The organism is Hymenobacter jejuensis (assembly GCF_006337165.1).
GTDB lineage: Bacteria > Bacteroidota > Bacteroidia > Cytophagales > Hymenobacteraceae > Hymenobacter > Hymenobacter jejuensis.
Map to the genome: position 1 here is coordinate 1,267,639 of NZ_CP040896.1, position 230,686 is coordinate 1,498,324.

Genomic DNA, 230,686 nt, shown 5'->3' on the forward strand with positions numbered 1-230,686 from the left:
TTTGGCCGGCAGGCTTCACGTACTTGAGCAACGTATAGCGGCCACGCTGCAGGAAGTTTTCCTTCACGTTGTAGAAATAAAGTTTCAACGTAGCCTTGGTCGAAGGAAGATCCGTGACGACCACATTTACTGCTGAGGTTGCTACGGGTAGGGTCGCTGTGTGCGGCGTTGCCAAAGGCCCCAGTAAGCTGGCACCAACGGATAAGAAAGCTACTTGAAGAGAAATCATAGACAAAAAGCCAAGTGGTGATTACAAGCTAAGCATAAACCAAGACCTTCGCAAGAAAGCCCCCCTTACGCTAGCTGTCCAACGTGCTGTTGGTCTTCCGCCTAGACGCAACCATTTGCTGTTTAGTTTCCGGCCGCTGCAATTGCCTCACAATAGTTGCAGCCTAGCGTTTGTTTTCAAGCCTGCTTTTCATTGAGCAAAGATTTCCTCCGCGCCTCAGCATAAGTAAGTTAGGCCAAGCCTATTTCGGCATGTAGGTAATAAAGCAGCCGATATTCTCGATTCTAGACAACTCTCTCGTTTTCGGACAATTAGCTGCCTCCTTCAGCGAGTGATTCTGTGCGTTTAGCTGCAAAAAAGGCGCATTAAACGAATAGTACAAGTTGAGGGTGATAAAAAATCTATGTTTGTCAAGGGAAGATGTTTGCCAAGACATGTCTTGATTTTAGACAAAAATATTGCAAGAGCAGGGAAAATAGTTAACGCTGTTAAATGCTCAAGATTTGTACAGTAGCAATCAAGAAATAATATAAATAATCTCATAAAATTTTAAACTTTATATTTATGAATTATATAGTAAGCCTTACTTATTTAATCAAATATGTTACCAAGGGTCATGGATTGCGCCAAAAAATTTTGATTGCCCAATCAGCTTATTATCAACATATTATACATAATATTGCTATGGCAAAAAGAAATGCAGGCCTACGATCTGTAGAAGTCCTAACAGATTAGTTTAAAACATTTCTTCACAAAGTTTCTTGTACTTAAAACCGATGTGCTTCTCTACTTCGTAAGCATGCGGCAACACAGAAGAAATTCCTATAGATTTTTACTCTGCTCGGTATAGTCATATTGTTTGATAATTTGTTTTCTGTTCCTTTTCCATTCCAGGTATTGTTTCTCTGCACTTCACCATCACTGGGTCATATGAAAAAAATCTACTTATTACTTTATCTGTCTGACGAACCTTCTCATCAGCCTATTCAGCAGACTGACCTGGAGCATATCTACCTGCATTAAATTACTGTGAATCAGCACGATAAGCCTTCACTCAGTTTAATACTCGGGTGATCGTGCTTTGCTAAGTTATCGCGGCGTTTGCCTCCCAATACTTCCGTAGCCACAAGGCGTTGCAGATCGCTGCTAGCGCTTTCGAACTACTGTTTTGCCCCTACCGTCCAGTCGGCTCACCTAGCCGATCTCCTTTTGCAACCTTGTTTTACCAGTTTTATGCGTCGGTTTTCATTTCTCTTTCTAGCTCTATTAGCGGGTTGTACGTACGAAAATGCCGAGGAATTGGCGCCTAAAATCCCCTGTACTACGCCCGACGTGGTGTCGTACTCGCTGTCGATTTCGCCGCTGCTCGACCGCAATTGCCGCACCTGCCACAATCCAACGCTGCTCACGGGCGGCGTGAACCTAGAAGATTTTGCGGAGCTTAAGCGCCGGGCCGGTACCGGCCAGCTCATTGGCGTGGTCAGTCACGCGCCCGGATTTGCCCAAATGCCCAAAGACGGCGCCAAGCTTTCGGAGTGTGATATTGAGTTGTTGAGAAAGTGGGTAGATGCTGGAGCGCTTAATAACTAAGTGTGGCCTCTTGCTCTAACCCCATGAAAAACAGCTATTGGTGGTTTTTGCTCATGCTTTTGCTCTGCACCATTTCGGAGGCCGAAGCGCAAAAATACCTCACCCGCAACGGCGTAGTTACCTTCTACTCCACGAGCATCATCGAAGACATTGAGGCGCGCTCCGACCAGATGGCGGCGCTGGTGGATTTGCAGGGCAGTCAACTGGCTTTCACGCTGCCCATCAAGTCGTTTCAGTTCAAGCGCACGCTGATGCAGGAGCACTTCAACGAAAACTACATGGAATCGGGGAAGTACCCGAAATCCTCGTTTTCGGGCCGCATCACCGATCTGGATGCCAACGCCCTGTTTAAGGGTGGCTCACAACGCGTTACGGTAGAAGGCGACCTCACCATTCACGGCGTTACCAAGCACATATCGGTGCCTGGATCGCTCGAAATGCAGCACGGTGCCTTATTGGTACACGCTTATTTCAGCGTCGCGCCGGCCGATTACAACATCGAGATTCCGCTGCTCGTGCGCGAAAACATTGCCAAAGTGGTGGGCATTCGGGTGGCCCTGTCGTGCGACCCGGTTTCGCAGCTCACCCTATCCAAATAACTCCTCATTTCCTCTACCTATGCATCGTTACCTCTACCCATCTTGGGCCCGTTTGGCCTTGCTGTTATTGCTTGCCGGCTTGGGCTGGGCTACTCCAGCGCTCGCCCAAGACGACTTATTAAATCAGCTTGAAAATCAAGAAGCAAAGACAACCACCACGGAGTATGTCGATGCGACTTTCAAGAGCACGCGCCTGATCAGCGGCCACACGGTGCAGACGCCGGGCCAGGGCACCATGGTGTTTTTGATCTCGCACCGCTTCGGCACGCTCAACAGCGGCGCCTACAACTTCTTCGGCCTCGACCAGGCTACGCTGCGCTTAGGCTTTGAATATGGCCTCACCGATCGCCTCACCATGGGCGTGGGACGCAGCTCGCTGGAAAAAACCTTCGACGGATTTCTCAAATACAAAGCCATCCGCCAGAGCACGGGCCTACACGCAATGCCGGTTTCGGTGACGCTGTTTGCGAGCTCGGCCCTGAATTCGCTGAAGTACAACGACGCCTTCGATCACACCTTGCCGCGCCGCATGGCCTACACGTACCAAGCCCTGATTGCCCGCAAGTTCAGCGCCGATCTGTCGCTGCAATTCATGCCGACCTTGGTTCACAGCAACTTAGTAGCCACCACCCAAGACCACAACGATGTGTATGCACTGGGCTTTGGCGGCCGCCAAAAGCTGACGAAGCGCACGTCGATCAATGCCGAATACTACTACCTGCTGCCCGACAGCAAACCCAACGGCGTACGCAACGCCTTAGCGCTGGGCTTCGACATCGAGACTGGTGGCCACGTGTTTCAGCTACACGTGACCAATTCGCAGGGCATGATTGAGAAGTTTTTTGTGGCCAACACGCGGGGCAACTTCTTCAAAGGCGACCTCTACTTCGGCTTCAACGTGAACCGCAACTTCACGATTCGGCCCAAAGGCGAATTCCGCAAGTAAGCATTACCATTCATCTCAAATACAACACATTAATTACCAACAACTTACAAAAAACATGTTTAAAAAGTTTACTTCTGCTGCAGTACTCATCGTCGGCTTAGCTGCTTTCACCGCTTGCGACAAAGACAACAACACTACGCCTGCCAACGACACCGTGCAGCTAACGGCTTCCCTAACCGGTGCGCAGGAGGTACCCGCCAACGCCTCTGCTGGCACGGGCTCGTTTACGGGTTCTTATAACAAGAGCACCCACGTTCTCACGTACACGGTTACATATCAAGGCATTACACCTACCATGGGCCACATCCATGCGGGAGTTGCCGGGCAGAATGGCGATGCCTTCGTGCCCTTCTCAAATGTAGCTTCGTCGCCCATAACGGGCACGGCTACTTTGTCGGATGCTAGCGCCAACAGCCTGCTGTCGGGCGCTTACGTTAACTTCCACTCCTCCGCTTATGCCGGCGGCGAAATCCGGGGCAACATTACAACGAAGTAATCTCCGCAGCCGCGGAGTCTAATCCGGCCTTCTTTTATGCAGCGAAGTTGATTTCAGGCCGAATGTCTGAAACTGGCTTCGCTGTATTTTTAAATCCAACCCTGTCATTTTCTGATGCTTACTTTCACCAGAGGCAAAAGCCTGCTTGTGGTTGTTGTGCTGATTTTGCTCACTTGGGCGAGTTGGGAAGATCCGAGCCTGCATGATTATGTGGAGCCGGTCAGTATCCTTCAACTTCAGATCGATGGCCTCCGAACGCCGCCGCAAGCGGTGCATCTGCAACAGCAAATGGCTGCGGTGCCGGGCGTCGCGGCCTGCTCCATCAATGCGCGCACGCAACTGGCGACTCTGCTGTATCACGCAGGCACCGTTTCGGAAGCCGAGCTGCTGCGCGTAGTATCGGTGGGCGGCGTTTTCGCGGTCGCGAAGCTAGAACCAGCACCCCGAACTGACGAACGCCGCCAGTGCCCCGTGCCGCCCGGCTACACGACCGCGCTGGAGCGCATCCGGTTTGCCCTGAACTTACGTCGGCTATTCGTGCGCATTTAAAGCAACTCATTGTTTACTTCTCTTTCCATCAATAATTTAATGCAACAACTTCGACTATCGCTGGCGCTGCTGGCTGTCACGCTGTTTCTCTTCTCCTGTGGCCATGAAGCCACCCCCGCGCCCGCCACGCTCTATAACCGCATTGGCCAAGCCGATGGCATTGCCAAAATCGTCGACCAACTTATCGCCAACGTCGGGGCGGAAACGCAGCAAACTAATACGGTGATGCTACGCACGCACAAACCAATGCTGGATGCGGTCAGCTCCGGCGCCGACCCTACGCGCTTGCAGCGCCTGCGCAACCATTTCATCGATCAGCTGGGCGAGGCCACCGGCGGACCGCTGAAATACACGGGCATGAACATGCTGGCCGCCCACAAGGGCATGATGATCACGGAAAATGAGTTTGCCGTATGGCGCCAAGCCGCGGTTTCTTCGTTGGCTACCAACCAGCTTCCGACCAAAGAAAAAGCCGAACTGCTGGCCATTCTGGACGCTATGAAAGCCGATGTGGTAGGTCACTAAACCCGGAATAATAACACTTGTCCGGCTGGCTTTGGCCAGCACAAAAAAGGGAGCACGTAATCGTGCTCCCTTTTTTAATTTCGCAACTTATTAATTATTAGCCATTTACAATTAATTTGTTTTCGCCTCCCGAAGGATGCGGGAGGTGACCAGCAGTTGGCCCAGATGGCGGGTCGTGTGCTCGGCGGCGTGCACCAGCAGCCCCAGTACGGTAGAGGGAAGCTGCGCCCGGCCTACGCCGCGTGCTTCGAGCAGGGTGTCCGGGTCGGTTTGGCGGAGCTGCGCGAGCATGCGCTCTACTTGCTCGTCGAAAGCCTGAACCAAGTCGAAGACGTGGCAGGGCGGCTCCGGACAATGGCCTTCGCCAGACAACGCTTGCAACTGATTGTCGCTCAGGGCGTGGCCTTGGGCATAGGTACCGAGGCGGTCGAGTACGCCGGTGAGGTGCTGCAGGTGAAAGCCCACGGACGCGACGCCAGCAGGACGCGCCCAGAGTTGGTCCTCCGGAAAATCGAGGAGGGCAGCATCCAGTTCTTCGCGGGCCTGCAGCAGGGCGTGTGCCACGGGTTGCAGCAGCGGCGGCACGTTGGGCAGCGGCCCGCGCAACCATACTTCGCGGGGGTTGGTAGAGGTCATGAAAGCATAACGGCAAGGTGCCCGAGTTGTTGGAATTCCTGGGTCAGCGTGCCCGAAACGCACCTTATTTTTTTGGAGCTCGACTGTGATGCCGCCCTTTAAAACCCATCTCGCAGCATGTTAAATTGAAAGATTATCAAAAATCTTCTATTGATAATCAGATAGTTACCAAAAAATGCGGAGATTCATGGTTCGCGCTCCTACCACCTGCCTCTATTCCTTCAACCTCACTTACCCTAATCTATGAGAAAAAACTGCTCTATTGACCTGACCTCTACTCGCTTTTTCACTCCCCGAAGCCAAGCTGTGGTTTTTCTGCTGTGCTTGGCCAGCCTGTTCACGGCTTCTACCGCGGCGTTCGCGCAGGTGCGCATTATGCCTTTGGGCAATTCCATCACGCAAGCCGACCACAACCACGATAGCTACCGGCGGCCGTTGTGGTTTAAGCTCAAAGACGGCGGCTACAACGTCGATTTTGTAGGCAGCCAAAATAGCAGCTTTAATGCTCCGTCGCCCCACCCCGATTTCGATCTCAACCACGAAGGGCACTGGGGCTGGCGGGCCGACCAAATCTTGGGCTCGGTGCAAGATTGGGCCACGGCCAACACCCCGGATATCGTGCTGATGCACGTGGGAACCAACGACATGCTGCAAGGCCAAAGCGTGGAAAGCACGCTTGACGAAATTTCGCAAATCGTTGATCGACTGAGGGTTGCAAACCCCAGCGTCAAGATTCTGATGGCCCAGCTCATTCCTACTACGCAAAGCGGGCCCAACGCCAACCTGAACATCCTCAACAGCTTAATCCCGGGTTTGGCCAGCCAAAAAACCACGAGCCAATCGCCCATCATCGTAGTAGATCAGAACTCGGGCTTTGACGCCTCCACGCTCACGTACGATGGCATTCATCCTCGCGAAGGCGGCGAAGAACTCATGGCCAGCCGCTGGTATCAGGCGCTACAAGCGGTGCTTGCCACCGGAGTGCCTGCCCCAGCTCCACCAGCACCTTCACCGCCCGCGCCAGCTCCTGACCCTGCCCCCATTGTGTTACGCGAAGCCGACAACCCCAGCAATGTGGTCAACGGCTTGGCCTACCGCTACTACGAAGGCAGCTGGAGCGCTCTGCCCGATTTCAACAGCCAAGCGACTGTAAAGCAAGGCACCACGAATGCTTTCGACCTGAATGTAGGCGGCCGCGCCGACAACTTTGGCTTCCGCTACACGGGCTACATCGAGGTACCCACCGATGGCGAGTACACCTTCTACACCTCCTCCGACGACGGCAGCCAGCTCTTCATCGGCAGCCAGTTGGTAGTTGACAACAATGGTATTCACGCTGCCCAAGAGCGCAGCGGCGTCATCGGCCTGAAAGCCGGCAAGCACGCCCTGACCGTGACCTTCTTCGAGCGCGACGGCGGCGAAACCCTGGCCGTGAGCTATCAGGGGCCCGGCGTGGGCAAACAACCGGTGCCGGCTTCGGCCTTATTTCGGGAGAATACGACGGCAGCGCCTTTGCCGGGAGCGTTCTACCGCGCCATCAATATCGACGGGCCGGCACTTACCATCGACGGGCATAGCTGGCTTGCGTCGGATGGCAACATTGACGTGAGCGGCCAAAACGGAGCATTTTCCGACTTCAGCATTGCCCTGAACCCCGGCACCGATGCCGAGCGCGCCACCATGCTTCGCTCTTCGGTGTGGGGCGGCAACACGACGCTCAACGTCCTCAACGTCGACAACGGCACCTACGACGTATTTTTGTATGTGTGGGAAGACAATTCGCCGGCGACTTTCGGCATCCACCTCGAAAACAAGCTTGTGGTAGCGGAGCACAATTCGGGCGAAGCAGGCCAGTGGAGTAAGCTTGGTCCCTTCCGCGCTGAGGTCAGCGATGGCAACCTGACGGTCAGAACCACCGGGGGTGACGCCAATCTTTCCGGCATTGAGCTATGGCAGGCGGCCCCGTCTTCCCTGCAAGCCGCGGCGGGCGTAGCTTCGCTGAAAGGCCCAGCCGGTTCGGGCAAAGGCCTGCAAGTATATCCGCAGCCGCTGCGCCGGGGTCAGGAGGCGCTGAATCTGGAGTTTGCGGAGCTTCAGGGCCCAGCGCAAATTACCATCTACGACCGCACCGGCCGCCAAGTGTACCAAGCCAAAGCCATCGGCCAGCACCGGGTGCCAAGCCAAGCGCTCCCCGCCGGCCTCTACCTGATTTCGGTCAACGACGGGCATAAAACCCTTACTTCCAAGCTGGTCATAAACTAGCTCTGGTCGAGCTTGGTCTTCAAAAAGGGCAGCCGGTCGGCTGCCCTTTTTTCGTGCTTCAGAAGCGGCTTTATATGCGGAGTTAATGCCTATTTTTAGCTTTTACCCAAAAACATCTTACATGCATAAATTATTGATTATAAGTAATTTACAAAATAACGCAACCCAAGTTGCAGTCTAGCAACCGAGTTCGGCGAAAGCGTGAGGGCAAGCCCCTGCGCAGTGCTAACGTTTATCGGCTCAGCGGGGGCTGGTACTTGCGCAAAAAAGGCTTAAAACCAACTACTAACGTAAACTGTCGCCGCTTTCTCCATGTTGTTAGCCAGCCAAAGTTGTACAACAAACGTCAGAGAGCCCCAAACCTCCGCCTCATGTCCATCACCTCTCAAGTAGACTTAGCCGGCCTTCAGCGCATCAGCGAAGCCGTCGGTATTACCCTTAAACAAATGCGCGAGTACGCCCAGCCGGGGATGACGACCAAAGAGGTAGACGAATACGGCGGACGCATTCTGGCTGCCTTGGGGGCCAAATCGGCTCCGCGGCTTACCTATGGTTTTCCGGGCTGGACGTGCATCAGCGTGAACAACGAAGTGGCGCACGGCATTCCTTCGACCCGCAAAGTGCTGCAACACGGCGACTTGGTGAACATCGACGTATCGGCGGAGATGGGCGGCTATTGGGCCGATAACGGCGGCTCATTTGTGCTGGGAGCCGATGTGCACAACCACCAGCCGCTGGTCGATGCCTCCCGGCAGATCTTGCGCAAGGCGCTCAACCAAATCAAAGGCGGGGTGCGCATCGCCGAGATCGGGCGCCTGATCGAAAGCGAAGCCCGCCAGGCGGGCTACAAGGTCATCAAGAACTTGGTCGGGCACGGCGTCGGGCGCAGCCTGCACGAAGAGCCCAAGGAAATACCCTGCTACTACGACCGCTACAACCTGAAGCGCTTCAAGAAGAACTCAGTGGTGGCAGTGGAGACGTTTATTTCCACCCGCGCTACGCTGGCCCATCAGCTCAGCGACGGCTGGACGCTGGCCACCAAAGACGGCAGCTTCGTGGCTCAGCACGAGCATACCATCGTGATTACCGATGACAAGCCCCTTATCCTCACGGAGGCGAACAGCATTTGGGAGTAAGTAACCCCGGTTGCGGCTGCTTTTCAGATAAGCCGGCCAGGACCTACGACGGCCAGCCCGCAGGCAATCATGGCGTTGTGCGCGCAAAATCGGTGGCCGGGCCTTACCTTTGCGGCATGTTGGAAGTCTCTCTTCGCGGTGCTACAATGCCCGTTTCTCCTTTTCGGAAGCTGATGCCGCACGCGGAGGCGGCCCGGCAGCGGGGCCTCACGGTGTATCCGCTCAACATTGGCCAGCCCGATATTGAGACGCCCCCGGCGATGCTAGCCGCCGTGCAGCAGGCCGATATCCGGGTGCTGGAGTACAGCCCCAGTGCGGGCAACGAAAGCTACCGGCGCAAGCTGGCCGCGTATTATCAGCGCGCGGGCATTCCGGTTACGGCCGAGGATATTCTGATTACAACGGGGGGCAGCGAAGCCATTTTCTTCGCTTTGATGAGCTGCCTCAACCCTGGCGACGAGCTGATCATTCCGGAGCCGTTTTATGCTTCTTACAACGCCTTTGCCGTGGCGACGGGCGTGCACATTGTGCCGGTTACCTCGCACATTGCCGATGGCTTTGCGCTGCCGGCCATTGCGGAGTTTGAGAAGGTGATCACGCCTCGCACCAAGGCCGTGCTGCTTTGCAACCCCAACAACCCCACGGGCTACGTGTACAGCCGCGCGGAGCTAGAGCAACTTCGCGACATCTGCCTGCGCCACCATTTGTATCTGTTTTCCGACGAGGCATACCGCGAGTTTTGCTACGACAGCACCTACGTGAGCGCTATGCACCTAAGCGGCGCCGACGAACACGTGGTGCTGCTCGACACGATTTCGAAGCGTTACAGCGCCTGCGGCGCGCGCATGGGTGCTTTCGTGACCAAGAACAAGTCTTTGATTGCGGCTGCCCTCAAGTTTGCGCAGATGCGCGTAAGCCCGCCGGGCCTGGCGCAGCTGCTGGGCGAAGCCGCTACCGACTTGCCCGAAACCTATTTTCACCATACCAAAGCCGAATACGTCAAGCGCCGCGACCTGATGGTGAGCCGGCTCAACGCCATGCCGGGCGTGTTTTGCCCCTCGCCGGGCGGCGCCTTTTACGTCATTGCGCGCCTGCCCATCGACGACAGCGAAGCGTTTGCAATCTGGCTGCTGGAAACTTTCTCTCACCACAACCAAACGCTGATTGTGGCCCCGGCTACTGGTTTTTACAGCACGCCGGGCTTGGGCAAAAACGAAGTTCGGCTGGCCTACGTGCTCAACCGCGATACGATGAACAAGGCCCTCGACTGCCTCGAAAAAGCCTTGGAAGTGTATCCGGGCCGCATTGGGTAAGTAGCAGGCCGCGTTAATTTGTAGAAGGCGGAAGCCCCCGTAAATTACGGAGGCTTCCGCCTTCTCATTTTCACGCCCTTACTATGGATAATCCTGATTTTGAAGTAGTTACGACACTCACAGTGGTACGGCGAGGAATCTGGATGCCCGATTATGAGCTTCAGAATGGCGAAATCGTAGTCGGGACGTTGAAGCGGCAAAGCATCTGGCAGCCACTGACCGAAGCCAGCACCCCCGCCCAAAGCTGGACGTTCAAGCGCATCGGCTGTTTTCATCGGAAAATTACAGTGCGGCCGGCTGGGGCACCTACCAATAGTGCGCTCGTCAGTAGGCAGTGGAACGGCCAGGCCGAGATTGTTTTCGCCAACGGCAAGCAGTTTTACTTCCGCAAAAAGAGCTTCTGGAGCACAACATGGCAGTGGCGCACTGAGACAGGCGAAGTGCTGGCCGAATTGCGCCGCACCTTTACTCTCACGCCGCAAGTAGGACTCACGCGGCTCTCGGCCTTGGGCACTACGTTGCCCGAAGCCCCTTTGCTCTGCTTGTTGGGCTGGCATCTCATCCGCATAGCCGCCGGCCACCGCAGGCAATAGATTGACTATCAAATAATTATATTAATCATTTCTTTTTGCGATAGTTGCCCTGCACGAAACCGGCACGAGCATTGGTGCCGCGGCCATGTCGAACAACCCCCGTTTAAACTTGAAGGGTAACTCGTAGTCCAACGGGCCGTGAACGTGGTGCCTATTGTGCTTCACAAGTAATATATTACGCCTTTCATCAACTTTTCTTCTCGCATCTTATGCCCGTTCAGCAAGCTTCCTCGGCGGCCGTCGCTCAGAAAAAATACTCCCTGGCCATGCGCATCTGGCACTGGAGCAACACGTTTGTCGTTTCGTCCCTCCTGACCACCATTTTCTTTCTGTTTGTGGTGCTCAAGATGAAGACGGTCGGCCCGGCATTTCAGGAAGCGCTGCAAAAAACCGGTGTCACCGTCACCCTCGACCAAGCCCGCTCCCTGACGCGCATCGTCAGCCACCGCATCTGGGACTGGCATATTTATTTGGGCCTCACGCTGGCGGTGCTGTTGCTGTTTCGCACGCTGATGGAATTTATGCAGCCCGCGGCGCAACGCTTCTCGCGGCGCTTGCAGGAGGCCAAGCAGCACTACCGCGAACGCGGCGCCGACGTAAAAGACGCGCGCCACTCGTTGCTGGTAAAGTACTCGTATGTAGTGTTTTACATCATGTTGGCCGTCATGGTAATCACCGGCTTGCTCCTGGTGTACGCCGACGATGTAGAGGCCTTGCACAAAATAGAGCACACCGTTAAGGAGGTGCATAATTTCAACATGTACCTGATTATCGCGTTTGTGGCCGTGCACATTGTGGGCGTGGTATGGGCCGAAGTAACCAAAAACAAAGGCATCGTATCGGGCATGATCAACGGCGACGACTGATCGGGTTTTTGCGTTCAGAATTATCCGCAACCGCGTTGGGCTTTGGCTTGGCGCGGTTGTTTTTTATTGCCGTTGAGGTGCCCGGTGGTGCGGGCCTTCGTGTACCTTTATTGGAGCGTTTTATTTCACCCGTCAGTCTCCTTGTTTCTATGCGCAAGCATTTAGCGGGCCTTGCCCTCACCCTTACAACTATTTGTTTATCAATTAGTTGCCCACACACCGTTGAAGCCCAAACCCCGGGTCCCAACCGCTTCGTAACCGACAGCCTCGACAGCTACATTCAGCGCGGCTTGCGGCAGTGGCAGATTCCGGGGCTGGCCATCGTAATTGTCAAAAATGGCCAAGTGGTAGTGGCCAAGGGCTACGGCACGCGGGCCGTGGGCAAAAACGAGCCCGTGGATGCCAACACGCTGTTTATGATCGCCTCCAACAGCAAGCTGTTTACGGGCACGGCACTGGCCAAGCTGGAAGACGAGAAAAAGCTGTCGCTCAACGATCACGCGGTGAAATACTTGCCTGGTTTCCGGCTTTACGACTCGACGGCCTCCCGGCTCGTAACCGTGCGCGATCTGATGGGCCACCACTTCGGCACCAAGACGTTTCAGGGCGATTTTACTTTCTGGGACTCCAACCTCAGCCGCGAGGAAATCATTAAGCGGATGCGGTTGCTGAAGCCCAATGGTGAGTTCCGGAAGGATTACGGCTACTGCAATGCGGGCTTCGTGGCTGCCGGCCAAGTGATTCCGGCCGCAACGGGCGGCACCACTTGGGAAGCCTATGTGCAGCAGAATTTTCTGCTGCCTCTGGGCATGACCAATACCTACACGGGCACAGCCGGCCTCGCGCAGCGGCCGAACGTGGCCATCCCCTACTCCAATACCTACGGTCCGCTCGCACCCGTGCCCTTCGACGAGATCGACAACTTAGGGCCTGCCGGTGGCATCGTTTCCAACGTCGCGGACTTGGGCAAGTGGCTGAAAATGCAGCTCGATAGCGGCCGTTACGAAGGCAAGCAAGTGGTAAGCTGGGCAGCAGTGCGCAAAACCCGTGACCCCAATACGCTCCTGTCCACTCGCAAGTCGACGGCGTTTCCGATGCACTACATCACCTATGGCTTGGGCGTGTTTTCGGGCGACTACAACGGCAAGCAAATCTACTGGCATACGGGCGGCGCCACAGGGTTTGTAAGCAACACCTGCTTCGTACCCGAAGAGCAGATCGGCATCGCCATCCTGACCAACAACGACAACCAGAGCTTTTTCGAGGCCCTACGTTATCAACTGCTAGACAGCTATTTGGGTGTGCCGTACACCAACCGCAGCGCCCAACTCCTGAAAGGTGCCCGCGAAGAGGAAAAAGCCCTTAAAGCAACCGTAGCCCGCCTGAATACGCGCGTGAAAAAGAATAAGCCCGCCCTGGCCCTCAGCGCCTACGCCGGCAATTACACGCACCCCTTATTCGGCCCCATCACCATCGAGCAAAAAGGCAAGCAGCTGCTCGTACGTTTTGCAACGCACCCCGGCCTCACCGCCACGCTCGACTACATGGACGGTCAGGAATTTCGCACCACGTATTCCAACCTGACCTTCGGTATTTATCCGGCCGTGTTTAAGGTCGAAGGAAATAAAATCTCGGGGGTGGAATTAAAGGTGAATGACTTTCTGGAATACGATCCTTACTTTTTCACGAAAGGGTAAAAGCTTCATTTCATAAGCATAAAAAAGCCGCTTCTCATTAATGAGAAGCGGCTTTTTTATGCTTGCATGCTGCTTACAGCGTCGCCAAATCAATTACGAAACGGTACTTCACGTCGCTTTTAATCATGCGTTCATAGGCTTCGTTGATGTAATCGATGTTGATGACTTCCACGTCGGAAACGATGTTGTGCTCGGCGCAGAAATCCAGCATTTCCTGGGTTTCCTTGATGCCGCCGATGTGCGAACCGGCCAAACGCCGGCGCTGCCCCACCAGTGGGAAAATGCCAATTTGCGGAGCTTCGGGCGGCAAGCCTACCATCACCATCGTGCCGTCGAGGCGCAACAGCATCAGGTAGGCATTGAAGTCGATGTTGGCACCTACTGTGTTGATAATCAGATCGAAATAGTTCTGCGTGGCTTTGAGTTGCTCGGCGTCTTTGGTCACCACGAACTTATGAGCGCCCAAGGCTTTGGCATCGGCCTCTTTACTGGACGATGTGCTAAGTACAGTTACCTCGGCACCCATGGCCGCGGCGAGTTTTACGGCCATGTGGCCCAGGCCACCCAAACCGACCACACCCACGCGCTTGCCCGGACCAGCATTCCACTGGCGCAAGGGCGAATACGTGGTGATACCGGCGCAGAGCAGCGGCGCAACGCCCGCCAGATCCAACTTGTCAGATACATGCAGCACGTAGTTTTCGTCCACCACAATCTGGTTAGAATAGCCGCCGTACGTGCGCGTTTGGCGGTCTTGCAGGGTGCTGTTGTAGGTGAAGGAAATATGCGTTTCGCAGTATTGCTCCAGCCCTTGCTCGCAGTTGGAGCAGGTGCGGCAGGTATCAACCATGCAGCCTACGCCGGCCAAGTCACCCGCTTTAAAATTCTTGACGTGGTCGCCTACTTGGGTAATGCGACCTACAATTTCGTGGCCCGGCACCATCGGAAACGTAGAGCCGCCCCACTCGTCGCGGACTTGGTGCACGTCGGAGTGGCACACGCCACAAAACAGAATTTCGATCAGGACATCGTGCGGCCCTACTTCGCGGCGCTCAAGTTGGAAAGGCGCTAATGGAGCCGTTGCCGCGTCGGCGGCATATGCTTTTGTTTGAATCATGGGTCTGGGTTTTGGAAGTCTTTTAACCCGCTTCCGGTGTAAAGGTTGGCGGGCCGCGTACAAAAGCCGAAATAATGGCTTCGCGATGGCGTAAACAACAGCCGCTAGCTTTGCGCGTTCTGACGTCGGGGCAGTGCTGGTTGAGGTTTGTACCAGCATGAGCAGCCGCTCCTTGCCGCTTCGTCCGTCATCCAGAGCGCATCAAATCATCACAGATGAAAAATAAAACCCTGATCTGGCTTCCGATACTAATCGTCTGCCTGCTTGCCTTGGGCAGCCGCGCCGTAGCTGGGCCTACCGCCAAACAAGTCCCCGATTTCAAGGTGCGCGTGCGCGTGACGAGTATAAACGGCCAGCGCCCGACCGCCGAGCAGGGCTTCACCCTTGCCTTGGCAGGCACGCCGCAGGGCGCTACGTTCAAAGGCGTGGCGTGGAGCGCCTGGGTGGCTTCTACGCGGGCCGGAATCGAGCAGGCGGTGGCAACTTACAACAACGCCAACAACAGCAACTGGCAGGTAGTGACCGGGTTAACCCTCAATCCGGCGGCGGCTAGTCCGGCGTTTCCCAGTATCAAGCTGCAAGTGGAAAGCGCCTTGGTCGGTGGCGAAACCAGCGTTACGGAGGCCGAGCTGTTTGGGCCAAGCGTTGGTCTCATTCTGTGGAAAGGCCCCGATGCCAAAATTCACATCGACACCTTCACGGGGCACGGGCGGCGTTACTACGACAAGGCCATGAAAGATGCCTTTTTGCCCGCCAACGAACGCCCCAAGAAGATCCTGTTCGGCGATCGCTACATCGGCGGCGACAACGACAACCTGAGCTGGAAAGAAGGCATTCGGCGGCTGTGCGGGCTGGGTTTCAATGCATTGCATCCGGTGCCCGCCAACCTAACGGCCACCGTGCGCGAAGCGGGCATCCAGAAGTTATGGGGCGCCGTGTACAACCCGCCCGGCTACGCCTTCAATTTCAGCTCCAACCGGCACGCCGAGTTCGTCAAGTTTGCGCAGGATCAGATCAACCCTTCGCTGGCGGCGGGCTGGAAGAAAGAAGACATCGGCTTCTGGGTCACCAGCGACGAGCCCGGCTGGTACTACCCCAACACCTACAACGACTTCAACAAAGATCCGAATGCGCTGGCCGATTTTCACAAGTACTTACAAGACAATAAGTTATCCCCACAAGATTTGGGCAAATCTTCGTGGGAAGAAGTGCAGCTAATCGGGCGAAAACAGTACACGGATTTGCCTTCGCGGCGGTTGTTTTACTGGTCCAACCGGTTTGTGCCGTGGGCTTCGTCGCAGTTTTTCGCGGAAGTAGCCAAGGCCTACGAAGAAGTTATCCGGCCGGATGTGCCCATTCTTGTCAATTTTAACAACTTCATGGGCGTGGCGTATCAGCCCGGCCCGGTGGGCAACAACCCCACGAAAACCGACCCCAACGCCGCCATGGGCCAGCACGATTGGCTGGAATTCGGCCGGGCGCGCGGTACCACGTCTATTTCTACGGAAGACTGGTTTGGCGACGACGTGGCCTACCAATGGTCGTTTTATGCCTCGCGGTTGCGGGCTGCAGCGGAGTTGGGGAAAGTTGATTTCGGCTCGCTGGTGATTCCGCGCGTGTCGGGGCAGCGACCGGGCGGCATGGCCCAGAAGCTGCTTGCGCTGGTGGGCAACGGCGCCAAAACCATCGATTTCTTCACCTACGGCCCCGAATACGCGTTTCCCGGCAATTGTTACTCCGAAAATCTGGCGGTGATGAAGCCGTTGTCCAAAGGTATGCAGCTGGTGGCCAAGGCCGAAGATTTGCTGTATCCCGGCCTGATGCGCCCATCGGAAATCGCCATTCTGACGCCGCAAAGCTCCCCGCTCTGGGACTTAGAAGATCAGCAACTGGCTCAGGGTCTGATGGATGTGACCAACGCCGATATGTACAGCGGCCGAATGGGCTACCAATCGGAGCTGTACTCACTGTTTCTGGCTTTGCAGCACAGCGCCGTGCCCGTCCGCTTCGTGGATGAGCAGAAACTGACGGAGCCCGATTTCAAAACGGTTAAAGTGCTGTATCTCACGGCTCCCGATTTGCCCGCCGAATCGGCCACAGCGCTGCTGCAATGGGTGCGCGACGGTGGCACGCTGGTAACCGTAGCCGGGGCCGCCGAATTTGATCGGTATCACCAGCCCATGCCCATGTTGCTACAGGCTGCCTGCGTGGCCCCAGCTACGGCTGTCCGGATGCCGCTGTTCAAATACGACGATGCCAAGGCCAACGGCACGCTCACGCAGGCCAGCAAACAGGTAGCCGTGTTTGGCGAGCGTGAGAAGCTGACAATCAGCGCCAACCAAGCCAATGAGGTGCAGATAAAGGCCACTTTCAACGATGGCACACCGGCCCTTACGGAGCGCCCGCTTGGCAAGGGCCGCATCCTGCGCTATGCTTGCTATCCGGGTCTCTCGTACCGCAAATCGGCGAAGGGCACCACGGGCGGCTTAGCTAGCGGCTTTTCCGAGGCGTGGCGCAATCTCATCGTGCAACCCGTGCAGGCGAGTGGGGCCACTTTGCCTGTTAAAGTCAACAAAGCGCTTATTGAAGCGCCAGCGCTGTATAGCCAAGCGGGCGTGGCCGTAACGCTGCTCAACTGGAACGGCACGCCGCAAACCGTGGAAGTCACCGTGGCGACCGATAAAAAAGTGCGGCGCGTCGCGTCGGCTGAGAAAGGGCCTTTGCGCTTTCAGCAGTCGCCAAACGGCATCACCGTTAGCTTGCCACTTGGCGACGTGGACGTGCTCCAGGTATATTATTAAGCGCTTTTCGCGAGGGCGGCATCTACCTGGGCGCGCATTCTTTTCATCGACTCGTGCGCAAACCGGCGCTGGAGCATCCGGCCAAACAGCTTGAAGCCGAGCCAATAAAACGGATTGCTAATGCGGCCGACCTGCGAGAAAGCGTGGATGCGAAAATCTACTTTGCCGGTGGCAAATTGCTTGTGCACCGTAAAATCAATCTGGCCGCGCTCGAAATGGCCTTCGAGCGTGCGGTAATTGTAGCCCCACACCTGCTCCTGCCCATTGGGCGTGGTACGGACTTCGTCGGTCAGGCCGCTGATGCGCACGCCAAACCAGAAGGTAAAAATCAAAAACTGGCCTCGCAGAACCATGGTGCGGTTGTCGAGCGGCGAATCGGGCGGAAAGATGCCGGTAATCAGGTCGGGCGGCGGAAACGTATAGTTGCGCAAGACCTCGCGGGCGGCTTCCCACGAGCCGCCCGGCACGGGCGGGCCAGGCGCTTCGGCCGGCAGATCGGTTTCGTAATCATCTATGCGCCAGCCATTTGCCGCAGTGTATTCGTGACTGCGCTCCGGGTCGAAATTATAGCCCGCCTTACCATACGACTCCAACTGCAAGCGGTGCTGTTGCCACAGCGGCATCGACTCAGCCATGTTTTTTCTCAACGGTATCGTGGTCGTGGTCAATGGTTTCGATGTGCACGGGCTCCAGCACCTTGCCCCCGCTGGCCTCGGCCACGCGTTCGCAGAACGTGCACCAGGTTTTCTCCTGCACCCGCCGCCCAATGCCGAGCGTGTCGTAGGCAAACGAGACTAAGCCATCGCGCGAACGCGCCCAGGAGTGAATCTCAAAACGCAGGGTATCAGGCTGATTGGGCAGATGCCGGAGCGAGAAACGAATGCGCCCCGCTTCGGGGTGCCCTTCCAAAGTCACGAATTCGAAGCCCATGTTTTCCACCTTATCCACGCGCACCAAACCGTTCCAGGGGCCCAGTATTTTGATGGAAAACTCATCGCCTTCCTTGATGAGATGCGCTTCGCCCTTCACCTTTTTGAAATCGGCCAGCAAGTCGGGCGAAAAGTGCTCGACATCGCATTTGATGGCCTCTATTAAGGCGTCAGCCGATTGCATGGGGTGCTCGATATCGACGTAATAGCGGCGTTCAAAAAGAGCGCCGGAGCCTTCGTGAGCAGGTTGTTCGGGTTTAGCCATGGCGGAAAGGAGGCACAACAAGTCGGCAGAAGCCGTTGCGGCGCTCTTCCATACGCATCGGGGCAAATGCGGTTTAGCAATTCTTCCCTTGGCTTTAGGCAGAAAACACATTCGCCATAACTATCTTATTGTCAAATACTTACAAACAATGAATATATTCTTGGAAACCTTCCTGCCTTCATGTACAAGAGTTGCGAAAGGCAAAAAATCGCCCTGCGCATCGCAAAACGGCGTTTTGCCGTAGGCAAAAAACCACCTTCCTCAAGCTATGTATCGCCCCTACCACCCACCCGCCGACCCTATCGTTGTTCGTGAGCTGACGCGCCAGCAAGAGGAAATGCGTACCCGCGTGCGCCTCGAACCGTTGGTTGCCGAACCTACCCTTATTGCGGGCTGCGACTCCTCGTTCCCGACGCCCGATACCATTCTTTCGGTGTTCGTGGTTCTTTCATTTCCGAAGCTGGAATTGTTGGAGAAAGTCTACCACCACGATGTGGTGGATTTGCCATACGTGCCGGGTTTTCTGGCCTTTCGCGAAGCCCCCAACCTGCTGAGAACCTACGAGAAGCTCCAGCACAAACCCGATCTGATCATGGTCGATGGGCACGGAATTGCGCATCCGCGGCGCATGGGCATCGCCTCGCATTTGGGCGTATTGCTGGACATGCCCACGCTCGGGATTGCCAAACAGCGCCTCACGGGCCGCTACGATGAACCCGCCGAAACCGCCGGCAGCCACACGCCCCTCTTGGATAAGGGCGAACTCATTGGGGAAGTACTGCGCACCAAAGACCGCGTACAGCCGGTCTTCGTTAGCCCCGGCCACCGCTGCGATCAGGTTTCGGCGATGCGCCTGGCTTGGGCCTGCACCAAAGGCTATAAGCTTCCGGAGCCTACGCGCCTTGCCGATAAATGGACGCAGGAATTTAAGAAAGAGCTGAAATAGCGTGCAGCATACCTGATTCTTCGAACGCGGCGCGTAAGCTTTGCAACGACTCGGCTGTGCTTGGCGGCAGCCCCAGCAAGCGGGCTACCGCTTCGTATACCGGCCGCGGCGACGTGGCTTCGCCCATAATGCCCCGATCCAGAGGGCGCTGCTGCGACTTCGAAAGCTTCTGCCCATCGGGGCCAGGCAGCAAGGGATGGTGCACAAAGTGAGTAGCCCCGAACGCGGCTGTTTCGGGCAGTTGCGCAGCAAGCCAAAGCTGTGCAGCCGTGCTGGGCAGCAGATCGTTGCCGCGCACGATGAGCGTGGTACCCAGCCGCACATCGTCCACTATTGAGCCGATCTGGTAAGCGGCTTCCCCGTCTTTTTTGCGCACCACAAAATCGCCGAGCGCCTGAGCCAACTGCACTTGCAGCGGGCCTTGCCACAGATCCTCAAACTCGACTACCAATTGTTCCGGCACATGGGCGCGCCACGCCGTGTTGGGCGCGTCAAAATCGGTGTGCGCCAAGCGACAGGTGCCAGCGTAGCGCCCATCGGCGGCGCGCGCCAGAATTTCGGTGCGCGAACAACCGCAAGCGTATAGCAGGCCGGGCACCCTGCGCAACTTGGCCAGCACTGTTTGGTATTCGCCCAAGCGATGGACCTGCGAGTACTGGCGCTCAAAATCAGCTGGGCCGCCGGGTCCGGCATCGTAGTCTAGGCCCAACCACTTGATGGTCTGGAAGATATTTTCCAGATACGCCGACCGCAGACGTACTCGATCCAGGTCGTCGATGCGCAGGTGCAAGGTGCCGTGGGCGCGGCGGACGAGCAGCCACGTCAACACGAAATTAACGGCGTTGCCGAGGTGTAAATAGCCGCTGGGCGTGGGCGCAAGCCGCGATACAACTGGCTTATTACCAACCATATACGAATAAATATTATTCTACCGTTTCCGCCACCCTAGCCTGATTCAGGATGTCGCGGTTGCGAACGCCCCACTCCTGAATGGCCTGCACCACCGGCTCCAGCGACAAGCCGCACTCGGTAAGGGTATATTCCACGGTGGGCGGCACAGTGGCGTAGGCTTTCCGGCTGACGATGCCGTGGCTTTCCAAATCCTTAAGCTCCTTGATGAGCATGCGCGGCGTAATGCCCGCCACATCGCGCTCCAGCACCTTAAAGCGCATGGTGCCGTGCGCAAGCAAACTATGGATGATGGCGAACTTCCATTTGCCCTCCAGCACATCCAATGTCTGTCGGAAAGGACAATCTCTGATAATTTCTATTTTTTTATTTTTCATAACTGCCTGATTACGAGCAAAGGTTACACAGAGTATATTGATATACATTCGTGTAACCACTTGCAAAAGTATAGTATTGGGCGCGAACTTTGAATATACCTGCCAGCAAGTCGGGCTCAAAAGCCCGGCTGCTTACTTCGAAAATTCAACGTTTTATGGCTCAGACTATCTTGCACCCGGCCGCAACCCGGGGCCACGCCAACCATGGTTGGCTGAATTCTTATCACACGTTTAGCTTCGCTAATTATCACAACCCGGCCCGCATGCACTTTGGCGCATTGCGCGTGCTCAACGACGACACAGTGGCCGGCGGCAAGGGCTTTGGGGCGCACCCGCACAACAACATGGAAATCATCTCCATCCCGCTTTCCGGCGATTTGGAGCACCAAGACAACATGGGCAACAAAGCCGTGATTCGGCAGAACGACGTGCAGGTAATGAGCGCCGGTACGGGCGTGGCGCACAGCGAAAAAAACCACAGCAGCACCGAGCAGGTTAAGTTTCTGCAAATCTGGCTGTTCCCGAACGAGGAAAATGTAAAACCCCGCTACGACCAGCAGACTTTCCGGCCCGAAGACCGCCACAACCGGCTGCAACAAGTGCTTTCGCCTTCGCCCGACGATGCAGGCGTCTGGATTCAGCAGGATGCGTGGTTTCACCTCGGCTCGCTCGACGCGGGTTTTGCTACCGAATACCAACTGAAGCGCCCCGGCAACGGCGTGTATGCTTTTGTGCTGGAAGGCGACGTCACCATCGACGGCCAAACCTTGCACCGCCGCGACGGGTTTGGCATTTGGGAAACCGATAAGCTCCAGATCACGGCCGACAGCAACGCCGAATTGTTGTTGATGGAAGTGCCCATGGAGCTGTAGGCCAACCCTACGCGCCGATATACGGTAGACTTGTAGTTCTTTATTTTTCAGCTTCACTGACTTCGGCGCGGCCAGCAGTTCCGTCATGGGATGCAGGCCGCGCCGGAGCACTTTGCACATGAAACACACCCCTGTTGTTTATCCTATTCACGAGCTCATTCGCAACCGCTGGAGCCCGCGTTCTTTTGCCAGCTATCCCGTAGCGCCCGAAACCCTAAATCAGGTATTCGAAGCTGCTTCTTGGGCCGCCAGCGCCATGAACGAGCAGCCTTGGCGCTACATCTACGCCCACCATGCCAACACCGAAGCCTTCGGCAAAATGGTGGAATGCCTGATGCCCGGCAATCGCCCTTGGGCCAAAGATGCGGCCGTGCTGATACTGGCGCTGGCCAAAACCCATTATGACAACGGCACGCCCAACGGCGCAGCCCTACACGATTTGGGCCTTGCCAACGGCAACTTGATTTTGGAAGCGACGGCCTTGGGCCTGCACGGCCACTTTATGGGCGGCTTCGACCGGGCCAAAGCCATTGAACTTTTCCACCTGCCTGATAATCTGCAACCAGCAGTAATGATTGCTTTGGGCTATCAGGGTGAGATCGACCAACTGGACGAGCCTTTCCGAAGCCGGGAAAAGGCCGAGCGCCAACGCAAACCCCTTTCTGAATTCGTCTTTCACCAGCAATTGCCCACCGAATGAACCACCGCATCACCCGAGCCAACGAACGGGGCCTCAAGGACATCGGCTGGCTCCAGAGCAACTTCACGTTTAGCTTCAGCAGTTACGCCAACCCCGAACGCAACGGCTTTGGGTTGTTGCGGGTGTTCAACGACGACTTTGTGAAGCCCGGCAACGGCTTTGGCTTGCACGCGCATGCCAACATGGAAATCATTTCCGTGATGCTGGGCGGCCGGATGAACCACATCGACAGCCTCGGCTACAAGGAAGAAGTGACCACCGACGGCGTGCAAATTATGAGTGCGGGCAGCGGCCTGCGTCACGAGGAGCACAACATCGGCGACGACGAGGTCAATTTCCTCCAAATCTGGATTGAGCCCAAGTTGCAGAACGTTACGCCGCGCTACCAACGTCGCAGCTTCCCAGAGGCCAAGCGCAAAAACCAGCTTACGACCATCGTCAGCAACGAAGAGGGCACGGCGCATTGCTGGATTAACCAGAATGCCCGGCTTTCCCTGGGTTATTTCGATGCCGGGCAGACGCTCACGTACGGTTTTAGCCCCTTGAACAAGCTTGTGTTTGTGTTTGTGATTACGGGCGAGCTGCTTGTAAACGGGCAAGCACTGGCCAAGCGCGACAGCATTGGCATCTGGGAAACTGACACCATTAACATCGAGTGCCCGTCGGAAGCTCGCTTTATTCTGATCGAAGCGCCTATTAATCACTAGCCCCATGCCCACAATCACGGCGCACAGTGGTGCCGAGCATTTCCGTACTGAGATAAGCTCTGACAGCGGCCACCAGCTGCTAGCCGATGAACCGACCGACAACGGCGGCCAAAACGCGGGCATGGCGCCGGCCGAGCTACTGGCTTCGTCGCTGGGCGCTTGCACGTGCATCACGGTGCGCATGTACGCCGCCCGTAAGCAATGGCCCCTGCGCGGAATTGATACAACGGTGAGTTTCGAGCGCAATGCGCAGCACGTGGTTACACACCTTACCCGCCACCTGCGCCTCGACGGCGACCTGTCCGAAGAGCAGCGCCAACGGCTGCTGCAAGTCGCGAATGCCTGCCCCGTACATAAAGCGCTCACGGCGTCAGTAGCCATCGATACAGAGCTTGTATAGCCGCTCTGCTATTCCCTTATTTCCACAAAAAGGCCTTCCGAAGAGAAGGCCTTTTTGTGGAAATAGCTTTTGAAGCTGTCTTATTTTCCAATCAGCGCCTTAGGCTTCCTAAAGAGCCTCTTCAAAACTGGCTTTTATATTTCAAGCCACACATCCCCGTTTATTGGGTATCCTACGCACGTCAAGGCCAGCTTCTTGGCAAGGTCTTTTTCGGTTAGCACTTCGTTGTAGGACATCCAAACCTGGCCAGCCGTACACCGGGCTACGCAACTACCGCAGCGGCCGGTTTCGCAGCTATAAGGCAGATTAATTCCGTGCTTTTTGGCCGCTTGCAGAATCGTATTCGGGTACTGCACCTGAAATTCAAGCTTCTGTTTGCGCAGATGCACAGTTACTGTATGTACCTCTGTATCTGGAGGTTGTATTTTAGGAATTACGAGCGTATCCGTACTAAAATTCTCGCGCTTAATATTTTCAAAAGGCACGCCGGCTTCCCGCAGGCCGTACACGCACATGCGCATATATTCCGTGGGACCGCACAGATAGGCCAGCGTTTTTTCGCGTGGAGCAACGCCGAGTTTTGCAATAAATGATTTCAGCAAATCTTTGTACAAACGCGCCTGCGCCAACACGGCGTTATTGCTGTACAAATATTCGATGCGCAGCCGTTGCGGAAATTTGGACGCTAATTGGTCAAGCTCCGCGTGAAAAATGGTTTCCTCGCGTGAGCGGTTGCTGTAAATAAGTACCGCACGCAACGTTGGATGCGCGTATAGCACCGTTTTGAGCAACGAAAATACCGGCGTAATGCCGCTACCTGCCGCCAGAAAAAATACCTGCTGATAAGCATCAATGTCAGGCGGCAAGGTGAAAAACCCGGCGGCGCCGATGGTCAGCAATTGGTCTCCGGGTTGAGCTTGGTCAATTAAGTAGCGCGAAAATGCTCCGTTAGGAATTCTTTTCACCCCGATGGCCAGAGGCTCGCCCAAAACGGGAGCCGAAATAATGGAATACGACCGCCGAATTTCCTGCGTAGCAGTTTGCAACACAAACGTCAGGTACTGTCCCGGCTCATAGTATATCTGTTGTGCATCCGGTTCCTCGAAATAAAAGGTTTTTACATCCGCCAGTTCGCGTTTAATCTTGCTTATCGTTAGCTTATTATATAAATCATTCATTATCAATGCATTATATAGCAAGCTATTTTATGAAAACTACGCTGCTAGTGTAACGCCAACTGGCCGAGGCAATATTCCTGCATTTGCCGGGCATTGCCAATGGCTGAGGCGTCTATATCGTTGTTAAAATAAATATAGGCTTGCTGCACATCAGGAGCGCCGTTTATTTCGTCGGCAATTCGCACCAATTCTTCCTCCGAATAAGGCGATTTGTAGAGCTGCGGCACGCCGTGCAAGCGGTAATACAGCACCGAGGTATTGTGAATTATATTCGTGGGCAGATCGGGGTGGCTCATGCCACAGAAAGTGATTTTATGCTGTGCGAATGTGTTGTACACTACTTCGTTCCACCAACTAACGTGGCGAAATTCCAGCACGTTCTGATAGGCTGGATCTAAATTATCAATAATCTTTTGCAGGCGTTCTTCGGTGAATGTGGTTTTGGGTGGCAACTGAAATAATATACACCCGAGTTTTTCCTGCAAGCCCTCGGCAATGGTGCCATAAAAATCAGCAAGCAGCTGCCTAGATTCGTTGAATTGTTTGTAATGCGTAATCAGGCGCGGCGCTTTTACCGAAAAGCAGAAATCGGATGGGCTTTTTTGGTACCAATTTTCCAGAAAAGAAAGCTGCGGAAACCGATAAAAAGTAACATTAAGCTCAAGCGTTTTAAAGTGCTCGCTGTAGTAATCGAACCACTTGCGCTGTGGCAAGCCCTTGGGATAGAACGTTTCTTTCCAATGGCGATAATGAAAACCGGAACACCCAATAAACCAGGATTTCATACAGCTAAGAGACGTTTGCGAGCTTACCTCTATACGGGTATTTCTTGGCAGCCGGCTATTTAATTCAGAAGCAGATGAGCAGGATATGGCGCAACAGATCTTACATAAGCAATTGATTATTAATCAAATATAAATACCTGCCCATTTAACATGCCGTGGCTTTCCAGCGTAGATAATCTTTTCGCCTGCCAGTTTTCGTTTTCTGTTTTACGCTTCGTCGTATAAGGAGCAGATGCAGCCAGCGCGGGTGCATTCCGCCACCCCAAAGCCACAAAAAATGACATCCATAAAGAAATTCACTGTGGGCGACAGCGTCGTGCTGAAGCAGCAAGAAGACGCTGTATTTGAAGTAGTTGCTACCAAATCGCAGGCGCACACAAGCCCCGAGGGCGACGCTGTTTCCGTACCGCCGGGCTATGATTATGTGCTGCGCCCTTTCGATCCGGCAGCGCATTCGGCGCCGTACGCGTATGCCAAAGCCGACGAAATTGATGTGGCCATGTAGCGCCAGCTTACAGCCGCGCCGTATTTTCTTTTGCGTAAACTTAATGACGCGCTAGCCGCCGCGTACCAGCCGAATATTCTCTCCGAATTCAATTCACTCAATGGAAAATCCGCGCATTTTTACAGCCAACAGCGAAGCCGAAATATGGCAGCAAGTAACCGCCGACATGGCCCTGCAAGGCGAGATTTATGAGTACTCTGCGCAGCTAAACCAGGGAAAGCAACAGATTCTGCTGGATATCGACATTGATTTGGGCGGCGGCTTCGAGAGCGGGTTTGAAAGCACCACGCTTACGGCGCGCGTGTCGGATGACGTAGCGCTGCGATTTGCCATTCACGAGCAGGATTGGGTGAGTGAGTTGGGCAAATTGCTGGGGCTGGAAGACATTGAAATCGGTTACCCGGATTTCGACGAAGCTTTTATCATCAAAACCAACGAGCCCGCAACGCTACACACGCTGTTTGCCGATGGCAACCTGCGCGCTATTCTGCTGAATCACAAAGGCTTTGAGCTGACGCTGGCGCCCGAGACGCATCACTCGGAAACGGATATTGTCCTGCGCTTCAGCAAAGACGAAGGCATAGTCGAAGCCGCCGATTTACAGCAACTCTATCACCTGATGTACGCCTTGCTGGAACGGCTTAATCCATAACGGATCTACGATTTTCTCTTGACCGTTAGTAATTGTTGCATCGTCCGGGCATTGTTGACGGCCGCGCCGCCGATGCCGTTATTGAAGTATAAATACACTTCTTTCACGTGTGGCGCGGACTGAATTTCGTCGGCAATTCGTTGCAAAAACTCAGCGCTGTAGGGCGTTGTGTACAACTCCGGCACGCCGTGGAAGCGATAATACAGCACGTCGGTATTAGCAATTACTTCGTCGGGAAGGGGCTGCGGGTGGCTCTGCCCCACAAAGGCAACGCGGTGGCGGGCCAATTCGCGGTATACCTCGCCTTCCCACCAAGTGGGGTGCCGAAATTCCAGTACATTATTAAATGCGGGATCAAAGCTGTCGAGAATGCGTTGGAGCAGTTCTTCGGTGTAAGCCGCTTTGGGCGGTAGCTGAAACAGCACCGGGCCCAGTTTTTCGCGTAGCCCTTCCTGCACCGTGCCGTAAAAATCGGCTAGAACAGCCTGGGCTTCCGCATTGAATTTCTTGTAGTGCGTCACGAGGCGCGGTGCTTTCACCGCAAAGCGGTACTCGGCCGGACTTTTCGTGTACCAGCCCTCAAAAGTCGCCAGTTCCGGCATTCGGTAGAAGGTCACGTTCAGTTCCAACGTGTTGAACTGCTGCGTGTAATACTCAAACCATTTGCGCGGCGGCAACCCCTCCGGATACAATACGCCCTTCCAATCGCGGTAAGAAAAGCCGGAGCAGCCAATGTAGGTAACAGGCATAAAAGCGGGTTCAGTAAACAAACTACAAGCTTCTACGAAAGTACCCCCACCACGGACAGGCTCTGGAATGGTGCTCTGATCTCGGGCTGTTCGTTACAAAGGCTGCTTTACCTCAAACGTAAATCGGCGGCTGCCCACCAAGCCATTATCCGCAAGTCCCTGAATCACAACCAGATATTTTCCGGCATGATCGGAGGTATAAAACTCCAGGCTTTTTTTGCCATCTGCTGAAGTGGCTACGTTGGGGTTCCAGTAGAGCAGGGTGCGCGCGTCGGGCAGGCGGCTTTGCTTTTCCGCCGCCGTTTCGTAGCGCGGCGCATAGAATTCGCGCTGCCATTGCATGCCCTCGTATTCCTGCACCAACGCATGCGGATTAAGCTCAAAACCAGCCAGATCGCCCTTGTAAGTAGTGTAGCTCACCAAGCCATCGTAAATCATAGAACCCTGAAAATACCGGCTGGTAATTACATCCAGCTTCTGAATTTTCAGCGGGTCCATGGCCATGATCTTGTTGACGTCGAATACCGGCACCCCGTCCAGCAATACCATCGGGTTTTCGTTCAGAATGACGTGCCGAATGTTGTCAAGTACCATAAAATGAAAGCCGTCGTTGCGCAGTCGCACCTGCACGCCGGGCACGTATTCGCGCATTACTTCTTCCAGCACTTTAAAACGAGTGTAGTCGTCGAGTTTATAGGTTTCGTCGGGCTTGCCGTAGAAGGCGGTGCTGTCGGCGGCGGGGAGCCGGTGCATCGTCAGCTGCTTGCGGAAATACGCATTCTGGACCTGCATCTGAAGACTGCGCTTGCCAAGCTCGGTGCGAAAAGATTCCGAAAAAACCAGCGGTGGCACGGCCGAGGCCGTGTATTTTACGGAAAATGGGTTGATGATTTCAACACGGTAGAGGCTGTCGCGCTGGGTATTGGTTTGCAGCACCAATTCTTTAGAGCCGAAGAAATCGCGTGTTTCAAACCGGACTCGGCCATTCTGATCGCTCGTCGCGTTGTACATCCGAATAAGCCGGCTTGGGCTAGCCAAATAAGCGCCGACTTTCGGCGCAGGCGCACCGGTATGGCCGTTCACCACCCGGCCTTCAACAACGTGGCCATTTATTTCGGGGGCAAATTCGAAGTGCGGCGCTTTATTCGAGAATACATCCGTCCAAAGGAATCGGCTCCAGCCATGCGTAAGCATCAGATTATCTGACGCTTCTATTATTTCAGGGCTAGTGCTTGTAAAATAATAATTAGGGTTTTCAACCGTGCCTTTCAGGTTGGAAGTCAGCCATAGAAAGCTGTTTACATCGAGGCCGGGAACGGTTGTTAAAGAGTCCAGTCGATACACCGCCAACGACATGTCGGCGGGCGTGGCTTTCTCAGTGAAAGAGGTCGTTGACAGCTGCAATACTACTTTTTCGCGGATACCGTACTGCTGCTTATCGGCAGTGGCAGCAATGAGCAGTTGGGGCTTTGGGCGCTGAAAATACAGGCGCTCGCTCAGCGGCTGTTTGCGACTGTTGAAAATGGTGAAATGCGAAATTCCGTCCGCCAGGTTTTTTTTCTCAACCACAAATTCGCCGCGCCCGCCCGCAAGGCGAGTAGCAGCCGATACGGAAATCTGTTGGCCCGAGTGCCCCACCAAAAACACGTCTTCCGCCGACTTTTCAGCAATATTCGACGCGACAGTTAGCCGGAGCTGGCCTGGACTGATGTCTTCCAGATGCAGTGTGTAGCCGTATTCATGCGCGGCGGGCAGCTTTCGGGTAACTACTTGCCCACCCAGTAATTTGATTGAGGCTGTGTAAGCTACTCCTTCCTGGTCCGGCGTGAAAGTGAAATTCCCGATGCCGAATTTCAGCGTTTTAAACTGGCTTACCACCACGCCCTGCGGGTTGCGCACCGTGCCTTCGGTCGCTACGCCTTTGCCGGCTCTGTTGGTGATTTTGAAGGCGACTTTGCTCGCCATTCCCTTTACCAGATTACCACCTTCGGGGAAAAACTGTACGTCTACTGCCGCCGAATCCTTGCTTGCTTTTTGAGCCAGATTGCGGCGCGTATTAATAATGGTTACGGGAATGGACGAATAAAAATCGGGGCTAAAGTTTTTCATCCAATTGGTGTAGGCCCGCAACACATAATTGCCGGAAACCAAAGAAGCCGGCAGTTGCCACGAGCCATTGCCGGCGGCATGTTGCAAATTGATTTTCGCCTGCAATACCGGATTGTGTTCTTTATCAAGGAGTTCCACGTAGGCTACTTTGCTCATTGCCAAAGGCTTGTGATGCGTGCCATCGACGGCATTTAGCTTAAACCACAGGATCTCACCGCTCACGTAAAAAGGCCGGTCGGTGTGCACGTAGAGCTTTTCTTGGAGCGTCTGCTGGCTGTAGGCATCAAATCGCTTGCGTAAGCTGGCCAGCGAATCCGTTGCCTGCCCGTACGTACTTCCCAAGCTCAGTACCCAAGCCAAACCGAAAAACAAAAGCGCCCTGTATGTCTTCATTTGAAAGTAGCGGGAGGAAGAAAAGAAATGCCTGCAGACGCTTGTCACGCTTTTGCAACTTACTGTAGTTCAGATAATTATCTATTTCCAAAAATCCGGCTGCTTGTTGGTGCCGCGCTTGCGGCAGTCTACGCACTCGGCGGTGGAGTAGGAATAGGCAGGTTTGGTACGCGAATCAATAAATTCAATGGGCGCAAAAGGATTGTCCTTGAAATAGCTAATATACCGTGGGTCCTGCGGGCCGGTGGGGTTCCGGACGAGGATAGTATCCACGCGGACGCAGCTTTCGTAGCCAGTAACAGGGAGCCAAGCATTGGTGTGCGGCAGGTCGCGGTTGCGATCGATAAAGAGGCGTTGCTCCGTCACCGACTGCACGCCCACAAAGCCGATGACCGTTTCGCTGGCATCCGAGAGGGCGTGCACGTTGCCCACCAGCTGGCTGGGCAAAGGGTCGAACAGGGTGCCCAGGCTTTCCGTGTTTTTTTGCAGCAGCTCCCAGTAGGCAAACTCCGCCGCCGTCAGCGCGTACTGCCGCACCAACAGGCTGTATTTCACTTGCAGCTTCGTGGAGTTGCTGGGCAGTAAGGTCAGCGGGTAGTGCGTTACGACGTCCTGCGTAAGTTTTATGGTGCTGCTCAGCTTGATGGACGGCGCGCGGGCCGTGGCCCAGCAGTGATTAATGTCTTCGGTAAGCAGCTGAAGGCGGTTGTTGCGTAATTCTATCTGGGCGCGAAAAGCAGAATTAAAATCCCAGGTTTCTTCGTAGTCCCAGCGGTAATAGCGGGTGTTGTTGGCATCGTCGTGGGCATTCACATAAAATTGCAGCCCTTTGTCGCTGATCTGCCACGTTACCGAGTCGATGGCCGGCGTGATTTTGGCCTGCACAAAGTCCGAGGCGTACTCCCGCTGCCCGCTGCTGCGCACAAACAGGCGATACCGCTTGTCGGGAGAAAGCGTCAGCACGGCCGATGTATAAGTACCGGGGGCAGTTTCGGCTAAGGGGTAGCGCGTTCCTGCTTCCTGCTCGATGAACACATTGGCTTTGATTTCCGCTGGCGGCGCCGTTTTGTTGCCGAGGTTTTGCGTGCGCGAGAGACGAATTGTACTCACCCCGGCTGCGTTGATCGCACCGTCTATTACTAAATACCCAACTGATTTCTGGGCAACTTTTGGCTCGAAGCGGTCAATGCAACTCGCCAGCAACAACACCGGCAGCAAGGCCCGCCGACGCCATACCCCACGTAGTAAGTCGATCAATGAATTTGCGTGCATTTATATAAGTAATTAATTATCGAGTATTTATAAATAGGCTTATTGCCAAAAAGCCGGTCGCTTGTTGGTGCCGCGCTTGCGGCAGTCCACGCACTCGGCCGATGAGTAGAGGTAATACTTAGTGGGGTCCGTCCCGATCTGTATTTCTTCAATTGGGAGGAAGACGCCGCTCTTGAAAAACTCGATTACGAGCGGCAGCGGCGGCTTTTTGAGGTCATGCGGGCCGGGGATGGTGTCGGGCGGAACGCACTTTTCGTAGCCGGTCTGAAAAACCCAGGTACGGGGCAATTGGCCATAATCGACGAAAATGCGCTTTTCGGTGACCGACTGCACGCCCACAAAGCCGATGACCGTTTCGCTGGCATCCGAGAGGGCGTGCACGTTGCCCACCAGCTGGCTGGGCAAGGGGTCGAACAGGGTGCCCAGGCTTTCCGTGTTCTTTTGCAGCAGCTCCCAGTAGGCAAACTCCGCCGCCGTCAGCGCGTACTGCCGCACCAACAGGCTGTATTTTTGCCCCAATTTTTCTGAAGTAGGCGGCAAAAGCGTGAGCGGTTGGTGAGCAATCACATCTTGCCCGAGCTTCGCGGTGCTGCCCAATTTAATGGCCGTCGATTTCTCCGTCCGCCAGCAGTGAAAAATGTCCTCGCCGGTGCGGGAAGTAAGCTGGCCGTTGCGGTACTCAACTCCGGAAACGTAGGCGGAAGTAAATTCCCAGGTTTCCTCAAAGTCCCAGCGGTAATAGCGGGTGTTGTTGGCAGCGTCGTGGGCATCCACATAAAATTGCAAGCCTTGCGCTCCGGCCTGCCACGTCACCGAATCGATGGCCGGTGTAGTTTTGGCCTCTACAAAATCGGAGGCAAAATCCTGCTGCTTCTGAGTCCGAAAAAAGAGACGATAACGCTTACCCGGAACCAGGTTTAGCGCTTGGGAAGCGTACACCCCCGGCGCCGTTTCGAGCAGCGGAAAGCGCAGGCCGCCCTCTTGCTCAATAAATACGCTGGCTTTGGTTTCGGCCGGCGGGGCGTCTTTGCTACTCAGATTCTGCGTGCGCGAGAGCCGAACAGTGCTTACTCCATTGAGGTTAATGCTCCCATCTACGACCAAATAGCCAACGGAAGCGTTGAGTACGGTCGGCTCGAAGCGGTCGATGCAACTTGCCAGCGCCAATAAAAGCAACGCCCACCAAAGACTAGCCGGGCGCAGCAGAAGCGAAAAGTAGCCCATCTAGAATTTGAAGTTGTAGGTGATAGTAGGAATTGGCCGCCCAAAAATGGAGAGCTTATAGCCTTTGATCTGGCCATTTTCCGATTTGAAATAAATTGAATACGGATTCTTGCGGCCCGTCAGATTGTAGACAGACAGCGTCCAGGAGCCGTGCGCCAGCTTCTTCACTTTGTGGTTGCCCTCGAAATTCAGCGCAAAGTCGGCGCGGTAATAATCGGGCACGCGGTACTCATTGCGATCGGAATACAGCACTCGCGTCGAGTTGGCCGTGACGTATTTGGCCAGCGGCAGCGTAATGGGCCGACCCGTGCTGTAATTAAAATTAAGCGAAGTGCTAAAGCGCCGACTGAAGCGGTAATTACCAATCAGCGTGACGTCGTGGGGCTTGTCGAAATTGCTCGGGTAAAACCGGCCGCCGTTGATCATGTCGCTGGTGGTAGCCACGTTGACTTGCACCAGCGAGCGCGAATAAGTATAGCTCACCCAGCCGTTGATTTTGCCCGTCAGCTTTTTCACCATTACTTCTACGCCGTACGCCTTGCCTTCCGCGTTAATTACATCGGTTTCGATGTGGTGATTCAGGAGCAACGTCGCGCCGCCTTTGTAATCCAGGAAGTCGTGCATCACCTTGTAGTAGGTTTCCACGGACGTTTCGATGGTGTTGCTTTTGAAATTGCGGTAATACCCCACCGAAATCTGGTCGCCAACCTGCGGCCGAATGTTGGCATCGCTCAATTTCCAGCTATCCGTCGGCGACATCGAGGCCGTATTCGATAGCATGTGAATGTATTGGCGCAGCCGGTTGAAGCTCACCTTCATCGAGGAGTTGTCGGAAAGCGAATACTTGGCCGATAAGCGGTATTCCGGGCCATGGTACGTGGCGAGCGCTTTGCCTTTCTGGTAGTGCAGCGTGTCGGTGATGGTATTCACCGATTTAGACACGCCTCCTAGGTATTGGTATACATCTCTGGGTCCCAAGGCATTAAAGAGCGAGTAACGCAGCCCGATGGAAACGGCCAAGCGGGGCGTAACCGTAATGAGATCGGAAGCATACACGGCACTTTCGACCGCTTTTTCGCGGGCCAACGCGTCGGGAACAATCAGCGATTCGTCGCTGGAGGGCGCAAACGTGCCGGGCGAGACGTTGTACAGAATGGAGCTTACGCCAAAGTCGATGCTGTGCTTGGCGCTGGGCAGGTAGCTAAAATCGGCCTGCGCATTCACCTGCCGGATGTCGTACTTAAGTCGCGCGTTGGTGATTGGGTTATCCTGACTGGAAATGTTGTAGCTGTATTGGCTGAAAGCGCCGGTCAGGACCCCGTAAAGGCGGTTGTTGAAATTGTGCTTCCACTTCGCGCTGGCGTTGGTGTTCTCGTATTGGTACACGCTATCGCTGGCCAGCTTAAACCTATCGCGGCTCCGGTACCCGGTAAGGTACACGGAGTTCTTATCATCTATCTCATTGCTAATGTGCGCGTTAAGATCATAGAAAGCGGCGGCGCTTTGCTTCAGCTTGCTATTCGACAGCAGGTGCAGCAACCAGTCGGAGTAGCTGGTCCGCCCACTGATGATAAAAGAGCTTTTGTCCTTCACGATCGGGCCCTCAAGTGCTAATCGACTGGTTAGCAATCCGATACCGCCCGAGCCAGCGAACTGCTTTTTGTTGCCGTCGCGCGTGGCAATGTCCAGCACCGACGACAAGCGCCCGCCGTAGCGCGCTGGAATTGTTCCTTTGTATAGCTCGACGGTTTTGAGGATGTCGGGGTTAAAGGCCGAGAAAAAGCCGAACAAGTGCGAGGGGTTGTAGACGGTCGCATCATTAAACAGGATCAGGTTTTGGTCCGTGCCCCCGCCGCGCACGTTCATCCCGGTACTGCCCTCGCCTACCGACTTGACGCCGGGCAAGGTCAGCACCACGCGCAAAATGTCCGTTTCGCCGAAGGCGGTGGGCACCTGCTTCATGGTTTTGATGTCGAGCCGCTCCAGCCCCATTTGCAGGCCCGCCACGTTTTTGTCTTTCTCGGCCTCAATCACCACTTCCTTCAGCGTAGTGATGTCTTCTTCGACCTCTACGTCCAGCTTTCCGTCGGTGCGCAACACCACTTGGCGCCGTGTATTTTTGATGCCCACACCCCTAATTTTCAGTTCGTGCCGGCCCACGGGCAACGTCAGCGAGTAGTACCCAAACTGATCGGTGGCCGTGCCGATGGATGGCGACTCGATGTACACCGAAGCGCCGATCACGGCCTCGCCCGATTTCAGCTCCCGAACGTGCCCGACCAGCGTGACGTTGCCGTTGGCCGTAGCCCCACGGCCACCACTGATTTCGTATACTTTCAGTTGCAGCGCCGCCGCAGAGCGCGATTTGCGGTTGGCCGCGTCGTCGTTGGCATTGTCAACGACAGCAACTTTTTCCTCATCGCCCGGCCGGAAATAGTCAGCCGGCAACTCCGATTCCAACCGGAGGCCCGAGGTGATGTACACGCGCCCTTCGCCATCGATAGCGTAATGCAGCTTCGTGCCCTTGAATACCAAATCCAGCACTTCCGGCAATGGCCGCTCCCGCACTTCCGTCGTGATGGATAAGCTGTCAACGGCCGCCGGATTAAAGTAAAAGCGATACTTCGACTTCGACTCTATGGCTTTGGCAAAATGCTCAAAAGTGGCCCTCTCAAATATTCCGCTGATTACCGGCGGCGTGGCGTTTTGCGCATAACCGGAAGATACAGCACATAACATCAAGAATATCAGAAGTATACGTATAAATCTTTTCATCTAAATCAGTTGCTGCTATGTCAATCGGCCGGCGCTTTCTTACTCGTTACTTGCTTTGTGAAAGCTGGCCTTGCACTGAATTATAATAGGTAACCAACTCCGCCAACGACGTTTCCCTGCTGGCTTTGTTAAATTTTAATTTGTGCTGCCGCGCGTACGCCTCCAGCTCCGATTTTTTATCGCTTAATAATTTTGCCACGCCATTTTTGGAGCTAACCGGATAAAAGCGATTTTCTTGTTGCAGAAAATACGTAACGGCTTCCGGAAAGGAGCCTTCTATGCCGTTGGGGCCGGCCTTTGTATGGAGCACTTTTACTCTTTTTGCCAAGAGCCTAGCCCTACCGTCGACTAGCAAGTCGTAGAAACCCGTCGGCACGGAATTATCGGCTACGCTGCCGGTTACAATGCGCGTAAAGGTGTGTTCGCCGAACGCGAAGTAGGTTATTTTTTCGCTTACCAAGCGCACTTTCAGCGGGCTGGCGACCACCTGCGACACCACCTGATCCAGCTTGATGTCGTACCACAACGGCACGTCTTTGTACAGGACTCCGTCGAAATAAACCGCGCCGATCTGCTGGCTGCCGTCTCCGAAAAACTGGTGGCCTTTCATGTAAGGCAACTTGTAATCGATGTATTCCGGCCCGTTGGTCAGGAGCGTGTTAGGCCCCATAGCCTGCGCATACTGCTTGCTTGCGGTCGTAACAGCGGCAGTCAGCGAGGCGCTATCCTGTGGGCTGGCTTGTCCGAAAACGGGAATAGTGGGCAATGCCCCTGCAATAAAGCAGTAAAGCCAAAACACCCTTGCATTCATAAGTACCTTATAATCAATCACTTATATTGCCAACCAATTTATTGCCAACAGCTCCACAGGATCGACAATTTTTTGCATTAAATATATAAGTTATTTCACATTAGCTTCTTATATCCACTTTTGTCTCTTGCAGTTCTTTCTCAAACACACATCAGCTTGGCCATGAATCGCATCGTAACCCTTACTCTCAACCCGGCCATCGACAAAAGCACCTCGGTGGATAAGCTTGTGCCGGAGCACAAAATGCGGTGCGTAGCGCCCAAGCTTGAGCCCGGCGGCGGCGGCATCAACGTGTCGCGGGGGCTAAAGCGGCTCGGTCTGGAGTCGCTCGCGCTGTTTCCGGCCGGCGGACCAGCGGGGCTGCTTTTGCAGGAACTACTTGAGCGCGAGCATATTGCACAACACGCTATTGCCGCGGCCAACTGGACGCGCGAGAACTTTATCGTCGTCGACTCTGCTACCAATCAGCAGTATCGGTTCGGGATGCCGGGCACGCTGCTTTTGCCTGACGAACAAGCGCAGGTGTTGCGCGTGCTTCAGGAGCTTACGCCCGCTCCCGAATTTCTGGTTATCAGCGGCAGTATGCCCCCCGGCGTTGCCCCGGATTTTTTGGTAGAAGTAGTGCGGCGGGCGCACGCGGCGGGCACCAAAGTAATAGCCGATACTTCGGGGCCGGCACTCGAACGCATTGTCGAGGAGGGCGTGTACCTCATCAAGCCCAACGTGGGAGAGCTAGCCCGCATGGCCGGCGTCGATGAGCTGGACAGCGCCGCTGTGGGCAAAGCCGCCAAAGCCCTGATCGCCAAAGGCAAATGCGAGATTATCGTTGTGTCGTTGGGGCCGCAGGGCGCCTGCGTCGTGACCCAGGACATGGAAGACCACGTGCCGGCGCCCGCCGTAAAAAAGCGCAGCACTGTAGGAGCCGGCGACAGCATGGTAGCCGGAATGCTTTACGCGCTATCAACGGGCAAATCGGTGCGCCAGATGGTGCGGCTGGGCGTGGCTTGCGGTACGGCGGCCACGATGAACTCGGGTACCGAACTGTTCAAGCCTAGTGATGCCGAAAAGCTGTATCAATGGCTGCTCCGAACCATGTCAGAGCATGTATTGGACTAAACAGGCCACACCTGCCAGCCATTAACTAATTGACTATATGATACTTATGATTAAATCACAATTTTAAGCTTACAGTTGCTTGCGCTAACTGGTACTTGAACTCCCGAACAGTGGATCGCTGGCCCAGACCGATATGGTTTAACCCAGCCATGTAACGCAGGTCCAGGCTTAGGTGGTTTGACAGCGAAAGTTCAATGCCGGCGCTGGCCCCAACGTTACGCTCTTCCGTGTCGTGCGTTACGTTGAAAGTGCCGTTTGCGGCTTGTTGCTTGGCCTTAATCAGCAAGTCAAATTGGGGCCCAACCATGAGCACTACTCGCGGGCTGATGGCATATTCCAGCATAACGGGCAGCGATAAATATTGCAGCCGGTACTTCAGGCCGGCATCCTTGTCCTCACCGGCCCTTTGCGAAATCAGGTAGTCTTGTTGCAGAGATAATTTGCCAAACAAAGGCACTTGCAGCGTGAATCCGCCGGTAAACCCAGGCGCCCAAATGGTTTTGAACGGCGGGCTGGGCTTGGGCGATACTTGATTAAAATTCATCGCCGACAGATTGCCTCCTAATTTAATCCCGAACCTCGCCCGTCTTTTTTCCGGCGCTTGCTGTTGAACAGCTTTTTCCTCTGGCTGGGGGTGGAGGTATGGAGCAGCAGGCGCTTCGCAATGCACTGTATGCAGCACCGCTTGCCGATGCGCTGAGTTATGCGCTTGAGCAACCTGTATGAAACAAACCCAAATTCCTGGAGCAAGTAACGCGTGCTGCATTGCGAAATGGCATAACCTCTCCCAATGTATCACTCTTGTTAGTAAGCATTTAGCTAACGCAACAAATAAACCAAGTAGGCTCTGATTTGCTTGTTTGCAACGAACAAACTAAAATCCACCCAAACATTAATTTGCTGGCGAACGCGCACCCGTACCCGTGTTTTCTGCTACATAATGCGTGCAACCACCCACGCTTTGCTCAGACTTTATACTTAGTCATAACTTCTCCAAAGCTCATGAAACAACGCTTCCTCGCTCTTGTGGCTCTACTACTCAGTAGCCACGCCTACGCGCAGTACACCAAAACCGCCATCAAAACGCTGCCCTATCCCCAAACCAAGAAGGTAGACACCGTTACTACCTACTTCGGGACCAAAGTGCCGGACCCCTACCGGTGGCTCGAAAACGACCAAGCGGCCGAAACAAAGGCTTGGGTGCAGGAGGAAAACAAAGTGACCCAGAATTACTTGGCCCAGATTCCGTACCGGGAAGCCATTCACAAACGGCTCGAAACGCTGTGGAATTACGAGAAATACGAGGCGCCTTTTAAGGAAGGCAAGTACACGTATTTCTCAAAAAATACGGGCTTGCAGAATCAGTCGGCGCTGTACCGCCAGGTGGGCAACGGCGCGCCGGAGCTTTTTCTGGACCCCAACACTTTCTCGAAAGACGGCACTACATCGCTGGCCGGCATCAATTTCACCAAGGACGGCAGCATGGCGGCCTACCTGATTTCGGAGGGCGGCTCCGACTGGCGCAAAGTCATTGTGTTGAAGACTGCCGATAAGTCCATCATCGGCGATACGCTCACGGACGTAAAGTTTTCGGGCATCGCCTGGAAAGGCAACGACGGCTTTTATTACAGCAGCTACGACAAGCCCAAAGTTGGCAGTCAGCTGGCGGGCCTCACGCAGTACCACAAGCTGTATTATCACAAGTTGGGCACGCTGCAAAGCACTGATAAACTGGTGTTTGGCGGCGACAAAACCCCGCGCCGCTACATCAACGCACATCTTACTGAAGATCAACGCTTTCTGGTGATATCGGCTGCCAATACTACTACCGGCAACGAGCTTTATGTGCAGGACTTGAGCAAGCCCAGCAGCGGCATTGTGCAGGTAGTCGATAATTTCGACAACGAGCACCAAGTTGTCGACAATGTGGGCAGCAAGCTCTACGTATTTACCAACCTAAACGCGCCGAACTTCCGGGTGGTGACCGTGGATGCCGCCAATCCCAAACCGGCCAACTGGAAAGACCTGATTCCAGAGACGAAAAACGTGCTCGACGTTTCGACTGTCGGCGGGAAAATATTTGCCCAGTATTTGAAAGACGCCACCTCCCTGGTGGAGCAGTACGACATGAACGGTAAAAAGGAGCGCTCGGTAGAATTGCCTTCTATTGGCTCGGCTAGCGGCTTTAATGGCAAGAAGGAAGAGAAGGAAACCTACTACACGTTCACCTCATACATCTATCCGCCCACGATTTTCAAGTACGACATCGCCACGGGCAAATCGACGGTGTACAAAAAGCCGAACGTGCAGTTCGATCCAACGAAATTCGAGTCGAAACAGGTGTTTTATAACTCCAAAGACGGCACCCGGATTCCGATGATTATCACCTACAAAAAAGGCTTGGTGATGAACGGCAAGAACCCCACGCTGCTGTACGCTTACGGCGGGTTTGGCATTAGCATGACGCCGAGCTTTAGCACCTCCAACATCGTGTTGCTAGAAAACGGTGGCATTTACGCAGTTCCTAATTTGCGCGGGGGCGGCGAATACGGCGAAACCTGGCACTTGGCCGGCACCAAAATGAAAAAGCAGAACGTGTTCGACGATTTCATTGCCGCCGCCGAGTACCTGGTGAAAAACAACTACACCTCGAAGGATTTCCTCGCGATTTCGGGCGGATCTAACGGCGGCCTATTGGTAGGCGCTGCCATGACGCAGCATCCGGAGCTGTTTAAAGTAGCTTTCCCGGCCGTGGGCGTGATGGATATGTTGCGCTACAATAAGTTTACGGCCGGCGCGGGCTGGGCCTACGACTACGGCACGGCCGAGGACTCAAAGGAAATGTTTGAGTACATCTATAAGTACTCGCCCTACCACGCCCTGAAGCCCGCCGAATACCCTGCTACGCTCATCACGACCGCCGATCACGACGACCGCGTGGTGCCGGCGCACTCGTTTAAGTTTGCGTCGCGCATTCAGGAAAACCAGAAGGGTACGTCACCCGTCCTGATCCGCATCGAAACCAAAGCCGGTCACGGCGCGGGCCGCTCGACGGCGCAGGTAATCAGCGAGCAGACCGACAAATGGGCCTTCATGTTCCACAACATGGGCGTGCAATACCCGTCTGCGAAAAATTAGGTTTGGACTAACTGGCCTTGAAAAAACTTGCCGGCTCAGTAGGGCCGGCAAGTTTTTTTATGGCCTGCCGTGACGCAAACGGCGGTAATCTAGCTTTATACCAAGTACTTGATTATCTTACTATTACAAGCCACCTTTTGCAACCAAACCTGTCTTTTTATGCGCTAAGTAGGAATCCGATTTTTCACCTAAACTTTTCGGCCATGAACGACCAAACTGCCTTGATTACCGGTGCCTCCAACGGCATTGGTTTCGAACTGGCCCGCTGCTTCGCCCGCGACGATTACCGCGTCGTGCTCGTTGCCCGCCACCTCGACGAGTTGAAGGAAGCCGCCCGCCTGCTGCACCAGGAGTTCGGCGGCGTCGACATTGTGCTGTTGCCCTTCGACCTGAGCCGCCCCGAAACGCCCGAGCAGATTTATGCCGAGACAACCAAACGGGGTTTTCAAATAGACGCGCTGGTCAATGACGCGGGTTTTGGTGAAACGGGCTATTTCACCGATACCGACATGCAGACCGAGCTAGACATTATTCAGGTAAACGCGACCTCGCTCGTGCACCTGACCAAGCTCTACCTGCGCGACATGGTAGCCCGCAACGAAGGCCGGATTCTGCAGCTCGGTTCCGTGGCCTCTTTCACGCCCAGTCCGTGCCAAGCCGTGTACGCCGCGACTAAGGCTTTTGTGCTCAGCTTCGCCGAAGCCGTGCAGCATGAGCTAAAGCAGAAAAAATCGGCCGTGACCATGACTATTCTCTGTCCGCCGCCCACCGCCACCAACTTCTTCCACGTTGCCCACGCCGAAGATACCTGGGCCGCCAACCACGCTGCCTCGCCCCGCGAAGTAGCACAACAAGGCTACGACGCGCTGATGGACGGCGCGGCCCGCTCCCTGCCGACAATCAGCGCCAAAGTCAATTTCTTCTCCAGCCTGCTCCTCCCCGATTCGGTGCTGGCCACGCTGATGAATACGCAGCTACATCCGACGAATAAGTAAGCCATTTGTAAACGAGCTTGTCCGTATTCTTCAAGGATGAAAGAATACGGACAAGCACTTGTGTAAGTACCTTATAATGTGATAGATACAAATTACTAAACTAGCTCAATTCATAATCACCTTTTGCGCTGTTTTCGCTGGGTCAGGGCATTTTTAATGGGCGTATCGCTCGTTCTGCTGAGGGGCATTAAGTGAGAATTTTTAATTTTGCCTTTACCAACAGAAAAACCGGTTTATGTGATAGCTGACTTCTTTCAAAAATCGAGTAGCCAACCCACCTCGTGGGTTGCTCTAGCCAATTGCTTTTTGAGAAAGAAATCATGCTATTCCTACAAAACCTCGGGTATGCACACCCCAATAAAGATGTGCTATTTGACAGCCTGAATCTGGCAGTCAACGCCCACCAGAAAATCGCGCTAATCGGCAACAACGGAGCCGGAAAATCGACGCTACTGCAACTTATTGCCGGCGTGTTGTCGCCGAACGGCGGGACTGTGAGCACTAGCGCTGCGCCGTATTACGTGCCGCAGCATTTCGGGCAGTTCGACGAGCTTACCGTGGCCCAGGCGCTGCACATCGAAGGCAAAATTGCCGCCTTGCAGGAAATCCTGGACGGCAAAGCGACAGATGCCAATCTGGCCGTGCTGGACGACGACTGGACCATCGAGGAAAGAAGCCAGGAAGCCCTGCTGCATTGGGGCTTGGCCGAGGTGAGTCTAACACAACCAATGGCAAACCTCAGCGGCGGCCAGAAAACCAAGGTTTTCCTGGCGGGCATTGCCATTCATCAGCCCGAACTCGTGTTGCTCGACGAGCCCAGCAATCACCTGGATACCGCCGGGCGGCAACTGCTCTACAATTTCATCAAGACCACTCCGAGTACTTTGCTGGTGGTAAGCCACGACCGCAAACTACTCAATTTGCTCGATTCGGTGTGTGAGTTGAGCAAGCGGGGGCTTACGCTGTATGGCGGCAACTACGATTTCTACGCCGAGCAAAAGCAGGTGGAAAGCAATGCCTTGAACCAAGACGTAAAGAGTCGGGAAAGAGCCCTTCGCAAAGCCAAAGAAACCGAGCGCGAAGCTCTGGAACGCAAGCAAAAGCTGGATGCCCGCGGCAAGAAAAACCAGGACAAGGCCGGCCTGCCCACCATCGTGCTCAACATGATGCGCAACAACGCCGAAAAGAGCACCTCCCGCCTCAAAGGCATTCACGCAGAGAAAGTCGGCGCGATTTCACAAGAGTTGAGCGAGTTACGGAAGGAACTGCCCGACACCGACAAAATGAAACTTGGCTTCGACAATTCGGCCCTGCACAAAGGCAAAATATTGGTCGCCGCCACAAACGTGAACTACGCCTATGGCGCGCGTCTGCTGTGGCGCGAAGCCCTGAATTTTCAGATCCTAAGTGGCGAACGGTTGGCGCTACGCGGGCTGAACGGTTCCGGCAAAACGACGCTTATCAAGCTCCTGTTGGGTGAGCTGGAACCTACGCAGGGCACAATAGCGCGGGCCGGGGATAAAGCAGTATTTATTGATCAGGATTATTCCCTCCTCCACGACCAGCTCTCGGTGTTCGAGCAGGCGCAGCACTTCAATGCGTCGGGGTTACAGGAACACGAAGTGAAGATTCGCCTGACCCGGTTTCTGTTTACGAAAGACTATTGGGACAAACCGTGCAGTACCCTTAGCGGCGGCGAGAAAATGCGGCTCTCGCTGTGCTGCCTCATGATTAGCAACCAAGCGCCCGACCTCATCATTCTGGATGAACCCACTAATAACCTCGACATCCAGAACCTGGAAATCCTAACGGCTGCCATTAGCGACTACCACGGAACACTGATTGTGGTATCGCACGACGAGTATTTCCTGGAGCAGCTGCACATAGAACGGACCATCTTGTTGGGGTAAGCCCCGAGCAACTCGATAAACAAAAAGATAAAATTTATCAGGATTCGCTTGCTAACTTTGAAAAACAAAGTACTTTTGAAAGCGTAATAAAACACGTAGAAAAGCACGCAGAGTATCCTTCTAGAATCTGCGCTACAGGTTGTGTAAGCAGCAGAAGCAACAGCCTACCTTCTCAGAACCACTGGGTATCCACCGGCGACAAAAGAAACTTCTTCCCCTCTCGAATTTAAAACCATGACTGCTATGACCCTTTCCAAAAGCATCCTTCGCATTATACTTGCTACGGCGTTTCTGCTACTCATTCCCTTGGTGGCGATGCAATTCACCCACGAAGTAGTCTGGACCCTCTCGGATTTTGTGGTTGCGGGCGCCCTCCTCTTCGGCACAGGCCTTACGTACATCCTGGTGGCCCGGAAATGGAACAATACCACGTATCGCATGGGGGTCGGGGTGGCGGTAGCGGCAGGGCTTCTGCTCGTCTGGGCGAATCTGGCAGTGGGGCTCGTTGGGAGCGAAGACAACCCCGTCAACCTGCTCTATGGGCTGGTGCTTGCCGTGGGCATCATCGGCGCCGTTGTCGCCCGCTTCCGGCCGCTGGGCATGTCCAACGCCATGTTTGCGGCATCGCTTACATATGTGATAGTTACCGTAATAGCGCTATTTGTCTGGACGCCCTCGGGTGCTGTCGCCGAACCCTCTGTGGGCCTCGCGAATGTGATAGGCGCTAATGCAGCCTTCGCCGCTATATGGGCCGCTTCGGGTCTGTTGTTTCGCCGCGCCAGCGCTGCGGGCTCGAATATGGGGCAACGCCTAGCCTAGAGACGCACAGTATCAAACTGTATTATTCCCTGCCCTCATTCTTGTTCATATGAGCGTATCCCAATTTGTAATTGTTGGCATCCTGCTACTTGTCACAGGGTTGCTGTATCTGCTGGTAGCAAGCAGAGCACGCAGTGGTACGTATAAATTGGCCGCAGGCGTGGCGGTGGCGGCATCCCTCCTGCTCGTGTGGGGCAACCTGGCCGTCGGGTTCATTGGCAGCGAGGACAACCCGGCCAACCTGCTGTACGCCGGGGTGCTGGCCGTTGGGTTAATTGGGGCCATTGTGGCGAAGCTCCAGCCGCTGGGCATGTCAAAAGCAATGTTTGCCGCCGCGCTAACTCAGTTTGCATTTCCTTTTGTAGCCATGTCGATCTGGCGTCCCGAACTTAACATGGGTGTAGTGTTAGTAATTGTGCTAAACACTATCTTCTCCGGCCTGTGGGTGGCATCGGCGCTGCTGTTTCGCCACGCCAGCGTTACCGGCGCAGTTGCAAACCAGCAACTGGCGTAATAAATGATAAATACAGACCGAATTAGTACTGTAACATGCTGGATTTGCTAATGCCTAACCTACGTACAAGTAATTGATATACAGAATCTTATAAATTCATATAAACATCTAAAAAGCAGCATCCCGTAGCCGAAATGGTTATGGAATGCTGCTTTTTATTGCTGAAAAAGGATGCAACTAGCAGCAGTTTCCCGCTTTGCCACAAGCGTGTTCTTATTTAGTTTAGCTCAAAGCCAACAGTCGGTGAACACTGGTTCAACACATAATTTCTTATTGCAAATAATGACAAGGAAAGAATTTGAAGAAGCTCTTGTAGCGAAGAACCTGGCTCACCATTTAGATAGCTTTGAGTCAGTAGTGCGTAATTGTATTAGGCTTCTTTTGACCTCTGAAGAGGAAGATTTAATGCCTTGTGGTAGTTCTAAAATAGGAGGTCAGCCGGATCTCCCTCCCTTTATTACTTGGCCTACAGAAGCAAATGGAAATCCCTTATCGTTTATTGCACAACTCAACTTTTCTGAGCTCTCAAGATTAGACAAGGACCAGTTGTTGCCTAAAAGAGGAACGTTATACTTCTTTTATTCTGCAGAGCAGGAGGCGTGGGGGTTCGATATAAAAGATAAAGACAAGTTTAAAGTGATTTTCTATGACGGCGATACGGCGCAATTAAGCAGGGTAGAATATCCTGATGCGTTAGATAAATACAGTAAGTATACACCCTGTTTTGTAACTCCACAGCAGGAAATCAGCATTTTACCATACTCCTATTTTGAGGAGCGAATGAAATTCTTATCTCGCGAAGAGGGCGATATCTATTGGGATATTATGAATGAAGGAGAGGTTAATAAAATATTGGGTTACGCTGACCCAATACAAAATGACATGGAACTGGAATGTGAGTTAGTAATCAATGGGCTGTACTGTGGTGACTCTTCAGGCTATGATGACCCAAGGGCTAAAGGGCTTGAGCCAAATGCCATCAATTGGCGCCTTCTGCTGCAAGTAGACAGCAACGAAGACTGCGAAATGATGTGGGGAGACTCAGGGCGACTTTATTTTTGGATTAGAGAAGAGGATTTAAGAGCACGCAACTTTGATAAAAGTTGGTTTATTCTTCAGAGCTACTGATTTTAGTCACGGGCACCAACAGACTTTTTGACACTCTAATTTGTGCGAATACCAATAAATTAGGCCAAAACGTCAGGGAAAGCTCTTCTGCACCCCGTTTGCTATATACCGCGTAGAACTTCTTACCCGAAGCCCTTACTCAGACTATAGTAACCATGAACTTTAACAACTATACCATCAAGGCGCAGGAGGCGGTGCAAAAGGCCACCGAAATAGCCGGCGCCAACCAGCAGCAGGCCATTGAAACGGGCCACTTGCTAAAGGGAATTCTGCAATCGGATGAGAACGTGGTTAGCTTTCTGACCAAGAAGCTAGGTGCGAATCAGAACCTGCTCAACACCCGCCTGGATGCCATTGTAACGGGCTACCCCAAGGTGAGCGGCGGGTCGCCCTACCTGTCGAACGAGGCTAACTCGGCTTTGCAGCGGGCGACGAACTACCTGAAAGAATTTGAAGACGAATACGTGTCGGTGGAACATCTGCTGTTGGGGCTGCTCAGTGGCAAAGACAGCACCGCCACGCTGATGAAGGATGCCGGCTTCTCGGAGAAAGAGCTGAAAGCCGCCATTAAGGAACTGCGCGGCGGCCGAAAGGTCACCAGCCCCACCGCGGAAGATCAATACCAAAGCCTGAACCGCTACGCCCGTAACCTCAACGAGCAGGTGAAAACCGGCAAAATGGACCCGGTAATCGGCCGCGACGAAGAGATCCGGCGGGTGCTACAAATCTTGTCGCGCCGCACCAAGAACAACCCCGTGTTGCTGGGCGAGCCCGGCGTGGGCAAGACCGCCATCGTGGAAGGTTTGGCCCAGCGTATTGTGGCAGGGGATATCCCTGAGAATCTGAAAGATAAGATCATCATGTCCCTGGACATGGGCTTGCTCATTGCGGGCGCCAAGTACAAGGGCGAATTTGAGGAACGCCTCAAGGCCGTAATCAAGGAAGTGACCGACTCAGAAGGGCAGATCATTCTGTTCATCGACGAAATGCACACCCTGATCGGGGCTGGTGGCGGTGGCGAAGGCGCCATGGACGCCGCCAACCTACTCAAGCCAGCGCTGGCCCGCGGCGAGCTGCACTCGATTGGGGCAACCACGCTCAAGGAATACCAGAAGTACATCGAGAAGGACAAGGCGCTGGAACGTCGTTTCCAAGCCGTAATGGTTGATGAGCCGAGCATTGAAGATGCCATCAGCATCATGCGCGGCATCAAGGAGAAATACGAGCTGCACCACGGCGTACGCATCACCGACGATGCCGTGATTTCGGCCGTAGAGCTTTCTTCGCGCTACATCACCGACCGCTTCCTGCCCGACAAAGCCATTGACTTGATGGACGAAGCCGCCGCCAAGCTCCGCATTGAGCTCGACTCGATGCCCGTGGAGCTCGACGAAGTGCAGCGCCGCATCATGCAGCTGGAAATTGAGCGTGAAGCCATCCGCCGCGAAGACAACCGCGACCGCGAAGCGACGCTGAGCAAGGAAATTGCCGACCTCAGCGAACAGCGGGACAGCCTGAAAGCTCGTTGGGAAGGCGAAAAGCAAATCCTGACCAGCATCCAGACCGAGAAGGAGAACATCGAGCGCTACAAGCTGGAAGCCGAGCAAGCCGAACGCCAGGGCGACTACGGCCGCGTGGCTGAGTTGCGCTACGGCAAGATTCAGGAGGCCGAGAAGAAGCTGAAAGAGCTGCAAGACCAAGCCAACGCCAACAAAGACGGCGGCTCGATGCTTCAGGAAGTCGTTACTAGTGAGGACATTGCAGAAGTAGTGGCCAAATGGACCGGCATCCCCGTGAGCAAGATGCTCCAGAGCGACCGTGAGAAGCTGCTGCACTTAGAGCAAGAGTTAGGCAAACGCGTTGCCGGTCAGGCGGAAGCCATTCAGGCGATTTCGGATGCCGTGCGTCGTTCGCGGGCGGGTCTGCAAGACCCGAAGCGGCCGATTGGCTCGTTCATCTTCCTGGGCACGACTGGGGTAGGTAAAACCGAGCTGGCGAAGGCCTTGGCCGAGTACTTGTTCAACGACGAGAACGCCATGGTGCGCATCGACATGAGTGAGTACCAGGAGCGCCATGCCGTGTCGCGCCTCATTGGGGCACCTCCCGGATACGTGGGTTACGACGAAGGCGGCCAATTGACGGAAGCCGTGCGCCGCAAGCCGTACTCGGTGATCTTGCTGGACGAGATCGAGAAAGCACACCCCGATGTGTTCAACATCTTATTGCAAGTACTTGACGATGGGCGCCTTACCGACAACAAAGGTCGGATGGCCAACTTCAAGAACACGATCATCATCATGACCTCCAACACGGGCGCCGACATCATTCAGAAGAATTTCAAAGAGCTGAATGAGTACAACCACGACGAGGTTGTGGACCGCACCCGCGAGGAAGTAATCGAGCGCCTGAAGCAGCACATGCGCCCCGAGTTCCTGAACCGGATCGACGAGATCATCATGTTCCAGCCGCTCAAGCGCAAGGAGATCCGCAAGATTGTCGACATCCAGTTCCGCCAGATTCAGCACCGTTTGGAAGAAGCTGGCATCCGCTTGGAAGCTACCGACGAGGTGCTCGACTACCTCGGCGAGCAGGGCTTCGACCCGCAGTTCGGTGCTCGTCCCTTGAAGCGCGTGCTGCAACGCGCGATCCTGAACGAGTTGTCGAAAGACATCCTCTCGGGCAAGGTCAGCAAGGATGCCGTAGTGGAAGCCGTGCTGGATAATGGCCATATTCGCTTCGAAAACGTGCACGTCGATATTCCCGGCGTCGAATAAGAATTGCTTGATTTAGCATGTAAAAGCCCCGTTGGCAATCAGTATGCCGACGGGGCTTTTTTGTAAACCTGACTTATGCATATGCCGCATCCTCCCGTCCAGACCACAGCCGAAATTATTGCCCATCTTCAGGAGCAGTAAGCCCAAGGCCGGTCAGTGAAGGTGTTGACTCCCGCTAGTTTATCGCGCCTTGTCGAGCCACACATTCTACGCGAAGTCGCCTATTTCCCGCTTGAAGTTTCGCTCTCCTGATTACAATCTATGCCAAGTCGAAAGCGAAAGTACTTTGGCTTCAAATCGCCGCTGCATTGCTGGTGGTAGCAGCGCGCCGGCTGGATATTAGTTGATAGTGTCGACACCTAACATCAGAGGCACAAGCCGCCAGGAAAACGCCGGTTTTTATTATAATAATGCTAATCTCTTCTGACCTAGAGGGTTTTAAAACCGGGGCTTAGCCGAGAATAGCTTATACTGAAGCTTTCGACTAATACAAGGTCCATATTTAGCTATGTATTCGCGTAAAAATTCTACTATATCGGCTTATATTCAGTATATTATAGTAGTTTTTTGCCTACCGAAAAGCGTGTTTATTTCTCAGTATCATTGCTTGTCTTCCATTCCTTTTGTGGCCTTTTGAGCGTTTAGTGTGTAAGTAAATTTGCAGGTTGTCTCTGATTTTTTATCTCTTGATAATACAATTGTGGCACTCATCAAATATCTCCGCACTTCTGAGGACAGGAAAGCGCAGACACGGGGGTCCGCGTTTAAGTGGATTTTGTTAGTAACGCTGTTCCTCGGTACCGTTGCCCTGCTTGCTGCCGTGGCATATGAAATGCAGGTTTCTAAGTTCCAGGCGCAGCAAATTTCGCGCTATGCGGCTATGCTGAGCTATAGCCTAAAGGCTGGCCCGAGCGATGCGGTCGTTTATCCGAGGGGCGGCCCCTTCGACAAACGCCTAGGCTACTCACAGCTGCCGCAGCTGCTGAACCGGCTCCGGGCACGCGGTATGAAGATTGAATCCCAGACGCGCTTCTCCCCTTCCTTGGTTGAATACGCGTCCCGCGGCTTCTTTACGCCGTACCGCGAGAAGCTACAGGCCGGGCTGAAGATTGCCGACTGCCAGGGCGAATCTGTCTATCAGTTTCCCTATCCCAAACGCGTCTATGCCAGTTTTGACACGGTACCGCCCCTCATTGTTCAGTCCCTGCTGTTTGTAGAAAACCGGAAGTTGCTGGATCCGGCCAAGCCCTACATGAACCCGGCCGTCGATTGGGTGCGTTTTGCCCGGGCTGTCCTGCACGAGGCTGCTAAATCCGTTGGTCTGAGTTACCAGCGGATGGGTGGCAGCACTTTGGCCACCCAGATTGAGAAGTATCGTCATTCGCCACGGGGCTTTACCACTAACCGGGGCGAGAAGCTGCGGCAAATGGTTTCGGCCAGCGTGCGTGCCTATCAGGGTGGGCCGAAAACGCTCCCGGCACGGCGGCAACTGGTGCTTACGTACCTCAACTCCGTGCCCCTGGGTGCAGCCGCGGGGTACGGAGAAGTACATGGCATTGGCGACGGGTTGTGGGTTTGGTTTGGGGAGGATATTAACCATGTGAACCAACTGTTGCGCCTACCTAAAGCCAAGGGTGATACGCTATCGGCACAGGGCCTTGCGCTACGCCAAGTGGTATCCCTTATGATTGCCCAGCGCCGACCGTATTATTATCTGAGGCCTGAAGGGAGGGCCCAACTGAGTGCGCTGACGGGAAGCTACCTGCGCCTGATGGCGCAAAGCGGCTACATCAGTGCTGCGCTGCGCGATGCGAGCCTTTCCCGCGAGGTGACCTTCCGTGACTTCAGCAAGAACCCGCCCGTGATTCCAAAGGAGATAGATAAGGGCATTCTCATGGTCCGCACGCATCTTTCGGAGTTGCTGGATGTACCGTTGTACGACCTAGACCGGTTTGATCTTGCCGTTACCACTACCCTGCAAAAAGACCTGCAGAAGCAGGTTAGCGCTTATCTGGATCGGCTGAGCGATCCCGAATTCGCTGGCACCACCGGCCTCTTTGGGGAGCACCTGTTAACCCCCAATCATACCCGGCAGATGCGCTACAGTTTTATCCTGTACGAAAGCACACCGCAGGGGAATATGGTACGCGTTCAGGCGGACAACACGGATCAGCCTTTCGATATTAACGAAGGAAGCAAGCTGGAATTGGGTTCTACGGCCAAGCTGCGGGTGTTTGTCCAATATCTGGAAGTGATCGCTGAAATTCATAAACGCTACGTCAATCAGCCTCCAAGTGCTTTGCTCAAGGCCCTGAGCAAGCCGCAGGATAACCTGAGCCGCTGGGTGCTGGAGTACATGATCAGAGAGAAAGACACTAGTCTGCCGGCACTTCTGCAGGCAGCCACGGAGCGTCGTTACTCAGCCAGCCCGTGGGAGGTCTTCTTCACGGGCGGCGGTATGCACACTTTCCACAACTTCCAAAGCCAAGACAACCGCAGCAATCCTACGGTGCGTGAAGCTTTGCTCAGATCTATCAACCTGCCATTTATTCGTCTGATGCGGGATTTGGTACGCTACAGCACCTACCAGACGGCCGGCAGCACGGTGGAGCTCTTTGCAAACGACCGCGACCCGCGCCGTCGGGTATACCTGGCTCGGTTTGCTGACCGCGAAGGAAGAATGTACTTACGGCGCTTCTGGCACAAGTACGACCATAAGTCCCCGGATGAGCGCCTGAACATACTCCTCCGTGGCCTGCGGCAAAATCCGGTAAGGCTAGCGGCCGTGCACCGCTACCTGTACCCCGAAACGGATTCTGTCAGTTTCGCGAAGTTGCTGCATGAGCGCTTGCCCTATGCCCGACTCACGGACCACAGAATTATGGAACTGTACCATAGATATGGTCCCGAGGCCTATACCCTATCGGATCAGGGTTACATCGCCGGCGTCCATCCGCTCGAGCTATGGCTCTTAGACTATCTGCGGAAGCACCCTGAAGCGCGCTGGACCGAAGTGGTGGAAGCCAGCCAAAACCAACGCCAGCAAGTATATGCCTGGCTCTTGCGCACGCAGTATAAGCACGCCCGCGATTCCCGTATTCGAACCATGCTGGAGTTGGATGCTTTCGAAGACATCCAGCAAAGGTGGAAAAGGCTTGGCTATCCCTTCAATCACTTAGTGCCTTCTTATGCTACCGCTCTGGGCTCCTCCGGCGATCGCCCGGCGGCGCTGGCAGAACTGATGGGGATTATCATCAACAAAGGGGTGCGTCAGCAAAAGGTTCGTATCGAACAACTGCACTTCGCTGCCAATACTCCCTACGAAACCATCGTCAAGCTGTCGCCCGTGGCAGGACAGCAGGTGATGATTCCGGAAGTAGCTGCCGCCGTGCAGGAGGCGTTGTCAGGGGTAGTGGAAACCGGAACGGCGCGCCGCCTGAAGGGGAGCTTCAGCGACGTCAATGGTGATACGCTGCCAATGGGAGGCAAGACCGGTACCGGGGATAACCGCTTAGTTACGGTGAACGCCGGCGGGCAACGCTTAACCTCCCGCGCTGTCAACCGCACGGCCACCTTTGTGTTCTTCCTCGGCGAGAACCACTTCGGTACCCTGACTGCCTTTGTGCCTGGGCGCGATGCGGCCGACTACAGCTTCACCTCTGCTCTGCCCATCCAAGTGCTGCTGGGCATGGCCCCGATCCTGCAGCCATATTTGGTATCAGGCAGCGAGACCCTGGAGCATGATAAGGAAGTTGTTCGTTCGGTGCAGGCGGATGCAGAGCAACCGCAGTCTGCAGCTGTAGCACCACGATAAGCCCTGCCGACGCAATGCCGACGGAGCTTTATGGTTATTCAAATTTTTGCTTACTCAAAATCTGGCCGTTTTGTGCTTCTAATGTCGTTGATTCTGTTTTGCAGGCTGGAGTAATGATCTGTGCTTAGACTGCTACATGTGAGCTTGTTAGCGCTGCTGTGCTGATTAACATTTTGTGAACAAAGGACATAACCGTGAGTTGTCATTTCAGATACTATGCTACTCGTCGCGACGCTTAATGCAGCACGGCATCTACCCTGTATAATGTCTGATCGAGAAGCGTCCGCTTTAGCTAAAATTTTACACCTGATCCCAAGGGAATAATTGGGGCGATGCTCAATCTCTTCGGAGCGCAGGTGCGTATAGCTATACCATTGATTATTTGTCACTTAAAGTCTATTGCGTATGCTCCACTTACTTACCTCCCGCCCAACAGGCTTGGCGGCCTTATCTCGTGTTGTTCGATTAGCTCCCTTGGCATTCGGGTTGCTGTTCTGGCTTTCCGGATGCTCCGAAGATGGTACCATACCCAACCCGTTTTCGCCCACCAAAATCACCGTTGCGCAGGCCGGCATATCGCCCGAAGGCGTGCAGTACGACGAGCTGAACCGCCAGTTTTTGGTAAGCTCTCGCACCAAAGGGCAAATCGGAGCCGTGGAAGACGATGGCACGTACACAGTATTTGCCGACGATTCGCGGCTGGTTTCGACGATTGGGCTGAACCTCGATGTTGCCCGGCACCGCCTGCTGGCGGCCGTGTCGGATATTGGCGTTAACCCCACGCGCACGAGCCCGGCCACAGCGCGTAAACTGGCCGCCGTCGCTATTTTCAACTCCGACAACGGCAACTTAGTCAACTACATTGATCTTGGCGCTCTGCGGCCCAGCCTTGCTCACTTTGCCAACGATATTGCCGTGGATGCCGACGGCAATGCCTACATAACCGATAGCCTTTCCCCCATCATCTATAAAGTTGACAAACAGGGCAAAGCCTCTGTTTTCCTGGAAAATGCGCAACTGAGCGGTGGCGCAGGCTTTGGCCTGAACGGCATTGTGTACCACCCAGGGGGCTACCTGCTGACGGCCAAAAGCAGCGACGGCACGCTGTACAAAGTACCCCTTAACAATCCCGAAAGCTTCACGACCGTGGCTACCAGCCAAAGCTTAGTAGGTGCTGATGGCTTGCTGCTACAAAACGCTCAAACACTGTTGGTTGTGTCTGGAAGCCAAAGCACGGTGTTTCGCCTCAACAGCAGCGATTCCTGGGCCTCTACTCAGGTCACGGGCACCTTCGCTACGGGCGCAACCAGCCCGACTACCATTACCCGGCGCCTCCTGACGGATGCGTATGTGCTCTATCCTTACCAGGCCACGGCCCCGCAATTCGAAATCGCGAAGGTGCGTTTTTAAGACATTACTGGAAGTGCTGGAGCAATGAGGCACCTTTGTAGCCATTGTCCTAGCTGTTTCATAACACATTCATTATCAATACAATAGCCCCGGAAACCATGCTGTTACCGGGGCTATTGTATTGATAATCATTAGCTTAATTGAGGTTTCGAATTCAGAATAGAAGTCTATTAGGTCTTGCTTAGACGCAATTCCGACCTAGTTTCGCACTCTTGGCTAGATTTGCCGCATGTCCGCTTTCCAGACTTACCTCAAGCTCGGCTTCTTCCACATTTTCAACCTGCAGGCCTACGATCACCTCGTATTTCTGCTGGCGTTGTGCGCGCCGTACGTGCTGGCCGATTGGCGGCGGGTAGTGGCGCTGGTGACCAGCTTCACCGTGGGCCATTCCATCACGCTGGCGCTGGCTACGCTGGGCTTTGTACAGTACAGCCCCAAGCTGATTGAAATTCTGATTCCGATTACCATTCTGCTGACTTGCTTGGTGAACTTGCTGCAAGCCGGGTCGGGGCAGGGCCGCAGTCAGATTCCCCGCCGCAAACCGCTTCCCCTCGTCCTGACGGTGCCCAACGTGCTGGCGGCCGTTTTCGGGTTGGTGCACGGGCTGGGCTTCTCGAGTTACCTGCGCGAATTGCTGGGCCGCAACAGCCGCCCGGTGACAGAGTTGCTGGCTTTTAACCTCGGAGTGGAACTTGGTCAGCTACTGATTGTTAGCCTGATTCTGGCGCTGGGCTTTGTGGTGCTGCGCGGATTTCGGACCAACCGCCGCGACTGGATCTTGGTTACGAGTGGAGCGGCTGCGGGCATTGCGACGGTGCTGCTGCTCCAAAACAGCAGCAGTTAAGCCCGACACTTGTCTTTTTGCCACGGGTTAGCGGCATACTTTGTTTAGATTTGCTTTATCTACTTCTGCTTCACGTTTCGCTGTTTTCATGCTAAAACACTACCTGCTGGCTGCCGGCTTTGCGCTGTCGGTCACTGCCCCAGGAGTCGCTCAGACGACCAATTCCGGCACCGACAAATTCAAGCAGCTCGAAACCGAGCTTCCCACTCCCAACACCTACCGGACGGCTTCCGGCGCACCGGGCCACGATTATTGGCAGCAGCGCGCCGACTACAACATCCGCGTCAAGCTCGACGACGACAAGCAAGCCATCACGGGTTCGGAGGACATTACCTACACCAATCTTTCGCCCGACGTGCTCACCTACTTGTGGGTGCAGCTCGACCAGAACATTCTGGACAAAAACTCCATCACGACCGCTACGCAAGTGGGCCAGGTGCAGGAAAAAATGACTTTTCCGGCGATGGAGTACCTGATGAACTCCGATTTTGACGGCGGCTTCAAGATTGAGTCGGTGAAGATGAAAGGCGGCAAAGACCTGCCCCACGTCATCAACCACACCATGATGCGCATTGACCTGCCGACGCCTCTGCGGCCCAAGCAGAACGTAACGTTCAGTATATCATGGCGTTACAACATCAACGATCAGCTTAAGATCAACGAGCGCTCGGGCTACGAATTTTTCCCGGAGGATAAGAATTACCTCTACGAAATCGCGCAGTTTTACCCGCGCATGGCCGTGTACAGCGATTTCCAGGGATGGCAGCACAAGCAATTCTTGGGCAACGGTGAATTCGCGCTGCCTTTCGGCGATTACAAAGTCAGCATCACTGCCCCCGCCGACCACGTGGTAGGCGCTACCGGCACGCTGCAAAACCCCGATCAGGTGCTTTCGGCTGCTCAGCGCAAGCGTTTGGCCTCGGCCGAAAATGCTTCTAAACCTGTGCTCATCGTGACCCAGCAGGAAGCCGAGCGCGCCGAGCAAGGCAGCAAAGCCAAGAGCACCAAAACCTGGATGTTCGCCGCTAAAAACGTGCGCGACTTCGCGTGGTGCAGCTCGCGCAAATTCATATGGGATGCCATGCAGATCAAGGAGCAGGGCAAGCCGGTGATGTGCATGTCGTACTACCCGAAAGAGGGCAACCCGCTGTGGGGCAAGTACTCAACGGAAGTAGTAGCGCACACCATCAAGACGTATTCGAAATTCACCATCCCCTATCAATACCCCGTGGCCATTTCGGTGCACGGGCCGGTGGGCGGCATGGAGTACCCGATGATCTGCTTCAACGGCGGTCGTCCGGAGAAAGACGGCACCTACACCGCCGACCGCAAATACGGCATGATCTCGGTGATCATTCACGAAGTGGGCCACAACTTCTTCCCCATGATCGTGAACTCCGACGAGCGCCAGTGGACGTGGATGGACGAAGGCCTGAACACCTTTGTGCAGTACCTCACGGAGCAGGAGTGGGAGCGCGATTACCCCTCGCGTCGCGGTGAGCCCAAGAACATTGTGGACTACATGCGTACCGACAAGAGCCTGCAAACGCCGATCATGACCAACTCGGAATCGGTGCTGCAATTCGGCAACAACGCGTACGCCAAGCCGGCTACAGCCCTCAACATTCTGCGCGAGACCGTAATGGGCCGTCAGCTGTTCGATTATGCCTTTAAGGAGTACGCTACGCGTTGGGCGTACAAGCACCCCACGCCAGCCGACTTTTTCCGCACGATGGAAGACGCTTCGGGCGTCGACCTCGACTGGTTCTGGCGCGGCTGGTTCTACACCACCGACCACACCGACCTGAGCATCGAAGGCGTGAAGTGGTACACCGTCGATTCGAAGAACCCCGAAGTCGAGAACGCCAAGAAGCGCGAGCTAATCAACGCCGCGCCCAAGACGATTTCGCAACAGCGTAATCTCCAAGACATTAAGAAAACGCTGGTGGATGTGAAGCCCGACCTCAAAGACTTCTACAACAACTACGACCCCACGGCTACCACCGACGCCGACCGGGCTCGTTACCAGAAATACTACAGCGGCCTCACGCCAGCGCAACAGCAGCGCCTGAACGCCGGCGTGCATTTCTACGAAGTAGAGTTGAAGAACAACGGTGGCCTCGTAATGCCCGTGATCGTGCAGATGACCTACGAAGACGGCAAGCAGGAAGTAGTAAACATTCCGGCCGAAATCTGGCGCAAAAACAACGAGCACGTAACCAAGGTGTTCGTGACTGAGAAGCCTGTTGTGGCCTTCTCTCTCGACCCGTACCTGCAAACTGCCGACACGGACCTCTCCAACAACAGCTATCCGCAGAAGGCGGCGCCGTCGCGCTTCGAGCTGTTTCAGCAACAGCAACAAGCTCCGCTCAACCCCATGCAGCAGCAAAGCGCCTTGCAGCAGAAAGAGCAGAAGCCGCTTAACAATACAACGGGCGGCGGATCTAACTAGCTAACCATCAAACACATACAAAAAAGCCAGACAACGCTACTTGTCTGGCTTTTTTGTTGAAAACAATCTAGTATTCGGTCCTTCTAAGAGACTACCGGCAAAGCATCTAATCTTCCACCTGCGTGGCAAATCGTTCGATTTCTCTTTCTGCATCGGTAGGATGAAACTGGAGAATGTGCCGAATGGCGGCCCGTTTCCAGTCTTCCAACACGAGTGCATCGACGCGGCGCTCGGTTACGCGGTCGGGGTTGTCAGCCAGCCATTGTTCGACGAATGCCCGTAGCTTTTGTTCTTGGTGATCCATAGGTAAGGGTCAGGTAAGAGTGAGAAACGTCGGCACGTAGCGCCGTACCAATGCGCTGAATTTACGAGGATAGTCGATGCGCTGTTGCTCCTCCGTAGGCGCCCAACCTCATTTTTGAGTAAGTTAAGGCCATCTTCCACCTGTTTGCTTTTGCTTGACACCCATGGGACTACTCGACGGCCTTCTCGGCAACGCTTCTGAAAGCGACGCCCAATCCATCCAACAGGAGCTAGCGCAACTGCTCAGCTCCGGCGAACAGGTACAGAAAGCCTACGCCATCATCCGCGACCTGATTATTTTCACCAACAAGCGCCTGATTCTGGCTGATAAGCAAGGGGTTACGGGCAAGAAAGTCGAGTACCTGAGCGTGCCTTATCGCAGCATCGAACGCTTTTCGATGGAAACTACCGGGCATTTCGACATCGAATCGGAGCTTAAAATCTGGATTCGCGGACAAGCCGAACCGCTCTCCAAAACCTTCCGCGACGACAAAAGCATCCACGACGTGTACCGCGCCTTGGGTGAGTACGCGCTGTAGAGCCTAATTGCCCCTTTACGCTAACTGCTTGTCATCCTGGGCTTTGTGAAGGATGACAAGCAGTTAGAGAAGAGCAGAAAAACAGACCCGGAAGATTCTGTACCGGACAGAATTATTGGCCATAGCTCACGCGCCGCACAATGCGCTGCTCGCCGTGCGTGATTGCAAGCAAATACAGGCCGGGGCTTACGTTGCGGGCCACTGGCTGGGTAAAGACTTGTTTGCCAGCGGTTTGCCGCGTAGCAGGCAAAAGAGTAGCTACAAATTGCCCCGTAATGGTATACAGGGAAATCTCAACGGTTTCGGGCTTTTCGAGCTGATACTCAACGGATAACTGGTCGCGAACGGGGTTGGGAAACACGTTGGTAGTCGTACGGGCTTGGGCGCTCTTCGAGCCCGTGACGGTGGCTTGCAGGCCAAATTCGATGTCGTCGATGCTGCAATAGTTGCCGGCGTTGCCCTCCGACAGCAGTCCGATTTCGCATTGCCCGTTGGTTACTTGGATGCCCGTAATCTGAATTTGGGTCCAAGTGGCAGTGACGGGCAGGGCTACGGCTTTCTCGGCGCCGCCAAAGTCACTGGCGTAGAGCTGGCACGTCTTCTGGCCGCCGCCATTTTGCACCCAGGCTTTCAGGGTGTAAGTGCCGTTGGCAAGCCCAGTGCGTAACTGATAAGTACTTACCTGATAAGCAGTTGCCTTATAGTGTGTGAGACGATAGGTACCGGTATGCCCGCCGCCTTCGGTTTTATCAGCATCCGAATCGGTAGTGGCACGCGTGGCCCAGCCGGTGGGCGTTTGCAAAGCGATGCCGTCGTATTCGAAGCCCGGATTAGTAGCCAAGTTGGGATCGGGCGTAGTACTCGGCGGGTTTTCCAGGAAAGCATCCAAGGCGATGGTAGGACGGCCATTGGTATTCCAAGCGCCCAGGCTGTAATTCTGCCAATTGTAAGCCTCTGGCTCCCAATAAAATACACCTAATCCTTTCGCATTCGAAACAGCCCGCGTCTTCTTGAGCAAGTCAGTTAGCATGTCCTGCGTAGCCTGCGGCGCGGAATATTGCATGCCCACTTCGCAGATCAGCACTTCCTTGCCGTAGCGCGTCACCATGTCGTTGAGGTTGGCCGCGATTTGGCTGTTGAGCGTGGGCCAGTTGGCCGCCGTGGGATAGTGCGACATGCCGATCACGTCGTACTTGGCATTGTTATTCTTCAGACCATCGAACATATACCGAAACAGCCCGTTGTCGAACCCGTTGGAAATGTGCACGATAACTTTAGTTGTGCTGCTGACGGCCTTCACCGCATCGTAGCCGCTGCTCACCAGGGCCGCAAAATTGGCCATGTTGGTCGAAGCGCGGCCTTCGGGCCAGAGCATACCGTCGTTGGTTTCGTTGCCGACCTGCACCCAGTCCGGCGTGATGCCGTTGGTTTTCAGCGCTGTAAGCACATCCGCCGTGTGATCGTACACAGCGGTTTTCAACTGCGCAAAAGTGAAATTCTGCCAGGCGGCCGGTTTGGTCTGCTTGCCAGGATCGGCCCACGAATCGCTGTAATGAAAGTCGATCATGAGTCGGAAGCCAAGATTTTTGGCCCGAATAGCTTTAGCCACCACATCGTTTTTGCTACACCAGCCGTCGGCGGGATTTACCCACACCCGCAACCGTATCGCGTTGATGCCGTGGTCTTTCAGAATTTGAAAGCAATCCTGCTGCACGCCGTTGGCGTCGTAGAACTTGTAGCCGGCGGCTTCCATCTGCGTGATCCAGCTTACATCGGCGCCCTTGGCAAAGACGGGCGCGACCTGTGCCGAAGCTGCGAACGCCCAATTCAGCGACAGCATAAGCATCATCAGCAAGCGGGGCAGACATTTTACTGGCATTTTCATAGAAATGAAGCGGTAAACGGGCCACAAAGTTATTGGCTTTCCGGTGCTGTACGGGCTTATTTACACGGGCAAAACACATTTTGCTGACCTCAACTTGCCGCCCAAAGAAAGAGCCCGACGATCAGGTCGGGCTCTTTCAATTTGCTAGCAACGTGGGTTATTGCCCGCCGGCCGTAGCCGCACCTTTCGGCATCAGGTACTTGTTATACCAAGCCAAATACCGTTGGTAGCGGTCTTTCACGTAGCTGGGCTTGCTGATGCCGTGAAACTGTCCCGGATAGATAATCAGCTCTGTATCAATATTTAAGCTTTTCAGCGCCTGATACATCTGCTCGGTGTTGAGCAGCGGCACGTTGAAATCCTTTTCACCACACAGAAACAGCGTGGGCGTGCTGATCTGGCCGGCGTGGAAGAACGGGTACGACACGCGCATCCAGACGTCGGGCTTCTCCCAAGGGCGGCCCAGTTCGGTTTCGTAGTCGCGCACGTACTGGTCGGTGCCGTAGCCGGCGAACACATTGCCAATGCCCGCACCGCTGCACGCTGCTTTGAAGCGCTTGTCGCGGGAGATAACCTGGTCCGTCATGATGCCGCCGTAGCTCCAACCGCCCACACCTAGCTTGTCGGGGTCGGCAATGCCTTGCTGCACCGCGTAATCGACTACGGAGAGCACGTCTTCGGTGTCTTTGTTGCCCCAATCAGCGAAAATGGCTTTCGTGTAGTCGCCGCCGCGGCCCGAGCTGCCGCGCGGGTTCGACACAACTACCGCGTATCCATTGGCGGCAAAGTACTGCCACTCGTAAGCGAAGCCATACCCGAACTGCGACACCGGCCCGCCGTGAATCCGCAGGATGGTCGGGTATTTTTTACCCTTCTGATAATCAACGGGTTTGATAATGAAACCGCTGACCAACGTCCCATCTTTGCTTTTGCCCTGAATGGGTTCTACCGCGCCGAATTTCACCTGACCCAGCCAAGCGTCATTCTGCTTCGACAGTGGCCGCAGCGTAGCTTTCTTTTCCAAGGCAAACACTTCGTCGGGCTGTTGGGGCTCGCTGTTGACCACCACGATTTTGCCTTTAGGGCCCATTTCGTACTCCGAAATTTCGCGCGGACCGGCCACAACGCGCTCCACTTTGCCACCCGAGGCAGAAACCTTGGCCAGATGCTGGGCCCGGTCGTCTTCTAAGAGAAAGTAAAGGCTTTTGCCATCAGCCGACCACTGCGGATCGGAAGTGTTGCGGTCGAGGCTGGCTATCAGCTGCTTAGGCGTTCCGCCACTTACGGGCATCACCACCAGCTGGTGCACCGAATACCACATCAATTCTCTGGGTCCGCCCTGCTCGAAAGCAATGGACTTGCCGTCGGGGCTCCAGGCCGGGCGGCTGCGGTAGCTGGGGTCGCTATCGGGCAGCTCGCTGGTAGTAAGCTGGCGGGCTTTGGCGCCGGATTGGGCGTCGATCAGGTAGAGGTCGTAGTTATAATGCCGGTCGGGGTCGTCGCCACGCTTGCTGCTGAATACCAGCTGCTTGCTATCGGGCGACCACGAAGGCAGATGCTCGTCGTAGTTGCCGGGTGTGAGGTTGGTCAGCTTACGCGAAGCCACGTCGAACACGTACAGGTGCTGACGCTGCTTGTTGAGGTAGCCATCGACATCCTGCTTGAATTGGAAGCGGTTGATGACGATGGGCGGCGCGGTTTTTTTCTTCGCTTTCTGGGCCTGCGTCAGCGAATCGGGGTCGGCATCGCGGATGATCATGGCGATGCGCTTGCCGTCGGGCGCCCACACGTAGTCCGAAATGCTGCCTTTGAGTTTGGTTACTTTTTCGGCTTCACCGCCGGCCCGGTTTAGGAGCCAGAGCTGCGCCTGTCCGTCTTCGGCGCTTTCGCCCCGGCTCGACACAAAGCTCAGGTACTTGCCATCGGGACTAAAGCGCGGCTTCGATTCGCTGTCTTTGCTGGTGGTAATGCGCAGATTCTGAGAACCATCCCATTTTGCCATCCAGATGTCGGCGTTGCGCTTATCGGCCGCCGTATCGGCCATCGCGACGGTGTAGGCCACCCAATTGCCATCGGGCGAAATCTGAGCGTCGCTCACGTCGCGCATCTGCGCCAGATCGCTTAGCTGCAAGGGGCGCTTCGCCGGAGCTTGAGCCAGTGCGGCGGGCGCCAGCAATGCCAGCCCAGCCACCAGGGTAATCGTTTTTTTCATGAAATCACATTTGCAAGTCAATCAGCCTCTTACACAGCAGCTATCCAGTAGCTGGGCCTCAAATTAGCGCCTTTTGTACAAATAAGCCCCACAATATTTCTATTGTGGGGCTTGCTCGGCTTATCCTTTGGCAGTCGACTCTAAGCGCCGAAGCCACAACTCAGCGCTCTACCGCGGCCTCCTGAATGGCCGGGGGCGTAGGAATATACTCGGCAGTTGCCGTTTTGTGTTCGGCGGCTTTTTTGCCTTTGTCGTCCTTCACATCCTTGCGGCTAAACGGCCTGATAATCAGGCGCAAGGCTTGATCGGAGCTGAAGTAGCTGAAGGCCCAATCGACGAAGGCCACCACTTTATTGCGGAAGCCGACCAACGTCATCAGGTGCACAAATAGCCACGTAAACCAGCCGAAAATCCCGTTGAAATGCACGTCTTTGGGCAAATCCACTACGGCCTTGTTACGGCTCACAATGGCCATTACGCCCTTGTTTTTGTATTTGAAGGGAACCGGCGCCTGGCCTTGCAGAATGCGTTGCAGATTTTCGGCCAGCAAATCGGCCTGCTGCTGAGCCACAGGGGCCAGCATGGGCAGGCCTTTGGGCATGTCTTCGGTTACCATGTTGGCCACGTCGCCGATGGCAAAGACGTTGTCGAAGCCTTGCACTTGGCTCCACAGATTCACGTTGATGCGCTTGTTGCGCGTCACGGCCTGCTCCGGTATACCTTCAACGGCGGCCCCGTTTACACCTGCGGCCCACACCAGGTTTTCCGTCGGAATGTATTCTGTATCAGAAAAATAGGCCCGGCAGTCTTCAAACTTCTTGATGGAAGTATTCAGCCGTACCCGCACGCCCAGCTCGTCGAGGTAGCGCTTGGCATCGTCCTGCGATTTCTTCGACATGGGGCCCAGCAGCGCCGGGCCGGCTTCTACCAAGAAGATCTGCATGTTCTGCATATCTAATTCGGGGTAGTCTTTGGGCAGTACGTGCTTACGCATTTCGGCCAACGAGCCGCTGATTTCCACGCCCGTAGGCCCGCCCCCAACCACTACGATGTTGAGCAGCGCCTGGCGCTCCTGCGGGTTTTCGGTGAGCAGCGCTTTTTCGAAATTCTGGAAGATGAAGCTCCTCAGGTTCAAGGCGTTCGGGATGCTCTTGATCTGCATGCCGTTCTTCTCGATGCTCTCGATACCGAAGAAATTGGTCAGCGAGCCCGTAGCCAGCACCAGATAATCGTAGCGAATATCGCCCACACTGGTCACGACTGTATTACGCTGTGTATCAACGCGTTGCACATCGCCCATGCGGTAGAAGAAATTCTCCTGCCCCGCAAAGATTTTGCGAATGGGATAGGCGATGCTGTCGGCTTCCAGTGCGCCGGTAGCTACTTGATAGAGAAGGGGTTGAAAGTTATGATAGTTGTTGCGGTCGATGACCACCACTTGCACGGGCGCGTTGCGCAGCTCTTTGGCCAGGCGCAGTCCACCGAAGCCACACCCCACAATCACGACGCGCGGGTGCGCTGAAACCGGTAAGTTCGTATCCATAGAAAGTCAGAAACAGGTCGTTGTACCTGTGCCTTTACAGTAAAACCGGTTTCGCGGTTGTCTGTTCAGATGTCGGCTGCTTTTTATAAGGCCTTAGTGTTCAGGTGAGAAGCCGCACTTGCGGTAGCAGCCGCAAAGCCCAAAGCAACGTCAGCATCACGGAGCCCAAGATCATGATAAACAGCCCATGACGACGGCTTTCGTGCGAATACTGCGGCACCCGCCGGCCGTCGGGCAAAAGCACGGTAGAGGCACGCAGCCCCCACCCGATCCCGATTCCGATAACCCCACCCAACAACGCCAGCGCATACCCCAGCGCCAAGTGCTTCGACGACGCATCGTGCGGGCGGGCGAGCTGCTGGGTGCGGTGTGCGCGCATGATTTCGGTTTCGCGCGCCGGCACGCCGCGCCCCCGCGTGCGGAGCAGCCGTCGTGCCCACACGTAGTCGTTGGGGCTCCATTCGTCGGGCCGCGCCAAAATGTCGAGCAACTCCTGATCTGTGAAGGTGTAGAGGTAATAGTCGGCCGGTGGGTCGGCGAGCGTAGCCTCGGCGTGCTCTTCCAGCAAAGCCCGAACGTGTGCCAAATCGGCGCGCCGCACCTGCACGCGCACTTCTTCCACTATCTCGCGCTGCATCAGCACGTTAGCAGGTACTAAGCGCGTGTTGTCGAGATGAAAAGGAATTCCGTACTCGGCGAGCACGGTCGTGATGTCCGCCGTTTGCTCCAGAGTTGGGAACGACTGAATTGTTACTAATTCGTCCATAAGGCTGAAAAGCAACAATCGCCTGCTATCCTTTGCAAAGCACTGGACAACCGACGATTGTGAAGTTATATCAGAAAACAGCTTACTCGCCTTCCTTCTTTTTGAGGTCGCCGTTTTTGATCTGGTTGATCAGTTGCAGCCAGCTGAAGGGGTTCAGGAGCGGGTTGTTGGAGTATTGCGACGGACCGAGGCCCATGCGGCGGTTTTGCTCGTTTTGCTGAGTTTGCATGGTCTGGCGGTAATTGCCCATGCTCGTGACCGGCGTGTTGTTGAAGATGCGCCGCATAATCTGCTCGTTGAGGTTTTCGGCCGCCCGGGAGCCGCGCTCGGTAGGCAGGCGCAACGCCAGAAAGGCTTCTTTAAAGGCTTTTTCGGTAGCGTAGGGGAAAATGCGCACTTCGGGCAGCACCGTAGCATCTTCTTTGAGCTGCACAATTACGGAGTAGCTCTGGCGCGGGTAGTCGGGCGGGATTACCACCCACTGGTTGCGGTAGCCCAACGACCGAATCACGATGCTGTCGCCGGCCAAGACGGGTAAGGAAAAGTAGCCGTATGCGTTGGTGGCGGTACCGCGGCCCGCATTGGGTACAAACACGCCCGCGCCGGGTACGCCCAACAAGCTATCGCCAGTGGCCACGATGCCGGTAAACTGCACGACGCGCCGCTGGCCCTGTGCCCGCGCCGTGGTGGGGGCCAGCGTAAGCAGCGTCGTTACCGCAAAAAGCAGCGCCGCCAGAAAGAAACGAAATGGAACAATACCAGACATATAGGGCATTATAGACTACAAGTATACGGCGCTTTCGGAGGTCGCTGCCCGCTTTCAGCTAAATTTGTTCCGACCGTGGCCAGACTTCTTTTACCCTCATCAGACAAAAGATGCGCCTAAAACACTTCAACGTTGCATTCGGGACGCAACTCTTTAAGGCGCTCGGCGACGAAAGCCGCGTGCGCATCCTGCATTTGATCTGGCGCAACCAAGAAATGTGCATCTCCGACCTCGAGCAGGTGCTGGACTTCACCCAGACCAAAACGTCGCGGCAATTATTGGTGCTGAAAAATGCGGGTTTGGTGAATTTCCGGCGTCTCGACAATTGGATCTTCTACTACCTAAAGGATGAAGTCTTGGACTTGGTTCAGCAACAGCTCGCCTTCCTAGAGCGCGACCCGCAGCTACTCCACGATCAGGAGGTGTACCAAACGCTCTGGTCGAATCGCGAGTTGGCAGCGTATAAGCTCCAAACCCGCCGTTGGACGGGCGAATAGCAATTCTATAACTATTTTATTATCAATGGTTTACAACCATCATATTTTTGTCTGCACCAATCAGAAAGACGAGATTGGAAAGGCCGTTGCCAAAGCCCTCAAAATCGAAGTCAAAAAGCACGGCCTCAAAAGCTTGCTGATCGGCGGGACGAAGCACAAAAACCGCGTGCAAACCTGCAACTGCCTCGACGCGTGTAAGCAGTGCAAAAAAGGGCCCGGCGCGGCGGTGGTCATTTATCCCGAAGGCGTTTTTTACGGCAACGTCAGACCCAAAGACGCCGCCGACATTGTGCGCGAACACCTGGCCGCGGGCCGTGTTATTACCAGACTTCTGATTGATTAAGCTTTTTCCTGTGTCTATTTCTCGCCCTGCCAAGCTGTACCGCCACCTCTTTTTCGACCTCGACCACACGCTCTGGGATTTCGAGAAAAACGCCGATGAGACCCTGCGTACGCTGTTTGAGCACCACAACTTGGCCCGCTACGGCACCTTCACCGTCGATCAATTTATCGCGGTGTACAGCGACATAAACCACGCGCTGTGGCGGCTTTATCAAAACAATAAAATCACGCAGCAGCAGCTCCGCAGCACCCGCTTCGTCCGGACGCTCACCAAGTTGGGCTTGGCGGAAGCCGACGTGCCCGCCGATATTTCGGAGCAGTTCACCGACATTTTGCCGCAGAAATCGGCGGTGTTTCCGTTCACGTACGATGTGCTTGATTACCTGAAAGATAAGTACACACTGCACTTGATCACGAACGGCTTTAGGGATATGCAATCCATCAAATTGGCCTCGTCGCAGCTCACCGAATATTTTCAGGAAGTGGTCACATCGGAATGCAGTGGGTTTCTGAAACCCGATGCGCGCATGTTTCAGCACGCGCTGGAACGCACCGGCGCCACCGCTGCCGAGAGCCTGATGATCGGTGATAACTTAGAATGCGACGTGTTGGGCGCTTATAATGCCGGCATCGATCAGGTGTATTTCAACCCCGAAAAGCGCCGTCACTTTAACGAAGTAACCTACGAAATCAGCTGTTTGAGCGAGCTGAAGGAGATTTTGTAGGGTTTTGGGCGTGGCTAAGATTCCCTTGAAGGTCTGGAACCGCATTGTTATGCTGCATGAACCCATTGCGGCTGAGGTACCCCTCGAAGACCTACGCTATCGGCGTTGGATAGCTATTCTTGCTTATCGTGAATGCACTAAGTATTGCATTTGGGATGCTACTTATGATGCCAATCTCTTACAAATACACGAAGCGTTTGGCGATGAAGATTATGCCCTAGTGAAAGAGTCTAGATGCAATGTTCATAGTGAAGATGAGCTTTATGAACGACTAGCTGGGATGGGGATTGATCCTACTCTCTTCAATGCCCCGTGGCATGTGGATCACCCTGCTCTCTGAGGTTGACCATGCGTTTTCGTCCAAACGCCTACCCGCCTATTCTTTTACCTTTGCTTCCCCTTCTGTTGACACCCAATCACTGTAATTATAAACGAAGCTATGTCCAACGGCTTTTTCAACGTTCCCACCCCGATCAACGAGCCCGTTAAAAGTTACGCACCTGGCTCGAAAGAGCGCGACGAGTTGCAGCAGATGCTCAGAGAGCTAAAGCAGCAGCAAGTCGACGTGCCGATGTATATCGGCGGCCAGGAAGTGCGTACCGGTAACACCCAAACCATTTCACCGCCCCACGACCACCAGTATGTGCTGGGCCATTTTCACGAAGGCGACGCTTCGCATGTCACGCAAGCCATTGAGGCGGCACTTGCCGCCCGCGAGCAGTGGGCTTCGTTGCCCTGGCAACAACGCGCTTCTATTTTCCTGAAAGCCGCCGAGTTGCTGGCTGGCCCTTACCGCGCCCGTCTGAATGCGGCCACCATGCTGGGCCAGAGCAAAAACGCTTACCAAGCCGAAATCGACGCGGCGTGCGAGCTGATTGACTTCTTCCGCTTCAACGTTCACTACATGCAGGAGCTCTACAAGCAGCAGCCGCAGTCGGCGCCGGGCATGTGGAACTACTTGGAGCACAGACCTTTAGAAGGATTTGTATTTGCACTTACACCCTTCAACTTTACGTCCATCGCCGGCAACCTGCCCACGTCGGTAGCCATGATGGGCAATGTGGTAGTGTGGAAACCAGCTTACGCCCAGATCTACTCGGCCCATGTCCTGATGGAGCTGTTTCAGGAAGCCGGCGTGCCGGATGGCGTTATTAACCTCGTGTATGCCGATGGCCCCGTGGCGGGCGAGGTGATTTTCAATCACCGCGACTTTGCCGGCATTCATTTCACGGGCTCTACGGGCGTGTTCCAGAACATCTGGAAAACCATTGGCCAGAACATCCACAAGTACAAGTCGTACCCGCGCATCGTAGGCGAAACGGGCGGCAAAGACTTCATCATCGCCCACTCTTCAGCCAACGCCAAGCAAGTAGCCACGGCCATCACGCGCGGCGCTTTCGAATACCAAGGCCAGAAATGCTCGGCGGCTTCGCGCGTGTACATTCCTTCTAACCTATATGAAGAAGTAAAAGGCTACGTGCAGGAGGATTTGAAGTCCTTTAAAATGGGCGACGTGGAAGATTTCAGCAACTTCATCAACGCTGTCATCACGGAAACGTCCTTCGATAAGCTGGCCAAATACATTGATGGCGCAAAGGCTGATCCGGACGCAGAAATCATTGCGGGCGGCAACTACGACAAGTCAAAAGGCTATTTCATCGAGCCGACCGTTATCGTTGCCAAAGACCCGAAGTACGTGACCATGTGCGAGGAACTGTTTGGCCCCGTCCTGACCATGCACGTGTACGAAGCCGACCAGTTTGAAGAAACGCTGGCACTGGTCGATTCGACTTCGCCTTATGCCCTCACCGGCGCTGTATTCTCCCGCGATCGTTATGCCATTGATTTGGCTGCCAAGCGCTTAACGAATGCCGCTGGCAACTTCTACATCAACGACAAGCCAACCGGTGCCGTAGTTGGCCAGCAGCCATTCGGCGGTGCCCGCGCCAGCGGCACCAACGACAAAGCCGGCTCGTTGCTAAACCTACTCCGCTGGGTGTCGCCGCGCGCTATCAAGGAAACCTTCGTACCGCCCGTTGACTACCGCTATCCTTTCATGGGCGTAGAAACCGGCGAAGACCTCAACGCTACTGGTCAAGGCGGATTTTAAGCCCTAACTAGCCCAGCAACAAAAAGCCGCTTCAGAAGTCTGAAGCGGCTTTTTGTTGGTATTGCGAATAGACAGGGTAAAGAAGAATGCTGCTCCTCAAATACTAAAAAGTCGTGAAGCTTACCGACGAAATAGCCACGAATTCAGTTATTGGATCAGGTTAGTCTGACCTTTGTTCCCAACTCCCTAGACCCTACCTTTGCCCTCTGTGTCATTTTCTGTCGACATCTAACCGCTGAAAATCATGTTCCTTGCTGTAACGACCAATTACCAGCCGGTTGATTATCTGCCCATTCTGGTGCAATTCGGCCTGGCCATAGCTTTTGTGGCGTTTTCCATGATTACTTCTCACCTCATTGGGCCGAAGCGTTCGAGCAAGGTGAAAGACGAATCCTTTGAGTGCGGCATCGAATCGGTGGGCAACGCCCGGACGCCGATTTCGGTGAAATATTTCCTCACCGCCATCCTGTTTGTACTCTTCGACGTGGAGGTAATCTTTATGTATCCGTGGGCCGTCAATTTCCGCCAACTGGGCACCGAAGGCTTCATCCAGATGATCATCTTCATGGCTTTGCTGATGGCAGGCTTTTTCTACGTCATCAAAAAGGGCATTTTGAAATGGACTGGCACGCACGCCTAACCCAATTAGCGGCAAACTTTTAAGCCCAAGCTGGTGTTCGATTGAAGGGGTTTCCCCGCTTCAAACAGACTTTTCTCATGAGCGATATTCGTGTTCCTGAAATAAAAATGGTGGAGGCGCCGGAAGGCGTTGAAGGCGCTGGCTTCTTCGCCACTTCCATGGAGAAAGTAGTGGGCATGGCCCGCGCTAACTCGCTGTGGCCCTTGCCTTTCGCTACTTCGTGCTGTGGTATTGAATTTATGGCGACTATGGGCTCGCACTACGACATTTCGCGCTTCGGCTCGGAGCGCCCGTCGTTCTCGCCCCGCCAAGCCGACTTGTTGATGGTAATGGGCACCATTGCCAAGAAAATGGCCCCCATCGTGAAGCAAGTATATGAGCAAATGGCAGAGCCCCGCTGGGTATTGGCTATGGGCGCTTGCGCTTGTTCGGGTGGCATTTTCGACTCGTATTCGGTGCTACAAGGCATCGACCGCATCATTCCGGTTGATGTGTACGTGCCCGGCTGCCCGCCCCGCCCCGAGCAGGTGCTCGATGGCCTGATGCGCGTGCAGGACTTGGCCCGCAACGAGTCTATCCGCCGGCGCAACCAACCTGAGTATCAGGCGTTACTGGCTTCTTATAATATCAAATAACAGCTAACTCATAAGCACTTAGTAATCAAGTGCTTATGAGTTTTCATTTTGCTAACAGCTTATCCAATGGCTGAAAACACCGAAGAATCTGCTGCGCAACAAGCCGCTTTGCCCGTCGAAGACCCGAACAAGTTGACCAATGCCCGGGTGCTGGCCAACTTGCGTCGCATGTTTGGCGAGGACGCGTTCACTGATGTGGACGAGCCCTACGGCTTGCTAACGGCTACTACGACGCGCGAACGGATTCACGAGATCATTCAGAAGCTGCACCAAGACGAGGAAATGCTGTTTCAGTTCCTGACTACGATGTGCGGAATTCACTATCCCGACCACGAAGGCAAGGAACTGGGCATGATTTACCAGTTGCACAGCTTGGTGCACAACGTACGGTTGCGGTTGAAGATTTTCTTTCCGATTGCCGACCCGGTAGTGCCTACACTCACGGATGTATATGCCACTGCTAACTGGATGGAGCGCGAAGCCTATGATTTCTACGGTGTTATCTTCCAGGGCCATCCTAACCTCATCCGCATCCTGAATGTTGAGGATATGGACTACCACCCCATGCGCAAAGAATACGCGCTGGAGGACGGCACCCGCGAAGACAAAACGGATTTGTTCTTCGGACGCTAATTCTTACTAGTCGGCGCGCTTATTCATAACGCGCACATTGACAAGCACTTATGCCTGACGCTCTAGAAGGAACGCATAAAATCATAAAAGAAGCGCGTGAGCAGCAGCACAACCAGCTGGTGCCCACCGTCAACGACTTTAATCAGGAGTTGACCACGCTGAACTTAGGTCCGACTCACCCTGCTACGCACGGCATTTTCCAGAACATCTTGCAGATGGATGGGGAACGCATTGTGTCGGGTGTGCCGACCATTGGCTATATCCACCGGGCTTTTGAGAAGATCGCCGAACGCCGGCCGTTCTATCAGATTACGCCCCTCACCGACCGCATGAACTACTGTTCGTCGCCCATCAACAACATGGGCTGGCACATGACGGTAGAAAAGCTGCTCGGCATCACGGTTCCGAAGCGCGCGCAGTACATGCGCGTGATCATGATGGAGCTGGCCCGCATCACCGACCACCTGATCTGTAACTCGATTTTGGGCGTGGATACGGGTGCCTTCACCGGCTTCCTGTACGTGTTTCAGGAGCGCGAAAAGGTCTACGAGATTTACGAAGAGGTTTGCGGTGCTCGCCTCACCACCAATATGGGCCGTGTGGGTGGCATGGAGCGTGATTTCACGCCCGTAGCCCTAGAAAAACTGCGCAAATGGCTGAAGGAGTTTCCGGCCGTGATGCGCGAGTTTGAATCGATGTTCACGCGCAACCGCATCTTCATGGACCGCACGGTTAACGTGGGTCCGATTACGGCGGAGAAAGCCTTGAACTACGGCTTCACTGGCCCGAATCTGCGCGCTGCCGGCGTCGATTACGACGTGCGGGTCATGAACCCTTATTCGTCTTACGAAGACTTTGACTTTGAAATTCCGGTAGGCACCAACGGCGACACTTACGACCGCTTCCTGGTACGCAACGAGGAGATTTGGCAGAGCTTGCGCATTATCCATCAAGCACTTGATAACCTGCCCGAAGGCCCGTTCCATGCCGATGCGCCGCACTACTACCTGCCACCCAAGCAGGCCGTGTACAAAAACATGGAGGCCTTGATCTATCACTTCAAGATCATCATGGGTGAGATTGAAGCCCCTGTTGGTGAAGTGTATCACTCCGTGGAAGGAGGCAACGGGGAGTTGGGTTTCTACCTGGTTTCGGATGGCGGCCGCACGCCGTATCGCCTGCACTTCCGCCGTCCTTGCTTCATTTACTACCAGGCTTACCCCGAAATGGTCGTTGGTTCGTCGCTTTCCGATGCTATCGTGACGCTCAGCTCGATGAACGTAATTGCGGGCGAGCTCGACGCGTAGTTTTTTGCTGAATTTGATTGATATGGAATCTACGACTGCGCCCACAAAGCTTGCCTTCTCTGCTGCTGCTCGGGCCGAAATTGCGCGTTTGCTCACGCACTATCCCGAAGACCGTAAAAAATCGGCTTTGTTGCCGATTCTACACATCGCACAAGCGGAGTTTGGCGGCTGGGTAAGCCCAGAAGTACAGGACTTAGTGGCCGAAGTACTTGATATTAAGCCGATTGAGGTATACGAGGTGTCGACGTTCTACACCATGTTCAATCTCAAGCCGGTAGGCAAGCACGTACTGGAAATCTGCCGTACGGGTCCTTGCATGCTGCGCGGCTCCGATGAGCTGACCCAGCACCTGGAGCGTATTACGGGAGCGAAAGTGGGTGGCGGGCCTTCCGAAGATGGCTTATTTACCTTGAAAGAAGTAGAATGCCTCGCGGCCTGCGGCTTTGCCCCAATCGTGCAGGTACGCGAGAAATATTACGAGCAGCTAGACACGCCTGAAAACGTGGAAGCGATGCTCAACGAGCTGCGCAACATGATTCACCGTCCGCTGTTGCCTTGGGAGCAAACGGGCCTGAAGCACAGCCAGCAATAATCTGAAGCCAATACTGTCATGGGCCGCAAACTACTGACCGAACATATTAACGTTGAAGGCATTGACACCTTTGAGGTATACCGCAAACACGGCGGGTACCGCTCGGTGGAGAAAGCCCTGAAGACGATGACGCCCGACGAGGTGGTGGAAGAAGTGAAAAAGTCGGGCCTCCGTGGCCGCGGCGGCGCTGGTTTCCCTACGGGCATGAAATGGAGCTTTCTGGCTAAGCCGGAAGGCGTGCCGCGCTACCTGGTGTGCAATGCCGACGAATCGGAGCCCGGTACCTTCAAAGACCGCCAGCTCATGTCGAAGCTGCCGCACCTGCTCATCGAGGGCATGATTACGAGCTCGTATGCGCTGGGCGCCAAGACCTCGTATATCTACATTCGCGGCGAGTTGTTGTACGTACTGCGGATTCTGGAAAAGGCTATTGCTGAGGCATATGCAGCCGGCTTTCTGGGCAAAAATATCCTCGGCTCGGGCTACGACCTGGATCTGCACGTGCACCCTGGTGGTGGTGCTTATATCTGCGGTGAAGAAACTGCGCTTTTGGAATCGCTGGAAGGCAAGCGCGGTAACCCACGTAACAAGCCGCCATTTCCGGCTGTGCAAGGCCTCTACGCCCGTCCTACGGTAGTTAACAACGTAGAATCGATTGCTGCTGTGCCCGTTATCGTGAATGACGGTGGCGACGAGTACGCGAAGATTGGCGTGGGCCGCAGCACCGGCACCAAGCTGATTTCGGCCTGTGGTCACCTGAACAAGCCGGGCATCTATGAAATCGAGTTGGGTGTGCCCGTTGAGGAATTCATCTACTCCGATGAGTACTGCGGTGGCATCTGGAAAGGCCGCGACCTGAAGGCAGTTGTAGCCGGTGGTTCTTCCGTACCGATTCTGCCCAAAGAGCTGATTTTAAAAACGGCGGCTGGCGAGCCACGCCTGATGACATACGAGTCGTTATCGGATGGCGGATTCGTAACGGGTACGATGCTAGGTTCGGGTGGCTTTATCGCCATGGATGAAACTACCTGCATCGTGCGCAACACCTGGAATTTCAGCCGCTTCTACCACCACGAGTCGTGCGGACAGTGCTCGCCGTGCCGTGAAGGAACGGGCTGGCTAGAAAAGGTCTTGCACCGCTTAGAATTCGGTCACGGCCACATGCAGGACATCGATCTGCTGGTAAGCGTAGCCAAGCAAATCGAAGGCAATACCATCTGCCCACTTGGTGAGGCGGCCGCGTGGCCGGTAGCCGCCGCTGTTCGTCACTTCCGTGATGAGTTTGAGTGGCATGTGACCAATCCGCAGGAAGCTACGCGCCCCGGCGCCGTATTTCCCGGCAAAGCGGTGTTAGCATAATTAATTGATTAACAGACACTTATCTTTCTTTCCATAGAGAAAGGCTCTGATAATGGCGAAAATAACTTTTGATGGCATTGAGGTGGAAGTACCAGATGGTACCACCATTCTGAATGCAGCCCGCCAGATCGGCGGCGGCATTGTGCCCCCGGCCATGTGCTACTACACGCCCTTGAAGGGCTCGGGCGGCAAGTGCCGCGCTTGCTTGGTGCGCGTAGCCGCCGGTTCGGCCAAGGATCCGCGTCCGATGCCCAAGCTGGTGGCTTCCTGCGTAACGCCCGTACAAGACGGCATGATAGTGGAAAACACTATCTCTGAGCAGGTTATGAACGTGCGCAAAGGCATCGTGGAGATGTTGCTCATCAACCACCCGCTGGACTGCCCAGTGTGCGACCAGGCCGGCGAGTGCGATCTGCAAAACTTCGCGTTTGAGCACGGTGTATCCACGACGCGTTACGAGGAAGATCGCCGTACTTTCGAGAAAATCGACATCGGCCCGCTGATTCAGCTGCACATGACGCGCTGCATTCTGTGCTACCGTTGCGTGTACACCGCTGACCAGATTGCTGAAGGTGACCGCGTACACGGTGTACTAGGCCGCGGCGACGCTGCTGAAATCGGTACGTACATCGAGAACATCATCGACAACGACTTCTCCGGCAATGTCATCGACGTGTGCCCGGTAGGCGCCCTGACTGACAAAACATTTCGTTTTAAGCAACGCGTGTGGTTTACCAAACCCGTAGATGCTCATCGCGAATGCGAAAATCCCAAGTGCTGCGGCCGTGTGGTCTTGTGGTACAAAGGCAAAGATGTATTGCGCGTAACGGCTCGCAAAAACGTGTATGGCGAGGTAAAAGAGTGGATCTGTAACACCTGCCGCTTCGAGAAAAAGGAAACTGCTGATTGGGTATTGGAAGGACCCGCGCACATCGACCGCTCGTCGGTGATTTCAGCCAACCATTACGAACTGCCCGTAGTGAATCCGCAGGTCATTGCCGACCTGCCGGAAAGCACCATGCGCGATCTGGAACAAAACCCGCCTCTCAAATTAGGCTCATCCTAACCTGCTGATGGAAATTCCTGTACTGGGCTGGCAAGCCATTGTAATCTTGGTAGTGTTCGGCGTTTCGCTGCTGATTGCTACGTATTCGACTTATGCTGAGCGCGTTGTAGCGGCCTTTCTGCAAGACCGTGTGGGCCCAGACCGCGCTGGCCCTTACGGGTTGCTGCAGCCACTAGCCGATGCCGTGAAGATGTTCACCAAGGAAGAGTTCTTCCCTGGTGGCGCTAACCGCGCGCTATTCGTATTTGGGCCTTGTTTGGCGATGACTACGGCCTTGATGTCGTCGGCGGTAATTCCGTTTGGTAACATTCTGCAGTTTGGCTCCAATGTCTTCTTTCTGCAAGGGATTGAAGTGAATATCGGAATGCTATGGGTGTTCGGCGTGGTTTCGCTGGGCGTATACGGCATCATGATTGGCGGTTGGGCTTCCAACAACAAGTTCTCGCTGCTGGGCGCCATCCGCGCGGCTTCGCAAAACATCAGCTACGAACTGGCCATGGGCCTGTCGCTCATCGCCGTACTGATGATTAGCGGCACATTGTCGCTGCGCGAAATCACGCTGCAACAATCTGTGGCGGGCGAATGGCACTTCTGGAACATCGTGAAACAGCCGCTCGGCTTCATCATCTTCCTGGTTTGCGCTTTCGCCGAGACTAACCGCACGCCTTTCGACTTGCCGGAATGCGAAACGGAGTTGGTAGGTGGTTATCACACCGAATATAGCTCGATGAAGCTAGGCTTGTTCCTGTTTGCCGAGTACGTAAACATCTTCGTGGCCTCGGCCGTGATGAGCGTGATTTACTTCGGCGGCTTCAACTTCCCGTTTCAATACGAGTTGCGCGACTGGTTGGTAGCCCACCAGGACTGGAGCTTGCTCGCCGCTCAGAACCTGATTACTATCTTGGGCACGCTACTGCTGTTTGGCAAAATCTTCTTCTTCATTTTCTTCTTCATGTGGGTGCGCTGGACGCTACCCCGCTTCCGCTACGACCAACTGATGCGCCTGGGCTGGACCATTCTGATCCCGCTGTCCATGGTCAATATTCTCATCACCGGCGGCCTTATTCTGGCTGGCGTTATTAAATAACCCAATAACTGCTTAAAGCCACTTGCCTATCTTTGGCAAGTGAGTTAAGTGGTTGTGGTACAAGTAGTTCTTCTTTAAGACAGAACCATGCAATCTCTGAGCAATAGAGCTAAGAAAATGGAAAAGAAGCCGATGACGCTCGCTGAACGCGCGTATCTGCCGGCTATTTTTCAGGGCCTTAGCATTACCATGCGTCACTTCTTCATGAAGAAGGCGACCATCCGTTACCCCGAAGAAACCCGTCCCTTCTCCCCTATCTTCCGTGGCTTGCACGTACTCAAGCGCGACGAGCAAGGCCGGGAGCGCTGCACGGCTTGCGGGCTTTGCGCCGTAGCCTGCCCCGCCGAAGCCATCACGATGGTAGCCGGCGAGCGCAAGAAAGGCGAGGAAGGCCTGTACCGCGAAGAGAAATACGCGGTGAGCTACGAGATTAACATGCTGCGCTGCATCTTCTGCGGCCTGTGTGAAGAGGCTTGCCCCAAAGCGGCCGTCTACCTGCAGCCCGATAAGATGGCGCCGCCACGCTTCGAGCGCGATGAGTTCATCTACGGTAAGGACCGCCTTGTGGAGCCCGTTGACCCGGATGCCCGCTCGGGCCGCGGCATTCAGCTCACGCCGGAACAAGCCGAAGCGCTTCGCAATAAGATGAACCAGCAGCCGGTAGCGGCCCGCTAATTACTTCCTGTTCTTCATCAGCCCCACGGAATGTCCCCTCTCTTTTTCTTCCTGTCGTTTGTAGCGTTGCTCAGTGCGCTGGGTGTGGTATTGGCTAAGAACCCCGTACACAGTGTACTCTTTCTGATTCTCACATTCTTCTCATTATCAGGCCATTACCTAATTTTGAACGCGCAATTCCTGGCGGCAGTAAACATCATTGTGTACGCAGGTGCCATCATGGTCTTGTTCCTGTTCGTGATCATGTTCCTGAACCTGAACGCCGATACCGAGCCGCACAAATCGGCACTGTCGAAAGTAGCGGCTGCGGTGGCCGGAGGCTTGCTGCTGCTGGTGATGGTTGCGGCCATGCGCGACATTCAACCTACCGGCTACGATGCTGCCACTTTCAATTCGCAGATCGGCATGGTGGACAAGCTGGGCTTGGTGCTTTACCAGAAGTACTTGCTGCCCTTTGAGTTAGCCTCGGTGCTATTCCTGGCGGCTATGGTAGGCGCTGTGATGTTAGGCAAGCGGGAAATTGGCGAGCGCAATTTCTAAGACATCCCTTCTTTCTCAGGCTTTGAAAAGCGGCGACTAGTAGCAGTCGCCGCTTTTTTGTTTTTAACCGTTTTGCTCGTTTTTATTAAAGCGGCCCATCCTTGCCCAGATTCGGTTTCATACGCACAACATTGCAAATCCTCGCCAGCGCCTACGGCTCATCCTGAGCATTCTTACCAACGCCCACCGCGACAGCGCTACCACGCCCGAGCTCGACGAAGCTGCTTTGTACCGAGTGGTAGTGGCCGAGGCTTTCAAAACTTACCTTACCCACAAGGTCGATCAGGTAAACCACGAAGGGTTTTATCGCGAGTACAAGGGCTTGTGCGCCGACATAGCGACTGTGGTTCAGGAAATAGATCCTGCCTACGCTTTCCCGCACGCTTTGGTGAGTACGCTGCTGGAAGCAGCGCGCAAACAGCTGTTTTTCTCTCAGCACCTGCCCTCCCTTACCGACGTCCCAACACCCGAATCGGCGGGCAAATACATCCTTGGGTTCTTGGAAAGCATTGCTTTTCCGGTTGTAGGCAACTAATCTAAGTTATCTACTGACTACAACCTTCTGCGGACAGGTCAACCATTTCGCTCAGAGGGTGCTATGCTGTGGAACGGGAGCTATTTTTCCAACAACTACAAGCTCGGCCTAAGCTTTCAGTACCCGTTGCTTCTGCGCCAGGAACGCAGCAAGCTCCAGCTCAACCAGCTCAAGCGCCGCGAAGCCGAGTATGGTCTGCAGCAGGATACCCGCGACGTGCAAACAGCCGTTCGCAGCATCGCAAACGAATGGGAAGCTCTGCACGGGCAGCTTAGGGTGCAAGAACAGGTAGTGCGCAACGCCCAAACCCTGCGCAACGGCGAGCAAATCCGCTTCGAGAACGGCGAAAGCTCGGTGTTCTTGATCAATGCGCGGGAAGCTTCGCTGGTGAGCGCTCAAGTGAAGCTGGCGGAGCTGCAAGCCAAATACGCCCAGACGCAAGCGACACTGCGCTGGGCAGCAGGCGGTAGTATCGAGTGAGATTAAGTTAAAACCTCACTCACTCGAACGTCATGCTGAGGTTGGCGAAGCATCTTGCGGGCCACGCTAACTCATTGATTACTGCGGCGGGCGAGATCCTTCGCGTTGCTCAGGCTGACAAACGTGAAAAGCGGAACCTGACTGCTTCGGGTGCCGCTTTCTGTATTATTGAGTAATATGCCCAAGCTATCGATGCATGGGAAACGCCTAACATGCAACGGCCCCATAAACCCTAAGCGCATGCGTAAGAAAGCCTATTTTAGATTGAAAAGCCTGTTAGTAGCAGCGTTCACGATCGTTTCTTTTTCGGTTGAAGCGCAGCAAAAAGCAGTAGAACGCGACACTTCTTTTACGGTGCATAGCGCTTACGTAAAAGCCAAAAAACAATATCCTGCTGTCAGCATTGCCACGCCTAAAATACCGGCTGGCGTTGCTTCGAAAAGGGATCTCACGTATTGCACCGTCGGCGACCGAAACTTGAAGCTCGATATCTTCTATCCCACAGCTAAGCGGAAAGCTAAGTACCCAGCTGTGCTGCTTATTCACGGTGGTGGCTGGCGCTCCGGCGACCGCTCCCACCACATTCCGATGGCGCAGCAGTTGGCTGGGAAAGGCTACGTGACCGTTACGGCAGAATACCGACTTTCCACGGAAGCCATTTACCCAGCGGCCGTCAATGACCTGAAGGCTGCCGTTCGTTGGATGCGCGCGAATGCGAACGCGTATGCTATTGACACGACTAAAATCGCGGTCTGGGGATTTTCGGCTGGCGGGCAACTGGCCGCACTTATGGGCTCCACCAACGGCGACAAGCGCTACGAAGTAAATACCTGTAACAGAGGCGTTTCTAGCAATGTTCAGGCGGTAGTGGATGTAGATGGCATTTTGGCTTTCATCCATCCAGAGTCGGGCGAAGGCGACGACAGCAAATCGACTTCGGCCGCGACATACTGGTTCGGGGCTCCTAAAAGTCAGAAGCCGGAGTTGTGGCAAGAAGCTTCAGCACTAAATCACGTCAGCGGGAAAATGCCGCCTATCCTGTTCATCAATAGCTCCGTGGACAGAATGCACGCGGGAAGAACAGACTTTATCAACAAGCTCAACGAATTAAAAATTTACAACGAGGTCCACGCCATCCCGGATACGCCGCACACTTTCCCGCTTTTTAATCCCTGGTTTGAGCCTACCCTCAACTACACGGCTGCTTTTTTGAGCAAGGTTTTAAACGGTAAATAAATAGACAGAATGAACGTGTACCCATACCACTGGGTAATGACGCAAAACAGGCCGCAGATATATCCGCGGCCTGTTTTGCGTCGACTCAATTACTAAACGTCTTCAGCCACCTTCTTACTGCGTAGCCTTTCCACAACCACAAGCCCGTTAGCACCACCAGCGGCAGCAGGACAAACTTAGTGGCAAAAGCGGCTTCCGGCTTCGAGGCTACTGGCCCGTAGATGTAGCCCACAATCGGGATACTGGCCAGCACATGAAACCAGCGAATGACTTTCCTTTCGGTGGCAGGCTTCATGATTTAAGTACAAGTCATTGATTAACAAAAAATTACACAGCTTGATTCACAGAAGGCTCTTCGGTGGACGCCTGCCGGCGCATCCAGGGCGGGCCACAGCTGGCGCGCATCTTCTGCCGGAATTTCTCCTGTTCTTCGGGCGTCATGGCCGCCATGCGAGTTTCCATCTTCTGGCGCCATTCGCGTTGGTGTTGGTTCCAGCGAGCCCGGCCCCAGCGATGCTGCCCGGGTCCGCCGCGAAAACCACCCAGCAACAGGCGCGAAAGAGCCAGCAGCCCAATGGCTTGGGCAAAATTAAGCACCGGTCCGTGGAAGATGTTGGGAACGAGCCAGTTCCAGAGGTACATGGTGATAAAGCCCGCAGCAGTGATAAACAAGGCTGCAAAAAGCAAAAAGCGCAGGCCGCGAAGCAGCCAAAATTTGCGGTTCATATGGGTGGGGAGATTAATCAGTGAATAAATCCGTGTAAAGCGCATGGAGCCGTTGGCGCAGGTGCTGCACCGCGTAATGCTTGCGCGAAATCAAGGTTTTAAGCGGCACGCCGGTTTCTTCGGCCAGCTCCTTAAAACTTTTGCCCTCCAGCTCGTGCCACACAAACACGTCGCGCTGGTTTTTGGGCAGCTCCTCCAAGGCATCGGCGAGGGCCTCCATCAACGTCTCGCGCAGCAGTCGGTTTTCGGGAGCGTCGTCTTGGGCGGGCAGCACATCGGCGAGCAGCAAAGCGCCTTCCTCGTTGTCGTTGTAGTTGAAGGCTTCGGCTTCGAGCGAAGTAGTTTTCTTGCGGCGGTAGAGGTCGGTGATGCGGTTGCGGGCCACGCGGAAAAGCCAGGAGGCCACTTTTTCCACGGGCTTGAGCAGGCGGTAACTTTCCACCAGCTCTCCAAATACATCCTGCAGAATGTCTTCGGCGTCGGCTTCGTCGGGCACGCGGCGGCGGATAAACGCCAGCAAGCGACCGCGTTGCTCGCGCACGGCCTCCTGTATCTGACGGTCTTGTCCAGTCATGTTGGCCGCGGCTAATCCGGTTAAGGCTATAGGTTCCATCTGGTTAAGCAGACGAACTTCGTTTCAAAATACTTTATGCCGCCCAGATATTTATCAACGCCTCGTCTGTAGCGCCTCCGTGCGCTGAAAAGCGGCTTGCTTCCGCGGCATCGTTGCTACATTTCCCTGTGCGGTTTCCGATTTTCAGGATACCTTTGCCAGCTAATTCACCCCAGCCGAGCTTCGGTTGGCTCTTTGCTTTGTCTGCTGACCCAACTACATGGAACAGACCATCCCGGAAGTTATCCGCACCGTCCCGCTGCAGTATTACGTATTCTTCGCTACGACGCTGTTTTGCATCGGCGTAGTCGGGGTACTGACCCGGCGCAACGCCATCATCATTTTCATGTGCATCGAGCTGATGCTCAACGCCGTGAACGTACTGCTGACGGCTTTCTCGGCCTACCGCGCCGACCCGAACGGGCAAATCTTTGTGTTCTTCATCATGGCCGTAGCCGCCGCCGAAGTATCAGTAGGCCTGGGCATTATCGTGATGATCTACCGCAACTTCCAGAATACCGACGTCAATCTTTTGAATAGGCTTAAATGGTAAGCTAACGACTTGTGTTATCAACGGTTATTTTTTATAATCATTTGATAATCAATGACTTACGTTTATCCGTTTAACAATTCAACTTATGCAAGAAACTGTTATTCCCGCAGCCAGCGCACCGTATTCTACGCTGCTGTACGTTCTGATCCCGCTGCTGCCTTTTTTAGGCTTTCTGCTCAACGGCTTGCTCAACCGCCGCCTGTCGGGCACTGTAGCTGGGTTCTTGGGTAGCGCGACGGTGCTGGGCTCGTTCGCGATTTCGGTCTTTCTGTTTGCCAATTTCCAGTACCAGTACACGGTCACGCTGTTCGACTGGATTTCGGTCGGCTCCTTCCAGATTCCGTTTTCTTACCAGATCGACCAGCTTAGCCTCATCATGTTGCTGCTCGTCACGGGAGTTGGCTTCCTGATTCACGTGTACAGCATCGGCTACATGCACCACGACGAGAACGTCGGGAAGTTTTTCTCGTTTCTCAACCTGTTTATATTCAGCATGTTGGTGCTGGTTATGGGCGCCAACTTCGTGATTTTGTTTATCGGTTGGGAAGGCGTAGGGCTCTGCTCCTACCTGCTGATCGGCTTCTGGAACAAGAACACCGACTACAATAACGCCGCCAAGAAAGCCTTCATTATCAACCGCATCGGTGACTTAGGCTTTCTGCTGGGCATCTTCCTGATCTATCTCACCTTCGACTCGGTGCAGTACGCCGAGGTGTTCCAGAAAGCTTCACAGCTTCAGGTTGGAACCGGTGTCGTGACCGCTATTACGCTGTTGCTCTTTGTGGGTGCCATGGGCAAATCGGCGCAGCTGCCGCTTTATACCTGGCTCCCCGACGCCATGGCTGGCCCGACGCCCGTTTCGGCGCTTATCCACGCGGCTACGATGGTGACGGCCGGTATTTATATGGTGTTGCGCGCCAATGTGCTGTTTACCCTCGCCCCTACGACGCTCGAAGTTGTGGGCATCATTGGCTTGGCCACGGCGCTCTTCGCCGCTACCATCGGTCTCGCGCAAAATGACATCAAGAAGGTACTGGCTTACTCTACCGTTTCGCAGCTCGGCTACATGTTCCTGGCCTTGGGCGTAATGGGCTATAGCTCGTCGCTGTTCCACGTCCTGACGCATGCCTTCTTCAAGGCGCTGATGTTCCTGGGGGCTGGCTCCGTGATTCACGCCATGAGCAACGAGCAGGATATCCGCAAAATGGGTGGCCTGCGCAAAGCCTTACCCATCACGTTCCTAACCTTCCTGATTGGCTGCCTGGCTATCTCCGGTATTCCGCCGTTCTCGGGATTCTTCTCGAAAGACGAGATCCTGAGCCATGTATATGAGCACAATAAGCTCATGTGGGCCATCGGTTTGTTCACGTCGTTCCTGACAGCTTTTTACATGTTCCGCCTGCTATTCCTGACGTTCTTCGGCGAGTTCCGCGGTACTGAAGAGCAGAAGCATCACCTGCACGAGTCGCCCGCTTCCATGACGCTGCCGTTGATCATTCTGGCTGTGCTGGCAGCCGTTGGTGGTTTCATGGGCGCCCCGATGATCTTAGGCAAGCATTACCTGGCCGATTATCTGGCACCAATATTCACGTATTCGCAACGCCTTAATCCTGAGGCGTTTGCAGCAGAACTCGATCACAATACCGAGCTAATGCTGATTGGCCTGTCGGTAGCAGCTGGTTTGCTCGGCATCATCCTGGCCTACGTGCAATACGTGAGCCGCGGCGTACGCCCAGTTGCAGATGAATCGCAACGCTCTGCTCCTGAGAGCTTAGTGTATCACAAGTACTATGTCGATGAGCTGTACGATGCGCTGTTTGTGCGTCCGTCGATGGCACTGTCGAAAGGCTTGTATCGGTTTGTCGAGCAAGGAGTTATCGACCCAATTGTAAACGGCTTTGGTCGTCTTACCCTAGGCGGCGGGCAACTGCTGCGCTATGTGCAAACTGGTACCATCGGCTTGTATCTGATGCTGATGGTAATCGGGATTGTAGTGATTCTGGCGCTGAACTTCTTCCGGCTATAAATCAAAAGAGGTATGAGCACAGCAGAGTTCCTCTTGAAGAATTTGACCTTCGTAGATTTTCTGTGGCGCCTTCCTATTCTCTTCCTCTACTTTTTGCCCTCCCTGATTGGGCGTAAGAAGCCTGACTTTAAGACTCTGTTCGTGATCAATTTACTCGCAGGATGGTCTATAATTGGTTGGGTTTTTTCTCTTTACCTCGCGTTGCGCAGTGATTCTATTACTTCAGCTATTTCTTCGGGAGCTAATGCTACTTCGAAGGCTTCAGTAGCCGATGAGATAATTAAGCTGCGCAACTTGTGTGATCAAGGCGTGCTCACACAGACAGAATTTGAGCGCCAAAAGAACAACCTGCTTAGCTAATGCTGACTGTCCTCTTACTTCTCTTTCCCGTGGCGGCCGCGCTGTTGCTGCACTTTGCCAAAGGCCAAGCGGCACGCGTGATGGCTTTTGGCGCGTCACTGGTCGAATTCGCACTGGCAATTTTCATTGCGGTTACGTCCCAGCACACTGCCCGCGCGCAGTTTGAAGTGAACGTGCCGTGGATTGCCTCAGCAGGCATCAATTTTCACGTGGGCATCGACGGGCTCAGCTTGCTGCTGGTGCTGCTCACCACCTTTCTGGTGCCGCTGATTATTCTGGCTTCTTTTCGCCACGATTACCCCAATGCTTCGGCTTTTTACGCGCTCATCCTGTTTATGCAAACGGGGCTGATTGGCGTGTTCATCTCGCTGGACGCCTTCCTGTTCTACTTCTTCTGGGAAGTAGCCCTTATTCCGATCTATTTCCTGGCAGGCATTTGGGGCAGTGAGCGCCGGATTCAGGTTACGTTTAAGTTCTTTCTGTACACCATTATCGGCTCGCTGTTTATGCTGGCCGCCTTCGTATATCTCTATTTCCAGACGGGAGTCAACGGAGCGATGCGCTCGTCGGATATCATTGCGTTCTACAACCTGAACCTGAGTGCGGCCCAGCAGGCTTGGCTCTTCTGGCTGATTTTCATAGCGTTTGCCGTGAAGATGCCGATTTTTCCCTTCCACACGTGGCAGCCTGATACCTACACCGAAAGCCCCGCTCCTGCTACCATGCTCTTGTCGGGCATCATGCTGAAAATGGGCATTTACGGTTGCCTGCGCTGGCTGCTGCCGATTGTGCCCAAAGGCGTAAGCCAGTGGGATAAGGTCGTGATGATTTTGGCCGTTATCGGCATCATTTACGGCGCCATCATCGCCATTCGCCAACGCGATATGAAGCGGTTGATCGCGTATTCGTCGCTCTCTCACGTGGGCCTGATGGCGGCAGGCGTGTTTTCGATTACCCTGATGGGCATGCAAGGCGCCGTGGTTCAGATGCTGGCGCACGGCATCAACGTGGTGGGCATGTTCTTTATCGCCGACATCATCCAGCGCCGCACCAACACCCGCCAGATTCCCGAGCTCGGCGGCCTGACCCGCAGTACGCCCTTGCTTTCCGTAACCTTCCTCGTGATTTTGCTTGGTACGGTTGCCCTGCCGCTGACCAATGGTTTTGTAGGCGAGTTTCTGCTGCTGGGCGGTGTATATCAATACAATAACTGGCTAGGCGCCGTGGCTGGCCTGACCATCATCTTTGCGGCCGTATACCTGCTGCGTATGTTCCAACGCGTGATGCTTGGCCCCGATTCTTCTTTTTCGGCCGCTATCCGCGATTTGAGCGGCAGCGAATTGGCTGTCCTTATTCCCTTGATTATCATGGTGTTCTGGATCGGCCTGTTTCCGAATGTGTTCCTGCGCATTTCCGAGCCTGCTATCCTGCAGATTATCACCATGATAAACCGCTAAGCTCCTGATCCCGACGACATGACTTCTATTATTCTGCTCTCCGTTCTCGGCATCGTCAACCTTTTCCTAGGGTTCCTGCGCTCCAACCGGATGCTGCTTCCGGTGGCCATGATCATTCTGGTGGTGGTATTCGGAGCCAACGCGTACGATTGGAATTCGGCTTCGCAGTCGTATTTCAACAACATGCTCACCATCGACCGCTACTCGGTTGCCTTTACCGGCATTGTGGTCCTGACGACGGTGTTGCTGCTGCCCTTCTCGCAGAAATACGTGCGCGACGACGAAGCCAACCTCGCCGAATACTATTCGCTGCTGCTGTTTTCACTCGTGGGCGCCATCATGATGGTGAGCTACGAAAACCTGCTGATGCTGTTTGTCGGCATTGAGATCCTGAGCATTTCGATGTACGTGCTGGCCGGCTCCGACAAGCGCAACGTGCGCTCGAACGAAGCCGCCCTGAAATACTTCCTGATGGGTTCGTTTGCCACCGGCATTCTGCTGTTCGGCATTGCGCTGGTATATGGCGCAACGGGTGCCTTCTACGTGTCGCAGATTGGCGAAGCAGTAGCCAACCCGGCCAACGCTTCGATGCAGCCTATGCTCTACATCGGTTTGCTGATGATGCTGATCGGGGTAGGCTTCAAGGTATCGGCGGCACCTTTCCATTTCTGGACGCCCGACGTGTACGAAGGCACGCCCACGTTCTTTGCCGCTTTCATGAGCACCGTGGTAAAAGCCGCCGGCTTTGCCGCTTTCCTCAAGTTGTTGGTGCAGGCTTTCCCAGCCGCTCAGAATTTCTGGATCCCGACCATCATCGCGATGTGCGTGCTGACTTTGCTTATTGGCAACGTGGGCGCCGTGGCCCAAAACAGCGTGAAGCGCATGTTGGCCTATTCGAGCATTTCGCATGCGGGCTATCTGATGATTGGCTTGGTGGCCTTTAATGGCGCACTTAGCGGTCTGTCAGCTAACGGCATTTTCTTCTACTCGCTGGCATATTCCATCGCTACTGTGGCGGCTTTCGGGGTGTTGAAGCTCGTTTCTGATCAACGTCAGCGCGAAGATTACACGGCGCTCAATGGCTTGGCCCGCACCAATCCGCTGTTGGCGTTTGTGATGACCGTAGCCATGCTTTCGCTCGCGGGCATTCCGCTGACCGGAGGTTTTTTCGGCAAGTTTTTCCTGTTCGGCGCTGCCATCGACAAAGGATACATTGGCCTCGTGGTATTCGCCGTGGTGATGTCGATGGTAGGCATTTACTATTACCTACGCCCCGTTATCGCCATGTACATGCGCCCGGCTGAGGCCGACGCAACTGAGCCCATTGCGGTGGGCACGTTTCAGGCGGTGGTGTTGGTGGTACTGGCTTTGCTTACCGTCCTCCTTGGAATCCTGCCCGGTATTTTCACTGGGGTTTTGTAGCAGGTACAGCCTGTGTTGCTTTACAAAAAAGGCGCCTCATGAAGGGCGCCTTTTTTATACCCAGACAGCAGAGTGCTGTGCCGAGCTAAGCAGTTACACAAACACTGCCACAATCAGTACAAGATGACGGGCTACCTCGCAAAAGAGCCTTTACACGAACAACTATAAGTAATTAATTATCAACTACATACAAAAGGGGCTCCTGCTTTGCAGGAGCCCCTTTTGTATGTAGTTATATCGAAATCGAACGCTATTTCTGCGTCACGCGGATGCTGATGCGGCGGTTGAGGGCGCGGCCGTCGTCGGTGTCGTTGCTGGCGATGGGTATTTTCTGGCCGTACCCTTTGGCTACGATGCGCGTGGCATCAATGCCCAAATCCACCAATTCGGCCATGGCGGCGGTAGCACGAGCTTCGCTCAGTTTCAGGTTCAGCTTGAACTCGCCGTGATTGTCGGTGTAGCCCCCGATTTTCACTTTGGCATTCGGGAAGCTCTTCAGAATACGGGCGATGTTCTGTAGCTGCTGCTGCGATTCGCCGGTGATCTTGGAGGAGTTCGGCTCGAAATACACTCGGTCGAAGCTGATCCAGCCTTTCGTGCGATTGACCGAATCGACTTGTATGTTGTCATCCGCAAGGAACTGGTAGAGGCGGCTTTCCGTCGAGTTGGTGCCGGCCATCAGGCGGGAGCCGTCGGCTAGTTTCAGTAGCGTCGGCGCTCCCGTATCATAAATGAAGTTGCCCGAAGCCTTATCATAACGGCCCGCCAACGGCGCAGCTACGGCGGAGTTTCCGCCCTTATCAGTAGCGCTAGTAGCGCTGGCGGTATCGCCGCCGAGCCCGTTGGCATCTACTCCCCCACGCCGTTGGCCCAGGAAAAAGCCGACTTCCACCAACGCGGCAATCGCGACAAGCAGCAGGCCCAGCAGAATCCAGCGCATCGGGCCTTTGCCCTGCGCTACCGTTTCCTGGTGGGCGTAGAGGTGCCCGCCGGAATGGGACGGGCGGGCGTCCAACTCGTAGCCATTGAGCGGCACGGCCTCCGAAGGGCCACCAATTTTTGTCCACGGCGCTATACTTCCGCCTCCTACTTCCGGCTTCATCGCACCTACTACGGTGTTTTTTTGCGTTTGTAGCCACCGCGCTAGGTCGCCCGCGTCGAAGCCGTGCTCGGCGGAATATTGCCCCAATACGCCCAATGTCACGGGAGCGGCCATGCCGAACAGGCTACTCACTGCCGTGGCGTGAGCGCCCGAAGTGCGCGAAATCGACTCGACGGTAGTCGTATAGCGCTCATCCAGCAAGGACTTGGTTAGCTCAACGCCGCGGTTGAGCCAGCCTCCGCCAGAGCTTACTGAGCGGGTAAGGTTGGTAAGAATGCCCGATTCGCTTGCTTCGCGCGTCATGCCCCACAGCACCTCGGTGCCACCGGGCTGGTCAGCTAGCTCAATAAAGCTATCCAGCACGATCGGAATAACCCGCGTGAGGACTTTGCTGACGGCTGCTTCGTTTTCCCCCACTGCCACACTGACTTGGCTCACGGTTTCGCCGGCAAAGTGGGTTTTGATTTTGTCGAGTAGGTTCTGGGACATAACAGCAGAAGTTTTAGGTGGGAGGGCCAGTTGGGAGAAAGCAGGGAAATCAACCAGCCTTGTATCAGGTATCAAGTTTTTGAAAATCAGTCAATATGCAAGCAGCGCCACCAATATGTTTCATTTGACTGGGTGCGTGCACGGACATACTGCAGCGTTACTCCGTTTGGTTTTGTAGCGCTGCTTCCGTTGCGTTTTCGAGCCACGGAACAGGCGGTTGATGCGCGAACCAACCGAGCGCAGAAAACCAGCAGCTTTTTTAGTGCGGCGGACCGGCGTACGCGTCGTCCGGCGTTTGGCCGAGCTACTCACCGCTGTGTTGGTATTGGTTTCGCTACTGAGCTTGGGGATAGCCGCGCGTTCCGGGTTGGGGGCAGTAGTGCTGGGCGAATTTGTGCTGGAGGCCGACAGTGCCGGATCGGAGCCCGCAGCTTCTTCCGCGGGCAGTTCTTTGTACACGTAATCACTGGCGAGCTTGTCGTAGCGGTTTTGCGCCGCCACGCTGGGCGGCATTTGGGCGTCGCTCACGCTCGTTGCAGGGGTTGCCGACAAGCTGCTGTCCGGAGCCGCTGAAGAACTGTTGTGCCCCAGCAAGTAGCCACCAATGGCTACAGCAATTGCCACCAAAGCCAGCCACACCGAACGGGTATTGCGCCCCCGCAGCAAGAACTTCTGCGGGTCGAAACCGGCCAGCGGATTGGATTTGCCGTGTTGGTTGTCGGCACCGAGATCACCGCTTGCGCTGATGATTGTCCAAGGCGCGCCGCTGCTCATGCTTACAGGCGTAGCCGCATCGGTGAGGCGCTGGCTGCGCAGCAGTTTGCCCAAACCAATGGCATCTAGGCGTTGCTCTGCGGCTTGCTGGCCCATCGCTCCCAGCGTGATGGGCGCCGCGATGCTCAGCAGGTTTTCCACTGCCGAAGCAGGGAGCGCGCAGCCTTGGGCAATTGCCTCGACCTGGCCTGTATATTCTTCGTCCAGCATCGACCGCATCAGCTCTTTGCCACGCTCGTGCCAAACGCCAGTGGGGGCTATTACCTGTTCGACGTTGCTGACCAAGCCCGCGGCGTGAGCATCGCGCGTCATGTTCCGGAGAATATCCGTGCCGCCTGGCCGGTTAGACAAATCCTGAAAGGCTTTCATTACCAGCGGAATAGCTTTATTGAAAGCTTTCGCCACCGAGGCCTCGTCTTCTCCCAATGCCGTGCTAGCTAGTCGCACGGCGTCACCAGCGAGGTAGCTTTTAACCTTTTCTAATAAGGCGACTGACATGGATAGATTACGTGAGGCAAGCTACTACTAAGTAATATACAATAAATTATAGTCTTATTTACAATAACCATACCCGTAATTCATCGCTTGGATAGTGATTTAGTTATATTATTTCATAAATATTTATAAATATATTCATCCATAAAACGACAACTGTCACCAATACGAGCCGCGTCTGGCAAAAGTTGGCAAGGGGCAGCGCAGCCTTTCTTTCTAACTTAGGATTCTAAAAAAGCCCCGCCTCTTTCCTTAATTCGGAAAGGGCGGGACCTCAACTTCTGCACCCGATGCAAAGAGATTACGGTATTTTACCACCCAAAGGCATCAATATAAATACTTTGTAATCAACCATTTACAGTTTTCGCATCACTGCATTCCATTCGTCGGCATACACAACAGCTTCGTCGGAAAAGGGCTCTTCGCCGCGGAAGCGCTGAAGCAAGCGGGCCGTGGTGATAATGTCTTTCTGGCAATACTTCACGATGCGCGGCAGGTCTTGCTCGTTGTAGTACACGCGCGCCACATCCGACCCGTTGATATCGTCTTTGGGCGTCGGGATATTGAACATGGCCGCCAGCAACGGCAAGGAAGTAAAGGACTTACGGTCGCCAAACTTCCACAGCTCCATGGTGTCGAGGTGCGGAATCTCCCACGGCTTCTTGCCGGCGATGTCGAGCTGGGGCGGCAGCGTAAGACCGTTGATGAGCATACGCCGCGACAGATACGGAAAATCGAACTCCTTGCCGTTGTGAGCGCACAGTATGTGCTGCGGTTTGCGGTCCAGTACGTGCGCAAACTCGCTGAGCATCTGCTTCTCGTCGTGGTCGGCGAAGGATTTTACCCGGAAGCGCATCTGCTCTTCCTGCCGGTCGAAGTAGAAGCAACCCAGCGAAATACAGATGACTTTGCCGAACTCAGCATAAATGCCGGCCTGCTCAAACAGCGTCGCCGCATGCAGAAAATCCGGCAGCGGCTCGACGTCGAGGCGGCTCGAATTCCAACCTTTTTCGCGACGCAGGGCATGGCATTTGTGCTCCCAGAGCAGTCGCAGCATTTCATTTAGCTCGTCGTGGCAACCTACGCACGGCACGGTTTCGATGTCGAGAACGAAAATCTGCTCGAACGGAACTTTGCGAAGTACTTGCATAGGTGGCTCACTGACGGGGTTCTGACTCCGAAGATAGCCGATTCGGGCACAGAAGCTACACTGCCTGCCTGATACTACTAAACAGCATTTTTCAAGCTAAAAAGCCAAACCTTTGAGTATCTATCAGATACCGGACCTGCACGATCGCAAAAAAGCCTGCTTGATAGCCTCGGGGCAATCAAGCAGGCGCGGTCTAGGGATGCCCAGACGATCTGGGGCGGGCATGGCCGATAACGATCAGGCTAGTGCGGGACGACCAGTGAGCCAGAGGCCCACCATCATTATGATTACTTGACGGCGTGGTTTGGGCATAACGATAGACGGCTAAGAATACACCAGACGGTTCCGCATCGCTTCGTCACGAAACGAATTTTCCGGAGTCGTTGGTCAGCAGGAAGATACAGGCGAGGCCTGCCCTTGTCAATCACATGATGATGTGAGTGGCTTACCCGTTGGCACTTGCTTTAGGTAAGCCCTTGGCGCAAGGCCTTCGAAACGGCCTCGGTCATGGAGCGGACGTGCAGCTTTTCGTAGATTTTCTTGATGTGCGAGCGCACCGTGTCGAGGCTGATGCCGCGGTCGGCGGCAATCATTTTGTAGCTGTAGCCTTCCACTAGCAAGCTCAGAATTTCCTGTTCGCGGGCGCTGAGGTTGGCCGTGACGGCATCTTCCGCGACCACTTTGGGCGGCGCTTTCGGAAACAAACGCAGCACTTGCCGGGCGATGGCGGGCGTCATCGGGGCGCCCCCGGCCCGCACTTCTCCGATGGCATCGAGGAGCTTGGCTGGAGGCGTTTTCTTGAGCAAATAGCCATCGGCCCCAGCACAGATTGCATCGAAAACGCGGTCGTTTTCCTCAAACACCGTGAGCATCACCACATTAACTTTCGGCGCTACCGCCTTGATGCGGCGCAGGCCTTCGATGCCGCTGATACCGGGCATGTCGATGTCCATCAGCACCACGTCGGGCGAGAGGCGCGCGATGTCGGTTTCGGCCTGCATGCAGTTGCCGAGGGCACCCGCCAGCTCCAGCCCCGGGTAACCGGACAGGAGTTGGCTAAGGCTGGTGCGCAGGTCGGCATTGTCTTCGTAAATAAGTACGCGAGTGGGCGCTTCCATGAGAATCAGGCAGAATATTAACCCTACCAAGATACATCCTTACGCCCCAAAACAAGACCACATAATCATGTGAGCGCCTTCTCAGAAAGCAACTAACTCTTGAGAAGGCCAATACTCAAGCATTATATAAATATTTGACAATCATGCATTTATATAATAACCTTTTTAGGTTACCCATTCACGGGGATGGTCAGGGTGAGGGTGGTGCCGCGGCCGGGGGCGGTGCACAGGGCCAGCTGGCCGCCCAGGGCCCGGGCCCGGGCCCGCATGTTGGCCAGCCCGTGGCCCCCGCCCTGGGCCGGGGCCTGCGGGTCGAAGCCCACCCCGTCGTCCTGCACGGTCAAGACCAGGCGGTGGGCGGCGGGCCGGGCCAGCGTGACGGTGGCCTGCCGGCAGCGGGCGTACTTGGCCAGGTTGTGGACGGCTTCTTTGAACAAAAGAAAAAACTCGCGCCGCGCCGGCATGGCCAGGGCCAGGCCCCGCACCTCGGGGGCCACGCGGAAGGCCAGGGCGATGCCGCGCGCCTCCAGGGCCTCGGAGGCGAAGGCCCGCATGCGGGCCGTGACGTCCTCCACCGCGTCGTGGGCCGGGTTGATGGCCCAGACGATGTCGTCCATGGCGTCGAGCATGCGCCGCGAGCTCTCCCCGATCTGCTCCAAGACGGCCGCCGCCTGCTGAGGGCGCTGCTGCTGCTGGTGGGTGCGCGCCACCTGGCTCAAAATGGAGATGCTGCTCAAGGTCGAGCCCATGTCGTCGTGCAGGTCGCGGGCGATGCCGTGGCGCACCTGCTCCAGGGCCAAGAGCTGGCGCACGCGCAGGCGGTAGAGGCCGAACAAGAGGGCGAAGGCCGCCCAGCTGGCGGCCAGGCGCAGCCACCAGGTCTGGTACCAGGCCGGGGCCACGACCACCGTCAGGGCCGCCCCGCGCCGGTTCCACAGGCCGTCGTTGTTGGCCGCCCGCACCCGCAGCGTGTAGGTGCCCGGCGGCAGGTTCGTGTACGTGGCCTCGTGCCGGCCCCCCGCCTGCACCCACGCCGGATCAAAGTTTTCCAGTTTGTAGACGTAGCGGTTTTTGTCGGGCAGCCGAAAGTTGAGCGCCGCGAATTCGACCGTGAAGAAATAGTCCTCGGGCGCTAATCGGAGGACGCGGCGCTCGGTGATGCTGGTATCCAGCTCCACGGCTTGGTTGAACTTGCGCAAGTTCGTGAACACTACCGGCGGCGGGGTCGGGTTGGTGCGCACCTGCTCAGGACGAAATACGACCAAGCCGTTTACACCCCCAAAATACAGGCGACCGCTGTTGCGGCCCAGATGCGAAGCGCCCGCATTGAATTCGTCCTGAATCAGGCCGTCGCGGGTGTCGAAGGTATGGATTTGGCCGTTGCGGGGGGTAAAGCGCGCAATGCCTTTGTTAGTGGACAGCCACAGGTTGTTTTCTTTATCTTCTAACACGCTGTATACCACATCGTTAGGCAACCCCATTGATTGCCTGAACGATCTGAAATAGCCTTTCTCCGGATCTTCGAGCATACAGAATCCGCCGCCTTCCGTCCCGATCCATAAAGTACCGGTGTGATCCTCTAAGATGGCGCGCACGAAGTTGCTGCTGAGACTTTTGCGGTCCTGCGGATTGGAACGGTAGGTACGAAAACGCGCCGTTTGGGGGTCGTAGCGACACAGGCCACCCCCACCCGTCCCCACCCAGATCATCCCGCGTCGGTCTTGCAGCACTACCCGTACAAAGTTGTTGCTCAGACCATTAGGATTAGCAGCGTTGGCCCGAAAAACGATAAATCGCTTGGAAGTTGGATCAAACAGGTTGAGGCCGCCTTCCGTGCCAATCCACAGCCGGCCCTGCGGGTCTTCGTACACCGACCGAATGAAGTCGTCGCTTAGGCTGTTGAGCTGACCCGGCTGGTGGCGGTAATGCACAAATCGGCGGGCGCCCGGCTCCAAGCAGTTGAGCCCCTGGCTTTGGGTACCTACCCACAAGCGGCCGCGCCGGTCGAAGCACAACGCCCGCACAAAATCCTGACTGAGGCTGCCCGGGTCCTGCGGATCGTGACGAAACCCCGTCCGGCGCTTCGTAAGGGGGTTGTAGCACACCAGTCCTTCGGTTTCGGTACCGACCCAGACCCGGCTAGCTGCGTCTTCGCTCACGGCCCACACGGCGCCTGGGTTGGTGCTGATGGGGTACGTAATGAAAGCCGGCGGCTCGGCCTCGAAGTTGCTGACGCCGCCTTCCGTGCCTGCCCAGAGCAGGCCCGAACGGTCTTGATACAGGCTTTGCACCGCGTCGTCGGGCAGGCTTTGTGGCACCGCCTGCTGGTGCTGATACGTGCTAAAAGAGCCCGTACTAGGCTGATAGCGGCTAAGCCCGGCTCCCGTGCCCACCCACAGCGTTTGTGCTTTGTCGAGCAAAAGGGTGTGCACCGCATTTGCGGGCAGGGCGCCCGGCTCAGCCGAGTGGCGAAAAATGCGAATCGGGCTACCGTCGGCGGGCAAATACCGCAGTCCTTCGTTTTCGGTACCGACCCAAAGTCCGCCTTTTTGGTCGGCCATCAGAGCCGTAACGGGGCCTGCCGCCACCCAATGCGGGTGCGGCACTAGGCGGCCGCTGGCCAGATCGGCGCGGCTGATGCGGCCTTCGCCCGTACCGACCCACAATGTGCCGTCGGGGGTTTGGGCAATGGCCCGAATGGAGTTGCGCCGGACGTTGGCAACTTCTCTGGCATCGTGGCGAAAACGGTGAAAACGCCCTTTGTCAGCGTCAAACAGGTGTAAGCCGCCCTCGGTGCCAGCCCAGACTTGGCCGGTTGCATCGCAAAACACGGCCCGCACAAAATCGTCGGCAAGGCTGGTGCTGCTGGCTGGGTCATATTGGAATGCCTGAAACGTATCCGTCAGCGGGTTGTAGCGGTTGAGGCCGCCTCCGCCCGTCCCGACCCAAATAGCGCCTTTGTGGTCTTGACAAAGCGACAGAATAAAGTTGCTGCTCAGGCTGCCTGGTCGTTGCGGATCGTTGCGAAACACGCGAAAATCGGTGCCGTCGTAGCGGCTCAGGCCGTCTTGCGTGCCCATCCACAGAAACCCGCGCCGGTCTTGCACCATGGCATAGACGCTATTTTCGGAAAGACCATTGGCCGACGTAAGCGTGCGGAAAGTGAGCGGCGGCGCTTGCCCAGCCGCCTGGACCGGAATTAGCAGCCCACACGCCCAAAACATAACTATCAGATATACAATACGTTGCATACACAGCAGATAATCGATCCGGTGGGGCACTTCTCAACCGATTAAAGCTATCAAAAATCGGCGGGCGGGCCTACGGCCAGTTTCGGAGGCAAAGGAGCAGGCCCCAAAAGACGAAAGGCTACTTCTGATTAGACGCAAAGCGCTCAAGCCATTGCCTCAGTTCGTTTTCACTTATTGTTAAGTGCGACACGTATTCGAAGAAACGAGGCGTGGCATCGTTCGGACGGTGGATCTCTAATGTAGCTGTAAATGCTCGCTGAGTTCGGTCCAATTCCACTACCATCTTATTCCATGGTTGCCACCCAAACTCCTTTGTCCATATGGCTTCAGGCGTCAGCCGTAGTAGCACATCGTTCTCCCTGAGGCGCAGGCGCCCAACATGCATGAGCAAGGCACCAAATACAAAAACTGCTATACCTAAAATAATGCGCTCAAAGTCTGAGCATAAATAGGCTCCGACGAAGGAAATGGAAGCGCCAAAAGCCACGAATACCATTGCCTTCCAACGGATGTATTTTACTTCTTTCACTCGGGTAAAATAAGGAAGCCCCTCCGCAAGCTCAAAAGCTGACGAAGGGGCTTCCCTCTTTTTTTATGTTAGCCTACTTACTTCTGCACCACGGCCGTCTTAATACTCAGCTCCTTTAGCTGCACTTCCGAAATCGGCGAGGGCGAATCGATCATGACATCGCGGCCGGAGTTGTTTTTCGGGAAGGCAATGAAGTCGCGGATGGAATCGGCGCCGCCGAAGAGCGAGCAGAGGCGGTCGAAGCCGAAAGCGATGCCGCCGTGGGGCGGGGCGCCGTATTCGAAGGCATCGAGCAGGAAGCCGAACTGCGCCTTGGCTTCTTCGTCGGAGAAGCCAAGCAGCTCAAACATGCGCGCCTGCACGCCGCGGTCGTGGATACGGATGGAGCCGCCGCCCACTTCTACCCCATTGATTACCATGTCGTAAGCATTGGCGCGCACTTCCCCGATCGTGTCGGGCGAGTCGAGTAGCGGCACGTCTTCGGGCTTGGGCGACGTGAACGGGTGATGCATGGCAAAGTAGCGGCCCTCCTCTTCGTTGTATTCGAGGAGCGGAAAATCAACCACCCACAGCGTCGAAAACGAATCTTTGTCGCGCAGACCGAGGCGCTGCCCCATTTCTAACCGCAATTCGCTCAGCGCTTTACGGGTTTTATTGGGTTCGCCAGCTAAAATCAGCAGCAAGTCGCCGGGGTTGGCATTGAAAGCGGCTTTCCACTTTTGCAGCTCTTCCTGCGAGTAAAACTTATCAACCGACGACTTCACGTTGCCGTCGGCTTCGACGCGGGCATACACGAGCCCGGTCGCGCCGATTTGGGGGCGTTTTACAAACTCGGTCAGTTCGTCGAGTTGCTTGCGCGTGTACACGGCGCAGTTGATGGCGTTGATGCCGGCCACCAAACCTGCGTTGTCGAACACGGGGAAGTTCTGGCCCTTTACGATGTCGTTGAGCTCCACAAACTCCATGGCAAAGCGCGTGTCGGGCTTGTCATTGCCGTAGCGGCGCATGGCGTCGGCGTAGGTCATGCGCGGAAAGTCTTGCAGCTCAATGCCTTTCACTTCCTTAAATAGGTAGCGCACCAACTCCTCGAAGGTGTTCAGGATGTCTTCCTGCTCCACAAACGACATTTCGCAGTCGATTTGGGTGAACTCGGGCTGGCGGTCGGCACGCAGGTCCTCGTCGCGGAAACACTTGACAATCTGGAAGTAACGGTCGAAGCCCGACACCATCAGCAGCTGCTTGAAGGTTTGGGGCGACTGCGGCAGAGCGTAGAATTCGCCAGGGTTCATGCGCGAAGGCACCACAAAGTCGCGGGCACCTTCCGGCGTACTTTTGATGAGCACTGGCGTTTCCACTTCGATAAACTGCTGGCCGTCGAGGAAGCGGCGCGTGGCCTGGGCTACACGGTGGCGCAGCATCAGGTTGTTGCGCACGGTGTTGCGGCGCAGGTCGAGGTAGCGGTATTTCATCCGCAGGTCGTCGCCCCCGTCGGTTTCGTCTTCGATGAGGAAAGGCGGCAATTTCGCCGGATTCAGCACCTCCAGCTTCTCGACCCGAATTTCGATGTCGCCGGTGGGCATTTTGTCGTTTTTGGAATAGCGTTCGGCTACGTTACCCGTCACCTGCACCACGTATTCGCGGCCCAGCGTGCGGACTAATTCGCGTTGCGCTTCGGCCTCCACGCCTTCTTCGAGCGTGAGCTGCGTGATGCCGTAACGGTCGCGCAGATCCACCCAGAAGATGCCGCCTTTGTCGCGGGTGCGCTGGACCCAGCCGGTGAGCGTGACGGTTTGACCAACATTTTCTTGGCGGAGTTCGCCGCAAGTGTGCGTACGGAGCATAGCAACTAGGATTCGGAAGATTATCGGAACCGCGAAGGTAGGAAGAAAGGCTTTTGAACCGGTTCCATAAAAATGCGTCGGCCACTTTTCCCGGTGGCTGTAATGAAATACAGTCGCCCGCGATTTATCTGTAAACCTGTAATGCCACGAAGCGGCTTGGCCGGGCCTGCTACGCGCAGCCGAATCGTAACTATTCCGCACAATTACGGCTCACACGGCGGCTTTTTACGCTGCACAGCGCAACCAGCACGGCATTTCTCTATCTTTTCAACGCCATTCAACTAACTCCCTCTTACCCAATTCGATTTGCCCGCATGGAACTCGTTATTGAAAATCTATCCAAAACCTATCCCAACGGCGTGCAGGCCCTGCGCGACGTGTCACTAACGATTCCGACGGGTATGTTTGGCTTGTTGGGGCCCAACGGCGCCGGCAAGTCGTCGCTGATGCGCACCATTGCCACGCTACAAGAAGCCGACAGCGGTTCCATTCGGCTCGGCGACATCGACGTGCTACGCGATAAAGACGCCGTGCGCCGCGTGTTGGGCTATTTGCCGCAGGAGTTTGGCGTTTATCCTAAAGTTTCGGCCGAGGCCCTGCTCGATCATTTTGCCGTGCTCAAAGGCCTTTCCAACACCAAAGAACGCCAAGAAGTGGTGACTGCCTTGCTGCAACGCACCAACCTCTACGACGTGCGCAAAAAGAATTTGGGCGGCTTTTCGGGCGGCATGAAGCAACGCTTTGGCATTGCCCAGGCCCTGCTAGGCAATCCGCGCCTGATCATCGTCGACGAGCCCACTGCCGGCCTCGACCCCGGCGAGCGCAACCGCTTTCACAACTTGCTCAGCGAGATCGGCGAGAACATCATCGTGATTCTGAGCACGCACATTGTGTCGGACGTGAGCGATTTGTGCCGCAACATGGCCATCATCAACAAAGGCCAGGTGCTGCTTACCGGCGACCCGTTGCAGGTGATGCAGGAGCTGCGCGGGCAAGTGTGGCGCCGTGCCGTGGCAAAAGAAGAATTGGCGGCGTTGCAGCAAGCGCAACGGGTAATTTCCTCGCGCCTGTTTGCGGGCCAAACCATCGTGCACGTCCTCGCCGACGCCCAGCCCGGTTCCGAATACACGCCCGTCGAGCCTAGCTTGGAAGACGTGTACTTCGCTCGCATTGCCGAAGCCGAGCGCGGCGTCACGCTCAACCCGGACAAAGTAGCGGTAAGCTAAACGCCTACATCAATCCTGGCACTTATTATATAAGTATTTGATTATCAAGTATTTATATAACTACTCAATCCTCTCTTATAGGCATTTCCTCTACTAGGCTTCATGTTCTGGCAAATTTTTACGTTTGAATTGTGGTACCGGCTTCGTCGGCCGGCCACGTACATCTATTTCGGCATTCTGCTGCTGCTGGCGCTGTTGCTGGCGCTAGCGCAGGGCGGCGTTTTCGAGAGTTTGTCGGGGGTGTTTGGCACCGGACCGGTAAAACTCAACTCGCCGTTTACGGTCAACAGCATGACCACCGCCCTGACGCTGCTGCCGGGCGTGCTGCTGATTTCGGCCATGTTCGGCCCGGCCGTGCTGCGCGACTTTGAAACCCGCATGCACCCGCTGCTTTACACCACGCCCATCAGCAAAGCCGGCTATCTGGGCGGACGCTTCTTTGGCACGCTCGTGATTACCATGCTGGTACTCAGCGGCATCGGGCTGGGGTTATGGATCGGCACGCTGTTTCCGGGCATTCAGCCCGAGCGCTTGGGCCCGTCGAGCATCAGTGCTTACCTCACGCCCTACCTGACGTTCGTGCTGCCCAACGTCCTGCTGACGGGGGCCATTTTCTTTGTGCTGGCCACCCTCACGCGCCAAGCGCTGAGTACCTACGTGGGCAGCATTGTGTTTTTGGTGCTGTACGTGATTGCCCGCAGCCAGCTCCGCGACCTCGACAACCAAACGCTGGCGGCCCTGCTCGACCCCATGGGCAATGGCGCGTTGTCGCTGCTCACCAAATACTGGACGGCCTCCGAAAAAAACACCCTCACGGTGCTTCCGGTTGGCCTGCTGGGCCTCAACCGCCTGATCTGGCTGGGCGTTGGCCTGCTGCTGATTGGGTTCTGCTACCTGCGTTTTCGCTTCGTGCAAGGCTCCACCGAAGGCGGCCGGCGCACGCGGCCCGAACCGCTGGGCCAAGCGGTAGTGGCTTCTGCCAATCAGGTGCTATTGCCGCAGGTGGCGCAGCATTTTGGCTTTGCCCAATACCTGCGCCAGTGGCTGCGCCTGACGGGGCTGGAGTTGAGTGCCATTGTAAAAAGCCCCTATTTCATCGCGATTGTAGTTGCCGGCATGGCATTTATGCTAGCGGCGGCTTTTGGCATTGGCAAAATATATGGCACTAATACTTACCCCGTTACGGGACAGGTAGTGCCGGCGCTCTCGGGTTCGTTTGCGCTGTTTGTGCTGGCCATTGTTACGTTTTACGCCGGCGAATTGGTGTGGCGCGAGCGCGACGCCCGCCTCAACCAGATGTACGATGCGCTGCCCATTCCAAACTGGGTGCCGTTTGCCTCTAAGCTGGCGGCGCTGCTGATCATCCCGGTATTGTTGCAAGTACTGGTGCTCGTGTTTGGACTGCTCACCCAGATTTTCTACGGCTATTTCAATTTTGAAATTGGGCTGTACCTGAAGTGGCTTTTCGCGCTGAACCTGCCCAGCTACTGGCTGCTGGTAGTGCTCGCCATCGTGATACACGTGGTGGTCAACCACAAGTATTTAGGCCACTTCGTGATGGTACTGTACTACCTCTTTACGGGGTTTGCCGGCCAACTCGGACTGGAGCAGAACCTGCTCATCTACGGCTCCGATTCGGGCCTACGCTACTCGGCGCTCAACGGGTTTGGGCACTTCATTGGGCCGTATCTGTGGTTTATGCTCTATTGGAGCCTGCTGGCGGTGGCGATGGCCGTGGCGACCAATCTGCTGTGGGTGCGCGGCACCGAAACCTCTTGGAACATGCGCCAGCACTTGGCGGCGCGGCGCTTTACGGGTTCGGCGCGGCTGGCCCTGGGGCTGGCGCTGGTGTTGTTTGTGGCCGTGGGCGGCTGGATTTTTTATAACACCAACGTTCTCAACGACTTCCGCAGCAACAAATCGCAGCAGGAAGAGACCGTTCAGTACGAGAAGAAATACCGCCACTTCCTGCGCACGCCCCAGCCGCGCATCGTGGCCGTTGATGTGCAGGTTGACCTGTTTCCGGAGCGCCAGGAAGCGCGCCTACGCGGGCAATATTGGCTGCGCAATAAAACCAACCGTCCTATTGATTCGGTGGTGCTGAACTTGGTTAACAACGTGCGCATCCGGAAGCTAGCCTTGGGCAACGGCGCCCGCACCGTACTCGCTGATTCGGCATTGGCGTTTTTTGTGCAGCGCTTGCCCCAGCCGTTGGCGCCTGGCGATTCTTTGCCGCTGTCGTTTGACCTGTACTATGACGCGCCCGGTTTCGAAAACAATACTCGCCGCACCAGCATCGTCTACAACGGCACGTTTATCAACAGCCAGCTCATGCCCCACCTCGGCTACGACGAAAGCGGCGAGCTAAGTGAGGAAAGCGCCCGCAAAAAGTACGGCCTCAAGCCCAAGCCGCGCATGGCTGCGCTCAACGATACGGCCGCCCGCCGCAATACGTACATCGCCAAAGATGCCGATTGGGTGCGGTTTGCAGCTACCGTGAGCACGTCCCCCGACCAGATTGCGCTAGCGCCTGGCTATTTGCAGCGTGAGTGGCGCGAAGGCGGCCGGCGCTATTTCCGCTACGCCATGGACGCTCCCATTCTGGATTTTTACTCCTTCCAGTCGGCGCGCTACGCGCAGCACCGCGCCAAATGGAACGACGTGGACATCGTGATTTACTACCAACCCGGTCACGAATACAACTTGGCGCGCATGACCAAGGGCGTGCAGGACGCCCTGACGTATTACACCAAAAATTACGGTCCTTACCAGCACCGGCAGGTACGGGTGGTTGAGTTTCCGGGCTATGCCAGTTTTGCGCAGTCGTTTCCCAACACCATTCCCTTTTCCGAAAGCGTAGGTTTCATTGCCCAAGTCGATTCGACCAACCCGAAAGACGTTGATTACCCGTACTTTATCACAGCGCACGAAGTAGCGCACCAGTGGTGGGCGCACCAAGTGATCGGGGCCGACGTGCAGGGCTCCACGCTCATGTCGGAGGCGTTGTCGGAATACTCGGCCCTGATGGTAATGAAGCAACGCTACGGCGAGGCCATGATGCGCAAGTTCCTTAAGTACGAGATGGACGATTATCTGCGCGGCCGGGCTTCCGAGAACATCAAAGAGCTACCCTTGTATAAGGTTGAAAATCAACAATATATACACTACCGAAAAGGTTCGGTGGTGCTGTATGCGTTGGCCAACTACATCGGCGAAGACAAAGTAAACCGGGCCTTATCCGATTATTTGCAGGAAGTAAAGTTTCAGGAGCCGCCCTACACGACGTCGCTCGACTTGCTGAAGCATTTTCAGCAGCAAACCCCTGATTCGTTGCAATACCTGCTCACCGATATGTTCCGGCGCATCACACTCTACGAAAACAAAGCGGATTCTGTAACCGCCCACAAGCTCCCCAACGGGCATTACCGCGTCGATATGGTGTTGAGTGCCAAGAAGATGTACGCCGACAGCACGGGCAACGAAACCCCCGCCAAGCTGATGAACGATTGGATTGACGTAGGCGTGTTGGCCCGTAAAAAAGTAAACGGCCAGTGGCAGGACGTGACCCTGTACCGGCAGAAACGCCGTTTCCGCCCCGGCACTACCCGCCTAAGCGTGGAGGTGGCTGCAAAACCCGAGACGGCCGGTATCGACCCCTACAACCTGCTCATCGACCGCACCCCCGACGACAATACCAAACCCGTGGTGGTGAAATAGCCGCTGATCATAAGTTGCATATTAGCAATGTTTTATAGTTCTAAAGCCTTTCCTAGCCGCCTGCAACTCCGCAACCGCGGCCAAAATTGGCCCCAAATGTGCAAAGAGCCGGAAAACGCTTCGCTTTCCGGCTCTTTCTATTTCTTCCGCTATGACACGCTCCTTTTTGTTAGCCGCTGCTGCTCTGCTTGCCTTCACCACGGCGCAGGCCCAAACCACCGGCACCAAGATCAAAACAAAAACCAAGTCGGACGCTGCCGGTGCCGTGGTTAAGTCCAAAACCGAAGGCGAACCCGTGGTGCTCGACGGCCCCATCAAGCGCGTTGAAACCCTATCGGGCATCGACGTGTATCCCGACCCCAACAAAGGCACCATCTTCTTGAGCTTCACCCAGCAATTTACCAAGCCTGGTACGCTGGTGATGACGAATTACAAAAAACAGGAGGTTTATTCGACGCCTCTCGATCCGCTGAACAATACTGGTGCGCCCGTCGATTTGGGTCGCATTCCGGCGGGCACCTATTTGGTGGAAGCCAAAACGGGTAACTACGTGTACTGGAAAAAAGTCAATATTAAATATCCTTCGTCGGCCGTTGTGTCGAGCAAGAAAAAGAAGAAATTGCGCTACTAATCTCCCTGCTCTCTCCACCGTTCACCCCCCGAAAGCCTCCGCTGCCAATCTGGTGGCGGGGGCTTTTTTTTCGGGCTTCTTCTGCTCCGTGAAATTCTGTTCGCCACTGCGGCGTTACTTTGCTGAAGTCTTATGAAAACACTCCGCCTTTTCCCCTTTCTGACAGCGTTGGTGCTGGCCTTGTTCGCATTTACAGCGGCAGGTCCGAAGCTCAAGAAAACGACGCTCACCAATAAGCTTACGGTCGGCATACCGGATGGCTTCGTGCCCCTGCCCGACGACGGAATCGCGGCCAAATATCCGTCGCCGCGCAAGCCGCTGGCGGTGTTTACCAATCCCAGCGGGCGCGTCGATTTTAGCGTGGCCCAAAAGCCAACGACCTTTTCGAGCCGCGATTACGCGCTGCTGCTCAAAATCTACAAGGCCAGCATCCAGAACATGTACACCAAGGTGGATTTTCTCAGCGAAGACATTCGCACCGTCAACAAGCGCGATTATGTAGCCCTGGAGTTTGTGTCCAGCGTCACTGACAACCGCCGCGGCAGCAACCTGCCGCCCGTGCGCCGCTACCAATTTGTGCAGTACACGATCCAGGGCAATCAATTGATGGTTTTTACCTTCAACAGCCCCGCCGAAGAGCAACCCCAGTGGCAACCCATTGCCCAAGCAGTTATGCAGAGCATTGCCCTGAAAGACTGATCGTTAAAGAGTACTGCTTTCTTCCTTTAGAACGTCATCCAGAGCGCAGCGAAGGATCTCTACCGCTTCGCTGAAGTTATTATTCGTGTAGAGATCCTTCGCTGCGCTCTGGATGACGGGAGAAGCTTTTGCTTATTTTACAAATATCTGATAATAAGCCAATTATAAATCAACCAAAAAGCCACCTCAGTTGAGGTGGCTTTTTGGTTGCTGCGCTCGAATTGCGTTACGCTTGCTTAGCGAACTGCACGTTGATGCTGAGCTTTATATCTTCGCCGACCACGATGCTACCGGCTTCGGTAATGCCGTCCCAGGTTAGGCCAAATTCTTTGCGGTTGATTTTGCCGGTTACTTCAAAGCCCGCTTTGGTATTGCCGTAGAAATCAACGGCCGAGCCGCCGTATTCCACGTCCAGCGTTACGGGCTTGGTTACGTCTTTGATGGTGAGGTTGCCCTCCAATTTATAATCGCTGCTGCCCACCTTGCGGAAAGCCGTCGACTCAAATTTAATTTCGGGGAAGCTGGCGGCGTTGAAGAAATCTTCGCTCTTCAAGTGCGCATCGCGCTGCTCTTGGTTGGTATCCACGCTGTTAACGTCGAGCGTGAAGTTGATTTTTGCGTTTTCAAAGTCGTCGCCTTCTGTCTCGGCTTCGCCTTGAAATTGCTTGAACGTGCCGGTTACCGTAGAGATAACCAAGTGTTTTACTTTAAACTGCACTTCGGAGTGCGTAGGATCAAGCGTCCATTTGGTGGCTACTGCTTCCATGGGAATATGAGGTTGAAGGTTGGGGATGAAAGTTGAAGTTCCTAGCTGATTGATGTAGGTACAACAAATGTACGTACATCAATTGTTCCTTGCAATAGCTTTTCGCGTATTTATTTTTATTTCGAATGACGCTTTCTCTTTTCAGCGATGAGCATTACATGCGGGAAGCCCTGAAACAGGCCCGCTACGCCCTCGAGGAGGACGAAATCCCGATTGGGGCGGTGGTCGTGCTGGAGCGGCAAATCATCGCCCGCGCCCACAACCAGACCGAGCAGCTGCGCGACGTAACCGCCCACGCCGAAATGCTGGCCCTGACGGCCGCGGCCAACCACGTCGGCAATAAGTACCTCGCCGACTGCACGTTGTACGTCACTATTGAGCCGTGCGTGATGTGCGCCGGGGCCAGCTTCTGGGCGCAGGTGCGGCGCGTGGTGTACGGCGCCGCAGAAGAAAAACGCGGGTTTCGGCGCTACGGCAACTTGCTGCATCCGCGCACGGAGCTGGTAAGCGGCATCTTAGGAGCCGAATGCGGCGCCCTGATGAGCGAGTTTTTTGCCCGCAAGCGTAAATAACTACTTTTGATCGCGGGCCCGGAAGTTCTCGTAACCCCACTAGGCCCTTCGTTGTTAAGAACACTGACCAGTCCTTATTCCTTCCATCCCTAAAACCCAAAACACATGGCTTTCGAACTGCCCCAACTGCCTTATTCATACGATGCGCTCGAGCCCAACATCGACGCGCAGACGATGGAAATTCACCATACCAAGCACCACCAGGCGTACGTAACCAACCTGAACAACGCCATTGCAGGTACGGATCTGGAAAATAAGTCGATCGAGGAAATCCTGCACAACATTGCCGCCGCGCCGGCCGCAGTGCGCAACAACGGCGGTGGCCACTGGAATCACTCGCTGTTCTGGACCATTCTGTCGCCTAACGGCGGTGGCCAGCCCTCGGGTGCCGTAGCCGATGCCATCAATCAGGCCTTCGGCAGCTACGACAAGTTCAAGGAAGAATTTACGAAAGCCGCTACCACGCGCTTCGGCTCGGGCTGGGCATGGCTGTGCAAGCAGCCCGATGGCTCGGTACAAATCTGCTCGACGCCTAACCAGGATAACCCGCTGATGCCCGATACGGGCTGCAAAGGCACCCCCGTGCTGGGTCTCGACGTGTGGGAGCACGCGTATTACCTGAAATACCAGAACCGCCGCCCCGACTACATCGCCGCGTTCTATAACCTCATCAATTGGGACGAAGTAAACCGTCGCTTCCAACAGGCATAGATATAACTGGTTGACTGTCAATTAGTTAATAAAAAAGGCTTCTTCCTGTCGGAAGAAGCCTTTTTTATGCCCTACCGTTAGCCTTTTCTACAGGGCCACGCCGCCTTGCAACGCGCGGTAGACGGTGGCCAGCACCAGCAAAGCGACCACTGGCACCCACGCTGGCGTACGTACAAGGGACGGAGTTTCGGCGGCGCCAAACGAAGGATTGCGCAACGCCTGCCCAAATGCGCTCCCCAGCACTAACGGGCTCATAATCGGGTAAATGATGCTCAGCACCGTCGGCAACGGCCAGGAAAGCACAGTGATCACGATCGAACCTACTACCCAGGGCCAGAAAATGAGCGCCTGCATGGCGCGGCGCTTCGTCAGGAAAGCCTCTTTCGCCGCCTGCCCTTCTATGGTAGGCACGAACCGTAAAAACCAGTCGCCTGTGCTCCGAATGATCACGACCAGCACCGCCGCCGCCAGCACTGCGGCTAGCACTGCTCCCCACGTAGGCATGTGAAGCAACGTCATGACTTGGCCCAAATCGCCGTAGGGCACAAAGGGGCTGGTCATGACGTAGCCGAGGAAATTGATCACGCCAAATACGCCCAGATACAGGCCAAACAATGCCCTGCTACTCCCCGACCGGCTGCCGCGGGCCAGCAGCAGAAATAGTATGCCCTGCACCAAACTCAGCACCGGTCCCGCCAGCGCAATCAGCAACGACGCCCGATCGGACATATTTGGTGTTCGGCTGTCGACGTAGGAATTATGCAGCACCGGCGCGCCACCCAATGCCCACGACATCAGCGCATGCCCCAACTCGTGCAGCAGCAACGTGAGCAGAAACGCGGTCGTGTAGAGGCACGCAGCCTTCAGCACCAGTCCTTGGTCACGCGCTTGCATAGAAAGGGATAATTAATAGTCAATAGAGAAAATTTATTAACAAGTATAAGTATTTGCCTGTCAATTACTTATACTTTATCGTATAAGCAGTAAGGCTGCCTACTGCACTTGCAACAGGCAGCCTTACTGCTTATGTAGTTTATGCCTGCTCCGCGGACAGCAGCGGCTCGGCATGCACGTTGCTTATTTCTTGCGGGTTGTGCTTGTGTTTAAATAATACGACAAACAAAACGGCAATCGCGAAAGCATACAAGGCAAACGTTATCCAGATGCTGTGCCAATCCTTGGCACCCGTGGCGTCGGTGAAGTATTGTTGGATGATAATGCCGCTGAGCGAACTACCCAGCACGGCCCCAAAGCCGTTGGTCATCATCATAAACAAACCCTGCGCGCTGGCCCGGATGCTGGGCTGCGTTTGGGTTTCGACGAACAGCGAGCCGGAAATATTGAAGAAGTCGAAGGCCATGCCGTACACAATGCACGAGAGAATAATCATCCAGAGGCCCGAGCCGGGATTGCCGTAGGCGAACAGCCCGAAGCGCAGCACCCAGGCGATCATGCTGAAAATCATCACCTGCTTGATGCCGAAACGGCGCAAAAAGAACGGGATAGCCAAGATGAACAGGGTTTCGGAAATCTGCGAAATCGACATGATGAAGGCCGGGTGCTGCACAGTCAGTGTGTCGCGGTAAGCCGGCACCTTGTCGAAATCATGCAGGAACGTGTCGCCGTAGGCGTTGGTCAACTGCAAGGCCGCTCCCAGCAGCAAGGCAAATATGAAGAACGTAGCCAGTTTGCGGTCGCGCAGCAACGCGAAGGATTTGAGACCCAAGGCATCGACCAGCGAACGGCTCGGGGTGTCTTTGGAGGGCGGTGGGCAACTGGGCAGGGTAAACGAGTAAATACCCAGCAGAATAGCCGCGCCGGCGGCCACGTAAAATTGGCTAGCCGACTTTTCGAAGCCCAAAAAGGTGACTGCCCACATCGCCGCAATGAAGCCGATGGTGCCCCACACCCGGATGGGCGGGTAATCTTTCACGACGTCGCCGCCGTTGCCTTTCAGTACCGAATAAGAAACGGCGATGGACAAGGCGAGCGTGGGCATGTAAAAAATCATGTTCAGCAGCATCACCCAGAACATAGTCGACGGATTGTCAACCATGGGAATGGTAAACAAAACTAGGCCGCCCAGAATATGCAGCAATCCATATAACTTTTCCGCATTCACCCATTTATCGGCAATGATGCCCATGATGGAGGGCATGAATATCGATGCGATGCCCATGGTGGAAAATATGGCCCCAAACTGCGCACCCGACCATTGCTTCGTTTGAAACCAATACGCACCAATGGTTATTAACCACGAACCCCAGATAAAGAACTGTAAGAAGCTCATCACAATAAGACGCAGCTTAATATTCATGCAGGTTTAGTTTGAAGATGGAAAAGTGGGAATTGTGATCCTAAAGATACAAGAATTCACTCCGAGGGAATTGCTGTCGAAATCTTTCGTGGGCTGCGGAAATACCGAGGCAATTTCTCCGCTTTCACTCAACTTTATAGCGCTCACTGCGCCCGCGTCGTTAGTTAACTCTCCAAGGCGTATATATCACTTAAACCATTGATAGACAATTATTTATACATCCACCTTATAGTTAATGTGTCGCATTGAAGAGCTTGCTGGTTCTTTTAGCCAAAGGGTAAGAAGAGATTTTTTCGTTAGCCATGTAACACCTTAACCAACAACATATTATCTTTAAAAAGCGCCGGCACGCCTTACTTTAGTATCTACTTAGCATAAAACCAGTATAAACTGAGTATATTTTTAGCATAACAAAAAACCCGCCCTGCACGATGCAGGGCGGGTTTTTTGTTATGCCAGCGAGGCAATTTAGAATTGCTCGTCGGCTTTGAAGAAGAAGTTGCCTTCGATCTGAGCGTTTTCGTCTGAGTCAGAGCCGTGTACGGCGTTGGCTTCGATACTCTTGGCGTATTTCTTCCGGATGGTGCCCTCGGCGGCTTGCGCAGGGTTGGTAGCCCCGATCAGCGTGCGGAAGTCGGCTACGGCGTTGTCTTTCTCCAGAATAGCGGCTACGATCGGGCCCGACGACATGTACTTCACGAGGTCGTTGTAGAAGGGGCGCTCCTTGTGTACCTCGTAGAATTGACCGGCGCGCTCCGGCGTCAGCAGTACTTTTTTGAGCGAAACAATGCGGAAGCCGCCTTCCTCGATCATGCTCAGGATGCCACCAATGTGGTTTTCCTGGGTAGCATCGGGCTTGATCATCGTAAACGTGCGGTTGGTTGCCATTCTGTATGGGAATTAAGACTGAAAAATAAATTGGCTGGTGATGTTGCGGGCGCAAAAGTAGCCGAAGATGAACGAAAATTTGCTGAGCGCCTCAAAAACGATAGGCCAGTTCGGCTCCTCAACCGCTTTGGCGTGGCACCAAGAGGCGACCGTGTCTTCCGATCGAACCTAATCTTGGCGCTAGTTTGTTGGGGCAAAGTATCTTTGCAGAATATTTCCGACTTTTGCCGTCTTGTACACGGCGTAAACCACCGACTTTCAGCCACCTATCAGTAGGCAATGTCCACTATCACCGCCCTGCAGGAGCTACTGGCGCAGCCCCGGCAGATTTTTATCACCACGCACCACAAACCAGACGCCGATGCCTTGGGCTCGTCGCTGGGACTAGCGGGTTACCTTCGTAAAAAAGGCCACCACGTAACGGTCGTAACGCCTTCCGACTATCCGGACTTTCTGGCTTGGATGCCCGGCAACGAAGACGTCATCATCTACGAGCGCCGCGAAAATGATGCGCAGGTACAAGACCTAATCAACCGCGCCGAAGTTATTTTCTGTCTCGACTTCAGCTGCCTCAACCGCATCAACGAGATGGGCGAATACATTCGCAACGCTCCTGGTACGAAGGTGCTTATCGACCACCATCAAGACCCGGAAAACTTTGCCGATCTCGATTTCTCAAATCCTAAGGCGGCCGCTACCGCCGAGCTGATTTTTGAAGTGATCCGCGATTTGGGCGATCAATCGTTGATCGACGTGGGCATCGGTGAGTGCCTCTACGCCGGCATCATGACCGATACGGGCTCGTTTCGCCATCCCAGCACGTCGCGCAACGTGCACCTAATCATTGCCGAACTGCTTGACGCCGGCATTGACCTTTCGGCCGTGCACCGCCGCATCTACGACTCGCACAGCGAGATGCGCTTGCGCTTCCTGGGCTTTGTGCTCAAGGATAAGCTCACCGTGCTACGCGAATATAACACCGCTTACATTGCCATCACGCAAGACGAATTGCGGCAGTACCAGTCCAAAACCGGTGATACCGAAGGACTTGTGAATTTCGCCCTCAGTATCGAAGGGGTGGTATTCGCAGCCATCCTGATTGACCGGGGGCAGGCCGTAAAGATTTCCTTCCGCTCGGTGGGCGACTTTTCGGTAAGCGATTTCTCGCGCAAGCATTTTCAGGGCGGCGGTCATCACAACGCGGCCGGTGGCATCAGCTACGACCCGCTCGACGTGACCGTGCAGCGTTTTCTGGGCCTGTTGCCTCAGTACCAAACCCAGCTCGTGACGGCACCTTTAGCAGTTGCGCCGCCTTCGGCGTAACTTGCCCCTAGTTCGTTTTTAACCTTCTTCCCTTTTCATGCTCTTTTCACGCAATTTTCTAAGCCTGGCCCTCGCAGCCGGCGTTCTGGGCCTCGCTTCCTGCAATAAGGGCGGCGGTGATTTCGCCAAAACCAAATCCGGCATCGAGTACAAAATCTTCAAGAAAGACGGCAAAAGCTACTCTGCAGCTGGCGCCGCCGACACCAGCGGCTACAAGTCGCGGGTGGGCAAAATCATGGAGGTGCACGTAGAGTACCGTACCGGCAAAGACTCGGTGCTGCAAAGCTCGCGCAAGCAGCTGATGGGCTTCCCAACATTTGTACCTCTCCAGCCCCTGACCCAGAAAGGCACCGAGCAGGAAGCTTTCTCGCTGCTGCAAGCCGGCGACAGCGGCGTGTTCCGCCTGAACATCGACACGATGTTTGCCCGCATGAAGCAGCCCGTACCGCCACAAGTGACCAAGTACGGCAAGACGCTGATGCTCTACATCACGGCCGTAAAAATCGTGGACGAAGCAACTGCTCGTACCGAGGCGCAGCAGATTCAGGGCCAGGTGCAGCAAAAGATGGCGGGCTACGCCAAGCAGCAGCTTAAGAAAGACGATGTAATCCTGCAGAACTACATCAAAAAGAACAATCTGAACGCTCAGAAAGACACCTCGGGCTTCTATTACATTGTTACGCAGCCGGGTACGGGGCCCAAGCCGAAAGCGGGCCAAACGGTTGCGGTGACTTACAAAGGCACCTTGCTCGACGGCAAAGAGTTCGACTCATCGGACAAATCCGGCGGCAAACCGATCGAATTCCCGATTGGCATGGGCCAGGTGATTCCGGGCTGGGATAAAGCCCTTCCGCTGCTCAACAAAGGCAGCAAGGCTACCCTGCTGATTCCTTCTTCGCTTGCTTACGGCCAACGCGGGTCGGGCCCTATCCCGGCCGACGCACCGCTCCGGTTTGACGTGCAACTAGTTGATGTTAAGTAACTTATAAATAATCGGCCCTGGGTTGCAACCCAGGGCCGATTATTTTCCTCTTGTTAGTATGATGTCTTCACTTTTTCGCCCTACTCTCATTATTCGTTTGGCGGTGCTGCTACTCTTAAGCGCTCCGTTGCTCACAAGCTGCCTTTCCTCCAACGACGACCTCCAAAAGGCGTACGACGAAGCCCAGAAGCACGCCGAAGCCCAGAAACCAATTGACGAGGCCACCATTCAGAAGTACCTCGCCGACAGCATCAAAACCTTCACGCGGCAGACTTCGGGCTTGTATTTTGTGCCTCGCCTCGCGGGCACGGGTACCACGGCCAGAGCCGGCCAAACGGTGTCGGTGCTTTATACTGGCTCACTGCTGAACGGACAAGTTTTCGATGCTTCTTCCAAGCACGGCAACGTTCCGATTTCCTTTGTATTGGGCACTGGGCAGGTAATTCCGGGTTGGGATGAAGGCATTGCCCTTATGAGCAAAGGCTCTAAAGCCACCCTGCTGATTCCTTCGGGCCTAGCGTATGGCGCGCAAGGCAATGGTCCTATCCCGGCGGATGCAGTGCTGCGCTTCCAAGTGGAACTTGTTGATATCAAGTAACTTACCTTCACTCATGAACATTCTAATCGGGAGAGGTATTCTCCTGCGGCGCTTGGCCGTGCTGCTGCTACTGATTCCGTTTCTGTCGAATTGTAAGTCTACTAACCCTTACGACACGAAGGCGGTTAAGCAACACCGCGAGGCCCAACGCGCACTGGACGAGACGCAAATTCAGAACTACCTGACTACCAATAACATCAAGAACTATACGCGCACGAACTCTGGTTTGTACCTGATTTCCGTTGCCGATGGCACGGGCGACCTGATCAAGTCGGGGCAGCGGGCGCAGGTGCAGTACATCGGCCGGACGCTGAACGATGGTCTTACGTTTGACTCATCCTACGACAACCGTACGCCTTGCCAATGCATTGACGTGCTGGTGGGTAGCGGCGCCGTTATTACGGGCTGGGACGAAGGCCTGCAGCTCATGCGCAAAGGCGATAGCAAGATCCTGATTATTCCTTCGGAGCTGGCGTATGGCTTCAGCGGCGACGGCATCCACAACCCACCAGCGGCCATCGGCAATGATCGTGTGCTGCTGTTTGAGATGAAGGTTACCAACGTTCAGTAATGCTAGCTGAGCTTGGTCGAAGCACACTGTGTATCGTGGTGCTGCTCGCAGCCACCACGGCCACTTATGCACAATCCACGCCCGCAACCGACACGTTGCGCACGCTGAACGGCGCTCGCTACGTGGTGTCGCAACCCGGCAACGGCACCCCAGCCAAGGCCGGCCAGCAGGTAACTGTGTTGTACACGGGGTTCTTGCCCAACGGACGGATTTTCGATTCTTCCGCTACCGAAGGACGGCCCTTGAAAATCCGCCTCGGCCGCAACGAAGTGATAAAGGGCTGGGAAGAGTTACTGCTCCTATTGCCGCCCGGTGCCCGCGCCCGCGTCTGGATTCCGGCCGCGCTGGCGTACGGGGCCAAAGGCACCCGCAACCCCGACAACCCCGACGAATACCTGATCGCGCCCAACACGGATCTGGTATTCGATATTGCGGTGCTGAAGGTGAAATAAGGTCCTTGCCTGGTTTTTCAAAGCCCAAAAAGAAAGCCCGTCTACATGTAGACGGGCTTTCTTTTTGGGCTTTGTAACAAGCTATTCAGCCAGCACTTCCGACAGAATATCGAGCGAGCGAATATCCCCGAGCTTTTCGATGTGCAGCTGGTAGTAGCGAATCAGCACGTCGAGCAGCTCGCGGCGGACGCGGCCGTTGGGGACGGTGGCATGGGCCGGATCGCGGAGCAACTCGTCGAAATACTGCTCAAACTCCCGCAGCCGCAGTACCGCCGGCCCGGTCGCGCTGCTGCCCGCCACGGCCGGTGCACTGGAAGCAAATGCCACCTGCGACGTGATTTCTTCGCCGGATTCGGCTCCAAAACCCAGGTAATTGGTCAGGCGGAGCAGAAACACCAGCGCGAAGTTTTCGAACCCGCTGGCTTGTTGGTCAAAGGACAGAATGGAGTCGTGGAGGAAATTGAACAGCGGCTCGTTTTCTTCTTCTTCCATCACCGTCCGGCTCACGACTTCCGACAGGAACAGCACCACGCTGCTTTTGGCCATGTCGAAGGGGATGTTGCGAAACGACTCGGAGCAGCGAAATTCCGACAACCGCGTGATGCCGCCCTGCCGCGACGTGTACGCCACCAAATCCAAAAGGGTAAAGGGCTGAAACAGCGCAATCCGGCCCGGCGGCTTGGCCTTGCGCACCCCGTTGATGATGTACGTTTGCAGCCCCAGACGCTCGGTATATACTCGTGCTATGATCGAACTCTCGCGGTACTTGATGTAATTCAGGACGATACCTCGGGTTTTAATCAGCATAGGTTCTTTGTTGGCAGTTGTTACTTAACAAGTATCCGTCGCTAAATGATCAATTTTCGCTCAAAAAGAGCGAAACAGATTATCACATAAATATTTGACTATCAAATATTTATGAAACTATAAAACAAGCGAGTCAATCACTTGATTACCGCCAGCTTGCTGATGCAGCCTTGCTTGCCATCGGCAGTGGCGGAAAGCACCAAATACACGCCCGACTCGACGCGGCGGCCGTTGTAATCGTTGAGGTTCCAGGTGACGGTGCCGCCCGCGGCGCGCGTCTGGTAGACGAGCTTTCCAGCCACGTCGGTGATTTTGACGTCGGCGTTGTTGGCCAGGCCCGAAATGCCCACTTGCCCGCCAAAGTTGCTACGCACGGGGTTCGGAAATACTTTGGCGCAATCGGGGCTGCCTTCCGTGACGGTCGCCGACCCGCGATAGGAAACGACGCCCGCGTCGGCTGTCACGACAAAAACTTCGCCGGTGCGGTCGTTGATGTCTACGTCCACGATGCTGTTGGAGGGCAGCGGGCTGTTGGAAGTCGTAAAGTGCTGAATGGCCTCGTCGCCCTCCGCATTGAACAGCCACAGGCCGTTGTCGGTGCCGAACCACTTGCGGTTGGCGCCATCCACGGCAATGGTTTTCACCACTTCCGTAAACAACGCCGGGTAGTTGGCACCCTCGCCCCGCTTCACGGTAGGCGTGCGAAAGGCACTGCCCTGCGTAAAGGCCAAACTCGGATCGTTGAATACGGCCACGCCCTTGGTGGTGGCTACCCAGATATCGCCCAGCCGGTCTTTCACGATGTCGTAGGCATCGGTTGCGGGCAGTCCATCGGCGGTGGAAAAGCTGTGCGTGGTGCGGTTGGCCGGATCGAAAGCGATGACGCCCAGCACCTGCCCGCCGGCTCGCGCCGCCGTCACCCAGGCCACACCGTAGTCGTCGAGCGCAATGCGTTCCAGATTCTCGGAGCCCGGAAAATACGGCAGCCGCTCCCAGGTCGAAGCCGTGGGGTGAAACACAAACAAGCCCGACGTATTGCTGCTCTGGTGGCGATTGACCACCCACACATTGCCGTCGGCGTCGGTGGTGAGGTCGGTGAGGCGCGTGTAGTTCAGGTCGCTAATCGACGAGACAAGCGGGCTGTTGGCGGGTGTAAACCAACGAAAGCTGCCGGGGCCTTTCCATTCGAGCAGCCCGTTGCCGTAGCTGGCTACGTAGAGTGTGCCATCCGGCGTGCGCACGCCGCGTGACAGGTCCTTGGGGTTGGGAAATTGATTGCGATCCGGGATGGTCTGCGAATTGATGTTCGTCCAACGGCCTTCCTTGAATTCGTAGAAGCCGCCGTAGTTGTCTTTTTGCAGATAGCGGTCGGCATACCCGCCCGAAAACACGTCTACAGTGTTGGTTTGGGCGTTGGCCAACACGCTAAACGAAGTAACACTGGCGGGCGCGTTGGTCAGAAAATTTTCGGCTTGCTGGCCATCGCTGCTCACTTTCACCAAGCCGTTCAGCAAGTCGGCTACGTAAAAGCTGCCGTCTTTGCCGCGTTGCGCCGCAAACGGCACCCGAATCAACGCGTGCCGAATTTCGCGGGCCGCCGCGCTCGCTTGAGCATTAAACAACAAGAGCCGGCTTTCATCCGTCACCAGCAGCCCGGCCCGCGTGGGCGTCAGCTGCCGCACGGCGGTGGTGTACACCCGCGGTTCGGGCCGCCACGCGCCGCTGCGGAAAACTTGCAGGTTATCGTTGTTGAGGCCGGCGTATACGTGGCCGTTGTAGGTAGCCAGGGTGCTGAAGCGATCCTCCGCGTCGGTGGTGCGCGTGGGCAAATCGGTGGTCCAGCGGCGGTAATCGAGCAGGTTGTCGCTGAGCCGGCCACGCATAAGGCCTTTGGCCGTGGCGGCGTACAGCGAGTCTTTTAGCACAGTAGTGGCGCTCACCCGGATGGTTTGGCCATTGGGGCCGATGTTGCCGTAGGAAGCGCGCGTTTCCAGCTTCACCATGTCCAGTACCACAATGCCGAAACCCGCGGAGATGTACGCAAGCTTGCTGTTGAAATACACGTGGTAGATGTCGCGGTTGCCCGGAATCTGCTTGCGCACGATGTCGCCCACGTTCTGCACCGTGCCGTCGGGGCGCAGCACGTCGAGGTTGTTGTTTTTGTAGACCACCAGCACCTGCCGCGTCACCGAATCGTAGGCCACGGTGCGAACACCTACGTCGCTGAGCCCCTCGCGCCGCGACAGCAACGTGGTGGTATTGAGCGCTTTATCGTAATAAAAAAAGGAATTCTCCGTGACCACGTACACCCGGTCGCCGGCGTCAGCGAGGGCTTTGGCTCGGTCGATGGGCAAATGCAGCTGCCAGTCGCCGTAGCCTACCGCGTTCTGAGCCGAAACCCCGCCACCTGCTAACTCACAGATAATCAACGTAATACACCAAAGGCAACTGCGTAACGCTCGGGTCATCGGGGCAGGGAACGAAGGCAAAAAGAACGATACAGGAAACGTCCGGCGCCCGGAATTAGTGCTTGGCGGCTACGCTGGCCGCTTCCGGGCTTTTGCCCTTCATGCCTTCCAGAAAGCAGTGGCGGCAGCGGGCTTCGTACGAATCGGTTTCGCCCAGCAGAATCTGGTCTTCGGAGGCGGCAATACGGAACGAGTACGACGCAATTTCGCCGCACCGCACGCACACGGCGTGCACTTTCGTAACATACTCAGCCACAGCCATTAAGGCCGGTACCGGACCAAAAGGCTTGCCCATGTAGTCCATGTCCAGCCCCGCGACGATGACGCGAGTGCCGCGGTTGGCCAGCTGCACGCACACGTCCACCAACGACTCGTCGAAAAACTGCGCCTCATCAACGCCCACTACATCGCAGCCGCTGGCCAGCAGCAACATTTCCTGGGGCAAAGCAACGGGCGTGGAGCGAATGCTGTTGGCGTTGTGCGACACCACATCGTGCTCGTGATAACGAGTATCGAGGGCGGGCTTAAAAATCTCGACTTGCTGGCGGGCGATTTTGGCCCGGTTGAGGCGGCGAATCAATTCCTCGGTTTTGCCCGAAAACATGGAGCCGCAAACCACTTCAATCCAGCCCCGGCGGGGCACTTCGCGGCCATTGCCGACACGGGGTTCTATAAACACAGAATTCTCAGTTGTCAGTTGTCAGTAACCGGGCGCGCCCAGCCTATTCACAAATCTAAAGTACGACTTTCGCCGGCTAGCCTCAAGCCAGAAGTTGCCGCCGCGAGCGGAAGCACACGTACTCAGGGCTTTCCGGTTCGGCGAAAGTTTTTCGCAGGTATAACAGCTAATCCTTCAAAACTTACCCGGCGTACTGCACATGCGGCAACATAGTAGCCCGAGGCACTTTGCCGGTGACTTCACCCTCTGGCAACTGGGCTTGGCAGGTGAGCCGTTCGTGCGGAAGTAGCCGGCCGGCTGCGCGGTAACGCAATTCGGAGGCCGTAAGCGGCGTTAGATGTTCGCCGCCGGCTAGTATCTGTAGGCGGCACGTCGTACACCGCCCTTTCGCGCCGCAGGCATGCATCCAGTCGTGGCCGGCGGCCTGCAAAGCGGCCAGCAACGTAGCGCCCGCGGGCACGTCCAGCGTAGCTCCAGGCAGATTTTGCACAGTTAGAGTGGGCATCTTTCCCTAAATTGCCCGTTGAATCAGGCTCTCGATGAAGGACAAATATAGCCAAGCAAAGCGCGAACAATACGGCCGTCGGCTGGCCGCGCACCTCTGCGACCAACACTTCGCCACCCAGCCCGCTGCGACCCTCGATGGGCCGGCTGTGCTCCGTTTTACGCCCATCCGGCAGGTAAATCTGTTTGTGGTGCAGCAACTGCTCGCGCAATGGACCGGCGAAATGGCCCGGCTGCGCAGCCCCTACTTTGATTTTGAAGACGCCGACGTGCGCCAGGCCCTCACGCAGTTCATGAACGTGCTTTCCCGGCGCATCAAGGTGACGCGGGCGGCGTTCGAGCCGCTACTGGCCCGCGCTCTCAGCGATACGCTGGGCCTAGCCGCCGATCCGGCGCAGGCTTTTGAACAGAAGTTGTTGGGCAATCAGCCCTCGCCCACGGTAGCCCAACTGCGCGACAGCCTGCGCTACATTGATATTGACAAGGCTCTCTTTCAGGAGTTTATAGACTCCTTGGCAACGGACAGCCCGCTGGAACGCGAGCAAGTGCTGAGCCGCTTCCGGCTGTATCAGGAGGCAAACTACAAGCGCCGTCAACCGGTGGAAAAGCTAGTTGAGGAGTTCGGCAAGCTGCTGCCCCTTACCGAAGCCGAGCTGCGCGAATCAGAACCCGCCGCTACGCCAACGCCCGTTGCCGCCCCGGCTCCGGTCGTGCAGGCCCCCGTTGCTGCGCCTGAGCTTGCGGCAGCGCCCGCTCCCGAACCAGAACCGGCACCTGCGAAAGTGATGGCGCCGCCGGTTTTTGACCCCGTGCCTGTGGCGGAGCCAGTGCAAGTAGCGCCTGCTGCTTCAGTGGCAGCACCGCGCCGCCCCTTGGCAGAAGCTACGGCGCCATCCGGTGTACCGCTGCACGCCAAGCTAAAAGCCGAGCACACTACTACGCCGCTTAGCGAAACGCTCCGCCCGGAGCGCTCCAATGCAATGCTTGCGGAGAAAGCGCCGAAAGTAGAATCGCTGCGGGAAGCGATTTCCATCAACCAGCGATTTAGCTTTATCAACGAGCTGTTTAACGGCGAGAACATGGAGTATCACGCTGCTATTCAGCACCTTGACACCCTCCCCGACCCGGACACAGCCAAACGCTACGTCAGCGAAGACTTGGCCGGCAAGTACGGGTGGGTGCGCAAGGAAGAGCACGTCAATAAGCTCCTCAAGCTCATCGACCGAAAGTTTGCCTAGCGCTCGCGCTGCCGTGAACGCTGCCCCAAGCCCCAGTGCACACCTTGGCTGGCGCCGGCTGTTGCTGGTGTATCTGTTTGCGATCGGCGTAGTGGCCGGCAGTGCCTACACTATGTACGTGCACTACGATTTCTCCCACTCGCCCGACACACGCAGCTACCTGCGCATGGCCCACGGCAAATTTGGCGGAGTGCGCGTCACGCATCGCTACCGGGTTCTGGTGCCTTTCGCGGCGGCCGGCGTTGCGTGGCCGCTCAACCAAGTGTATGCCCGCATCTGGCCGCAGCGCGCCCACGGCGAATGGCCGCTGCGGCTGGGGTTTTACCTTATTAATACGCTGCTGCTAGCGGCGGCGGGCGTGGTCATGTTTCAAACCTGCCTGCTCTACGAAGCTTCACCGGCCGCAGCGGCGCTGGCGATAGTAGCAGTGCTTACCAGCCGATGGGCTGTGTACATCGCCGGCTTGCCGCTCGTCGATAGCTTGTACCTGTTGGTATTGGCGCTCGCATTTTACGCGGCGCGCAGTGGCTCGGGCTGGGCGTTGGCAGCCTGCCTGTTGCTGGGGCCGCATGCCAAAGAGTCTTTCGTTTTTCTGGCGCCGTGGCTGCTGATCTTCGGGCAGCGCGCCGGGCGTTGGCCAGTGCAACTTGCTTTGCTAACCATTTCTCTTATAATCACTTACGGTGTCCGACATTGGGTTGACGTGCAAGCGGGCGCGCCGCCGCAAGAGAGCGTAAATAACGCCTTGGCCCACGTTCAGAACCTTACCTATTCGCTTCGGCGGTTGTTTTCGGTGAAAGGAGCCGGCGAAATCTTCAGCATCTTCGGCTTTTTCACGCTGAGTTTGCTGGCAGGCCTGCGCGGCGGTCGAGCCGCCGCGCAGAGCTGGACACAGCCTCTGGGCTGGGAGGGCGCCAGCTTTTTAGTCGTTGTAGCTGTGCACATGCTACTTTCCGGCGATTTAGGCCGGATGGGCTATTTGGCAGCACCGGTTTTTGCGGTGGCTTTTGCGCTTATTCTTACCCGCCACCCTAACTTTCAGTGGTTGCAGAGCAACAAGTAAACAGCGGAAAGTTAGTTACGTAAGTGTTTTATTATCATACACTTACACAGCAGGTGATTTAATGGATCGCTGAAGAAGCCCGAGAGTTGCGCTCAAGGCTATTAATGGAAAGACCGGCACCAGAAACCGGGCTGCACCCAACGGCCCGGTAAGAAATACCACATAGAACACCAATACGGCTACCACTAGCCGCAAGGGCCATGCGTAAGACCTAGAAAGCAGGAACCGGCCCAACAGTACCAACCGCAAGCCATTGGCTATCGCGATTACCAAGAACGCAACCAGCAGCGCAACAGGCATTTGGCGCGCATACTGCCAGATGGCAGCATAGCCTTTGGCATGCAACTTGGCCAACAAACCCGCGTCGGACTGGCTAGAGAGCCCCAAAAAATGCACCCAGTCGAAGCGGCCGGGGTCGAGGAAGCAGTTGAGCGTTCCTTGCATATGCAACCGAACGGCTACCAACGGGTAACGGGCCAATACCGACCAGCTTTGCGCCGTGATGTAGCGCTGCTGTGCAGCAAAAGAGGGCAATTCGTTTGCTTTCATAACTACTTCACGTACAAAACGTTCTGCGGAATCCACGCCTTCGGTTTGCTGCAATACCCCGCGTACATTGTAACGCAACAGGTTAATTTCGGCAATGCTGGAAAAATGAAAATACCCGGTGCGTTGGTAATTCCAGCCCTGAAAAAGCAGTGCCGCCAGCAGTGGCAGCAGGCCACATGCCAACAGCACCAAACGGCGCATACGCCAAGCGACTACGGCGCTAATGAACAAAAAAACCCCGCAGAACGGGTAAAAAACGGGTTTGGTAAGCATAGCCGCCGTCAAGGCCAGTGCGGCGCCGAGCAAGTAATGCGGCTTTTGCCGTTCGCTGTAAGCCCACGCGCAATACCAGAGTACCACCACACAGGTTTGCAGCAGCAACTCACTCATGAGCACGTTGGCGTAGATAAACTGTGCGGGGTAAGTAGCAATTAGGGCTAATAATGCCCCCCAGTTCCAAGGCTTTGGTTGGTGGCGGCGTAGGCAGAGCGCTATCAGGCTTAAGTTGAAGAAGCTCAGCAGGTTCTGCACCAACAACACTACCCAGGGAAAACCTTCAGAAGTGCCTCCCAAAGCCAGCAGGAACAACGGGTAGCCCGGCGGCCGGATGGTGTATTCCTGCGGGTGCCGGGGCTCGGAGAGCGGCAGCGCGTACAGTTCACCAGCTTGCCGAAGGTTGGTAGCCGCCGTCAGGTAGCGATCAGTATCCGGAAATATATAGTACTGATTATAAACCTGATATAAGAAGAAAGCTCCGTGTAACACCCCCAACGCCAGCCAAAACCAACGGGGCACTGCGGGCAGACGTTGGTCGGCGAAGGAGGGGCTGAGCATTACGCTTTGGGCTAGCGAACCAAGTCTTGCTTGCGGTACGCGTCGATGGCCAGCAAAATAAACAGCAGCGTTGTAAAGGACCACAACGACGAGCCACCGTAGCTAAAAAAAGGCAGCGGAATGCCTACCACCGGCGCCAACCCGATGGTCATGCCGATGTTGACGGCGAAGTGAAAGAAGATGATGCTGGCTACGCAGTAGCCGTACGTTCGCCCAAACACAGATTTCTGACGCTCAGCCACATAGATTATTCTGACCAGCAACGTCATAAACAGCCCGATCGTGACCAGTGTGCCGGCCCACCCCCACTCCTCGCCCACCGTGCAGAAGATGAAATCGGTGCTTTGTTCGGGCACAAAGTCGAATTTGGTTTGGGTGCCTTGCAGGAAGCCCTTGCCCACGAAACCGCCCGAACCAATGGCAATCTTGGATTGCGTAACGTTCCAGCCCACGCCCAGCGGGTCGGCCGAGGGGTTGAGGAGCACCTCAATGCGCTTGCGCTGGTGCGGCTGCAATACATTATTGAAGAAGAAATCAACGCCAAATACCATCCCTATTACCAGCGCCCAAATGGAAATGGCCAGCGGCAAATGGTGGCGGAGCACCCGCGTATTGAGCGCCAGGACCAATGCCAAAATCACGGTGAAAGCACCTAATAACCAGAGCTTTGGAACGAGCAGGGCCAATACCAGAATAATGCCGGCAGCGGCAATAATCAGGAGGATGAGCGGCGACATGCCCTCGCGAAAATACGCCAGCAGAAACGCTCCGAACACCAGCGCCTGCCCCGTTTCGTTGGACGCGATGATGAGCAGCGGCGGCAGCAGCGTCAGGCCGGCCAGCGTGAGCTGATCGCGCCAATTTTGCTGCCGCAAGTTGATGCCGGCCATAAACTGCGAAACGGCCAGCGCCGTGGTAAACTTGGCAAACTCAGCCGGTTGCAGACGAATTGGCCCCAGTTCCAGCCACGAGCGCGAACCCGCGATGGGACGCGCAATGAACAGCGTAGCAATGAGCAACAAAATCATGCCCCCGTAGAGTACGTAGGCAAACGTGTCGTAAGCTTTGTAATCAATCACGACCAGCACCACGATCAGCACGACAGCCGTGCCGATCCACAGGATCTGCTTGAACCAGTTGAACGCCATCAGCTCGCCAAAGCTCAAGTGGCTCAGGGGGTTAGCGGGTGCGTCGGGCGAGTAGCTGGCGGCGTACACATTCAGCCAGCCCAGCCCGACCAGCAGGACGTAAAGCCCGACGGTAACCCAGTCAATACTTCGGCTATAACGCGCTGGTAATGAAGCCATTACTAATGTGTTCTGATAAAACTTTCTGCGGGCCGCATTACCCATTCTTCCCACCGCTTCCGGTAAGGAGCAACGTTGCCGCGTAGGTATTTTTCCATCATCAGCGCCGCCATAGGAGCCGCCGAAGTGCCGCCAAAACCGGCATTTTCGATGAAGACTGCAATGGCTATTTTGGGATCTTCGACGGGCGCAAAGGCTGCAAATGTGGCGTGGTCGTAGCCGTGCGGGTTCTGCACGGTGCCGGTTTTGCCGGCTACCGAAATGCCAAACTGCGCCAGGCTGGCCAGGTTGCCCGTGCCGTTGCGGCCGTCGACTACTTCCTGCATGCCGGGAATGATGTCTTCAAAATGGCGCTGATCGACGCTGGTGTAGTGCCGCTCGCGGTACTCGGGCAGCGGGCCACCGTTGCCAATGCCGCGCACAAAATGCGGCGTGTAATAATAGCCGCGGTTGGCGATAGTCGCCAGAATATTAGCCATTTGCAGACCCGTCACCTGCATTTCGCCCTGCCCGATTGAGAGCGAATAAATCGTGCGGAAGTTCCAGCGATGCAGGCCGTAGCGCTTGTCGTAGAAGTCGGACGATGGAATCAAGCCTTTGCGCTCGTTCAGCAGATCCACGCCCAACTTGTCGCCCAAACCAAACGACATCACCTGTCGGCGCCACTCCGAAAGCCCCAACCGCACATCTTCGCGGGCGTTGCGCGAGCGGCCGCGCAGCAATGCGGTCCGCATCACTTGGTAGAAATACGGGTTGCAACTGTTTTTGATGGCCACGCTCAGGTTGCGCGGTGGCTCGTGCCGGTGCGTGCAGCGCACTAGTTTCCAGTTGCAGTCGAAACCCGTTTGCGGCGTGACTACGCCCATTTGCAGGGCCACCAGCTCATTGACTAGTTTAAATACAGAACCCGGTGAGTAAGAGGCAGTTAATGGCCGGTCGATGAGCGGACGCTCGGGGTTGTTGAGCAGGTCCATGTAGCGGTTGCCCATGCCTTTGCCGCTGAGCATCGCCGGCTCGAAGGTCGGAGAGGAAACGAAGGCCAGAATCTCGCCGGTTTTGGGGTCGAGCGCTACAATTGAGCCGCGCTTACCGGCCATCAACTCTTCGCCGTACTTCTGTAAGTCGATGTCGATGCTGGTATGCAGGTCTTGGCCCGCTACCGACAGCGTATCGAATTCGCCGCCGCGGAAAGCGCCTTTCTCGATGCCGCGGACGTTGACCATGCGGTACTGCACGCCCCGACGCCCCATCAGAATGGGTTCGTAGAAAGATTCCAGCCCGGAAATTCCGAGGAAATCGCCGGGCGAGTACTTCGCGTACTTTGGCTTTTCCAGGAAGGTCGGCGGAATGGAGCCCACGTAGCCCAGCGCGTGCGCCAGATTCTGGGTCTGGTACGAGCGGGCCATGCGCGCTTTGATGCTAAAGCCCGGAAAATCAATAAGATTGTCCTGAATAGCGGCCAGCTCCGGCGTGCTTAGGTTTTGCACGAGCGGCGAGGCCTTCACGCGCGAAAAAGCTTTGGCGGCCTTCATAGAAGCGCGCAACTCTTCGAGCGGCAATTGCAGCAATTGGCAGAAACGCGCCGAATCGAGCTGCTTGACTTCGCGCGGCACCACCATCAGGTCGTACACAGGCGTATTTTGCACAAGCAATTGGCCCTTGCGGTCGTAGATAAGGCCGCGATACGGCACCTGCACCAACCGTTGCAGCGTATTTCGGTCGGCGGCCAGCTTGTAGCTACCGTCGAGCACTTGGATGTAGAAAAGGCGAGCCGCAAACACCAGCGCGACGGTCAGGAAAATGGCCTGAACTACGTACTTGCGACCTTCGAGGTATTGCAAAGCGATGAATCTGATTGGTATTGGCTTCCGGTCCGGCGAACGGATTTGCAAAGGTACAACGCCCTAAGCGTCTCCTCCATGCTGAACACCAATTACTCCGTAAAAATGCACGCCAGAAATCCAAAAAATTCCTCGCTGAACGGCTTAGCTACAAAGGGATTTCCCGCAACCGAGCAAATTATAAATATCTTATAATCAATAAATTACGTTCTTTACCGCCCGCGACGGCGGCTGGGAAAGAACACCAACTGCACAATCAGCAGCGTGAGGCCGGTGAAGAGCGAGCTGACCACGATTTTGCCCAATGTGAGCCCGATGCTGCGCAAGCTACCCAGCTCCAGCAGGAAAAAAGCGGTGTGGTGCAGCACCACGAGCAGCGACAGATACACCATGAACCATTGCCAGCCCATCTGGTGGATGTTGACCGAGTCGGTGGCGTCGTAGCCGTCGCGGGGCGTGAGCAAGCGCAGTACCCACGGGCGCAGATACGTCAGCAGTACGGCGGCGGCGGCATGCACGCCTCCCGTGTCGTAAAACAAATCCATGGTGAAGCCCAGCACAAACCCGAGCAGCAGCTGCACCACAATGGGGGTGCTGATGGGCAAAAACAACAGAAACCCCAGGTAAAAAAAGCACCAACCCAGATCGAACAGCACCAGCTTGCTCACGACCAGCACGTGCAGGGCCACATAAAACGCAAACCGCAACACGGTGATTAGCAATACGCCCGCTCCTCTCATGGCCGATCCTCCTCTTCCGGTTTCATGCCTGCTCTCGTCTCTATGGTATCGCGTTCGGCTTTGGGCCGGCTGCTGACCACGTACACGTAAGTCAGGTTGGAAAAATTGACCGCCAAGCGCACGCGCACCGTCCAGAAGTTCTTGTCGGGCTCCTTCACAAAAGAGTCGATGGTGCCGATCAAAATCCCTTCGGGGAATACCGCGTTGAAACCCGACGTCACGATGGTATCGCCGCGCACGAGCTTGTTCTGGCGCGGGATGTTGTCGAGCAAGGCGTGGGTCGGGTCGTCGCCCAGCCATTTGATGGCGCCCTGCGTGCCGTCGCGCTGAATTTTAGCCGAAATAAGGGTTTTGGAGTGCAGCAACGAAGTAGCCGTGGCGTAGTGTTCGCTCGTCACTTTGATGCGGCCCACTACCCCGGCCGCCGCCACAACACCCATCCCGTTCTTTACCCCGTCGCGGCTGCCCACATTAAGAGTGATGTAGTTATCCACATTTCGAAGCGAATTGTTGATAACTCGGGCCGGAATCAGTGGATAATCCGGGTCGTGGGCCGGCAACGGACGCAACCCCAGTAGTAGCGAGTCGGGGTGGCCCAGCACATGCAGGCGCGCCTGCGTCACGCTGTCTTTGCTGACGGGCAACGAGTCGGCCACGCGGTTCGACAGATCGGAACGGTAGAGTTGCTGGCGCAGCAAAGCGTTTTCCGCCACCAAGCCGCGGTTAACGTCCACGAGGCGAAAGTAGTCGTAGATGCGGGTCCGCACGTCCAGCACCTGGCCCACATAGGAATTGGCCGAATTGAAAAAGGCGGCCCGCTGATACGCACTGTTGCGAATCAGGAGGTACAGGCTCAGTACTTCCAGCAGCCCGAACACCAGGATGCCCCGGTAGCGGAAGAGGAAAGCAAAGAGATTTCTCATTTTTCAATCAACAGGAAACAGGCAGAAAGCAATATTTTGAAAGACCAGATCATCAACAGTCTACAACTATTTGATTATCAAGCATTTACAAAACAACCACTGGTCACTGTCAATTGAAAAATGAGAAGGCTGATCTAGGTCAAGAGCACGCTCTTGAAGGCCGCAATGTTTTTGATGGCCGCGCCGGTGCCGCGCACTACGGCGCGCAACGGATCTTCAGCAATGTGAATCGGTAGCTTGGTCTTGACGGCCAAGCGCTTGTCGAGGCCCCGCAGCAAAGCGCCGCCGCCCGTCAGATGAATGCCGTTTTCGTAGATGTCGGCTGACAACTCGGGTGGGCTGATTTCCAACGCTTTCAACACGGCTTCTTCGATCTTGGCCACCGACTTATCGAGGGCAATGGCGATTTCGGAAGACGTTACTTTGATCACTTTCGGGATGCCCGTCATCAAATCGCGGCCGCGGACTTCAAAGTCGGGCGGCGTGATTTCGAGCTCGGTGAGGGCGGCGCCTACTTCGATTTTGATGCGCTCGGCCGAGCGTTCGCCAATCAGCAGGTTGTGCTGGCGGCGCATGTAATCGAGAATGTCTTGGTTGAACACGTCGCCGGCCGTCTTGATTGACTGGTCGCACACAATACCCGACAGGGCGATAACCGCAATTTCGGTAGTACCGCCGCCGATGTCGATGATCATCGAGCCGATGGGCTGCTCCACGTCGATGCCAATGCCGATTGCGGCGGCCATGGGCTCCTGAATCATCCAGACTTCCTTGGCTCCGGCGTGCTCGGCGGAGTCACGAACGGCGCGCTTTTCTACTTCCGTGATGCCCGACGGAATGCAGATGACCATGCGGTGCGAAGGCTGAAACAGGCGGCGCCGGGTGTCGATCATCCGGATCATGCCTTTGATCATTTCCTCAGCGGCGTGGAAGTCGGCGATTACACCGTCTTTGAGCGGCCGAATGGTACGGATGTTGTCGTGGGTTTTTTCGTGCATTTGCTGCGCCTGCCGACCCACGGCAATCACTTTATTGGTAGTCCGATCTTTTGCGATGATGCTCGGCTCGTCCACCACGATGTTGTCGTTGTGAATGATGAGCGTATTGGCCGTGCCCAGGTCTATGGCAATGTCGCTGGTAAGGAAGTTGAAGAAACCCATTGAGTAACGGCAAAGAGAAGATAATGGGCGGGTTGCGCCCGGAAAAAGTGCGGCAAAAGTACGGAAGTTTCACCGAAGCACCACCGTCTGTCGCACGCGACAGGCGAAGGTTGATGAGGCCGGTTAACGAAGAAGTTGCCTATAACATTGTGTGGCAAACTCAACTGTTGGAGCCTTCTTTTGGCCCTTTGGGCGAAAGAAGGCGTGCGCAAACGCGACCAAAACAGGCCTGAACAAAGCTCCAACTTGCGGATACAGCAAGCCCCGTTGTCGGCCAGAATTGCGGTGACAACGGGGCTTGCTGTGCTTTCAGCAAGGTAACACCTAGAAGCGCGAATCGACTCGCACGGAGTAGCTAAAAAGGTGCTTTTATTTTGCTTAGTGCTTGAAGTGCCGCACCCCGGTCATGACCATGGCCAGGCCCAAACGGTCGCAGGCGGCGATGCTGTCTTGGTCTTTGATGGAGCCACCGGGCTGCACCACGGCCCTGATGCCGGCTTCGGCCGCAATTTCCACGCAATCGGGGAAGGGAAAGAAGGCATCGGAGGCCATTACGGCGCCATTTAGGTCGAAACCAAACGCCCGCGCTTTCTCAATGGCCTGCTTTAAGGCGTCGACGCGGGAGGTTTGGCCCACGCCCGAAGCCAGCAGCTGGCCCGGCCGCGCCAGCACAATGGTATTGCTCTTGGTGTGCTTGCAAACTTTGGCTGCAAACACCAGCGCCTCCGTTTCCTCAGCCGTTGGGGCCGATTGGGTCACAACTTTAAAATCAGCGGCCGTTTCGGTCTGGCGGTCGAAGTCCTGCTCGATGATGCCGTTGAGCAGCGTTTTGATTTGCTTCCGCGGGAACTCCACGGGCTTCTGGCGGAGCAGGATGCGGTTTTTCTTGCTTTGCAGAATCGGCAGGGCGGCCGCGTCGAATTCCGGCGCAATCAGCACTTCAAAGAACAACTTGTTCAGCTCCTGCGCCGTGGGCTCGTCAATGGGCTTGTTGAAGATGATCACACCGCCAAACGCCGACACCGGATCGCAGGCCAGCGCGTTCACATACGCCTCGCGCACCGAAGCGGCCTGAGCCACCCCGCAGGCGTTAGTGTGCTTTAGAATGGCGCAGGCAGGCTGCTCATCTTCAAATTCGGCCATCAGAGCTACGGCCGCATCTACATCCACTAAGTTATTGTAGCTCAATTGCTTACCGTGCAGCTGCTCGAAGAGCGCACTCAAGTCGCCGTAGAACGTGCCGGCTTGGTGCGGGTTTTCGCCGTAGCGCAGCGGCGTGGCCGGCTTCTGACTTACTTTCAGGGTTGTACCTGCCAGGGCGGTACCCTGGCTCATGTACTGAAAAATCTGGGTGTCGTAATGCGACGTGGCCTCAAACGCCGCCGCCGCATACTGCCGCCGGTCTTCCAGGTCGGTGGCGCCGTTTTTGGTGCGGAGCAACTCGGTAACCGCTTCGTACTGGTCGCGGCCACTGACCACAAGCACGTCGCGATAATTTTTGGCGGCGGCGCGCAGCAACGAGATGCCGCCGATGTCAATCTTTTCGATTACGTCTGCTTCCCCGGCGCCGGAGGCTACGGTTTCCTCAAACGGATACAAATCCACGATTACTAGGTCGATGGGCGGAATCTCGTGCTGTGCGGCTTCTTGCGCATCGCTGGCTTCGTGGCGGCGCTGCAAAATTCCGCCAAACACTTTGGGGTGCAGCGTTTTAACTCGGCCGCCAAACACCGCCGGGAAACCCGTCAGGCTCTCCACGGCCGTTACTTCGGCGCCCTGCTCTTCCAGAAATTTCTGCGTGCCGCCCGTCGAATACAGCTGTACGCCGTGCTCCTTCAGCAGCGCTACCAACGGCTCTAATCGGTCTTTGTAATACACGGAAACGAGGGCGGAGCGAATGGCTTGAGGCTGCATGGTCAAAAGAAGTTAGGCTGAACAAATGACGGCACGAAGGTAGCTTGCCCGGCGCCGTGGCCCCAATGGCCTGTATTACCGAATTGTTACGCGCGGGCTCTTCTCTCGGATACCATGAACTTGGTTTTCCGTCGGCACACGCCCCGGATTGCGGATTTAGCTGCACTCATAAGTCGATTTCACACCGCTTTAGGCTCTACTTCTGACGTAAGTAAGGCATAGGGTCAACCTTCGGCTTCCTTTTCAAGTTGAAAGAAATGTATGTCAATTGCCTCACAACCTTCGCCCCCGACCGCGCCCCCGGTCGATGCGCTGCCGCCGCTCTGTCCGGAAATGGCAGCCGCCCAGCTCGCGCCGCGCCTAGCTGCTCATGCTATTCATTCTGACTATGAAGGCGGTTTTCCGAGCGAAGAGCTGAACTGGCTGCGCGAAGCAGGACTATTGGCTGCACCTTTGCACAAATCATTGAATATCAATTATTTATACGACAACCTCCTGTATTTTTCGCTGCGTACTCTCAAGCACATTGGGCGCGGCAATCTGGCGGTGGGGCGTGTGTACGAGGGGCATGTCAATGCGCTGCAGCTAGTCCAGCGGTTTGGCCAACCGGAACAACTGGCGCGTTGGGCCGCCGATGCCGAAGCGGGACATCTGTTTGGGGTTTGGAACACGGAAGCGCACGACGGCGTCCGGCTCGAGCCGCTGGCGGACGGGCGCTACCGGATGCACGGCAGCAAAACCTTTGGCTCCGGCGCCGGGCACGTCACGCGGCCTCTGATTACGGGAGCCCTGCCCGACGGCGGCTGGCAGATGGTTGTGTTGCCGGCCGACCAACAGTCGCCGGTGCTCGACAAATCATTTTGGCGGCCTTTGGGCATGCGGGCTACCGCCAGCTTTAAAGTCGATTTTACGGGGTTAGAACTCAACGCCGAGGATCTGCTGGGCCAGCCCGGCGATTATTACCGCCAGCCGTGGTTTAGCGGCGGTGCCATTCGGTTTGCCGCCGTGCAGTTGGGGGGCGCCGAGGCCGTATTTGATGAAACCCGCCTCTTTTTAAATCAGCTGCACCGCACCGACGACCCGTACCAGCGCATGCGGTTGGGGGAGTTGGCCCTGTTGGTCGAGAGCGGCAACCAGTGGCTACGCAGTGCCGCCGAACACGCTTCCCGGCCCGCCGCTATCGCAGAGCCAGAAGCCACCGTTGCCTATGCCAACCTCACCCGCACGGCCATCGAAGACATTTGTTTGCGGGTGCTGCAATTGGCCGAGCGCTGCGTAGGTGCCCGCGGTCTGCTGCGCCCGTTGCCCTTTGAGCGCTTGCACCGCGACCTGACCCATTATCTGCGCCAGCCCGCTCCGGATGCTGCTATCGCCGACGCCGGCCGCTTTGTGCTTTCCGAGGCAAACATCCCTGCTCATGCCCTCTGGAATGACTAATCCTCAGCCCATTAGCTTCAAGGCCCTACCCATCAGAGAATCCGCTTTTGCCCAAACGCTTGGTCCTACGGTGGTGGTGGCACCCCACCCCGACGATGAATCGCTGGGGTGTGGGGGCTTGTTGGCGTTGTTGAGAGCCGAGCAAGTGCCGGTGAGTGCCGTGCTGGTGAGCGATGGCACGATGTCGCATCCCAACTCACAGAAATTTCCGCCCACCGCCCGCCGATCGTTGCGCGAAGCAGAATTTCAGGAAGCGCTTGATTTACTAGGCATTGCCCCCGAACACAAGCTTCTGATGCGCTTGCCCGATGGCGCTGTGCCGGGCTTGCAGGTACCGGGCTTTGCAGAAGCCGTTTTGCAGCTTATTTCCTTCTTTACAGCTACTGCCCCGGCCACAGTGCTGGTGCCCTGGCGCCGCGATCCGCACCCTGACCATCGGGCAACCAGCCAGCTTGTGCGGGCGGCGCTGGCGGCGTTGCCCAACGCGCCGCGCCTACTGGAATACGTGGTGTGGGCCTGGGAACGGGCGGCCCCGCACGAGTTGCCCCAGACCGGGGAAGTGGAGGGATGGCGTATCGGCATTGAGCCGGTGCTGGCGCAAAAACAAAAAGCCATTGCCGCGCATCGCTCCCAGCTCACCAACCTAATCGACGACGACCCAACGGGATTTCAGCTGGCTCCGCAGATGTTGGCGCATTTTGCCCAGCCCACCGAGGTATACCTCGAATACACAAACTATTGATTATAAGACATTTATATAAAATGAATAAGGATCAGCCCAATACCCTGCCGCCCGACTATTTTGCCGGAGTTTATCAGGCCAACGCCGACCCGTGGAAATTTGAGACCAGCCCGTACGAGCACGAAAAATATGCGACTACGCTGGCCGCTTTGCCCCGGCCTCGCTACGGGCGGGCTTTTGAAGTGGGCTGCTCGTTGGGCGTCCTGACCGAGCAACTAGCAACGCGCTGCGACTACTTATTGGCCGTAGACGTAGCGGAGGCGCCTTTGGAGCGCGCCCGCGCCCGGTGCGCCAACTTGCCGCAGGTCGAATTTCGGCTGATGTTTCTGCCCAACGAGTTTCCGGACGGCGGCGCTTTTGATCTGATCATGCTGTCGGAAGTTGGCTATTACTGGAGCCTGCCCGACTTGGAACGTGTAGCCACAGGCCTGCTGGACCGTTTGGCGCCGGGAGGCCAGTTGTTGCTCGTACACTGGACCCCCGTCGTGCACGATTATCCGCTCACGGGCGACGAGGTGCATGATTTTTTTCTTTCTCAAGCAACTGTTTCGGGCCCTTTACGCCACCTGCACGGCCAGCGCTACGAAACCTACCGGCTCGATTTGTTTGAAAAGCGTTAGCGTACTGGCCGCTCGTAGTGCCTAATGAGCTGGCGTACTTCGTCCAAGGCCTGTTGTAGTGGCACCAGTGGCCAGCGCTTTTCCCACAGGCCAGCGGTAGCGCGCTCGGCCGCTACCCAGCTCCAAAGCGCCCCAAACGTAGCCGCTTGCGGGAGTTGCAAGGCCAATTTTATGGCTGAAATGCCCAAGGATGTGCTTAGCTCACGTACGGTTTGTCTGTGGGGGGCGACGGCTGCCGTGCGCACGGTAGCCCAAAGCGAGCGCAACTGCCTGCGCGTCTGCCACTCCTGAAGCAAGCATTTTCCGCTTTCTACCTGAGGCTCACGCTGTTGTTGGTGCAGACGCGACCATTGGCGCAACTGCCACGAAAGCCCTACCGCGACGCGCCCCGTTTGGCGGTCGGAGGTAAGTACACGCACCAACGGGCTATGGCGCACGCGCAGATCGTGGCGGCGTAGGGCTTGATAGAGCGCTTCATCTTCCAAATATTGCACGACTGGCAGTCCGCCTACCTGTCGGTACGCCTGCGGCGTAATGGCAAAGCTGGCCCCAAAATGCTGTTGATGGCGCGGCCACGCATCAGCCGGGTCCGGGTCGATCAGGCTTTCGAGGCGCGCCCGCAGCAACCGGTACACGGCGTCGCGCAGGTGGTGCCGCCGACTTGCCACCGAAGCCCGGCAAGTACCCGCAATGGTCAGAATCCGGCCGCCCACGGCATCGGCGCCGGCAGCCAGCTCCGCGTGCGTGGCAGCGAGCCATGTCGGCGCCACACAGGTATCGGCATCGGTGCTGGCAATGAAGCAGTTAGGCAATTTATGCAACTCCAACCGCCGATACGCTTCGTCCATTAGCAAGCGCCGGGCTCGGCCTACGTGCGCCTCGGCAGGCGGAAGCGTCAGTTCCACCACGTGCAGCGCCACATCCGGGTTGGTTCGCGCAAAGCGCCGGGCCACCTCGGCCGTTTGGTCGCGGCAGTTGTTGGCCAGCACAATGATTTCGTAGCTACGACGGTCGAACGGAGCACCGTCCAGGTCGGTTTGGGCTGCCAACGCCATCAAGGCGCGCTTGAGATGGCGCGCTTCGTTTTTGGCCGGAATGATAACCGTGGCTAGCAGTTGTGAGGCGGGTGGCGCGCCGATGTACAAGCGAGGAGCCGATGCCATCGGCTCGCCCCCACCCTGAAAGCGCAGGGGTAAAACAGGTTCCATTGACTCGCTAATACGCCGATTACCGCGCCGGGGTGTCAACTGCCGTGCTAATAAATAATAAATTAATCAGGCTTGGCGGCTACCCGCGTTAGCAGCCTGTTGGGAGTTTCTGCACAGTGTCGAGCTTCGCTGCTCCTCATCTGGCGGTAAGTTGAGCACTAGCATACTTGGCCTGAAAAGCAGAATGGCCCTTTCTGCTCGAAAGGGCCATTCTGCAAAACATTAATTATCAATAACTTAGAAGGCTTCTCCTACTGCAAAGATGATTCCAGAGTTGCCACCTGAGCCCACACCGTAGTCGAGGCGAATGTTGAGTCGGTCGCGGCGGTTGAAGCGGAAGCGGGCACCTACGCCGCCGGCAAACTTGGTACCGTCGAAGCTATAATCGGAGAGCTTGTAGCCCACTTGCCCCACGCCCAAAAACGCGGCTCCGTCGAAGCGCCAAAATAACTTTTGGCGAATTTCGGCCTGAAATGTGGTGAACTGGCGGTCGCGGAAGCGGGCTTCGTAAATGCCGCGCATCAGGTAGGTATTGTTGTAGAGCGAGCCGCCCAGCGTGGCGCCCATGCCGCCCAGCTCGCGAAAAGGCACACTGCCCGAGTGGTATTGCCCCAAAAATTGCAGCGCCAAAATGGTATTGTTGGAGCCAAACAGCGGGTTGAAATGGCGTGCATCCACTTGGTAACGCGTGAACTTATAGTCGCTGCCCAGCGCCGACCCGTTGAACAGCATGTGCGCATCCACATAATTGCCGGTGTACGTAGCCAGCACGTTGTCGCGGCCGTCGTAGAGGAGCGCCGGGCCGAGGCCAGATGTAATTCCACCGCTCCGCTCCTGCGAGCTTAAGCGGTTATACACGTTGAGGGGGTTGTTGCCTTGGTCGACCGGGTCTTTTAATTTTACGTCGCCTAAGTTGGTAAGCCGGTAGCGCAAGCCCACAAACAGGTTGGGTACCACTTTGGCCAATGCCTTCTCATCGAACACGAAAAGCGGGTACTTTATCTTGACCTCGTCGCTCTTGCGCGTGTCGTTGCCGCGGCCGTAGTAGCTGAAAACCAAGTCGTAATAACTCAGCTCGCCCGAGAAAAAGAATTTTTCTTCCGGCGTAAAGATGTTGTGGGTAAGCTGCAGTGTGGTTTGCTTTTTCTGCGAAATCCAGCCCAGCAACCGGACGTTCGACTTGCGCACGGTGGTGTCGGTGCCGAAGCGCCAGACTGGCAAAATGGCGAGGCCGCCTGCAAAGCCGGTTTCCTGCTGGTAGAAGGCAATCGGCACCGGAATAAAGCTGGGCTTCTCCTTCTTGTCTTTGTCTTTCTCGGGCGGGGTAACGGCCACAACGGGCGCGACAGTAGTCACCCGAACGGCTGAATCGGGAGAAACAGGCGTGGTAACCGATTGAGCAGATGCAAGTTGGCCTAACAGCAGCAGTGCCGACAACGGGTAGAGAAAACGCATATAGTGGGCTGGGGATAGAAAGCTGAGCAATAACCCTGACTAAGTACTAAATAAACGTCTTTTTAGTCAATTTTTATTGTCCGCCTTGTTAACGCAGAATCGGCCAAACTGTTTTGCTAGCCTCCTGCCAGCAGCATAGACAGCACGCCGGCCAGCATGATCCATTTGCACCAGCTGCTCAACCTCGAAAAATCGCGGCGGCGATCGGCGTGGGCTAAATACCGTCCCAGCAACCCCAAGGGCACCCATACAGTAAGCCACAGCCATAACCCCAGGAGCCACCGACGATCTTGCGCGGCCTCCCAAATGGTACCCGTCAGCAGCAGAAACAAGCTGAGCAGGAAAAAGCCGGCTACCCACTTGGTGCGGGCCACGCCCCACACAATGGGCAGCGTACGGCAGTCGTGTTGCGCATCGCCGCGCATGTCTTCTACATCCTTCACGATTTCGCGCACCACTGTTAGCAGAAAAGCAGCCAACGCATATACCCACACCGTAGGGCTGCCGGTGCGCAGTTGTAGTTCGGGCAGCAGCACCAGCGATGCCGTGAGGGCGCCGATGCTTACATTTCCGACCAACGCTACGCGCTTAAACCGAATTGAATAGCCCCACAACAGCAGCGCCGAGCCCAGATGCACCAGTCCCAGCAACGGCGACAGCAAGCCGGCGACCGCTATGCCAATGCCCGTAAGCACGAGATGAGCCAGCATCGCATGCCGCCGATTGATCACTCGCCCTACTACCAGGCGACTGGGCCGGTTGATGGCGTCGATCTTGACGTCGTAGTAATCATTGATGATGTAGCCCGCCGCCGCCACACTGAGCGTCGCTACTACCAGCAAGCCAAACCTGGGGGCTAGCAGTGCCTTCAGCAGCTCGTTGGGCAACAGCAGACAAGCCCGCACCAAGCACAGGCACAAGGCCATCAGCACGAGGTTGGGAAAGCGAATCAGCCGCAACAGCGGGCGATCGCTGCCACCGCCACCCACAGGCGGCAACTGAGCAGAAGGCAGGGCGGCGGAAGGCATGGCGGAGTAAAAGAAACCAATTGGCAAAGATGCAGGGCGGCGCGCGTAATCAGGCTACCTGCCCACCAGATTAGGCCCAAAAAGAAAGCCTCTCCAAAGGGGAGAGGCTTTCTCAGCAAGAAAAAAACGTAAGTAGGCAGGAACCTACAGTTTCTTCACATTCACCGCGTTAACACCTTTGCGGCCTTCCTGCGTGTCGAACTCCACGCGGTCGTTTTGTTGAATTTGGCCCCCGTTAAGACCGGTTACGTGGACGAAGAAATCTTCCTTCGTGCCGTCTTCCGTAATGAAGCCGTAGCCCTTCGACTCATTAAAGAATTTTACGGTTCCTGTTTTCATGAAAAAAATAAAAAAGGTGAATGGATGAGTGGGTAAAGATAGAGGGATTTTAGAAAATCACAACCCACTCAGGACGCTCACAAGGGCACAAAACCGAGAAAACGTGCTGTTGTCCAGCCTACTACGCGGGCAGGTTACCAGGTCTTCTGGGCTTTCATTACCGCCTCAATCAGCTCGCGTACGGCACCCTGTCCGCCGCCTTTGGTGGCTACATAATTGCTGATGGCCAGCACGTCGGAGGCGGCATCGATGGGGCAAGCGGCCACGGCGCACCGACGCATTACCTCCATGTCGGGCATGTCGTCGCCCATGTAGGCGATGTGCGCTGGGTCGAGGCGATGCACGTTGATGTAGGTGTTGAAGATCTTCATCTTGTCGTCGACACCCAGGTAGATATCGAGCACGTCCAGCGACTCCAAGCGCTTGCGCACGCCTTCTTCCTCGCGCCCCGAAATGACCACGATGCGGTAGCCCTTCCGCAAGGCATGCCGGATGGCATACCCGTCGCGAATATGAAAGGCACGGGCTTGCTCGCCGGAGTTCAGCGCCAATAAAGTACCGTCGGTCAGGACGCCATCCACATCGAGGACGAAGGCTTGCACGGTGGACAGGTCAGGCGGGGTAAGGGGGGCAGGCATCACCAGAGATAAGAAGAAACCGGTAGCGTAGCCAAAGTCGTATCCGTGAGGCAGTTAGGCTTTGGCCAATCGTAGCCGCCCGCAGGCAGCAACGACGAAGATTTGTAATTACTTAATAATCAATCACTTATTGATTATCGCGCCATTCATAAACCCACTTGGCCTGAATCTGTTCGAGGTGGCCTTCCGTGGCTTGTTCGCGGGTGCCTTCGAAGTTGGGCAGTGTGAGCACCCATTCCAGCAAATCGGTAAAACGGATCCGGTAGATTTTGTTTTCCGTGAAGTCGTCCCCAAATTTTTCGTAAAGCGCCATGGCGATGTCCTCGTGGTCGCTCCACTTCATGGGAGGCTCAAAGTGATTCATAGGGTAGGAATATCAGGTGGTAGGTTAGCCGTTAACTGGATGCTGATGCGATTATTCATAACCATTTGACAATCAAATGGTTATGAATAACAGAAGCCTTAATGTCCCAAGAACTCCTGTGGGGGCAGCAAGATTACCAGATCCTCGTTGCCTTGCACAACGCACTGGCACCCAAGGCGGGAATTGATGCGCGGATTGACGGCGCGATCGATGAAATCCTCTTCTTTATCGCTGATTTCGGGCAGGTCGTCTTCGCCCTGCAACACGTACACGTGGCAAGTGCTGCAACCGCAAACGCCGCCGCAATTATGCTGCAAGTGTATTCCGTTGTTGAGGGCAACGTCCAGCACCGATTCGCCCTGCGCCGCAACGTGCGTCTGATCGGGCTGGCCGTCCTGAAACTTAAAGGTGATATTGACAGCTTTCACGGCGTGACTTATTAAGCAAAGCTAAATGCGGGCACGAAGGTAGGCACCCCCGCCCCCGAATCAAAGCTACTTCGGGTCTTCGTTGTTTCGAGCCGGTGCTTGCGCTTGTTGCTGAATGCTGATTGTCAAGGCTTTGTATAAAGCCTGCCATTGTGGGTGGGCCGCCAGCGCAGCCTCGTGCCGGTGCAGCGTAGGCGTATCCTGGCGGGCAGCCGGGCCCGTCTGGACGGTAAAAGGTGGGTTGGCCAACGCCTTTTCTGTGGTTTCGCGCACCAAGGGCGCCAGCAAGTCGAAAGGCAAGCCGGCTTCCTGCATCAGCGCGTGGCTGATGCCCAGCACATGATTGGTGAAATTGCTGGCAAACACGGCCGCTACGTGTAGCGCCAAGCGCGCGGGCGTGGCCACCAACCGCACGTCGTGGCTCAGGCTGTGCGCCAGCCGAAGCAACGTGGCTTCGCCAACCGCTTCAGCGGCTTCGATACACAAGGGCACGGTTTCCCACGCTACCGCGCGGCCAGGACTGAACGTTTGCAGCGGGTAGAAAACACCTCCCCGCACCCCGGAATACGCCGCAAAAACGTCCAGTGGCAGCGCGCCGGCCGTGTGTGTCACTAACGCATTCATTGGAAAATGGGCCACTTGCAACACATTCGCAACGGCTGCATCGGGCACGGCCAGCACGAAAACATCGGCCTCCAGGTGCCGCAAATCGGGGTCGGTATCGGCCGTTGCGCCGTGTAGGCGTGCTGCCAAACTGGTAGCGCTAGCCGCCGAGCGACTCCAAATGTGCACCACCCGATGGCCTGCCTGCTCCAGCGCCGGTGCTAGGTGCGCGGCCACCCGCCCCGCCCCCAGCAACACCACGCGCAACGCGTTGGGAGAAGAAACAGCAGCAGTTGGGAGCGCAGGAAGTGGCAGCATACAAACGGACCAGTTTGGCAACTAGAAGTTTTTCTAAAAAAATCAGGACATTGTAAAGGAAGCTTTTGCAAACTTCCCGTAAGAAACTGTGTCTTTATACAGTTGTCAAAAGCGCTTTATTTCTCACTTACCTTATTTTCTTTCGGCATGAAACATACTTACGCTACGGGTGCTCTGCGAACTGCGAAAAGCGGCTGGTGGAGCGCCCTTCGATTAACGGGGCTCACGGCGTTGCTCGCAACGGTATTGGGGTCGTTTACGGCCCAAGCCCAGGATTTGAATTACAATGAGTACAGCGTCCAGATCGCGCAAGGTACTTACACCGATCTTGCCGCCACGGGCACAGCTATTACCACCACTAGCACCGACGACGCCAATTCGGCTGCACAGCCCATTGGCTTCACCTTCAACTACAACGGCGCCGCTTTTACGCAGTTTGTGTTGAACACGAACGGCTACCTGCGCCTAGGCAGCCAGAATCCGTCGGCTGCCAGCTATTTCAACGGTGCCGAGAACTACGGCGGCGGCCCACTCAACAGCGCCGATGCGGCCGATGTCAACCTGCTTCTGCCCTTCAACGTCGATTTGGTGGCCGGTGCCAGCCCAGCCGAATACCGGGTCGCGACTACGGGCACCGCGCCCAACCGCATCTGCACGATCCAGTGGAAGAATGTGAGCGACAAATCGCGCGACGGGGTGGTGACCAAATACACCAACTTTTCTTTTCAGGCGAAGCTGTACGAGGGCACCAACGTCATCGAGTTTGTGTACGATGTGCCTACTGCTGCTTCTATCGCCGCCAACCAAGACTTTTTCAAGGCGGCCGCCGTCGGCATCAAGGGTTCCGGAAAGGCTGCTAATCAAGCAGTTGTACTGCAAAAGTCTTCCGCCCAGGACTGGACCGAGGCTACGGCCTTAGGCCGCAACTACAGCGGCCCGGATGAGAACCGCTTCAACTTCCGGGCGAGCACCCGCCCAGCGGCCGGCACCACGTACCGCTTTACGCCTGGCCTGCCCCGCGACGGTGGCATTACGGCTATCTATACGTTAGGCCGGATTTCGCCCGAAGCGCTGCCCCACACGGTGAAAGCGGCCGTCATCAACTTTGGCACGGCGGCTTTCGCCAATGCTACGGCTACGCTCCAAGTAACCGGCGCCAATACCTTCACCAGTTCCAAAACGTTCTCGTTGGCCCGCGGCGAAGTGCGCGAAGTAGTATTCGATCCGTATCCGGCTACGTTGAACCCCGGCACCAACACGCTGACTGTAACGCTCACCAACGACGACGAAAACAGTGACAACAAGCTTACTACCTCGCAGGTCGTTACCACCAACCAGATCCTGTACACCGACCCAACCAAGGATTTGCAAGGCGGCCTGACCTACGGGGCAGCAAGCGGCCAACTAGCCGCGAAGTTTGTCATCAGCCAACCCACCACGGTAAGCGCCATCACAGCGCGGTTTAAGGACGTAGCGGGCAATACGGCCGCGTACCGGTTCTTGCTCTACGACGCAACCGGCCCCAACGGAACGCCGGGCAAAACTCTCTATACTTCCGATGTACAAACCCGCACGGCCGCGGGCGGCGAAGTAACGCTACCCGTGCCTAACGTTTTGGTTAACAGCCCTTTTTATGTGGCTATTGCGGAGCAAACCGGCGCTAGCAGCGGCATCGGGTATCAAATTGAATTCCCGTTGCGGAAGGCGACTTATTATGCCAACGATCTCAACAATGGTGGCTGGGATGAGTTTGGCGATGTGGGCTTAGAGGGCGCTCAGTTGGCTCTTGGTGTTACGTTCGGAGCAGCTCCGGCTTGCGGTGCGCCCATTAATGTGAGCCTGAGCAACATCACCGCAACCTCCGCGGCGGTCAATTTCACACCGACCAGTGGTACAGGACCTTACGTAGTAGAATACGGACCCAAAGGCTTTGCACTTGGCACGGGCACAACGGTAGCGGGCACTACTTCGCCCATCGCTCTGCCCGGTCTTACGGCAGGCACTACCTACGACGTTTACGTTCGCAAAAACTGTGGCGGCACGGCCGGTACCAGTGCCAACAACGGCCCTTATGCGCTCACGACGGCATGTCAGGCCGCGAGCACCGTACCCTACGCCGAGAATTTCGACGCCCGAACCGCCCCGGCTCTCCCCTGCGGTGTTACGGTCCTAGACGCCAATAATGATCAGTTTGGCTGGGAAGTGGCGCAAATACAAAGCACGCCTAGCACGCCCAATAGCATTGTGTACAGCTACAATAGCCTAGACCCCACGATTGGGGCCGATGATTGGTTCTTTACGCCGGCGCTTTCCCTCAGCGCGCTTCAGCAATACACGGTGTCGTTTAAGTACCGGGTGGGGGCTTTCAACAACGGACCAGCCATTCCCGAAGGCCTGGAAATCCGGTATGGTACCTCGCCTACGGTGGCGGGCATGCCGGCGGCCAATACCATATACACCAGCACTACCTTGGCGGCCCAAACCTTCACTGCGGTGAATTCGCAACCATTGCGCCCCACCGCCAACGGGCAGTATTATATTGGTTTCCACGCCATTAGCCCCGGCGACGCCTTCTTCCTTGCCATCGACGACATTGCCATTACGCCCACCGTGCTGTCTGTAAATACGGCTTTGTCGCGGGCCATCAATGCGTATCCGAACCCAACGACGGGCCGCCTGACTATCGACCTAGGCGCTACCAGTGCCCGCAAGGTGCAGGCAGCAGTAGTCAACTCGCTGGGCCAAGTCGTGTACACATGCACGCTCACCGGCAAACAGGACCAACTGGACCTTTCGGCACTCGCAGCCGGCATCTACACCCTGAAGCTTGACATTGACGGCGAAACGGCCGTGAAGCGCATTGCGGTGCAGAAATAAGAGCCTTACGTCCTTAAGCAATAAAAAAGCCGTGGCATATGCCACGGCTTTTTTATTGCAAACATTTGTCAATCAATTACTTATGCTACTTTCTCAGGCTGACGCAAAGCGCGAGGCCTGCGGGCAGTAGCTGGTTCTGGTATGGCAGCTACGGTTTCACGGGCTTCGCGCCGACGCCGCACAATGGCCATTCCGAAGCCCACTGCCATCAGCAACGTGCCGCTCCACAGCAGGTTGATGAAAGGCTTCTGCATGGCTTTCAGGATGATATAATCCTTCTGTGTGGTGCTCACTCCAAACGTGAACTTGCCCTTGGTGGGGTCTACGTTGACAAAGCTCAAGCGCAGACCGATGTCCTCTACCTCGTCCGGTACGCGGCCAATGAGGCGGTTGCGTACTACAAACACCGGGTGCACATGGTATTGCTTTTTCTCGCCGTACACCATAAAGTCGGCCTGAATCGCCAGATCGCCTTTTTTCAGGCCCAAGCCTGCGGTCTCGTGCGCTGGTTCTACGCCGCGGAATACGCCAAAATAATCGTTAACAAACAGCGTATCGCCCACCGACAGCACGTGCTCTTTCACTTCGCTCCAGTCCTTTTCCTTGTTTGGGTCGGGCGTGGCGGCGATGTGTGAGTAGATGTCGTGGGTCAGAAATTTCTTGATGTCAGGCGAAGCCAGAAGGCCGCCCATTTCCTCGTTAGCCTGCGCCCGCGGATACAAGACAAAGGCTTCGCCGGTTTTCTTGTCTTTGTATTCGACGCGGTAATACGTGTTTTCGGGCAGGATATTGAGTGTGTCGCCGGCTTTGTAATACACCTTGTCTCCTTGCTTGATATCGGCGCGGGCTAAGGCTTTATACTCATCGTCGGTGCGGAACAGCACTTCTTTGTTTACGTACTCGGGCAGGCCGGGCACTTCAAAATACTGACCGGTATAGCTCACGTCGTAGCCGTCCATCGGTGCCGATTCGTTGCGCCACAGCAGCACGTTGTCACGGTTGATTTCTTCCGTGAATTCACGCGAATACAGCAATCCCGACGAGTTCTTGGAGATGATGTTGGAATACCCAGCCGACGCCAAGATACCTAGCAGCATCAGCGCGATGCCGATGTGGGCCACCCCGCCGCCCGACAGGCTCACCTTCCGCTTCACCAACGTCAGGACCATGCTCAGGTTGGCCAGTACCCCAAACAAACCAGCCGTAAGTACCACAATGTATACCGGGCTGATTTGCAGCTTGTTGTAACGCACCAATAGAATAATCAGCGAAGCGCCTAGCAGGGTCAGGATACCCGGCACGGTGAGGGAGTTGGTCAAGCTTTCCTTGTCGTTTTTCTGCCACCACATCACCTGTGCAATGCCCGACAGCAGCGCGATCAGCACGCCCATCCACAGCTGGAACTTGGTATAGTGCGCAATCTGGTCGGCAGGCAGTGCCAAGTTGGACTTAATGCCCACAAAGCCCAGAAAAGCGTTGTATACTGGTATACTGGTAGTTACGAGCACCTGAAAAGCGCCCAAGCACAGCACCGTAGCACCTACAAACACCCACAGCTCGGAGTTGTAAGTGGTGAGCTCTTTATCAGTGATCGGGATTTCTTTCCAGCGATACCACAGCAAGCCGATAGCCAGCACCACAAACGCGGCGAGGTAGACAATCAGTTGGCCCGAAAGGCCCAAATCGGTAAACGAGTGGACGGAAGCATTGCCCAATACACCGCTGCGCGTCAGGAAAGTGGCGTAGAGCACCAACAGGAACGTGGTGATTACCAACACAAAAGAGGTACGCAACGCCGTTTTGCTGCGGCGCCACAGCACCATGCCGTGAACGGACGCCACCAGCACCAGCCATGGAATGTACACGGCGTTTTCAACGGGGTCCCAGTTCCAGTAGCCGCCGAAATTCAGCGTCTCGTAAGCCCAATACGCGCCCATCATGATGCCCACGCCCAGCACCAGGCCGCCAAACAGCGCCCAAGGCAACGCGGGCTTCACCCACTTGGTGAGCTCGCCTTTCCAGAGGCCGGCGATAGCGAAAGCAAACGGCACCAGCGTCAGGGCAAAGCCCAAGAACAGCGTCGGCGGGTGAATCACCATCCAGTAGTTCTGGAGCAACGGGTTCAGGCCTGTACCATCTTTCGGAACGAAATTCGGGTTGAGCTTGAAGACTGGCAGATCGGTCAGGAAGTCGCGCAGGAGAATGAAAGGCGATGAACCAATCTTCACGTTCAGCAGCACTACCCCCAAAATCATAGACGTCAGAAACAGCTGTACGAAGGCAAAAACGGCCATCACCGGCGCTTCCCACTTGCGGTTGAAGCGCATGATGGCCAGGCCCAAGCATACGTGCCAGAAAATCCAAAGCAGAAAGGAACCCTCCTGTCCTTCCCAGAAGCAGGAAATCATGTAGTACACCGGCAGGTGGTTGCTGGAGTGGCTCCAGGCATAATAATACTCGTACCGGTGGCTGTGAATAATGATGAACAAGCACGTAATGACCGACACCACGGCCGCCCCGTGCAGCAAGAAACTTCCGCGCGCAATGCGCAACCAAGAAGCGTCGGTTTCCCCCAGCGGCTGATTGCGGGCAGCCATGAAATAGGAATACGCCGCCACCGTAGCCGCCACAAACGCCACGATGATGCTCAGATGCCCGAAGTCGCCGATGAAGGTATTTAACATAAGTACTTGATTACTAAATAAATACAACTAACTGTTCGAAACCGATCTTGATGTTCCAAACAGCCAGGGTTGTGCTGACTTTTCTTCTAGTTGACTGAAGCCGTCGCGCCTTTGATGTCCTTCTCAACGTACTTGGACGGGCACTTCAGCAGGATTTTGTCGGCCACGAATACGTTGTTGCGCATGGAGCCGGTGATCACGATTTGTTCGGATTTGTCGAAATCCTGAGGCTTGGGGTTGAAATACACCACGCGTTGCGCAATGCGATTGGTATCTACCAGCGTGAAAGCGAAGTAGTTGGGATCAAGCGTCGGGTTGTACTCAAGGCCCAGAATCCGCTGCCCGTCGCGGGGCAAGCGACCGACGACGTGCACTTTGGTCGGGCTGCCTTCCGCCGCTAATTCGCGGGCTTCTTTAAAAGAAACGTATTGGCTGACGTCGCCAGCGGTGCTGAGAATGATACCAATTGCGGCTGCAATGACCGCCAAAACGAGGATATGCGATTTTTTCATGGAGCTTGTACAGCGAAAAACGCGGCGCCGGCATCGTTGTAGCCGGCTGTTCTGAACAACCAAATCGGCCCGAAAAATCCGTCGGACTTACGGAAAATATTATTTAGTCGCGCACCTCGCGTTCGAGGCGGCTGATCTTACGGTCTAGGGAGATCAGGTAAGCCAGCAGGCCCACCAACACCGTCACGATTACGGCCACCACGACATAGATTTTGCCACTTTGACGCATGGCATCGGCCATTTCGGGAGCATCGGCGGTGGCCGTCTGGGCCAAGGCCTGCCACACCGGAAGTACCAGCGCGGCTAGGAGCAGCAGGGCGCTACGCAAGCTGTTTTTCATAAATCTTTTGTTTCAAAAACGTCAGGCGGGTAGATACCTGCGTGATCCAAACGCCCAGCAACGTCCAGCCGATCACGGCCGGATAGAATACCAAGCGCATGTTATTGTCGAGGTCGTACTTGCTGAAACCAGGGTTGCCGCCGGCACCGGGATGCAACGAATCCTGCATGCGGGGCAGGATAAACAACAGCGGAATGGCCGCCGCGTAGGCGAATATGTTGTAGATGGCGCTCACGCGGGCGCGCTGCTGCTCATCCGTAAAGGACGACCGCAGCACGAGGTAAGCTCCATAAATCAGCATGGCAATGGCGGCACCGTTCAGGCGCGGATCGGAAGCCACCCACCACGCACCCCACGTGAAGCGCGCCCACGTGCTGCCCGTAAGTAACCCCAAGATCCCCAGCACCATACCGGTTTTGGCCGATTCGTGGGCCAGCACATCCAGCCGGTTGGTGGGCGTGCGCAGGTAACGGATGGAGTAAATCATGGACGTGGTCAGGATGATGGTCATCGCAAACCACATGGGCACGTGGAAGTAGAGGTTACGGATGGTCTCGTTGAGAATCGCCAGCCGGGGTACGTGTGCCAACAAGCCGGCAACGGCTGTGTACAGCAGCAGAATCACCGTCAGGGCTTTCCACCAGTTTTTTTTCATGTTTGAGAGCGTGCGAAGCAGAGGTGTTAGAAGAAGGAAAGGTCGGGGCAAGCAGGTGGATAAAAAATGAGGATTGTCATGTTTTACCCACTGATTTTAGGGGCTGTGGCCGGTGGTGCCTTTTTGGCGCAAATCCCTCATAGTAAACAATCTAAGCGCTGTTTTCTCTTTCAGTTAAGATATCAACTGCGCCACAAAAAAGGAAATAGTAGATAGGAAACGGCTCCCACGATCATGTTCAGGGCAACCAGCGTCAGCAAGGAGCTTTTGCTGGATTGAAATTCCAGGCCGTCCAGTGCATTTTTGGATACTTTGATGAGCAGCAACAGCATCGGAATCATGATGGGAAACCCGAGCACGGCCATTAAAGTGCTACTGTTCGTGGCTTTTGACGCAATGCCTGAAACCAGCGTAAGCGTGGAGGCAAAACCCAGCGCGCCAAGCATCACGTTGCCCAAAAACAGGGTCAGGTCTTGCACCGGATTGCCTAATACCAAGGCGTAAGCGCCAAAGCCGATCAGAGCTAATCCCAACAGCAGCAAGGTGTTATAACTGATCTTAGCCAAAATCACGGCCTGCGGGCGCACCAGCGCATAGTAGTAGAGCTGCCGTCCGCGGCTCTCCTGCAAAAATCCTTTGGCTACCGCATTGACGGCCGTGAAGAGCAGGATAATCCAGAACAGCGCATTCCAGGCTGGGGCCGGGAGCTGGCCACCCCGAAGCGCAAAGCTCAGGTAGCACACAAATACGGTGCTGCCTACATAAAGCAACATGCCGCTAAGCGCCGCCCGCTGCCGCAACTCCAAGCGGAAGTCCTTCTGAATCAAATACCAAATCTCACGGAGGAGCAGCACGGCGCAGCGGATAGTGAAAGGGGCTGCAAAGATACAACGCGTTTGGTTGTTAGCCGCTAGTTGAGTTGGCTTGGTTACCTGACCCGGTATCGGCTACTAGTTAGCCTTATTCGACGCTGGCAGTATCAGACCGGGGCTCGTGAGTAGCTGCGCTGGGCATGCCGAGGCCTAAAACAAAAAGGCCCGGAATATTCCGGGCCTTTTCATAACTATTTATTAATCAAGCACTTGCTAGAAGTCATAACCGAGGGAGAAATAAAACTTCGGCCCTCTCTGCACATAGTCTTCCTGGCCCCAGGCAATGTCGGCTTTGCCGTAGAAGCCAAGCAACGTTGTGCGGATGCCAGCACCATAACCAAGTAGCAGCGGGTTGCGGAAGTTGACCACGGTAGCCGTAAAAGCGTTGCCGTTGCCACCGGTTACCTGCGTGTTAAAGGAATTATTCTCGTTGAACGGGTTAGAACCCGAGTACGCCGAGCCTGCGTCGCCGAAAGCCGTGAGTTGCAGGTTGCGGAAGAAGCCCGACGTAATGGGCTTACGCGAGAGATACTGGATGATCGGCACGCGCAGCTCCGAGTTGAACAGCACATACTTAGGCCCCGTGCGCTTGTTGTAGTTGAAGCCGCGCATGTTCGTCACGAACTGTTGGTAGAAGATCTGTGTCGGGTCGATGCGCGACGGATCGTAGAGGTCGCGCTGGGCGCCTTCGTAGCGATTGTTGAGCCAGTTGTCCATACCGCCGAGGCGGAACGTCTGGGCTGCCGACCCAAAGAACTGGCCATAGCTGGCGCGGTTGGCCCAAATAATCTGCCGGTGAATCTTCTGGTAATGCCGCAAGTCGACGTATAGCTTCCCAAATGACAAGTTCTTGTCATCCAAGCTATTGAGCTGCTGCACCCCGACCTTCATGCGCGTGCCTTCCAGCATATTTACGCCGGTGGCAATAGCGTTGTCGAACACCAACTCACCGCTTACGCCTAGGTAATTGCGGCTTACATCGAGCGTGTCGGAAAAATAATTGAGCATGGTGCGCGTCACGTTGACGAAACGCGGCCCTACCCGAACGCTGACGTTGTGCGTGAGCGGATAAGCAATGGTAGGCGATACCTCATGGCGGCCGTAGCGTACGCGGCCATTAGACTCAGTATCAAAGAAATACGCTTGTTTCTGATACCCAATGCTCCAGTCGTAGCGGTGGCGCAGGTTGGTGTATTCGGCGAAGATGTTGCTGGTTTTCAGATCGGTCAGCGCGAAAATCCCAGCCTTAATGCGGTGATCTTCAAACAGATCGGACATGTTGGCCTGCCCAATCAAGCCGAAGCCCAGCAACGGATCGACGTACAGCGACGACACCACGTTATCAACGCTGAAGCGCGTATCGTAGCGGAACGGCCCAAGCGTACCCGTCGCGTCGGTGGGCGCAGCCGTTGGCAACGCCACTACCGTAGCCGAGCGTTTGCGCCGAGAAGGTGCCTGCGAAGCCGGAATATCCTCGTCGAACTTGTAGTCGTTGGTATTGACCTGCTCCTCGGTTTTGCGGGGCGGTTGGGCAGCAGCAGTACTATCCGCGACTACCGGAGCCGGATTTTGGCTCAGCCCGGTCGAATCGGTGGGTTGCACCACGGGAGGGACCGGCACGGCGGCTTTCTTGGGCCGCGACCGATCTTCTAGCGTTTCCTGGCGTGCCGTTTTGTAGAGAGGCATGTTCTGCGCCAGCGCAAAGTTGGGATAGAGGTACACAAAATCGCGGGCCCGATCCGAAGCCACAAACCCGAGTGCGCCGGTGGTAGCGTTGTAATCGTAGTCGTCGATGTTGTTCAAAAAGCTGCTGACCGGCGCGCGCTGCTTGGTGCTGATGGTGTAGCGGTAGAGGCTACGCACTCCGCTTTCTTCGCCCAAATACAGAAAATCATCGTCGGAAATCGCGCGGGGCCGGCCTTCGTTTGAAATCGTACTTACCAGAGATTCAACGGGTTGGGTGCGACCGTCGAGGTGATACAAGAACAGGTCGTAGTTATTGACAACGCTGCCGAAGCTGCCTTTGGCCGTGCCAGCCGAGTCGAGCCAACGGTTGGAACTGAAGACAATACCCTGGCCGTTGGGCAGAAATACGGGCTGCACGTCGTCGAATACATCGTTGGTCAGCTTTTCCGGCGTGCGGCTGCCGGCCCGAAGCAAGTACAAGTCATTCTGCCCGTTACGTACGCCACTGAATACCAACGCCTTACCATCCGACGAATAGCTCAGGTCCAGAATCTGGGAGAAGGGCTGGAAGATGGACGTGCTGCGCTTGAACGACGGAAAGATCTCGCGCACTTTGCTCAAAAACGTAACCACGTTACCATCAGCTGATTGTAGATGCAGCGCCATCTCGCCTCGCTCCGATTCGGCGATGGCTACTTGGCCATTGCCGCGCCACGCCAGTACGGGCAACCGCTTTTCTACTTCCTGATCGGGCGTTTTGTAGCCGCCACGAGCAATCACGTGCTTGCCCGACCCGTCGCGGTTGGCAACGAGCACGCGGTAGCGACCCTGCTCATTGGACACGTAAGCCAGGCGCTGGCCGTTGGGGCTTAGCACCGACTGCGAATACAAAACGTTTTTGCGGTTGCTGCCCGTCAGCTCCGTTTTCTCGTCTGGCAATACAAAAGCCGTTTGCGGCTGCGCGTTGAGCTGGCGGTAGTAGGTCAGCCAGTCTTTCAGAAACACTTTATACGGCACGTTCAGCGAGCTGCTGATTCCTACTTCCACGTCGCGCGTGATGCGCGTCAGGTTCAGAATGTTCTGGATGGTGGTGTAGCCGTAACGCTCCGCGATGTAGTTCCAGATGCTTTGGCCCGCCAGCTGCGGATTGCGCAGGAAGAACGGCGCCGTGCGAGTGCCTTCGTTTTTCTTCACCATGTCGCGCATGTAGTCGTCCATCTCCACGCTCCACCCTTCGGCGGCGTAGTTGGAAGCGCCCCCGATAAACCAATCGGGGAGTTGTAGCAGGTAGCTGCTCTGGATGACTTCCTTCAGCGAGCCGCCGTACATCATGTCGTTGAGCAGCACGCGCGTCACTTGGTAGCTCAGGTCGCGCTTAAACTGCGTCTGCTGGCCCTGAAACGCGATTTGCACCTTGCTCATGCGCAGCAGGGCCGTTTCGCCGCCCGTTTGGTACTTATCCGTATCGAGGCCCACGTTGCTCTGCCGCTGGTCGCCCACCGAGTTAAAGAGCATGATGGTGGTCTTCGAATAGGGGTAGTAGCCGATCAGCGAGGTAATGCGCTGGAGCTCCTTTTCGGCGTAGTCGGCGGCCCGGCGGGCGATGGTTTCGCCGCCAGCGTAGTAATAAATGTTAAAGTTCTGTGTACTAAGTAGTTGCCAATTAAACTCCTTGTACTGAATTCGCACCCGGCCAAACGGCTCCTGGGCCGTTTGGGCTTGCGCCTTGCTCCCCGGCAGGAGCAACCCAAGCACCAGCGCAACGGGCGTGGCCAAACGTCCGATGCGGCGCAACATAGAATAGGATAAGTGCTTCATAAAAACGCTGAAAGCGAAACCTCAGAGAGAAATGCCGACCGACGAGCGGGCAGCTATGTACAACGCAGAATACCGTAAAATATTGACCTCAGGCCACAGCTCTTTCTCGGTGTTTTCCAGCACGTTGGCGAAGTGAGCTGCCAGTAGCGGAGCCACCATAATGCCCTTGGAGCCGAGGCCATTGAATATACTCACATTTGGCATTGCCGGATGCATGCCAAGCAGGGGTTTTCGGTCCTGCACCGCGGGCCGTACCCCGGCCCGTTGGTCCGTCACCACGAAGGGCAAATCGGTGATCTGGCGCAAGCGCTGAACCAGCTCGGCACGGGCTTCTTCGGTAATGCCTTCTTTGAACGGAGGCCAGCGGTAGGTGGCGCCTACGCGAAAGCTTCCGTTGCCCAAAGGCACTACGTAAGCGCCCTTGTTCAAGACCATTGTCTCCGTCAAACCGTTGCATTGCACGTCCAGCACTTCGCCCGGATTGGGCCGGATGGGCAACCAGTTAAAATAGGGATTTCGAGCGGCTGTAGCCCCTTCGCAACAGATGAAATGGCTTGCGCGCACTTCGCCGGCGTACGTGACTTCAGTTGCGTCTACAACAAGCTGCTCCCAATCAAAAGTTTCGGCGCGCAGCCAGCCCTGCTGCTGGCCTTCGGCCGACAAAGCTGCCAGCAATTCGCGCACGGCTACGTGGCCGCCGTGCCGGATGCGCACGCCGCCAAAATCCATTCGCACGCCTTCGGCCGACGGCGGCTCGGCAGTGATTTCTTCCACAAAATCTTCCCACGGATTGTCGGCGCTCCGGGCCATGACGGAATTCTGCTCGGCCACCGTTGAGAACAGTTTCAGGATGGGTTTCTCAAAGAAAAACTGCTGCCCAAAGTGCTGCTCCAGTTCCCGGTAAAAAGCCGCCGCCGCCGGCAGCAGTTCCGCGGCTTTCCAGACCAGCGAAAACCGTTGGCCCGTAACAGGATTCATCAAGCCCGCCGCCACATTGGAGGCCGAGTCGGGACGTTGCGCATCGAACACGAGCACCGACCGGCCACGCCGCCGCAACTCATACGCCAGCGTAGCGCCGGCAATGCCGTGGCCCAGTATAAAGTAGTCGTAGCTCGTCATTGGGGCAAAGTAAGAGGAAAACCAGCACCAAGCCCTACGCCGCGCGCCTGTGCGTTCACGTCAAGACTCGTAACTTACCTCCCAATTCCGTTCGGCCTGCGCCGGTTCCCTTTTATCGCTTCTTATGACCGTTTCTGGTTTTACGTTCAACGCTTTTTCCGAAAACACTTACCTGCTGCACGATACCACCAGGCAGTGCGTCGTCGTCGACCCTGGTTGCTACGACAAAGACGAGCAGCAGGCGCTCAAGCAGTTTATCGAAACCGAAGGCCTGCAAGTGGTTTTGCTGCTCAACACGCACTGCCACATCGACCACGTATTCGGCAATAAATTTATCCTCGATACCTATAAGGTGCCCTTCCTGATTCACGAAGCCGACCTTAGCACGCTGCGCGCGGTACCGGCTTACGCGCCCAGCTACGGTTTCCCCAACTACCAGCCCGCCGAGCCCACTGGTTTCCTGACGCCGGGCGAGCCGGTCCGCTTTGGCGAAACGGAGTTGGAAGTGCGCTTTACGCCCGGCCATGCTCCTGGCCACGTAATTTTGTATCACATTGATAGCAAGACAGTTATAGGGGGAGACGTGCTATTCCAAAACAGCATCGGCCGTACCGACTTGCCCGGTGGCAACCACGCAACACTTTTGGAAAGCATCCGGACGCAGCTGCTCACACTTCCCGACGAGGTGACAGTGTATCCCGGCCACGGGCCGGCTACGACCATTGGCGCCGAACGCCGCTCCAATCCTTTTCTGCGCTAGTTCTGTTCCCGCGTTTCTCCCCATGAAAAATCACGTACCTAACGCGGTAACCTGCCTGAATTTGTTTTCGGGCTGCTTGGCCGTGTGCAACATCTTCGCTGGCAACCTAGAATTGGCCGCCTACCTCGTGGCGCTGGCCGCCGCCTTCGATTTTGCCGACGGGCTGCTGGCCCGCGCGTTGCGCGCCTCCTCCCCCATCGGCAAAGACCTCGACTCCTTGGCCGATATGGTTTCGTTTGGGGTAGTGCCGGGCGCGTTTTTGTTTCATCTGTTGACCCTGAGCGCGGCAGAATTGCCGTTTTGGCTGCCCTACGCAGGTTTTATCGTCACGGTGTTTTCGGCGTTGCGCTTGGCCAAGTTCAACAACGACACGCGCCAGACGAACTCATTTATCGGGTTGCCGACGCCAGCCTGCACGCTGGTTGTGGCTTCGCTGCCGGTTATTCTGGCCCACGACACCTACGGCCTCTCGCACATTGTGCTCAACCCTTGGGGGCTGCTTGCCCTGACGCTGCTCTTGTCGGGCTTGCTGGTGGCGGAGTTGCCGCTTTTTGCGCTTAAATTCAAGAACTTAAGTTGGCAGGACAATTCGCTTCGGTTTGTGTTTTTATTGCTTGCGCTGGGGCTGTTGGTGGTGCTGCAAGCGGCGGCGGTTCCGGTGATTATTCTGCTTTACGTAGTGCTGTCGATGCTGCGCCCTTCTTATGGATGAGTTTCGATTCGGCATTCACAATATTTAGCGGATTTACTAGTTAAGTAACACGGCCGGTGAACCGCCCATTCGTCAGCAGTGTTGAGCCCGCACTTTCCGCCCCTGCCCCAACGTATTGACTGATACCTTTATGCGTTTTTTTTACCTGCTTCTGTTGCTCTGTGCGCCCGTGCTGGGCGCCCTGCAGTCGGCGCAGGCGCAATCGGTGGCGCATGGCGAAATAACGTGGCAGGGCTACAGCGAAATAGTGGGCAGCAATGGGGAGTCGCTCCGCGTACCGTCGTTTTCAGGCGCCGGCTTTCAGCCCGGACAGTTGGTAGGCCTGTACTCGTTGCGGCTGGAAGGTGCCGTTTTGCAAGGCCAATTGCAAAATACTGTCTATCAGGCCTTTACATCTGAAGATGGCAAGCTACTGGCAGCCAGCACTTTACCCGCCGATCTGGGGCTTCGCCTTACTACGGTTACGGAAATGAAACTGCCAGTGAGCTACCTCACGTTGCTGCCGGTACGCCGCAATGCACAGTCGGGGCAGCTGGAAAAGCTGGTTTCCTTCGATTACGTCTATTCTACGGCCACCTCCAGTAACACGGCCCGCCGCGACGTACAGCGCAACTACACCAATAATTCGGTGCTCAGCCAAGGCACTTGGTATAAAATCGGGGTGCCAGAAAGCGGAATTTATAAGCTCGATAAAAATGCGTTGCGCAGCCTTGGGCTCGACGTCAATACCCTTGACCCGCGGCGGCTGCGCATTTATGGCAATGCCGTCGGGATGCTGCCCCAAGCCAACAGCGCCCGCCGCCCCGATGACTTAGCAGAAAACGACATTTTCGTTTCGGGCAACAACAACGCGACCTTCGACGACGACGAATACGTGCTGTTTTACGCGCGCGGCCCGCACACTTGGGAGCGCGAACCCAATGCCACACGCTTTCGCCACATCCAAAATATCTACACCGACACGGCCTATTATTTCGTGACGGTGGGCAGCACGGCGTCCACGCACCGGGTCGGTACGGCGCCGGCGTCCAGTGGCGCGGCTACGGGGCGCATCACCACCTTCACCGACCGTCAGTTTTACGAGCACGACCTAGTTAATCTGCTGAAATCGGGGCGGCAATGGCTGGGGGAAAACCTGAGCCCCAAGCAAAACCCCAGCGCGTCCAAAGAGGTTGCGTTCGCAATGCCGGATGTAGCGGCGGGTACCCCGGTGCAGGTTACATCATCGGTAGCGGCTTCGGCAGTCAACAGCACTTCTTTCCGCCTGTTTCTCAATGGCTCACAACTAATTGGCAGTCAAATAGTTGCACAAAAGAGCGGCGGACAATATCCTGAGCGGGCCAATACAAGCATCACGACGTTTTCGGCGCCGGTGGCTTCTTCCGGCACCGATCTGCGCGTAAAAGTGACCTTCGACGGCGCTTCTGATGCCGAAGGCTGGCTGGACTATCTGGAGGTGAATGCGCTGCGGCCCTTGCGCCTGAGCGGCAGCCAAGTCGAGTTTCGCTCTTTCGAAAACGTGCGCGCCAATACCGTCAGTCAGTTTGTGCTCGACAACGCAACGGGAGCCACCGTGTGGGAAGTGACCAATCCGCGCCGGCCGGTGGCGTATGCGCTCACGGGCGGCAGCTTCAACGCCGTTACGGATTCGGTGCGCGAGTTCGTAGCCTTTACGCCCGGCAGCATTACCAAAATCCCACGGGGCTTTGGGCGGGTCGCCAATCAAAATTTGCACGCGATCAACACCGACGGCAAGCTGGATTTGGTAATTGTGACGTATCCGCCGTTTCAGGCCGAAGCCGAACGCCTAGCCGCCCACCGCCGCACCCACGACAAACTCAATGCGCAGGTGGTCACGACCACGCAGGTGTACAACGAGTTCAGCTCCGGCAGCCAAGACGTGACGGCCATCCGCGACCTGATGAAAATGGTCTACGACCGCGCTCCGGCTGGCAAACGCAACTTCCTGCTGCTGTTCGGCGACGCGTCGTTTGATTATAAATCCGACCCGACCAACGACGCTACCAAGTTTCCGGACTGGTGGCGCACTGAGCGCGTTCCGTTTCCTAGCTCCCCCGAACCAGACAAGATCAACCAGAATTTCGTGCCGGTGTACGAGTCGCGTGAGTCGTTCAAAATCGTTTTCTCATCGCAGATAACGTATTCATCTGACGACTATTACGGTTTACTTGACAACGACGAAGGCGAGTGGGCCGAAGGCGATTTTGTGAAAGCCGAAGCCCTGGACATTGGTGTGGGCCGCTTGCCCGTCAATACGCCTAGCGGCCAACCGCGCTCCACTACGCAGGCGACCTTGGTGGTTGATAAGATGATTGGGTACGACAGCCCCAACGCGTACGGCAAGTGGCGCAACCGCCTCACCTTCATCGCCGACGACGGTGATAACAACCTGCACGTTTCCTCGTCGACGGAACAATTCACCGAGCCTTTGGCGATTAGCCAGCCTGCGTACAACATTCATAAGGTTTATCTCGACCTGTATCCGCAGGTTTCGTCGTCGGCGGGGCAGCGCTCGCCCGACTGCAACCGCGCCATCGACGAAGCCATTGAGCAAGGCTCGCTGATGACGATTTACAACGGTCATGGTGGTCCCATCGCTTGGGCTGATGAACAGATTTTTTCCAAAGCCTCGATTGAACGGCTGCAAAACCAGCAAAAGCTAACTTTCTTATTTACAGCCACTTGCGATTTTAGCGTTTACGATAGTCCGGAGCTTACTTCCGCCGGCGAATCAGCCCTAACCCTGACGCAGGGCGGTGCGGTAGCCTTGCTGACGACGACACGTTTGGTAGTCTCGAATAATAACGAGTTGCTGAGCCGCCGCTTTTACGACGCGGCATTCACGCCTATCAACGGGAAAATGCCGCGCCTTGGCGATGTGGTAGCCATTGCGAAGAATGGCAGCATCGTGGGGGTAGGCAACCGTAACTTTTCTCTGCTCGGCGACCCGACTACGCGCCTAGCTTACCCCGAGCAAACGGCTGCTGTTCTGACACTTAACGGCAAACCGCTCGCGGCCACGCAAAACGATACGCTGAAGGCTTTGTCGCGGATAAAGCTCACCGGCGAGATTCGCAACGGGGCAACGACCAATGCCGGGTTTTCGGGTGTAACGCAACTCACTGTGTATGAGAAGCCTTCTACCGTCACCACGCTGGGCAACGAGCCTTCGACGTTGCCTAATAATGGCCGCATCCCGATTCAGGTACAGGAAAATATTATTTACGACGGCCAAGCCACTGTGCGCAACGGACGGTTTCAGGTAGAGTTTGTCGTACCCAAAGACCTCAACTATAGTGTGGGGTTGGGCAAAATCAGCCTTTACGCTTCCGATCCTACCAGCCGCATGGATGCGCATGGTGCTTCGGCGGTGCCGGTTGGCAGCGCCAGCACTTCGACCTTGCGTGATACAATCCCGCCGGTCATTCGCCTGTTTATGAACGACGATGAATCGTTCGTCTTTGGCGGCCTAACGAGCACTAGTACGACTATGCTGGGAATTCTGGCCGATTCCAGCGGCATTAACACAGCCGGCTCGGGCATTGGGCACGAGATCACGGCTACGCTCGACAACGACGCCTCGAAGCTCATCGTCCTCAATGATTTTTATACGGCCGACGTCGACAAGTTTCAGCGGGGCCGCGTGCGGTATCTGTTCAAAGACCTCACCACGGGTCCGCATTTGCTTCGCCTCAAAGCGTGGGATACCTTCAACAATTCAGCCGAGAAGGAAATTGAGTTTATTGCGGCCCGCACCGAAAAACTGGCGTTGCAGCATGTGCTCAACTATCCCAACCCGTTTTCCCGAAATACGACCTTTCATTTTGACCACAACCGCGACGGCGAAGAGCTCGACGTCCAAGTGCAGATTTTTACCGTATCTGGCAAACTTGTCCGCACGTTGAGCACAACGGTTATGTCCAGCACCTCGCATCTGGCGGCCCTCTCTTGGGATGGCCGCGATGAATTTAGCGATCAACTGGCCCGCGGCGTGTATGTGTACCGAGTAAGCGTACGTTCTCCGCGCGACGGCTCTACGGCTTCGAAATACGAAAAACTGGTCATCTTAAACTAAGCCCATTCAACCTAACGGCATTTTCGCCTACCTTCCCGAACTACCTTCTTCTCAACTATGATTTTATCGAAGCTGCCCTTGCGTTTTGCGCTTCTGTCTGGCCTACTGGGGATTTCTGTGGCAACTCATGCGCAGCAGCGCATCAATGCCATCACCACCGCCGTTCCTATTCTCACGCTCAGTCCAGATTCGCGTTCCGGGGCATTAGGCGAAGCCGGCGTAGCTATTTCGCCGGATGCCAATTCGGCGTTTTATAACGCAGGCAAATTGGGCTTTGTACCCTATAAGTACAGCGTTTCGCCTTCGTATTCTCCGTGGCTTCGCGCCGTAACCGACGATATGGGTTTGGCCTTTTTGTCAGGCTACGCTAAGCTTGGACAACGCTCGGCCGTTTCGGCGTCGCTGATGTATTTCGACTTGGGTAACATTTCCTTCCGCAACTCGTCGAATCAGCCTTTAGGTGATTTTAACCCAAAGGAATATGCCTTCACCGTATCGTACGGTCAAAAGCTGAGCGAATATTTCGGTATTGGTGCATCAGCTCGCTACATCCGATCCAACCTCACTGGTGGCTTGGCCGGCATCGACAGCAAGCCCGGCAATGCCGCAGCAGTAGATTTGGGCGCCTACTACAACCGCGATCTGTCCATTGGGGCCGGCAACTACAACTTAGGGCTTGGCGCTTCAGTTAGCAACATAGGCAATAAGATTACCTACACAGACCCAACGCAAGCGGACTTTCTGCCAACAACCTTAAAGGTAGGGGCAGCCATCACCCGTGAGCTTGATCCATATAATAAGATCACCTTGACGGCCGACGCCAGTAAACTACTGGTGCCGACACCTTATTATATAGATGGCGACACTACCGGTCTAGGCAAAAAAATCCAGACCGAGAATCTAAAGCGTCGTCAGAAAGGTGTAGTTGCAGCAGCACTCGGCTCGTTTTCAGATGCGCCAGGTGGCTTCAGCGAGGAGATGAAAGAAATCAATCTTTCGGTCGGCGCGGAGTATTCTTACAACGATCTGATTATGGCTCGTGTCGGCTATTTCTACGAAAATCCCATGAAAGGTGCCCGCCAATACCTCAGTTTCGGCTTAGGTGTTCGTTATCAGGTATTTGGCGTAGACGGTGCTTACCTATTGCCTAACAACAAGGACAACACTCAAAACCCATTGGGACAAACCATTCGCGTGTCTTTGCACTTTAACTTCAACAAGCTCGAAGAAGCATTTGGTCCTGGTAGTGATACCACCCCGTCAACTAACTAGTTTTTATGCTCGACCGACAAGTCGCTCCTCCCGTTCAGCCGCTGGCCAGCGTTACGCTGCCCGCGGCTGACGTGTTTTCACTTCCTAACGGAGCCCGTTTGCACGTTCTTCGCAACGATGCTCAGCCTGTTATCCGTTTGCAATTGGTGTTTAATGCAGGCAAATGGTATGAGCCTGCTGCTGGTGTGTCCCTCCTGACAGCCCGTATGCTACTCGAAGGAACCAGCACCCGCACAGCCCGTCAAATTGCTGATGAAGTCGCTTTCTACGGGGCCTCTTTAGAATGCGAACAAGGTTTTGATCGGGCTACCCTGACCCTGTATTGCCTTTCACGCCATTTGGAGAAACTGCTACCTCTCGTAGTTGACGTTGTAACTGAAGCAACTTTTCCAGAAAACGAGCTCGAACAACTTAAAATGCGCACCATTCAAAACGTGCGTATCGAGCGACAGAAAACTAGCTATTTAGCTGCGGAGCGGTTTTCCCAAAACCTCTACGGTGCTACTTTCCCCTACGGCCTCATCTTTGATGAAAATGCATTTCAGACAGTGCAGGCAAGCGAGGTAAAGAAATTTTACGCAACTAATTATAAATTAGGTAGTTGTGAGATTTTCTTATGTGGCGATGTATCTAATCAACACCAAGATCTCATACTGAAGATGCTTGGGGACGGCCCAAAAAGTTTAATAGCTATAGAAGAAAACGTAGTTAAAGCCACCAGTGGACCATTACTAGATTATGTTACCGTAGACGATAGCTTACAGTCATCGTTGCGAATGGGAAGGCTGTGGCCATCCCCTACCCATTCTGACACTCACCAACTGCAAGTATTAGTTAAGGTATTAGGAGGGTACTTTGGCTCACGTCTTATGAAGAATATTCGCGAGGATAAAGGGTTTACTTATGGTATATATGCCAGTATAGGGCCGCGTGAACATGCCACTAGCTTTGTTATAGGAGCCGATGTGAACGCGGCTAGCACCTCTTCTGCAATTCAGGAAGTGTACCATGAATTACGTCGACTTCAAGAAGATCTAATTCCTTCCGATGAGCTTCAAACGGTAAAGAATTACATGGCCGGCAAGTTTGCTAATGAACTCAGTACAGTTTTCGAGCAATGCGACAAGTACAAAAGCATAGTGTTTCTAAATCTTCCCTCAACCTATTACACTGACTTTTTGGATCAAATTAGATCTGTTAACGCTCACACTTTACAACAATTAGCGCAGCATTATTTAACTCCTGATACTATGATAGAAGTCATTGCAGGACCTGCCCGTTAGTTTAAGAACCCATATTTATCGACAAAAAGCCGGCTTGATCATATAGATCAAGCCGGCTTTTTTCTTTGCTATGAGAATATAGTAGGCATCAAACTACGTTATCACTAATAGACCTGTTGTATTGCATAGAATAAGTATGTATTAGATATTTATCGATCTAGGCCGCTTGCGCGAGAAGGGGGGTAAACGCGGGGCGGCCCCCGCCCCGCATCCCTGGCCCCCGAAGCGGGGCAGGGACGCGGGGGCGGGGGCCGCGGGCAAAACAACAAGGTTGGCGGCGACCGACTCTCCCGCCGGTGAAGGCAGTACCATGGGCGCTCCGGGGCTTAACGGCTCTGTTCGGAATGGGAAGAGGTGAACCCCCGGGCTAAAGCCACCATTGCTGGCGGGGGTGCGGGTTCAGGGCACCCCAAAAAACGTTGACGCAGGCAACGGGTAAGAAGAACAGGGGCCCCAAGCGGGGTGCCCGAAGCGTTCGGGTCATTAGTACGGCTCGGCTGCGGCATTTCTGCCGGTAGACCTGCCGCCTATCAACGTGGTCATCTCCCACGACCCTTCAATTGGGACATCTCATCTTGAGGTGAGTTTCGCACTTAGATGCTTTCAGCGCTTATCTCATCCCAGCGTAGCTACCCGGCGCTGCAGCTGGCGCCACAACCGGTGCACTAGCGGCTGGTCCATCCCGGTCCTCTCGTACTAAGGACAGGTCCTCTCAAATGTCCAACGCCCGCAACAGATAGGGACCGAACTGTCTCACGACGTTCTGAACCCAGCTCGCGTGCCACTTTAATCGGCGAACAGCCGAACCCTTGGGACCTTCTCCAGCCCCAGGACGTGACGAGCCGACATCGAGGTGCCAAACCTCCCCGTCGATATGAGCTCTTGGGGAGATCAGCCTGTTATCCCCGGCGTACCTTTTATCCTTTGAGCGATGGCCCTTCCATGCGGAACCACCGGATCACTATATCCGTCTTTCGACCCTGCTCGGCTTGTAGGCCTCACAGTCAAGCCCGCTTCTGCTATTGCGCTCTGCGTACGGTTACCAAGCGTACTGAGCGGACCTTTGAAAGCCTCCGATACTTTTTTGGAGGCGACCACCCCAGTCAAACTACCCACCAGCCACTGTTTCCGTGTTCCAGATTAGGCACCGAGCAACACAAGGGTGGTATTTCAACGTCGGCTCCCCGAGACCTAGCGGCCCCGGCTCAACGCCTCCCACCTATCCTACACATGTGTTGCCCAGCGTCAATGGCAAGCTATAGTAAAGGTGCACGGGGTCTTTCCGTCCCGTTGCGGGTACTCGGCATCTTCACCGAGACTACAATTTCACCGAGCTCACGGCTGAGACAGCGCCCAGATCGTTACACCATTCGTGCAGGTCGGAACTTACCCGACAAGGAATTTCGCTACCTTAGGACCGTTATAGTTACGGCCGCCGTTTACCGGGGCTTCGATTCAAACCTTCGCCTTGCGACTAAGTTCCCCTCTTAACCTTCCGGCACCGGGCAGGTGTCAGACCTTATACTTCCGCTTGCGCGTTCGCAAAGTCATGTGTTTTTGTTAAACAGTCGCCTGGGCCTTTTCACTGCGGCTTCTCTGCTTGCGCAGAGGAAGCGTCCCTTCTCCCGAAGTTACAGGACCATTTTGCCGAGTTCCTTGGCCGTGATTCACTCGAGCGCCTCAGGATGCTCTCCTTGACTACCTGTGTCGGTTTGCGGTACGGGTTATCCAGCGGTAAACGCTTAGCAGGTTTTCTTGGCAGTCTGATTAGGCACGCTATCCCGTTGGCCGAGGCCGCCGGGTACTATCACGTTTCAGCAAAGTCGGCGGATTTACCTACCGTCCCTATACCTACGCGCTTCAACGGGCACTTCCGTCCGCCCGCGGTGCTTTCACTTCTGCGTCACTGCATCACTCCACTGGATAAGTGCGGGAATATCAACCCGCTGTCCATCGACGTAGCCTCTCGGCGTAGCCTTAGGTCCCGACTAACCCTGCTCCGATTAGCGTTGAGCAGGAAACCTTAGTCTATCGGCGGGCCGGTTTCTCACCGGCCTTATCGTTACTCATGCCTACATTTGCTTTTCTGGCCGCTCCACCGTCCCTGACAGGACGACTTCACCGCTGACCAGAATGCTCCCCTACCACTTCTACCAAAGTAGAAATCCATCGCTTCGGTACCGGACTTGATGCCCGCGTATTATCGATGCCCTGTCGCTCGACCAGTGAGCTGTTACGCACTCTTTAAATGAATGGCTGCTTCCAAGCCAACATCCTGGCTGTCAAAGCAACTGGACCTCCTTTGTTCAACTTAGTCCGAATTTAGGGACCTTAGCGGATGGTCTGGGTTCTTTCCCTCTCGGCCTGGGACCTTAGCACCCCAAGCCTCACTGCCGGCTATATCAACGGGCATTCGGAGTTCGTCAGGATTCGGTAGGCTGTGACACCCCCTAGTCCTATCGGTAGCTCTACCTCCCGCTGACTCCACGCCGACGCTGTACCTAAATACATTTCGGGGAGTACGAGCTATTTCTCAGTTTGATTGGCCTTTCACCCCTACCCACAGGTCATCCAAATCCTTTTCAACGGAAACTGGTTCGGGCCTCCAGTTGGTTTTACCCAACCTTCACCCTGCCCATGGGTAGATCACAAAGTTTCGCGTCTACCTCCCCCGACTTCGCGCCCTGTTCAGACTCGCTTTCGCTGCGGCTCCGTGCTTCCAAGCACTTAACCTTGCCGGAGAAGAGTAACTCGTAGGCTCATTATGCAAAAGGCACGCCGTCACCCCACAAAAGGGCTCCGACCGCTTGTAAGCACACGGTTTCAGGTTCTTTTCACTCCGCTATTCGCGGTTCTTTTCACCTTTCCCTCACGGTACTGGTTCACTATCGGTCTCTCAGGAGTATGTAGCCTTGGCGGATGGTGCCGCCGGATTCAAACGGGATTTCTCCGGTCCCGCCCTACTCAGGAATCCGCTACCGTACCCAATCCGTTCGCTTACGGGATTCTCACCCTCTGTGATCGACTTTCCCACGTCGTTCGGCTAAGATTGGGTAATCAGATGTTGCGGTCCTACAACCCCAGGCCGGCCGTAACCGGCTTGGTTTGGGCTTGTCCCCGTTCGCTCGCCACTACTTGGGGAATCATTAGTTATTTTCTGTTCCTCCGGGTACTTAGATGTTTCAGTTCCCCGGGTTTGCCCCGTGCCTCATACAAGGCACAGTCCCTGCTCTTCAAGCAGGGGGGGTGCCCCATTCGGAAATCACCGGATCAGCGGATATGTGCTCCTCCCCAGTGCTTATCGCAGCTTATCACGTCCTTCGTCGCCTCTGAGAGCCTAGGCATCCCCCGTGTGCCCTTGCTTACTTCTTGGCCTCTGTGCGCTGAACGCACAGAGCGCTTGGGGCCGGGCTGTTGGGCCCGGCCTTTTCTTCTTACTCGTTACACTACGTCAAAGAACGTGTGCCCCCCGTTGGGAGCAGCGCAGAGGAGGCGCCCGTACAGGAACCTCCCCACAAAAACTTGAATGCAGGAAAAGACAACCGGATCTATACCGGGTAACAACTATGATCGCGCTCACGAGTCGGACCGCTCCAGAAAGGAGGTGATCCAGCCGCACCTTCCGGTACGGCTACCTTGTTACGACTTAGCCCCAGTTACCTGTTCTACCCTAACTGGCTTCTGTGACGAGCACCAGCTTCAGGTCTACCAGACTTCCATGGCTTGACGGGCGGTGTGTACAAGGCCCGGGAACGTATTCACCGCGTCATTGCTGATACGCGATTACTAGCGATTCCAGCTTCACGAAGTCGAGTTGCAGACTTCGATCCGAACTGAGAACGGTTTTTTGAGATTGGCGTCTGCTCGCGCAGTAGCGACCCTCTGTACCGTCCATTGTAGCACGTGTGTAGCCCTAGGCGTAAGGGCCATGATGACCTGACGTCGTCCCCGCCTTCCTCACTGCTTGCGCAGGCAGTCCTGTTAGAGTCCCCATCATAACATGCTGGCAACTAACAGTAGGGGTTGCGCTCGTTGCGGGACTTAACCCAACACCTCACGGCACGAGCTGACGACGGCCATGCAGCACCTTGCTTTGTGTCCCGAAGGAAAGCGTGGTCTCCCACGCGGTCACGCGCATTCTAGCCTAGGTAAGGTTCCTCGCGTATCATCGAATTAAACCACATGCTCCACCGCTTGTGCGGGCCCCCGTCAATTCCTTTGAGTTTCACCCTTGCGGGCGTACTCCCCAGGTGGGATACTTAACGCTTTCGCTAAGTCACAGACCGTGTATCGCCTGCAACGAGTATCCATCGTTTACGGCGTGGACTACCAGGGTATCTAATCCTGTTCGCTCCCCACGCTTTCGTGCCTCAGTGTCAGTACCAGCCTAGTCAGCTGCCTACGCAATCGGGGTTCTAGAAGGTATCTATGCATTTCACCGCTACACCTTCTATTCCGCCAACCTCGTCTGGACTCAAGCCCTGCAGTATCCATGGCAGTTCTGCTGTTGAGCAGCAGGCTTTCACCACGGACTTACAAGGCCACCTACGCACCCTTTAAACCCAATAAATCCGGACAACGCTTGCACCCTCCGTATTACCGCGGCTGCTGGCACGGAGTTAGCCGGTGCTTATTCCTCAGGTACCGTCAGTGTACCTCGCAAGGTCTTTTTCTTCCCTGAGAAAAGCCGTTTACAACCCAGAAGGCCTTCATCCGGCACGCGGCATGGCTGGGTCAGCCTCTCGGCCATTGCCCAATATTCCCTACTGCTGCCTCCCGTAGGAGTCTGGCCCGTATCTCAGTGCCAGTGTGGGGGATCGCCCTCTCAGGTCCCCTAAGCATCGTCGCCTTGGTGGGCCGTTACCCCGCCAACTAGCTAATGCTACGCAACCCCATCCTTGACCGATGAATCTTTACCAGTTGCCCGATGCCGGGCTGCTGGTTTATGCGGTATTAATCCGCCTTTCGGCGGGCTATCCCCCAGTCAAGGGCAGGTTGGTTACGCGTTACGCACCCGTGCGCCACTAGCGGTATTGCTACCGCCCGTTCGACTTGCATGTATTAGGCCTGCCGCTAGCGTTCATCCTGAGCCAGGATCAAACTCTCCATTGTATAAATTACTTGCTGCCTTTGCCGAAGCAAAGACCATGTCGAGTGCTGATCCGACCCGTATTACCGAGCGTGATCGATTTTGTTACGCTGGATGCCGGGCGGCCCGAAAGCCGCCCGGCCCTATCCTTTTGTCTTTTCCAAACATTCAAAGAACGTGTGCCCGCCCCGTTGGGCCGACCTGGCCGCGGCCTGCGCCGCGTCTGCTGTACTCTGTTTTTCCCGCCGCCTTTCGCTTGGGGGGACAAAGGTACAACCTTTTTGCTGCCAACCAAGCAAGGAGTGAAAAAAAATTTACTTCGTTTCGCCGGCCCCAGTGGGCCCGACCCCCCTTCCTTCCGAAGCGGGCTGCAAAGGTAACACCGCCTGGCCGCCGTTTGCAAGCCCCCCGCGAAAAATATTTTTCCGGCGGCTGGCGCCCCACAAACCCGGGCCGCATCTGCCCAAAAGAGCCCCGCCCGCTTCCCGGTTGGGGCTGCAAAGATGCACGACTACTTTTTACTGTGCAACCCTACATCTAACATTTATCGTTTAAGGCTCGCTTGTTTGACAAAGCTACTTTCCTGACCGTTCTGGCAGTTAGCTGAGCAAGAACCTGTTGTATGCGCATTTTAGTTCATTAACTATTTGAAAAATAATTAACGCTTAGTGTTGCTTGAGATCAGTTTGAGCTCATTCGCTAGATGCAGGGCGGTAGCCCCGGGGGCGTTTGCCCTCAAAATTGTGAATCACTTGGCCTAGATAGCCAAGGAATGGTAGCCCTAGCGAGGTATACTCGTAAGCTCCGTCGTTTAGTATTTTGTCTTCGTTTACATATACGACAGCACTCAGCATAAACTCTGTCCTTTGGGTAGCATCGGAGAAATAGGCGACGTCCGCCAGATATCCATGCGACATCCCTACAACGTTGTATATATGCAGCGATGATTGAGCATGGCTTTTGGAGCTACGACCATAAAAGAGGTACTTCTTATATGCGTCAAAATAGCGGTCATCCTTATAAGCACTGAACCCTGACTCGTGTGGAGTACTGCGCAGATAGCGGCTCAAGAAAGCATAATCGCTGGCCGTTAAGTCGAACCGTTGGTTCTCAGGAACAGCGGCGGGAAAAATGATTGCTTTCAAAACATCCGTTACATCCTGCAAAGGCAGGTAATTGGCTGTAGTAAAATCGTAGGGCTCCCGAATCAATTTCCCTGCCTTATAATAGCCTTGCCCCTTTTCAATAGGGCCAAGAGGAAAGCCTAACGGCTGGGAATTCATGGCTGCGGGTTGTCGGTAGATTGCTTTTCCTTGAGCATCGTAGAAGTCGACAGGGTTGGTATGGCGATTGGCGGCTGTATCGCAGGGCGCAAAACGCCTTACGATGCGAACGGTGGGGTAACCTAATTGCCATAACCGTTCGTTGAGCGGACGCTGGCCGAGGAATTCATACATGCGGTTGTAAGCGCTATTGTCGCTGACCAGCAACATGCGCTTGATGTAATTGCTAACGGAGTTGATTTGATCGGAATCGGCGGTAGCTTTGTAAGGAACAGCTGTTTGGCAGCGAAAAGCGGCGCCAAAGGCCATTGGGCTAGTCCGTGTCAGGCCGGGCTTGTTGAGTTGATGCAGCTTTTCCAGCGCCAAAGCGGCTACGGGCAGTTTAACAAGGCTAGCTGGATTAAAGTACTGCCGGGCGTCGAGTCGATAACTGTGCTGAGTGAAATGAGGCCGGTCCTGCTCATCCCGATCAATCTGGGTGTAAATAACTTGTAGTTCATATTTGGCTGCGTTCTCCACGATCGGCAATAGCCGCGCGTCGCTATGCAACAGGCTATCCAGAAGAGCAGAATCTTGTCTTTTCACAAGCAATTGATTATCAATTACTTGTGTTTTACGACCAAATAACAAAGGCTCTATTCCCATCAGGAGAACTGCGAAGACCGTGCAGCGGAAGGCTGATTTTCGTGATACGTATACCTTTATCATCTCCAAGATTTAAGCTTGTTCTCACCTCCCCTGCTAACGCAAATGAGGCCAAATCGCGTACGATCGGCCCCATTTTACCCACTGGTATATGCCGGCTGCTAGCTCGCCGGCTCCCGACGACGAGCCAGCAGCAGATTTGAATCTTTTTGGCGCCAATTGTAGCCGGTCCCGAACGGCAGCGGGCGCGGCTTGTGCAGCGAATCGCTGTATGCAGCCGTAAGTTCGGGCTGATAATGCTTGACAAACAGATTTATAGGGCGCTTGTACACACCGTAATAAGTGAATTTCCAGTCGGCAGGCTGAAAATACTTCATCGCAATACCCGAGTCATCTTGCAGCACATAGCGGCTCTGCTCCAGAATCAGGTTCCGAACTTTGGAGAAGTACGGCTTATGCATAAGATAAGTGGCTGATTTGACGTACGTTGTCATAGGGCCAAGGCTGCGCACATATTTTAGGGCTGCTTCCTTGGTAAACCCAAGCTTCCAATCGTTGAGGTCGGCGGAGAAGTAGTACACTTGCTGTTCCTTTCCATTCTTATCGCGCATTTTCATTTCGACCCCAGGAATAATCTTTGGCCCTGGCTTGCGAATGGTGGCCGTATCGGCGTCCGTCAATTGGCCTTCCGCATCCAGTTGGACGTAGCGCACAGCGGCGACTTGGTGATCGGTGCGAGCGGCGAAGAGCATCATGAGCGGCAGAGCACCGTCGAGCTCCAGCGACTTCAGATCCACGGCCATATCGTTGGTGCGGAAAAAACTGAAGTTGAGCACTGACCAGAGCGACGCTTTGATAGCATTAAACAGCTTCGGGTTTTCCAACGTGCTTTGGCGCGGCACTGAGCCTACAGGTTCTAACCCAACCAACACATATGTTTGGCTCGTCGGGAACATGGTAACCGCATTCAACAGATCAGGACCGCTGAAGGGATAAAAAATGGTTGGGCTGCTTTGCAGAACCGAGTCAAGCTCTGTGGCGGCCCACTGCTGCACCTTGTCGGTGCGCGTTTGGTGGTAACTGGTCCAGCTTTTGTCGGCGTCGGCGGCAAACGCTTGCCAAGCAGGTTGAGCCGTGAGGGTTCGCAATGGACTGTGCTGGCTCGGCCGGATGCCTGCTATGTAAGCGGCTACATCTTGCACAGAAGACGTGTCGGCAACTAGCTTATCGGGCTGGACAGTGGCTTCGGGCTGAGGAGCTTCCGGAGCAGAAGATACTGCAGGAGAATGCTTTAGCTCAGTATTTTGGCGTTCGGAACAAGAAGTCAGGAGGGCGAAAAAGGCTGGTATGACTAGCTGGAAGGCAGAAAAACGCATTTAGGCAATCAGTTTTAGCGAAAAGCAGGAAACACGCGGCAAGATACCGGCTTTGGCAGTAGTACACTCGCAAGCAGCCCTGACCTTGGGCCAACTAAGCAGCAACGGGGCGACGGTTTCGGCCTAGAAAATAAATTACAAGTCCTACCATCACCGTTGCAAGACCATATAATGATTCGGTGGGCTTGTCGCGCAGTATAAAAATAAGGGTCCAGCCGCTGAGAGCCAGAAAAAGCAACGGCGTGACGGGGTACCCCCACGTACGATAAGGCCTTGGCAAATTAGGATGGCGAATCCGCAATACAAACAGTCCCAACACGGTCAGGAAGGTAAATAAACTGAGCACAAAGCCCGCGTAGAGCAATACTTGTTCGAAAGTAGAAGTCAGGATAAAGATCAGTGTCAGAGCCGTTTGCAGGAGCATCGCCCGCAATGGGATGCCACGGCTGCTCCGCGGCGCCAAAAAGCGCAAGGCTGTTAGGTCCTCCCCCATCACTTGTACGATGCGCGGACCGGCAAAAATCATGGAGCTGACCGTAGAAACCAGCAACACGGCAATAACAGCGCCCATCAGCCGTCCGATAGAATGTCCAAATACTTGATTAGCAACTACATACCCAACTTCCAATTGTCCGGCTAGTTTGCTGATGGGCGTAGAATACAGAAAGGCGAAATTCAAGCCTATGTATAAGCAGAGCACGACCGCCGTGCCGCTAAGCAGAATGCGGGGCAAATTTCGTTGGGGCTGGTCTACTTCACCCGTCAAGTATACGGCCGCATTCCAGCCCGAATAAGCATAGGATACATACACCAGCGACACGGCAAACGCCGGACTCAAAAGCTGTCGCCAGTCGGTGGCAACTGGCAAAAAGGCAAGCGGCTGTGGTTGTGCCATCACTAAGCCGGCACCGATAAAAAAGACCAATACTACTACCTTGATAGCCGTGATGACAACCTGGAACTGACTGCCGGCTTTGCTACTCATCGCATGAATCGCCGTGAGCCCCAACACCACTACAATAGATAAGATCTGCGGATCAAGAGCAGGCCACACGCTAGCGGCATAGTGCCCCAAAGCAATGGAGGCCAGCGCCGTTGGGGCCGCAAACCCAACCGTAGCCGAGACCCATCCAGACAGGAAGCCTACGGCCGGATGATAAATCTGAGACAGATAATGGTATTCGCCGCCCGAACGCGGCATGGCCGCCGCTAACTCACCGTAGCTGAGCGCCCCACACAAAGCAATCAGGCCGCCTACCGCCCATAACATCAGCAGCGCGAAACCACTCTGGATGCCCAGCACCTGAAAACCCAAGCTCGTAAATACGCCCGTCCCTACCATGTTGGCCACCACAATGGCCGCACCCGTGTAAAAACCTATTTTATAGATGGGCGCCGAAGAATGGGACATGCAAGGGGCGTAAAGTACAAAGGTGCGTAGCCCGGCTGGTGTAGCGGAGCCACTTAAAAAAAGCAAAGCTCCCCTCAAGTGCGAAGTCGAGGGGAGCCCAAATAAACTAAGAGCGTGCGCTAAACTTTAGGCCGCTTGTAAAGGGGCACGGTGCTGCATGGCTCACCATACATAAGGCTTGCGGCCACTGGCAACAGCTTTTGCATGATGGCGACGTATGCATAAGTAGGTACGGGCACGTTGCCACAACCTTTTACTACTACTTTGGCGTCGCGGTATTCTTCGGGGTTGACGGCCGCGATGGCTTCGCAGAAAAGCTCCTGCTCCAAGGCTTCCAGCGAGCCAAAAACGTACCGGTACGCATGGCCTTGCAGCTTGGTGGCCAGCAACATATAAGCCCAAGTAGGCACAATAGCATCGGCAGAGCACGTAATGGCGACGTTCTTACCGTCGTATTGGCTCCAGTCATGCGTTTTGATAAACTCCCGAAAATCCTTTTCGCGCAGGATCAGGCCGTGAAAAAGATTGTCTTTGATATCGTAAACGACCCGCTCGCCCGGATGAATTAGTTCCTCCAAGTTGAAGGTGGTGAGCGCGCTTTGCGCCACGCGGTTGATTATTTCTTCCATTTTTCAGAGCCTAAAGTGTGAAAGCTCAGCACATAAGTCGGTTCACCTTTGAAACAAGAAAACCCGCATTCTGATTCGCTATTTGCGAAGCTTGCCGCTGATTTTAAGTTACGCTTTCGGCGTAGTAGTGTATACTTCCTTCAAGTAAAATGGCTCATAATAAGCCACATCCTGAAATTCCTGTCGCTGATACGCCTCATACGCCAACTCCCCTATCGCGATAGCCGAGGGCTCAATGCCCAGCAAAAAAGCAGCGTGCGGTTGCTCCGCAACGAGCGGCTGAAATTTAGCTGCGCCGCTTCCAAAGAATAACACCCGACGACGGGTCAATTGTTCGGAAAGCGTTGCGGAGTCGAGAACAAGCGGAGCGGGTGCTACTACTTCCTCGCCCGTGTGCGTGTACAAGGCGCTGTATACCTCCATACGCCGCGCGTCGAGCATGGGGCAGTACAAGTACTCGTGGGCATGGGCCGTAGTGGTCGCCACCTGATGCGCCAGAGCCCGCAACGTACTTATTGCAAGTAACTGAATATCAGATGCATAGCAAAAACCCTTTGCAGCGGCGGCTCCGATGCGCAAGCCCGTATACGAGCCCGGCCCGTCGGAGACGGTCACGGCAGCCACGTCGGCAAGCGTGTGGTTTGTGTTTTCCAGCAGTTGGCTCACCATTACACTCAAGTGTGAGGAATGCGATTTTTCGAGACGCAACTCCGATTGCCCCACCAACATGCCATCGCGGTGGAGCGCTACGGAGCAGATAGGCGAAGAGGTTTCCAGAGAAAGGATAAACGTGGACATACTGCAAAGGTAGGAGCAGAAATTCTACTCCAGCATGTTGTGAGTAGGTTACTTCGCTGTCACCCCATCTCCCTGCCAAGCGTTTACAAGCAAGTAGGCATATAACAAAAAAGCAGGCCTCGCATGGGCCTGCTTTTTTGTTATATGCCTCGTAAAGACCCGCGTTATTTGCCGCCTTTTTTCACTTCGGGACGCGTTTTGGCTTCAGCAGTGCCCGGCTTAAGCAAAGCCGCGTAACGAGTTTGGTCTTTCAGCACGTTGATGGCCATCAGGATATTGGGGTCGTCGTCGAAACTAGCTTCAACCTGCCCTTTCTGAAAATAATAGCGCGACACGATTTCCTGCTCCAATAATTCCCGGATTTCAGGCTTGAAGCGCGTCAGGTCGTTGCTCTTATTAGTCGAAACTTTGCGACGAATCGCTTCCAACTCGTTTTTTACGTCGTCGTAATGCTTCTCCTCCTTCACCCGCTTGGTTAGGTCGGTGAGTGACTTTTCAGCATCGGTGGAATAGCTGATGTTTTTGCCACTCAAAAACTGCACAAACTTCTGGTAGTCAGCATCTGAGAGCTTAAACTCCCGCGCCGGAGCAATAGTGGCGTGCTCGGCGCGGTAACGCGTGGCATAGTCGAAAAGGTAATTTTTCTGAATCAGCACACGCGTGATGTCGGCAATGGGGCGGTCTTCCACGGCCACATCGGGCGCAACTCCGCCCCCGTCGTATACGGGACGCCCGCTTTGGGTTTTGAAAGCAGTGCGCAGCGAATCAGGCACTTTCCCCAATGTGCCGTCGTCGGCGCGGTGCGAATAGTCAATTTCCTGAATGCAGCGACCGCTCGGAATATAGTATTTCGCAGTAGTCACCTTCAGCTGCGAATTGTAGCTCAAAGGCCGCGTGGCCTGCACCAAGCCTTTTCCAAAAGTTCGCTCACCTACCAATACTGCTCGGTCATAGTCCTGCAACACCCCCGATACGATTTCCGATGCCGACGCCGAGCGGTTGCTCGTGATCACCACAATCGGTACCTGCGTATCCAGCGGCGCATCGAGGGCCTTATATGTTTTGTTCCACTCGGTGACTTTACCTTTGGTACTTACAATATCTAACCCCTTGTTAACAAACAAGTTAGAGATATTAACAGCTTCATTCAGCAAACCGCCAGGGTTGTCGCGGATGTCGAGCACCAATTTTTTGGCGCCTTGCTCCTTCAGTTTCGTTACCGCCATCCGCACTTCCTTGCTGGCATCGGAGGTAAAGGTCGACAGCTGAAAATACCCGATCTCAGGCGTCAGCATGCCGTAATAAGGCACGTTTTCAACCTGAATCTTATCGCGAGTGATATTAATATCGATTGGCTTCTCTTGACCGTAGCGCGTTACCTCGAGTTTCACTACGGAGTTCGCCTGCCCTTTCAGCAGCTTGCTGATGTCAGAATTGTTCTTTTTTTCAACGTTGATACCGTTGATTGTCAGAATTTCATCACCGGGCAAAAGTCCCGCTTTCTGCGCCGGATATCCTTCGTAGGCAGTTTGCACCACTGTTTTACCGCTGCGCTTTACTACTATTGCACCAATGCCGCCGTATTGGCCCGTCATCAAGGTGCGGAAATCCTCGATGTCGTCTTCCGGAATGTAGTTGGTATAGGGATCCAGCGATTTAAGCATCGCGTCGATTCCCGTCTTTACCAGCTTTGCCGGCGTTATTTCGTCGACGTAATAGGTATTGACCTCTTTGAAGAGCGTAGCAAAAATGTCGAGGTTCTTGGCGATCTCGAAATACCGCTCGTTGTCCGAAGCCGACCGAAAAGATACCAACAACGCGGCACCGCCCAGAGCGAGGCCAGCGATAATAGACTTTTTACGCATATAAAAGGCTGGAAGCGAGGAATACTGCTAGGATACGGACGCTTCTCCTGTGGTAGAAGTTGCGTTGATCAGCAAACGCTCCAGCCCTGAAATTAATTTTTTTTCAACCAGCACGAAAGGCTTTTTTTCCTTCCCGCTGTAGATAATAGCCAGCGAAGCGACAGTATGACCGCCGGGCGCTTCTATGAGGCGATGTTTATTGAGCCGATAGGCTTCGCGTAGCAGGCGCTTCAAATAATTTCGATCGACAGCACGCTTAAAGCTGCGCTTTGAAACGCTGACCAATACTTGCGGCGGCGCAGAAGTGGGAGCCATCGTCGGGAGCCATATCAACCGCAAAGGATATAAACCAAAAGAAGAACCCCGGCCGAAAAGCTCTTCAATAAGCTTTTTGCGACACAAGTGTTCTTCTTTCGGGAACGAATAAGAGCGCGCACCGGGCGTTCTATCCGACCCGAGCGTTATGGCGGTAACCGTCAGCGGTTTAGCGCTTATGACGACCTTCGTCAGATACGGTCAGGCGCTTGCGGCCTTTGGCGCGACGAGAGGCCAGCACGCGGCGGCCGTTTGCGGTTTCCATGCGGGAGCGGAAGCCGTGCTTATTGCGGCGCTTGCGCTGCGAAGGCTGAAAAGTACGTTTCATGGTATGTCCAGGACTCAGTTACAGGTAAGGCCGGCAAAGGTAACAGGTTGAGTTGGAAATGCCAAAGCCCAACCCTGCTTTTGTTCAAATGTTCGGGTCTCAACTCTCTTTCATCGCTTACAGTTACTCAGAATCGGCTTTTGTCGTATTGCCATAGCATTTGTATCTAGCCTATCTAACCCCACTACGCCCATGATTCATTACCACGTCGCGTTCGATAACCCACTTACGTTCTATGTGCAGGTCAGTATGACCTTCGAAGTGGCTTCGGAAGTAACACAACCCATTGAGCTTCAGCTTCCGACGTGGCGCCCTGGCCGCTATGAGATCCAGAATTTTGCGCAGAAGATTCAGCGCGTGACAGCGCAGGATGCCGCTTCCGGCGAATCGCTTCGCTTACGCAAGCTCACCAAAGACCGCTGGCAACTGCCTGAAGCCGCCGGACACACCGTAAAGGTGCATTACAACTTTTACGCGCACCAAATGGATGCCGGCGGCTCATGGCTCGACGAGACACAGTTGTATCTTAATGGTATTCAATGTTTTATGTATATAGAGGGGCGGCGTGCGGAAGCTTGCCAACTTACGCTGGCATTACCCAATGGCTGGCAGATAGCGAGCGGAATGCCTCAGAGCGCACCCTATACGCTTGATGCTCAGAGCTTTGATCAATTGGTTGAATCGCCGCTGATTGCGAGTCCTACTCTGCAGCATCGCACGTATGAGGTGCAAGGGCTGCCATTTTACGTCTGGATACAGGGCGAATGCACTCCCAACTGGGAAGTAATTCTGCGTGATTTTAAGGCGTTTACGGGAGAGCAACTGGCACTTTTTGGCGGCTTTCCGGTGCAGGATTATCACTTTCTGAACCAGATTCTGCCCTATCCATATTACCACGGAGTGGAGCATACCAACTCTACCGTGATCACGCTCGGTCCGGCTGAGCTTCTGATGACGGAAGGGCTGTACAAAGAGCTGTTGGGCGTGAGCTGCCACGAGCTGTTCCATACCTGGAACATCAAGCAGATCAGGCCGGCCGAGATGCTGCCCTACGATTACACGCAAGAAAACTATTTCCGCACTTGCTACATCGCCGAAGGCATTACCACTTATTACGGCGAGTACCTGTTGGCCCGTAGCAATGTGCGCACCGCCGAGCAATATTTTGCTGAGCTTAATACCGTGTTGCGCAAGCATTACGACGACCACGGGCGCTTCAACCTTTCTTTGGCCGATGCTTCCATGGATCTGTGGCTGGATGGTTATAAATCCGGCGTGCCCGATCGCAAAGTGTCGGTGTACCACAAAGGGGCTTTGGTGGCGCTGTTGCTCGACCTGACCATTCGGCGCCTTTCCCACCACGAGCGCAGCCTCGACGACGTGATGCGCCGGCTGTGGCTGGAATTTGGCAAACCCGGTATTGGCTACACCGAAGAAGACTACATACGCTTGGTGAATGAAGTGGCCGGCCAGCCCATGCAGCGCTACTTCGACCAGTTCGTCTACGGTACGGCGGCGCTGGAAGATCCGCTCAACAAAGTGCTTCACTTTGTGGGCTGCACGCTCCTGATTGAGGAAAACCCATCAGCCGCCGAGGGCACTTTCGGTTTCCGCACGGTAGTCAAGAATGAGCGAACGGAAGTAACCGGCATTTTACCCGACTCGCCAGCGGCGCAATCCCTAACCGTTGACGACGAGATTGTTGCCATCAATGGCCGACGTGTTACTATGAACCTGCAAACGCTGATGGTCGACGGAGCCGATCAGTACGAAGTCAGTGTTTTCCGACAGAACCGGCTGCTTACCGTGCCGCTCGTCGCTGACCCAGCCAAACGTTTCTGGCAGAAATACACCGTTGCAAAACTACCCGCCGCAACACCAGAGCAAAAGGCCAGCTTCCAGAAATGGCTCCAACAAGAATTTTAATAAACATCTGATTATCAATTATATACAAAAAGCCCCGTTGCAGATGCAACGGGGCTTTTTGTATATACAGTCGGCTAGTGCTACACGTCCTGCGACATCGGGCGGTTGCCCTGCGGGTTGTTGCGGATGGGCGTGGTTTTGCCCGGATCTTTGCCCCGGCTGTTGCCATCGGTCGTGTTGCCGTGCTGCGAAACGTTGCTTTGGTTAGGGTTTTGCACTTGCGTGCTCTTTTTCTTCGTATTCGCAGCCGGATTTACCGACGTTTTATCGTTGGCGAGATCTTTTTCTTTCTTGTCCATAACGCGGGTGGTTTAAGTGAACTGCTAGTTCTTTTACCACCACGCCGCCGAAATGGTTGTTGAAAACGTACCTGATTTTGCGCCCCGCGCCTATGCGTTTTGCACAGCCGAAGCCGGAACTACGCTTACCAGGTCGGCAAATTGCTGCTCGCGGGCCTCGATTTCCTCTTGCGTCAGATTCACCAGCCGCTCCGTGCCAAACTTCTCCACGCAGAACGAAGCCATCGCGGAGCCGTGAATAACCGCCCGCTTCATGTTCTCGAAGCTGATGTCGTCGGTGGCGGCCAAGTGACCGATGAAACCGCCCGCGAAGGTATCGCCAGCGCCGGTGGGGTCGAATACTTCTTCCAGCGGCAACGCCGGCGCATAAAACACTTTGTTCTTGTGGAACAACAGTGCACCGTGTTCGCCTTTCTTGATAATCAAATACTTAGGCCCGAGGGCCATGATTTTCTTGGCGGCCTTCACCAACGAATGCTGTCCGCTAAGCTGCCGCGCCTCTTCGTCGTTGATGCTGAGCACGTCCACCATTTCGATGGTTGTGAGCAAATCTTCCAGCGCGACATCCATCCAGAAGTTCATCGTGTCCATCACAATGAGTTTCGGACGGTTTACAAGGCGCTGAATGACAAGGCGTTGTATCTGAGGTGTTAAATTTCCCAGCATCAGATACTTACAGTCTTGATACGAATCCGGAATAATCGGATCGAAATCAGCCAACACGTTGAGCTCTGTCTGAAGCGTTTCGCGCGAGTTGAGGTCGTTGGAATATTTGCCCGACCAGAAAAACGACTTCTCACCCTGCTTGATCTGCAAGCCTTCGGTGTCGGCGCCGTGTTCTTCCAACAACAGGATGTCGGATTGCGGAAAATCGTCGCCTACGACGGCTACCAGTTTCACGGGCTTCACGGAATACGAAGCCGACAGCGAAATGTAGGTGGCAGCGCCACCGATGATCTTGTCGGTTTTGCCAAAAGGCGTTTCCAAAGCGTCGAAAGCGACGGAACCGATAACAAGAAGACTCATAATCAGAGGGGTATGTGGTGATTCATGCAAAGGAGTATCACCCTTGCAACGGTGCAATCAACAAAAAAGTCCCCGAAAATTTCTTTTCGGGGACTTTTCAAAGGGTAAGTAATGGGGCTCGAACCCACGACCTTCGGAATCACAATCCGACGCTCTAACCGGCTGAGCTATACCTACCATGTTGGGAATGGAGCGACAAAAGTAGCGTGTAGAATGGCTTTTTCAAAAGTTTAAAGGAGATTTTTTCTCAATTCGACTTTACCAGCGAGCGCCGCGCCAAAGGGCATTGCTGAACTTTACGCCGTAAATAGGATGCCGAAACGCCACCGCAGATGGCTGGCAGTGACGGCCTTCCGCTGGCGCCGGTTGCAGGGGCAACTAGCCGTTGCCCTGCGTATTACCCGTACCTTTGTGGCTTGCACTATCTTTTTTCGTCATGTCCGACACGCCTGCTCCTCTTACGTTTGCCGATTTCAAGCTCAACAAACAACTGCTTACTGCCGTCGCCGAAGCGGGTTTTGAGCAACCTACTCCGGTACAGGAGCAAACCATCCCGTTGTTGCTGGCCGGCCACGATGTGTTGGGCATCGCTCAAACCGGAACCGGCAAAACGGCGGCTTTCGGCTTGCCACTGCTGATGAAAATAAAGTTTGCCCAAGGCATCCATCCGCGGGCTTTGGTGATGGCTCCAACGCGTGAGCTAGCCATGCAGCTCGAAACGCATCTGAAGCGTCTGGCTGTCTATACAGACCTGCGCATCTTTGCTATTTATGGTGGTTTAGGTCCTAAAACCCAGATCGAAACATTGGCGCAAGGCGTTGATATTCTAATTGCTACGCCGGGCCGTTTGCTGGAGCTTTACCTCAAGGGCGACTTGGTACTGAAGGAGCTTAAAACGCTGGTGCTAGACGAAGCAGACAAGATGATGGACATGGGCTTTATGCCCCAGATCCGACGCATTCTGGAGGTGATTCCGCGCAAACGGCAGAACGTGCTATTCTCTGCCACCATGCCGGATAAGGTGGCCACGCTGAGCGAAGAGTTTCTGGAGTTTCCGGTGCGCGTGGAAGTAACGCCCGCAGCCACTTCGGCTCAGAATGTGAGTCAGGCACTTTACGAAGTACCTAACCTCCTGACTAAGATCAACTTACTAGGTTATTTGGTCCGCGATGAGCAGGAGTTCAACCGCGTAATGATTTTCTGCCGGACCAAAGAGCACGCCGACAACGTGTCGAGCTTCCTGATCCGGAAAGTATCGGCTGAGACCCGGGTTATTCATGGCAACAAAGGGCAAAACGTGCGCATCAACGCCATGGAAGCGTTCCGTAACGGCGAGCTGCGGTTTTTGGTAGCTACTGACGTAGCCGCCCGCGGCATCGACGTGCCACAGGTAAGCCACGTCATCAATTTCGACGTGCCGCTGATTTACGACGACTATGTGCACCGCATCGGGCGCACAGGTCGGGCGCAGCATACCGGTGCAGCCATCACCTTCGCCAACGAAGCGGAGATGCACCACATGGGCCGCATTGAAGCGCTTATCAACCAGACGATTCCGCTGCTGCCGTTGCCCGAAGAGGTGAAGGTAATGCCCACCAAATTTGACGAGCAGCAGGGCATCGACCGCGAAATCGACGAGCGCCGCAAGCGTCTCGATCCGGAGTTCAAAGGGGCTTTCCATGAGAAGAAAACTCCTTTACAAAAAGGCATCGATAAGCGGACGGGCCTACCCTACGTTGAAGGCCCTAACCGGAGCCAGAAAGGCAAGAAGAAACGCGCTTCGCCGGGCAAAATGCAGTCGCCAGCGGCTAAAGCAGCTGCAAAAGCCCGCGGACCACAACGCCGTAAATAATCGCTATTTCATAACTATTTTATAATCAAACAGTTATGAAATAGCGAAATGAGGACATAAAAGCAAAGGCCGCTCCGTGACATGGAGCGGCCTTTGCTTTTATGTTTTATAAATTAGTGCTGAAAGATGGCCAAATGACTGCATTTCAAACTAATAAACGTAAGTGCCCCGCCCCAAAAGACCGCGCTCCACAGCATGTGCAGCATAATGTTTAGCCGGGGCACGTGCAGTTGCGTGGCAATGACGGTACCGCCGATGGGGCTGAACAGAATGGGCGTCAGGAAAGCAATACCGGCGATGCCGAAACGCCGATAGATCCGCACCACGATGCGGCTGCGTCGGCTGAACAAGGGCTTGCCGCGCAGCAAACGGCGCTTGCGTTGGTGCAGCGCCCACGCCCGGCCCACGCCCGAAACGACCAGCACAGTGGTCATCATCCCGGCTACCGTCAGCCCCCAGATCAGGCAGAAGGGCATACCGGCGGCGGTGCCGGCAATGGGCCCGCCAAAAAACTTGACCATGCTGAGCAAGAAAACGGAAGCGTATTTGACAGTTGGGGACAACACGGGCGTTTTCGGACTTAGGTGTGGGTAATGCGGGGAAACCAGAGCGGCGGAATTGGGTAAATATACAAGGTATACGGCGGCGGGTTTCGTTCTGATAAGTTACAGAATTATCAAGCATGCCCGCCCGTTGAGCTTCCCAGCAGCCGACGATGGGCTGTCAGAAAACATACCGCCAAAACACAAACCGTTAGCTATCAAACAAATAGAGCTGAAGACCATATGACCTTCAGCTCTAAAGCGGTTATGACGAGCCGCGGAGACCTTACAGCTTACTGCCGTACGATAAGTCGCCGGCGTCGCCGAGGCCGGGCACAATGTAGGCTTGCGCATTCAGGCCTTCATCGACGGCCGCAACCCAAAGCGTGGCTTCTGGCACCTCACGCGTTACGTACTCCACTCCTTCCGGGCTGGCAATGACGGCGGCGATGTGCACCTGTCGGGGCGTACCAAAGCGCAGCATGGCGCGATACGTCTGCACCAACGATTTGCCCGACGCCAGCATTGGGTCGGCGAGGATGAGTACGCGCTCGTCGAGGCTGGGTGCGGTGAGGTAGTCGAGTTGTACTTGCACTTGCGCCGTGCCTTCGATGCGGTAAGCGGCCGCAAAAGCGCTCGGCGACTGGTCGAAATAATTGAGGAAGCCCTGGTGAAACGGCAAGCCCGCGCGCAATACCGTAGCCAGCACCGGAAAGTCGTGTAGGTGCTTGCTGCGCGACTCGCCCAGGGGCGTGCGCACGGTTTTGTCGGTGTAGCTGAGCTGCGAGCTGATGCGATACGCGATGATTTCGCCGAGGCGCTGCAAGTTGCGGCGAAAGCGTAGGCTGTCGCGCTGCACATCTACGTCGCGTAGCTCAGCCAGAAAATGATTGGCCACGGAGGGTTCGGCGCACACGATATGTACGCGCTCATTGGGTTCGGCGGGCTTCAACGTATCCATTGCAAATACCAGGGTTGGCGGGTTTGGGTAAGCACTCCGTATGGTACGGGCGCGGCGCCGAAGTTGGCAAAAAAACGCGCAATTGAAGGAATCATGCTGCCTTCAAAGTCGAGCGTGAGGCCTGGCGTGCCCGCGTGCCGCTGAATAACGTGGTCGAGCAGCAAGAGCGGAGCCCCCGCCTTCTTACCCGCCGCCGAGGCCGCTGCAAACAGGTACACTACCACGCTGGGCTGCCGCACAAACAAGGCTCCCGCCAGAAGCTCTCCCGATTCGGGCATTCTCACTTCCAGAATATACACTTGCTTGCGCGTCTGCAAAGTGGCCACCAAGCGCTCCAAGCAGTAATATTCTTTGGTTTTCAACCCCGAAGCGGCCGCAATTTCCTGGTTTTTAAACAGCTGCATCAAGTTCTTCGCCGAGGCAGCCTCCGTTACCTGGAGCGGCGTGGGCAGTTGTTGGTTATGCCGCAGGCGCCTCCGGTAATCGGGTGCGTATCCCGCCGCGAGCGTCGCGTAGCTGGCCGCCAAGTTCAGGTGGAAGGTGCGCCGCTCCGTCAGGGCAAAGCCGGGCGGAGCGGCCACTAACTCGTTGCCTGTGTGCAATTGCAAATAGAAGCGCGCAAAGCGCTTATCTATAACCTTCAGATAATCAATAATATACCTAAACCGGCTTGTCCCGGTCAGCAACAAGCCCAATTGCTGCGTAAAGGCGGGCTGAAACACTTCGTAGCCCCAAGGACGACGCTTCAGCGGCAAGGGCAACAACGATTTGTAAGCCCCGGTGGCTTCCTCGACTTCAATGACCGCGTCCCAGCGGCCACACGCCTCGCGCAGCCACCACGAATACGCATACGGCACGGCCGCACTAGCCGCTTGTACGCATTCGTCCCAAGCGGTGAAATCGAGTTCGGCATGACGAAAATAGCGCAGCGACACAAGACGGAGAATTAGGTATACTTAAGACCGAAAAGGCATTTTGAACGTGATAAGGGGCATTTGACTACGAACGTGCACGGGAAATATCTTTTTCCCAAATGCGTTAAAGCATACTTCTCTTTTCGAACTGCTCAACTCCCATCGCGCAACTACGTAGGTTTGCGCCGCCGGGTACCATTTCGGGGCGCGGCATACTATAAGCTTATGAGAAAGCCGCTACTGCTCCTTGCTACCTTCGCCTTGCTGTTGCCGACGAGCCAGGTTGTTGCCCAAACCACCCCGGAAGGCCCCGTTTATTTGCGTTTTGATGTTACGGCCAAGAAGCCCGCGCGGCCGCCGCATCCCAATCAAGGCCCCACATACGTGCCGCTCGATGCCGATATTTACCGGCTGATTGACCGCTACGCAATTAAGTATGGCCCTGATTCTCTGAGCGATCCGCATACGTCGGTGAAGCCCTATACGCGCGCCAGCGTGGCGCGGCTGGCCGAGCGCATTCTGCAAGACAGCACTGCCGACTTGTCGCCCTCCGATCGCTTCAACGCGGAATACTTGGTGCGCGACAATTGGAATTACGCCAGCGAAGATTCGGCAGTCAATGCCAGCAAGCGGCCCGTGCTGAAGCGGTTTTACCGCAATCAATCGGATCTGTTCCACGTCGACAATCCCGACTTTACCCTGCGCGTCAATCCGGTGCTGGGGCTGCAAGTCGGCAAAGACAGCGACATCAGCGGCCTGCGCTACGTCAATACTCGCGGCGTGCAGGTAGAAGGCACCATCGACAAGAAGCTGGGCTTTTATACCTTCTTGGCTGACAACCAGATAGCCGTGCCGCTGTATGTGCAGCGACGCGTGCAGCGCGACAACATTGTGCCGCACGAAGCTTTTTGGAAGTACTACAAAGACAAGCCCGACCAATACGATTTCCTGTCGGGACGCGGCTACCTGACTTACGCGGCCAGCAAGCACATCAACTTGCAGTTTGGCTACGACCGCAATTTTATCGGTAACGGTTACCGCTCGCTCATCCTGTCGGACTACGCGGCGCCGTACCTGTTTCTGAAGATCAATACGCGCATCTGGAAATTCAATTACCAGAACCTGTTTGCGGAAATGACCGCCGAAAAGGCCAACCGCGACACGATTTATCAGAAGAAATACTTCGCGTTCCACCACCTCAGCCTCGACGTCACGCCGAATTTCAACATCGGTGTGTTCGAGTCCATTGTGTTTGGGCGCGGTAAAGGGCGGTTTGAGCTGCAATACCTCAACCCGATTATTTTCTATCGCTCTATCGAACAGGCAGTTGGCTCCAACGACAACGCCCTGCTGGGCCTCGATTTCAAGTGGAACATCAAGAAGCGCGTGCAGCTCTATGGCCAACTGGTGCTCGACGAATTTGTGATCAGTGAAGTGCGCGCGGGCCAAGGTTCGTGGCGCAACAAGCAGGCGTTTCAGCTGGGCGCCAAGTACATCGACGTGGCCGGCATCAAGAACCTCGATATACAGGGTGAGTTCAACTACATCCGACCTTACACTTACCAGCACGCAGATAGCTACCGCAATTACCAGCACTACGGCCAGCCCCTCGCCCACCCTATGGGCGCCAATCTGTACGAGTTGCTTGGCATTGTCAGTTACCAGCCAATCCCGCGCCTAAACTTGGTGGCCAAGGGCTTTCTGTCGACGCAGGGCAACGATATCACGAGCCTGAACGGCGTGCCGTTGACCAACTTTGGCTCCAACGTGCTGCTGCCGTACACCAACCGTCCGCGCGACGCCAACGGCAACATTCTGGAAGCTGGCTTCTTTACCGGCGACGGCGTCAAGACGCACCTTATCCACGCCGACCTCACGGCTACATACCAAGCCCGCCACAACGTTTGGGTTGATGCCAAGCTGATTATGCGCCGCGTTACGGGCACCGACCCCAATGTGGGCAACATTACCAACAGTGATGTGTTTCCGTCGCTGGGCGTGCGCTGGAACATTGCCCAACGAGTACACGAGTTTTAATAACTAATTAATAACCATATACTTACGTAATGCGTCACGATCCAGCTACCATTCTGCTCTATCGTCCAGTGAGCCAGAAAGAACTGGATTTGATTGCGGACTCCGGATGGCTGGAATTTCCGTTGGAATTGGAAGAACAATCCATATTCTACCCGGTGCTGAATGAAGCCTATGCGATCCAAATTGCGCGCGACTGGAACGTACCGTACTACGGCATCGGCTACGTGACACGCTTTGCCGTGGACGCCGATTATGTGGCCCAGTTCCCGGTGCAAAACGTTGGCGATCAAGCCTATGACGAATTGTGGATACCGGCCGAAGAGTTGGCGGAGTTCAACCAGCACATCGTCGGCCAGATTGAGGTGGTGAGCATTTTTCAGAGCTAGCTACCGCCTGCTGGCCACGGGCTGCGCAATGCTTGGTTCGGGCTACCTTTGCAGCTTCTATGAAGACGTACCTCCGCATTCTGCAATACGCTCGGCCGTGGGCGGTTTTTTTGCCGCAGTACCTGCTGTACACCATCCTCACGATTGTGTTCAGCCTTGCCAACTTCACCCTCATCATCCCGATGCTGAAGGTGCTGTTTGACAAAACCGACCAAGTGCCGCTGCAAGCCCCCGATCACCTGCCGGCGTTCCGGCCAAGCTTTGATTGGGCAAAGGATACGTTTAACTATTTTTTTGCCGACGTGCTGGCCGCGCAGGGCAAACTGGGCGCGTTGGCGTTTGTGTGCGGCGTAGTGGTGGCGTCGGTGCTGCTGAGCAACGTATTTCGCTACCTGAGCTTGCGGCTGCTGGCTAAGGTGCGGGCCCGCGTCATCCGCAACCTACGCCGCGACCTTTACCACCGCATCATCCAGCTTCAGCTGGGTTTCTTCGCCAACGAGCAGAAAGGCGATCTGATGTCGCGCTTCACCAACGACGTACAGGAGGTCGAAACCTCGGTGGTGAACACCATGACGGCCGTCATCAAAGAGCCGCTGACGATTGTGGCGTACTTCGGGCTGCTGTTTTATTTTTCGGTACCCCTGACCCTGTTTACGCTGGTGCTGCTCCCGATTTCGGGCGGTATCATCGCCAGCATTGCCAAGCGCTTGCGCACGCAGGCCAAGCAAAGCCAAGGTACGCTGGGCTCGATGCTGTCGGTGATCGATGAAACGCTGGGCGGCATCCGCGTGATCAAGGCGTTCAACGCGCAGGATTACATCAAGGAAAAATTTGAAGCCCAAAACGACCAGTACGCCCGCACCTCCCGGGCCATCGACAACACCCGCGACCTGGCCTCGCCGTTTTCGGAGTTTGCGGGCGTGTCGGTGGTGGCGGGGCTGCTGTACTTCGGCGGCACGCTGATCCTGGGCGGCCACTCCGACCTGACGGGCGAAAGCTTCATTGGCTACGTCATTTTATTTTCGCAAGTGCTCACGCCAGCTAAGGCGCTGTCGTCGTCGTTTGGCAACATTCAGCGCGGTTTGGTAGCGGGCGAGCGGGTTTTGCAAATAATTGATACAGAACCAGTTATCCGCGACAAGCCCAATGCGCAATTACTGCCGCCTTTCCAGCACCAAATTGAGTTGCGCAACCTGCAATTCAGCTACGGCGAGGCGACCGTGCTCACGGACATTAATCTGACTATCGAAAAAGGCAAAACCGTCGCGTTGGTAGGTCCATCGGGCGGCGGCAAATCGACGCTGGCCGACTTACTGCCGCGCTTCTACGACCCCACCGGCGGCCAGATTCTCATCGACGGCCACGACGTCCGCGACTGCACCATTCATTCGGTCCGCGACCAAATGGGCATTGTAACGCAGGAAAGCATCCTGTTCAACGATACCATTTTCAACAACATCCGCTTCAATACCCAAGCCACGGAGGCAGAAGTAATTGAAGCGGCCAAAATTGCCAATGCGCACGAATTTATCGCCGCTTCGCCCGAAGGTTACCAGACCATGATCGGCGACCGCGGCTCGCGCTTGTCGGGCGGCCAGCGCCAGCGCCTGAGCATCGCGCGCGCCATCTTGCGCAATCCCCCAATTCTCATTCTGGACGAGGCTACATCAGCGCTCGACACCGAATCGGAAAAGCTTGTGCAAGAGGCCCTTACGCGGCTCATGAAAAGCCGCACGTCGTTGGTTATTGCGCATCGCCTCAGCACCATTCAGCACGCCGACGAAATTGTGGTGTTGCAGCACGGCCGCATTGTAGAGCGCGGCACCCACGACGAGTTGTTGCGGCAGTCAGGCGGCCTGTATCAGCGACTGAATCAGATGCAAACCAACGGCGCGTTAGTATAGTCCTGATAGGCTTATAGTTAGTTTTAAGCCGTTCGATTGCAGGCTGCGCCTTAACTGTAATGCACTTTTCTGCGTTTACAGTAGCATAGTCGGGGCAAGCTCCACAGTAATGCATTGGCAAAGCTCTATATTTAGTGGCCAATCCGCAGCTGTGCGGCCTTGCCACCTGGTTTTCTAGACCTCTAAAGCCTCTTCCTATGCTTGCTTTAAAACGCCTCGTTACAATTCTGGTCATGGTGTATTTGCTGCTGGCGCTGCTCCTGATTCTGAGCCCGCCTGTCCGCGATACGTTCGTTTCCACCTTCGGACTCAACGGCGACTTGGCCACGTTCTACAACACGCTATTTGTCATCGGAGCCGTGTTACTAGGTTTGCAACTCATCACGGAAAACATTGATAGTGTGATGCTTCGCCGCGAAATTGCTGCACACCAAGGGAAAGTAAATGAGCTGAAAGCCCGCCTCTACGACCAGCAAATGGAACAACGCGAGCGCGATATTCAGCAGCGCTCGACTGCTACGGCTGCTTCTACTACCGTAGTTCCGCCCACCACAACGGTTGTGCAGCCCACCCCTATCGTGCCGCCGACGGTGGTCAATACGCCGCCTAGCACGGTTACGTACGGCTCGGCCGATCCGGCTTATGTGGCGCCGGCCGCTAACCCATCGACAGCACCGCTTTCGAATCCTTCGACCGCGACTAGTACCGAGCCGCACCGGCCTGTGTTTCCGCAGTCAGATCCCAGTCTGATTAACACCCCGCTCGACAAGCCAAATTCTATCATCACCCCGTCTCCTGACCCCGAGAATCGCCCGATCGCGTAACTTTGTCGGGTGATTGACTCGCTATCTGACCTTATCCGGGCCGAACTGACGGAAGCCCGGACCGTGCTCGACCGGTTTTTGGCTGATCCGGCCACGCTTTCTGTCATCGAACAAACCGCCCGCCTCATGGCCGATTCGCTACGGGGCGGCGGCAAAATTCTGACCTGCGGCAACGGCGGCTCGCTCTGCGACGCGCAGCATTTCGCCGAAGAACTGAGCGGCCGCTACCGCCACGACCGGCCCGCACTAGCAGCCATCGCGCTTACGGATGCTTCGCACATGAGCTGCGTAGCCAATGATTACGGCTATGAGTTCGTATTCAGCCGTTTTGTGCAGGCCCTTGGCCGCCCCGGCGATGTGCTGTTGGCCATCAGTACCAGTGGCAATTCGCCTAATATCATGCGGGCAGCCGAGGCCGCCCAAGCACTTGGTATGCAGGTAGTTAGTCTAACCGGCAAAGATGGCGGCAGCTTAGCCGGCATCAGCGACCTCGAGATTCGCGCTCCCCATTTCGGCTTCGCCGATCGCATTCAGGAAATTCACATCAAAGTGATTCACATCCTGATACTGTTGATTGAGCAGCTAGTGGCGACCGAGCAATAACCCATGAAATAAAAACCAGCGGCGGAAGCATTCGGCACCTATTGCCTGATGCTTCCGCCGCTGGTTTTATGCTAAATTTGAAACGGTTTGAAGCGCCGCTGCTTCAAAACTCCTGTTTTCCGCTTTTTATTTATCCCAATGCTTACCAAAACCTACGGCTCGGCCGTGCAGGGTGTCAATGCCAATACCATTACAATAGAAGTTGTTGTATCTCAGGGCACTAACTTTTATGTTGTCGGATTAGCCGATAACGCTATTAAGGAAAGCCAGCAGCGCATCGAGGCAGCGCTTAAGTTTAAGGGCTACCGCATGCCCCGCACTAAAGTGGTGGTGAATATGGCTCCGGCCGATATTCGCAAAGAAGGCTCATCATATGATTTGCCCATTGCATTGGGCATTTTGCATGCTTCGCAACAGCTTACTACCGAGACACTTGGTGAATACATCATCATGGGTGAACTGGCTCTAGATGGCCAGTTGCGGCCTATTCGCGGGGTGCTGCCCATTGCCATTCAAGCGCGTAAGGAAGGCTTCAAAGGCTTTGTGTTGCCGCGCCAGAACGCGCAGGAAGCGGCCATCGTCAATAACTTGGACGTAATTCCAGTGGACACGATGCAGGAAGCCATCGATTTCTTCGAAGGCCGCCTGGAAATCGCACCGCTCAAGGTGGATACGCGCGACATATTCCAACACGCTGTCAACCAATACGCTGCCGATTTTGCCGATGTGCAGGGCCAAGAAAACATCAAACGAGCGCTGGAAATTGCGGCGGCCGGCGGGCACAATGTGATCATGATCGGCCCTCCCGGCGCTGGCAAAACCATGTTGGCCAAGCGGTTACCCAGCATTCTGCCCGTTTTGAACATGCAGGAAGCTCTGGAAACCACCAAAATTCATTCGGTGGCGGGCAAGTTGGGCGCCAACGCTTCTTTGCTGAGCACGCGCCCGTTTCGCTCGCCGCACCACACCATTTCCGACGTGGCACTGGTGGGCGGAGGCGGTAATCCGCAGCCGGGCGAAATCTCGCTGGCACACAACGGCGTGCTATTTTTGGATGAGCTACCGGAGTTTAAGCGCACCGTATTGGAGGTGATGCGGCAGCCCTTGGAAGAGCGCCGCGTGACCATTTCGCGGGCGAAAGTGAGCATCGATTTTCCCTCGAATTTCATGCTGATTGCCTCCATGAATCCGTGCCCCTGCGGCTATTACAACCACCCGGAGAAAGAATGCGTGTGCGGGCCGGGTGTAGTGCAGCGCTACCTGAACAAAGTAAGCGGGCCGTTGCTTGATCGCATTGACCTGCACGTGGAGGTGACACCGGTCACTTTTGACCAAATGACCGAAACGCGCCGCTCCGAAACCAGCGCCGACATTCAGCAGCGGGTTGAGAAAGCGAGGCAAGTGCAAACCGCTCGTTTTCAAGAGTTTCCCGATATTCATTCCAACGCTATGATGCCTTCACAAATGGTGAAAGACATTTGCCAGATTACCGAAGCGGGCCGGACGCTGCTCAAAACGGCGATGGAGCGGCTGGGGCTGTCGGCGCGGGCTTACGACCGCATTCTGAAAGTGTCCCGCACCATCGCCGACCTGGCGGGCAGCGAAAACATCCGCATTGAGCACCTAGCCGAAGCCATTCAGTACCGTTCTCTCGACCGCGAAGGCTGGGCTGGGTAAACGAAATGGAAATTAGATGTAAGAGTACAATATATTGACAATCAAATACTTGCATTGAAGTAAAATTCTTCGTTTTTCACTCTACTTTCCTCCTTGCACGAAGTGTATAAGTCACTGCTCAAACCGCTGTTGTTTCAGTTAGAGCCTGAAAAGGCGCACCATGTGGTGTTCGACAATTTGAGACGAATGCGGCAGGTGCCGGGCATGACGGCGCTGATGCGCAGCCTGTACGACTACGCTAATCCGGTGCTAGAGCGGGAAGTATTCGGGCTAAAATTCAGAAACCCAGTAGGTTTGGCGGCAGGGCTCGATAAGAACGCCGAGTTCACCGACGAACTGGCGACATTGGGCTTTGGGTTTGTGGAGATTGGCACCGTCACGCCGCGGCCGCAGCCCGGTAACCCCGCCCCGCGCCTGTTTCGCTTGCCCGCCGACGAAGCGTTGATTAACCGCATGGGGTTCAACAACGAGGGAGCGGCGGCGGCCGCCGCTCGGCTTCGCAGGCGCCGCAGCACGATGATTATCGGCGGCAACATTGGCAAGAACAAAGACACCCCCAACGAGCAAGCCGCCGCCGATTACGTGGCCTGCGTGGATGCCTTGCACGAAGTCGTGGATTATTTTGTGGTGAACGTAAGCTCGCCTAACACTCCAAACCTGAGGCAGTTGCAGGAACGTGAACCCCTGATTCAACTGCTTCAGCAGGTGCAGGAACGCAACCTTGCCAAACCCAAACCACGGCCGCTGCTGCTCAAGATCGCGCCTGATTTGTCTGATTTCCAACTATCTGATATTCTGCTCATTGCGAAGGAAACGCAGTTAAGCGGTCTAGTAGCTACCAATACCACTATAGGCCGGGAAGGTCTGCAAACAGCGCCGGCTACGGTCGAGCAGGCTGGGGCCGGTGGGCTCAGCGGACGGCCGCTGCGAGAGAGGGCTACGGAGGTTATTCGGTACCTGCATCGCCACTCCGACGGCGCGCTGCCGATTATTGGGGTGGGTGGCATTGCATCGGCCCGTGACGCGCAGGAAAAGCTGGCTGCCGGCGCATCGTTGGTGCAGCTTTACACGGGGTTTGTGTATGAAGGGCCGGCGCTGGTGAAGCGAATTAATCAGGCGTTGGCCGCAGAAACCCATCACACAGCACATTGATAATAAGCCCTTTACTGCGTATCTTAAAGATATCATCCATCCTGTAACGAGCACTTACGACCATGGGAAAAGGAGACATCAAAACGCGCAAAGGCAAACTCAGCAACGGCTCGTACGGCAACCGCCGCAAGCACGAAAGCAAAAAGCATAATCCGGCGCCGGCGCCCGCTTCCAAACCGGCAGAAGACAAGAAATAAGCTTCCGTCGCCGCCGTGAGGCGCTGACTTTCGCGGTCTGGCTTATCTCTAGGCCAGGCCGCGCGGCGGTGGTGGCTTTCAACCAAGTATTGGCTCTGCGGTACCAATTCGGACCTCTACTACCTCTGTGGGGCGCTGGCCTTGCTTAAACTTTTGCCGGTAGCTGCGTTGGGCCCACATCAGTAGAGGAATCATCACGAAGGTGGGCCACAGGAAATTGATCGGGAAGGGAATAAACTTCAGGCTGGTAGCCGAAAAGGCCGATACGGCGGCCACGTACGAGCCCACAAACCCCGACATGTGGTTGAGCAACCATTGGCCCGTCGGCCACGGCCCTTTGCGCAGGTAGCCGCGCAGTTGGCGCACTACCAACATAAGCCCAATGCTGCCGAATAGCAGCGAAACCACGTTGCGCCCGAGTAAGCCATAGCTCACGGTACCGGCGAAGATCAGGCCGCCGAGCGCCAACACGACCCAGTCGTACCAAGCGGGTTGTTGCCCCTCGCCTAAGCGCTTGAGGTACAGCGACCGATACCCAAACCACGCCAGATACAAGCTGAAAACACCGGTCAGCAGCAGAAACGTCATGCCCTTCAGGCTGGCGGCCACAATAGCCGACGAACCCGCTACCACCATAGCCCAGAAAAACACCTTGCCCCACATACGGTGGGCGGGCCCGCCTTTGCGGACCAGCAGCGCGACTGGGGCCACAAAAAATCCGATAAAGCCGGCCGTGATGTGCAGCCAGCGATTGGCCAGCAAGAAGGTTTCCATAACGTACTCTTGTGTAAATGATTGATCTACTGAAAGATGCACAATAAGCATGTGGCGCGCTACTTCTTTCTACCGAAACGCCGCATCTACCTGCTCAGCTGTCGAAAGCGGCGGTTGAAGCGTACGTGACTGTTATAGCTTTACGCCCACGCGCCACTCGATCACGTCGGCGGAACCTCGGTGAACCTTCAGATCTACGTCGGTGAAAAGGTGTTTGGCAAAGTGGTATTTGAGGCCCAGCCGCTCGTAGTAGAACTTGTTGGATTTGTAAGGATTATACACGTAAAACCCCAGGTGTGACACGAAAGCCAGCCGGCCGAAAAGCAGTTCGTGGCCTATAAAAACGCCAGCTTTTTTCACATCGGGCAGCTTTTCGCCGCTGCGGGCGCTGTCGCGGAGCTGGGCTAGCAACGAGCGGTCGTAGAAACCTTCAGCGCCGAGTACGAGGTTGCTTTTGCGGTTGAGCCGCCGCCCGGCCATCACCGATACCGACTGCACCAAATACTTGCGCCCGTCTGACTGGCTGCGTTGCTTGTAGCCCGCACTGGTACTCAGATTCAGGAAGTTATGCCCGATATCTACGGGCTCCGTATTCGGGCCAGTGGGCAACGGCTGCACGGGTCGCTGCTGATGGTAGTTAAGCCCCAGCAGCAGCGTGGGCAGGTTGATACCGAAATTGGGCTTGGTAGTCGCGCCGTTGGAATAGTGGTTGAGACCCAAGCCCATCAGCAAGCCAACATGCTGGCTAAGAGCCACATCGTATTCGGCTCGCATTTGCAGCGTAGCATTGAGATGCGAGCCGACAATGGTGTTTTTGTGGTTGGTACGCTGGTCGAAGTCCATAGGGAAATACGCGAGGCCGGTGCCCAACCGGAAATTCATTTCCTGCCGGGCAGTGCGCCAGATGGCCTTGTTGAGGTAAATCGTAGCGGCGTAAGAGCGCTCCAGCACCGGATTGTGGTAATCGTAATACACCAGCGCCAGCCCCACCTTCGGGTATCGATACCACGCATGCCACGGCGCGGAGCCGTTGGTTTGACGCTGCATATTCACCTCAAAACCAGTGGGATGCGACACGGCCAAATGCTTCACGGCTGGCGTATGGGCAATGATAAAGCTGCCCTGCGCGTACGCGCCTACCACCACGGGCCAGCTCTCAGAGTTCTGCTGTGCGTGCGCCGACAAAATTGTACCGGCAAGGGGCACGACTAGTCCGGCGATTCTCCTCACAAAACCCGACTTACACAGCAGAAGGTTGGTGAGCATAAAGCGAATTACGGCTTACGAGAATACCCGAAGAGACCCAAACAGTAAATGGAAACGAACGGTCCGGCTTGCGCACGCTAACAGCTTGAAGCTTTAACGATTGGCGGAAACTCGGCTGTTGTCCAAACGTCACGAGAAAGTTAAATATCGGTCTTTTCGCAACTATCTCCTTGCATTTTACGGTATGAAGGGCTGAATATCAAGGACAAGCTTGCGGTTGAAACTGGAGAAAGCCTTGTTCTTACGCGTCTAACACACCTCTTACATCATGAAGAAAATTGCACTATTGGCCACTGCTGGCCTAATGACGGCTTCCGTTGCCCAAGCACAAGATGCCGGTGGATTCCGGCTTGGGTTGAAAGTCGGTGGCACTTACTCCAACATTTCGGGCGATAACGTAAACCAGATCGCGGGGCCCAACTACAGCACCAAACTAGGCGACTACAAATTAGGCTACAATGCTGGCGTTGCCGCTTCCATTCCGCTGACCAGCGACGGATTTTTTGCTTTTGCTCCTGAGCTTCTCTACAATCGCAAAGGCTACGAGATTCAGTCGCAACAAACCACGGGTTTGGCAGCGGGCGTGAGCAAAGTAGAATATGAGCAGCAGCGCGTGCTCCACTACATTGATGTGCCGCTGTTGGCCCGAATCAATGCGGGGGGCCTGTTTTTTGAGTTGGGTCCGCAGGTAAGCTACCTGTTTGGCTCGCGCTCGAAGCAGCAAACTACCACCAAATACACCGATGGCAACAAAGACAAAGTGGAATCGCGCTCGGGCTTCCAAGACTACAGCGGCATCGCGCAAGGCGAGTCGTACAAATCCGACCTCGCGCAGTTCGATATTGCTGGCGTAGCTGGTTTGGGCTATCAGACTGAAGGCGGCCTGAGCCTAGGCTTGCGCTATGCCCGAGGCTTTAACTCACTGATAGACACCAAGAACCAGGACAACGAGCCCAAAGCCTTCAACAATGCTTTTACGCTTCAGCTAGGCTACCTCCTGCCACTAGGCAAGTAAGCAAAACCAAGGTAGTTGTTTGATTGCCAGTCAACTAGGCACCTTTTGCTTGCATAAACCGTACTAGTATACCTGCATAAGGGTGGCTAGAAAAGGATTATGGAATCGATTATAACGCAAGCAACAAACAACAACCTAGTTATGAAAAAACTTGCTCTGCTCTCTCTCGCGCTGGTTTCGGCTCAGGCTTCGCTGGCACAGACTGACACGGGCGGCGCCCGCATCGGCATTCGGGGCGGTGCAACCTATGCTACCATTGGTGGCAAGGACATCAAGCAGGTGGGCGGCGTGGACGTCGGGGGCGATGTCAATTACAAGCTCAGCTTCAACGCTGGCATCGCCCTCCAACTGCCCATCAGCAGCGACGGCTTCTGGTCATTTGCTCCCGAAATTTTGGTCAACCGCAAAGGCTTCGAGCGCAAGTTTGTAATTACCGATGCCAATGCTTTGGCAACCAACCCCCAGGTAACCGCAAACGACCCGCGGGCCGATGATTCGGGCTATACCGTTGAAAAGTATAAGTACGAGCGGCGGCGGGTGCTGACCTATATCGATCTGCCGCTGCCGGTGCGCATCAATACGGCACCCGGAGGCTCAGGCTTGTATTTCGAGCTAGGGCCGCAGATCGGCTACATGGCGCGCTCAAGTCAGGACTTCAAGCAGACGTACAAATACGCCGGGCAGGACAACGAAGTCGTCAACAAAGCTTCCGGTGACCAGAAGGAGGACTTGGCCAGCTTCGACATCGGCGGTATTGCTGGGCTGGGTTACCAGTCCGCGAATGGGCTGAGCCTAGGCATTCGGTACAACCAGGGCTTCAAATCGCTGCTCGATACCAAGGACGTAAGTGCCCGCAACGAGCCAAAAGCCTTCAACCGAGCCTTTATGTTACAAATAGGCTATCTGCTGCCGTTAGGCAACTAGTCAACCGTATATCAAAAAAGCGGCGGCCGTAACTGGCCGCCGCTTTTTTGATATGCAAATACATCACTATCAGCCTATTATACGTTTAAGCAGTAGTACCAGCCTGGTGTGCAATGTGGTACGAGTTAAGTCCTTCTTTTATCAAAATCTTAGTTACAACCATGAAAAAACTCTCTGTTATCGTAGTTGCTTTTTTGGCTCTCACTTCCTTCTGTTCGCTGTCGGCACACGCACAGGGCCTGCGCTTGGGCGTTAAAGCGGGAGCTAATCTTTCCAATCTATCCGGCAATCTGACCAACGAAGATCGGTTCCAAAACAAAATCGGTTTTCACGGAGGCTTATTGCTCAATGCAGGCTTAGTAGGCGATGGCTTCCTCTCAATTCAGCCGGAGCTGCTGTACTCGCAGAAAGGCTTTAAAAACAAGGACAAGGAATATAGCCTGCTAGGCAACACGCTAAAATTCACGGGCAAAACCAACTACAACTACCTCGATTTACCCATTTTACTCAAAATCAATGCGGGTGGGCTTTTCTTCGAGGCAGGGCCGCAGTTTAGCTACCTGCTCAACGTCAAAGACGATTCGAAGCGCTACGTCAACGGGCAACAAACGTCTTATACCTCCTCCGAGCGCGACCTCAACAACGTAAACCGCTTCGAAGTGGGCTACGCCGCGGGCTTGGGCTTCCAGGCTGACAGCGGCCCCATGATCGGCATTCGCTACAACGGCGCCTTCACCGATTTCAGCAAAGACGGCTACCAAAACAACGACCTGCGCAACGCACGCAACCAGGTGTTTCAGGCTTACGTCGGATTTTTAATTCCAAGTAAATAAGCCCGTTACATAGTAAAAAAGCCCTCAACCACATCGATTGAGGGCTTTTTTTCGTTTGTGTGGGGCATGTAAGCTCAGCACTGGCACACTTTTCGTTTTGGCCGCGCTGTGCATTCCTTTTTCACCCACACTATTTCTGCACTCATGAAAAAGACCACCGTTGTTTTAGCCACCTTATTTTCAGCCGCTGCCTTCTCCTCGGCTCACGCCCAGGGCGTCCGTTTGGGCCTGCGAGCCGGCGCTAACTACTCCAACCTCACCGGTAACATCCAAAACGAAAATACCTACAACAACAAAGTAGGCTTCATGGGCGGCGTGATCCTAAACGCCGACCTTTCCGGCGACGGCTTCCTCTCGATTCAGCCCGAAGTCTTGTATTCGCAGAAAGGCTTCGAAAATAAGCCTACCGAGTACACCAACACCCTTCTGGGCGTAGGCTACACTCAAAAGCGCGAAGGCAAAGTCAACTACAATTACCTCGATGTACCGGTGTTGCTGAAGATCAACGCGGGCGGACTGATTTTCGAAGCGGGTCCGCAGTATTCATACTTGCTCAGCTCCAACAACGAAACCAAAACGACCACCACACGCTTGCCCAACGGCACGCCTTCGGTGTCGGAAGCAGAGAACAAAAATGACGTTAGCGGCCTGAAGCGCAGCGAGTTGGGTTACGCAGCGGGCATCGGTTACCAAGCCGATAATGGCCTGAGCCTCAACCTACGCTACACGGGTGCCTTCAGCGATTTCGTAAAAAGCGACAACGGTACCTATTTCGACGGCGACCTGAAAAACGCCCGGCACTCGGCGTTCCAACTTTCGCTCGGCTACCTGATTCCGAGCAAGTAGTCGCGAAGCGAAACGCATAAATTCAAAGTCCTGGCTTCTGTCCGCAGAAGTCAGGACTTTTTGTTTGTTGTTGATAATCAACACATTAATAGTGGGACTTGCCCAGAAAAAAATAATATCGCCCATCGAGAGTTACTCGTCTGTTACTTTGTGCAAATAGCTCCCTGGGCATTTTAACCTTTAACCGCACGTGAAGAAAGTTACGCTGACCCTGCTGCTGGCCACCCTTGCCTCAGTGGGGTACGGGCAAGGAGTACGATTGGGGTTAAAACTGGGCGGCAGCCTCACCAACGCCGTCGGTAGCGATATTGTCGGGAGCAGCCTGCAAGTGGGCGGCCACGGCGGCATTACCGCAAACGTGGGCATTACCAAGAATTTTTCGCTGCAACCGGAAGCCTTATTTTCGATGAAAGGCGACCAAGCCACCAGCTACGGACCGTCTATTCGGGCGCGGCTGTACTACATTGATGTGCCCGTCGTGCTCAAATACACCCGAGACGATGTGTTTTTTGAGGCGGGTCCGCAGGGTGGCTATCTGCTTTCTTATCAGGATAATACGGGCTTTACGACCAAGACACCCACGCCCTTCCGCACCTTGGACTACGGCTACGTGCTGGGCTTTGGCTACCAGGACCCAGGCGGCTTTAGCGTAGGCTGGCGCTACAACGGCGGGCTCACCAACGTCTACCGCGACGTTGATTTTGGCGATGGCGTCGTCACGACGAAAGGCCGCAACAACGCCATTCAACTCTACATCGCTTACCGCTTTCCGGCCTTGTTCGGCGGTAAAAAGGCGGCGGTTGAAGAAGACACAAAAAAACCGGCACCTAAGTAAGCGCCGGTTTTTTTGTTATTTACAAATAATTGATAGTCAATTAGTTACTTAGAAGCCTCTAGCGCCGCGTAGTTGCGGTAAAAATGCGGGATGGTCTCGATGCCTTTCAGGAAATTGAACACGCCGTAGTGCTCGTTGGGCGAGTGAATTGCATCCGAATCGAGGCCAAAGCCGAGCAGCACCGAGTCCAGACCCAGCTCCGACTTGAACATGGCCACAATCGGAATAGAGCCGCCGCCGCGCGTCGGAATGGGCTTCTTGCCAAAGGTAGTTTCAAGGGCTTTGGAGGCCGCTTGGTAAGCGATTGAATCAGTGGGGGTTACCACAGGCTCACCGCCGTGGTGGGGCCGCACTACCACTGTTGCCCCCGAAGGAACCAAGCTCGAGAAGTGCTTCTGGAATTTCTCCGTGATCTCTTCCGAAGTCTGGTTGGGCACTAGGCGCATCGAGATTTTGGCGTAAGCCTTTGAGGCAATGACGGTTTTGGCGCCTTCGCCGGTGTAACCGCCCCAAATGCCGTTCACGTCGAGCGTGGGCCGAATGCTGGTGCGCTCGATGGTGCTGTAGCCCTTTTCGCCGTACACATCAGGCAGGCCAATGCTTTGCTTGAATTCCTCGTCGGAGTGCGGCGCTTTGGCCATCTCGGCGCGCTCCTCGGCCGAAAGCTCCTGCACGTTGTCGTAGAAGCCGGGGATGGTGATGTGGTTATTCTCGTCGTGCAACGACGCGATCATCTTGCACAGAATATTAATAGGATTCGCCACCGCACCGCCGTACAGGCCCGAATGCAGGTCGCGGTTGGGGCCGGTAACTTCTACCTCGTGGTAGCTCAGGCCGCGCAAGCCCACTTCGATGCTGGGGGTATCGTTGGCCAGGATGCCGGTATCCGAAATCAGGATGACGTCGGCCTTGAGCTTTTCCTTGTTCTCGCGCACGAAAACGTTCAGGTTATTAGAGCCGATTTCTTCTTCTCCCTCAATCATGAACTTGACGTTGCAGGGCACGCCGCCCTCCTTCATCATCACCTCAAAAGCCTTCACGTGCATGTACACCTGGCCTTTGTCGTCGCAGGCGCCGCGCGCATAGATGTTGCCATCTTTGATCACCGGCTCGAAGGGCGGCGAAGTCCATAGCTCATAAGGATCGGCGGGCTGTACGTCGTAGTGGCCGTAGACGAGCACCGTAGGTAACGCCGGGTCCACAATTTTGTCGCCGTAGACGATGGGGTTGCCGGCAGTTTCGCAAAGCTCTACGTTTTCGACGCCTAGCTCTTCCAGTCGGGCTTTCAAGTAATCAGCGGCGCGTAGCACATCGCCATGAAACTTGGGGTCGGCTGATACGGACGGGATACGCAGCCAGTCCAGCAATTCGCTTAGGAAACGGTCTTTGTTTTCTTCGAGGTAGGAAGCCATGCGGGCGGTGGGGTTAGGTTGAAATGCGGGGTAAAGGTAAGAGTAGAATAAAGTGGAATCTATTCTGAGCTTTCAACCCCAAGGTTAGAAGGCTTAACATATTCGTGAACAATCTCCCACGCTCGTTCTAAGCTTATTCCATCTCGCTGTGCTACTGCCAATGGATGATCTGTAGGCTCTAGCTCAATAGTGGGCCGTTGGCCATTCCCCTGAAAATGAGCCATGGTCTTAAGACTGAGCGTAGGAGAAAACATGCTTATCTCGGTGCAAAGCCATCCAAAATATGGCCTGATTGCATCAGTGTTATGGTATTCTTGATAACTGAGGAAATGTTCTTGTGATTGACTAACCCAAACTCCAAAACCAAATGTTTGCTCCTGCTCATGTACAGGGATTTCCAGTACGCCACGAATAAAGAACTCTTGGTCATCAATGACGCAAGTATCTTGCTTCAACCAGACGCGCGTTGCACGTTCTTCCTCCGGAATAGTGTACATGGCCCAAGGAGCTGATGAGCCAATGTCAGGTAAACATTCATGTATTTGTCCGCAACAAGCGCAGTGGAAGCTCATAAAAAATGTACCCAACTAAATAGAAGAATTAAGCTTCTTACTTCCGCCCAAACAACGGCACGCGGCTCTCCGTCCCGGCACGCAGGCGACCGATATTAGCCCGGTGAGTATAAATCAGCAAGCCAGCCAGCACAAACCCGAACACCAGCAGCAGCGAGTTATCAGGCCGAAAAGGAGGCAGCAATTGCAGCAGCGCAAACGCCACACCGGCCGTCATAGAACTCAGTGATACATAGCGCGATATAAAAAGCACCAGCAAGAATATCAGCAAGCAAATCCCGACTGTGCCGGGCGCAATAGCCAGCATCATGCCCAATACGGTAGCCACGCCTTTGCCACCCCGGAAGCCCGCATAAATCGGGAAAATATGGCCTAGTACGGCCAGGACACCGCAGGCCAACTGAAAATACAGCAACTGATCGGGCCGAATGGCTCCTTGGCTCACCATCACCGATGCCAGCGACGTAGCGGCCCAACCCTTAAACACATCGAAAGCCATCACGGCCGAACCGGGCTTTTTGCCTAGCACCCGAAACGTATTGGTCGCCCCCGAATTACCGCTGCCGTGTTCGCGAATGTCGATGCCGAAAAACCGGCGTCCCACCCACAACGCCGTCGGGATGGAACCAATGAGGTAAGCGGCCGCGAGCAGGCCAAGTACGAGGGGCAAATTCATGGGAAAATAGCGAGTGAGCAATACGGTCAAATATACGAGGCTTCCGCAGCGAGCGGCCATGAATTATTCAGGCCCTTGCAGGAAGCAAAAAGCCCGGCTTATACGTGGGCCGGGCTTTTTGCATTCGTTTCCAGAGTTTAGGAATCGCCGAAAGGGTCCTCTTCCGCTTTTTTCTTTTTCTTCTTCTCTTTTTCCTTCTTCGGCTCCTCAGCGGGCGCAGTAGTTTCGGTTTTGGGCTCTACGGCTTTTTCCTTCGACTTCTGCTTTTTGCTGGTTTCTTCCGTAGCCGGCGGCGTGGTAGTGGCTCCAAACGCATCCGTAGGTTCGTCCTTCGACTTCTTCTTTTTCTTGCTGGTTTCCTCTACCGGCGCATCGGCGGTAGGCTGACTGCCATCGTCTACGATTTCGTCTTTACCCTTCTTTTTCTTCTTTTTACCGCCTTCATCCATGTTGTCGAAGTTGCCGGTGCTTGGTGGGGCCGTAGCAATCTTACGTTGCTTGGCTTCGCCTAGGTAGTCTTTGCGGAAGTGGTTGAGGAAAAGCTGCACCTCCTGGTCGTCGCCGAGGTAGAAGCCGTAGGTGGTAGCCGTGTTGTAGTCGCCTTTGGCTTTGTACCCGATGATCTCGTCGAAAGAGCCGTGCTGGGCTTTCGTCAGGAGCACGTTGTTGGTGTACTTCAGGTAATACCACGTCTGCGGCTCGGCCTCCAAGTACAGTTCCACCACGTCGCCCGTCGATTCTTTCTTGATCTCAACATAGCCGTCGATCAGCGCGTTGATGTCCTTCTTCAATATGCTGACGAGGCCAATTTTGCCTACTGAGTGCCACGAGCGTTGCTTTTCCGACCACACCAAGTCCACTTTGTTCAGGACGATGGTGTGCAGAAACTTGCTCGACACTTTTTGCAGCGCCATATAGCCCCCTTTGCGGTTGGCGTACTCCTGCACTGCTTTGCTGCCGGCAAACTCGCCCATTTTATACAGCTGCGACTCCGAGTTGTCGAGGGCTTCGGGCGCGCCTTTCGCGTTCTTGGCTAAGTCTTCGCCCATCGCCAGGATGGCTTTCTCCGGCATGTTGATGTCAAAGGCCATGAAAGTATCCAGCTGGTAAATGTTGCTGTCGGGCTTGGCATAGCCGAGGCCAGAGGCCGTGAGCGCGTAATCCTTGTTGGAATTGATCAGGTTCAGCTTGCCACGGAACGTCATGGCCGCCGTCGAATCCTGAAAATTGAGCACGCTACCCTCGTACAAGTTACTGTTAGACAGATCATTGCGCGTGATCGTGAAATTGCGCTTTTTGGCGTCGTAGCTCAGCATGCCGTCCACCTGAAACAGGTTCATATCGGTTACGCCGGGCTTGTTGGCCACAAACAGCGGGTACACTTTCTGCGTCGCATCCGACACAAAAAGGCCCGTCATCATCGGCACGCCGTCATCGGATTTGGGCTCCATGAGCTTGATGCGTACCCCTTTCGGATCGATGCTGTCCTGCACAGCAAACCACTGCGCCGCCGCCGGATTTTTGCTGAACTCCAGTCGCGACTGGCCATCAAACGCAAAGCCTTTGCGTTGCGAATTCAGCGTTACGTTGCCCCGGTATGCGATACGCGGTGCCAAATGGAATTTATCGGCGGGCTGAATATTAGCCACGGCAATGGTGGGTGGCGCAAACGGGTGCCCCTCGTCTTTGTTGCCGCGCAAGAGGCTCTTGGCCAGCCCCTTGCCACTGCGCGCCACTGCGCCTTTCGTCGCAGCCGAGTCTACGGTAAAGTTGGCAAACTTAATGGCAAACGAATCGGCCGAAGCGTTTTTGTACTTGTATAACGCATTGCCCGTGAAGGCATTACGCGAAAGCACTTTGATATCGCCTTTGTAGAGGCTGTGGTACTTGGTCAGCGTGTCCAGCACCACATTGGCGTTCTGAAAAGACCGCATCTGAGCATTTGCCAACACGTACACCTTATTGCTGTCCGGCTCAATCCAAGCATCGGCAGCGGCAATGTGTGGCACGCCACCGGCCACCAAACGGTAGCGGCTTAGGTCGTACTGGCCGGTAAGAGCACGGAATTTCAGGCCGTGCTGCTCAGGCTTAGTAGAGTAGAAATACGACCGCGTAGAGTCGGCGCCGGGCGCCACACGCATCTGCACCGTCTTCTTTTTGAAGTCCCATTTGCCGCCACTCAGCGTGGTTTTGTAATCCGAATACGGCAGGTCGATGCTGGCTTTACTGCCTTCTTCGCGGGTAAAATCGGCGTATCCTTGCTTCAAATCGTAGTTGAACGCCACCTCATTAGCCGTAAGTGCGGGCTTGTTTGGCTCTGCCGATTTGATGTTCAGCGTCGATTTTTTGCCTTGGTAATTTGTAGGTTTAAAGGTGAACTGTGGCGAGCGAATAAACGACTGCGGGCCCTCCATCCGGCCATCGCCATACAGGCCACCGGGGGTCAGAATAGCTGTGCCTTTAAAGCCATAGTCGCCAGTATAGAACTTCATCGCTGCCGCGTCGCGCGGGGTGGTCAAATACATCGAGTCGGCTTTCACCACCCACTTCATGCCGTAGCCCGGCAGCAACGACACCTTCGCAAACTCAACCCCATTCAGCGGCCCCGGCGTGATGGTAGCCGACTTACCCACCGTCACGACGGAGTCGCGGTAGAAGATGAACTGGTCGCTTTGTAGCGTCCCCGTGAGGTATTTGATGTCGCCAATGCCCTGAATACCGCGGTTGCTCATCTGCACCTTGTTGAACAAGCGGCCTTTGCCGCCATACAACGGAAATCCTTCTTTGGGCACGTTGTACACAAAGCCCAGAGAGCCATCTTCTTGCAGGCTTAGCTTGGTCTTGAATTCGGGCATAATGCCGCCCGACACGAACGTGCCCTTGAAGCCCACCGCCGAACGATTTTTATTATTCAACGAGTCAATTCGGAACGGCGGAATGTCGAAGTAAACGGTCGTGTCGTAAGCGCCGCCCAGTACTTCGGGCTTGTCGAAATAGACGTAGGCACCGGTCGAGGCGTCAAACGAAGGGAACGCGCCCAGCTTCTTGCGGCCCGATTTGTTGCGCGGATCGTTGATGTAGAGGCGGCCCGCCGAGGTTTTCTTTTTGTTGGTCAGCGTAAAGTCGGTGTCTTTGCGGGCTTTCATCACCGAACCTTTTGATCCTTTGCCTTTTACAATGATCGAGTCGATTTTGGTTAGGTCGATGTAAAAGCCGTCGTAATCAAACTTAAACTCTTTGCCCTTGAACACGAAAGCCGACGCTACCACCGTACCGTTGAACAGCACACCGCGGTTTTTCTGGATGCGGATGACGCTGCTGTCCGGCTTCACAAACACGGTTACGGAGTCGTCGGAGAAGTTGAAGCGATCGACGCCACGCACGATCAGGTCGTTGTTGGCGAGGTTGAGCGTAGCATTTTTGCCATTGGGCGCCAACGATTTGATGGCAATGTGGTCGTAGTCTTTCTTACCCCGCGACGAGCTAACGTAGTGATTGGCTTTAGGCAGCAGCGTAATCTGCTCGGTTTGGGGGTCCCACTTCACGTAGCCATCGCGTGCCAAGCCCGCCGCAGCCGACCGAACGTTATCGGGCTTTACCTTTAGCTCCGTCGATAACTCCTCAACGGTCAGCACTTTACGGTTATCGTGTGCTTGGCTGTAGCCAACCACCATTTGCAGTGGGTGCAGCTTGTTGATGGCTTTGATTTGCTGGTAGCGGGTGTTGGTGTAGAATTCTTTCGATTCGAAGCTGGCGGTTACTTGGTTTTTGGCAGTCAGGATAGAAAACTCGATGGCGGAAGTGCGGATGGGCCACGTCAGCAGCTCCGTCGCAATTTCCATCTGGTGATACGAGTCATAATACGGCGTCGATTTGTAGAGGCCATCTTCGCGGGTGAGCTGCAATACCTGCCGCGCTTTCGAGAATTTCAGCTTCACCCCCGGATGCGTCAGCGAGTCGCTTTTGTCCTGGTAAATCGTGACCGCCGCCCGTGCCGCCGAAATCAGCGAATCGCCCAGCACATAGGCACTAGAGCTAGCCCGAAACTTCGGTTTGCCATCTACATCCACAAAAATGCGTGAAAGGCTGCCGTCGAGCGAGGCGCTCAGCGTGCGCGCACCCGCCAACGAGAATCCGCCGAAGTAGCGAATGTTCTGACCAATGTTTTTGACGCGGGCATCGTTGGTGAGCGAAATAAACCGCGGATATCCTGCGTCCGTGGCACCTGGTTTCTTCTTCACGCTCTTGTAAGCCAGCGCGCCCTGAATCGGGGCTTCCAGCACGGCCGGATAGGTGAGCGTCACGGGCTGCGCCGTAAACTCAGCCTTCGAAATATCGAAGTCGTAATTATTCAGGTCGGCCGTAACGGGATTGTTATTCAACGTCCAAGCGTACTGTCCGCCCTGCCCCACAAAGCGGCTCTGAATGGGCACAACCACCCCGCTGGTTTTCCGAATGTAGATGGAGTCACTGGCGGTAGCCATAAACATATCCGCATCCTTCAGCAACAGCACCGGCCCCCGCCGATTGGGCGCCACATAGGTATCATAAGCGGCGTAAGCAGGCTCCACAACGGGCTCAGGTTCAGGCACTTTGGCTGGCGTTGCCGTCTTGGTTTTGGCCGGAGTAGTTTTGGCTGCGGCTTTTTTGGGCGTGCCCCACCCGTCGTCGGCAGCGCCCCAGCCCCCGCCGGTATCCCAGAGGTCGGCCGTGTCCCAACCGCTGCTGCTTTTCTTTTTGGGAGCAGGTTTAGCAGCGGGCTTAGCCGGCGTTGTGGTTTTGAGCGGTTCCGTCTTGACTACCGGAGCGGGCTCTACGGGCTTGGCGGGTGCCACGGCCGGCGCCGGCTGCGGCATATCCGTTTCGTTGTAAGCAAATGAGAATGAGCCACCTACCACGCGCAGGCTGTTGTAGCGCGAACGGTATAAAAACTTGGTTTCCAGAAACTGAGCGGCACTCAACAGAAACTTTTCCGTGTCGCGCACGGGCTCCTTGTCCAGCGTTTTGGCCGTCACGTCCAGGAACTCGTCCATCTGCTTATCCGACAGGCTTTGCACCGTGGCGCCGCCTGTGATGGCCGTAAACAGCGCTTCGAAATGCGGGCGTGGCTTGAATTTCTTCAGCAGCATTTGCTGCGATATCTCGATAATTTTGGCTTGCTGCGTGGCCGTCAGCTTGTTGCTGGCCCAAAGCTGCTGCAGCTTAGCCGCCGAGGCTTTGGCGGCAGCGTTGTTGGTGCTGGCCATCATGTTCTGCACGTCCGCAATGTACTGTACCGGCTCGGTTGCCAGCCGGCCAGAAAAGCGAGGCACGGCCGCTGCAGGAGCGGGCTGTTGTTTGGGCGTTTGCGGTTTAGATTGCTGGGCCCACGCAGGAACACTTATCAATAGGACCGCCGTGCAAACCCACCCAAAAACACGATTCTTCATTCTACACTCCATCATAACCTAATAAGACGGCTACAATTTCGGAAAAAGCAGGCATACTTTCGTCAAAAATGCCGGCAATCCACGAATCCACTTCATATGGCAGCTTTTTAGCCATTCTCTTGCTGGCTGTTGCTGCAGTATTGCGCCTACCTGCTCATACCCTTTCTAGGTTAAATACAATAATTGAGTCCGAATTTCCGCTTCCTAAGCCATCGCCCTCGCACTAGTACTATCGCGGCGTAACAGGAAAAAACGGGGACTTACTTAATCCAGAACGAATAACGCTGCAAACCAATCATTTATGTGCAGCATAAAGCTTGCCAGGGAGATTAACGATCAAAAAGCTTTTATTACAAGTACTTGGTAATCAGTTATTTACAGAAATAATGTAAAGAGCTAGCGTAGCCAGCGTTACTTAGGCCGCACGGATGATTCGCGGATCAGGATTTCGGGTTGCAACACGATACGCCGCGGGGAAAAGCGGCCGGAATGGTCATCCAGCATTTCCAGAAACAGGCGCACAGCCGTTTGCCCCATTTGCTCGCAGTGCTGATCGACGGAAGTAAGGCGCGGCTCCGTCAGAGATGTGAAGGTCTCGTTGCTAAACCCAGCCAGCGCTACATCGTGGGGCACGCGTAACTGATGGCTCTTTAATACCTGCATCGCCCCTACAACGGAGAAGTCGCTGGAAGAAAAAACTGCGTCGGGCCGAACTGGCAATTTCAGCAGTTTTTCCATGCCCTCGACCCCATCCTCGAGCTTCATATCGCAGTAATAGACCAAGTTTTCGTCGTACGGAATACCGTAGGCACGCAAAGCGTCGAGGTAACCTTGGTGACGGTTTTTGTAGATATTCAGGTGTTGCGGACCGGCAAAATGGGCGATGCGTGTGTTGCCTTGCTCAAGCAAGTGCTTCATGATTTGGTAAGCGCCTTGGTAGTCGTCGATGATGACGGCGCTGACATTGAGGCCGTCGAGCATGCGGTCGAAAAACACCAGTGGAATCTCGCGTTTACGAACCTTCTCGAAATGCTTGAAATCGTGCGTAGTCCGCGACAACGACACCAAAATGCCTTCTACCTGCGCATTCATCAACGTTTCGATGTTTTTGCGCTCGCTGGCCACGTCCTCGTTCGACTGGCAGATCATCACGTTAAAGCCGGCTTTGCTCGCGACCTTTTCGATGCCATGCATCACGGAAGAAAAAAAGTGACCGTCGATGTGCGGTACCATTACCCCGAGCAGGTTACTGCGGCCTTTGCGCAGCGCCGCCGCCAAATGGTTGGGCTGGTAGTTGACCTGCTCAGCCATTTGCCACACGCGCTTCTTCGTACCGTCGCTGATGCTAGGATGGTTGCTAAGCGCCCGCGACACGGTTGAGATGGAGATTCCCAACTCCTTAGCCATGTCTGCTATGGATGCCCGATTACTAGCCACTTTTTTGTTTATTATGAGATCCGCGCAAACGATTGCATAAACGTATTAAACTGCTTGGACATTTCAAATTTTCCAGGTACTATCTTGTTGTCAGTGATATATATACCGAATTCAAGAAAGCTTCTGCTCATTTTGAAAATAGCACGGTCCGAAATGAGTAGAAGCCAAGCCAGCAGGAAGATCCTTAATTTCCGCCCCTAGAATCTGACGTGAAGAGCAGAATTAAAGATTCTAGCGCCCACTCAGGCCAAGGCAGAATGCTTTATTGATTATTGAGCGTAAAATCATCAAAAGTGGCCGTGGCCGTTGCAGGTCCACGTGCTAGGAGGCCCGCCCGCACACCGCGGTCCCAAGGCGGCAAGTACGTACCGTTTATTGCCTGACCATTGGCAGGAAGGTTTTGCCAAGTTTTGCCCGCGTCGGCGCTCCAACTGAAGCGATATTGATTGCCGCCTTGAGCTTGCAGCCTCAACATTAAGGCTTTGCTATTTGGCAAGGCCACTTCACCAAGCGCTTGCTGTTTGCCTTTTTCTAGTTGCCAAAGCCGCAATTTGCCGTCGCCGGCGGTGAGCGCAATGGTGTTGTCAGGGTCACCAAGGGCGGCAATGCCAGCTACTGTTCCGGTAGGCAGGGCGGCGGGCTGTAGCAATGTGGTGGTAGCCGTGTAGTCAGTGGTGTAGGTATGATGGCCCAAAGCCGCGCCACTGTGGTCGGGGCGGGCGGAGAGCAGTAGTTTGCCGTCGCGCACAGTAAAGGTGGGCTTTTGCTCTATCGGCCACTGCCAGCTCGCAACCAAGTTGGTGCCCTTGAAGTCATCGGATACGTTTTGACTAGCCACATTGAAGGCTGGGGCGGCATTGGCGCCTTGTGGAAACTCGGGCCAGCCGGCGGGCGTCCAAACAAATTCGCTCAGCACTCCCTGCCGACCCACAAATTCGAAGCTGCGCGTGTCGTAAGCATGGTGCAGCAGAAACCAGCGATTGTCTCGTTGCGTGACGGTGCCGTGACCGGGGCAGGTCCAGCTGCCATTTTTAGTCAGAATAGGATTCTTTTCGTATTTCTCCCAAGGACCCAGCAACTTACGCGATCGGGCCACCCCAATGCCGTAGGTACAGTTGTGGCCGCAGCAGCCGTTGCCGGCATAAAAAGCATAGAAATAGTCGCCGTGTCGCACGATGCTGGCGCCTTCTACGAGGTTGCCTTCCCAAGGTATTGTGTTACGAAACAACTCGGTTTTTTCGCCCGTGAGGGCAGTGCGGTCGTCGTTGATGCGCTGCGCCCAGATTGGCGTAGGCCGGTTCTGGCTATTGCCATCTTCTTTCCACACTATGTAGAGTTGATTGTTCTCGTCGCGGATCGGGAAAGCGTCAATCGAGCCATCCTCCTGCCCTACCAACGGGCCGTGGTCGCGGTATGGGCCCGCCGGGTTGTCGGCGCTAGCTACGCCTACACTCAGCGGGCCATTCTTCTTGTGAGCCGTGTAAAACACGTACGTCTTGCCATTTTCCTCGCTGATTTCAGGGGCCCAGAAGTAGTAATCGGCCCAGTCGGGCGGCTGATTCGGAAACACATGTCCTACCAATTCCCAATCTGTCAAATTCTTGGATTTGAGCAACGGAAAAATCGGACCCCAGTTGGAAGAAGTAGCCGTTGCCCAGTACGTATCGCCGATTTTAGTGACGGACGGATCGGGAAAGTCGCCGGGCAACACGAGGCTGGTTCCGGCACTGACGATATTGGTTGGGCCTTGAGCACTTTCTACGGCGGCCGGAACACTGCTCGTGTTGGTAGAGGCCTGCCGCTGGCAGGCAGTTGCCAATAGCCCCGCGGTCAAGGTCAACCACGCCGTTCCTTTTCGCAGGTCAGAGAATAGAGAAGTCACAAAGCAAGAATTAGGGTGGGAGTTCGGAAGCTTATTGTATACCAATGATTACCAACAACTTATTCTTATTCTCCACTTGGCTTATTGATGAGCACATTTAGGGAGACAGGAGTGCCAAAATTGGGCGTGCCGTCAGGATTCCAGCCGAATTTCTGCATGCGCGGCACGCGTTGGTTGCCGCAACGCTGGTTTGGGCCCGCGTTCGCGTGGTAGATAATCCAGTCTTCTTGCCCGTCCTTCGATTTGAAGAAGCCGTTGTGGCCAGGACCGTAGGCCTCACTCGCCGCATTTTTGGTGAATACCGGCGTGGCCGATTTGGTCCAGGACGCCAGTTTCATCGGGTCGGCAGTGGAAGAAGCAGTTAGCATCCCTAAGGCGTAATCGTCAGTATCGCAATGGCTTGCCGAGTATACCAGAAAAGTTTTGCCGCCATGCTGAATTACTTCCGGGCCTTCGTTTACGTCGGGTTCGCCGTTCTTTTCCCACTCATACTCGGGATGCGAAAGCTCTACGCGCGGGCCGGTAAGCGTCCAGGGGTTGCTCATTTCGGAGATGTACAGGCGCTGCACCGTGCTTTGCCCGTCTTGGCCCGACCACAGGAAATACCGCTTGCCGTTTTGCTCCATCACTGTACCATCAATGGCCCAATAATCTTCGGTGGGGTTGTAAATACGACCTTTTTCAACCCAAGTGCCCGTGGTAGGATCGGCGGCCGTATTTTCCAGTACCCACGTGCGCTGCCCGCCGCAGCAGTTGCCAGGGCCGGCCGTAAAATACACGTACCATTTGCCGTCGAGGAAGTGAATTTCGGGGGCCCAAACGTCTTTGGAGTTGGGTCCGGAGGTGGGCGGCGACCAGATGACTTTGCTGAACGCTGAATTCAACTCCGACATCTTCGCAGTCTTGCGAAGCTGCAAGTCGCCTCCGGTCGTGTTCATGTAATAGTAATAGCCGTCTTTCTGGTAGACCCACGGATCAGGGCCTGATGATAGCAGTGGATTTTTGAATTGGGTACTTCTAACAACGGGGGGAGTAACCGGCGTTGGGGTGCCGCCCGGGTTCGTTTTTTTGCAGGAAGCACTTGCGAGCAGCAACGCAACCGCAACGAGTCGCCAGGAACGATGAATGAAAATCATGGTTGTGGAATTAAGAGCAAATTCTTTTTAAAACCTTATCTATTTGATAAATAAGCAGTTATATATAGATGTAAACCTCATAAAAATCTGTTACTAAGGAGCGCAGATCACATTATGCCATGGAAGTTTGCTAGCGATGGCAACATAAAGAATACGGCATAAAAACAGCCGCTCCAGCTTGTGTGTACAAGGCCGAAACGGCTGTTTAATTCAACTCACTTTGTGGGCAGCCTTACCATTGGGGGTTTTGCTGCAACTGGGCAATGTTCACGTCGTTGCGCGGGATGGGCAAATATTTGGATTTGCCTACCACAAATAGGCTAAAGTCAGCGTCGCGGGTTTTCAGCTGATCGATGCCGGCCTGGTTATCCAGCAAGCCCCACCGGATCAGGTCGTGCCAGCGGGTATTTTCGCCGGCCAGTTCCGTTACGCGCTCGTGCATGATCTGGGTGCGCAAGTCACTCTGGCTCATACTACCCAGCGGAGCCAGTTGCACGCGGGCGCGCACTTGGTTGATCAGCGGGATGGCAGCCGCCGTCTGGCCTTGCTCGTTGAGCGCTTCGGCTTGCATCAGCAACACGTCGGCATAGCGGATGACGCGGAAGTTGATGGGAGAATAGTAGCCTTCTGCGTCGCGCCAGTAATCATTTTCGTACTTGCGCCAATACACGCGGTTGCGGTTGTACTCATCGGTTTTGAAGCGTTCCTCCAAGGTCATTTTATCGTAGGCCAGTTGGTCCTGATCGACTGGGTCAGTCGGGTCGACAGGATAGCCCGCACGCGAACGCGCAAAGAATAAGGTAGTAGCCAAGCGGGGATCCTTTTTGCCTGCGGTAGTGCGTTCTTTCAAGAACTCGGTGATGAGCCACGGGCGAGCTTCGCCATCGGTCCAGCCTTTGCCCGGCAAGCCAAAGAACTGCGAGCGCTGGAGAGCTTCCGAAGCGCCAGCAAAGTCATCGTCACGGTCGGCGCTGTATTCGCCAACAAACTGCACCTCAAAAACCGACTCCGAATTGTTTTCGCTGGTGTGCCGGAAATTATCGTAGAAGTTCGGGGCTAAGGAGTAGCCCATTTTCATTACTTCGGCAAACTGAGTGCTGGCCTCAGCCCACTTGCGCTGCTGCATATATACTTTGCCCAGCAAGGCAGTAGCGGCCCCTTTGGTAGCACGACCCACGTCAGCGCCGGTATATTTTTCGTCTAGGCCAGCCTTGGCGGTTTGCAGATCGGCAATGACCAAGTTCCATACTTCCTGTTCGCTAGCAGCTTGCGGCGGGCGGTAGTCTGCGCTGGAAGGTTCCGTTGCCAATACGGGGCGGCCATACAGTTCCACCAAGTTGAAATAGTTGAGCGCCCGCAGAAAATGTGCTTCGGCCAGTATGCGCGTCTTCAGCTTGTCATTCATCTGAATAGCAGGCACATACGACAATACTTGGTTTGCGCGGTTAACGGCCTGGTAGTGGTTGGCCCAAGTATCGCGGTTTACTTCGAAGTCGTAATCCGTAAGCACAGTTTTGGTAAAGTTCTGTAGCTCAGGCCAGGGGCTCGAAGAAAATCCTTCATCAGAACGAATGTCATAACCGAAATGAATCCAGCGGCGGTAGGTACCGTTGAGTTGTAAGCCGCTATAGGCCGCAGTTAGGCCTTTCAGCGCGTCGGCTTCAGTTTTCCAGAACGACTCGGTGGTCGGAGCGTTCGGGTTCGGTTGATTTAGCAAGTCTTTTTCGCAAGCGGTGGTCAGCAGCAGGCAGCTGGCCAAGATTGCGAAGGCTCGGGTTTTATAAGTAGTCATGAGTGTAAGAAGATTGATAGGTTAGAAACCGAGCTGAATGCCAGCCGTAACCGTGCGCAGATTGGGGTAGTTGCCCTCGTCAACGCCACGGGCTAAAGGCCCAGCACCCACGATTTCGGGGTCGTAGCCGGTATATTTCGTTGCCGTTAATAAGTTCTGACCCGTCAGATAGATTCGTAAGCTACCGATGCCTTTCACGCGCTCCAGCAACGTTTTGGGCAGGGTGTAACCTAGCTGCACGTTTTTCAAACGCAGATAAGAGCCGTTTTCGAGCCAACGATCCGAGAGCGGCGAGGCGTTGAGGCCACCCCCTAGCAGCGGACGCGGCGTGCTGGTCGAGGGGTTGCTAGGCGTCCAGGGGTTTAAGTCGGCGCGGAAGTTGCCGTTGTCGTCCATGCGGTCTGTCCAGTAGCGGGTCACGTTGTAGATATCGTTGCCCTGCACACCTTGCAGGAACGCCGTCAGGTCGAATGCTTTGTAGCCGAAGTTCAGGTTCAGGCCATATTGCAGCTTGGGGAACGGGCTGCCCGTGAAGCGGCGGTCGGCATCCGTAATCTGGCCATCGCCATTGATGTCTTCATATTTAACATCGCCGGGCTTGGCACTGGGCTGCACTTTGTGGGCATCTACGTCGGCTTGGGTCTGGAAAATCCCCAGCTTGTGCATCAGGTAGAAAGCGCCAACTGGCTGACCGGCTTCGGTACGGGCTACGCCGCTGGGACCGCCCGGATAGTTCTGGCCTTCGAATGCCAACTCTTTCACTCTGTTTTTCAGGGTGGTTAGGTTAGCGCTAACACCGTAACGGAAGTCTTTTTGCGGGTCGGAGGTGTAGCCCAGCTGGAACTCAAAACCCCGGTTCTCCAACCGTCCTAGGTTCGTATAAGGGTTTACACCCACGTTTCCTTCGAAGAAGGGAATGGCCGGGTTAACGAGCGCATTCTTGGTCTTCGAGATGTAGTAGTCGGCCGCCAACGTCACGCGGTTTTCCATTAGGCCCAGATCGAAGCCTATGTTGGTAGTAGCCCGGCTCTCCCACTTTAAGTTCTTGCTAGCCAACTGGTTCTGAATAGCACCGTTTACAACGGTTCCATTAAACGGATAGTTGACGTTAGAATTTATTAAACCAAACGACAGATACTCAGGCAGTTGGTCATTACCCAGTTCGCCGTAGCTCGCGCGTAGCTTCAGGTCGCTTATTCCCGATACGCCGGAGAAGAAAGCTTCTTTGCTGATGCGCCAGCCGCCGGAGAAGGCGAAGAAATCGCCCCACTTGTTGGCGGGGTCTACCAAGGAAGATCCGTCGTGGCGGTAAGCCCCCGTCAGCAGGTAGCGGTCATCGTAGTCGTAAGCTACCTGGGCCAGGTACGAGCGCTTGGTCCAACGGCGCGTGCCGCCGTCTACGCTCGACGATCCAGTGGCAGCTCCCAACGACCAGTAGTACGTGGGCCCCGTACCAAACCCTTGCGCTGTAGCATTGGTAAATTTGTAGGTATTCTTTTGTTCGGTATAACCCACAACCGCGTTCACGTTATGGTTACCGAAGCTTTTCTGAAAGTTCAGAGTGTTTTCAGCCAAAAGGAAAAGCCGGTCGCCACGGCCTTCAAATAGTTCGGCTGGCCGAACTGGCTCGTTCATGCGCAAGCCGCCAGCTTGGCCATACTTGCGTTCAGTCCGGTCCTGAAAACTTAGGTATTCCATGCCCAAGTTCAGCCGGTACCGCAGGAAATCAAAAATGTTGATTTCGGGGGCAAGCGAAGCGATAAGTCGATTTTCGGTGTTGGTGTCGTTGTATACTTTCTGTAAACCAACCGGGTTAGTACCAAACGTCACTTGGTTGGTGTTACCGAAGCCGAAGCCACTAACGGTAGTTGGGTCGTACACCGGAATGATGGGCAGCATCCGAATCACGTCGATGAACGGAATGCCATTTACCCGCTTGGTGAAAGCCCGTGAAAGCTGCGCCGACTGATCCATGTGGAACTTGCCACGGGTAATCCCCGAATTCAGGCGCAGGCTGTAGCGGTCGAATTTCGGCCCTACAATCGTTCCTTTCTGATTGAAATAGCTGCCCGAAATATTGTAGTTGGCAAACTCGCTAGCTCCGCTCAGGCCCAAGCTGTAGTTCTGCACACGCCCCGACTGAAACAAGGCTTTTTGCCAATCGGTGTTAATGGCAGGCGGATTGGCTGCTCCCGCGAAGGGAGTTTGACCCGCGTTAGTATACATCATACGAGTGACGTCGGCCCACTTCTGGGTGTCAGCTAAGTCGTAGGTTTTCGGGATGTTCTGTACCCCCCCGTAAGCGTTAAAGTTGATGGCTGGCTTGCCGAGCTTGCCACGCCGCGTCGTGATCAGGATTACGCCGTTAGCACCGCGCGAACCGTAAGGCGCCAGCGAAGCCGCATCCTTTAGGATGGTGGTCGACTCAATATCCGAAGGGTTAATATCGCGGATATCGCTGGTCCATACGCCATCTACAACATACAACGGATTGCTATTCAGAGCAATAGAGCCGATACCACGGATGTTTACAATCGGGTTTTGGCCCGGAGCGCCCGAATTATTTACCTGAACGCCTGCCACCCGGCCCTGCAGAGCCTCGGTTACGGAGGCAACCGGCGAGCGTCGGATGTCTTCTTGGCTGACCTTTGATACGGAGCCAGTTACTTGTTCACGGTTGATGGATAAATAACCCACTACCACAACCTCGTTCAAAGCTTTTGTATCAGAGCCCAGCGCTACGTTAACGGTCGTGCGGCCATTGAGGGCAACTTCCTGCGACGTGTAGCCCACGAAAGAGAAGACCAGCGTAGCATTTTCGGGAGCGGTTAGGCTGTACTGGCCGTCGCTGTTAGTTTGTGTCCCGTTGGAAGTTCCCCGTACGACCACGTTTACGCCGGGCAAGGGCTGTCCCTTGTCGTCCAGCACTCGGCCCGAAACAGTCACATCGGCTTGCGAAGCCCAAATGCTGCTATTCTCGTGCCATACAGTAGGTTCGGCAGCTGCTGCCAGCGGCAGACAGCACAGAAGTGCCGGAATGGTCAGCCGTCGCATTTTGGGTACTGGCTTTTTCATAAGAATCTTCTTGCTTAAAAATTGAGTGGGGATGTTTAAAGCACGCAGCAATCGATTGCACAAGTCTACCGTAGAACCGAACTGCTGCTAGGAGTTAGCAGATTGATCAATTGAGGGTCACAAAAAATGGCAAGCGGGTGGAAGAAGAAAGGCGGGCCGTAAACGCTTATTGTCCAGCTTTTCCGGAGTAAAATGTGGGTGGACCTTACTCATTAGAGGGCCTAAGATTAGTGGTAAATAACCCCATTGTCAAGACTAATTGCCCTATTTTAGGTTTCGTTTGCATAATGTTGGGTTTAAAAGCAGTTGCCATTCTGGCTAAAACATGCCTTCCTAATCGTTAAAGGCATACTTTGGTTTAGTCAAACGTTTGCGTAAATAGTCCTCTAAAAAGTGCTTAGTCTACTAGTTAAGTCCGCCAATATTTCGCTCGTCTTGGCTTCATTGGCTACTTCAAGTGCCTTTATTGCAGGGCTGTTTGGAGTTATATCACAGAATATTCTCTACTCCGCGGAAAGCCCCTGGCAAGTATCTACGCTCGCCTTGCCTCATGTTTGTATCTATTTGATTGCGAAGTATTTATAAAATTCACCTCTGTCTTACCATGACATCCGTATTTTCGATCCCTAACACGGACCTTTGCTGCAAGCAGTGGCCTTGCCTAATTGCCTGACGTATTGCTCTTTATAGCCGTTCTACCTACTTCCCATCTCCTTTCCATACTTCATGTTTGACACAACCGAACACTCGCACCGCCGCTACAACCCACTCACGGGAGAATGGATCCTGGTGTCGCCGCACCGCTCCAAGCGCCCTTGGCAAGGCCAGCAGGAAAAAGCCGAGCCCGAAGTGCGTCCCGCTTACGACCCGACCTGCTACCTCTGCCCCGGCAATACCCGCGTGAATGGCGACGTGGTCAACCCGCCTTACACCAGCACGTTCGTGTTCGGCAATGACTTCGCGGCCCTGCAAACCGACGTGCCAGTGGGCTCTGTGGAGGTAGGCGGCCTGTTGCGGGCGGAAGCCGAATCGGGAATGGCACGCGTGATTTGCTTTTCGCCGCGTCACGACCTGACGCTGCCCGAAATGGAGCCTGCCGCCATTCGGCGCGTGGTCGACGTCTGGATTGAGCAGTACCTGGAACTAGGCGCCCGCGACGACATCAACTACGTGCAAATATTTGAGAATAAGGGCTCTATGATGGGAGCCAGCAACCCGCACCCGCACGGCCAGATTTGGGCGCAGCGCACCGTACCCGGCGACCCCGCTAAGGAAACCGTGCAGCAGGAAACGTACTTTAAAGAGCACGGCCGCAGCTTACTATCTGATTATTTGGAGATCGAATTGCGTGAGCAAACGCGCATCGTCTACCAAAACGAGCATTTTGTGGTGCTAGTGCCTTATTGGGCTGTATGGCCATTTGAAACCCTGCTCCTCCCCCGCCGACACGTGCAATCCATCGAGCAACTTACCGATGCCGAAAAAGATGCTTTTGCCGATGCATTGCGCAACCTTACGATTCGCTACGACAACCTCTTCGAAATTTCCTTCCCGTATTCGGCCGGCATTCACCAGCGCCCCACCGATGGGCAACCGCACGAAAGCTGGCACATGCACATGCATTTCTACCCGCCACTGCTGCGCTCGGCTACCGTTCGCAAGTTTATGGTTGGCTACGAGATGCTGGCCAACCCACAACGCGACGTAACTGCTGAGTTCGCCGCCGAACGCCTGCGTAGCTTGTCGGATGTCCACTACAAACTGACCGAGCAGTTAAAGGGATAACCTCTTTATTACCATTCACTTACAAAACAAAAAACCCTTGCCACCGAGTGTAGCAAGGGTTTTTTGTTGCTGGATAACGACTACTTCTTGTTGAGCTTTTTGATCAGGTCAACTTCATCCTGCCTGTAGGGCGTTCCGTCCTTGCGGAAGACTTCGTGAAACCACTCGATGGGTTCGCTGCCGTCTGCTAAGGGCGTGTCCCAGGCATACTTGGTGTTGGTTTTGCCATCGACCAAGCCCCAGTTGATGGCGCCAACATTTTCCTTTTTCATCATGGGCAGCACAGTAGCAAAACGGCTGTTGCGCGGCCGCGCCATATACTCGGTGCAAATCAGCGGACGCCCCGTAGCGCGCAGAAGCTGGATAACACGCTGATGCATAGACACATCTTCGTAGTTATGATAAGTCACCACATCGGAATGTGTGGCCTGGTACGAATTGAGTTTCTCAAAATCCCAGTTCCAGAGCCCGACGCTAACAGGCTGCTCGGGATTGGCGGCGCGGGCCCACGCAAACACGTTGCGCACTAGGGGCAGCGACGTATCGTTTTTACTGTTATTACCGGGTTCGTTGTATAAGTCCCATAGAGCGATGCGTTTATCTTTTCCAAACTGCGTTAGCACGTCGGTTACGTACTTCTGCAAGGCCGGAAATTGCGTTGAGTCTTTGGAAGCCGGGTCGCCGGGGTCTTGTACCCAACCCGAGTTGTGAATGCCGGTTTTGGGAGCTGGCTGAGTTCCGATTTTGGGATCCTTGCCCCAGCAATCGTCAAAAAACACGAAGATGGTTTGGATGTGGTGTTTATCGGCAATGCCCAAATACTGGTCTAAGCGCTGCTTAAATCCTTTGGGATCTTGCTGCCAGGCAAGGTGATGCAGAAACACGCGCATGGTATTGAACCCAATGCCTTCGGCCCAGCCCAGTTCTTTGTCGATGGTGGTGGGGTCGAAAGTGGCTGCTTGCCACATTTCCAGCTGGTTGATAGCCGTGCTGGGAATAAAATTAGCGCCGGTCATCCACTGGTGCTGCTGATACCAAGCATTGGCTTTTTCGGTCGTCCATACTGTGGCAGTAGCCGCTTTAGAGACTTTGCTTTTGCGGTTTTGCGCGTTTCCGCCCGTTGCAACAAACGACAGTAACCAGAGAAACCAGAATATTTTCTTCATACAGGGAATAGGTAAGATCACAGACTATTTTTCATAACGCATTAATTGTCAATACATTATGATATCAGCCCAGCATTCATCCTAGAATAGCTAGGACTTTGAAGCAATGTAGGGCGGGCTATTGACTTGTGCAAACGATTGCGTATCTAGCATTTCGAACACGGTCTTTCCTTCTCCACTTCATCTACCCGGTATGTTGAAGAAAAAGCTGTTTGCCATGCTCTTGTTAGGGCTCGCAGTGCTGCCTGCTCTGGCCCAAAAATTCAACGGACTGGGCAGTAACCTGAGTAACATTTACCGCCTCTCCGACGCCAAAACACGCTCTATCAGCCCTGAGAACTTTACCGGCGAGAAGGGCAAAGGCGGCATGGCCACCGAAGGCACTGGCAAAAATGCTTCCCGCGACTTAGGCCAAGGCTGGAAAGTAAGCCCAAGCGTGGTCATAAAATCTGGCCAGACCTTCACAGTAGCCGAAATCAACGGCTCGGGGGCTATTCAGCACATCTGGATGACGCCTACGGGTATTTGGCGCTTTTCCATCCTGCGCTTTTACTGGGACGACGAAAAGGAACCGTCGGTGGAGGTGCCGGTGGGCGACTTTTTCGGGATGGGCTGGGGCGAGTTTGCGACGCTCAATTCACTGCCCGTGACGGTAAATCCGGGTAGTGCTTTCAACTGCTATTGGCAAATGCCTTTCCGCAAAAAGTGCCGCATCACGCTGGAAAACCTGGACGAGAAGGATATGGTGCTTTATTACCAAGTTGATTACACGCTGACCGACGTGCCCAACGATGCGGCGTACTTCCACGCCCAGTTTCGGCGCGTCAACCCCATCCCTTACAAGCAGGTGTATACCATCGTGGACAACATCAAGGGCCGCGGGCAGTACGTGGGCACTTACATGGCGTGGGGCGTGAACAGCAACGACTGGTGGGGCGAAGGCGAAATCAAGTTTTTTCTGGACGGCGATAAGCAATTTCCGACCATAAACGACACAGGCACAGAGGATTATTTCTGCGGCTCTTACAACTTCGAGAACAAGAAAACCCATCAGTACCAGGAGTTTTCGACGCCTTACGCAGGCATGCCGCAGGTCATTCGCCCCGACGGGTTGTACCACGCCAATCAGCGTTTTGGCTTGTACCGCTGGCACATTCCCGACCCGGTTCGCTTCGAGAAGGACTTGCGCATCACCATTCAGGCGTTGGGCTGGCGCTACAACGGCCGGTATTTGCCGCTGCAAGACGATATTTCGTCGGTGGCTTACTGGTACCAGACCGAGCCGCACGCTGCCTTCCCAAAACTGCCTTCCAAAGATGATCTGGAGACAAAATAACGCATCCCTGCACCTTCCGCTCTATCCTAGTTCTATGCTTTTGAAGCGCATTTCGACACAGTTATGGCTGGCTGCGACGTTGTTAGCAGGCACGGCCCAGGCCCAACAGCTCCGCGCGCCGGCCTACCCGCTCGTCACCATCGACCCGTACACCAGCGTGTGGTCGTTTGGCGATCAGCTTTACGGGCAACCGACCAAGCACTGGACCGGCCGCACTCAAGGCTTACTCGGCTACCTGCGCGTGGACGGCAAAACGTATAACTTTCTGGGCAAACCCGACACGCCGCCTACTATGCTGGCGGCCAGCTCTGAAATCCAGCCCGCCACCTATCGCTACACCAACACGGCCCCACCCAGCGATTGGCAGAAACCTGCTTTCAACGCTACTACTTGGACGACCGGCAAAGGCTTGCTCACAACCGAAGACAACGCGCCGGGCGTCCACTCTAAATGGAAAGGAGATGACGTGTGGGTACGGCGCACCATTGAGCTAAAAGAGGCACCGAAAGGCTCGCTAAGCTTATACATGCTGCACGACGACGATGTAGACGTGTACCTCAATGGCGAACCGGCTTTCGCGTGTGCGCCCTGTTTTTCAGCTGAATACCAAGAGTTTCCGATTGCGGCGAAAGCTGCGGCTACTTTGCATAAAGGCCAGAATATCATAGCGTTGCATTGCAAGAACACCGGAGGCCCTGGCTTGCTGGATGTGGGCCTTGTGGGACCTAAACCAACCGATACGCGCCTGACCGCCACCCAGAAAGCGGTTCGGCTCACGGCTACCCAGACCAGCTACCAATTTGCCTGCGGACCCGTGCAGCTGGACGTAACGTTCACGTCGCCGTTGCTACTCGATGATTTAGCCGTTCTGTCGCGGCCCGCTTCGTATATCACGTTCCGTGCCCAGGCCACCGACGGCAAAACGCACGATGTGCAGCTATACATGGGCGCGTCGCCGCAACTGGCAATTAACACGCCGGGCCAAGTGGTGGAATGGCAGCGCAGCACCGCTGGCCCACTAACACTGCTCCGAACGGGCACCAAAGACCAGAATGTGTTGGGCACCAAGGGCGACAACGTCCGCATCGATTGGGGCTATGCGTATGTGGGAGTTGATAGCAAAGCGGCCACCACCCGCATCAGCGAGGCGAAAGTATCGCGGGCCGCTTTTCAGCAAACCGGAGCCTTGCCCAAAAATGACGATGCCCAAGCCTCCCGCGCCGCCAACGACCGACCGGTGGAGCTAGCGGCGGTATTTAATCTGGGTAAAATCGGGCAATCTTCTGTCAATCAACATATTATATTAGGCTACGACGATGTGTATTCGGTAGAATACTTCGGGCAGAAGCTGCGGGCATGGTGGCGCAAAGACGGCACCACGACCGAGCAAATGCTGCAAGCCGCTGAACGTGACTACGACCGTGTGGTAGCGGCTTGCACTAAGTTCGATAGCGACATGGCCCAGGAAGCGCAAGTTGCCGGAGGCTCGCAGTACGCGCAGCTTTGCGCTTTGGCCTACCGCCAATCCATCGCTGCGCATAAGTTGGTAGCCGGCCCAGATGGCAAACCGTTGTTTTTTTCCAAAGAGAATTTCAGCAACGGCTCCATCGGCACCGTAGACATTACCTATCCGTCGGCGCCGCTGTTTCTGCGCTACAACCCCACGCTACTCAAGGGCATGATGGACCCGATTTTCTACTACACCGAAAGCGGCAAGTGGACCAAGCCCTTTGCCGCGCACGACGTGGGCACCTACCCCCTGGCCACCGGCCAGACGTACGGCGAAGACATGCCCGTGGAGGAAAGCGGCAACATGCTCATCTTGGCCGCCGCCATTGCCGCCGCCGAAGGCAATGCCAACTATGCCAAGCAACATTGGCCGGCGCTTACTACCTGGGCACAGTACTTACAGAAAGCCGGTCTTGACCCGGAGAATCAGCTATGTACCGACGATTTCGCCGGCCACCTCGCCCACAACGCCAACCTTTCGGTGAAGGCCATTTTGGGATTGGCCAGCTACGGCCGATTAGCCGGCATGCAGGGCGACAATGCCACGGCCGCTACCTATCAGAAACTCGCTAAGGACATGGCGCAGCAATGGGTACAGATGGCTAAAGACGGCGACCACTACAGCCTGACGTTCGATCAGAAAGGCACTTGGAGCCAAAAGTATAACCTTGTGTGGGACAAGCTATTACGCTTGGACGTATTTCCAGCTGATATCGCCGCTACGGAGATCAACTATTACTTGACCAAGCAACAGCCCTACGGCTTGCCACTCGACAGCCGCAAAACCTACAGCAAGTCGGACTGGATACTCTGGACGGCGACCTTAGCTGACTCGCCCGCTGATTTTCAGAAGATTATTCAGCCTGTTTATCGCTACGCCAACGAAACCTCCGATCGCATTCCGCTCAGCGACTGGCACGAAACTACCGATGGCAAGTCGGTCGGGTTTCGGGCGCGCTCGGTGGTTGGCGGCTATTTTATTAAAATGCTGGAGAAAGACCTGGCTCGTAAGCCGTTGAAATAACTGCCTCATCCCTACCCCACCGCTATGCCACATTCCCGCCGCAATTTTCTGAAGTACGCTGCTGCCAGCGTTGGTTCTTCCTTACTGATGCACAACAGTTTAGCGGCCGCTGCGGCACGCACCTATACCAATCCGGTATATCCGCATTCTATGCCCGATCCGTTTGTGCTTAGCCACAAAGGCACTTACTACGCCTTTGGCACTGCTGGGCAAAACGCCAAGGACGGGCGCATTTTCAATCTGCTCACTTCGAAAAACTTAGTTGACTGGAAAGAGCTTGGGGGCGCGCTTACGCCGCCCGCCGGCTCGGAAAAGGCGGAGTTTTGGGCTCCGGAAGTTGTCTATCAGAACGGCACTTTTTACATGTATTACTCGCGTGGGGGCGGCGCCATTGGGGCTTCGGTGGGGCACCGGCTGCATGTGGCTACCAGCACCAAACCCGAAGGGCCGTATAAAGAAGTAGCGCTGCTCGACGTACCGGAAAGCAAGTTTACTATCGATGCCCATCCCTTTCAGGATACCGACGGCAAGTGGTACCTCTTCTATGCGCGCGACTTTATCGACACCGACAACGGTTACTTTCCCGGCACGGGTCTGGTAGTAGATCGGCTGACCAGCATGACGAAGTTGGCCAACGAAAGCCGCACCGTGATGCGGGCTCGGCACCCCTGGACGGTATTCGAGAAAAACCGCACGATGCCCCTCTACGACAACCGCACGTTCGCGGAGTGGCACACGCTGGAAGGCCCGTTTGTACGGAAGCACAACGGCAAATACTACTGTTTCTACAGCGGCGCGAACTTCCTGACGCCCCGCTACGGAGTAGATTATTGCGAGGCCGATACCGTCATGGGTCCTTACCGAGACACGGCCAACGACACCGGCGCTCGCGTGCTACACGCCGTAGCAGGCCACGTGCGCGGACCGGGCCACCATTCGCACGTCATCGGCCCCGATGGCAAAACCGAATATCTCGTGTACCACGCTTGGGACGCAGGCATGAAAGAGCGCCAGATGTGCATCGATAAGCTCGCCTGGACAAAAGAAGGTCCGCGCTGTCAAGGCCCAACTTACACGCCGCAGCCCATTCCATAAGCATCTTATGATCAAATACTTATGAAATGGGTTTAAAAAGCAGCCTGCCTCCTTTGGCGTGCGCCAAAGGAGGCAGGACAGGTAAAAACAGGAAGGGCTACTTGTAGAAAATAGCGGAAACCCAGTCGTTTTGGATGCGGTGGCTTTCGTATCGGAAACCCGCCTTTTCGGCGGCCGCGCGGATTAGGGCCAGATCTTCTTCGTAGAAGCCGCTAAACAAAATGGGGCAGCCCGGCTTGAGGTAGCGCTCGTAAGCGGTCATGTCTTCCAGCAATACGTTGCGGTTGATATTGGCCAAGATGATGTCGAAAGGTGCTTCGCCATCCAAAGCCGTGATGTCGCCCAACCGTGCTTCTACCTTGTTCTGCACGTTGTTTTCGACGGCATTGTCGGCAGCGTTTTCGGCGGTCCAGGGCTCTACATCGACGGCCAACACATAGTCAGCGCCCAAAAGCACGGCCATGATGGCCAGAATGCCGGTGCCGCAACCCATGTCCAGCACGCGCTTGCCTTGGTGGTCAATTTCCAGTTGGTTGGTGATCATGAGCGCCGTGGTATCGTGGTGGCCGGTACCGAACGACATGCGCGGCATGATCACAATTTCGTACTGCAAGTCGGGCCGTGGCTCGTGGAAAGGAGCGCGCACCGACACTTTATCGGCAATAACCAGCGGCTCGAAGTTCTTTTCCCACTCGGCATTCCAGTTCTGGCGGGTAATGACGCGGTGCTCAAACTCCAGCTCGCCCAGCGCTTCGTAGCGCGACATGACTTCGGCCACGGCATCGGGATTGAAATCGCCTTCGCCGATGTAGGCGCAAAAGCCGTCGTCGTTGTCTTCAAAGGTATCGTAGCCTACTTCGGCCAACTCAGCAATCAGTATATCAGCTAGTTCGCGCGGAGCTTGCACGCGCACTTCTACAAAATCCATGGGAATTGATTGGGTGTTCTAAAAAGAAAATGCCGTCCGAAACGGGACGGCAAAGTTCGCAGGAAAATCGGTGGCGTTTTACTGAAGCGCATTTATCGCTTCGTGCTGCTTTACTTTATTCTGTGACTTAGTAACTACCTTGTCATCCTGAGCGCAGCGAAGGACCTTATCTCGTTGCTACGGGATAAGGTCCTTCGCTGCGCTCAGGATGACAAGGTTAATAGTAATGGCACTTGTTGTATGCTACTGCTTGCGGCAGCCAGCAAAAGAGCGGGCGGTTGTGTAGTGGATAGCAAAGTCGGCTAGCGCGCGCTTGTCGCTCACAAACACCACGTAATCAGCGAAATCGCGGCTGGTGGTGATGTACCAATAGCCCGCGCGGTCGGCGAAAAGCTTGTTCTCTTCCTTGAACACCATGAGGTCGGCGAAGGCTTCGTCGGGCTCTTCGTACGCGGCCGCAAAGCAGTAGCTGCGGCGACGCGGGTCCCTTTCAAGATAGATTGAGCCGTAAATCAGGCACGGATCGACGGAGCGCACAGCCGATGCAGCCGCAACCGTAGTGGCTGGCAGCGAGGGGGTTGTGAAGGCGCTCAGCCACAACAAGCCGGAAAAAATCAGGGAGAAGAACATCAGCTAACGAAAAACCGCGACCATGCGCCGCATGCATTCCCCGGACAACTACTAGGCCACCTTTAGTTCAGCAAGTAGTTCAGCAGAAGCCGGCCGGCTCTAGAATGACTTGATGATCTCGGTGAAGTCGCGCGACTTGAGCGAAGCACCGCCAATCAGGCCGCCGTCGACGTCGGGTTGCGAGAACAACTCCTTGGCATTCTGAGCGTTAGCCGAACCACCGTACAGGATGGTTGTGTTCAGGGCCGCTTCGGCGTCGTAGGCCCGAGCGATTTGCTCGCGGATAAATGCGTGCACTTCCTGCGCTTGCTGGCTGGTGGCAGTTTTGCCCGTACCGATAGCCCAGATAGGCTCGTAGGCGATTACCACTTGGTCGAACTCTTCGTTGGAGAGGTGAAACAGGCCGTTTTGCAACTGCTTGGCAATGAACTCATTGGTATCATCGGCTTCGCGCGTTTCCAACGATTCGCCCACGCAGAAAATCGGTTTCAGGCCGGCACCGAGGGCGGCTTTTAGCTTTTGGCTGAGCAATTCATCGTCTTCGCGGAAATACTGCCGACGCTCGGAGTGCCCCAGTATAACATACTCAACCCCAACCGATTGCAGCATCTTCGCGGATACTTCGCCGGTGTAGGCGCCGCTTTCTTTCTGGTGGCAGTTCTGGGCACCCAAGTGAAAATGATCGTTTTGGGGCAACTGCTTGCCGATGGCGTGCAGCAGCGGAAACGGCGGGCAAACCACAATTTCTACCTCAGAGCCGGTCACCTCGTCGGCCACCATGTTCGTGATTTCAGAGATCAGAGCGAGGCCGTCCTGATACGTCATGTTCATTTTCCAATTGCCGGCGACGATGTTCTTGCGCATACTAGTAGAATGGTGTTGTAGGTACGTTGACGTCAGCAAAGAAACAATAAATACCCCGAGCGGCGCAGCAAAGCCAGCAGCTAATCTGCCCGGACGCGGTACTTTTTCAGCCCCAGCAACACGCCCCCCACGGCCACCACGGCCGCTCCGGCCAACGCTGCCCACCCCAACTCCGGATAGGCCCCGCGCTGCGACACCCAAATGGCCACCAGCGCCCACGCGATCACCAGCGGGTACGCAATTTCGCGGAATGTATTGCTGATAATCAGGCCCAACGCGACTACTACGGCGAATAAGGCCAGGGTCAAAATGATAGAAATATTCAATGCCGGCTGCCAGCCGAGTTGGCGCAGCCCAATGGTAACGTTGATGACCGACGCCACCGAAATCCAGCCCAGATAAAGCGCAAACGGCAGGCTCGTCCAGCGCGGGGCTGTTTCCTGCAATACACGCCGCCGAGCGCGGCCATAGACCATAATCAACGCGCCCAAAATCAGGAGCATTACCAGCACGCTGGGCACAATCAGCTCGTAGGCAAAGAGCACGACCCACGCGGCAGTAGCGACGCTGGCAACCGTCAGGGGTTTTGCAACTGCATCAGGCAGAGACAGTTGCCGCTGAGCGGGCAAGAGTTGCCACACCGCATAAATGGTCAGGCTCAGGAAAATCAGCCCCCAGATGCTGAAAGCGTAGCCCGCCGGCGTGAGCAGCGTCGGGTATTTGCCCGACACGTAGCCCATCGACTGCCCGTTAAACGGCCGCGCATTCGACCAATAATTCAGCACAATGTTGCCGATAACGGTGGCCGCAGCCAGCCACCGCCAGACGCGCGCCGGCGCGGATGCGCTTGTGTAAGAAACAGATGAAGCAGTAGTTGCCATGGGTACAAAACAAACAGAATGCGTGTTCTTCCCAACGCAGCTACCGCCTCGGTGTTGTAATCGCGCTTTTTTGGCGGGTATCAGGCCGCAAAGTATTGCTGAATTATGTCGTCTGTTAATTCGCGCGGTTCGGTTTGCTGTGTCATGGACGGCGGGTAGGCATTCCGGCAAAAACCCGCTTGGCGCTTGAAGTCGAACAGCGCGTGGCAATACCCGTTGATGATCATGGCCGCCGCGCTTTCTTCCTCGTCCCAGAAAATCTGGCCGGTGACGGCAATCTCTTTGTCGGCTACATCGTCGACGTTATAAATGTGCATGGCATCCACCACGACCATGCTTTCACCGCCTTGATTTACGGCGTAGAAATAGCCCGTAGTGCCGTCGTCCTCAAAGATCACTCCTAAGTCGCGGTTGCCGGGAAAGCTGCTGATAAAGATCTCTTTTCCACCTACTAAAAACTGTTCTTCTGCGGCTAATTTCATGATACAGAATGGATTGACTAACAAATAAAAAGGAGCCGCAATGCTGCGGCTCCTTTAGTTTACGGCAAACGGGCGTTTACAGCTTTTCGGCCAGGAACCGCGCCGTGTGGTTGGTGTCCTTGAGCTTTGCCATCTCCTCCGGCGTGCCTTCAAACAGCAAGTGCCCGCCGTTGATGCCGCCTTCCGGGCCTAAGTCGATAACCCAGTCGGCGCACTTGATGATGTCCATGTTGTGCTCGATGATCAGGACCGAATTGCCTTGTTCCACCAGCGCATTCAAGGCCTTGAGCAGCTTGTTGATGTCGTGGAAGTGCAGGCCGGTGCTGGGTTCGTCGAAGATGAACAGGATCTTGTCGTTTTGCAGCGTGTTGCCTTTGGTCAGGAACGAGGCCAGCTTCACGCGCTGGGCCTCGCCGCCCGAAAGCGTATTGGCCGACTGCCCCAAACGGATGTAGCCCAAGCCCACATCATCCAGTGGCTTGAGGCGTTCGGCTACTTTGGGCTGGTCTTTGAAGAACTCGATGCTGTCGGCGATGGTCATGTCAAGCACTTCATCGATGCCCTTCTCCTTGTACTTCACGTCCAGAATATCCTGCTTGAACTTGCGGCCGCCGCAGCTTTCGCACGTCAAGTAGATATCGGCCATGAACTGCATCTCAATCTTCACCTGGCCTTCGCCCTGGCATACTTCGCAGCGCCCGCCTTCGATGTTGAAGGAGAAATGCGAAGGCTTTAGGCCGCGCGCTTTGGCCAACGGTTGATCGGCGAACAGCGCCCGAATGGCATCATAAGCCTTTACGTAAGTAACTGGATTAGAACGACTTGACTTTCCAATCGGGTTTTGATCCACAAACTCGACGTGCGTCACTTGGCCGTTTACGCCGGTCAGGCGGTCGAATTTGCCGGTCGCTTCGCCAGCCCCGCCGCCGAGCTGCTTGGCCAGCGCGGGTGCCAGAATGCGGCGCACCAGCGTCGATTTGCCCGATCCCGAAACGCCCGTCACGACGGTCATTACGTTCAGCGGAAACTTCACCGACACGTTTTTGAGGTTGTTTTCGCGAGCCCCGGTCACTTCCAGGGCGTTACGCCACGGCCGCCGATCTTTCGGCACGGCCACCTCCATCTTGCCGCTTAAGTACTGGCCGGTGTAGGTTTTGGTGTCTTTCAGAATCTCAGGGTACGTGCCCTGAAACATCAGATGACCGCCGCCCGAGCCAGCTTCCGGCCCAATGTCGATGATCTGGTCGGCTTCCTCCATCATCTTCTCCTCGTGCTCCACCACAATCACGGTGTTGCCGAGTTTCTGCAACGAGCGCAGCACACCGATGAGCTGCTCGGCATCTTTCGGGTGCAGCCCGATGCTGGGCTCATCGAGAATATACATCGAGCCCACCAGCGCCGAACCCAGCGACGTCGCCAGCGAAATGCGCTGCGACTCGCCACCCGACAGCGTGCTGCTCAGGCGGTTGAGCGTGAGATAGCCCAGGCCTACGCGGTTGAGGTAGCCCAAACGGTTGGTAATTTCGGTGCTGAGGCGTTCGGCTACTTTGGCGTCGTGCTCGTTAAGTGCCAGATTATCAAAGAATTCCAGCGCCTTACTTACGGGTAGCAATACCAAGTCCGTGATGCTTTGGCCGTCGATCTTGACGTATTGGGCGTCGTGGCGCAGGCGCGTGCCGCGGCAATCGGGGCAAGTGGTGCGGCCCCGATAACGCGATTGCAGCACGCGGTACTGGATTTTGTGCGTTTGGGTGGCCACCCATTTGAAGTACGAATCAAGCCCTTCGAAGTACTTATTGCCCTTCCAAAGCAGCGTGCGCTCGGCTTCCGAAAGCTCGTTGTAAGGCCGGTGAATGGGAAAATCGAAGCGGATGCCGTTTTTCAGCAGGGGCTTCAACCATTCGCTTTGCTTGTCGGTGCGCCACGGCGCGATCGCACCTTCGTAGACGGTCAAGCTTTTGTCGGGGATGACCAAGTCTTCGTCAATGCCCAGCACCGAGCCAAAACCTTCGCAGGTCTGGCAAGCGCCGTACGGGTTATTGAAGGAGAAAAAGTTGACGTTGGGCTCCTCGAACACGATGCCGTCGAGCTCAAAGCGGTCCGAAAACTGGCGCGTTTCTTCGTCGAGCTTGATAATGCAGGTGCCGTGGCCCTCGAAAAACGCGGTTTGCACCGAATCGGAGAGGCGGAACATCAAATCTTCGTCGCCGGTCCGAATCACGGCGCGGTCGACCATGATGAATACTTCGCCCTGCACTTCCGGCTTGCCTTCGCCGATCAGATCTTCGATGAACGCCATTTCGCCATCGACGACAATGCGCGAATAGCCTTTCTGCAAAAGCAAATCCAGCTCTTTGCTCATCGGCCGGCCTTCTTCCGAAGGCAGCAGCGGCGCCAGAATCATGGTACGAGAGCCGTCAGGCAGGCCGAACATATAATCAACTACGTCGGCTACGGTGTCTTTGCGCACCTGCTCGCCGCTGATGGGCGAAAACGTGCGGCCAACGCGGGCAAACAGCAATTTCAGGTAGTCGTAGATCTCGGTGCTGGTGCCAACCGTGGAGCGGTTGTTTTTGATCGAAACCTTCTGCTCGATGGCAATGGCCGGCGAAATACCGCGGATGTAGTCGACGTCGGGCTTGTCCATGCGACCCAAAAACTGGCGCGCGTAGCTCGACAAGCTCTCCACGTACATGCGCTGCCCTTCGGCATACAACGTGTCGAAGGCCAGCGACGACTTGCCCGAGCCCGACAGGCCCGTGACGACGATAAACTTGTTGCGCGGCAGGGCCACGCTGAGATTCTTGAGGTTGTGAACGCGCGCGTTTTTAATAAGAATGTATTCGCGCGGGTCGAGCTGATCTATCGGGTCGGCCGCGGGGGCGGCTACTTGTAGAGATTCTTGGGCCATAGAAGCGTAAACAGCCTTTGCCTAGGGTTTGGTTTCCGGCGGGCGAAAGGAGTTTACGAAGGTACGAGGGTTGGGCGTATGGATTCAGCAACTCAGCTAAAGAACCGCTAGCTCATGCTCGCAAATCCTTAACATTGCATTACATCATTTTATGGTTTTCCAATGCCCATTTCTAGTCCGTTAGCCTCGCTTTATAGTGTCTTACAAAATATCCGCACCAACGCCGAAACTAATGCCGCGTTACTTCGCAAAAATGAAGCTGCAACTCGTGCAGCCCTGATTGATCCGATTTTGCGCACACTCGGCTGGGATACTACTGATATCCGCATGGTAGAACCGGAAAAAACAATCAATACTGCTTGGCGCGCCGATTATGCTCTCCACAATTCCGAGGGCAAAATAGAGTTGCTGGTTGAAGCCAAATGCTTGGGATCGGACCTTGAAAAATTCAGTGTGGTACAGCAGCTATTAAGCTACGCCTTTGGCTTCGGGGTGCAGAAGATCCTGATTACTGATGGCCTTAACTGGCATTTTTACAGCGAATTCAACCCAGGAAATCAGCACTATGGCGCCAGCTTCAACTTGTTGCAGGACGATTTGGTAGTCTGCGCTTTACACCTGATTCAGTGGCTGGATGCGGCGCACAGTGGACATGGGGTATTTGCACCAAATAATGAGCAAATTTCTTATACTCATTCCGTTACTTTAGAAACACCTCGGAGAGTTGAAACAAAGAATGTGATCTCTTCTGAACCTAAAATGCCTAATAGTCACTTTGTTGAGCTAGATCGTGTCCATACGCTACAACTACAACCCAACCAGAAGCCGACCCAATTGCGGCTACCAGATGGAACAGTAAAAGCTATCAAATCTTGGAAGGATATATTGATAGAAGCTTGTGAGCATTTGATAAAGCAAAATCCAACTATTTCACTGCCATTTCCAGATAAGGCCGGTAAAAAAACCGCACTGCTTTCTTGGCAGAAACCACCCCAAGGCATCAGCAGTCACTCGCTTAGCCTTCAGAACAAGCCCATATTTGTGTATACTAACTACAGTGCATCTGCTTGCTTAGCTAATGCTTTATACGTGTTCAGCAAAATGTCGGCTTCTGCTCAACAAGTTGCTCCAGCAGTGGCGTTTTAGCTGCTAATGTTTTGCTCTTTTACCGGCTAAAGAAAGCCTCTGCAGTACCCTGCCCAACGGTATCTTTGCGTTCTAATGATGGAGCAGGAAGAGCAGCGCAAAATCATTCACCTAGACATGGATGCATTCTATGCCTCGGTGGAGCAGCGGGACAACCCCGAACTGCGCGGCCGGCCCGTGGCCGTGGGTGGCTCGCGACAACGGGGCGTAGTAGCTGCGGCCAGTTACGAGGCGCGGCTGTTTGGCGTACGCTCGGCCATGGCTTCATCGGTGGCGCTGCGGCGGTGCCCGGAACTGGTGTTTGTGAAGCCGCGCTTCGACGTGTACAAGGCCATTTCGCAGCAGATACGCGCCATTTTTGCCGAGTACACGCCTCTGATTGAGCCGTTATCGCTCGACGAAGCTTACCTCGACGTAACGACCAACCTCAAAAACATTGCCTCCGCTACCCGGATTGCGCAGCAGATTCGGGCGGAAATCAAGGCCCAAACCCAACTGACGGCCTCGGCAGGCGTTTCTTATAATAAGTTCTTGGCGAAGCTAGCTTCTGACCATCAAAAGCCTGATGGTCTGTTTGTTATAAAACCAGAAGAGGGATTGAAGTTTGTAGAGGCGCTGGCGGTGGGCCAGTTTCACGGCATCGGCAAAGTGACGGCGGCCAAAATGAACCAACTGGGCATTTTTACCGGTCTCGATTTGCGGCAGCAATCAGAAGCCTTTCTGCGTCAGCATTTTGGCAAAGCCGGGGGCTACTATTACGCCATCGCCCGGGCCGAAGACCATCGCCCCGTCGTGGCCGATCGCTTGCGCAAGTCGGTGGGGTCGGAAACCACTTTTGAGCAGGATCTGACCTTGCCAGAGGAGCTAACGACGGGGTTGCAGCCTTGCGTGGAGGACGTCTGGGCCTACTGCGAAAAAGCCGGCACACTGGGCCGCACCGTCACGGTGAAAGTGAAATATACTGACTTCCAACAAATTACCCGCAGTCGATCCTATTTAGGCCCCATCACCAGCAAGGCGATTATCGAGCAGACTAGCAACGAGCTGGTCAGCGCGCTCCTGCCGCTGGCCAAAGGCGTGCGTTTGCTGGGGGTTTCGCTGTCCAATTTGGATACCAACGAGCCGCCCGCCGCGGGGCGTCAGCTAGCGTTGCCGTTTTAGCCTACCTCTAGGCTCTAGGTTATTTCTGCCGAACGGCGGCTTTTTTACCTTTTTTCGCAGCAGCTTTTTTCTGTTTGCGGCGCGGCGGTTTGCGCTTGCGTTTCTGAAACAACGCGCTGAACCGCTGCCGTTCGGCTTTGCGTTCGGCGCGGTCGAGCAGGCGCTGGGGCAAGCGCAGAATCAGGCGGTCGCGGACGTATTGGGCCAGGCGCGAAAGTGGCACTAAGTGGGTGGTACGCAGCAAGCCTAGCACTTCTCCCCGCCGCAATTGGCTCACGCCCGACAGGCCGCTGGCTAGCAGGAATTGCTTGATTTCTTCCAGGCGCAGCAGGCTCGCTACGCATGAGCGCTCCACGGTGCTGTTGTACTGCGCCGGGCGATGGGCTTGCAGATCACCTTGTGCGGTAACGATCAGTATGCCAACCCATTCCGGAAGCAGCGGCAGCAATTTATCCAAGTGTTTCTCGGTCACGACGAAGGTGACAAAATCGTAGGTCTGGCCGTAGCAAAGCAGTTGGTTGGTGACGCGTTGCAGCGTGTCGCCGTCGCCTTTCACCTCGTAGCCGTGCATGAACTCGGGGGTGATGTGCACGACATCGGCGCGGGTGGTGCCGGTGGGCAGCTCATCGACGTACACACCGCCTTGCAGCAGCGGATACAGCAAAGCCCGGATTTCGGGATCGTTCATGGAAGCATTAAAAATTAGCTTATATAATTATTTGATTATTAATTACTTATATATTCAAGCCTGACCTATTTGCGTGTTCAATCGTAGAAGCGAAGATTGCTTTTATCTATCGTTTTTACACACTTTAGCTCACAACCAATGGCCAATACAACCGCGCCGGCCTTTCCGGCAACTTATTCCCTCAGCGGAGATCTGACCGTCAACCGCATGGGTTACGGCGCCATGCGCATTACCGGCGAGGGCATCTGGGGCCCGCCGCAAGATCACGATGAATCGATCAGGGTGCTGCAACGCGCTGTGGAACTGGGCATTAACTTCATCGACACGGCCGACAGCTACGGCCCCAACGTGTCGGAAGAACTGATTGCCGAGGCTCTGCATCCGTACGCCAAAGGCTTGGTTATCGCTACCAAAGGCGGCTTGCTGCGCACCGGCCCCAACCAATGGCCCATCAACGCCCACCCCGACCACTTGCGCGAAGCGCTGGAAGGCAGCTTGCAACGCCTGAAGCTTGATCAGATTGACTTGTACCAACTGCACCGCGTAGATCCGGAAGTGCCGTTTGAAGACACGTTGGAATTTCTG

General features: G+C 55.1%; 192 protein-coding genes, 1 tRNA gene, 3 rRNA genes and 1 pseudogene (2 of these 197 running past the window's edge). 99 read left to right on the forward strand and 98 right to left on the reverse strand.

The window, feature by feature from the left end:
- A protein-coding gene (locus FHG12_RS05010; RefSeq protein ID WP_139514684.1) for a DUF2141 domain-containing protein crosses the window boundary here: on the reverse strand, window positions 1–229 show its 5' portion. It extends 227 nt beyond the left edge of the window; only the first 229 of its 456 coding nucleotides appear in the window; its start codon is at window positions 227–229; its stop codon lies beyond the left edge, outside the window.
- Between the two features lie 1,233 nt (window positions 230–1,462).
- Between FHG12_RS05010 and FHG12_RS05015 the strand changes: the two genes are divergently transcribed.
- The 6 genes from FHG12_RS05015 (at window position 1,463) to FHG12_RS05040 (ending at window position 4,934) form a co-directional block, all read left to right on the forward strand.
- Window positions 1,463–1,819: a cytochrome c gene (locus FHG12_RS05015; protein WP_139514685.1), complete on the forward strand. Its 357-nt coding sequence runs from the start codon at window positions 1,463–1,465 to the stop codon at window positions 1,817–1,819.
- Between the two features lie 23 nt (window positions 1,820–1,842).
- Window positions 1,843–2,418 carry a YceI family protein gene (locus FHG12_RS05020; protein WP_230471296.1) on the forward strand — a complete coding sequence of 192 codons (576 nt, stop codon included), beginning with the start codon at window positions 1,843–1,845 and terminating at the stop codon, window positions 2,416–2,418.
- Between the two features lie 19 nt (window positions 2,419–2,437).
- Window positions 2,438–3,364 carry a DUF5777 family beta-barrel protein gene (locus tag FHG12_RS05025; RefSeq protein ID WP_139514686.1) on the forward strand — a complete coding sequence of 309 codons (927 nt, stop codon included), beginning with the start codon at window positions 2,438–2,440 and terminating at the stop codon, window positions 3,362–3,364.
- A gap of 55 nt (window positions 3,365–3,419) precedes the next feature.
- A complete protein-coding gene (locus FHG12_RS05030) occupies window positions 3,420–3,860 on the forward strand; it encodes a CHRD domain-containing protein (RefSeq protein WP_139514687.1) in 441 nt (146 codons plus the stop codon).
- Window positions 3,861–3,974: 114 nt separating this feature from the next.
- Window positions 3,975–4,409, forward strand: coding sequence for a hypothetical protein (locus FHG12_RS05035; protein ID WP_139514688.1), 435 nt, complete (start codon window positions 3,975–3,977; stop codon window positions 4,407–4,409).
- Window positions 4,410–4,448: 39 nt separating this feature from the next.
- Window positions 4,449–4,934 (forward strand): group I truncated hemoglobin, encoded by a 486-nt coding sequence (locus FHG12_RS05040; protein WP_139514689.1) that lies wholly within the window; start codon window positions 4,449–4,451, stop codon window positions 4,932–4,934.
- A gap of 111 nt (window positions 4,935–5,045) precedes the next feature.
- On the opposite strand, the gene FHG12_RS05045 is transcribed toward FHG12_RS05040, so the two are convergent.
- On the reverse strand, window positions 5,046–5,570 hold the full coding sequence (locus FHG12_RS05045; protein WP_139514690.1) for a DinB family protein: 525 nt from the start codon (window positions 5,568–5,570) through the stop codon (window positions 5,046–5,048).
- Window positions 5,571–5,813: 243 nt separating this feature from the next.
- Between FHG12_RS05045 and FHG12_RS05050 the strand changes: the two genes are divergently transcribed.
- From FHG12_RS05050 to FHG12_RS05075, 6 genes are all read left to right on the forward strand, one after another.
- Window positions 5,814–7,832: a PA14 domain-containing protein gene (locus FHG12_RS05050; protein ID WP_139514691.1), complete on the forward strand. Its 2,019-nt coding sequence runs from the start codon at window positions 5,814–5,816 to the stop codon at window positions 7,830–7,832.
- A 371-nt stretch (window positions 7,833–8,203) separates the two neighbouring features.
- A complete protein-coding gene (map, locus tag FHG12_RS05055; RefSeq protein WP_139514692.1) occupies window positions 8,204–8,968 on the forward strand; it encodes a type I methionyl aminopeptidase in 765 nt (254 codons plus the stop codon).
- Between the two features lie 116 nt (window positions 8,969–9,084).
- Window positions 9,085–10,281: a pyridoxal phosphate-dependent aminotransferase gene (locus FHG12_RS05060; RefSeq protein ID WP_139514693.1), complete on the forward strand. Its 1,197-nt coding sequence runs from the start codon at window positions 9,085–9,087 to the stop codon at window positions 10,279–10,281.
- An 83-nt stretch (window positions 10,282–10,364) separates the two neighbouring features.
- A complete protein-coding gene (locus tag FHG12_RS05065; RefSeq protein WP_139514694.1) occupies window positions 10,365–10,874 on the forward strand; it encodes a hypothetical protein in 510 nt (169 codons plus the stop codon).
- 209 nt (window positions 10,875–11,083) lie between these two features.
- Window positions 11,084–11,740: a cytochrome b/b6 domain-containing protein gene (locus FHG12_RS05070; RefSeq protein WP_139514695.1), complete on the forward strand. Its 657-nt coding sequence runs from the start codon at window positions 11,084–11,086 to the stop codon at window positions 11,738–11,740.
- A gap of 149 nt (window positions 11,741–11,889) precedes the next feature.
- A complete protein-coding gene (locus tag FHG12_RS05075) occupies window positions 11,890–13,437 on the forward strand; it encodes a serine hydrolase (protein ID WP_139514696.1) in 1,548 nt (515 codons plus the stop codon).
- A gap of 73 nt (window positions 13,438–13,510) precedes the next feature.
- Here FHG12_RS05075 and FHG12_RS05080 read toward each other — a convergent pair whose 3' ends face one another.
- On the reverse strand, window positions 13,511–14,554 hold the full coding sequence (locus FHG12_RS05080) for an NAD(P)-dependent alcohol dehydrogenase (protein WP_230471297.1): 1,044 nt from the start codon (window positions 14,552–14,554) through the stop codon (window positions 13,511–13,513).
- Between the two features lie 215 nt (window positions 14,555–14,769).
- On the opposite strand from FHG12_RS05080, the gene FHG12_RS05085 reads away from it, so the two are divergent.
- On the forward strand, window positions 14,770–17,355 hold the full coding sequence (locus tag FHG12_RS05085; RefSeq protein WP_139514697.1) for a hypothetical protein: 2,586 nt from the start codon (window positions 14,770–14,772) through the stop codon (window positions 17,353–17,355).
- Here FHG12_RS05085 and FHG12_RS05090 read toward each other — a convergent pair.
- Together FHG12_RS05090 and FHG12_RS05095 are read right to left on the reverse strand one after the other, a co-directional pair.
- On the reverse strand, window positions 17,352–17,990 hold the full coding sequence (locus FHG12_RS05090) for a DUF1990 domain-containing protein (protein WP_139514698.1): 639 nt from the start codon (window positions 17,988–17,990) through the stop codon (window positions 17,352–17,354). The two genes, FHG12_RS05085 and FHG12_RS05090, sit on opposite strands and share 4 nt — an antisense overlap.
- Window positions 17,983–18,549 (reverse strand): DUF1990 family protein, encoded by a 567-nt coding sequence (locus FHG12_RS05095; protein ID WP_139514699.1) that lies wholly within the window; start codon window positions 18,547–18,549, stop codon window positions 17,983–17,985. The genes FHG12_RS05090 and FHG12_RS05095 overlap by 8 nt, the downstream gene beginning before the upstream one ends.
- A 268-nt stretch (window positions 18,550–18,817) precedes the next feature.
- Here FHG12_RS05095 and nfi point away from each other — a divergent pair, with 268 nt between their 5' ends.
- Entirely contained in the window at window positions 18,818–19,495 is a 678-nt protein-coding gene (gene nfi / locus FHG12_RS05100) for a deoxyribonuclease V (RefSeq protein ID WP_139514700.1), read from the forward strand.
- On the opposite strand, the gene FHG12_RS05105 is transcribed toward nfi, so the two are convergent.
- Together FHG12_RS05105 and FHG12_RS05110 are read right to left on the reverse strand one after the other, a co-directional pair.
- Window positions 19,476–20,405 (reverse strand): glutamate--tRNA ligase family protein, encoded by a 930-nt coding sequence (locus FHG12_RS05105; protein WP_139514701.1) that lies wholly within the window; start codon window positions 20,403–20,405, stop codon window positions 19,476–19,478. The two genes, nfi and FHG12_RS05105, sit on opposite strands and share 20 nt — an antisense overlap.
- 13 nt (window positions 20,406–20,418) lie before the next feature.
- A complete protein-coding gene (locus tag FHG12_RS05110; protein ID WP_139514702.1) occupies window positions 20,419–20,781 on the reverse strand; it encodes a winged helix-turn-helix transcriptional regulator in 363 nt (120 codons plus the stop codon).
- 155 nt (window positions 20,782–20,936) lie between these two features.
- Here FHG12_RS05110 and FHG12_RS05115 point away from each other — a divergent pair, with 155 nt between their 5' ends.
- The 4 genes from FHG12_RS05115 to FHG12_RS05130 all read left to right on the forward strand — a co-directional run bounded on the left by FHG12_RS05115 (window position 20,937) and on the right by FHG12_RS05130 (window position 23,460).
- Window positions 20,937–21,653 carry a pirin family protein gene (locus FHG12_RS05115; RefSeq protein ID WP_139514703.1) on the forward strand — a complete coding sequence of 239 codons (717 nt, stop codon included), beginning with the start codon at window positions 20,937–20,939 and terminating at the stop codon, window positions 21,651–21,653.
- A 118-nt stretch (window positions 21,654–21,771) separates the two neighbouring features.
- Window positions 21,772–22,353: a nitroreductase family protein gene (locus FHG12_RS05120; RefSeq protein ID WP_139514704.1), complete on the forward strand. Its 582-nt coding sequence runs from the start codon at window positions 21,772–21,774 to the stop codon at window positions 22,351–22,353.
- On the forward strand, window positions 22,350–23,060 hold the full coding sequence (locus tag FHG12_RS05125) for a pirin family protein (RefSeq protein ID WP_139514705.1): 711 nt from the start codon (window positions 22,350–22,352) through the stop codon (window positions 23,058–23,060). The genes FHG12_RS05120 and FHG12_RS05125 overlap by 4 nt, the downstream gene beginning before the upstream one ends.
- Window positions 23,061–23,064: 4 nt before the next feature.
- Window positions 23,065–23,460 carry an OsmC family protein gene (locus FHG12_RS05130; protein ID WP_139514706.1) on the forward strand — a complete coding sequence of 132 codons (396 nt, stop codon included), beginning with the start codon at window positions 23,065–23,067 and terminating at the stop codon, window positions 23,458–23,460.
- A gap of 134 nt (window positions 23,461–23,594) precedes the next feature.
- Here FHG12_RS05130 and FHG12_RS05135 read toward each other — a convergent pair whose 3' ends face one another.
- Window positions 23,595–24,638: a ferredoxin--NADP reductase gene (locus tag FHG12_RS05135; protein WP_139514707.1), complete on the reverse strand. Its 1,044-nt coding sequence runs from the start codon at window positions 24,636–24,638 to the stop codon at window positions 23,595–23,597.
- A gap of 44 nt (window positions 24,639–24,682) precedes the next feature.
- Window positions 24,683–25,423: a DUF72 domain-containing protein gene (locus FHG12_RS05140; protein WP_139514708.1), complete on the reverse strand. Its 741-nt coding sequence runs from the start codon at window positions 25,421–25,423 to the stop codon at window positions 24,683–24,685.
- 277 nt (window positions 25,424–25,700) lie between these two features.
- Here FHG12_RS05140 and FHG12_RS05145 point away from each other — a divergent pair, with 277 nt between their 5' ends.
- Window positions 25,701–25,928: a hypothetical protein gene (locus FHG12_RS05145; protein WP_139514709.1), complete on the forward strand. Its 228-nt coding sequence runs from the start codon at window positions 25,701–25,703 to the stop codon at window positions 25,926–25,928.
- 100 nt (window positions 25,929–26,028) lie between these two features.
- On the forward strand, window positions 26,029–26,580 hold the full coding sequence (locus tag FHG12_RS05150) for a hypothetical protein (protein WP_139514710.1): 552 nt from the start codon (window positions 26,029–26,031) through the stop codon (window positions 26,578–26,580).
- Window positions 26,581–26,585: 5 nt separating this feature from the next.
- On the opposite strand, the gene FHG12_RS05155 is transcribed toward FHG12_RS05150, so the two are convergent.
- The 6 genes from FHG12_RS05155 to FHG12_RS05180 form a co-directional block, all read right to left on the reverse strand.
- Window positions 26,586–27,329, reverse strand: a complete 744-nt coding sequence (locus FHG12_RS05155) for a DUF72 domain-containing protein (RefSeq protein WP_139514711.1) — start codon at window positions 27,327–27,329, stop codon at window positions 26,586–26,588.
- 93 nt (window positions 27,330–27,422) lie between these two features.
- Window positions 27,423–29,831 carry a hypothetical protein gene (locus tag FHG12_RS05160; RefSeq protein WP_139514712.1) on the reverse strand — a complete coding sequence of 803 codons (2,409 nt, stop codon included), beginning with the start codon at window positions 29,829–29,831 and terminating at the stop codon, window positions 27,423–27,425.
- Window positions 29,832–29,912: 81 nt separating this feature from the next.
- Window positions 29,913–31,103 (reverse strand): DUF4249 domain-containing protein, encoded by a 1,191-nt coding sequence (locus tag FHG12_RS05165; RefSeq protein WP_139514713.1) that lies wholly within the window; start codon window positions 31,101–31,103, stop codon window positions 29,913–29,915.
- 39 nt (window positions 31,104–31,142) lie between these two features.
- Window positions 31,143–32,327 (reverse strand): DUF4249 domain-containing protein, encoded by a 1,185-nt coding sequence (locus FHG12_RS05170; protein ID WP_139514714.1) that lies wholly within the window; start codon window positions 32,325–32,327, stop codon window positions 31,143–31,145.
- Window positions 32,328–35,066: a TonB-dependent receptor gene (locus tag FHG12_RS05175; RefSeq protein WP_230471298.1), complete on the reverse strand. Its 2,739-nt coding sequence runs from the start codon at window positions 35,064–35,066 to the stop codon at window positions 32,328–32,330. It abuts the gene before it with no gap.
- An 82-nt stretch (window positions 35,067–35,148) separates the two neighbouring features.
- Window positions 35,149–35,868, reverse strand: coding sequence for a hypothetical protein (locus FHG12_RS05180; RefSeq protein WP_139514716.1), 720 nt, complete (start codon window positions 35,866–35,868; stop codon window positions 35,149–35,151).
- 207 nt (window positions 35,869–36,075) lie between these two features.
- Between FHG12_RS05180 and FHG12_RS05185 the strand changes: the two genes are divergently transcribed.
- Complete coding sequence (locus FHG12_RS05185) at window positions 36,076–37,029, forward strand: 1-phosphofructokinase family hexose kinase (protein WP_139514717.1); 954 nt, start codon at window positions 36,076–36,078, stop codon at window positions 37,027–37,029.
- A gap of 55 nt (window positions 37,030–37,084) precedes the next feature.
- On the opposite strand, the gene FHG12_RS05190 is transcribed toward FHG12_RS05185, so the two are convergent.
- Entirely contained in the window at window positions 37,085–37,795 is a 711-nt protein-coding gene (locus tag FHG12_RS05190) for a porin family protein (protein ID WP_139514718.1), read from the reverse strand.
- Between the two features lie 236 nt (window positions 37,796–38,031).
- Here FHG12_RS05190 and FHG12_RS05195 point away from each other — a divergent pair, with 236 nt between their 5' ends.
- The 11 genes from FHG12_RS05195 to FHG12_RS05245 all read left to right on the forward strand — a co-directional run bounded on the left by FHG12_RS05195 (window position 38,032) and on the right by FHG12_RS05245 (window position 56,827).
- Window positions 38,032–40,167, forward strand: coding sequence for a prolyl oligopeptidase family serine peptidase (locus tag FHG12_RS05195; RefSeq protein WP_139514719.1), 2,136 nt, complete (start codon window positions 38,032–38,034; stop codon window positions 40,165–40,167).
- Window positions 40,168–40,370: 203 nt separating this feature from the next.
- Window positions 40,371–41,162, forward strand: a complete 792-nt coding sequence (locus FHG12_RS05200) for an SDR family NAD(P)-dependent oxidoreductase (protein WP_165699310.1) — start codon at window positions 40,371–40,373, stop codon at window positions 41,160–41,162.
- 320 nt (window positions 41,163–41,482) lie between these two features.
- A complete protein-coding gene (abc-f, locus tag FHG12_RS05205; RefSeq protein WP_139514721.1) occupies window positions 41,483–43,072 on the forward strand; it encodes a ribosomal protection-like ABC-F family protein in 1,590 nt (529 codons plus the stop codon).
- Window positions 43,073–43,315: 243 nt separating this feature from the next.
- Window positions 43,316–43,891, forward strand: a complete 576-nt coding sequence (locus FHG12_RS21330; RefSeq protein ID WP_139514722.1) for a hypothetical protein — start codon at window positions 43,316–43,318, stop codon at window positions 43,889–43,891.
- A 49-nt stretch (window positions 43,892–43,940) separates the two neighbouring features.
- A complete protein-coding gene (locus FHG12_RS05215) occupies window positions 43,941–44,405 on the forward strand; it encodes a hypothetical protein (protein WP_139514723.1) in 465 nt (154 codons plus the stop codon).
- Window positions 44,406–44,576: 171 nt separating this feature from the next.
- Window positions 44,577–45,533 (forward strand): YwqG family protein, encoded by a 957-nt coding sequence (locus FHG12_RS05220; protein WP_139514724.1) that lies wholly within the window; start codon window positions 44,577–44,579, stop codon window positions 45,531–45,533.
- 155 nt (window positions 45,534–45,688) lie between these two features.
- Window positions 45,689–48,307, forward strand: coding sequence for an ATP-dependent chaperone ClpB (gene clpB, locus FHG12_RS05225; protein WP_139514725.1), 2,619 nt, complete (start codon window positions 45,689–45,691; stop codon window positions 48,305–48,307).
- Between the two features lie 832 nt (window positions 48,308–49,139).
- Complete coding sequence (locus tag FHG12_RS05230) at window positions 49,140–52,121, forward strand: biosynthetic peptidoglycan transglycosylase (protein ID WP_230471299.1); 2,982 nt, start codon at window positions 49,140–49,142, stop codon at window positions 52,119–52,121.
- A gap of 405 nt (window positions 52,122–52,526) precedes the next feature.
- Window positions 52,527–53,531: an SMP-30/gluconolactonase/LRE family protein gene (locus FHG12_RS05235; protein WP_139514726.1), complete on the forward strand. Its 1,005-nt coding sequence runs from the start codon at window positions 52,527–52,529 to the stop codon at window positions 53,529–53,531.
- 229 nt (window positions 53,532–53,760) lie between these two features.
- Window positions 53,761–54,375, forward strand: coding sequence for a HupE/UreJ family protein (locus FHG12_RS05240; RefSeq protein WP_139514727.1), 615 nt, complete (start codon window positions 53,761–53,763; stop codon window positions 54,373–54,375).
- Between the two features lie 88 nt (window positions 54,376–54,463).
- Window positions 54,464–56,827 carry a M1 family metallopeptidase gene (locus tag FHG12_RS05245; protein WP_139514728.1) on the forward strand — a complete coding sequence of 788 codons (2,364 nt, stop codon included), beginning with the start codon at window positions 54,464–54,466 and terminating at the stop codon, window positions 56,825–56,827.
- Between the two features lie 106 nt (window positions 56,828–56,933).
- Here the strand turns inward: FHG12_RS05245 and FHG12_RS05250 are convergent, their stop codons facing one another.
- Window positions 56,934–57,131: a hypothetical protein gene (locus tag FHG12_RS05250; RefSeq protein WP_139514729.1), complete on the reverse strand. Its 198-nt coding sequence runs from the start codon at window positions 57,129–57,131 to the stop codon at window positions 56,934–56,936.
- A gap of 163 nt (window positions 57,132–57,294) precedes the next feature.
- On the opposite strand from FHG12_RS05250, the gene FHG12_RS05255 reads away from it, so the two are divergent.
- Entirely contained in the window at window positions 57,295–57,669 is a 375-nt protein-coding gene (locus FHG12_RS05255; protein WP_139514730.1) for a PH domain-containing protein, read from the forward strand.
- A 112-nt stretch (window positions 57,670–57,781) separates the two neighbouring features.
- Here the strand turns inward: FHG12_RS05255 and FHG12_RS05260 are convergent, their stop codons facing one another.
- From FHG12_RS05260 to FHG12_RS05280, 5 genes are all read right to left on the reverse strand, one after another.
- Entirely contained in the window at window positions 57,782–59,548 is a 1,767-nt protein-coding gene (locus tag FHG12_RS05260; RefSeq protein WP_230471300.1) for a glycosyl hydrolase 53 family protein, read from the reverse strand.
- Between the two features lie 163 nt (window positions 59,549–59,711).
- A complete protein-coding gene (locus FHG12_RS05265) occupies window positions 59,712–61,766 on the reverse strand; it encodes a S9 family peptidase (protein WP_139514732.1) in 2,055 nt (684 codons plus the stop codon).
- Between the two features lie 160 nt (window positions 61,767–61,926).
- Window positions 61,927–63,309, reverse strand: a complete 1,383-nt coding sequence (locus tag FHG12_RS05270; protein ID WP_139514733.1) for an NAD(P)/FAD-dependent oxidoreductase — start codon at window positions 63,307–63,309, stop codon at window positions 61,927–61,929.
- A 100-nt stretch (window positions 63,310–63,409) separates the two neighbouring features.
- Window positions 63,410–64,075, reverse strand: coding sequence for a hypothetical protein (locus FHG12_RS05275; protein ID WP_139514734.1), 666 nt, complete (start codon window positions 64,073–64,075; stop codon window positions 63,410–63,412).
- A gap of 82 nt (window positions 64,076–64,157) precedes the next feature.
- Window positions 64,158–64,841: a carboxypeptidase-like regulatory domain-containing protein gene (locus tag FHG12_RS05280; protein ID WP_165699311.1), complete on the reverse strand. Its 684-nt coding sequence runs from the start codon at window positions 64,839–64,841 to the stop codon at window positions 64,158–64,160.
- A 110-nt stretch (window positions 64,842–64,951) separates the two neighbouring features.
- Between FHG12_RS05280 and FHG12_RS05285 the strand changes: the two genes are divergently transcribed.
- The 17 genes from FHG12_RS05285 to FHG12_RS05365 all read left to right on the forward strand — a co-directional run bounded on the left by FHG12_RS05285 (window position 64,952) and on the right by FHG12_RS05365 (window position 79,300).
- A complete protein-coding gene (locus FHG12_RS05285; protein WP_139514736.1) occupies window positions 64,952–65,338 on the forward strand; it encodes an ArsR/SmtB family transcription factor in 387 nt (128 codons plus the stop codon).
- A 25-nt stretch (window positions 65,339–65,363) separates the two neighbouring features.
- Window positions 65,364–65,681 (forward strand): (2Fe-2S) ferredoxin domain-containing protein, encoded by a 318-nt coding sequence (locus tag FHG12_RS05290; RefSeq protein ID WP_139514737.1) that lies wholly within the window; start codon window positions 65,364–65,366, stop codon window positions 65,679–65,681.
- 10 nt (window positions 65,682–65,691) lie between these two features.
- The gene (locus FHG12_RS05295; protein WP_230471301.1) at window positions 65,692–66,405 is read left to right on the forward strand and encodes a YjjG family noncanonical pyrimidine nucleotidase; all 714 of its coding nucleotides are present in this window, start codon (window positions 65,692–65,694) and stop codon (window positions 66,403–66,405) included.
- 439 nt (window positions 66,406–66,844) lie between these two features.
- A complete protein-coding gene (pruA, locus tag FHG12_RS05300) occupies window positions 66,845–68,515 on the forward strand; it encodes an L-glutamate gamma-semialdehyde dehydrogenase (RefSeq protein ID WP_139514738.1) in 1,671 nt (556 codons plus the stop codon).
- A 244-nt stretch (window positions 68,516–68,759) separates the two neighbouring features.
- Window positions 68,760–69,155, forward strand: a complete 396-nt coding sequence (locus tag FHG12_RS05305) for an NADH-quinone oxidoreductase subunit A (RefSeq protein WP_139514739.1) — start codon at window positions 68,760–68,762, stop codon at window positions 69,153–69,155.
- Between the two features lie 77 nt (window positions 69,156–69,232).
- The gene (locus FHG12_RS05310) at window positions 69,233–69,790 is read left to right on the forward strand and encodes an NADH-quinone oxidoreductase subunit B (RefSeq protein ID WP_316247983.1); all 558 of its coding nucleotides are present in this window, start codon (window positions 69,233–69,235) and stop codon (window positions 69,788–69,790) included.
- 66 nt (window positions 69,791–69,856) lie between these two features.
- Entirely contained in the window at window positions 69,857–70,423 is a 567-nt protein-coding gene (locus FHG12_RS05315) for an NADH-quinone oxidoreductase subunit C (RefSeq protein WP_139514740.1), read from the forward strand.
- Between the two features lie 50 nt (window positions 70,424–70,473).
- A complete protein-coding gene (nuoD, locus tag FHG12_RS05320; protein WP_139514741.1) occupies window positions 70,474–71,730 on the forward strand; it encodes an NADH dehydrogenase (quinone) subunit D in 1,257 nt (418 codons plus the stop codon).
- A 22-nt stretch (window positions 71,731–71,752) separates the two neighbouring features.
- On the forward strand, window positions 71,753–72,322 hold the full coding sequence (locus FHG12_RS05325) for an NADH-quinone oxidoreductase subunit NuoE family protein (RefSeq protein WP_139514742.1): 570 nt from the start codon (window positions 71,753–71,755) through the stop codon (window positions 72,320–72,322).
- An 18-nt stretch (window positions 72,323–72,340) separates the two neighbouring features.
- Window positions 72,341–73,681: an NADH-quinone oxidoreductase subunit NuoF gene (gene nuoF / locus FHG12_RS05330; RefSeq protein WP_139514743.1), complete on the forward strand. Its 1,341-nt coding sequence runs from the start codon at window positions 72,341–72,343 to the stop codon at window positions 73,679–73,681.
- Window positions 73,682–73,733: 52 nt separating this feature from the next.
- The gene (locus FHG12_RS05335) at window positions 73,734–74,747 is read left to right on the forward strand and encodes a 2Fe-2S iron-sulfur cluster-binding protein (RefSeq protein WP_139514744.1); all 1,014 of its coding nucleotides are present in this window, start codon (window positions 73,734–73,736) and stop codon (window positions 74,745–74,747) included.
- A gap of 7 nt (window positions 74,748–74,754) precedes the next feature.
- A complete protein-coding gene (nuoH, locus tag FHG12_RS05340) occupies window positions 74,755–75,834 on the forward strand; it encodes an NADH-quinone oxidoreductase subunit NuoH (RefSeq protein WP_139514745.1) in 1,080 nt (359 codons plus the stop codon).
- Window positions 75,835–75,966: 132 nt separating this feature from the next.
- Window positions 75,967–76,509 carry a NuoI/complex I 23 kDa subunit family protein gene (locus FHG12_RS05345; protein WP_222940380.1) on the forward strand — a complete coding sequence of 181 codons (543 nt, stop codon included), beginning with the start codon at window positions 75,967–75,969 and terminating at the stop codon, window positions 76,507–76,509.
- A 30-nt stretch (window positions 76,510–76,539) separates the two neighbouring features.
- The gene (locus tag FHG12_RS05350) at window positions 76,540–77,049 is read left to right on the forward strand and encodes an NADH-quinone oxidoreductase subunit J family protein (protein WP_139514747.1); all 510 of its coding nucleotides are present in this window, start codon (window positions 76,540–76,542) and stop codon (window positions 77,047–77,049) included.
- A gap of 241 nt (window positions 77,050–77,290) precedes the next feature.
- Window positions 77,291–77,584, forward strand: coding sequence for a hypothetical protein (locus FHG12_RS05355; RefSeq protein WP_139514748.1), 294 nt, complete (start codon window positions 77,291–77,293; stop codon window positions 77,582–77,584).
- Window positions 77,585–77,647: 63 nt separating this feature from the next.
- Complete coding sequence (locus tag FHG12_RS05360; protein ID WP_139514749.1) at window positions 77,648–78,064, forward strand: TolC family protein; 417 nt, start codon at window positions 77,648–77,650, stop codon at window positions 78,062–78,064.
- A gap of 240 nt (window positions 78,065–78,304) precedes the next feature.
- The gene (locus FHG12_RS05365; protein WP_139514750.1) at window positions 78,305–79,300 is read left to right on the forward strand and encodes an alpha/beta hydrolase; all 996 of its coding nucleotides are present in this window, start codon (window positions 78,305–78,307) and stop codon (window positions 79,298–79,300) included.
- 85 nt (window positions 79,301–79,385) lie between these two features.
- Here the strand turns inward: FHG12_RS05365 and FHG12_RS05370 are convergent, their stop codons facing one another.
- The 3 genes from FHG12_RS05370 to FHG12_RS05380 are packed head-to-tail and all read right to left on the reverse strand — an operon-like array spanning window position 79,386 to window position 80,600.
- Window positions 79,386–79,595, reverse strand: a complete 210-nt coding sequence (locus tag FHG12_RS05370) for a hypothetical protein (protein ID WP_139514751.1) — start codon at window positions 79,593–79,595, stop codon at window positions 79,386–79,388.
- Window positions 79,596–79,627: 32 nt separating this feature from the next.
- On the reverse strand, window positions 79,628–80,026 hold the full coding sequence (locus FHG12_RS05375; RefSeq protein ID WP_139514752.1) for a hypothetical protein: 399 nt from the start codon (window positions 80,024–80,026) through the stop codon (window positions 79,628–79,630).
- A 13-nt stretch (window positions 80,027–80,039) separates the two neighbouring features.
- The gene (locus FHG12_RS05380) at window positions 80,040–80,600 is read right to left on the reverse strand and encodes an RNA polymerase sigma factor (protein ID WP_230471303.1); all 561 of its coding nucleotides are present in this window, start codon (window positions 80,598–80,600) and stop codon (window positions 80,040–80,042) included.
- Between the two features lie 259 nt (window positions 80,601–80,859).
- Here FHG12_RS05380 and nuoK point away from each other — a divergent pair, with 259 nt between their 5' ends.
- From nuoK to FHG12_RS05405, 5 genes are all read left to right on the forward strand, one after another.
- Entirely contained in the window at window positions 80,860–81,192 is a 333-nt protein-coding gene (gene nuoK / locus FHG12_RS05385) for an NADH-quinone oxidoreductase subunit NuoK (protein WP_139514754.1), read from the forward strand.
- Between the two features lie 85 nt (window positions 81,193–81,277).
- Window positions 81,278–83,218 (forward strand): NADH-quinone oxidoreductase subunit L, encoded by a 1,941-nt coding sequence (gene nuoL / locus FHG12_RS05390; protein WP_139514755.1) that lies wholly within the window; start codon window positions 81,278–81,280, stop codon window positions 83,216–83,218.
- 12 nt (window positions 83,219–83,230) lie between these two features.
- Window positions 83,231–83,578: a superinfection immunity protein gene (locus FHG12_RS05395; protein WP_139514756.1), complete on the forward strand. Its 348-nt coding sequence runs from the start codon at window positions 83,231–83,233 to the stop codon at window positions 83,576–83,578.
- Entirely contained in the window at window positions 83,578–85,035 is a 1,458-nt protein-coding gene (locus FHG12_RS05400) for a complex I subunit 4 family protein (RefSeq protein WP_139514757.1), read from the forward strand. Before FHG12_RS05395 ends, FHG12_RS05400 begins: the two co-directional genes overlap by 1 nt.
- Before the next feature lie 18 nt (window positions 85,036–85,053).
- A complete protein-coding gene (locus FHG12_RS05405) occupies window positions 85,054–86,457 on the forward strand; it encodes an NADH-quinone oxidoreductase subunit N (RefSeq protein WP_139514758.1) in 1,404 nt (467 codons plus the stop codon).
- A gap of 250 nt (window positions 86,458–86,707) precedes the next feature.
- On the opposite strand, the gene FHG12_RS05410 is transcribed toward FHG12_RS05405, so the two are convergent.
- The 7 genes from FHG12_RS05410 to aspS form a co-directional block, all read right to left on the reverse strand.
- Window positions 86,708–88,048 carry an OmpA family protein gene (locus FHG12_RS05410; protein WP_139514759.1) on the reverse strand — a complete coding sequence of 447 codons (1,341 nt, stop codon included), beginning with the start codon at window positions 88,046–88,048 and terminating at the stop codon, window positions 86,708–86,710.
- A 120-nt stretch (window positions 88,049–88,168) separates the two neighbouring features.
- A complete protein-coding gene (locus FHG12_RS05415; RefSeq protein ID WP_139514760.1) occupies window positions 88,169–89,320 on the reverse strand; it encodes a DUF937 domain-containing protein in 1,152 nt (383 codons plus the stop codon).
- Window positions 89,321–89,672: 352 nt separating this feature from the next.
- Window positions 89,673–90,467, reverse strand: coding sequence for a 3'-5' exonuclease (locus FHG12_RS05420; RefSeq protein WP_139514761.1), 795 nt, complete (start codon window positions 90,465–90,467; stop codon window positions 89,673–89,675).
- Between the two features lie 464 nt (window positions 90,468–90,931).
- Window positions 90,932–91,585 (reverse strand): response regulator, encoded by a 654-nt coding sequence (locus FHG12_RS05425; RefSeq protein ID WP_139514762.1) that lies wholly within the window; start codon window positions 91,583–91,585, stop codon window positions 90,932–90,934.
- Window positions 91,586–91,755: 170 nt separating this feature from the next.
- Entirely contained in the window at window positions 91,756–94,836 is a 3,081-nt protein-coding gene (locus tag FHG12_RS05430; RefSeq protein ID WP_139514763.1) for a two-component regulator propeller domain-containing protein, read from the reverse strand.
- A gap of 118 nt (window positions 94,837–94,954) precedes the next feature.
- Window positions 94,955–95,365 carry a hypothetical protein gene (locus tag FHG12_RS05435; RefSeq protein ID WP_139514764.1) on the reverse strand — a complete coding sequence of 137 codons (411 nt, stop codon included), beginning with the start codon at window positions 95,363–95,365 and terminating at the stop codon, window positions 94,955–94,957.
- A gap of 77 nt (window positions 95,366–95,442) precedes the next feature.
- Window positions 95,443–97,206, reverse strand: a complete 1,764-nt coding sequence (aspS, locus tag FHG12_RS05440) for an aspartate--tRNA ligase (RefSeq protein ID WP_139514765.1) — start codon at window positions 97,204–97,206, stop codon at window positions 95,443–95,445.
- A gap of 314 nt (window positions 97,207–97,520) precedes the next feature.
- Between aspS and FHG12_RS05445 the strand changes: the two genes are divergently transcribed.
- The 4 genes from FHG12_RS05445 to FHG12_RS05460 all read left to right on the forward strand — a co-directional run bounded on the left by FHG12_RS05445 (window position 97,521) and on the right by FHG12_RS05460 (window position 103,479).
- Entirely contained in the window at window positions 97,521–98,432 is a 912-nt protein-coding gene (locus tag FHG12_RS05445; RefSeq protein ID WP_139514766.1) for an ABC transporter ATP-binding protein, read from the forward strand.
- Window positions 98,433–98,534: 102 nt separating this feature from the next.
- Complete coding sequence (locus FHG12_RS05450; protein WP_139514767.1) at window positions 98,535–102,149, forward strand: ABC transporter permease/M1 family aminopeptidase; 3,615 nt, start codon at window positions 98,535–98,537, stop codon at window positions 102,147–102,149.
- Window positions 102,150–102,300: 151 nt separating this feature from the next.
- Window positions 102,301–102,780, forward strand: coding sequence for a T9SS type A sorting domain-containing protein (locus FHG12_RS05455; protein ID WP_139514768.1), 480 nt, complete (start codon window positions 102,301–102,303; stop codon window positions 102,778–102,780).
- Window positions 102,781–102,912: 132 nt separating this feature from the next.
- A complete protein-coding gene (locus tag FHG12_RS05460) occupies window positions 102,913–103,479 on the forward strand; it encodes a DUF1795 domain-containing protein (RefSeq protein WP_139514769.1) in 567 nt (188 codons plus the stop codon).
- A 226-nt stretch (window positions 103,480–103,705) separates the two neighbouring features.
- Here FHG12_RS05460 and FHG12_RS05465 read toward each other — a convergent pair whose 3' ends face one another.
- Window positions 103,706–104,245 (reverse strand): YceI family protein, encoded by a 540-nt coding sequence (locus tag FHG12_RS05465; RefSeq protein ID WP_139514770.1) that lies wholly within the window; start codon window positions 104,243–104,245, stop codon window positions 103,706–103,708.
- 125 nt (window positions 104,246–104,370) lie between these two features.
- On the opposite strand from FHG12_RS05465, the gene FHG12_RS05470 reads away from it, so the two are divergent.
- Entirely contained in the window at window positions 104,371–104,817 is a 447-nt protein-coding gene (locus FHG12_RS05470; RefSeq protein WP_139514771.1) for a nucleoside deaminase, read from the forward strand.
- A gap of 105 nt (window positions 104,818–104,922) precedes the next feature.
- Window positions 104,923–105,528 (forward strand): superoxide dismutase, encoded by a 606-nt coding sequence (locus FHG12_RS05475; RefSeq protein ID WP_139514772.1) that lies wholly within the window; start codon window positions 104,923–104,925, stop codon window positions 105,526–105,528.
- An 87-nt stretch (window positions 105,529–105,615) separates the two neighbouring features.
- On the opposite strand, the gene FHG12_RS05480 is transcribed toward FHG12_RS05475, so the two are convergent.
- The 3 genes from FHG12_RS05480 to FHG12_RS05490 all read right to left on the reverse strand — a co-directional run bounded on the left by FHG12_RS05480 (window position 105,616) and on the right by FHG12_RS05490 (window position 108,733).
- Window positions 105,616–106,422, reverse strand: coding sequence for a hypothetical protein (locus tag FHG12_RS05480; RefSeq protein WP_139514773.1), 807 nt, complete (start codon window positions 106,420–106,422; stop codon window positions 105,616–105,618).
- A gap of 139 nt (window positions 106,423–106,561) precedes the next feature.
- The gene (locus FHG12_RS05485) at window positions 106,562–107,845 is read right to left on the reverse strand and encodes a nucleoside permease (protein ID WP_139514774.1); all 1,284 of its coding nucleotides are present in this window, start codon (window positions 107,843–107,845) and stop codon (window positions 106,562–106,564) included.
- 468 nt (window positions 107,846–108,313) lie between these two features.
- A complete protein-coding gene (locus FHG12_RS05490) occupies window positions 108,314–108,733 on the reverse strand; it encodes a nucleoside-diphosphate kinase (RefSeq protein ID WP_139514775.1) in 420 nt (139 codons plus the stop codon).
- A gap of 279 nt (window positions 108,734–109,012) precedes the next feature.
- Here FHG12_RS05490 and FHG12_RS05495 point away from each other — a divergent pair, with 279 nt between their 5' ends.
- Genes FHG12_RS05495 through FHG12_RS05515 form a run of 5 tightly spaced genes read left to right on the forward strand, consistent with a single transcriptional unit; the run spans window position 109,013 to window position 112,659 of the window.
- Window positions 109,013–110,056, forward strand: a complete 1,044-nt coding sequence (locus tag FHG12_RS05495) for a DHH family phosphoesterase (protein ID WP_139514776.1) — start codon at window positions 109,013–109,015, stop codon at window positions 110,054–110,056.
- Between the two features lie 37 nt (window positions 110,057–110,093).
- Window positions 110,094–111,038 carry an FKBP-type peptidyl-prolyl cis-trans isomerase gene (locus tag FHG12_RS05500; RefSeq protein WP_139514777.1) on the forward strand — a complete coding sequence of 315 codons (945 nt, stop codon included), beginning with the start codon at window positions 110,094–110,096 and terminating at the stop codon, window positions 111,036–111,038.
- A gap of 58 nt (window positions 111,039–111,096) precedes the next feature.
- Window positions 111,097–111,636: an FKBP-type peptidyl-prolyl cis-trans isomerase gene (locus tag FHG12_RS05505; RefSeq protein ID WP_139514778.1), complete on the forward strand. Its 540-nt coding sequence runs from the start codon at window positions 111,097–111,099 to the stop codon at window positions 111,634–111,636.
- Window positions 111,637–111,649: 13 nt separating this feature from the next.
- A complete protein-coding gene (locus FHG12_RS05510; protein WP_165699312.1) occupies window positions 111,650–112,207 on the forward strand; it encodes an FKBP-type peptidyl-prolyl cis-trans isomerase in 558 nt (185 codons plus the stop codon).
- The gene (locus tag FHG12_RS05515) at window positions 112,207–112,659 is read left to right on the forward strand and encodes an FKBP-type peptidyl-prolyl cis-trans isomerase (RefSeq protein ID WP_139514780.1); all 453 of its coding nucleotides are present in this window, start codon (window positions 112,207–112,209) and stop codon (window positions 112,657–112,659) included. Before FHG12_RS05510 ends, FHG12_RS05515 begins: the two co-directional genes overlap by 1 nt.
- 81 nt (window positions 112,660–112,740) lie before the next feature.
- Here the strand turns inward: FHG12_RS05515 and recO are convergent, their stop codons facing one another.
- The 4 genes from recO to FHG12_RS05535 form a co-directional block, all read right to left on the reverse strand.
- Window positions 112,741–113,466, reverse strand: a complete 726-nt coding sequence (gene recO, locus FHG12_RS05520; protein WP_139514781.1) for a DNA repair protein RecO — start codon at window positions 113,464–113,466, stop codon at window positions 112,741–112,743.
- 137 nt (window positions 113,467–113,603) lie between these two features.
- A complete protein-coding gene (porZ, locus tag FHG12_RS05525; RefSeq protein ID WP_139514782.1) occupies window positions 113,604–115,934 on the reverse strand; it encodes a type IX secretion system anionic LPS delivery protein PorZ in 2,331 nt (776 codons plus the stop codon).
- A gap of 55 nt (window positions 115,935–115,989) precedes the next feature.
- Entirely contained in the window at window positions 115,990–116,613 is a 624-nt protein-coding gene (locus FHG12_RS05530) for a thymidine kinase (protein WP_139514783.1), read from the reverse strand.
- 181 nt (window positions 116,614–116,794) lie between these two features.
- On the reverse strand, window positions 116,795–117,118 hold the full coding sequence (locus FHG12_RS05535; protein WP_139514784.1) for a 2Fe-2S iron-sulfur cluster-binding protein: 324 nt from the start codon (window positions 117,116–117,118) through the stop codon (window positions 116,795–116,797).
- 34 nt (window positions 117,119–117,152) lie between these two features.
- Between FHG12_RS05535 and FHG12_RS05540 the strand changes: the two genes are divergently transcribed.
- Both FHG12_RS05540 and FHG12_RS05545 read left to right on the forward strand, forming a co-directional pair.
- Window positions 117,153–118,355, forward strand: a complete 1,203-nt coding sequence (locus tag FHG12_RS05540) for a hypothetical protein (protein WP_139514785.1) — start codon at window positions 117,153–117,155, stop codon at window positions 118,353–118,355.
- Window positions 118,356–118,368: 13 nt separating this feature from the next.
- Window positions 118,369–119,418: a hypothetical protein gene (locus tag FHG12_RS05545; RefSeq protein ID WP_230471304.1), complete on the forward strand. Its 1,050-nt coding sequence runs from the start codon at window positions 118,369–118,371 to the stop codon at window positions 119,416–119,418.
- A gap of 42 nt (window positions 119,419–119,460) precedes the next feature.
- Here FHG12_RS05545 and FHG12_RS05550 read toward each other — a convergent pair whose 3' ends face one another.
- The 7 genes from FHG12_RS05550 to purH all read right to left on the reverse strand — a co-directional run bounded on the left by FHG12_RS05550 (window position 119,461) and on the right by purH (window position 128,686).
- Window positions 119,461–120,801, reverse strand: a complete 1,341-nt coding sequence (locus tag FHG12_RS05550; protein ID WP_139514787.1) for a hypothetical protein — start codon at window positions 120,799–120,801, stop codon at window positions 119,461–119,463.
- Between the two features lie 11 nt (window positions 120,802–120,812).
- The gene (gene rodA / locus FHG12_RS05555) at window positions 120,813–122,108 is read right to left on the reverse strand and encodes a rod shape-determining protein RodA (RefSeq protein ID WP_139514788.1); all 1,296 of its coding nucleotides are present in this window, start codon (window positions 122,106–122,108) and stop codon (window positions 120,813–120,815) included.
- Window positions 122,109–122,110: 2 nt separating this feature from the next.
- Complete coding sequence (gene mrdA, locus FHG12_RS05560) at window positions 122,111–123,949, reverse strand: penicillin-binding protein 2 (protein WP_139514789.1); 1,839 nt, start codon at window positions 123,947–123,949, stop codon at window positions 122,111–122,113.
- A 212-nt stretch (window positions 123,950–124,161) separates the two neighbouring features.
- Window positions 124,162–124,689, reverse strand: coding sequence for a hypothetical protein (locus FHG12_RS05565; RefSeq protein ID WP_139514790.1), 528 nt, complete (start codon window positions 124,687–124,689; stop codon window positions 124,162–124,164).
- The gene (mreC, locus tag FHG12_RS05570) at window positions 124,686–125,612 is read right to left on the reverse strand and encodes a rod shape-determining protein MreC (RefSeq protein ID WP_139514791.1); all 927 of its coding nucleotides are present in this window, start codon (window positions 125,610–125,612) and stop codon (window positions 124,686–124,688) included. The genes FHG12_RS05565 and mreC overlap by 4 nt, the downstream gene beginning before the upstream one ends.
- Window positions 125,613–125,746: 134 nt before the next feature.
- Window positions 125,747–126,772 (reverse strand): rod shape-determining protein, encoded by a 1,026-nt coding sequence (locus FHG12_RS05575; RefSeq protein WP_139514792.1) that lies wholly within the window; start codon window positions 126,770–126,772, stop codon window positions 125,747–125,749.
- Window positions 126,773–127,150: 378 nt separating this feature from the next.
- The gene (gene purH / locus FHG12_RS05580; RefSeq protein WP_139514793.1) at window positions 127,151–128,686 is read right to left on the reverse strand and encodes a bifunctional phosphoribosylaminoimidazolecarboxamide formyltransferase/IMP cyclohydrolase; all 1,536 of its coding nucleotides are present in this window, start codon (window positions 128,684–128,686) and stop codon (window positions 127,151–127,153) included.
- A 261-nt stretch (window positions 128,687–128,947) separates the two neighbouring features.
- Here purH and FHG12_RS05585 point away from each other — a divergent pair, with 261 nt between their 5' ends.
- Genes FHG12_RS05585 through FHG12_RS05595 form a run of 3 tightly spaced genes read left to right on the forward strand, consistent with a single transcriptional unit; the run spans window position 128,948 to window position 131,485 of the window.
- The gene (locus tag FHG12_RS05585) at window positions 128,948–130,123 is read left to right on the forward strand and encodes an acyl-CoA dehydrogenase (protein ID WP_230471305.1); all 1,176 of its coding nucleotides are present in this window, start codon (window positions 128,948–128,950) and stop codon (window positions 130,121–130,123) included.
- Window positions 130,116–130,865: a PIG-L deacetylase family protein gene (locus tag FHG12_RS05590; protein ID WP_139514794.1), complete on the forward strand. Its 750-nt coding sequence runs from the start codon at window positions 130,116–130,118 to the stop codon at window positions 130,863–130,865. The genes FHG12_RS05585 and FHG12_RS05590 overlap by 8 nt, the downstream gene beginning before the upstream one ends.
- 20 nt (window positions 130,866–130,885) lie before the next feature.
- Window positions 130,886–131,485, forward strand: coding sequence for a class I SAM-dependent DNA methyltransferase (locus tag FHG12_RS05595; RefSeq protein WP_139514795.1), 600 nt, complete (start codon window positions 130,886–130,888; stop codon window positions 131,483–131,485).
- Here FHG12_RS05595 and FHG12_RS05600 read toward each other — a convergent pair.
- The 8 genes from FHG12_RS05600 to FHG12_RS05635 form a co-directional block, all read right to left on the reverse strand.
- On the reverse strand, window positions 131,482–132,693 hold the full coding sequence (locus tag FHG12_RS05600; protein WP_139514796.1) for a glycosyltransferase: 1,212 nt from the start codon (window positions 132,691–132,693) through the stop codon (window positions 131,482–131,484). The two genes, FHG12_RS05595 and FHG12_RS05600, sit on opposite strands and share 4 nt — an antisense overlap.
- A gap of 237 nt (window positions 132,694–132,930) precedes the next feature.
- Window positions 132,931–134,148, reverse strand: a complete 1,218-nt coding sequence (locus FHG12_RS05605) for a BamA/TamA family outer membrane protein (RefSeq protein ID WP_139514797.1) — start codon at window positions 134,146–134,148, stop codon at window positions 132,931–132,933.
- 116 nt (window positions 134,149–134,264) lie between these two features.
- Window positions 134,265–135,176, reverse strand: a complete 912-nt coding sequence (locus FHG12_RS05610; RefSeq protein WP_139514798.1) for a geranylgeranylglycerol-phosphate geranylgeranyltransferase — start codon at window positions 135,174–135,176, stop codon at window positions 134,265–134,267.
- Window positions 135,177–135,320: 144 nt separating this feature from the next.
- Window positions 135,321–135,515 (reverse strand): cold-shock protein, encoded by a 195-nt coding sequence (locus FHG12_RS05615; RefSeq protein ID WP_139514799.1) that lies wholly within the window; start codon window positions 135,513–135,515, stop codon window positions 135,321–135,323.
- 134 nt (window positions 135,516–135,649) lie between these two features.
- Window positions 135,650–136,153, reverse strand: coding sequence for a KdsC family phosphatase (locus tag FHG12_RS05620; RefSeq protein ID WP_139514800.1), 504 nt, complete (start codon window positions 136,151–136,153; stop codon window positions 135,650–135,652).
- 127 nt (window positions 136,154–136,280) lie between these two features.
- Window positions 136,281–136,517 (reverse strand): Fe-S cluster assembly protein IscX, encoded by a 237-nt coding sequence (iscX, locus tag FHG12_RS05625; RefSeq protein WP_139514801.1) that lies wholly within the window; start codon window positions 136,515–136,517, stop codon window positions 136,281–136,283.
- A 98-nt stretch (window positions 136,518–136,615) separates the two neighbouring features.
- The gene (locus tag FHG12_RS05630; protein WP_139514802.1) at window positions 136,616–136,945 is read right to left on the reverse strand and encodes a 2Fe-2S iron-sulfur cluster-binding protein; all 330 of its coding nucleotides are present in this window, start codon (window positions 136,943–136,945) and stop codon (window positions 136,616–136,618) included.
- 66 nt (window positions 136,946–137,011) lie between these two features.
- A complete protein-coding gene (locus FHG12_RS05635; RefSeq protein WP_139514803.1) occupies window positions 137,012–137,866 on the reverse strand; it encodes a Rossmann-like and DUF2520 domain-containing protein in 855 nt (284 codons plus the stop codon).
- A 147-nt stretch (window positions 137,867–138,013) separates the two neighbouring features.
- Here FHG12_RS05635 and FHG12_RS05640 point away from each other — a divergent pair, with 147 nt between their 5' ends.
- The gene (locus FHG12_RS05640; protein ID WP_139514804.1) at window positions 138,014–140,743 is read left to right on the forward strand and encodes a T9SS-dependent choice-of-anchor J family protein; all 2,730 of its coding nucleotides are present in this window, start codon (window positions 138,014–138,016) and stop codon (window positions 140,741–140,743) included.
- An 80-nt stretch (window positions 140,744–140,823) separates the two neighbouring features.
- Here the strand turns inward: FHG12_RS05640 and ccsA (FHG12_RS05645) are convergent, their stop codons facing one another.
- The 7 genes from ccsA (FHG12_RS05645) to FHG12_RS05675 form a co-directional block, all read right to left on the reverse strand.
- Window positions 140,824–143,427 carry a cytochrome c biogenesis protein CcsA gene (gene ccsA, locus FHG12_RS05645; protein WP_139514805.1) on the reverse strand — a complete coding sequence of 868 codons (2,604 nt, stop codon included), beginning with the start codon at window positions 143,425–143,427 and terminating at the stop codon, window positions 140,824–140,826.
- 86 nt (window positions 143,428–143,513) lie between these two features.
- Window positions 143,514–143,939, reverse strand: a complete 426-nt coding sequence (locus tag FHG12_RS05650; protein ID WP_139514806.1) for a cytochrome c maturation protein CcmE domain-containing protein — start codon at window positions 143,937–143,939, stop codon at window positions 143,514–143,516.
- A 103-nt stretch (window positions 143,940–144,042) separates the two neighbouring features.
- Window positions 144,043–144,279, reverse strand: a complete 237-nt coding sequence (locus FHG12_RS05655; RefSeq protein WP_139514807.1) for a CcmD family protein — start codon at window positions 144,277–144,279, stop codon at window positions 144,043–144,045.
- A complete protein-coding gene (gene ccsA, locus FHG12_RS05660) occupies window positions 144,260–144,934 on the reverse strand; it encodes a cytochrome c biogenesis protein CcsA (protein ID WP_230471306.1) in 675 nt (224 codons plus the stop codon). The genes FHG12_RS05655 and ccsA (FHG12_RS05660) overlap by 20 nt, the downstream gene beginning before the upstream one ends.
- Before the next feature lie 182 nt (window positions 144,935–145,116).
- Complete coding sequence (locus FHG12_RS05665) at window positions 145,117–145,758, reverse strand: heme exporter protein CcmB (protein ID WP_139517700.1); 642 nt, start codon at window positions 145,756–145,758, stop codon at window positions 145,117–145,119.
- A gap of 261 nt (window positions 145,759–146,019) precedes the next feature.
- Entirely contained in the window at window positions 146,020–149,310 is a 3,291-nt protein-coding gene (locus FHG12_RS05670) for a hypothetical protein (RefSeq protein ID WP_230471307.1), read from the reverse strand.
- Between the two features lie 21 nt (window positions 149,311–149,331).
- The gene (locus tag FHG12_RS05675; protein ID WP_139514809.1) at window positions 149,332–150,429 is read right to left on the reverse strand and encodes an NAD(P)/FAD-dependent oxidoreductase; all 1,098 of its coding nucleotides are present in this window, start codon (window positions 150,427–150,429) and stop codon (window positions 149,332–149,334) included.
- A gap of 124 nt (window positions 150,430–150,553) precedes the next feature.
- Here FHG12_RS05675 and FHG12_RS05680 point away from each other — a divergent pair, with 124 nt between their 5' ends.
- From FHG12_RS05680 to FHG12_RS05700, 5 genes are all read left to right on the forward strand, one after another.
- Window positions 150,554–151,189, forward strand: coding sequence for an MBL fold metallo-hydrolase (locus tag FHG12_RS05680; protein ID WP_139514810.1), 636 nt, complete (start codon window positions 150,554–150,556; stop codon window positions 151,187–151,189).
- Window positions 151,190–151,211: 22 nt separating this feature from the next.
- Window positions 151,212–151,901, forward strand: coding sequence for a CDP-alcohol phosphatidyltransferase family protein (locus tag FHG12_RS05685; protein WP_139514811.1), 690 nt, complete (start codon window positions 151,212–151,214; stop codon window positions 151,899–151,901).
- 130 nt (window positions 151,902–152,031) lie between these two features.
- Window positions 152,032–155,997, forward strand: coding sequence for a type IX secretion system sortase PorU (gene porU, locus FHG12_RS05690; RefSeq protein ID WP_139514812.1), 3,966 nt, complete (start codon window positions 152,032–152,034; stop codon window positions 155,995–155,997).
- Window positions 155,998–156,054: 57 nt separating this feature from the next.
- Complete coding sequence (gene porV / locus FHG12_RS05695; protein WP_139514813.1) at window positions 156,055–157,269, forward strand: type IX secretion system outer membrane channel protein PorV; 1,215 nt, start codon at window positions 156,055–156,057, stop codon at window positions 157,267–157,269.
- A gap of 5 nt (window positions 157,270–157,274) precedes the next feature.
- On the forward strand, window positions 157,275–158,552 hold the full coding sequence (locus FHG12_RS05700) for a M16 family metallopeptidase (protein WP_139514814.1): 1,278 nt from the start codon (window positions 157,275–157,277) through the stop codon (window positions 158,550–158,552).
- 269 nt (window positions 158,553–158,821) lie between these two features.
- Here FHG12_RS05700 and rrf read toward each other — a convergent pair.
- From rrf to rpmH, 11 genes are all read right to left on the reverse strand, one after another.
- A 5S ribosomal RNA gene (gene rrf / locus FHG12_RS05705) occupies window positions 158,822–158,933 on the reverse strand.
- A gap of 82 nt (window positions 158,934–159,015) precedes the next feature.
- Window positions 159,016–161,924, reverse strand: a 23S ribosomal RNA gene (locus tag FHG12_RS05710).
- Between the two features lie 225 nt (window positions 161,925–162,149).
- A 16S ribosomal RNA gene (locus tag FHG12_RS05715) occupies window positions 162,150–163,664 on the reverse strand.
- Together the 16S, 23S and 5S rRNA genes form the textbook arrangement of a ribosomal RNA operon.
- Window positions 163,665–164,333: 669 nt before the next feature.
- Window positions 164,334–165,632 (reverse strand): serine hydrolase, encoded by a 1,299-nt coding sequence (locus FHG12_RS05720; RefSeq protein WP_139514815.1) that lies wholly within the window; start codon window positions 165,630–165,632, stop codon window positions 164,334–164,336.
- A gap of 98 nt (window positions 165,633–165,730) precedes the next feature.
- A complete protein-coding gene (locus tag FHG12_RS05725) occupies window positions 165,731–166,945 on the reverse strand; it encodes a hypothetical protein (protein ID WP_139514816.1) in 1,215 nt (404 codons plus the stop codon).
- Between the two features lie 94 nt (window positions 166,946–167,039).
- Window positions 167,040–168,356, reverse strand: a complete 1,317-nt coding sequence (locus tag FHG12_RS05730) for an APC family permease (RefSeq protein WP_139514817.1) — start codon at window positions 168,354–168,356, stop codon at window positions 167,040–167,042.
- 119 nt (window positions 168,357–168,475) lie between these two features.
- On the reverse strand, window positions 168,476–168,985 hold the full coding sequence (locus tag FHG12_RS05735) for a DUF2480 family protein (protein ID WP_139514818.1): 510 nt from the start codon (window positions 168,983–168,985) through the stop codon (window positions 168,476–168,478).
- Between the two features lie 108 nt (window positions 168,986–169,093).
- Window positions 169,094–169,783, reverse strand: a complete 690-nt coding sequence (gene tsaB, locus FHG12_RS05740; RefSeq protein ID WP_139514819.1) for a tRNA (adenosine(37)-N6)-threonylcarbamoyltransferase complex dimerization subunit type 1 TsaB — start codon at window positions 169,781–169,783, stop codon at window positions 169,094–169,096.
- Between the two features lie 164 nt (window positions 169,784–169,947).
- Window positions 169,948–171,648 (reverse strand): S41 family peptidase, encoded by a 1,701-nt coding sequence (locus tag FHG12_RS05745; protein WP_139514820.1) that lies wholly within the window; start codon window positions 171,646–171,648, stop codon window positions 169,948–169,950.
- A gap of 27 nt (window positions 171,649–171,675) precedes the next feature.
- Window positions 171,676–172,050 carry a ribonuclease P protein component gene (locus tag FHG12_RS05750; protein WP_230471308.1) on the reverse strand — a complete coding sequence of 125 codons (375 nt, stop codon included), beginning with the start codon at window positions 172,048–172,050 and terminating at the stop codon, window positions 171,676–171,678.
- Window positions 172,051–172,132: 82 nt separating this feature from the next.
- Complete coding sequence (rpmH, locus tag FHG12_RS05755; RefSeq protein ID WP_084444044.1) at window positions 172,133–172,291, reverse strand: 50S ribosomal protein L34; 159 nt, start codon at window positions 172,289–172,291, stop codon at window positions 172,133–172,135.
- Window positions 172,292–172,483: 192 nt separating this feature from the next.
- On the opposite strand from rpmH, the gene FHG12_RS05760 reads away from it, so the two are divergent.
- Window positions 172,484–174,217 carry a M61 family metallopeptidase gene (locus tag FHG12_RS05760; protein ID WP_139514822.1) on the forward strand — a complete coding sequence of 578 codons (1,734 nt, stop codon included), beginning with the start codon at window positions 172,484–172,486 and terminating at the stop codon, window positions 174,215–174,217.
- Between the two features lie 80 nt (window positions 174,218–174,297).
- Here the strand turns inward: FHG12_RS05760 and FHG12_RS05765 are convergent, their stop codons facing one another.
- From FHG12_RS05765 to FHG12_RS05775, 3 genes are all read right to left on the reverse strand, one after another.
- On the reverse strand, window positions 174,298–174,516 hold the full coding sequence (locus FHG12_RS05765; RefSeq protein WP_139514823.1) for a hypothetical protein: 219 nt from the start codon (window positions 174,514–174,516) through the stop codon (window positions 174,298–174,300).
- A 90-nt stretch (window positions 174,517–174,606) separates the two neighbouring features.
- Window positions 174,607–175,542: a PfkB family carbohydrate kinase gene (locus FHG12_RS05770; protein WP_139514824.1), complete on the reverse strand. Its 936-nt coding sequence runs from the start codon at window positions 175,540–175,542 to the stop codon at window positions 174,607–174,609.
- Between the two features lie 103 nt (window positions 175,543–175,645).
- Window positions 175,646–175,719, reverse strand: a tRNA-His gene (locus tag FHG12_RS05775).
- A gap of 259 nt (window positions 175,720–175,978) precedes the next feature.
- Between FHG12_RS05775 and FHG12_RS05780 the strand changes: the two genes are divergently transcribed.
- A complete protein-coding gene (locus FHG12_RS05780) occupies window positions 175,979–177,394 on the forward strand; it encodes a DEAD/DEAH box helicase (RefSeq protein ID WP_139514825.1) in 1,416 nt (471 codons plus the stop codon).
- 113 nt (window positions 177,395–177,507) lie between these two features.
- On the opposite strand, the gene FHG12_RS05785 is transcribed toward FHG12_RS05780, so the two are convergent.
- The 3 genes from FHG12_RS05785 to FHG12_RS05795 form a co-directional block, all read right to left on the reverse strand.
- A complete protein-coding gene (locus FHG12_RS05785; protein WP_139514826.1) occupies window positions 177,508–177,915 on the reverse strand; it encodes a hypothetical protein in 408 nt (135 codons plus the stop codon).
- A 307-nt stretch (window positions 177,916–178,222) separates the two neighbouring features.
- Window positions 178,223–178,897, reverse strand: a complete 675-nt coding sequence (gene upp / locus FHG12_RS05790) for a uracil phosphoribosyltransferase (protein ID WP_139514827.1) — start codon at window positions 178,895–178,897, stop codon at window positions 178,223–178,225.
- Window positions 178,885–179,832, reverse strand: a complete 948-nt coding sequence (locus FHG12_RS05795) for a GNAT family N-acetyltransferase (protein ID WP_165699313.1) — start codon at window positions 179,830–179,832, stop codon at window positions 178,885–178,887. Before FHG12_RS05795 ends, upp begins: the two co-directional genes overlap by 13 nt.
- A 204-nt stretch (window positions 179,833–180,036) precedes the next feature.
- Here FHG12_RS05795 and FHG12_RS05800 point away from each other — a divergent pair, with 204 nt between their 5' ends.
- From FHG12_RS05800 to FHG12_RS05835, 8 genes are all read left to right on the forward strand, one after another.
- Window positions 180,037–181,848 carry a capsule assembly Wzi family protein gene (locus FHG12_RS05800; protein WP_139514829.1) on the forward strand — a complete coding sequence of 604 codons (1,812 nt, stop codon included), beginning with the start codon at window positions 180,037–180,039 and terminating at the stop codon, window positions 181,846–181,848.
- A 29-nt stretch (window positions 181,849–181,877) separates the two neighbouring features.
- The gene (locus tag FHG12_RS05805) at window positions 181,878–182,234 is read left to right on the forward strand and encodes a hypothetical protein (protein WP_139514830.1); all 357 of its coding nucleotides are present in this window, start codon (window positions 181,878–181,880) and stop codon (window positions 182,232–182,234) included.
- Window positions 182,235–182,293: 59 nt separating this feature from the next.
- On the forward strand, window positions 182,294–184,138 hold the full coding sequence (locus FHG12_RS05810) for an ABC transporter ATP-binding protein (RefSeq protein WP_139514831.1): 1,845 nt from the start codon (window positions 182,294–182,296) through the stop codon (window positions 184,136–184,138).
- Between the two features lie 197 nt (window positions 184,139–184,335).
- Window positions 184,336–184,962, forward strand: a complete 627-nt coding sequence (locus FHG12_RS05815; RefSeq protein WP_139514832.1) for a hypothetical protein — start codon at window positions 184,336–184,338, stop codon at window positions 184,960–184,962.
- Window positions 184,963–184,974: 12 nt separating this feature from the next.
- Window positions 184,975–185,565: a D-sedoheptulose 7-phosphate isomerase gene (gene lpcA / locus FHG12_RS05820; protein WP_139517702.1), complete on the forward strand. Its 591-nt coding sequence runs from the start codon at window positions 184,975–184,977 to the stop codon at window positions 185,563–185,565.
- 138 nt (window positions 185,566–185,703) lie between these two features.
- Window positions 185,704–187,242 carry a YifB family Mg chelatase-like AAA ATPase gene (locus FHG12_RS05825; protein ID WP_139514833.1) on the forward strand — a complete coding sequence of 513 codons (1,539 nt, stop codon included), beginning with the start codon at window positions 185,704–185,706 and terminating at the stop codon, window positions 187,240–187,242.
- Window positions 187,243–187,344: 102 nt separating this feature from the next.
- Entirely contained in the window at window positions 187,345–188,394 is a 1,050-nt protein-coding gene (locus tag FHG12_RS05830; RefSeq protein WP_139514834.1) for a quinone-dependent dihydroorotate dehydrogenase, read from the forward strand.
- A gap of 62 nt (window positions 188,395–188,456) precedes the next feature.
- Complete coding sequence (locus FHG12_RS05835; protein WP_139514835.1) at window positions 188,457–188,591, forward strand: 30S ribosomal protein THX; 135 nt, start codon at window positions 188,457–188,459, stop codon at window positions 188,589–188,591.
- A 78-nt stretch (window positions 188,592–188,669) separates the two neighbouring features.
- Here the strand turns inward: FHG12_RS05835 and FHG12_RS05840 are convergent, their stop codons facing one another.
- Window positions 188,670–189,365 carry a cobalamin biosynthesis protein gene (locus FHG12_RS05840; RefSeq protein ID WP_139514836.1) on the reverse strand — a complete coding sequence of 232 codons (696 nt, stop codon included), beginning with the start codon at window positions 189,363–189,365 and terminating at the stop codon, window positions 188,670–188,672.
- A gap of 132 nt (window positions 189,366–189,497) precedes the next feature.
- On the reverse strand, window positions 189,498–190,631 hold the full coding sequence (locus FHG12_RS05845; protein ID WP_139514837.1) for an acyloxyacyl hydrolase: 1,134 nt from the start codon (window positions 190,629–190,631) through the stop codon (window positions 189,498–189,500).
- A gap of 268 nt (window positions 190,632–190,899) precedes the next feature.
- On the opposite strand from FHG12_RS05845, the gene FHG12_RS05850 reads away from it, so the two are divergent.
- The 5 genes from FHG12_RS05850 to FHG12_RS05870 all read left to right on the forward strand — a co-directional run bounded on the left by FHG12_RS05850 (window position 190,900) and on the right by FHG12_RS05870 (window position 195,084).
- Window positions 190,900–191,646 carry a porin family protein gene (locus tag FHG12_RS05850; RefSeq protein WP_139514838.1) on the forward strand — a complete coding sequence of 249 codons (747 nt, stop codon included), beginning with the start codon at window positions 190,900–190,902 and terminating at the stop codon, window positions 191,644–191,646.
- A gap of 141 nt (window positions 191,647–191,787) precedes the next feature.
- Entirely contained in the window at window positions 191,788–192,570 is a 783-nt protein-coding gene (locus FHG12_RS05855; RefSeq protein WP_165699314.1) for a porin family protein, read from the forward strand.
- A gap of 161 nt (window positions 192,571–192,731) precedes the next feature.
- Entirely contained in the window at window positions 192,732–193,403 is a 672-nt protein-coding gene (locus FHG12_RS05860) for a porin family protein (RefSeq protein WP_139514840.1), read from the forward strand.
- Between the two features lie 144 nt (window positions 193,404–193,547).
- Complete coding sequence (locus FHG12_RS05865; protein ID WP_139514841.1) at window positions 193,548–194,249, forward strand: porin family protein; 702 nt, start codon at window positions 193,548–193,550, stop codon at window positions 194,247–194,249.
- Between the two features lie 190 nt (window positions 194,250–194,439).
- Entirely contained in the window at window positions 194,440–195,084 is a 645-nt protein-coding gene (locus FHG12_RS05870) for a porin family protein (RefSeq protein ID WP_139514842.1), read from the forward strand.
- A 44-nt stretch (window positions 195,085–195,128) separates the two neighbouring features.
- Here the strand turns inward: FHG12_RS05870 and FHG12_RS05875 are convergent, their stop codons facing one another.
- The 9 genes from FHG12_RS05875 to FHG12_RS05915 form a co-directional block, all read right to left on the reverse strand.
- On the reverse strand, window positions 195,129–196,496 hold the full coding sequence (locus tag FHG12_RS05875) for a dipeptidase (RefSeq protein ID WP_139514843.1): 1,368 nt from the start codon (window positions 196,494–196,496) through the stop codon (window positions 195,129–195,131).
- 59 nt (window positions 196,497–196,555) lie between these two features.
- The gene (locus FHG12_RS05880; RefSeq protein WP_230471369.1) at window positions 196,556–197,068 is read right to left on the reverse strand and encodes a DUF2199 domain-containing protein; all 513 of its coding nucleotides are present in this window, start codon (window positions 197,066–197,068) and stop codon (window positions 196,556–196,558) included.
- A 37-nt stretch (window positions 197,069–197,105) separates the two neighbouring features.
- Window positions 197,106–197,744 (reverse strand): glycerol-3-phosphate 1-O-acyltransferase PlsY, encoded by a 639-nt coding sequence (plsY, locus tag FHG12_RS05885; protein WP_139514845.1) that lies wholly within the window; start codon window positions 197,742–197,744, stop codon window positions 197,106–197,108.
- A 137-nt stretch (window positions 197,745–197,881) separates the two neighbouring features.
- Complete coding sequence (locus tag FHG12_RS05890) at window positions 197,882–203,056, reverse strand: hypothetical protein (RefSeq protein ID WP_139514846.1); 5,175 nt, start codon at window positions 203,054–203,056, stop codon at window positions 197,882–197,884.
- A 528-nt stretch (window positions 203,057–203,584) separates the two neighbouring features.
- Window positions 203,585–204,580 carry a LacI family DNA-binding transcriptional regulator gene (locus tag FHG12_RS05895; protein ID WP_139514847.1) on the reverse strand — a complete coding sequence of 332 codons (996 nt, stop codon included), beginning with the start codon at window positions 204,578–204,580 and terminating at the stop codon, window positions 203,585–203,587.
- 292 nt (window positions 204,581–204,872) lie between these two features.
- The gene (locus tag FHG12_RS05900; protein WP_230471309.1) at window positions 204,873–206,492 is read right to left on the reverse strand and encodes a family 43 glycosylhydrolase; all 1,620 of its coding nucleotides are present in this window, start codon (window positions 206,490–206,492) and stop codon (window positions 204,873–204,875) included.
- Window positions 206,493–206,557: 65 nt separating this feature from the next.
- Entirely contained in the window at window positions 206,558–207,628 is a 1,071-nt protein-coding gene (locus FHG12_RS05905; RefSeq protein WP_139514848.1) for a glycoside hydrolase family 43 protein, read from the reverse strand.
- Window positions 207,629–207,860: 232 nt separating this feature from the next.
- Window positions 207,861–209,420, reverse strand: a complete 1,560-nt coding sequence (locus FHG12_RS05910; protein WP_139514849.1) for a RagB/SusD family nutrient uptake outer membrane protein — start codon at window positions 209,418–209,420, stop codon at window positions 207,861–207,863.
- 21 nt (window positions 209,421–209,441) lie between these two features.
- The gene (locus FHG12_RS05915) at window positions 209,442–212,495 is read right to left on the reverse strand and encodes a SusC/RagA family TonB-linked outer membrane protein (RefSeq protein ID WP_139514850.1); all 3,054 of its coding nucleotides are present in this window, start codon (window positions 212,493–212,495) and stop codon (window positions 209,442–209,444) included.
- A 726-nt stretch (window positions 212,496–213,221) separates the two neighbouring features.
- Between FHG12_RS05915 and FHG12_RS05920 the strand changes: the two genes are divergently transcribed.
- Window positions 213,222–214,280 (forward strand): UDP-glucose--hexose-1-phosphate uridylyltransferase, encoded by a 1,059-nt coding sequence (locus tag FHG12_RS05920; RefSeq protein ID WP_139514851.1) that lies wholly within the window; start codon window positions 213,222–213,224, stop codon window positions 214,278–214,280.
- An 80-nt stretch (window positions 214,281–214,360) separates the two neighbouring features.
- Here FHG12_RS05920 and FHG12_RS05925 read toward each other — a convergent pair whose 3' ends face one another.
- Window positions 214,361–215,446 carry a glycoside hydrolase 5 family protein gene (locus FHG12_RS05925; RefSeq protein ID WP_139514852.1) on the reverse strand — a complete coding sequence of 362 codons (1,086 nt, stop codon included), beginning with the start codon at window positions 215,444–215,446 and terminating at the stop codon, window positions 214,361–214,363.
- A 193-nt stretch (window positions 215,447–215,639) separates the two neighbouring features.
- Here FHG12_RS05925 and FHG12_RS05930 point away from each other — a divergent pair, with 193 nt between their 5' ends.
- Genes FHG12_RS05930 through FHG12_RS05940 form a run of 3 tightly spaced genes read left to right on the forward strand, consistent with a single transcriptional unit; the run spans window position 215,640 to window position 220,410 of the window.
- Window positions 215,640–216,782 (forward strand): glycoside hydrolase family 172 protein, encoded by a 1,143-nt coding sequence (locus tag FHG12_RS05930; RefSeq protein ID WP_139514853.1) that lies wholly within the window; start codon window positions 215,640–215,642, stop codon window positions 216,780–216,782.
- A gap of 34 nt (window positions 216,783–216,816) precedes the next feature.
- Entirely contained in the window at window positions 216,817–219,315 is a 2,499-nt protein-coding gene (locus FHG12_RS05935) for a glutaminase family protein (RefSeq protein ID WP_139514854.1), read from the forward strand.
- Window positions 219,316–219,339: 24 nt separating this feature from the next.
- Window positions 219,340–220,410 (forward strand): glycoside hydrolase family 43 protein, encoded by a 1,071-nt coding sequence (locus FHG12_RS05940; protein WP_230471310.1) that lies wholly within the window; start codon window positions 219,340–219,342, stop codon window positions 220,408–220,410.
- A 97-nt stretch (window positions 220,411–220,507) separates the two neighbouring features.
- Here the strand turns inward: FHG12_RS05940 and prmA are convergent, their stop codons facing one another.
- The 6 genes from prmA to uvrA form a co-directional block, all read right to left on the reverse strand.
- Complete coding sequence (gene prmA, locus FHG12_RS05945) at window positions 220,508–221,338, reverse strand: 50S ribosomal protein L11 methyltransferase (RefSeq protein WP_139514855.1); 831 nt, start codon at window positions 221,336–221,338, stop codon at window positions 220,508–220,510.
- Between the two features lie 243 nt (window positions 221,339–221,581).
- The gene (locus FHG12_RS05950) at window positions 221,582–221,968 is read right to left on the reverse strand and encodes a DUF6150 family protein (protein WP_230471311.1); all 387 of its coding nucleotides are present in this window, start codon (window positions 221,966–221,968) and stop codon (window positions 221,582–221,584) included.
- 99 nt (window positions 221,969–222,067) lie between these two features.
- Entirely contained in the window at window positions 222,068–222,832 is a 765-nt protein-coding gene (tpiA, locus tag FHG12_RS05955) for a triose-phosphate isomerase (RefSeq protein WP_139514856.1), read from the reverse strand.
- A gap of 80 nt (window positions 222,833–222,912) precedes the next feature.
- On the reverse strand, window positions 222,913–223,713 hold the full coding sequence (locus tag FHG12_RS05960; RefSeq protein ID WP_139514857.1) for a hypothetical protein: 801 nt from the start codon (window positions 223,711–223,713) through the stop codon (window positions 222,913–222,915).
- Window positions 223,714–223,793: 80 nt separating this feature from the next.
- Window positions 223,794–224,195 carry a DUF2251 domain-containing protein gene (locus FHG12_RS05965; protein WP_139514858.1) on the reverse strand — a complete coding sequence of 134 codons (402 nt, stop codon included), beginning with the start codon at window positions 224,193–224,195 and terminating at the stop codon, window positions 223,794–223,796.
- Window positions 224,196–224,271: 76 nt separating this feature from the next.
- On the reverse strand, window positions 224,272–227,106 hold the full coding sequence (uvrA, locus tag FHG12_RS05970) for an excinuclease ABC subunit UvrA (protein WP_139514859.1): 2,835 nt from the start codon (window positions 227,104–227,106) through the stop codon (window positions 224,272–224,274).
- A 162-nt stretch (window positions 227,107–227,268) separates the two neighbouring features.
- Here uvrA and FHG12_RS05975 point away from each other — a divergent pair, with 162 nt between their 5' ends.
- Window positions 227,269–228,252 (forward strand): type I restriction enzyme HsdR N-terminal domain-containing protein, encoded by a 984-nt coding sequence (locus FHG12_RS05975; RefSeq protein ID WP_139514860.1) that lies wholly within the window; start codon window positions 227,269–227,271, stop codon window positions 228,250–228,252.
- Window positions 228,253–228,330: 78 nt separating this feature from the next.
- Window positions 228,331–229,413, forward strand: a complete 1,083-nt coding sequence (dinB, locus tag FHG12_RS05980) for a DNA polymerase IV (RefSeq protein WP_139517706.1) — start codon at window positions 228,331–228,333, stop codon at window positions 229,411–229,413.
- Between the two features lie 19 nt (window positions 229,414–229,432).
- Here the strand turns inward: dinB and FHG12_RS05985 are convergent, their stop codons facing one another.
- Window positions 229,433–230,101 carry a sce7726 family protein gene (locus tag FHG12_RS05985; RefSeq protein ID WP_139514861.1) on the reverse strand — a complete coding sequence of 223 codons (669 nt, stop codon included), beginning with the start codon at window positions 230,099–230,101 and terminating at the stop codon, window positions 229,433–229,435.
- Between the two features lie 222 nt (window positions 230,102–230,323).
- On the opposite strand from FHG12_RS05985, the pseudogene FHG12_RS05990 reads away from it, so the two are divergent.
- Window positions 230,324–230,686, forward strand: a pseudogene (locus FHG12_RS05990) (aldo/keto reductase); it runs 423 nt beyond the window's last position.

Coding starts and splice junctions, on each gene's coding strand:
- FHG12_RS05540 (WP_139514785.1), top strand. CDS start 117,153: ATGAAGGACAAATATAGCCAAGCAAAGCGCGAACAATACGGCCGTCGG.
- FHG12_RS05260 (WP_230471300.1), bottom strand. CDS start 59,548: ATGCCAGTAAAATGTCTGCCCCGCTTGCTGATGATGCTTATGCTGTCG.
- recO (WP_139514781.1), bottom strand. CDS start 113,466: ATGCTGATTAAAACCCGAGGTATCGTCCTGAATTACATCAAGTACCGC.
- FHG12_RS05285 (WP_139514736.1), top strand. CDS start 64,952: ATGCGCCTAAAACACTTCAACGTTGCATTCGGGACGCAACTCTTTAAG.
- FHG12_RS05500 (WP_139514777.1), top strand. CDS start 110,094: ATGCTCTTTTCACGCAATTTTCTAAGCCTGGCCCTCGCAGCCGGCGTT.
- FHG12_RS05745 (WP_139514820.1), bottom strand. CDS start 171,648: ATGCGTAAAAAGTCTATTATCGCTGGCCTCGCTCTGGGCGGTGCCGCG.
- FHG12_RS05590 (WP_139514794.1), top strand. CDS start 130,116: ATGACTAATCCTCAGCCCATTAGCTTCAAGGCCCTACCCATCAGAGAA.
- FHG12_RS05655 (WP_139514807.1), bottom strand. CDS start 144,279: ATGAAAAACAGCTTGCGTAGCGCCCTGCTGCTCCTAGCCGCGCTGGTA.
- map (WP_139514692.1), top strand. CDS start 8,204: ATGTCCATCACCTCTCAAGTAGACTTAGCCGGCCTTCAGCGCATCAGC.
- rpmH (WP_084444044.1), bottom strand. CDS start 172,291: ATGAAACGTACTTTTCAGCCTTCGCAGCGCAAGCGCCGCAATAAGCAC.
- FHG12_RS05015 (WP_139514685.1), top strand. CDS start 1,463: ATGCGTCGGTTTTCATTTCTCTTTCTAGCTCTATTAGCGGGTTGTACG.
- FHG12_RS05165 (WP_139514713.1), bottom strand. CDS start 31,103: ATGCACGCAAATTCATTGATCGACTTACTACGTGGGGTATGGCGTCGG.
- FHG12_RS05175 (WP_230471298.1), bottom strand. CDS start 35,066: ATGTTATGTGCTGTATCTTCCGGTTATGCGCAAAACGCCACGCCGCCG.
- FHG12_RS05635 (WP_139514803.1), bottom strand. CDS start 137,866: ATGCTGCCACTTCCTGCGCTCCCAACTGCTGCTGTTTCTTCTCCCAAC.
- FHG12_RS05195 (WP_139514719.1), top strand. CDS start 38,032: ATGAAACAACGCTTCCTCGCTCTTGTGGCTCTACTACTCAGTAGCCAC.
- FHG12_RS05430 (WP_139514763.1), bottom strand. CDS start 94,836: ATGCAACGTATTGTATATCTGATAGTTATGTTTTGGGCGTGTGGGCTG.
- FHG12_RS05815 (WP_139514832.1), top strand. CDS start 184,336: ATGCTTGCTTTAAAACGCCTCGTTACAATTCTGGTCATGGTGTATTTG.
- FHG12_RS05780 (WP_139514825.1), top strand. CDS start 175,979: ATGTCCGACACGCCTGCTCCTCTTACGTTTGCCGATTTCAAGCTCAAC.
- nuoK (WP_139514754.1), top strand. CDS start 80,860: ATGGAACAGACCATCCCGGAAGTTATCCGCACCGTCCCGCTGCAGTAT.
- nuoF (WP_139514743.1), top strand. CDS start 72,341: ATGGGCCGCAAACTACTGACCGAACATATTAACGTTGAAGGCATTGAC.
- FHG12_RS05840 (WP_139514836.1), bottom strand. CDS start 189,365: ATGGAAACCTTCTTGCTGGCCAATCGCTGGCTGCACATCACGGCCGGC.
- nfi (WP_139514700.1), top strand. CDS start 18,818: ATGTATCGCCCCTACCACCCACCCGCCGACCCTATCGTTGTTCGTGAG.
- FHG12_RS05465 (WP_139514770.1), bottom strand. CDS start 104,245: ATGGAAGCAGTAGCCACCAAATGGACGCTTGATCCTACGCACTCCGAA.
- FHG12_RS05810 (WP_139514831.1), top strand. CDS start 182,294: ATGAAGACGTACCTCCGCATTCTGCAATACGCTCGGCCGTGGGCGGTT.
- FHG12_RS05735 (WP_139514818.1), bottom strand. CDS start 168,985: ATGGAAGAAATAATCAACCGCGTGGCGCAAAGCGCGCTCACCACCTTC.
- FHG12_RS05730 (WP_139514817.1), bottom strand. CDS start 168,356: ATGTCCCATTCTTCGGCGCCCATCTATAAAATAGGTTTTTACACGGGT.
- FHG12_RS05505 (WP_139514778.1), top strand. CDS start 111,097: ATGATGTCTTCACTTTTTCGCCCTACTCTCATTATTCGTTTGGCGGTG.
- FHG12_RS05510 (WP_165699312.1), top strand. CDS start 111,650: ATGAACATTCTAATCGGGAGAGGTATTCTCCTGCGGCGCTTGGCCGTG.
- FHG12_RS05685 (WP_139514811.1), top strand. CDS start 151,212: ATGAAAAATCACGTACCTAACGCGGTAACCTGCCTGAATTTGTTTTCG.
- FHG12_RS05640 (WP_139514804.1), top strand. CDS start 138,014: ATGAAACATACTTACGCTACGGGTGCTCTGCGAACTGCGAAAAGCGGC.
- FHG12_RS05120 (WP_139514704.1), top strand. CDS start 21,772: ATGAAACACACCCCTGTTGTTTATCCTATTCACGAGCTCATTCGCAAC.
- FHG12_RS05200 (WP_165699310.1), top strand. CDS start 40,371: ATGAACGACCAAACTGCCTTGATTACCGGTGCCTCCAACGGCATTGGT.
- FHG12_RS05860 (WP_139514840.1), top strand. CDS start 192,732: ATGAAAAAACTCTCTGTTATCGTAGTTGCTTTTTTGGCTCTCACTTCC.
- FHG12_RS05095 (WP_139514699.1), bottom strand. CDS start 18,549: ATGGCTAAACCCGAACAACCTGCTCACGAAGGCTCCGGCGCTCTTTTT.
- FHG12_RS05025 (WP_139514686.1), top strand. CDS start 2,438: ATGCATCGTTACCTCTACCCATCTTGGGCCCGTTTGGCCTTGCTGTTA.
- FHG12_RS05160 (WP_139514712.1), bottom strand. CDS start 29,831: ATGAAGACATACAGGGCGCTTTTGTTTTTCGGTTTGGCTTGGGTACTG.
- FHG12_RS05280 (WP_165699311.1), bottom strand. CDS start 64,841: ATGTCTGGTATTGTTCCATTTCGTTTCTTTCTGGCGGCGCTGCTTTTT.
- FHG12_RS05135 (WP_139514707.1), bottom strand. CDS start 24,638: ATGAATGATTTATATAATAAGCTAACGATAAGCAAGATTAAACGCGAA.
- FHG12_RS05825 (WP_139514833.1), top strand. CDS start 185,704: ATGCTTACCAAAACCTACGGCTCGGCCGTGCAGGGTGTCAATGCCAAT.
- FHG12_RS05220 (WP_139514724.1), top strand. CDS start 44,577: ATGCAACTAGCAGCAGTTTCCCGCTTTGCCACAAGCGTGTTCTTATTT.
- FHG12_RS05490 (WP_139514775.1), bottom strand. CDS start 108,733: ATGGCAACCAACCGCACGTTTACGATGATCAAGCCCGATGCTACCCAG.
- FHG12_RS05965 (WP_139514858.1), bottom strand. CDS start 224,195: ATGAAATTAGCCGCAGAAGAACAGTTTTTAGTAGGTGGAAAAGAGATC.
- FHG12_RS05470 (WP_139514771.1), top strand. CDS start 104,371: ATGACGCTTTCTCTTTTCAGCGATGAGCATTACATGCGGGAAGCCCTG.
- tsaB (WP_139514819.1), bottom strand. CDS start 169,783: ATGTCCACGTTTATCCTTTCTCTGGAAACCTCTTCGCCTATCTGCTCC.
- FHG12_RS05110 (WP_139514702.1), bottom strand. CDS start 20,781: ATGAAAAATAAAAAAATAGAAATTATCAGAGATTGTCCTTTCCGACAG.
- FHG12_RS05045 (WP_139514690.1), bottom strand. CDS start 5,570: ATGACCTCTACCAACCCCCGCGAAGTATGGTTGCGCGGGCCGCTGCCC.
- FHG12_RS05615 (WP_139514799.1), bottom strand. CDS start 135,515: ATGAAAACAGGAACCGTAAAATTCTTTAATGAGTCGAAGGGCTACGGC.
- FHG12_RS05875 (WP_139514843.1), bottom strand. CDS start 196,496: ATGGCTTCCTACCTCGAAGAAAACAAAGACCGTTTCCTAAGCGAATTG.
- FHG12_RS05020 (WP_230471296.1), top strand. CDS start 1,843: ATGAAAAACAGCTATTGGTGGTTTTTGCTCATGCTTTTGCTCTGCACC.
- FHG12_RS05915 (WP_139514850.1), bottom strand. CDS start 212,495: ATGAAAAAGCCAGTACCCAAAATGCGACGGCTGACCATTCCGGCACTT.
- FHG12_RS05675 (WP_139514809.1), bottom strand. CDS start 150,429: ATGACGAGCTACGACTACTTTATACTGGGCCACGGCATTGCCGGCGCT.
- pruA (WP_139514738.1), top strand. CDS start 66,845: ATGTCCAACGGCTTTTTCAACGTTCCCACCCCGATCAACGAGCCCGTT.
- FHG12_RS05410 (WP_139514759.1), bottom strand. CDS start 88,048: ATGTCCCAGAACCTACTCGACAAAATCAAAACCCACTTTGCCGGCGAA.
- FHG12_RS05905 (WP_139514848.1), bottom strand. CDS start 207,628: ATGATTTTCATTCATCGTTCCTGGCGACTCGTTGCGGTTGCGTTGCTG.
- FHG12_RS05765 (WP_139514823.1), bottom strand. CDS start 174,516: ATGGACAAGAAAGAAAAAGATCTCGCCAACGATAAAACGTCGGTAAAT.
- FHG12_RS05600 (WP_139514796.1), bottom strand. CDS start 132,693: ATGGAACCTGTTTTACCCCTGCGCTTTCAGGGTGGGGGCGAGCCGATG.
- FHG12_RS05290 (WP_139514737.1), top strand. CDS start 65,364: ATGGTTTACAACCATCATATTTTTGTCTGCACCAATCAGAAAGACGAG.
- FHG12_RS05565 (WP_139514790.1), bottom strand. CDS start 124,689: ATGAGAGGAGCGGGCGTATTGCTAATCACCGTGTTGCGGTTTGCGTTT.
- FHG12_RS05275 (WP_139514734.1), bottom strand. CDS start 64,075: ATGGACGAATTAGTAACAATTCAGTCGTTCCCAACTCTGGAGCAAACG.
- FHG12_RS05325 (WP_139514742.1), top strand. CDS start 71,753: ATGGAATCTACGACTGCGCCCACAAAGCTTGCCTTCTCTGCTGCTGCT.
- FHG12_RS05865 (WP_139514841.1), top strand. CDS start 193,548: ATGAAAAAGACCACCGTTGTTTTAGCCACCTTATTTTCAGCCGCTGCC.
- FHG12_RS05350 (WP_139514747.1), top strand. CDS start 76,540: ATGTCCCCTCTCTTTTTCTTCCTGTCGTTTGTAGCGTTGCTCAGTGCG.
- FHG12_RS05235 (WP_139514726.1), top strand. CDS start 52,527: ATGCTCCACTTACTTACCTCCCGCCCAACAGGCTTGGCGGCCTTATCT.
- FHG12_RS05880 (WP_230471369.1), bottom strand. CDS start 197,068: ATGAGCTTCCACTGCGCTTGTTGCGGACAAATACATGAATGTTTACCT.
- FHG12_RS05070 (WP_139514695.1), top strand. CDS start 11,084: ATGCCCGTTCAGCAAGCTTCCTCGGCGGCCGTCGCTCAGAAAAAATAC.
- FHG12_RS05650 (WP_139514806.1), bottom strand. CDS start 143,939: ATGAAAAAATCGCATATCCTCGTTTTGGCGGTCATTGCAGCCGCAATT.
- FHG12_RS05910 (WP_139514849.1), bottom strand. CDS start 209,420: ATGACTACTTATAAAACCCGAGCCTTCGCAATCTTGGCCAGCTGCCTG.
- FHG12_RS05680 (WP_139514810.1), top strand. CDS start 150,554: ATGACCGTTTCTGGTTTTACGTTCAACGCTTTTTCCGAAAACACTTAC.
- aspS (WP_139514765.1), bottom strand. CDS start 97,206: ATGCTCCGTACGCACACTTGCGGCGAACTCCGCCAAGAAAATGTTGGT.
- FHG12_RS05975 (WP_139514860.1), top strand. CDS start 227,269: ATGCCCATTTCTAGTCCGTTAGCCTCGCTTTATAGTGTCTTACAAAAT.
- FHG12_RS05105 (WP_139514701.1), bottom strand. CDS start 20,405: ATGGTTGGTAATAAGCCAGTTGTATCGCGGCTTGCGCCCACGCCCAGC.
- dinB (WP_139517706.1), top strand. CDS start 228,331: ATGGAGCAGGAAGAGCAGCGCAAAATCATTCACCTAGACATGGATGCA.
- FHG12_RS05085 (WP_139514697.1), top strand. CDS start 14,770: ATGAAAAATAAAACCCTGATCTGGCTTCCGATACTAATCGTCTGCCTG.
- FHG12_RS05270 (WP_139514733.1), bottom strand. CDS start 63,309: ATGGATACGAACTTACCGGTTTCAGCGCACCCGCGCGTCGTGATTGTG.
- FHG12_RS05950 (WP_230471311.1), bottom strand. CDS start 221,968: ATGTTCTTCTCCCTGATTTTTTCCGGCTTGTTGTGGCTGAGCGCCTTC.
- FHG12_RS05155 (WP_139514711.1), bottom strand. CDS start 27,329: ATGCCTGTTACCTACATTGGCTGCTCCGGCTTTTCTTACCGCGATTGG.
- FHG12_RS05185 (WP_139514717.1), top strand. CDS start 36,076: ATGAATCGCATCGTAACCCTTACTCTCAACCCGGCCATCGACAAAAGC.
- FHG12_RS05985 (WP_139514861.1), bottom strand. CDS start 230,101: ATGAACGATCCCGAAATCCGGGCTTTGCTGTATCCGCTGCTGCAAGGC.
- FHG12_RS05720 (WP_139514815.1), bottom strand. CDS start 165,632: ATGATAAAGGTATACGTATCACGAAAATCAGCCTTCCGCTGCACGGTC.
- mreC (WP_139514791.1), bottom strand. CDS start 125,612: ATGAGAAATCTCTTTGCTTTCCTCTTCCGCTACCGGGGCATCCTGGTG.
- FHG12_RS05145 (WP_139514709.1), top strand. CDS start 25,701: ATGACATCCATAAAGAAATTCACTGTGGGCGACAGCGTCGTGCTGAAG.
- FHG12_RS05365 (WP_139514750.1), top strand. CDS start 78,305: ATGCGTAAGAAAGCCTATTTTAGATTGAAAAGCCTGTTAGTAGCAGCG.
- nuoD (WP_139514741.1), top strand. CDS start 70,474: ATGCCTGACGCTCTAGAAGGAACGCATAAAATCATAAAAGAAGCGCGT.
- FHG12_RS05930 (WP_139514853.1), top strand. CDS start 215,640: ATGTTGAAGAAAAAGCTGTTTGCCATGCTCTTGTTAGGGCTCGCAGTG.
- iscX (WP_139514801.1), bottom strand. CDS start 136,517: ATGAATCACTTTGAGCCTCCCATGAAGTGGAGCGACCACGAGGACATC.
- FHG12_RS05150 (WP_139514710.1), top strand. CDS start 26,029: ATGGAAAATCCGCGCATTTTTACAGCCAACAGCGAAGCCGAAATATGG.
- FHG12_RS05425 (WP_139514762.1), bottom strand. CDS start 91,585: ATGGAAGCGCCCACTCGCGTACTTATTTACGAAGACAATGCCGACCTG.
- FHG12_RS05850 (WP_139514838.1), top strand. CDS start 190,900: ATGAAGAAAATTGCACTATTGGCCACTGCTGGCCTAATGACGGCTTCC.
- FHG12_RS05475 (WP_139514772.1), top strand. CDS start 104,923: ATGGCTTTCGAACTGCCCCAACTGCCTTATTCATACGATGCGCTCGAG.
- FHG12_RS05925 (WP_139514852.1), bottom strand. CDS start 215,446: ATGAAGAAAATATTCTGGTTTCTCTGGTTACTGTCGTTTGTTGCAACG.
- FHG12_RS05670 (WP_230471307.1), bottom strand. CDS start 149,310: ATGAAGCACTTATCCTATTCTATGTTGCGCCGCATCGGACGTTTGGCC.
- FHG12_RS05310 (WP_316247983.1), top strand. CDS start 69,233: ATGAGCGATATTCGTGTTCCTGAAATAAAAATGGTGGAGGCGCCGGAA.
- FHG12_RS05455 (WP_139514768.1), top strand. CDS start 102,301: ATGACACGCTCCTTTTTGTTAGCCGCTGCTGCTCTGCTTGCCTTCACC.
- nuoH (WP_139514745.1), top strand. CDS start 74,755: ATGGAAATTCCTGTACTGGGCTGGCAAGCCATTGTAATCTTGGTAGTG.
- FHG12_RS05415 (WP_139514760.1), bottom strand. CDS start 89,320: ATGTCAGTCGCCTTATTAGAAAAGGTTAAAAGCTACCTCGCTGGTGAC.
- FHG12_RS05035 (WP_139514688.1), top strand. CDS start 3,975: ATGCTTACTTTCACCAGAGGCAAAAGCCTGCTTGTGGTTGTTGTGCTG.
- FHG12_RS05920 (WP_139514851.1), top strand. CDS start 213,222: ATGTTTGACACAACCGAACACTCGCACCGCCGCTACAACCCACTCACG.
- FHG12_RS05315 (WP_139514740.1), top strand. CDS start 69,857: ATGGCTGAAAACACCGAAGAATCTGCTGCGCAACAAGCCGCTTTGCCC.
- FHG12_RS05040 (WP_139514689.1), top strand. CDS start 4,449: ATGCAACAACTTCGACTATCGCTGGCGCTGCTGGCTGTCACGCTGTTT.
- FHG12_RS05170 (WP_139514714.1), bottom strand. CDS start 32,327: ATGGGCTACTTTTCGCTTCTGCTGCGCCCGGCTAGTCTTTGGTGGGCG.
- plsY (WP_139514845.1), bottom strand. CDS start 197,744: ATGAATTTGCCCCTCGTACTTGGCCTGCTCGCGGCCGCTTACCTCATT.
- FHG12_RS05845 (WP_139514837.1), bottom strand. CDS start 190,631: ATGCTCACCAACCTTCTGCTGTGTAAGTCGGGTTTTGTGAGGAGAATC.
- FHG12_RS05190 (WP_139514718.1), bottom strand. CDS start 37,795: ATGCAGCACGCGTTACTTGCTCCAGGAATTTGGGTTTGTTTCATACAG.
- FHG12_RS05770 (WP_139514824.1), bottom strand. CDS start 175,542: ATGAGTCTTCTTGTTATCGGTTCCGTCGCTTTCGACGCTTTGGAAACG.
- FHG12_RS05140 (WP_139514708.1), bottom strand. CDS start 25,423: ATGAAATCCTGGTTTATTGGGTGTTCCGGTTTTCATTATCGCCATTGG.
- FHG12_RS05050 (WP_139514691.1), top strand. CDS start 5,814: ATGAGAAAAAACTGCTCTATTGACCTGACCTCTACTCGCTTTTTCACT.
- FHG12_RS05370 (WP_139514751.1), bottom strand. CDS start 79,595: ATGAAGCCTGCCACCGAAAGGAAAGTCATTCGCTGGTTTCATGTGCTG.
- FHG12_RS05550 (WP_139514787.1), bottom strand. CDS start 120,801: ATGCTCAGCCCCTCCTTCGCCGACCAACGTCTGCCCGCAGTGCCCCGT.
- FHG12_RS05250 (WP_139514729.1), bottom strand. CDS start 57,131: ATGGATCACCAAGAACAAAAGCTACGGGCATTCGTCGAACAATGGCTG.
- FHG12_RS05940 (WP_230471310.1), top strand. CDS start 219,340: ATGCCACATTCCCGCCGCAATTTTCTGAAGTACGCTGCTGCCAGCGTT.
- FHG12_RS05450 (WP_139514767.1), top strand. CDS start 98,535: ATGTTCTGGCAAATTTTTACGTTTGAATTGTGGTACCGGCTTCGTCGG.
- FHG12_RS05395 (WP_139514756.1), top strand. CDS start 83,231: ATGAGCACAGCAGAGTTCCTCTTGAAGAATTTGACCTTCGTAGATTTT.
- FHG12_RS05335 (WP_139514744.1), top strand. CDS start 73,734: ATGGCGAAAATAACTTTTGATGGCATTGAGGTGGAAGTACCAGATGGT.
- FHG12_RS05090 (WP_139514698.1), bottom strand. CDS start 17,990: ATGGCTGAGTCGATGCCGCTGTGGCAACAGCACCGCTTGCAGTTGGAG.
- abc-f (WP_139514721.1), top strand. CDS start 41,483: ATGCTATTCCTACAAAACCTCGGGTATGCACACCCCAATAAAGATGTG.
- FHG12_RS05345 (WP_222940380.1), top strand. CDS start 75,967: ATGACGCTCGCTGAACGCGCGTATCTGCCGGCTATTTTTCAGGGCCTT.
- FHG12_RS05060 (WP_139514693.1), top strand. CDS start 9,085: ATGTTGGAAGTCTCTCTTCGCGGTGCTACAATGCCCGTTTCTCCTTTT.
- FHG12_RS05610 (WP_139514798.1), bottom strand. CDS start 135,176: ATGCCTTCCGCCGCCCTGCCTTCTGCTCAGTTGCCGCCTGTGGGTGGC.
- FHG12_RS05575 (WP_139514792.1), bottom strand. CDS start 126,772: ATGGGTTTCTTCAACTTCCTTACCAGCGACATTGCCATAGACCTGGGC.
- FHG12_RS05255 (WP_139514730.1), top strand. CDS start 57,295: ATGGGACTACTCGACGGCCTTCTCGGCAACGCTTCTGAAAGCGACGCC.
- FHG12_RS05445 (WP_139514766.1), top strand. CDS start 97,521: ATGGAACTCGTTATTGAAAATCTATCCAAAACCTATCCCAACGGCGTG.
- FHG12_RS05405 (WP_139514758.1), top strand. CDS start 85,054: ATGACTTCTATTATTCTGCTCTCCGTTCTCGGCATCGTCAACCTTTTC.
- FHG12_RS05485 (WP_139514774.1), bottom strand. CDS start 107,845: ATGAATATTAAGCTGCGTCTTATTGTGATGAGCTTCTTACAGTTCTTT.
- FHG12_RS05030 (WP_139514687.1), top strand. CDS start 3,420: ATGTTTAAAAAGTTTACTTCTGCTGCAGTACTCATCGTCGGCTTAGCT.
- porV (WP_139514813.1), top strand. CDS start 156,055: ATGATTTTATCGAAGCTGCCCTTGCGTTTTGCGCTTCTGTCTGGCCTA.
- FHG12_RS05480 (WP_139514773.1), bottom strand. CDS start 106,422: ATGCAAGCGCGTGACCAAGGACTGGTGCTGAAGGCTGCGTGCCTCTAC.
- FHG12_RS05065 (WP_139514694.1), top strand. CDS start 10,365: ATGGATAATCCTGATTTTGAAGTAGTTACGACACTCACAGTGGTACGG.
- ccsA (WP_139514805.1), bottom strand. CDS start 143,427: ATGTTAAATACCTTCATCGGCGACTTCGGGCATCTGAGCATCATCGTG.
- FHG12_RS05420 (WP_139514761.1), bottom strand. CDS start 90,467: ATGCAAGTACTTCGCAAAGTTCCGTTCGAGCAGATTTTCGTTCTCGAC.
- FHG12_RS05115 (WP_139514703.1), top strand. CDS start 20,937: ATGGCTCAGACTATCTTGCACCCGGCCGCAACCCGGGGCCACGCCAAC.
- FHG12_RS05400 (WP_139514757.1), top strand. CDS start 83,578: ATGCTGACTGTCCTCTTACTTCTCTTTCCCGTGGCGGCCGCGCTGTTG.
- FHG12_RS05700 (WP_139514814.1), top strand. CDS start 157,275: ATGCTCGACCGACAAGTCGCTCCTCCCGTTCAGCCGCTGGCCAGCGTT.
- FHG12_RS05375 (WP_139514752.1), bottom strand. CDS start 80,026: ATGAACCGCAAATTTTGGCTGCTTCGCGGCCTGCGCTTTTTGCTTTTT.
- FHG12_RS05360 (WP_139514749.1), top strand. CDS start 77,648: ATGCTGTGGAACGGGAGCTATTTTTCCAACAACTACAAGCTCGGCCTA.
- FHG12_RS05215 (WP_139514723.1), top strand. CDS start 43,941: ATGAGCGTATCCCAATTTGTAATTGTTGGCATCCTGCTACTTGTCACA.
- FHG12_RS05785 (WP_139514826.1), bottom strand. CDS start 177,915: ATGGTCAAGTTTTTTGGCGGGCCCATTGCCGGCACCGCCGCCGGTATG.
- FHG12_RS05380 (WP_230471303.1), bottom strand. CDS start 80,600: ATGACTGGACAAGACCGTCAGATACAGGAGGCCGTGCGCGAGCAACGC.
- tpiA (WP_139514856.1), bottom strand. CDS start 222,832: ATGCGCAAGAACATCGTCGCCGGCAATTGGAAAATGAACATGACGTAT.
- clpB (WP_139514725.1), top strand. CDS start 45,689: ATGAACTTTAACAACTATACCATCAAGGCGCAGGAGGCGGTGCAAAAG.
- FHG12_RS05620 (WP_139514800.1), bottom strand. CDS start 136,153: ATGCCTGCCCCCCTTACCCCGCCTGACCTGTCCACCGTGCAAGCCTTC.
- FHG12_RS05125 (WP_139514705.1), top strand. CDS start 22,350: ATGAACCACCGCATCACCCGAGCCAACGAACGGGGCCTCAAGGACATC.
- FHG12_RS05230 (WP_230471299.1), top strand. CDS start 49,140: ATGCAGGTTTCTAAGTTCCAGGCGCAGCAAATTTCGCGCTATGCGGCT.
- FHG12_RS05240 (WP_139514727.1), top strand. CDS start 53,761: ATGTCCGCTTTCCAGACTTACCTCAAGCTCGGCTTCTTCCACATTTTC.
- FHG12_RS05805 (WP_139514830.1), top strand. CDS start 181,878: ATGCGTCACGATCCAGCTACCATTCTGCTCTATCGTCCAGTGAGCCAG.
- FHG12_RS05835 (WP_139514835.1), top strand. CDS start 188,457: ATGGGAAAAGGAGACATCAAAACGCGCAAAGGCAAACTCAGCAACGGC.
- FHG12_RS05535 (WP_139514784.1), bottom strand. CDS start 117,118: ATGCCCACTCTAACTGTGCAAAATCTGCCTGGAGCTACGCTGGACGTG.
- FHG12_RS05935 (WP_139514854.1), top strand. CDS start 216,817: ATGCTTTTGAAGCGCATTTCGACACAGTTATGGCTGGCTGCGACGTTG.
- uvrA (WP_139514859.1), bottom strand. CDS start 227,106: ATGGCCCAAGAATCTCTACAAGTAGCCGCCCCCGCGGCCGACCCGATA.
- porU (WP_139514812.1), top strand. CDS start 152,032: ATGCGTTTTTTTTACCTGCTTCTGTTGCTCTGTGCGCCCGTGCTGGGC.
- FHG12_RS05245 (WP_139514728.1), top strand. CDS start 54,464: ATGCTAAAACACTACCTGCTGGCTGCCGGCTTTGCGCTGTCGGTCACT.
- FHG12_RS05080 (WP_230471297.1), bottom strand. CDS start 14,554: ATGATTCAAACAAAAGCATATGCCGCCGACGCGGCAACGGCTCCATTA.
- FHG12_RS05075 (WP_139514696.1), top strand. CDS start 11,890: ATGCGCAAGCATTTAGCGGGCCTTGCCCTCACCCTTACAACTATTTGT.
- prmA (WP_139514855.1), bottom strand. CDS start 221,338: ATGGATTTTGTAGAAGTGCGCGTGCAAGCTCCGCGCGAACTAGCTGAT.
- FHG12_RS05495 (WP_139514776.1), top strand. CDS start 109,013: ATGTCCACTATCACCGCCCTGCAGGAGCTACTGGCGCAGCCCCGGCAG.
- FHG12_RS05460 (WP_139514769.1), top strand. CDS start 102,913: ATGAAAACACTCCGCCTTTTCCCCTTTCTGACAGCGTTGGTGCTGGCC.
- FHG12_RS05585 (WP_230471305.1), top strand. CDS start 128,948: ATGTCAATTGCCTCACAACCTTCGCCCCCGACCGCGCCCCCGGTCGAT.
- FHG12_RS05305 (WP_139514739.1), top strand. CDS start 68,760: ATGTTCCTTGCTGTAACGACCAATTACCAGCCGGTTGATTATCTGCCC.
- FHG12_RS21330 (WP_139514722.1), top strand. CDS start 43,316: ATGACCCTTTCCAAAAGCATCCTTCGCATTATACTTGCTACGGCGTTT.
- porZ (WP_139514782.1), bottom strand. CDS start 115,934: ATGACCCGAGCGTTACGCAGTTGCCTTTGGTGTATTACGTTGATTATC.
- FHG12_RS05895 (WP_139514847.1), bottom strand. CDS start 204,580: ATGGCTAAGGAGTTGGGAATCTCCATCTCAACCGTGTCGCGGGCGCTT.
- FHG12_RS05130 (WP_139514706.1), top strand. CDS start 23,065: ATGCCCACAATCACGGCGCACAGTGGTGCCGAGCATTTCCGTACTGAG.
- FHG12_RS05800 (WP_139514829.1), top strand. CDS start 180,037: ATGAGAAAGCCGCTACTGCTCCTTGCTACCTTCGCCTTGCTGTTGCCG.
- FHG12_RS05725 (WP_139514816.1), bottom strand. CDS start 166,945: ATGCGTTTTTCTGCCTTCCAGCTAGTCATACCAGCCTTTTTCGCCCTC.
- FHG12_RS05265 (WP_139514732.1), bottom strand. CDS start 61,766: ATGAAAAAAACGATTACCCTGGTGGCTGGGCTGGCATTGCTGGCGCCC.
- nuoL (WP_139514755.1), top strand. CDS start 81,278: ATGCAAGAAACTGTTATTCCCGCAGCCAGCGCACCGTATTCTACGCTG.
- FHG12_RS05595 (WP_139514795.1), top strand. CDS start 130,886: ATGAATAAGGATCAGCCCAATACCCTGCCGCCCGACTATTTTGCCGGA.
- purH (WP_139514793.1), bottom strand. CDS start 128,686: ATGCAGCCTCAAGCCATTCGCTCCGCCCTCGTTTCCGTGTATTACAAA.
- FHG12_RS05605 (WP_139514797.1), bottom strand. CDS start 134,148: ATGCGTTTTCTCTACCCGTTGTCGGCACTGCTGCTGTTAGGCCAACTT.
- upp (WP_139514827.1), bottom strand. CDS start 178,897: ATGGATACGTTGAAGCCCGCCGAACCCAATGAGCGCGTACATATCGTG.
- FHG12_RS05760 (WP_139514822.1), top strand. CDS start 172,484: ATGATTCATTACCACGTCGCGTTCGATAACCCACTTACGTTCTATGTG.
- FHG12_RS05855 (WP_165699314.1), top strand. CDS start 191,788: ATGAAAAAACTTGCTCTGCTCTCTCTCGCGCTGGTTTCGGCTCAGGCT.
- FHG12_RS05960 (WP_139514857.1), bottom strand. CDS start 223,713: ATGGCAACTACTGCTTCATCTGTTTCTTACACAAGCGCATCCGCGCCG.
- FHG12_RS05515 (WP_139514780.1), top strand. CDS start 112,207: ATGCTAGCTGAGCTTGGTCGAAGCACACTGTGTATCGTGGTGCTGCTC.
- ccsA (WP_230471306.1), bottom strand. CDS start 144,934: ATGAAAAAAAACTGGTGGAAAGCCCTGACGGTGATTCTGCTGCTGTAC.
- rodA (WP_139514788.1), bottom strand. CDS start 122,108: ATGGCTTCATTACCAGCGCGTTATAGCCGAAGTATTGACTGGGTTACC.